The 163,816-nt window shown below is 58.8% G+C and carries 128 protein-coding genes and 2 pseudogenes; 58 read left to right on the top strand and 72 right to left on the bottom strand.

Annotation, left to right across the window (positions count from 1 at the left end):
* Positions 1–442: 442 nt before the first annotated feature.
* From RYB66_RS08945 to RYB66_RS08910, 8 genes are all read right to left on the bottom strand, one after another.
* Positions 443–1,345, bottom strand: a complete 903-nt coding sequence (locus RYB66_RS08945) for a peptidoglycan DD-metalloendopeptidase family protein (protein WP_004659063.1) — start codon at positions 1,343–1,345, stop codon at positions 443–445.
* Positions 1,346–1,574: 229 nt separating this feature from the next.
* Positions 1,575–2,465, bottom strand: coding sequence for a response regulator (locus tag RYB66_RS08940; RefSeq protein ID WP_002555886.1), 891 nt, complete (start codon positions 2,463–2,465; stop codon positions 1,575–1,577).
* 203 nt (positions 2,466–2,668) lie between these two features.
* The gene (phoU, locus tag RYB66_RS08935) at positions 2,669–3,430 is read right to left on the bottom strand and encodes a phosphate signaling complex protein PhoU (protein ID WP_002555887.1); all 762 of its coding nucleotides are present in this window, start codon (positions 3,428–3,430) and stop codon (positions 2,669–2,671) included.
* Positions 3,431–3,500: 70 nt separating this feature from the next.
* Positions 3,501–4,334: a phosphate ABC transporter ATP-binding protein PstB gene (gene pstB / locus RYB66_RS08930; protein ID WP_005734982.1), complete on the bottom strand. Its 834-nt coding sequence runs from the start codon at positions 4,332–4,334 to the stop codon at positions 3,501–3,503.
* A gap of 66 nt (positions 4,335–4,400) precedes the next feature.
* Positions 4,401–6,017, bottom strand: coding sequence for a phosphate ABC transporter permease PstA (gene pstA, locus RYB66_RS08925; protein ID WP_316886133.1), 1,617 nt, complete (start codon positions 6,015–6,017; stop codon positions 4,401–4,403).
* Positions 6,018–6,086: 69 nt separating this feature from the next.
* Complete coding sequence (locus RYB66_RS08920; RefSeq protein WP_005757015.1) at positions 6,087–8,372, bottom strand: ABC transporter permease subunit; 2,286 nt, start codon at positions 8,370–8,372, stop codon at positions 6,087–6,089.
* 142 nt (positions 8,373–8,514) lie between these two features.
* Positions 8,515–9,513 (bottom strand): phosphate ABC transporter substrate-binding protein PstS family protein, encoded by a 999-nt coding sequence (locus RYB66_RS08915; protein ID WP_005744881.1) that lies wholly within the window; start codon positions 9,511–9,513, stop codon positions 8,515–8,517.
* A gap of 167 nt (positions 9,514–9,680) precedes the next feature.
* The gene (locus RYB66_RS08910) at positions 9,681–10,970 is read right to left on the bottom strand and encodes an MFS transporter (RefSeq protein ID WP_122259287.1); all 1,290 of its coding nucleotides are present in this window, start codon (positions 10,968–10,970) and stop codon (positions 9,681–9,683) included.
* 431 nt (positions 10,971–11,401) lie between these two features.
* Here RYB66_RS08910 and RYB66_RS08905 point away from each other — a divergent pair, with 431 nt between their 5' ends.
* Positions 11,402–11,803, top strand: coding sequence for an acyl-CoA thioesterase (locus tag RYB66_RS08905; RefSeq protein ID WP_002555893.1), 402 nt, complete (start codon positions 11,402–11,404; stop codon positions 11,801–11,803).
* A gap of 91 nt (positions 11,804–11,894) precedes the next feature.
* The gene (locus tag RYB66_RS08900; RefSeq protein WP_004666602.1) at positions 11,895–12,806 is read left to right on the top strand and encodes a D-hexose-6-phosphate mutarotase; all 912 of its coding nucleotides are present in this window, start codon (positions 11,895–11,897) and stop codon (positions 12,804–12,806) included.
* Positions 12,807–12,826: 20 nt separating this feature from the next.
* Here RYB66_RS08900 and RYB66_RS08895 read toward each other — a convergent pair whose 3' ends face one another.
* The 4 genes from RYB66_RS08895 to purE all read right to left on the bottom strand — a co-directional run bounded on the left by RYB66_RS08895 (position 12,827) and on the right by purE (position 15,607).
* Positions 12,827–13,360: a DUF3299 domain-containing protein gene (locus RYB66_RS08895; RefSeq protein WP_002555895.1), complete on the bottom strand. Its 534-nt coding sequence runs from the start codon at positions 13,358–13,360 to the stop codon at positions 12,827–12,829.
* Between the two features lie 82 nt (positions 13,361–13,442).
* The gene (locus RYB66_RS08890) at positions 13,443–13,688 is read right to left on the bottom strand and encodes a GlsB/YeaQ/YmgE family stress response membrane protein (protein ID WP_002555896.1); all 246 of its coding nucleotides are present in this window, start codon (positions 13,686–13,688) and stop codon (positions 13,443–13,445) included.
* A 335-nt stretch (positions 13,689–14,023) separates the two neighbouring features.
* Complete coding sequence (locus tag RYB66_RS08885) at positions 14,024–15,106, bottom strand: 5-(carboxyamino)imidazole ribonucleotide synthase (RefSeq protein WP_005734973.1); 1,083 nt, start codon at positions 15,104–15,106, stop codon at positions 14,024–14,026.
* 9 nt (positions 15,107–15,115) lie between these two features.
* Entirely contained in the window at positions 15,116–15,607 is a 492-nt protein-coding gene (gene purE, locus RYB66_RS08880) for a 5-(carboxyamino)imidazole ribonucleotide mutase (RefSeq protein ID WP_002555898.1), read from the bottom strand.
* A gap of 378 nt (positions 15,608–15,985) precedes the next feature.
* On the opposite strand from purE, the gene RYB66_RS08875 reads away from it, so the two are divergent.
* Positions 15,986–16,600: a reprolysin-like metallopeptidase gene (locus RYB66_RS08875; protein WP_005781454.1), complete on the top strand. Its 615-nt coding sequence runs from the start codon at positions 15,986–15,988 to the stop codon at positions 16,598–16,600.
* A gap of 38 nt (positions 16,601–16,638) precedes the next feature.
* Here RYB66_RS08875 and RYB66_RS08870 read toward each other — a convergent pair whose 3' ends face one another.
* Positions 16,639–17,550: a LysR substrate-binding domain-containing protein gene (locus RYB66_RS08870; RefSeq protein ID WP_002555901.1), complete on the bottom strand. Its 912-nt coding sequence runs from the start codon at positions 17,548–17,550 to the stop codon at positions 16,639–16,641.
* Between the two features lie 318 nt (positions 17,551–17,868).
* Between RYB66_RS08870 and aspA the strand changes: the two genes are divergently transcribed.
* The 3 genes from aspA (at position 17,869) to RYB66_RS08855 (ending at position 22,061) form a co-directional block, all read left to right on the top strand.
* Positions 17,869–19,293, top strand: a complete 1,425-nt coding sequence (gene aspA, locus RYB66_RS08865) for an aspartate ammonia-lyase (RefSeq protein WP_002555902.1) — start codon at positions 17,869–17,871, stop codon at positions 19,291–19,293.
* 282 nt (positions 19,294–19,575) lie between these two features.
* Positions 19,576–21,027 carry an alanine/glycine:cation symporter family protein gene (locus tag RYB66_RS08860; RefSeq protein WP_005744886.1) on the top strand — a complete coding sequence of 484 codons (1,452 nt, stop codon included), beginning with the start codon at positions 19,576–19,578 and terminating at the stop codon, positions 21,025–21,027.
* 29 nt (positions 21,028–21,056) lie between these two features.
* On the top strand, positions 21,057–22,061 hold the full coding sequence (locus tag RYB66_RS08855) for an asparaginase (RefSeq protein WP_010199727.1): 1,005 nt from the start codon (positions 21,057–21,059) through the stop codon (positions 22,059–22,061).
* A 59-nt stretch (positions 22,062–22,120) separates the two neighbouring features.
* Here RYB66_RS08855 and RYB66_RS08850 read toward each other — a convergent pair whose 3' ends face one another.
* The 3 genes from RYB66_RS08850 to RYB66_RS08840 form a co-directional block, all read right to left on the bottom strand.
* Entirely contained in the window at positions 22,121–23,008 is an 888-nt protein-coding gene (locus RYB66_RS08850; RefSeq protein WP_004659096.1) for a bestrophin family protein, read from the bottom strand.
* A 120-nt stretch (positions 23,009–23,128) separates the two neighbouring features.
* A complete protein-coding gene (locus tag RYB66_RS08845) occupies positions 23,129–24,340 on the bottom strand; it encodes a YeeE/YedE family protein (protein WP_005781451.1) in 1,212 nt (403 codons plus the stop codon).
* Between the two features lie 53 nt (positions 24,341–24,393).
* Positions 24,394–25,956 (bottom strand): PLP-dependent aminotransferase family protein, encoded by a 1,563-nt coding sequence (locus RYB66_RS08840; protein WP_016982137.1) that lies wholly within the window; start codon positions 25,954–25,956, stop codon positions 24,394–24,396.
* An 89-nt stretch (positions 25,957–26,045) separates the two neighbouring features.
* Between RYB66_RS08840 and RYB66_RS08835 the strand changes: the two genes are divergently transcribed.
* From RYB66_RS08835 to RYB66_RS08825, 3 genes are read left to right on the top strand one after another with little or no spacing between them, the layout of a single operon-like run.
* The gene (locus RYB66_RS08835) at positions 26,046–26,684 is read left to right on the top strand and encodes an FMN-binding negative transcriptional regulator (RefSeq protein ID WP_005781446.1); all 639 of its coding nucleotides are present in this window, start codon (positions 26,046–26,048) and stop codon (positions 26,682–26,684) included.
* Positions 26,681–27,127, top strand: a complete 447-nt coding sequence (locus RYB66_RS08830) for a GNAT family N-acetyltransferase (RefSeq protein ID WP_057404181.1) — start codon at positions 26,681–26,683, stop codon at positions 27,125–27,127. The genes RYB66_RS08835 and RYB66_RS08830 overlap by 4 nt, the downstream gene beginning before the upstream one ends.
* Before the next feature lie 15 nt (positions 27,128–27,142).
* Positions 27,143–27,811, top strand: a complete 669-nt coding sequence (locus tag RYB66_RS08825) for a GNAT family N-acetyltransferase (protein WP_005734965.1) — start codon at positions 27,143–27,145, stop codon at positions 27,809–27,811.
* 152 nt (positions 27,812–27,963) lie between these two features.
* Here the strand turns inward: RYB66_RS08825 and oadA are convergent, their stop codons facing one another.
* The gene (gene oadA, locus RYB66_RS08820) at positions 27,964–29,772 is read right to left on the bottom strand and encodes a sodium-extruding oxaloacetate decarboxylase subunit alpha (RefSeq protein WP_004667159.1); all 1,809 of its coding nucleotides are present in this window, start codon (positions 29,770–29,772) and stop codon (positions 27,964–27,966) included.
* A gap of 11 nt (positions 29,773–29,783) precedes the next feature.
* Complete coding sequence (locus RYB66_RS08815; protein ID WP_002555912.1) at positions 29,784–31,199, bottom strand: acetyl-CoA carboxylase biotin carboxylase subunit; 1,416 nt, start codon at positions 31,197–31,199, stop codon at positions 29,784–29,786.
* 161 nt (positions 31,200–31,360) lie between these two features.
* On the opposite strand from RYB66_RS08815, the gene RYB66_RS08810 reads away from it, so the two are divergent.
* Positions 31,361–32,311: a LysR family transcriptional regulator gene (locus RYB66_RS08810; RefSeq protein ID WP_002555913.1), complete on the top strand. Its 951-nt coding sequence runs from the start codon at positions 31,361–31,363 to the stop codon at positions 32,309–32,311.
* On the opposite strand, the gene RYB66_RS08805 is transcribed toward RYB66_RS08810, so the two are convergent.
* Together RYB66_RS08805 and hexR are read right to left on the bottom strand one after the other, a co-directional pair.
* Positions 32,265–32,450, bottom strand: coding sequence for a PA3496 family putative envelope integrity protein (locus RYB66_RS08805; protein ID WP_004659112.1), 186 nt, complete (start codon positions 32,448–32,450; stop codon positions 32,265–32,267). The two genes, RYB66_RS08810 and RYB66_RS08805, sit on opposite strands and share 47 nt — an antisense overlap.
* 141 nt (positions 32,451–32,591) lie before the next feature.
* A complete protein-coding gene (gene hexR, locus RYB66_RS08800; RefSeq protein WP_002555915.1) occupies positions 32,592–33,458 on the bottom strand; it encodes a transcriptional regulator HexR in 867 nt (288 codons plus the stop codon).
* Between the two features lie 317 nt (positions 33,459–33,775).
* Here hexR and uvrD point away from each other — a divergent pair, with 317 nt between their 5' ends.
* The 3 genes from uvrD to RYB66_RS08785 all read left to right on the top strand — a co-directional run bounded on the left by uvrD (position 33,776) and on the right by RYB66_RS08785 (position 37,724).
* Positions 33,776–35,959: a DNA helicase II gene (uvrD, locus tag RYB66_RS08795; protein ID WP_005781439.1), complete on the top strand. Its 2,184-nt coding sequence runs from the start codon at positions 33,776–33,778 to the stop codon at positions 35,957–35,959.
* Positions 35,960–36,343: 384 nt separating this feature from the next.
* Positions 36,344–37,186 carry a Tim44 domain-containing protein gene (locus RYB66_RS08790; RefSeq protein ID WP_004659118.1) on the top strand — a complete coding sequence of 281 codons (843 nt, stop codon included), beginning with the start codon at positions 36,344–36,346 and terminating at the stop codon, positions 37,184–37,186.
* A gap of 130 nt (positions 37,187–37,316) precedes the next feature.
* Positions 37,317–37,724 (top strand): SMI1/KNR4 family protein, encoded by a 408-nt coding sequence (locus tag RYB66_RS08785; RefSeq protein WP_004659120.1) that lies wholly within the window; start codon positions 37,317–37,319, stop codon positions 37,722–37,724.
* A 40-nt stretch (positions 37,725–37,764) separates the two neighbouring features.
* On the opposite strand, the gene RYB66_RS08780 is transcribed toward RYB66_RS08785, so the two are convergent.
* Positions 37,765–39,528 carry a cation:proton antiporter gene (locus tag RYB66_RS08780; RefSeq protein WP_005781434.1) on the bottom strand — a complete coding sequence of 588 codons (1,764 nt, stop codon included), beginning with the start codon at positions 39,526–39,528 and terminating at the stop codon, positions 37,765–37,767.
* 293 nt (positions 39,529–39,821) lie between these two features.
* Here RYB66_RS08780 and RYB66_RS08775 point away from each other — a divergent pair, with 293 nt between their 5' ends.
* Positions 39,822–40,307 carry an acyl-CoA thioesterase gene (locus RYB66_RS08775; RefSeq protein WP_002555921.1) on the top strand — a complete coding sequence of 162 codons (486 nt, stop codon included), beginning with the start codon at positions 39,822–39,824 and terminating at the stop codon, positions 40,305–40,307.
* A gap of 48 nt (positions 40,308–40,355) precedes the next feature.
* On the opposite strand, the gene pdxY is transcribed toward RYB66_RS08775, so the two are convergent.
* Complete coding sequence (gene pdxY / locus RYB66_RS08770) at positions 40,356–41,222, bottom strand: pyridoxal kinase PdxY (RefSeq protein WP_005781432.1); 867 nt, start codon at positions 41,220–41,222, stop codon at positions 40,356–40,358.
* 118 nt (positions 41,223–41,340) lie between these two features.
* Here pdxY and RYB66_RS08765 point away from each other — a divergent pair, with 118 nt between their 5' ends.
* Positions 41,341–41,733: a DUF3301 domain-containing protein gene (locus RYB66_RS08765; RefSeq protein ID WP_004659125.1), complete on the top strand. Its 393-nt coding sequence runs from the start codon at positions 41,341–41,343 to the stop codon at positions 41,731–41,733.
* A 109-nt stretch (positions 41,734–41,842) separates the two neighbouring features.
* On the opposite strand, the gene RYB66_RS08760 is transcribed toward RYB66_RS08765, so the two are convergent.
* The gene (locus RYB66_RS08760) at positions 41,843–42,814 is read right to left on the bottom strand and encodes a CobW family GTP-binding protein (protein WP_005781430.1); all 972 of its coding nucleotides are present in this window, start codon (positions 42,812–42,814) and stop codon (positions 41,843–41,845) included.
* 52 nt (positions 42,815–42,866) lie between these two features.
* On the opposite strand from RYB66_RS08760, the gene RYB66_RS08755 reads away from it, so the two are divergent.
* The gene (locus RYB66_RS08755; protein ID WP_004667160.1) at positions 42,867–43,241 is read left to right on the top strand and encodes a hypothetical protein; all 375 of its coding nucleotides are present in this window, start codon (positions 42,867–42,869) and stop codon (positions 43,239–43,241) included.
* A 4-nt stretch (positions 43,242–43,245) separates the two neighbouring features.
* Here RYB66_RS08755 and RYB66_RS08750 read toward each other — a convergent pair whose 3' ends face one another.
* Both RYB66_RS08750 and zigA read right to left on the bottom strand, forming a co-directional pair.
* Complete coding sequence (locus tag RYB66_RS08750; RefSeq protein ID WP_002555926.1) at positions 43,246–43,896, bottom strand: DUF1826 domain-containing protein; 651 nt, start codon at positions 43,894–43,896, stop codon at positions 43,246–43,248.
* Positions 43,896–45,107 carry a zinc metallochaperone GTPase ZigA gene (zigA, locus tag RYB66_RS08745; protein ID WP_005781428.1) on the bottom strand — a complete coding sequence of 404 codons (1,212 nt, stop codon included), beginning with the start codon at positions 45,105–45,107 and terminating at the stop codon, positions 43,896–43,898. The genes RYB66_RS08750 and zigA overlap by 1 nt, the downstream gene beginning before the upstream one ends.
* Positions 45,108–45,247: 140 nt before the next feature.
* On the opposite strand from zigA, the gene RYB66_RS08740 reads away from it, so the two are divergent.
* Entirely contained in the window at positions 45,248–45,631 is a 384-nt protein-coding gene (locus tag RYB66_RS08740) for a hypothetical protein (protein WP_016982157.1), read from the top strand.
* 5 nt (positions 45,632–45,636) lie between these two features.
* Here the strand turns inward: RYB66_RS08740 and RYB66_RS08735 are convergent, their stop codons facing one another.
* Both RYB66_RS08735 and RYB66_RS08730 read right to left on the bottom strand, forming a co-directional pair.
* Positions 45,637–46,863 (bottom strand): N-acetylmuramoyl-L-alanine amidase, encoded by a 1,227-nt coding sequence (locus tag RYB66_RS08735; RefSeq protein ID WP_316885231.1) that lies wholly within the window; start codon positions 46,861–46,863, stop codon positions 45,637–45,639.
* A 199-nt stretch (positions 46,864–47,062) separates the two neighbouring features.
* Positions 47,063–47,584, bottom strand: a complete 522-nt coding sequence (locus RYB66_RS08730; protein WP_002555930.1) for a DUF3617 domain-containing protein — start codon at positions 47,582–47,584, stop codon at positions 47,063–47,065.
* A gap of 169 nt (positions 47,585–47,753) precedes the next feature.
* Here RYB66_RS08730 and cls point away from each other — a divergent pair, with 169 nt between their 5' ends.
* The 3 genes from cls (at position 47,754) to RYB66_RS08715 (ending at position 50,360) form a co-directional block, all read left to right on the top strand.
* Positions 47,754–49,193, top strand: a complete 1,440-nt coding sequence (cls, locus tag RYB66_RS08725) for a cardiolipin synthase (protein WP_005781422.1) — start codon at positions 47,754–47,756, stop codon at positions 49,191–49,193.
* A gap of 105 nt (positions 49,194–49,298) precedes the next feature.
* Positions 49,299–49,769, top strand: coding sequence for a YhfG family protein (locus tag RYB66_RS08720; RefSeq protein WP_316894253.1), 471 nt, complete (start codon positions 49,299–49,301; stop codon positions 49,767–49,769).
* Between the two features lie 3 nt (positions 49,770–49,772).
* The gene (locus RYB66_RS08715; protein WP_005744902.1) at positions 49,773–50,360 is read left to right on the top strand and encodes a putative adenosine monophosphate-protein transferase Fic; all 588 of its coding nucleotides are present in this window, start codon (positions 49,773–49,775) and stop codon (positions 50,358–50,360) included.
* 88 nt (positions 50,361–50,448) lie between these two features.
* Here the strand turns inward: RYB66_RS08715 and cfaB are convergent, their stop codons facing one another.
* The 5 genes from cfaB to RYB66_RS08690 all read right to left on the bottom strand — a co-directional run bounded on the left by cfaB (position 50,449) and on the right by RYB66_RS08690 (position 57,904).
* Positions 50,449–51,636, bottom strand: coding sequence for a C17 cyclopropane fatty acid synthase CfaB (gene cfaB, locus RYB66_RS08710; RefSeq protein WP_016982161.1), 1,188 nt, complete (start codon positions 51,634–51,636; stop codon positions 50,449–50,451).
* 271 nt (positions 51,637–51,907) lie between these two features.
* Positions 51,908–53,833, bottom strand: a complete 1,926-nt coding sequence (locus tag RYB66_RS08705; protein ID WP_316894250.1) for a cation-translocating P-type ATPase — start codon at positions 53,831–53,833, stop codon at positions 51,908–51,910.
* The gene (gene hflK / locus RYB66_RS08700; protein WP_016982164.1) at positions 53,830–54,900 is read right to left on the bottom strand and encodes a protease modulator HflK; all 1,071 of its coding nucleotides are present in this window, start codon (positions 54,898–54,900) and stop codon (positions 53,830–53,832) included. The genes RYB66_RS08705 and hflK overlap by 4 nt, the downstream gene beginning before the upstream one ends.
* Positions 54,897–55,946, bottom strand: a complete 1,050-nt coding sequence (gene hflC / locus RYB66_RS08695; RefSeq protein WP_044320969.1) for a protease modulator HflC — start codon at positions 55,944–55,946, stop codon at positions 54,897–54,899. The genes hflK and hflC overlap by 4 nt, the downstream gene beginning before the upstream one ends.
* Before the next feature lie 11 nt (positions 55,947–55,957).
* The gene (locus tag RYB66_RS08690) at positions 55,958–57,904 is read right to left on the bottom strand and encodes a protease modulator HflK (protein ID WP_316894246.1); all 1,947 of its coding nucleotides are present in this window, start codon (positions 57,902–57,904) and stop codon (positions 55,958–55,960) included.
* Positions 57,905–58,478: 574 nt separating this feature from the next.
* On the opposite strand from RYB66_RS08690, the gene RYB66_RS08685 reads away from it, so the two are divergent.
* The 3 genes from RYB66_RS08685 (at position 58,479) to RYB66_RS08675 (ending at position 63,844) form a co-directional block, all read left to right on the top strand.
* The gene (locus RYB66_RS08685; protein WP_005756950.1) at positions 58,479–60,098 is read left to right on the top strand and encodes a glucan biosynthesis protein D; all 1,620 of its coding nucleotides are present in this window, start codon (positions 58,479–58,481) and stop codon (positions 60,096–60,098) included.
* A gap of 472 nt (positions 60,099–60,570) precedes the next feature.
* Positions 60,571–61,854: a membrane protein gene (locus tag RYB66_RS08680; protein ID WP_016982172.1), complete on the top strand. Its 1,284-nt coding sequence runs from the start codon at positions 60,571–60,573 to the stop codon at positions 61,852–61,854.
* A 76-nt stretch (positions 61,855–61,930) separates the two neighbouring features.
* The gene (locus RYB66_RS08675; protein WP_316894244.1) at positions 61,931–63,844 is read left to right on the top strand and encodes an acyltransferase family protein; all 1,914 of its coding nucleotides are present in this window, start codon (positions 61,931–61,933) and stop codon (positions 63,842–63,844) included.
* A gap of 69 nt (positions 63,845–63,913) precedes the next feature.
* Here RYB66_RS08675 and RYB66_RS08670 read toward each other — a convergent pair whose 3' ends face one another.
* The 9 genes and pseudogenes from RYB66_RS08670 to RYB66_RS08640 form a co-directional block, all read right to left on the bottom strand.
* The gene (locus RYB66_RS08670; RefSeq protein WP_004660659.1) at positions 63,914–64,552 is read right to left on the bottom strand and encodes a response regulator transcription factor; all 639 of its coding nucleotides are present in this window, start codon (positions 64,550–64,552) and stop codon (positions 63,914–63,916) included.
* Complete coding sequence (locus RYB66_RS08665; protein ID WP_057404192.1) at positions 64,552–65,619, bottom strand: sensor histidine kinase; 1,068 nt, start codon at positions 65,617–65,619, stop codon at positions 64,552–64,554. The genes RYB66_RS08670 and RYB66_RS08665 overlap by 1 nt, the downstream gene beginning before the upstream one ends.
* Positions 65,620–65,668: 49 nt before the next feature.
* On the bottom strand, positions 65,669–66,973 hold the full coding sequence (locus RYB66_RS08660; RefSeq protein WP_029241027.1) for an AAA-associated domain-containing protein: 1,305 nt from the start codon (positions 66,971–66,973) through the stop codon (positions 65,669–65,671).
* A 20-nt stretch (positions 66,974–66,993) separates the two neighbouring features.
* A complete protein-coding gene (locus tag RYB66_RS08655; RefSeq protein ID WP_011169923.1) occupies positions 66,994–68,748 on the bottom strand; it encodes an ABC transporter permease in 1,755 nt (584 codons plus the stop codon).
* A 475-nt stretch (positions 68,749–69,223) separates the two neighbouring features.
* Positions 69,224–69,928, bottom strand: a complete 705-nt coding sequence (locus RYB66_RS26570; RefSeq protein WP_370684024.1) for a methyl-accepting chemotaxis protein — start codon at positions 69,926–69,928, stop codon at positions 69,224–69,226.
* A 198-nt stretch (positions 69,929–70,126) separates the two neighbouring features.
* A pseudogene (locus RYB66_RS26565) lies at positions 70,127–71,113 on the bottom strand (methyl-accepting chemotaxis protein); the annotation flags it as partial.
* Positions 71,114–71,327: 214 nt separating this feature from the next.
* Positions 71,328–72,038 (bottom strand): methyl-accepting chemotaxis protein, encoded by a 711-nt coding sequence (locus tag RYB66_RS26560; RefSeq protein ID WP_394342716.1) that lies wholly within the window; start codon positions 72,036–72,038, stop codon positions 71,328–71,330.
* A 159-nt stretch (positions 72,039–72,197) separates the two neighbouring features.
* A pseudogene (locus RYB66_RS26555) lies at positions 72,198–72,365 on the bottom strand (HAMP domain-containing protein); the annotation flags it as partial.
* A gap of 1,424 nt (positions 72,366–73,789) precedes the next feature.
* A complete protein-coding gene (locus tag RYB66_RS08640) occupies positions 73,790–74,014 on the bottom strand; it encodes a DUF6555 family protein (protein WP_002555969.1) in 225 nt (74 codons plus the stop codon).
* Positions 74,015–74,439: 425 nt separating this feature from the next.
* Here RYB66_RS08640 and RYB66_RS08635 point away from each other — a divergent pair, with 425 nt between their 5' ends.
* A complete protein-coding gene (locus RYB66_RS08635) occupies positions 74,440–75,321 on the top strand; it encodes a manganese catalase family protein (protein WP_002555970.1) in 882 nt (293 codons plus the stop codon).
* 38 nt (positions 75,322–75,359) lie between these two features.
* Complete coding sequence (locus RYB66_RS08630; protein WP_005744917.1) at positions 75,360–75,557, top strand: hypothetical protein; 198 nt, start codon at positions 75,360–75,362, stop codon at positions 75,555–75,557.
* Positions 75,558–75,826: 269 nt separating this feature from the next.
* Here the strand turns inward: RYB66_RS08630 and RYB66_RS08625 are convergent, their stop codons facing one another.
* Together RYB66_RS08625 and cysC are read right to left on the bottom strand one after the other, a co-directional pair.
* Positions 75,827–76,345, bottom strand: coding sequence for a DUF4142 domain-containing protein (locus RYB66_RS08625; protein ID WP_005781391.1), 519 nt, complete (start codon positions 76,343–76,345; stop codon positions 75,827–75,829).
* 152 nt (positions 76,346–76,497) lie between these two features.
* Positions 76,498–77,100 carry an adenylyl-sulfate kinase gene (gene cysC / locus RYB66_RS08620; RefSeq protein ID WP_004666622.1) on the bottom strand — a complete coding sequence of 201 codons (603 nt, stop codon included), beginning with the start codon at positions 77,098–77,100 and terminating at the stop codon, positions 76,498–76,500.
* A 216-nt stretch (positions 77,101–77,316) separates the two neighbouring features.
* Between cysC and RYB66_RS08615 the strand changes: the two genes are divergently transcribed.
* The 7 genes from RYB66_RS08615 (at position 77,317) to RYB66_RS08585 (ending at position 85,748) form a co-directional block, all read left to right on the top strand.
* Positions 77,317–78,768 (top strand): iron-containing redox enzyme family protein, encoded by a 1,452-nt coding sequence (locus tag RYB66_RS08615; protein WP_029241028.1) that lies wholly within the window; start codon positions 77,317–77,319, stop codon positions 78,766–78,768.
* On the top strand, positions 78,765–79,709 hold the full coding sequence (locus tag RYB66_RS08610) for a methyltransferase (protein ID WP_016982187.1): 945 nt from the start codon (positions 78,765–78,767) through the stop codon (positions 79,707–79,709). Before RYB66_RS08615 ends, RYB66_RS08610 begins: the two co-directional genes overlap by 4 nt.
* A gap of 174 nt (positions 79,710–79,883) precedes the next feature.
* The gene (locus tag RYB66_RS08605; RefSeq protein ID WP_057404171.1) at positions 79,884–80,297 is read left to right on the top strand and encodes a VOC family protein; all 414 of its coding nucleotides are present in this window, start codon (positions 79,884–79,886) and stop codon (positions 80,295–80,297) included.
* Between the two features lie 529 nt (positions 80,298–80,826).
* Complete coding sequence (locus tag RYB66_RS08600; RefSeq protein WP_316894241.1) at positions 80,827–82,971, top strand: TonB-dependent receptor; 2,145 nt, start codon at positions 80,827–80,829, stop codon at positions 82,969–82,971.
* Positions 82,971–83,750, top strand: a complete 780-nt coding sequence (locus tag RYB66_RS08595) for an ABC transporter ATP-binding protein (protein WP_316885183.1) — start codon at positions 82,971–82,973, stop codon at positions 83,748–83,750. Before RYB66_RS08600 ends, RYB66_RS08595 begins: the two co-directional genes overlap by 1 nt.
* Before the next feature lies 1 nt (position 83,751).
* On the top strand, positions 83,752–84,711 hold the full coding sequence (locus RYB66_RS08590) for an ABC transporter substrate-binding protein (RefSeq protein WP_316894239.1): 960 nt from the start codon (positions 83,752–83,754) through the stop codon (positions 84,709–84,711).
* Positions 84,708–85,748, top strand: coding sequence for an iron ABC transporter permease (locus RYB66_RS08585; RefSeq protein ID WP_316894238.1), 1,041 nt, complete (start codon positions 84,708–84,710; stop codon positions 85,746–85,748). Before RYB66_RS08590 ends, RYB66_RS08585 begins: the two co-directional genes overlap by 4 nt.
* 95 nt (positions 85,749–85,843) lie before the next feature.
* Here RYB66_RS08585 and RYB66_RS08580 read toward each other — a convergent pair whose 3' ends face one another.
* A complete protein-coding gene (locus RYB66_RS08580; RefSeq protein ID WP_316894236.1) occupies positions 85,844–87,409 on the bottom strand; it encodes a carbohydrate porin in 1,566 nt (521 codons plus the stop codon).
* 167 nt (positions 87,410–87,576) lie between these two features.
* Between RYB66_RS08580 and RYB66_RS08575 the strand changes: the two genes are divergently transcribed.
* The 6 genes from RYB66_RS08575 to RYB66_RS08550 all read left to right on the top strand — a co-directional run bounded on the left by RYB66_RS08575 (position 87,577) and on the right by RYB66_RS08550 (position 94,418).
* Positions 87,577–88,851: an ABC transporter substrate-binding protein gene (locus RYB66_RS08575; protein ID WP_316894234.1), complete on the top strand. Its 1,275-nt coding sequence runs from the start codon at positions 87,577–87,579 to the stop codon at positions 88,849–88,851.
* A 21-nt stretch (positions 88,852–88,872) separates the two neighbouring features.
* Positions 88,873–89,835, top strand: coding sequence for a sugar ABC transporter permease (locus RYB66_RS08570; RefSeq protein WP_316894232.1), 963 nt, complete (start codon positions 88,873–88,875; stop codon positions 89,833–89,835).
* The gene (locus RYB66_RS08565; RefSeq protein WP_004666631.1) at positions 89,832–90,674 is read left to right on the top strand and encodes a carbohydrate ABC transporter permease; all 843 of its coding nucleotides are present in this window, start codon (positions 89,832–89,834) and stop codon (positions 90,672–90,674) included. Before RYB66_RS08570 ends, RYB66_RS08565 begins: the two co-directional genes overlap by 4 nt.
* A 27-nt stretch (positions 90,675–90,701) precedes the next feature.
* Positions 90,702–91,847 carry a sn-glycerol-3-phosphate ABC transporter ATP-binding protein UgpC gene (locus tag RYB66_RS08560; RefSeq protein WP_316894229.1) on the top strand — a complete coding sequence of 382 codons (1,146 nt, stop codon included), beginning with the start codon at positions 90,702–90,704 and terminating at the stop codon, positions 91,845–91,847.
* Complete coding sequence (locus tag RYB66_RS08555) at positions 91,844–93,358, top strand: glycoside hydrolase family 32 protein (protein ID WP_316885169.1); 1,515 nt, start codon at positions 91,844–91,846, stop codon at positions 93,356–93,358. Before RYB66_RS08560 ends, RYB66_RS08555 begins: the two co-directional genes overlap by 4 nt.
* A gap of 67 nt (positions 93,359–93,425) precedes the next feature.
* Positions 93,426–94,418, top strand: coding sequence for a LacI family DNA-binding transcriptional regulator (locus RYB66_RS08550; RefSeq protein ID WP_316894227.1), 993 nt, complete (start codon positions 93,426–93,428; stop codon positions 94,416–94,418).
* A 100-nt stretch (positions 94,419–94,518) separates the two neighbouring features.
* Here the strand turns inward: RYB66_RS08550 and RYB66_RS08545 are convergent, their stop codons facing one another.
* Complete coding sequence (locus RYB66_RS08545; protein WP_005756893.1) at positions 94,519–94,974, bottom strand: winged helix-turn-helix transcriptional regulator; 456 nt, start codon at positions 94,972–94,974, stop codon at positions 94,519–94,521.
* A 149-nt stretch (positions 94,975–95,123) separates the two neighbouring features.
* Between RYB66_RS08545 and RYB66_RS08540 the strand changes: the two genes are divergently transcribed.
* From RYB66_RS08540 to RYB66_RS08525, 4 genes are all read left to right on the top strand, one after another.
* A complete protein-coding gene (locus tag RYB66_RS08540; RefSeq protein WP_316894225.1) occupies positions 95,124–96,380 on the top strand; it encodes an MFS transporter in 1,257 nt (418 codons plus the stop codon).
* Between the two features lie 134 nt (positions 96,381–96,514).
* Positions 96,515–97,411 carry an EamA family transporter gene (locus RYB66_RS08535; protein ID WP_010199635.1) on the top strand — a complete coding sequence of 299 codons (897 nt, stop codon included), beginning with the start codon at positions 96,515–96,517 and terminating at the stop codon, positions 97,409–97,411.
* Positions 97,412–97,597: 186 nt separating this feature from the next.
* Positions 97,598–98,323 carry an NAD(P)-dependent oxidoreductase gene (locus RYB66_RS08530; protein ID WP_316885159.1) on the top strand — a complete coding sequence of 242 codons (726 nt, stop codon included), beginning with the start codon at positions 97,598–97,600 and terminating at the stop codon, positions 98,321–98,323.
* Between the two features lie 97 nt (positions 98,324–98,420).
* Entirely contained in the window at positions 98,421–99,227 is an 807-nt protein-coding gene (locus tag RYB66_RS08525) for an isocitrate lyase/phosphoenolpyruvate mutase family protein (protein ID WP_316885157.1), read from the top strand.
* A gap of 822 nt (positions 99,228–100,049) precedes the next feature.
* On the opposite strand, the gene RYB66_RS08520 is transcribed toward RYB66_RS08525, so the two are convergent.
* Positions 100,050–100,619: an acyl-homoserine-lactone synthase gene (locus tag RYB66_RS08520; protein ID WP_316885155.1), complete on the bottom strand. Its 570-nt coding sequence runs from the start codon at positions 100,617–100,619 to the stop codon at positions 100,050–100,052.
* 84 nt (positions 100,620–100,703) lie between these two features.
* Positions 100,704–101,498 (bottom strand): autoinducer binding domain-containing protein, encoded by a 795-nt coding sequence (locus tag RYB66_RS08515; protein WP_316885153.1) that lies wholly within the window; start codon positions 101,496–101,498, stop codon positions 100,704–100,706.
* A 110-nt stretch (positions 101,499–101,608) separates the two neighbouring features.
* On the opposite strand from RYB66_RS08515, the gene RYB66_RS08510 reads away from it, so the two are divergent.
* From RYB66_RS08510 to RYB66_RS08470, 9 genes are read left to right on the top strand one after another with little or no spacing between them, the layout of a single operon-like run.
* Positions 101,609–108,313: an SDR family NAD(P)-dependent oxidoreductase gene (locus RYB66_RS08510; RefSeq protein WP_316885151.1), complete on the top strand. Its 6,705-nt coding sequence runs from the start codon at positions 101,609–101,611 to the stop codon at positions 108,311–108,313.
* Positions 108,310–111,330, top strand: a complete 3,021-nt coding sequence (locus RYB66_RS08505; protein ID WP_316885149.1) for an alpha/beta fold hydrolase — start codon at positions 108,310–108,312, stop codon at positions 111,328–111,330. The genes RYB66_RS08510 and RYB66_RS08505 overlap by 4 nt, the downstream gene beginning before the upstream one ends.
* A complete protein-coding gene (locus RYB66_RS08500) occupies positions 111,331–116,787 on the top strand; it encodes a beta-ketoacyl synthase N-terminal-like domain-containing protein (RefSeq protein ID WP_316885147.1) in 5,457 nt (1,818 codons plus the stop codon).
* Positions 116,771–122,194 carry a beta-ketoacyl synthase N-terminal-like domain-containing protein gene (locus RYB66_RS08495; RefSeq protein ID WP_316894224.1) on the top strand — a complete coding sequence of 1,808 codons (5,424 nt, stop codon included), beginning with the start codon at positions 116,771–116,773 and terminating at the stop codon, positions 122,192–122,194. The genes RYB66_RS08500 and RYB66_RS08495 overlap by 17 nt, the downstream gene beginning before the upstream one ends.
* Positions 122,184–123,071, top strand: a complete 888-nt coding sequence (locus RYB66_RS08490; protein ID WP_316885143.1) for an ACP S-malonyltransferase — start codon at positions 122,184–122,186, stop codon at positions 123,069–123,071. Before RYB66_RS08495 ends, RYB66_RS08490 begins: the two co-directional genes overlap by 11 nt.
* The gene (locus RYB66_RS08485) at positions 123,068–124,471 is read left to right on the top strand and encodes an FAD-dependent oxidoreductase (RefSeq protein ID WP_024684159.1); all 1,404 of its coding nucleotides are present in this window, start codon (positions 123,068–123,070) and stop codon (positions 124,469–124,471) included. Before RYB66_RS08490 ends, RYB66_RS08485 begins: the two co-directional genes overlap by 4 nt.
* A 7-nt stretch (positions 124,472–124,478) precedes the next feature.
* Complete coding sequence (locus tag RYB66_RS08480; protein WP_316885140.1) at positions 124,479–125,060, top strand: isochorismatase family protein; 582 nt, start codon at positions 124,479–124,481, stop codon at positions 125,058–125,060.
* 58 nt (positions 125,061–125,118) lie between these two features.
* On the top strand, positions 125,119–126,348 hold the full coding sequence (locus tag RYB66_RS08475; RefSeq protein ID WP_316885138.1) for an MFS transporter: 1,230 nt from the start codon (positions 125,119–125,121) through the stop codon (positions 126,346–126,348).
* A complete protein-coding gene (locus RYB66_RS08470; RefSeq protein ID WP_316885136.1) occupies positions 126,341–127,972 on the top strand; it encodes an ATP-binding cassette domain-containing protein in 1,632 nt (543 codons plus the stop codon). Before RYB66_RS08475 ends, RYB66_RS08470 begins: the two co-directional genes overlap by 8 nt.
* 308 nt (positions 127,973–128,280) lie before the next feature.
* Here the strand turns inward: RYB66_RS08470 and glmS are convergent, their stop codons facing one another.
* The 21 genes from glmS to rpmH form a co-directional block, all read right to left on the bottom strand.
* Complete coding sequence (gene glmS, locus RYB66_RS08465; RefSeq protein ID WP_057404163.1) at positions 128,281–130,116, bottom strand: glutamine--fructose-6-phosphate transaminase (isomerizing); 1,836 nt, start codon at positions 130,114–130,116, stop codon at positions 128,281–128,283.
* Positions 130,117–130,125: 9 nt separating this feature from the next.
* Complete coding sequence (locus RYB66_RS08460) at positions 130,126–130,893, bottom strand: DeoR/GlpR family DNA-binding transcription regulator (RefSeq protein ID WP_002555979.1); 768 nt, start codon at positions 130,891–130,893, stop codon at positions 130,126–130,128.
* Positions 130,894–131,195: 302 nt separating this feature from the next.
* A complete protein-coding gene (gene glmU, locus RYB66_RS08455) occupies positions 131,196–132,563 on the bottom strand; it encodes a bifunctional UDP-N-acetylglucosamine diphosphorylase/glucosamine-1-phosphate N-acetyltransferase GlmU (protein ID WP_316885132.1) in 1,368 nt (455 codons plus the stop codon).
* Positions 132,564–132,688: 125 nt separating this feature from the next.
* Positions 132,689–133,114 carry a F0F1 ATP synthase subunit epsilon gene (locus RYB66_RS08450; protein ID WP_002555981.1) on the bottom strand — a complete coding sequence of 142 codons (426 nt, stop codon included), beginning with the start codon at positions 133,112–133,114 and terminating at the stop codon, positions 132,689–132,691.
* Between the two features lie 44 nt (positions 133,115–133,158).
* Complete coding sequence (atpD, locus tag RYB66_RS08445) at positions 133,159–134,538, bottom strand: F0F1 ATP synthase subunit beta (RefSeq protein WP_002555982.1); 1,380 nt, start codon at positions 134,536–134,538, stop codon at positions 133,159–133,161.
* A 27-nt stretch (positions 134,539–134,565) separates the two neighbouring features.
* Positions 134,566–135,426, bottom strand: a complete 861-nt coding sequence (gene atpG / locus RYB66_RS08440) for a F0F1 ATP synthase subunit gamma (RefSeq protein ID WP_003367855.1) — start codon at positions 135,424–135,426, stop codon at positions 134,566–134,568.
* A gap of 50 nt (positions 135,427–135,476) precedes the next feature.
* Positions 135,477–137,021, bottom strand: coding sequence for a F0F1 ATP synthase subunit alpha (atpA, locus tag RYB66_RS08435; RefSeq protein WP_002555984.1), 1,545 nt, complete (start codon positions 137,019–137,021; stop codon positions 135,477–135,479).
* A 21-nt stretch (positions 137,022–137,042) separates the two neighbouring features.
* Positions 137,043–137,579: a F0F1 ATP synthase subunit delta gene (locus RYB66_RS08430; RefSeq protein ID WP_003315956.1), complete on the bottom strand. Its 537-nt coding sequence runs from the start codon at positions 137,577–137,579 to the stop codon at positions 137,043–137,045.
* A gap of 12 nt (positions 137,580–137,591) precedes the next feature.
* The gene (locus tag RYB66_RS08425; RefSeq protein WP_002555986.1) at positions 137,592–138,062 is read right to left on the bottom strand and encodes a F0F1 ATP synthase subunit B; all 471 of its coding nucleotides are present in this window, start codon (positions 138,060–138,062) and stop codon (positions 137,592–137,594) included.
* A 57-nt stretch (positions 138,063–138,119) separates the two neighbouring features.
* The gene (atpE, locus tag RYB66_RS08420; protein ID WP_002555987.1) at positions 138,120–138,377 is read right to left on the bottom strand and encodes a F0F1 ATP synthase subunit C; all 258 of its coding nucleotides are present in this window, start codon (positions 138,375–138,377) and stop codon (positions 138,120–138,122) included.
* A 138-nt stretch (positions 138,378–138,515) separates the two neighbouring features.
* Positions 138,516–139,385, bottom strand: coding sequence for a F0F1 ATP synthase subunit A (gene atpB, locus RYB66_RS08415; protein ID WP_002555988.1), 870 nt, complete (start codon positions 139,383–139,385; stop codon positions 138,516–138,518).
* Positions 139,386–139,401: 16 nt separating this feature from the next.
* The gene (locus RYB66_RS08410) at positions 139,402–139,809 is read right to left on the bottom strand and encodes a F0F1 ATP synthase subunit I (RefSeq protein WP_002555989.1); all 408 of its coding nucleotides are present in this window, start codon (positions 139,807–139,809) and stop codon (positions 139,402–139,404) included.
* A 146-nt stretch (positions 139,810–139,955) separates the two neighbouring features.
* Complete coding sequence (locus RYB66_RS08405) at positions 139,956–140,828, bottom strand: ParB/RepB/Spo0J family partition protein (protein ID WP_010199618.1); 873 nt, start codon at positions 140,826–140,828, stop codon at positions 139,956–139,958.
* A 9-nt stretch (positions 140,829–140,837) separates the two neighbouring features.
* Positions 140,838–141,629 carry a ParA family protein gene (locus RYB66_RS08400; protein WP_002555991.1) on the bottom strand — a complete coding sequence of 264 codons (792 nt, stop codon included), beginning with the start codon at positions 141,627–141,629 and terminating at the stop codon, positions 140,838–140,840.
* A gap of 18 nt (positions 141,630–141,647) precedes the next feature.
* The gene (rsmG, locus tag RYB66_RS08395; protein WP_005744951.1) at positions 141,648–142,292 is read right to left on the bottom strand and encodes a 16S rRNA (guanine(527)-N(7))-methyltransferase RsmG; all 645 of its coding nucleotides are present in this window, start codon (positions 142,290–142,292) and stop codon (positions 141,648–141,650) included.
* Positions 142,289–144,181 carry a tRNA uridine-5-carboxymethylaminomethyl(34) synthesis enzyme MnmG gene (mnmG, locus tag RYB66_RS08390; protein WP_005781343.1) on the bottom strand — a complete coding sequence of 631 codons (1,893 nt, stop codon included), beginning with the start codon at positions 144,179–144,181 and terminating at the stop codon, positions 142,289–142,291. Before mnmG ends, rsmG begins: the two co-directional genes overlap by 4 nt.
* A gap of 587 nt (positions 144,182–144,768) precedes the next feature.
* The gene (gene mnmE, locus RYB66_RS08385; protein ID WP_005781342.1) at positions 144,769–146,139 is read right to left on the bottom strand and encodes a tRNA uridine-5-carboxymethylaminomethyl(34) synthesis GTPase MnmE; all 1,371 of its coding nucleotides are present in this window, start codon (positions 146,137–146,139) and stop codon (positions 144,769–144,771) included.
* Between the two features lie 78 nt (positions 146,140–146,217).
* Complete coding sequence (gene yidC, locus RYB66_RS08380) at positions 146,218–147,909, bottom strand: membrane protein insertase YidC (RefSeq protein ID WP_005781340.1); 1,692 nt, start codon at positions 147,907–147,909, stop codon at positions 146,218–146,220.
* 2 nt (positions 147,910–147,911) lie between these two features.
* On the bottom strand, positions 147,912–148,157 hold the full coding sequence (gene yidD, locus RYB66_RS08375; RefSeq protein ID WP_002551313.1) for a membrane protein insertion efficiency factor YidD: 246 nt from the start codon (positions 148,155–148,157) through the stop codon (positions 147,912–147,914).
* Complete coding sequence (gene rnpA / locus RYB66_RS08370; protein WP_002551314.1) at positions 148,150–148,551, bottom strand: ribonuclease P protein component; 402 nt, start codon at positions 148,549–148,551, stop codon at positions 148,150–148,152. The genes yidD and rnpA overlap by 8 nt, the downstream gene beginning before the upstream one ends.
* 16 nt (positions 148,552–148,567) lie before the next feature.
* Complete coding sequence (rpmH, locus tag RYB66_RS08365) at positions 148,568–148,702, bottom strand: 50S ribosomal protein L34 (protein WP_002551315.1); 135 nt, start codon at positions 148,700–148,702, stop codon at positions 148,568–148,570.
* A gap of 583 nt (positions 148,703–149,285) precedes the next feature.
* Between rpmH and dnaA the strand changes: the two genes are divergently transcribed.
* From dnaA to RYB66_RS08340, 5 genes are all read left to right on the top strand, one after another.
* Positions 149,286–150,821 carry a chromosomal replication initiator protein DnaA gene (dnaA, locus tag RYB66_RS08360; RefSeq protein WP_005744955.1) on the top strand — a complete coding sequence of 512 codons (1,536 nt, stop codon included), beginning with the start codon at positions 149,286–149,288 and terminating at the stop codon, positions 150,819–150,821.
* 38 nt (positions 150,822–150,859) lie between these two features.
* Positions 150,860–151,963: a DNA polymerase III subunit beta gene (gene dnaN / locus RYB66_RS08355; RefSeq protein ID WP_003367826.1), complete on the top strand. Its 1,104-nt coding sequence runs from the start codon at positions 150,860–150,862 to the stop codon at positions 151,961–151,963.
* Between the two features lie 22 nt (positions 151,964–151,985).
* Positions 151,986–153,089 carry a DNA replication/repair protein RecF gene (gene recF / locus RYB66_RS08350; protein WP_005730098.1) on the top strand — a complete coding sequence of 368 codons (1,104 nt, stop codon included), beginning with the start codon at positions 151,986–151,988 and terminating at the stop codon, positions 153,087–153,089.
* A gap of 4 nt (positions 153,090–153,093) precedes the next feature.
* Positions 153,094–155,511: a DNA topoisomerase (ATP-hydrolyzing) subunit B gene (gene gyrB, locus RYB66_RS08345; protein WP_010199585.1), complete on the top strand. Its 2,418-nt coding sequence runs from the start codon at positions 153,094–153,096 to the stop codon at positions 155,509–155,511.
* Positions 155,512–155,820: 309 nt separating this feature from the next.
* Entirely contained in the window at positions 155,821–157,146 is a 1,326-nt protein-coding gene (locus RYB66_RS08340) for an NAD(P)/FAD-dependent oxidoreductase (RefSeq protein ID WP_005743955.1), read from the top strand.
* A gap of 587 nt (positions 157,147–157,733) precedes the next feature.
* Here the strand turns inward: RYB66_RS08340 and RYB66_RS08335 are convergent.
* Genes RYB66_RS08335 through glyQ form a run of 4 tightly spaced genes read right to left on the bottom strand, consistent with a single transcriptional unit; the run spans position 157,734 to position 162,125 of the window.
* A complete protein-coding gene (locus RYB66_RS08335) occupies positions 157,734–158,504 on the bottom strand; it encodes a lysophospholipid acyltransferase family protein (protein ID WP_005743954.1) in 771 nt (256 codons plus the stop codon).
* Positions 158,505–158,561: 57 nt separating this feature from the next.
* Positions 158,562–159,116, bottom strand: coding sequence for a D-glycero-beta-D-manno-heptose 1,7-bisphosphate 7-phosphatase (gene gmhB, locus RYB66_RS08330; RefSeq protein WP_005743953.1), 555 nt, complete (start codon positions 159,114–159,116; stop codon positions 158,562–158,564).
* A 10-nt stretch (positions 159,117–159,126) separates the two neighbouring features.
* Complete coding sequence (glyS, locus tag RYB66_RS08325; protein ID WP_002551325.1) at positions 159,127–161,181, bottom strand: glycine--tRNA ligase subunit beta; 2,055 nt, start codon at positions 161,179–161,181, stop codon at positions 159,127–159,129.
* Positions 161,178–162,125, bottom strand: a complete 948-nt coding sequence (glyQ, locus tag RYB66_RS08320; protein WP_002551326.1) for a glycine--tRNA ligase subunit alpha — start codon at positions 162,123–162,125, stop codon at positions 161,178–161,180. Before glyQ ends, glyS begins: the two co-directional genes overlap by 4 nt.
* An 80-nt stretch (positions 162,126–162,205) precedes the next feature.
* On the opposite strand from glyQ, the gene RYB66_RS08315 reads away from it, so the two are divergent.
* Together RYB66_RS08315 and RYB66_RS08310 are read left to right on the top strand one after the other, a co-directional pair.
* Positions 162,206–162,757: a DNA-3-methyladenine glycosylase I gene (locus RYB66_RS08315; protein ID WP_005743950.1), complete on the top strand. Its 552-nt coding sequence runs from the start codon at positions 162,206–162,208 to the stop codon at positions 162,755–162,757.
* Positions 162,758–162,795: 38 nt separating this feature from the next.
* Positions 162,796–163,683, top strand: coding sequence for a lysophospholipid acyltransferase (locus tag RYB66_RS08310; RefSeq protein ID WP_005743949.1), 888 nt, complete (start codon positions 162,796–162,798; stop codon positions 163,681–163,683).
* Positions 163,684–163,816 lie beyond the last annotated feature (133 nt).

Here is a 163,816-nt window from a genome sequence, read left to right as displayed (position 1 = left end):
ACGCCTATCGTTCCTCACGCTCCAGCGTGGGAATGCCTTGGGTAACGCTCCGCGTCACAGGTCTGCGCCACGCCGCATACTCAAAAGCGGACGCAGAGCGTCCAGAACTGCATACCCACGCGGAGCATGGGCACGATAGGTGCTCTCCCGAACGCCTATCGTTCCTCACGCTCCAGCGTGGGAATGCCTTGGGTAACGCTCCGCGTCACAGGTCTGCGCCACGCCGCATACTCAAAGCGGACGCAGAGCGTCCAGAACTGCATACCCACGCGGAGCATGGGCACGATAGGTGCTCTCCGGACGCCTATCGTTCCTCACGCTCCAGCGTGGGAATGCCTTGGGTGACGCTCCGCATACTCAAAGCGGACGCGGAGCGCCCAGAACGGCATACCGACGCGGAGCGTCGGCACGATAGTCAAGAAATGCACGGTCGCCCCAGCAGTCAATTCCCGCCGACGGCGAAGTTGGGCAGGCTCTGCACTGGTCTGGCGAATTCGTAAGGGATCGATACCAGTTCATGGCCCGAATTGCGTTGCACGACAAAGTGCAGATGCGGGCCGGTGCTGTTGCCGGTATTACCCGACCGCGCCAGCGCGGTTCCGACGCTGACCCGCTGACCTTCCCTGACACTCACCGAACCGCGCATCAGGTGCAGGTAGACGCCCATCGTGCCGTCTTCGTGCAGAATCCGTACGAAGTTGCCTGACGCATTCGACCCCCTCCCTGACTGGCTGTTTTCGATCTTTATCACCGTCCCGCCGCGTGCGGCGATGATCGGCGTGCCTTCGGGCATGGCAATGTCCATCGCATAGCGGCCCTTGGCACCGTAATGACTGTATTTGCCATTCGGCCCCTGAGTCAGGCGAAACGGTCCGCCAATCCACGGCAATGGGTATTTATAGGCCTGCACCGAACCTTTGGGATCGCCCAGGGTTGAAGTCAGCACCGAGGCGTAGTTCATCGGCTTGCTCCCCACTTTGGGGCTCAGCACCACCACACGTTCATTACTGCGCGCAGGGATCGTGCGGCGCAGCGTTGCTGACGAGCCAGAGACGCCCAGCACGTTGGTTACGCTGGAAAGCTTGAGTTCGACCTCGACCGGGGCGTACAGATCGTTGCGCACGTACAGGCTGTGCACGCCCTTTTCACGTCTGACACTCAAATGCACCTGGCCGTCGATGCGCTCGACCATCCGGTCCCGAAACACCATGACCGATGCGCCAGGTGTTGGCCGATCCGAGAATGACACCACGCCATCGGCATCGGTGAATTTATAGATCGTGACTGCCCCGGCCGACTGCACAGTCAACATCAAGGCAAACAGGATAAGCAAGCGTGCAAGCATCAGAGGCGTTCGGGTTCAAGGGCACTGGGTGCCAAGCCTAGCAGCCTTGCAGACAGAAGAGGACTCGTCGGTATCAATCGGACATGAATAACGCGCCAGACAAGCCACGGACACAGCATGATCAGCGAGGGGGTGATTGCAGCGGGGTGAAGTTATTGGGTAGCTGTGCAGTAGGTATTTGGGGCATGCCAACGCGAACGTCGGCATGCCAGTCAGCAGGAGGCGTGTATCAGGCTCCGGGGATAAAGTGCTTCTGAGCCGTGCCACGTGCGATCAGGCGCGACAGGTAGTCGAGCTTCTGCGCATCCTGATCGACAAAGCGGAAAGTCACTTGCAGCCATTCACTGTCAGGCTTCTGCTCGAACGCGGCAACGGAGTGCAGGTAGCCATTCAGGCGTGCGACCTCGTTGCTCTCGCCTTGCTCAAGGTCCAGTACCGCGCTGTCGAGCACCTGCGGCAGGTTTTCGCTGACGCGTATCACCAGTGTGGCGTCTTTCAGCGTCAAAGCCTTGATCACGCACGACTGAATGCCGTTGGGCAGGCGCAACTGACCCTGTCCACGACCGGCAGGCTCCGGCGATTTGGCTGCTACAGGCGGCGCTTTGGCGATACCGGCAGGCGCGGCAGCTGGCGTGGCGCGAACCACTTCGGCCTTGCCGCCGGTCAATGCACTGAGCGAGTCATTGAGCGGCGAGTTCATGCGTGCCGGGGCTGTGGACATAACAGCATCAAGCTTGCCGACCTTCGCCAGCGCCTTCTTGACCTTGGTCAGCAACTGCTCGTTGGTGAACGGTTTGCCGACAAAATCGGTCACGCCGGCCTGAATAGCCTGCACGACGTTTTCCTTGTCGCCACGGCTGGTCACCATGATGAACGGCACGGTTCTCAGGTAATTGTCTTGCTCACGACACCATGTCAACAGCTCCAGGCCGGACATCTCGGGCATTTCCCAGTCGCACAGAATCAGATCGAACGACTCTTTGCCCAGCAAAGCCTGAGCCTTGCGACCATTGACTGCGTCCTCGGTGTGAATCCCGGGAAAATAATTGCGCAGCCCTTTCTTGACCAAGTCGCGAATGAAAGTCGCGTCATCCACCACCAATACACTGACCTTACTCATCGACGCTCCTGCGGGCGTGTTCACCTGGAGGCGAACTGCGGTATGCCAACACGCCCTTTGTTTCGGCAAGCATAGCGTTGACCGGTGGCCAACTGCCATATTGATTGACTGCGCCGCGACATTTAATCCGCAGGCGACGGGAATACTCGTCTGCACAACGAAAAACGCCCAGCGCATGCTGGGCGTTTTTCTCGCAGGCAATCTTACTTATCGTCAGCGTCGCCCGGAACATTAGCGGTTTCGCTCGAGATACCCTGCACTTCTTCCTTCATGCGCTTGAGCCCCATGTGCCGCACGTCGGTGCCACGCACCAGATAAATCACCAGCTCGGAAATGTTGCGAGCATGGTCGCCGATGCGCTCCAGAGAGCGCAGCACCCAGATGACGTCCAGCACGCGGGAGATCGAGCGTGGATCTTCCATCATGTAGGTCGCCAGCTCGCGCAGGGCGGTTTTGTACTCACGGTCGATGGTCTTGTCGTACTGCGCGACCGACAGGGCCAGCTCGGCGTCGAAACGCGCGAACGAGTCCAGGGCATCGCGAACCATGTTGCGCACCTGATCACCGATATGACGGACCTCGACGTAACCGCGTGGCGCCTCGCCCTCTTCGCAGAGTTTGATGGCGCGGCGGGCGATCTTGGTGGCTTCATCACCGATGCGCTCCAGGTCGATCACCGACTTGGAAATGCTGATGATCAGGCGCAGATCGGACGCCGCTGGCTGGCGACGAGCCAGAATGCGCAGGCATTCTTCGTCAATGCTGCGCTCCATCTGATTGATCCGGTCGTCGACCTCGCGAACGCGCTGGGCAAGACCAGAGTCGGCCTCGATCAGTGCCGTGACAGAATCGTTCACCTGCTTCTCGACCAGGCCACCCATTTCGAGCAAATGGCTGCGAACGTCTTCGAGTTCAGCGTTGAACTGTTGGGAAATGTGATGCGTATGGCTGTCTTTGTGGATCATGCTGGGTGTCCTTGGAACGTCCGGTTAATAGCGAAAACGCAGCGGTGGTTCAGGTCTGACGAAGCACGTCCTAGCCGTAACGACCGGTGATGTAGTCTTCTGTCTGTTTTTTTGCCGGGTTGGTGAACAAGGTATCTGTATCACCGAACTCGACAAGTTTGCCCATGTACATAAACGCGGTGTAATCCGACACCCGAGCCGCCTGCTGCATGTTGTGCGTAACGATCACAATGGTGTATTTCGATTTCAGTTCGTAGATCAGTTCTTCAACTTTAAGGGTCGAAATCGGGTCAAGTGCCGAACAGGGTTCGTCGAGCAGCAGCACTTCCGGCTCCACGGCGATCGTTCTGGCAATGACCAGACGCTGCTGCTGCCCCCCGGACAAACCCAATGCCGACTCATGCAGTCGATCCTTGACCTCATCCCAGAGCGCAGAGGCTTTCAGCGCCCACTCGACGGCTTCATCGAGTACGCGCTTCTTGTTGATGCCCTGAATGCGCAGGCCGTAGACCACGTTTTCATAAATCGTCTTGGGGAACGGGTTCGGCTTCTGGAACACCATGCCGACGCGCCGACGCAATTCAGCAACTTCCTCGCCTTTGGTGTAGATGTTGTGACCGTACAGGTTGATTGCGCCTTCAACGCGGCAGCCATCGACCAGATCGTTCATGCGATTGAAACTGCGCAACAGGGTCGACTTGCCACAACCGGACGGACCGATGAACGAGGTCACTTTCTGCTTGGGGATATTCAGGGCAATATCAAACAGCGCCTGCTTGTCGCCATAGAACAGATTCAGACCCGGCACTTCGATGGCCACGGTCTCATCGGCCAGATCCAGGCGTTGCTTGTGACGCCTCAGGGCCGACATGTTCATGCCGTGAGTCGGGCTTTCATGCTGCATGGATTGCTCCTGTGCGAACGATTCGCTTCATCGAACGGCTGCGTTTGCCAAAGGGCGAATTCGGGATCAATTGTCGAGCGCCTTATATTTTTCCCGCAAATGGTTACGGATACTCACAGCCGAGAGATTGAGCAAGGCGATGACCAGCACCAGCAACAGCGCGGTGGCGTAGACCAGCGGGCGCGCCGCCTCGACGTTCGGGCTCTGGAAGCCGACGTCGTAAATGTGGAAACCCAGGTGCATGATCTTCTGATCGAGATGCAGATAAGGATAGTTGCCATCCAGCGGCAGCGACGGGGCCAGTTTGACCACGCCCACCAGCATCAATGGCGCAACTTCCCCAGCGGCACGCGCCACCGCCAGAATCAGGCCGGTCATCATTGCCGGGCTGGCCATTGGCAATACAATCTTCCACAGCGTCTCGGCCTTGGTCGCGCCCAGCGCCAGCGAGCCTTCGCGCAGGGTCAGCGGAATACGCGCCAACCCTTCTTCGGTGGCCACGATCACCACCGGCACGGCCAGCAGCGCCAAGGTCAGCGAGGCCCATAACAGGCCTGGCGTACCAAACGTCGGGGCTGGCAGCGCTTCAGGAAAGAACAGCCGGTCTACCGAGCCGCCGAGCACATAAACGAAAAAACCGAGGCCGAACACGCCGTACACAATCGCCGGCACACCGGCCAGGTTGTTCACCGCAATGCGGATCAGCCGGGTAACCGGCCCCTGACGCGCGTACTCGCGCAGGTAAACCGCTGCCAGCACACCGAACGGCGTCACGATCACTGCCATGATCAGGGTCATCATCACCGTGCCGAAGATAGCCGGGAAAATACCCCCTTCGGTGTTGGCTTCGCGAGGGTCGTCACTGAGAAATTCCCACAGTTTCTGGAAGTAGAAACCCAGCTTGGTAAAGGTGCCCATCGCGTTGGGCTGGTAAGCACGCACCACTTTGCCCAGGCTGAGTTCGATTTCTTTGCCATTGCCATCGCGTGCCGTCAGGCTGTCGCGATCAAAAGCCTCATGCAGGCCGTCCAGACGCCCCTCGATGACCTTGTAACGCGCGTCCAGCTCGGCACGTTCTGCAGCCATGTCAGCTTGCGCAGCGGCATCGAGCCGGCCATTGAGTTCCAGCTTGCGGGCCTGCAGACGCAGGCGCTCAATACCGTGATTGATGGCCCCGATGTCTTTCTTTTCCAGAATATAGAGTTCGTCAGCCAGCTTTTCGACGCGTTTGATGCGCTCTTGCAGGATCGGCCAGGCAGCTTCGCCTTGCGCCACTATCCGGCCATCTTCCTTGACGTTGACCAGATAGCCGTAGAAATTGCCCCACTCCCGGCGCTCCAGTGTCATCAGTTCGGCAGGACGGCTCTGGTCGGTCAGCCAGTCGCCCACAACCCAGGTGAAATCGCTGGGGTTGAGGTCACGGTTGCCAACCTTGAACAGCTCACGGGTCATGAACTCCGGCCCTTGGTCAGGCACCGGCAGACCCGCGCTTTTCAAACGCGCACGAGGAACCTGTTCCTGCTCGACCCGCTCACCGACCAGCACACTCGATTCCTGATTGGGCACCGCATAACGTGCGACCACCAGATCAGCGGGCCAAAAGTGCCCAAGACCCCGCACGGCGATCACTGCCAGCAGGCCGATGGTCATGATGACAGCGATGGATACGGCACCCGCACTCATCCAGACGCCAGGGGCGCCGCTTTTGAACCAGCTCTTGAGGGAGTTCCGCTTCACCAACGCCTACCTTCTTTACAACGCCGAGTATTGCTTGCGCAGTCGCTGACGAATCAACTCTGCGAGGGTGTTCATCACGAAGGTGAACATCAACAGCACCAAGGCCGCCAGAAACAGCACCCGATAATGGCTGCCGCCCACTTCCGACTCCGGCATCTCCACCGCGACATTGGCCGCCAGCGTGCGCATGCCTTCAAACAGATTCATGTCCATGATCGGCGTGTTGCCGGTCGCCATCAGCACAATCATGGTTTCCCCCACGGCCCGGCCCATGCCGATCATCAAGGCCGAAAAAATACCGGGGCTGGCGGTCAGGATGACTACACGCGTCAGGGTCTGCCACGGCGTTGCGCCCAGCGCCAGAGAGCCCAGTGTCAGGCTGCGCGGCACGCTGAACACGGCGTCTTCGGCAATTGAATAGATGTTGGGGATCACCGCGAAACCCATTGCAATGCCGACCACCAACGCGTTGCGCTGATCGTAGGTGATGCCCAGTTGGTCGCGGATCCATGTGCTCATGTCGCCGCCGAAGAACCAGCTCTCCAGGTGCGGACTCATGCTCAGTGAAAACCAGCCCACCAATAGCACAACGGGAATCAGGATCGCGCCTTCCCAGCCATCGGGCACGCGCAGGCGAAGCGAGTCAGGCAGACGGGTCCAGAAAAAGCCTGCCAGCAAAATGCCGATCGGCGTGAGTAGCAGCAAACTGAAGATGCCCGGCAAATGACCTTCCAGGTACGGTGCCAGAAACAATCCGGCAAAGAAACCGAGAATCACCGTCGGCATCGCTTCCATCAATTCAATCACCGGCTTGACCTTGCGGCGCATGCCCGGCGCCATGAAGTAGGCGGTGTAGATCGCGGCAGCCACGGCCAGCGGCGCGGCCAGCAGCATGGCGTAGAAAGCCGCTTTCAGGGTGCCGTAGGTCAACGGTGCCAGGCTCAGCTTCGGCTCGAAGTCGGAGTTGGACGCCGTGGATTGCCAAACGTACTTGGGCTCGTCGTAATTCTCATACCAGACCTTGCCCCATAGCGAGCTCCAGGAGACTTCCGGGTGCGGGTTGTCCAGCGCCAGCGGCAACAGCTTGCCAGCGCTTTCGATCAGAACCCGGTTGGCGCGCGGCGATAACGCCAGAATGCCGGGACCGTCAGTTACCTTGTCGATCAGCAAGGTTCGGTGCGCGGTGCTGTGGAACACGCCAAGCTTTCCCGAGGCGTCCAGAGCAATGAAGCCCTTGCGCCGCTGTTCGGCCTTGATCTGCTCGATAGGTGCGCTGCCCATTTTAAAGTCGCGGATGCGCATCAGGCGCTGCTCGCCGTCAGTGTCCCGGGCCATGAACCACTGGGACATGCTGCCCTTTGAGTTGCCAATGATCAGCGAAATACCGCCGACCAGCTGGGCACTCGCCGTGATCTCGGCGTTACCGTCTTCCAGCAATTTATAGCGACCATTGAGGGTTCGGTCGCGCAGGCTGAACACATCCGCCTGCGCGCGACCATTGATGACATACAACCATTGCTGGCGCGGGTCGATGTAAATCGCTTTAACGGCGGCCGACATCTGCGGTAGCTCGATGCGCGTCTGCTCACGCGTCATCTCGCCGGTCATCATGTTTTCTTTCTGCTCGAGCGAGATAACGTGCAACTGAGTGCCGGTAGACCCTGCCAGCTTGAGGCTGTCGCCATCGGCACTGACGGTCACATGCTCGACTGCGCGACCGGCCTCATCCAGCACCAAAGGCGCTTCGCCGTAGGGCCAGGCCACGCTCGGGGTGATGGTTTTCTGATTGTTCGGATAGGTCGTCAGGTACGAGTGCCTGAACACCAGCACCTGGCCATTGGACAGGCCCAAGGCTATCAATGGCGCGCCGGGCTGATCCTTGCCGATGGAAGCGACGGACACGCCAGCGGGCAGTGGCAAGGCAACCTTATGCAGCTCTGCGCCATCCTTGACGTTGAAAAAGATGACTTCACCCTTGTCGGAAATGCGCATCCCGATCTGGTTCTGCTCTTCGATTGCGATCATCAACGGCGCACCCGCATCCTGCATCCAGGCGGTATTCAGCACGGGTTCGGAGGTGAGGCTTGCGCCTTTGAAGAGCGGCGCGACGACATAGGCCAGATAGAAGAAGATCAGTGTGATCGCCGCCAGAACGGCAAGGCCACCAATAGCGACGTACCAGTGAGTGAGGCGATCCTTGAACGCACGGACACGACGCTTTCTCACCATCGCAGGCGTATTGAAATCAATACGCGCTGGAGGCGAGCTTTGGTCCATCGTCGATTTGAACAGCTCATTCATGCGCACACACCGTAGACGCCTTGTATGACAGAAACATTACAGCAAGGTGACGCAAGAAAGCCCGCTGCCTGCGAAACCGGCGGCGGACTGTTCAATTTGTATGCAGGCCAGTCCATTGAGCCCCGCTCCAACGCGTACGTGACTACTTTACCGCCACGCCGCCCGCGCCCTGCAGGCCAAGATCGGCCAGCGTCTTCTCGACGACACGGGCGGGCAGCGGGATATAACCGTCCTTCATCACCACTTCCTGGCCCTGTCTCGACAGCACCAGTTTTACAAATTCGGCCTCCAGCGGCGCCAAGGGCTGGTTCGGCGCCTTGTTCACGTACACATAAAGGAAGCGCGACAGTGGATAACTGCCGTTCAAGGTATTGGCTTCGCTGTCTTCGACAAACTCGCCCCCTTCCTTCTTCGCCAGCGGCACAGTTCTGACATTGGATGTCTTGTAACCGATTCCCGAATAACCGATGCCGTTAAGCGAATTGCTGATCGCGCTGACCACCGAAGCAGAGCCGGGCTGCTCGTTGACGTTGGCCTTGAAGTCGCCTTTGCACAGGGCTTCTTCCTTGAAGTAACCGTAGGTACCCGACACCGAGTTACGACCGAACAACTGAATCGGCTTGCCTGCCAGGCTGCCGCTCACACCGACATCACCCCAGGTTTTCGCATCCGCCCTGGCACCGCACAGGCGGGTCGCGGAAAAGATCGCGTCCACTTGCTGCAGGGTCAGGCCCTTGATCGGGTTGTCCTTGTGCACGAAAACGGCCAGTGCATCCACCGCGACCGGGATGGCAGTGGGCTTGTAGCCATGCTTCTGCTCGAAAGCCGACAGCTCGCCGTCTTTCATCCTGCGGCTCATCGGGCCCAGATTGGCCGTGCCCTCGGTCAGCGCGGGTGGCGCCGTGGAAGAGCCGGCCGCTTGAATCTGGATGTTCACGCTCGGGTATTCTTTCTTGTAGGCCTCGGCCCACAGGGTCATCAGATTTGCCAGAGTATCGGAGCCGACACTGGAGAGATTGCCCGACACACCGGAGGTCCTGGTATAGGCCTTGATGGCAGGGTCGACGGCAGCCAGCGTATTGGCTGCCGTCGCGCTGGCGGCAACCCATATCAGTGCAGCCATCAAACGCTTGAGTGTCATCCTTGCGCTCCTGGCAGGGTATGTAGGTGTCCACAAGCCTTTTGGGCCAGTCTTGTGACTACTCTATGAATTGATTATGACAATAAGATGAAAAGGCCATCGCCCCTCGCAGGGAGATAGCCTTTCGCTGTAGCGGATACCTTGAGCGTTTTACCAGTGGGTGCTGATCAACGCTTTCTGGTGAGCAAAAACACGCCGATTGCCATACCCAGGCCGCAGAGAATCGCGACATACCAGGCCGGGCCCATCGGGCTGCTCTTGAGCATGAACGTCACCACCATCGGCGTCAGCCCCCCGAAAATGGCGTATGCCAGGTTGTAGGAGAACGACAGCCCGGAGAAACGCACCACGGGCGGGAAAGCCTTGACCATGACATAAGGAACCGCGCCGATAGTGCCGACGAACAGGCCCGTCACGGCATACAGCGGGAACAGCACTTCCGGATGGCTGCCGAGGACGTGATAGAACGTCCAGGAACTGACCAGCAACCCCGCGCTGCCCAGCAGAAACACCCAGCCTGCGCCGAAACGATCCGCCAGCGCGCCAGCAGCGATGCAACCCACGCTCAGGAAGACAATTGCCAGGCTGTTGGCTTTCAGCGCGGTAGCGGCCGGAAAGCCATAGATGGTTTGCAGAATGGTCGGCGTCATCAGGATAACGACGATGATGCCGGCCGAGAGCAACCAGGTCATCAGCATCGACAGCGCAACTGCACCACGATGATCACGCAGCACCGCCTTGAGCGGCACTTCTTCAGCCAGCGCCTTGCGCAGTTGCAGTTCGGCGAACACCGGCGTTTCGTGCAACAGACGGCGCAGATAAACCGACATCAGGCCAAACACGCCGCCCAGCAGGAAAGGGATCCGCCAGGCGTAATCCGACACTTCGACCGGGGTATAAATACTGTTGATCGCCGTGGCGACCAGCGAGCCCAGCAGGATGCCCGCTGTCAGCCCTGCGGTCAGGGTGCCGCAGGCATACCCGACACGCCGTGCAGGCACATGCTCGGACACGAAGACCCAGGCGCCAGGCACTTCACCGCCGATGGCGGCACCTTGAATGACGCGCATCAACAGCAGCAGAATCGGCGCCCACATGCCGATCTGTGCGTAGGTCGGTAGCAGACCCATGATCAGGGTCGGCACCGCCATCATGAAAATGCTCAGCGTGAACATTTTCTTGCGCCCCAGCAGATCGCCGAAGTGCGCCATGATAATGCCGCCCAGGGGCCTCGCCAGATAACCGGCGGCGAAAATGCCGAACGTCTGCATCATGCGCAGCCAGTCGGGCATGTCCACCGGGAAAAACAGCTTGCCGACCACCGCCGCGAAAAACACGAAAATGATGAAGTCGTAGAACTCCAGCGCGCCACCCAAAGCAGACAGCGAAAGGGTTTTGTAATCGCTGCGGGTCAAAGGCCGCGCAGGCTGCGTGGAACTTGAAGGAACAGATGACATGACAAGGCTTCTCTTTACTTGTTCTTTAAAAAGGGGCAAGCGACAGCAACGCTGGCTGCTGCGGGGTGCCGTGCAGAAGCGATTGTCGAGGGCAAAGGCGCAGATAGGCACCAAAATTGCGTGTACAGGCAGTCTTGTCACCTGTAGAGGTCCAGCAAGATAGCAAATTGCTCTTAAAAACACATGTCAAGAACTGCATCATTACAAAATGGAAACCCGACGGTCGTTCTATGACGCAACGCCCGATATACTCGCAAGTCGTCAGCAGCACTGGGAAGTTGTGCGAAAACGTCTGAATCAGCGGGTTTCGCAGAGTTTCTCTATGGGCCACACCGGCACTGAACACACAATGTTCATGCGCATGGTTTTGAATGGCGCCTGTTAACCGCGGCATACAATAATGAGAGTCATGGGTCAGAGGCACCCTAGGCATGATCGAGCTCGAACAAGAAGATCCAACTCCGCAAGGCGACCTTGCACTGCAAATTACCGCCCTTCCCCGCGAAACCAATGGCTTTGGCGACATCTTCGGCGGCTGGCTGGTCTCCCAGATGGACCTGGCGGGTACAGCCATGGCCAGTAAAGTGGCCGGCGGCCGTGTAGCGACCGTGGCGATTGATCGCATGGCGTTTCTGGTCCCGGTCGCAGTTGGCGAGCAGCTTTCCTTTTACACCCGCACCCTGGAAGTCGGACGCACCTCGATCAAGATGATGGTCGAAGTGTGGAGCGATGACCCGCTCACCAGCGAATGGCGCAAGGTCACTGAGGCCGCATTCGTGTTCGTGGCCATAGATTCCAGCGGGCGGACACGCTCGGTTCCCGCACGACGGTAACTGGTTGCTCAACCCAAGGATGGCTGCCCGGTTAAACTCACCTTGCGTGAAGCGGTCTATTTTCGTCACGGTCATTGAGTGAGAACTTTGCATGCCAACATCCCCGGTTGAACCCAACGTTGAATCTGTCCAGTACGACGAACTGAACTGCTGGCGTATTCGCCACGGCGAAGCAGAGCTGCTGGTTGCGCAGCAGGGCGCGCATATCCTCAGCTATCAAGTGGCCGGACAGCAGCCTCTGGTGTGGCTGAATGAAGAGGCGGTTTTCAAGCAAGGCAAACCCATTCGCGCGGGCATGCCCATCTGCTGGCCGTGGTTCGGTAATCTGGAACGCAACCCGCAAAGCGTGCAGGCAATGCGCGACAGCAGCGAACCTGCCAAGGCGCATGGTGAAGTGCGAGCGCTGGATTGGCAGTTGCTGGGGATCGGAGCAGATGGCGACGCACTGCTGGTGGAATTCGTCCTTCCGGAAGCCGAAGGCCACCTGCCAGGCTGGCCGCACAACGTCGCCCTGAAACTCAGCATCCGTCTGGACCATGCTCTGAACGTCAGCCTGGTCAGCTACAACTGCGGCACAGAATCTGTCGTTATCAGCCAGGCGCTGCACACCTATTTCGCCGTCAGCGATGTTCGTCAGGTCAGCGTCGAAGGGCTCGACGGCCTGCGCTACATCGAAACCCTGGCAAACTGGGAAGAACGTGAACAGGCCGGCGACCTGACGTTCACTGGCGAAACCGACCGTATCTACAAGGATACGCCGGGGGTACTCAGCATCGTTGACCCCCAATGGCAGCGCCGCATCCATATCCGCAGTACCGGCTCGAAATCAGCCATCCTGTGGAACCCGTGGATCGAGAAAACCGGCAAATTCACCGACATGGCAGCAGATGGCTGGCAGCGCATGGTCTGCGTCGAAACGGCCAACGTGCTGGACGACGTGGTGACGCTGGCCCCCGACCAGATGCATGTTCTGGGTGTGAGTATCTGGAGCGAGGCGCTCTGATCAGTTATTGATCAAGCCCATCAAAGGTCCGACTCAACCACAACGCGGACCTTTGACGCATCCATCGCATACGCCGCATCAGCCAGATCGTTACTGACCTTCTCGATTTTCAGGGTGCCTTCTACCCACAGTGGTGTGTAGATATCATCCAGTTTCAGGCCTTTGGGGTAACGCACCAGCACCAACTGGTTGGGCGGCGGTGGCGGAACGTGAATGCAGGCGCCTGGATAGGGCACGATGAAGAACAGCGTGCTGTGGCCCTTGGCATCGGTTTCGAGGGGTACAGGGTAACCGCCAAGACGAATGGTCTTGCCGTTCATTGCCGGGACGGTCTTGGTCGAATACATGACCGCTGGCAAACCCTTGCTCTGCTTCAAGCCACCCTTGCTGTCGAACGTGCCCATCGCTTCCGGAGAATTGTGGTCAATCTCGGGCATGGCTTCGAGGGCTTTTTGATCGGACTTGGGCATCAGCTCAAGCCAGTCGGTTTCCGGCAACTGGGCGTGTGCAAGCCCGGACAGCAGCAGAAGAGTCATCAACAAGAAGCGGCGCATGATAAAGCTCGGCAAAGAAGGAAGAGTTGCCGCGCATTCTAGCCCTCTGTACCGCGCAGAACAGAGGGCTGAACATTAAACGTTATTTCTTTTTGATCATGCCGTAGATAACCAGCAGGATGATTGCACCTACCAGCGCGCCGAGGAAACCTGCACCCTCGCCCGCTTGATAGATACCCAGCGCCTGACCACCATAAGTGGCTGCGAGCGAGCCGGCGATACCCAGTACGATGGTCATGATCCAGCCCATGCTGTCGTCGCCCGGCTTCAGGAAGCGAGCCAGCAGACCAACGATCAGGCCGATAAAGATGGTTCCAATGATACCCATGCCATTCCCCTCTGTATTAAGTGAATATGCCTGGGCTAATGAGCAGCCCCGACCTACTGCTATCTGAGAACAGCGGCAGGGAATGGTTCCGGCGCAATGGACAGTTTGCTTCGAGGTGGAGGATTCTTCATGAATGACAGGGCCTGGCGACAGCGCAGAACGGCTAAACAAGGCTGACACCCCGCTAATTCTCGTTCCCACGCTCCGCGTGGTAATGCATTTCGTGACGCGGAGCGTCACCCAATGCATGCCAACGCGGAGCATTGGCACGATAGTCAGTTGGATTTGTGTATTACGTCGAGCGCAGAGCATTGGCACGATAGCCGCGGGCCTGATCAGCCCTTGATCAACGCTTCAACCAGCTTCACCTGACGATCCAGCGTAGCGCGGTCAGCGCTGCGGACCGTAGCGTGCCCTACTTTGCGGCCTGCCTTGAACGCCTTGCCGTAGTGGTGCAGGTGGCAATCTTCGACGGCGATGACCTTGTCCACTGCTGGCACTTCACCGATGAAGTTGAGCATGGCGCTCTCGCCGACCTTGGCTGTGGAGCCCAGCGGCAGACCGGCAACCGCCCGCAGGTGATTTTCAAACTGGCTGCACTCGGCGCCTTCGGTCGTCCAGTGACCGGAGTTGTGTACCCGCGGCGCAATCTCGTTGGCTTTCAGGCCGCCGTCGACCTCAAAGAACTCGAATGCCAGCACGCCCACGTAATCCAGCTGCTTCAGGACACGACCGGCGTAGTCTTCGGCCAGTGCCTGCAATGGGTGATCGGTGCTGGCGATGGACAGGCGCAGGATGCCGCTGTCGTGCGTGTTGTGAACCAGCGGGTAGAACCGGGTCTCGCCATCACGTGCGCGAACGGCGATCAGCGACACTTCGCCAGTGAACGGCACGAAGCCTTCCAGCAGGCAAGGCACGCTGCCCAGCTCGGCGAACGTACCGGTCACATCTGCTGCCGAGCGCAGGACCTTCTGGCCCTTGCCGTCATAACCCAGCGTACGAGTCTTGAGCACGGCCGGCAGGCCAATGCTGGCCACCGCAGCATCCAGATCGGCCTGCGACTGAATATCGGCGAATGCGGGCGTCGGAATGCCCAGATCCTTGAACATGCTTTTTTCAAACCAGCGGTCACGCGCAATGCGCAACGCCTCGGCGCTCGGATAGACCGGTACGAACTGCGACAGAAACGCCACGGTCTCGGCCGGAACGCTTTCGAACTCGAAAGTCACCAGATCGACTTCATCAGCCAACTGACGCAGATGGTCCAGATCGCCGTAATCGGCACGCAGATGCTCGCCAAGTGCAGCAGCACAGGCATCCGGCGCGGGATCGAGAAAGGCGAAGTTCATGCCCAGCGGCGTACCTGCCAATGCCAACATGCGGCCGAGCTGGCCGCCACCGATTACACCGATCTTCATGGAAAAACCTCAGGCGTGGCGTGGGTCTGGATTGTCCAGGACGCTGTCTGTCTGCTCAGCGCGGAATTTCTTCAGCGCTGCGTGGAATTGAGGGTGTTTGGCGCCCAGGATACTGGCCGAAAGCAGCGCAGCGTTGATCGCCCCCGCTTTGCCGATGGCCAGGGTCGCTACCGGAATACCGGCAGGCATCTGCACGATCGACAGCAGGGAGTCGACACCCGACAGCATCGACGACTGTACCGGAACGCCTAGCACAGGCAGGTGGGTCTTGGCGGCACACATACCCGGCAAGTGAGCGGCACCGCCAGCACCGGCGATGATCACTTCAATGCCACGGCCCTCTGCTTCGTCGGCGTACTGGAACAGCAGGTCCGGCGTGCGGTGAGCTGAAACCACCTTGACTTCATAAGGGATGCCGAGCTTTTCCAGCATGTCGGCAGTGTGGCTAAGGGTGGACCAATCGGACTTGGAGCCCATGATCACGCCAACCAGTGCGCTCATCGTCGTGCCTCTCATCGGGCGCCCGCAGGCGCGTCTGAAAACAACAAGCCACGCGGGGGAACCGGCGTGGCTTGTTGTACGAATAGTGACCGATTTAGCCGGCCAAAGGCCGCGCAGTATACCGCAAAGTGGTGAGTTTAAAGCACCTGCGATCACCTTCTGTCAGCAGCACCGCCAGAGATCGACGCAAGCCGTGCCCTGGAGCCGGACACACTGAAATTCCAACACGTTAACCAGCGCGCCTTACAACATGAAAGGCCTTGCCCTACGACGCTAAACGACATAGCAGGACTGTCAGGCCCGGACAGTATTTGTTTAACTGGAAGCGCGACATTGAAGTCGCAATCTAACCTGACTCTCAAGGATGAGAACGTACCAATGAAAAACAAACTGACAGTCTGGCTGTCACTTGCCGTCTTTTTTTACCTGCCATTTGCCAGCGCCGACGGCCCCAATCTGGGACTGTTCGTGATCATGCACGATCAACTGACAAAATATGAACGCGCTGAACTGGGTGACAACTACTTGAATCCCTTTCTCGCTCAGTTGCAGGAAATCACGGGGCGCAGGACAACGGTCACATTCATCAACGACGAACCGGGCCTTACAGACTTCGCCTATCGTGGGGAGGAGGATGAACAGTCGTTATACAGGCTATTTCAGACGAGCACCGCTTACGCAGACGCTAAAAACCTGCCACGCCCGTCCGAGCGCCATAAATACGTGCTGGTGACTTCCAATAAAATCCACGGGACGTTACACGGCGTTGCAGCAACAAGCCATCACGTCGCGATGGCGTCTCTGAAAGATTACAACACGCTGCCGCATGAGATCGGCCACCTGTTTGGCGCTACGCATGAGGCGGCTAGCGGTTTTCCATGCCAGACGACTATGTGGGGATATTCCACCACTTCAATCATCCCCTGCTATTACTTCAGCGATGCCAACAAGGAATTGATTCGCAAATACGTCGATAACATATCTGTTCGCTGAGCAAACGGCCTGTTGTCATGCATCACAACAGGCCGTTTTTATGCTTCGCCCGGCGACGCTGCACTCTCAAGCTTGCGCCACAGCAGGCGCACATTGGCCTTGCGTACCAGAGCGCAACGGTAAAGGCGAATCTCCAGCGGCACATGCCACTGCGGCCCGCCACACACCACCAGTTCACCGCGCGCCAGTTCGGCGCGCACACTCAGTTGCGGAACCCAGGCGATGCCCAGCCCTTCCAGTGCCATGCTTTTCAGGCTATCGGCCATCGCCGTCTCGTAAACCGTCGTGAACCGCAGGTTGCGCTGACGCAGCAGCAGATTCACCGAGCGCCCGAGAAAGGCCCCGGCGCTGTAGGCAAGCAACGGCACACTGCCCTCGCCTTCCATATCGAATAACGGCTGCCCATCGGCATCTGCCGCACAGACCGGCAACATCTCGGTATGGCCCAGATGCAGCGAGGGGAAGATTTCAGCGTCCATTTGCAGCGCGGCGTCAGGATCATAGAACGCCAGCATCAGATCGCAGCCACCTTCACGCAACGCGTGTACGGCATCGCCAACGTTGGTGGCCACCAGCCGGGTGGCAATGTTCAGCCCTTCGTTACGTAGCTGGGCAATCCAGCGCGGAAAGAACCCCAACGCCAGCGAGTGTGCCGCAGCAACCTGCATCACCTCGCCCTGCCCACCTTCCAGATGATGCAGATGGCGCACGACTTCGCCCAGTTGCTCGACCACGGTACGCGCGGTGACCAGAAACAGCTGCCCGGCAGCCGTCAGTTCGATGGGCGTGCGCGAGCGATTGACCAGCGTCAGCCCCAAGGCCGACTCAAGACTGCGGATACGCCGACTGAACGCTGGCTGAGTCACGAAACGACGCTCGGCGGCCTGAGAAAAGCTGCGGGTGGCCGCCAGGGCGCTGAAATCCTCCAGCCATTTGCTTTCCAGATTCATCAGGTCCTCCCGGACAATGGATGACTGCTTCGACAGGCGACTGCGCATGCCCTGCACCCACCCGGCTTGAAGCGACCGCAGTGGGACGACCGGCAATGCGCTGCGGATACATGGCCAGACGGCTCTGGCAAGGCTGCAGAGGCAGCGTCCGGGTGCGACATTTTGCCCCCTTTACGCACTTAACGGAATCCGGGTCACACCCTGATTATGCCGTTATTGCATAGGCCAGCGTTTAACAGCATTGGTCAAGACAGGGTGGGAAGCCCACTATTCGCGGCGTTCCGGCATTGTCCGTGCCTTTTTGAGACTTCTTTTATCATGTCCTCGCCTGCATCATCGCGCATCGAAAAAGACCTGCTTGGTGTTCTCGAAGTACCTGCCAACGCGTATTACGGCATTCAGACCCTGCGAGCGGTGAACAACTTTCACCTCTCAGGCGTGCCGCTTTCGCACTACCCTAAACTGGTTGTGGCCCTGGCCATGGTCAAACAGGCGGCAGCTGATGCAAACCACCAGCTCGGACACCTCAACGATAAAAAGCATGCGGCCATTAGCGAGGCCTGCGCCCGCCTGATCCGTGGCGACTTCCACGATCAGTTCGTGGTCGACATGATTCAGGGCGGTGCCGGCACGTCCACCAACATGAACGCCAACGAAGTCATCGCCAACATCGCCCTGGAAACCATGGGCTTCGAGAAAGGCGAATACAAGCACCTGCACCCCAACAACGATGTAAACATGGCGCAGTCGACCAACGACGCCTACCCGACCGCGATCCGCCTGGGTCTGCTGCTGGGCCATGACGCCCTGCTCGCCAGCCTCTCCAGCCTGATCCAGTCGTTCGCCGCCAAGGGCGAAGAATTCAACCATGTGCTGAAAATGGGTCGTACTCAGTTGCAGGACGCCGTGCCAATGACCCTGGGTCAGGAGTTCCGCGCCTTTGCCACCACGCTGACAGAAGACCTCAACCGCCTGCGCAGCCTGGCACCCGAGCTGTTGACCGAAGTGAACCTGGGCGGTACGGCCATCGGCACCGGCATCAACGCCGACCCTGGCTACCAAAAGCTTGCCGTCGACCGCCTGGCGCTGATCAGCGGCCAGCCGCTGGTGCCGGCAGCCGACCTGATCGAAGCGACCTCCGACATGGGCGCGTTCGTACTGTTCTCGGGCATGCTCAAGCGTACTGCGGTCAAGCTGTCGAAGATCTGCAACGACCTGCGCCTGCTGTCCAGCGGCCCGCGTACCGGGATCAACGAAATCAACCTGCCGGCACGCCAGCCAGGCAGCTCGATCATGCCCGGCAAGGTCAACCCGGTAATCCCGGAAGCGGTCAATCAGGTTGCTTTCGAAATCATCGGCAACGACCTGTCGCTGACCATGGCCGCTGAAGGCGGACAATTGCAGCTCAACGTGATGGAGCCACTGATCGCTTACAAGATTTTCGACTCTATCCGCCTGTTGCAGCGCGCCATGGACATGCTGCGCGAGCACTGCATTGTGGGCATCACGGCCAACGAACAGCGCTGCCGCGAGTTGGTCGAGCATTCGATCGGCCTGGTGACCGCACTGAACCCCTACATCGGTTACGAAAACTCCACCCGTATCGCCCGCATCGCGCTGGAAACCGGCCGCGGCGTGCTGGAACTGGTGCGTGAGGAAGGTCTGCTCGACGATGCCATGCTCGACGACATCCTGCGCCCGGAAAACATGATCGCTCCGCGTCTGGCCCCCTTGAAGGCCTGACAGGAAATGACCTGCGCACCAAGCTCACCAGATTGAGGGCCTAGACACCCCTCAATTTTTTGAGGGTCTGGGAGTGATTCTCCAGACCCTTTTTTTTGCCCGCAGCAAAGGGCTCCGACACTGGACCCAGAGCCTTCGGCACCCCACTTTGGCGGAGTAATCCGTGGAAGTATTCATTCATCGTCGCGAATGAAGAATCAGACGTCCAAGAAAGCGACTACAGACGTAAAAACTTTGCACCGGTATAGTGCGCCCCCTCAAAAGTAGCGAGGAATAACAAAAATGCTGGAAATGATTAACGACTTTCTCTCCGGTAAGGTACTGATCGTACTTATCGTTGGCCTGGGTAGTTACTTCACGATCCGCTCGCGTTTCGTTCAGTTTCGACACTTTTTCCACATGTTCTCGGTTTTTCGCGACAGTCTGCGCAGCAGCGCGGGTCAGTTGAGTTCGTTCCAGGCCCTGATGCTCAGCCTTGCGGGCCGCGTCGGAGCAGGCAACATCGCAGGCGTCGGCATTGCCGTAACGCTGGGCGGTCCGGGCGCCGTATTCTGGATGTGGGTAACCGCACTGGTCGGCATGTCCAGCAGTTTCATCGAGTGTTCACTCGCCCAGCTCTATAAACGCAAGGATTCCGAAGGACAGTTCCGCGGCGGTCCGGCGTTTTACATCCAGCACGGTCTGGGCAAGCGCTGGCTAGGCATGGTCATGGCCGTACTGTTGCTGGTGACCTTCGGTTTTGCCTTCAACGGCCTGCAATCCCACGCCGTGACCGACTCGCTGAAAAGCGCGTTCAACATCGACACCCGAACCACCGGCATCTGTCTGGTCGTGCTGCTGGGTCTGGCCTTCGTCGGCGGCATCAAGCGTATCGCGGCAATTTCCGACCTGCTGGTTCCAGTCAAGACCCTGATCTACATCGCGGTCACCATCTACGTCATCGTTCTGCAGATCGACCACGTTCCCGGCATGCTGATGACCATCGTCAGAAGCGCCTTCGGTCTTGACCCGGTATTCGGCGGCCTGATCGGCAGCGCTATCGTGATGGGCGTCAAGCGTGGCGTGTTTGCCAACGAAGCCGGTCTGGGCAGTGCGCCCAACGTGGCTGCCGTGGCGCATGTAGAGCACCCGGTTGCACAAGGCGTGGTTCAGGCGTTCAGCGTGTTCCTCGACACCTTCGTGATCTGCACCTGCACTGCCTTGCTGATCCTGCTGTCCGGTATCTACGACATCGGTTACGACGGCAACGGCATCGTTCTGGCGCAGAACTCGCTGGCCGCAGTGGTCGGTGACTGGGGCAGAATCTTCATCAGCGTGGCGCTGGCACTGTTCGTCTTCACCTCGATTCTCTACAACTACTACCTGGGTGAAAACAGCCTGCGGTTCCTGTTTGGCGAGAAGATCCAGACCATCATCATCTACCGTATCGCGGTGCTGGTACTGATCATGTGGGGTGCCGTCGTCGACCTGAAAGATGTACTGGCGTTCGCCGACATCACCATGACCATGCTGGCGTTCGTTAACCTGATCGCACTCGCCATGCTGTTCAAAGTCGTCAAGCGCATTCTGAACGACTACGATTCGCAGCGTCGGGCGGGTATCAAGACGCCGGTGTTCGATTCCAGCCAGTTCCCTGATCTGGACCTGGACCGCAACGCATGGCCAGCCAATCCGACCCGTCAGTCGACACAGGACGCCGAAGCGGCCGCCAAGCCTGTACCCGAAGCACGATAACCAACGCGACCTTACGCCGGAGAACAACCATGACTGATCATGCACATAAACCCGCTCAGAGCGTCATGGTTCTTTACACCGGCGGCACCATTGGCATGCAGGCCAGCGCCAACGGCCTGGCACCTGCCTCGGGTTTCGAGGCGCGGATGGCCGGGCAACTGGCCGAGCACCCGGAACTGGTGGTGCCGCAGTGGCGCTTTCGCGAGATGTCGCCGCTGATCGACAGCGCCAACATGACCCCTTCCTACTGGCTGCGCCTGCGTGAGGCGGTGATCGAGGCGGTGGAGGTCGATGGCTGCGATGCTGTTCTGGTGCTGCATGGCACCGACACCCTGGCGTACAGCGCAGCGGCGATGAGCTTCCAGTTGCTGGGGTTCAGCGCACCGGTGCTGTTCACCGGCTCTATGCTGCCTGCCGGCGTGCAGGACAGCGATGCCTGGGAAAACGTCAACGGTGCCCTGCTGGCGCTGGGTTCGGGTCTGGTGTCAGGCGTTCAGCTGTATTTCCACGGGCAACTGATGACGCCTGTGCGCTGCGCGAAAATTCGCAGCTTCGGTCGTCAACCGTTCGCACCGCTGCAACGCTCGCGTGGCGGTCATGCGGTGGTTTCGCTGCCCGATGCACTGAACTACCGGCAGGCGAAGACGCTGGCGGAGGTCGCCGTGTTGCCGCTGTTTCCCGGCGTCGGCGCAGCTCAGCTGGACGGTCTGATCAACAGCGGTATTCGGGGTCTGGTGCTTGAGTGCTTCGGCAGCGGCACCGGGCCAAGTGATGATCCGCAGTTTCTGGCCAGCCTGGAAAATGCACGAGCGCTTGGTATCTGCGTGGTGGCGATTACCCAGTGCCACGAAGGCGGTGTCGAGCTGGATGTCTACGAAGCGGGGAGCCGTCTGCGCGGTGCAGGCGTGCTCTCCGGTGGCGGCATGACCCGTGAGGCAGCGCTTGGCAAACTGCATGCACTGCTGGGGGCAAGCCTGACGACCGAGGAAGTCAGGCGGCTGGTCGAATTGGACCTGTGTGGCGAGCTGCGTTAAGCCGCCGCAATCTCTGCGTTATCCGAGGCGTTCTGCACACGCGCAACGCCTCACCCTCTTTACGAAGCCTTGCTTTCTTCCTGCGCGCCCCTGAGCATCGAATCCAGATTACGCTCGATGTTTTCGCACAAAGCCGTCATCTGAATCTCATGTTCGCTGGCACGGAACGGACTCTGCAGGTCGGTACCGATCTTTTCGATGGCCAACAGCATGAAACCCACCACGGTTGATGCCAGCGGCGTGAACCAGCCCAGGGTCTCCACCAGGCCAATCGGTACGATCAGGCAGAACAGTGTGATGAACAGACGCGGAAAAGCGACGTACGGATAAGGCAATGGTGTGTTGGCAATACGCTCCATACCGCCCTGGCAATTGGAGATGTCCACCATGGTCGACTCAAGACGCGCCAGACGAATGCTGTCCAGTCGCCCCGCCTGATACTCCTTGGCCAACAGCGCAGCCGACGTATTGAGCAGGTCGTTGGGAAAGTTGTTGGTGTCGTGACGACGTTCGAATTCCTCGCGAGGAATCAGCATCTGAACCTCATCACCACATTTGGCGCCCTTCAGGTGCGCGGACAGGCATTTCACGTAGGCAACATGGCGACGCAACAGCGTGGCCTTGACCGGGTTGATCCCGTCGTCATCCTCGACCAGCGTCAACACCTGCCGAGCGAAGCTGCGCGAACTATTGACCAGCGCGCCCCACAACGTTCGTGCTTCCCACCAGCGGTTGTAGGCGCTGGAATTACGAAAGCTGGTGAGGACCACAAGTGCCGAGCCCAGCAGGGTCAACGGCATGGAAGGCAACGTGATCTTGCGCTCCAGATACAGCATGAAGTCGACCGTGACGATCACATCCCAAATCAACAACCAGAAAAGCGACCAACCCACGTAACCGATGGTCTTGCCGAGAAAACGGATTTTCGAAATGATCGTTTGCTGCAAAAGAACTACCCCATCGAAAAATAAGCGAATCGCAGGCTGACATCTGCCGCATGGCCTTTGAATGCCAAACCGGCAGATGGTTCGCAAACGACCCGCTTTATCTTGGGGTTACAGACTTCCTCAGCAGCCAGTCAGCGTCACTTGCGGGCGTTCGCCAGCAAAGAAAATCGGCCTCAAACGCACGCCGATCACGTTACCGGCGTAGGCTGCAACCAGCCATAGCCAGCCGTGCAGGCTACCCGAGGCAATACCGCTGAAGTACGCGCCGATGTTGCAGCCGTAGGCCAGTCGAGAGCCATAACCCAGCAGCAACCCGCCGATGACCGCAGCAACCAGCGAGCGCGTGGGAATGTCCAGGCTCGGCGCAAAACGGCCGGCCAGCCCTGCCGCCAGCAAGGCACCGAGCATGATGCCGATGTCCATCACACTGGTGACGTCTTCCCACACCGGAGCCGCCAACGCCTTGGCATTCGCCGCGCTCTGCCAGAACACCCAGCTGCCGACGTCCACACCCAGACCACTGGCTACCTTCGCGCCCCATAGCGCAAACGCCGAGGTGATGCCCCACGGACGACCCGCCAGCGCCAGTGTTGCGTAATTGAGCAGCGCCAGCGCGACAGCGCCCCAGACCAGAACCCATGGCCCGCGCAGCACCCGGCTCAACCCACGATGGTCAGTGGTAACCGGCGTTTCAAGCTGTCCATGACGCCGCTTTTCGAGCTTCACGGTTATGAAAGCGATCAAGGCGAACAGAGCGAGATTCACGATCAGCGCAGGCAATACGCCGAAGGTCTTGACCACCGAAACTGCCGGGAACGAAGGCAGGGCAAACCACCAGTCGACGTGATGGGTCGCAATCAACGAACCGAGGATGAAAAACAGCAGCGTCACCAGCATGCGTGCATTGCCGCCACCTGCGGTGAACAACGTACCGGACGCACAGCCACCGCCCAGTTGCATGCCGATACCGAAGATGAACGCCCCCACGACGACCGAAATTCCGACCGGCGCAACCAGTCCGGTAACGGGCTGACCGAACAGCGTGCCAGCACCCAGCGCAGGGAAAAACAGCACCACAGCCACCGCCAGCATGACCATTTGCGCCCGCAAACCCGCACCGCGCCGCTCACGGATAAACACCCGCCACGCCGAGGTGAAGCCGAATGCCGCGTGATACAGCGTCACGCCCAGCGCTGCGCCGACGATCCACAGCATTACCTGGCGGGCGCCGACACTGAGCAGCAGAAACTGGGCGCCCATCAGCAGCAGGAACAGCGCAGCCAGCGGCGCGCCGAACTTGCGTCCGGGTGTTGCAGTAAGAGAGTTGTTCATGGGTATCTCAGGACAAGTAACAGAAAGTGCAGATTATACGCCTGCCAGCGGGACTACTCGGACCAGGCCTTGCGCAGCCTGTTCAATGCAACGGCGATCTCGACCTCGGGCACGGCGGCGAAACCCAAAACCAGCCCGGCGCGGTTATCCACTGGCTCACTGGAGTCGGGCAGCCAGTAATCACTCAAGGCATTCATCTCGACGCCAACGCTACCAGCCTTGGCAATCAGTGCCTGCTCACGCGCGACACTGTCTACCTTGACCATCACATGCAGCCCTGCAACCACCCTGGGCATTGCAGCGCACCCTGCTATGTCGGCAGGCCAGTTATCCAGCAGCGCATTGCGACGACTCAGCGCCGCGCGACGCATACGACGGATGTGTCGTTGGAAATGCCCCGACGCAATGAATTGCGCCATGACCGCCTGCACGCCAATCTCGGTATGGCGCATGTCTACCGCCTTGCGCTGGCTGAACGGGCGGACAAGTTGCTCAGGCAGAACCAGATACCCCAGGCGCAGCGCCGGAAAGGCGACTTTTCCGAATGTGCCGACATAGAGCACTCGACCACTCTGCTCCAACGCAGCCAACGGGGCCAATGGCGAACCGCTGTACCGATACTCCCCATCGTAATCGTCCTCGACAATCCAGCTCTGGTGCCTCTCGGCCCAGGCCAGTAACTCCAGGCGCCGTGCCAGGCTCATGACTACGCCAGTCGGGTACTGATGCGAAGGGGTCACATACGCCAATCTGCAATCGGCCTGCTCAAGCTCGGCGCAACGCATGCCCTCGTTATCCACAGGCACGCCGTGCAATCGCGCACCTGCCAGTGCAAACGCATGACCCGCCGCGCGATAGCCTGGATTTTCCACAGCAACGCCATCGCCCGGCGTCAAAAGCAACTGTGCACAAAGGCTGATTGCATGTTGCGCGCCACTGGTGATCACAATTTGCTCAGCCGTGCAGTGCAACCCACGCGATGAACGAAGATAAACGGCAATCAACTCACGCAGCCGCGAATCTCCCGCAGCGGTGCCGTAACCCAGCTGAGCAAGGTCCGGCTTGCGCCAAAAGGCCGCATACAGCTTGCCCCACAAGGCAAACGGAAAAAGATCGAAGGCTGGAACGCCTACCCGAAAAGCCCGCGGCCTACCCGTCGGCGGCTCGTGCAAATGATGCTTTTCGAGCCGCACGCGTGTCGGGTTGTGGATAACTTCATCGGAACAATTCGACGGCATTTCAGCCGCAATTGTGGACAAACCTGTGTGTAACCCTGTGGATACACCTGTGGGTAAGTTGGTGGATAGTTTTTTACGGCTTGGCCGTCGAGGCGCAGCGCTTCGTTCAGACAGCTGCGCAACATACGTACCGTCGCCAACGCGCCCTTCAATAAAACCCTCGGCATACAGCTGGTCATAGGCCCGTATGACGCTGTTACGGGAGATGCCCAGTGAATGCGCCAAATCGCGACTGGCGGGCAGACGCATGCCGCCACTCAAGCGCCCATCCAGCACTTGCTGGCGCAAAATCTCGTAGAGCTGCTTGCTCAAGCCGTGATTCGGGTCCAGCTCAATGCCGGTAAGCGTGGGTGGAAACGCGACAGGGGCGATGGGCATGAATTGGTCCCATGAAACTTATAAAAAATGGATCTTACATCAGACCAATACCTTGCCTACGATCGCTTCATCAGCCAAGGAACATGACCATGTACATACCTGCTGCCTTCAAGGAAAACGACACGCTCAGCCTGCACGAGCAGATGGATCAAACTCGCCTGGCTATTCTTGTCACACAGGGTGAAGAAGGATTGCACGCGACTCACTTGCCGCTGCTGTTGCGCCGCGATGAAGGTCCGCACGGCACGCTTTACGGGCATCTGGCCCGAGCCAACCCACAGTGGCAGCAGTTGAACTCAGGTGTCGAGGCGCTGGTGATTTTTCCCGGCGGCGATGCCTATGTGAGCCCGTCTTTCTACCCGAGCAAGGCAGAACACGGCAAGGTTGTACCTACCTGGAATTATCTGGCCGTGCATGCCTATGGGCAGGCCACGGTTTTTACCGATGCAGCGCAACTGCACCAATTGCTGGCTGACCTGACCCATCACCATGAATCCAGCCGCCCGCAACCCTGGTCAATCGAGGATGCACCTGCGGACTACATTGCAAAAATGCTGGGGGCGATTGCAGGGTTTGCAATTCCCGTGCAGCGGCTGCAAGGCAAACGCAAACTCAGCCAGAACCGCAGCGCTTCGGACATGGCCGGTGTACGCGACGGCCTCGCAGCAAGCGAGAATGCAAACGACCAGCAAATCGCTCGCCTGATGAGCGCAGGGAGAACGTCATGACCGATGTCCGGATTCGCGCCGTTACTGTCAACGACCATAAAGCCTGGCTGCCGCTATGGCAGGCCTATCTGTGTTTCTACAATACCGAGCTGGCCGAAGGCGTCAGCGACGTCACCTGGCAACGCCTTGTGGATTCGCACGAGCCGACCCACTCGGCGCTGGCCTGGCTGGATGGCGAAGCGGTGGGCATGGTGAACTTCATCTACCATCGCTCCAACTGGAGCATCAACAATGCCTGTTACCTGCAGGACCTGATTGTCGCGCCCGAACAACGCGGAACAGGCATTGGCAGGCAGCTGATCGAGTTTGTTTACGCCACGGCCAAGGCAGACGGTTGCGACAAGGTGCATTGGTTGACCCACGAAACCAACGCCACGGCCATTCAGTTGTACGAAAGGATTGCCGAACGGCCTGGCCTTATACAATTTCGCAAAGCGCTCTGAAACAGGAAGTGATTGATGTCCGACACTCTGCTGGACTGGCAAGCCGCTGCATTGCCCACAACCAACACACTGACAGGCCGTTTCATTCGCCTGGAAAAACTCGATGCCACACGTCACGCCGATGACTTGTGGGCTGCGCTTCAGGGCCCGAATGCCGACCCGAAACTGTGGGATTACCTGCCTTACGGGCCTTTTATCGAGCGCAGTGCCTTTGATGCATGGCTGTCCGGGCATCAGGCAGCGTCCGACCCATGGTTTTATACGGTCGTCGATCAGCAGACCGGTAAAGCCGAAGGTGTCATCAGCCTGATGTCGATCGTCGCCGCCCATGGGCGTATCGAAATAGGTCATGTCACCTTCAGCGCGGCCATGCAACGAACCCCCAAAGGCACCGAAGCCATTTACCTGCTGGCCAGAGAAGCATTCACGCTGGGCTATCGCCGCCTGGAATGGAAGTGCAACGCCAACAACGCCCGTTCCAAACGCGCAGCCCAACGCTTTGGCTTCAGCTACGAAGGCGCCTTCCGCCAGCACATGGTAGTCAAGGGCCAGAGCAGGGACACAGCGTGGTACTCGATCCTTGACAGCGAATGGCCTGAATTGCAGAAGGCCTTTGAATGCTGGCTGGCTGTGGATAACTTCGCGGACGGGCAGCAGATCAAAGGGCTTGAGGCGTTTCGCTGATCCTTAGGACGCAGAGCGTCGAGAACGGCATTCCCACGCTGGAGCGTGCGCAACGATAGCGGTGACAACCGCGCCCGCCTGCACAGAATAAAAAAAGGGAAGCCACGAGTGCTTCCCTGAGGTAAATCGTTGAATTATCTGTATGTGCCCGGTCAGCCTTCGATCTCGACCAGAACCTCACCCGGATTGACGCGGTCGCCCTTGGCAACGTGAATCGCCACAACCTTGCCCGCGACCGACGCCTGGACCTCGGTTTCCATCTTCATGGCTTCGGTGATCAATACCGCCTGCCCTGCTTTGACCATATCGCCTTCCTTGACCAGCACATCGACGATATTGCCCGGCATGGTGGTGCTGACGTGGCCCGGTGCATGAGCCTGCTTGCGTTTGCTGGCACCGCCGCCGACAAATTCGTTGAGCGGTTCGAACACCACTTCTTCCGGCATGCCATCGATGGACAGGTAGAAGTGGCGCTTGCCCTCGGCCTTGACGCCCACGCCGGTGATGTCGACCCGATAGGTTTCGCCGTGCACATCAATGACGAACTCGGTCGGCACGCCCTCGCCGCCCGCTCTGGCCACGCTTCCGGCTTCGGGAATCGGCAGCAGCGCTTCCGGCGTCAGCGTTCCAGCTGCACGCTCTTCGAGAAACTTGCGGCCGATGTCCGGGAACATGGCAAACGTCAGCACGTCCTCTTCGGATTTGGCCAATGCGCCGATATCGGCACGCAGCTTGGTCATCTCCGGCCTGAGCAGATCGGCCGGACGAACATCGATCAGTTCTTCATTGCCAATGGCCTGACGACGCAGCTTTTCATCTACCGGCCCCGGCGCCTTGCCATAACCGCCCTGTAGATAAAGCTTCACTTCATTGGTGATGGTCTTGTAGCGCTCGCCAGCCAGCACATTGAAGAACGCCTGAGTACCGACGATCTGTGAGGTCGGCGTTACCAGCGGTGGATAACCGAGGTCTTTGCGCACGCGCGGAATTTCAGCCAGCACTTCGCCCATGCGATTGAGCGCGCCCTGCTCCTTGAGCTGATTGGCCAGGTTGGAAATCATCCCGCCAGGCACCTGATTGACCTGCACACGGGTATCGACCGCCGTGAATTCGCTTTCGAACTGGTGATACTTCTTACGCACCGCGTAGAAATACAGACCAATTTCCTGCAACAGCTCCAGGTCCAGCCCGGTGTCGAACTCGCTGCCCTTGAGCGCCGCAACCATCGACTCTGTGCCTGGATGACTGGTGCCCCAGGCAAAGCTGGAGATCGCCGTATCAATATGATCCGCGCCGCTTTCAATGGCCTTGAGCTGGCACATGGCAGCCAGGCCTGCGGTGTCGTGGGAGTGAATGAACACCGGTAGCGACTGTTCGGCTTTCAGCGCCTTGACCAGTTCACCCGTGGCATAGGGAGTCAGCAGACCGGCCATGTCCTTGATCGCCACCGAATCGCAGCCCATCGCTTCCATCTGCCGGGCCTGTGCGACGAACGCTTCGATGGTGTGCACCGGGCTGGTGGTGTAAGCGATGGTGCCCTGCGCATGCTTGCCCGCAGCTTTTACCGCTTCGATGGCAACGCGCAGGTTACGCACGTCGTTCATGGCATCGAAAATACGGAACACATCGATACCATTCACCGCCGCCTTGGCGACGAACGCCTTGACCACGTCATCGCTGTAATGCCGATAGCCCAGCAGGTTCTGGCCGCGCAGGAGCATTTGCAACCGGGTATTGGGCAAGGCCGCGCGCAGTTGACGCAGGCGCTCCCATGGATCTTCCTTGAGAAAACGCACGCAGGCATCGAAGGTCGCGCCGCCCCAGACTTCCAGCGACCAGTAACCGACCTTGTCGAGCTTGTCGCAGATCGGCAGCATGTCCTCGGTACGCATGCGGGTCGCCAGCAATGATTGGTGAGCGTCACGCAGGATGGTGTCGGTTACGAAAATCTTCTTGGACATTTCACTATTCCTTACAGACCGGCGTGTGCGGCAATGGCGGCGGCGATGGCCAGAGCCAGCTCTTCGGGTTTGCGCTTGATCGAATAATTGGTCAGCTCGGGGTGGCTCTCGACAAAGCTGGTGTTGAATTCACCGCTGCGAAATTCCGGGTTACGCAGAATTTCCTGGTAATAGGCAGCCGTGGTCTTCACTCCTTGCAGGCGCATGTCATCCAGCGCACGCAGGCCACGGTCCATCGCCTCCTCCCAGGTCAGCGCCCAGACGATCAGCTTCAGGCACATCGAGTCGTAAAACGGCGGAATGGTGTAGCCGGTGTAAATCGCCGTATCGGTGCGCACGCCTGGTCCTCCGGGCGCGTAATAGCGGGTGATCTTGCCGAAACTGGGCAGGAAATTGTTCTTCGGGTCTTCGGCATTGATCCGGAATTGCAGGGCAAAACCGCGGTGAATGATGTCTTCCTGCTTGATCGACAGCGGCAGGCCGGACGCAATACGGATCTGCTCGCGAACAATATCGATGCCGGTGATTTCTTCGGTGATGGTGTGCTCGACCTGCACCCGGGTGTTCATTTCCATGAAGTACACCTCGCCCTCGGCGAGCAGGAACTCCACGGTCCCTGCGTTCTCGTAACCAACCGCCTTGGCCGCACGTACCGACAGATCGCCGATGTAGGCGCGCTGTTCGGGCGTCAACTGCGGGCTGGGGGCGATTTCGATGAGCTTCTGGTTACGGCGCTGAATCGAGCAGTCGCGTTCGAACAGATGCACTACATTGCCGAAGCTGTCACCCAGAATCTGCGCTTCGATGTGCTTGGGATTGACGATGCACTTCTCGAGAAACACTTCCGCCGAGCCAAAGGCCTTGGTTGCTTCGGAAATCACCCGGGGGAAGGCCTGCTCGAGTTCTTCGCGGCTGTTGCAACGGCGTATGCCGCGCCCGCCGCCGCCGGAGGTGGCCTTGAGCATTACCGGGTAACCAATACGCTCGCCTTCGACCAGCGCCTCGTCGATGTCCGCGACGTTGCCTTCGGTGCCGGGCGTAACCGGCACACCGGCCTTGATCATGCTGCGCCGCGCTTCGGTCTTGTCACCCATGCGACGAATCACTTCTGCGGACGGACCGATAAACTTAATGCCACGTTCAGCACAGATGTCGGCCAGCTCGGCGTTCTCCGACAGAAAGCCATAACCGGGATGCAGCGCATCGCAGCCCGTCTCTACCGCCAGATTCACCAGCTTGCGCGGGTTCAGGTAACCGGCCAACGGTTCGGCACCAATGCTATAGGCTTCGTCAGCACGCTTGACATGCAGGGCATGCCGGTCGGCATCGGAAAAGATCGCGACCGAGCGAATACCCATCTCGGCGCAGGCACGCACGATCCGGACGGCAATCTCCCCGCGGTTGGCAATCAGAATTTTTGTTATCACTGGCGTTTTCCTCGACCCGTTTTTGTAACAGGGCATGTGACTGAATGCCGCAGGGACACCCTATGCCGAATCAAGGATTAACAAAAATGAGTAAAAGTTGGGACATGCATAAGTAAAAGCTTATAGTTGAAGCTTCTTGTCGTCTCAGGAAGCTCTTATAAATGCGTAAGTCATTGATGCGTATGACATTGCGTCAGCTGCGTATTTTCAATGAAGTATGTGATCTGCGCTCATACAGCCGTGCAGCCGAAGAGATGTCTCTGACGCAGCCTGCCGTCAGCCTGCAGATTCGCCAGCTTGAGGAGCTGATCGGCCAGCCGCTGTTCGAATACGTCAGCAAAAAGCTCTACCTGACTGAGGCGGCGCAGGCACTGCAACTGGCCAGCCGGGATATTTTCGGACGCCTGGAAAGTCTCGACATGCAGCTTTCGGACATGCAGGGCTCGCTGCAAGGCCAGTTGAAGCTGGCGATTGAATCCAGCTGCAAGTATTTCATCCCCCACCTTTTCGCTGCATTCAAACGCCAGCACCCGGAAGTCAGCCTGAGCCTGATGGTTGTCAATCGTGCACAGATAATCAGGCGATTATCGGACAACCGCGATGATCTTGTAGTGATGTCAGCGGTTCCGCTGGATATGGGTCTGGAGTTTCTACCCTTTCTCAACAACCCGATTGTCGCCGTAGCACCACCCGACCACCCGCTGAGCAGCCATGCGACGCTGAATTTGAAAGACCTGGAGCCCTGGCCGTTGCTGACCCGGGAAACGGGTTCAGGCACACGCCGGGCCTGCGAGGAGTACTTCAAAGAGAAACGCGTGCATTTCACGCAGACGCTGGAGGTGTCTTCCAGCGAGGCGCAACGTGAATGCGTGGTCGCCGGACTGGGCCTGGCGATGCTGACACGGCATGCGGTCTGCCAGGAACTCGCCACCGGTGCTCTCGTGGAGCTACCCGTGGCGGAGCTGCCGCTGTATCGAAGCTGGTGCGTGGCTCAGGCCCGAGACAAACGCCTTTCACCCGTGGCACATGCCTTTCTTGCGTTCATCCGCACCGAACGTGCGCAGATCAACCAGCTTGTCGAGCGTTTCGACGGTCGACCGCGGGCAACTTGATAGTCTGCCATACAGCGTTGTCGATACCATCCATGTAGTCACACAGCTCCTGATTAAGCTGACGCGCTTCACTGTAGCTCTCAATAGCCCGACGAAACTCCATGCGGCGCTGGTCTTCCTGCTGGCGGCGGGTTTTCACGGTGCTGGTAGGTAAATCATCGTAATGCCGAGCCATATCCTGTCTCCCAATACGTTTTGTGGGAGCACCAGAATGGAGCGCGACAGTGACAATCAGGCGGCATGCAGATGACAGATCGATGAATTTCGCTCGGTTGAGCGATCAGTCTTCGTGAGTCTTTATCGACTTCGGCGACAGACGCAAGCCGCGCAGGCTGCGCTTGACGCTCTTGAGGTGATTGACCAGGCTCGGGCCGCGGGCCATTGCCACACCCATCGCCAGCACATCGATCACCACCAGGTGCGCGATACGGGACGTCAGCGGCGTGTAGATTTCGGTGTCTTCATGTACATCGATGGCCAGATTGACCGATGACAGCTCGGCCAGCGGCGTCTGGCTTGGGCACAAGGTAATCAGCGTCGCGCCGCTCTCGCGGACCAGATTGGCGGTGATCAGCAAGTCCTTGGAGCGCCCCGACTGGGAAATGCATACCGCGACGTCTGTCGGCTTGAGCGTGACCGCCGACATCGCCTGCATGTGCGGGTCGGAATACGCTGCCGCGGTCAGCAGCAAACGAAAGAACTTGTGCTGCGCATCGGCAGCCACTGCACCGGAAGCGCCAAACCCATAAAATTCGACCCGATTGGCCCCGGCCATGGCCGTGACTGCCATCTGTAAAGCATGGGGGTCGAGGTTTTCGCGCACTTCCATCAGCGTGTGCAGGGTAGTGTCGAAAATCTTCAGGCTGTAGTCGGCGACCGAATCGTCTTCGTGAATCGCGAACTGGCCGAAACTCGCACCCGCTGCCAGACTCTGCGCCAGCTTGAGCTTGAGGTCCTGAAACCCGGTGCACCCAATGGCGCGGCAGAAGCGCACGATGGTCGGCTCACTGATGCCGACGCTGTGCGCCAGATCCGCCATGGAACTGTGCATCACAGCCGCAGGGTCAAGCAGCACATGATCGGCAACCTTGAGCTCCGATTTGCGCAGCAAATTACGTGACTGGGCGATGTGTTGCAGCAGATTCAAGGGGCAGACTCGGCAAAAGGAAGATGGGCTGGGTTGTAGCTTTCTTGTAGTTATACTACATGACCTGCAAACCGCCCAGTTAAACGACGCTGAAACCTGTTACACGGGCCCTGAATGGGTGAATCGAAAAAAATTGTGGGAATAATCCTACATTACGCGGAATCCTGCGCCTGGCCTGCGAATGGCCAATCTTCAAGGTCGACTGACCGCGCTCGACCCTGCAACGCTCGACGACCGGTCGTCAGCACCCGGTCATTTTTATTGCCTGACGCAAAGCATGGTTTGCCCGGCATGACGCAGCACCCTAGAATGCGCGGATGCGCGATGATCTCTCTCTTCTTCTGAATTCCCTCAACGATGCCCAACGTCAGGCCGTAGCCGCCTCATTGGGTCGTCAGTTGGTCCTGGCTGGTGCTGGCTCCGGCAAAACCCGTGTGCTGGTGCATCGCATCGCATGGCTGATGCAGGTCGAGCAAGCCTCCCCGCATTCGGTTCTGTCGGTGACGTTCACCAACAAGGCTGCCGCCGAAATGCGCCACCGCATCGAGCAGCTGATGGGCATCAGCCCTGCTGGCATGTGGGTGGGCACCTTCCACGGTCTGGCCCACCGCCTGCTGCGAGCGCACTGGCAGGAAGCCGGGCTGGTGCAAACCTTCCAGATTCTCGACAGCGATGACCAGCAGCGCTTGGTAAAACGCGTGATGCGCGAGCTGGGCCTGGATGAGCAACGCTGGCCTGCACGTCAGGCACAGTGGTTCATCAACGGCCAGAAAGATGAAGGCCTGCGCCCGAAACATATTCAGGCCAGCGGCGATCTGTTCCTGACCACCATGAAAAGCGTCTACGAAGCCTACGAGGTCGCCTGTCAGCGGGCTGGCGTCATCGACTTCTCCGAACTGCTGCTGCGCGCACTCGACCTGTGGCGCGATAATCCGGGTTTGCTCGCGCATTATCAGCGTCGTTTCCGCCATGTATTGGTGGATGAATTCCAGGATACCAACGCCGTGCAATACGCGTGGCTGCGTCTGCTCGCTCAGGGCGGCGACAGCCTGATGGTGGTCGGCGATGACGATCAGTCCATTTACGGCTGGCGTGGCGCGAAGATCGAGAACATCCACCAGTATTCGTCTGACTTCCCGGACACCGAAGTCATCCGTCTGGAGCAGAATTACCGCTCCACAGCGAGCATCCTCAAGGCCGCCAACGGCTTGATCGTCAATAACAGCGGTCGCCTGGGCAAGGAGTTGTGGACTGACGTCGGCGATGGCGAGCTGATCAACCTGTATGCCGCTTTCAACGAACACGATGAGGCGCGCTATGTGGTCGAGACCATCGAAAACGCGCTGCAAACCGGCATCTCGCGCAACGACATCGCCATTCTGTACCGTTCCAACGCCCAGTCGCGGGTGCTGGAAGAAGCCCTGCTGCGCGAACGTATTCCATATCGCATTTACGGCGGGCAGCGCTTCTTCGAGCGCGCCGAAATCAAGAACGCGATGGCGTATATGCGCTTGCTGGAAGGTCGTGGCAACGATGCAGCGCTGGAGCGGGTGATCAACGTTCCGGCTCGCGGCATCGGCGAAAAAACCGTCGAAGCGATTCGCGAGCATGCGCGTCATGCCGACGTCTCCATGTGGGAAGCCATGCGCCTGCTGGTCGCTAACAAGGGCCTGACCGGCCGCGCCGCCACGGCCCTGGGCGGGTTCATCGAGCTGATCGAGAACCTGTCGGCGAAGGTCATGGAGATGCCGCTGCACCTGATGACCCAGACGGTTATCGAGCAGTCCGGGCTGATCACCTATCACGAGCAGGAAAAAGGCGAGAAAGGCCAGGCGCGGGTAGAAAACCTTGAGGAACTGGTCAGCGCGGCCCGTGCTTTCGAGAATCACGAAAGCGAAGAAGACCTGACGCCACTGGCAGCGTTTTTGGGGCATGCCTCGCTGGAAGCAGGCGACACCCAGGCGCAGGAGCATGAAGACAGCATTCAGCTGATGACCCTGCACAGCGCCAAGGGCCTGGAGTTTCCGCATGTGTTCCTGGTGGGCATGGAGGAAGGGCTGTTCCCGCACAAGATGAGTCTGGAAGAGCCGGGGCGCCTGGAAGAAGAGCGACGTCTGGCTTATGTCGGCATCACCCGCGCCATGAAACAGCTGGTGATGACCTACGCCGAAACGCGTCGTCTGTACGGCAGCGAAACCTACAACAAGGTCTCGCGTTTTGTACGCGAGATTCCGCCGGCGCTGATCCAGGAAGTGCGCCTGTCCAACAGCGTGAGTCGCCCGTTCGGTGGCACTCCTAAGTTCAACAGCAGCAGCCTGTTCAACGGCACCGGCATTCCGGAAACCGAGTTCACCATGGGCCAGCGCGTACAGCATGCGGTGTTCGGCGAAGGCGTGATCCTCAACTTCGAGGGCGCTGGCGCTCAGGCACGGGTGCAGGTCAACTTCGCCGAAGGCAGCAAGTGGCTGATGATGGGCTATGCGAAGCTGGTGCCGTTGTAGCGTTCAGTGGTTGGGCGCGGTGCCAGTTCTTGTTCCCGCGCTCGGCGTCATACATTAGTCCGCTTTTGATTCTGGCCGCAGGCCGTGGGAGCGAGATTGCTCGCGAAGGCGCTGTTTCAGTCGATGCATTTTCGGCGATTATAAAGACCTTTTCGCGAACAAGTTCGCTCCCACGCCCTTCGGGCAGATGCACAGGGGCCATTTATTCCAGGCGTTCCAAGACCTGTGTATAACCTCGGTGCGTGAGGCTAATCAAAAGTCTTACGAAGCGCGCTGAAAAGTCCTACGCTATTTATGTAAAAGTCCGAAACACTAACGCGCTGGTCATGTAGTCATCTGCTGTGCAACATGGCGCGCGTGCAATCACAAAACGGGAATACCCTTATGCAACGTTTTCTTAGCATCGCGATGGCGCTGTGCATCGGGCTCACCATGAGCCTGGATGTGAACGCCGCGCGTTTCGGTGGCGGCAAGAGCATGGGCTCGGCGCCTACGCATCAGGCACGCCAGACCGCACCCTCCACTCCGGCGGCTGCACCTAACGCTGCTGGCCGTCCTGCGCCTGCGGCAAGCGGTGCGTCGCGCTGGCTGGGCCCATTGGCCGGTATCGCTGCCGGTGGCCTGCTCGCGTCGATGTTCATGGGTGACGGCTTCAACGGCCTGCAACTGTTCGACATCCTGATCATGGGTCTCATCGCCTTCCTGATCTTCCGCTTCATTGCGCGTCGTCGTCAGCAGCAACAGCCGAAAATGGCCGCTGCCGGTGCACCGTACCAGCGTGAAAGCAGCCAGCCTGCGCAGAACCCGATCTTCGGCAGTTCCTCACCGGCCTCCGCTGCGCCAGTGATCAACGCCCCGGCCTGGTTCAACGAAGAGCGCTTTCTGGAAGCCGCTCGTGGCCACTTCCAGTCGCTGCAGCAGCACTGGGACGCCAACGAAATGGACAAGATCGCCGAGTTCGTTACCCCGCAAATGCTGCAGTTCCTGAAAAAGGAACGTGCGGACCTGGGCGATGGCTTTCAGTCGACCTACATCGACAACCTCCAGGTTCAACTGGACGGTGTGGATGATCGCGCCGACAAGACCATCGCTACCCTGACCTTCTCGGGCGTGTCCAAGTCGTCGCGCTTCGACCAGGGCGAAGTGTTCAGCGAAAGCTGGAATATGGAGCGCCCACAGGGTGATAACCAGCCGTGGCTGGTAGCAGGAATTCGCCAGAACGGTTGAACCAGATTCCTTTCTCGCGTTCAGAACCCCGGACATGTCCGGGGTTTTTGCTTATCCGTTCGGATAGTTATTTTGAGAAAGGCTTTACGCTACTGTATAACCCGCGCCATCAAGTGAGAGGATCTGTGTCGTGGAAGAAGTCATCGAACAACTGCGTGAAGCAAACGAACCGGTCCCGGTTCCGCTTGAGCTGCCAGACGAAGACCAACTGGTCGAAATTGAAGAACAGCTGTTCATCAATATTCCGTTCGTCTTCAAAGAGTTTCTCCTGACGGTCAGCGATGTGGTGTACGGCAGCCTTGAGCCCGTCACCGTGACCGATCCGCAGTCGCACACCTATTTGCCGGACGTGGCCGCCACGGCCTGGGATCTGGGCGTGCCGCGCGAGCTGATTCCGATCTGCCAGGACGGCGACGACTACTACTGCGTCGAGGAAGACGGCACGGTCGTGCTGTGGTCCGCCGAAGAGGAACTGGTCACCGAGGAAAGCTGGGAGTCAGTCTGGCACTGGGCTCGGGATGTCTGGCTGGAAAGCTGAGACACCCCGTTTGGTAAAAACTGTAAGGTAATCGCCGGGCTCAATGCCCGGACGATTCCTGATTATTGCCCAGCGTCTCCAGCAGCGCGATCTGCATCCGCGTATGCACGCGGATCAGCCAGCGCCAAAGCAGTGCCGCAACCAGAGCGGCAATCAGGGCGATGACCAGCAGCAATTCGTTGGCAGGCAGAATGCTTGCCGACAATGCTGCCAACATCACGAAAATCACCACCAGCGACAACAGCGGAATCACTTCCGCCACGACCTTGCGCACCCGCACGGTATGTCGGCCCGCCATCTCGGGTTTGACGCCCATCTCCGCCAGCAGCATCGACAGCGCCTTGAGCTTGCGATACGCCGCAATCAGAAACGGCAGCGACAGCAGCAACGCCGCGCCGCAGATCCAGGCTTTCTGGTGACTGACATCCGCCACCCATTCGTCCATGTACCCGCCAAGATGCTCGGCAAAGTAGCCGCCGCTGAAGAAAATCGCCATTACCAGCGCCAGATTGACCCCGACCTGTAGCAGAATCCGCCGGATCATCCCGGCAAGCACTGCACTTTGCCCTTGCGGCTGAATGCTGCGCAGCCACTCGCCGTACATGCCGAACACCCGTGCAACCCGCCGGGGCATTATCGACGCCAGCTTGAGTGACAGCGGATCGGCACCGCGAATCAGATAGGGCGTCAGCAAAGTAGTAATGGCTGATACCGCCACTGCCACCGGGTAGAGAAAGTCGCTGGTGACCTGCAGGGTCATGCCCAGCGCCGCGATGATGAAGGAGAACTCGCCAATTTGTGAAAGCCCCATCCCCACGCGCAATGAGGTGCGACCGTCATTGCCGGCGATAAACGCCCCAAGGCCGCAAGATAGTATTTTGCCCAGCACCACAGCGACAGTGATGACTGCAATCGGCCAGGCATATTCCAGCAGGATTTTCGGGTCGATCATCAAACCGATGGCGACAAAAAAGATTGCACTGAACATGTCGCGAACCGGTTCTATCAATCGCTCGATTTTCAGCAGCTCACGCGACTCGGCCATGATAGCGCCGATCAGGAACGCGCCCAGCACCATGCTGTATTCCAGCTTGACCACCAGCAGACAGAAGCCGAAACACAGGCCCAGCACGGTAATCAACAGCATTTCATTGCTTTCGAACCTGGCGACATAGGCCAGCAAACGGGGCACCAGCAGAATCCCGATCACCAGCGCTACGATCATGAACAGCGACAGTTTGCCGACCGTGGAAAACACTTCCCCCGAACTGACGGAGCCGCTGACTGCGATGCCGGACAACAGCGCAATAATGCCGATGCCGAGAATGTCTTCGACGATCAGCACACCGAAGATCAACTGGGCAAAATGCTGGTTCTTCATCTTCAGGTCGTTGAGCGCCTTGACGATGATGGTGGTGGAAGAGATCGCCAGAATCGCGCCGAGAAACAGCGAGTCCATGGTTTTCCAGCCAAAGAACTGGCCGATCTCGTAGCCGATCCAGATCATCAGGGCAATTTCCAGGAAAGCCGCGATGAACGCCGTCGCGCCGACCTTGAACAACTTGCGCAGGCTGAATTCCAGCCCCAGGCAGAACATCAGGAAAATCACTCCCAGCTCGGCCAGAATCTTGATGGTGTCCTCATCGTGAATCAGGCTGACCGGTGGTGTATGCGGACCGATAATGAAGCCCGCCACGATATAACCGAGCACCACTGGCTGCCTGAGACGGTGAAAAAGGATGGTCACCACGCCGGCCACCAGCATGATTACTGCCAGGTCCTGAATGAAATTGATGGCATGCATGGGGGTACGGCTCCTTGTGGGTGATGACTCCCAAAACCGCTGGCGCTGTTCTTGCAACGGCGTCGGCGGGTAATTGCGCCATCAAAATCGGATGAAAGCGTAGGAAAATTCCCGATCCACGGGTTTTTGCAGGTTAACACCGCCCCCTTCGACATAAAGCCGGTGCAATATATGGAAACAGATAGTTATGACGCGTGACGGCCGCCTGCTGGCCAGCGTCCCGATAACTGTCGCAAGCCCCATTGAGCGCCAGCATAGGCGCCCCTTGAACACCTTGACCGTGTGAGTACGCTATGGAACCCGGAAACGCCCAGCTGTCGATGACTGTATTGATGACCCCGGACATGGCCAACTTCTCTGGCAATGTACACGGCGGTACGTTGCTCAAGTACCTGGACGAAGTGGCCTACGCGTGTGCCAGCCGCTACGCCGGACGCTATGTGGTAACGCTGTCGGTGGACCAGGTGATTTTTCGCGAGCCGGTGCATGTCGGCGAACTGGTGACCTTTCTCGCCTCGGTCAATTACACCGGCAACACGTCCATGGAGGTGGGCATCAAGGTGGTCACCGAAAACATCCGCGAGCGCTCGGTACGCCATTCCAACAGTTGCTTCTTCACCATGGTTGCCGTGGACGACAATCGCAAACCCGCCAGCGTACCGCCTTTGGAACCGGAAACCCCGGAAGGCAAGCGTCGTTTCATTCAGGCGCAACAACGCCGCCAGATTCGTCAGGAACTGGAAAAGCGTTATCAGGACATCAAGGAAGAAGCCTTGTAAGGGACAGGCTCAGACATGGATGCCTGAGCCCTCGGTTGCATCTGAAGGTTACAGACGCACAGCGTCGAACTTCACCCGTGGATGCGCGATGCGATCTTGGGCGCGCACCAGTTCCAGCTCGTAACTGCCGCAAGCCTGCGTTTCCAGCAACACTTCGTGGACTGCCGCTGCGGTGAATTCGAACGCTGCGACCAAATCGTCGCCCAGTAAAATGCGTGACAGGAACAACCCGGACGTCAGATCCCCCACACCGACCGGCTGGCGTGGAAATGCCAATAGCGGACGGCGCAGATGCCAGCTTGCCTCGGCGGTCACCAACAGCATTTCAAAGCCGTCGGCAGCCTTGCCGGGGTAATCAAGGTGTTTGACGACAACCGCTTTGGGACCCCGCGCCAGCAAGGCCCGCGCCATCGCCAGGCAGTCGGCCAGCGATTCGGGCTTGCGGCCAGAGAAGCTGTCCAGCTCCAACTGATTGGGACACATGAAATCTGCCATGGCCGCAGCCTCTTCCAGCAGGAAGTCGCTGACTTCGGGCGCAACGATGCAGCCTTTTTCAGGATGGCCCATCACCGGGTCGCACAGGTACAGCGCCTTCGGATTGGCAGCCTTGATGCGCGCCACGCCGGTCAGAATCGCCCTGCCCTGCGCCGCACTGCCCAGATACCCGGACAGCACGGCATCACAGTTGCCCAGCTCGCCGATGGCGGCTATCCCCTCAATCAGCGCGGGAATCTGCTGCGGGGCCAGCACTTCGCCTGTCCACTGCTTGTATTGCGTGTGGTTGGAAAACTGAACCGTATTGAGCGGCCAGACATTGACCCCGATACGCTGCATCGGGAACACCGCTGCGCTGTTGCCGGCGTGGCCGAATACCACATGGGACTGGATAGCGAGCAAGTGAGGCGTACGTTTCATTGGGGGCGGAATCCTGAACACGATGCAAATGCAATAATGAGAAATATAAGTTGCGCAGTATGGCTGTAAATCACTCAGGGCAGTTAAGCTGGTAACTCCTACGCTGGAGCACTCCGTCATGCTGACCCTGGGAAACATCTTCGTGCTGATGCTGTTCGCAAGTGCTGCGGCCTGGTGGTGGCACGCCCATGGTCTGCGAGAGAAAGCGCTGGCGCGCGTCAAGCAGCATTGTGCACGCCTTGAGCTGCAACTGCTGGACGACGCCGTTGCCCTGCGCCGCCTGACCTTTGCCCTCGACGCTCAGGGTCGCAAGCGCCTGGCCCGCGTGTATGGCTTCGAGTTCACCGTGACCGGCGAGCAGCGTCACCCTGGCACGATCACCATGTTCGGCGCGCACACTGCGCAAATCGAACTGGCACCCTACCCGTTTGAAATCAAGACGCCACCACCCAGCGCTGAAATTATTCAAATGAGCGAGTGGCGTCAATCGCATCAGAAATGGAAGCAGTAGCGGCTGGTTAAATGCAAATCGTTGTGGGAGCGAGCTTGCTCGCGAAGAGGGCGTCAAAGCCCCCGAAAAGAGGGCGTTTGAAGGGTCGCCTTCGCGAGCAAGCGGCGCATCACGCCAGACACTCCACCATCTGCGCCTGCAACTTATCCACATCCTGCGGTGTAGAGAAGATCAATTCCAGGCGTGAATCCTGACGCCATTCGCTGATTTGCCAGGCCAGCGGAGCACCGTCGACCACGTTGCCGGAATACCAGCCGCCTTCGCTGTGGATAACCATCTTCGCGCGCCGCCACTCAATGCTTTCCAGCCAGTACAGAATGCGCTGCAGGTCAAAGCGTTGCGAGGGATGCCAGCGCCAGCCGATGCTCCAGCTTTCAGCACTGGCCTGAATCAGGCAGATCGGTACCTTCGGGTCGACCCATAGCGCAGGCAACTGGCCAACGCTGTTGGGCAGCATCAACTTATCCACAGCCTGTTTATCCACAACGGCAGCGGCGTTGAACCCCGGTATTTGGCTCGGGTGCAGCTCCCCGTATCGGGTCCAGATCAAGGCGTGCGGCAGCAACTGTTCGGCCAATGCCAAGCGAGAGACTTCATCCAGCTGCTCGGACTTGTTCATGACCACAAGCCCTGCATCCGCCAGTGCTTCCTGTTGAGTGCTCGGCAACGGTTGTCCGGCGAGCATTGCTTGCGCGTCCAGCACCACCACGCCGGGCTGAACATTCAGGACGCCACGCCAGGGCGCCTCGCGCAATTGCGCCATGAGTTGCGCAGGATGACCCAACCCCGAAGGCTCGATCAGCAGACGATCAGGCCGGGCCTTGCGCAACAACCGCCCCAGACCGATCTGGAACGGCACGCCATTGACGCAACACAGGCAGCCGCCAGCCACTTCGCCAAGTGCGATACCATCGGCATCCGTGGTCAGCAGGGCGGCATCCAGACCGATCTGCCCGAACTCATTGATTAACACGGCCCAGCGTTCATGGGCGGGTTTGTGCGCCAGCAGGCGTTTGATCAGGCTGGTCTTGCCGGCGCCCAGCGGGCCACCGATGACATGCGTCGGTATGTTTTGCAGCATGGGATCACTTTTGACGAATGCGTGGGTCATTGAAGAGCAAGGAAGGGTAATGATGCAAGTGATGTGGCTGCCCGTCCGCCTGGCACTGACGCTGCTGGCGGTGAGTTCGGGTACGGCGTGGGCCGAGGCGTGTCTGGTCCACAGCCAGGCCGAAAGGCTGGATGTGAAAGTCTGCCAGGAAAATATCAATATCCCGGCAGACCTGTTCCACGACAGCTTCTGCAAGCCACAACTGGCCGGGCAGAAGACCGAAACGACCTACTCGCAACAGTGCCCGGCAGGTGCCTTCGGTGTCTGTCGCAATGCGCAGGTCGCCAATCTGCCGTATCGCGAGCACATTCACTATTACGGGGTCGCCCGTGACGCGCTGTACCTCAAGCCCTTCTGTGAAGGCCAGAGCAAGGGGCAATGGGTAACGCCTGAATAAAGCTTCAGTCCAGCCAGTCCAGCGTCAGAATCAACCTGCGCTCGTTACGCAGCAGTTGCGGCGAGCGATGGATCAAACCGAAGCCTTCGTTACCGTGCCAGCGTTCACCCTTGAGCAACGCCACTTCCCCGCTGTTGATCTGCTGGATGTCGGCGGCATTGGTGGGCTCGGCATCGAGGCGACCGAGTTGTTTGCGGTCCATGACGTCTTCATGCAGCCACTGGCTGCCCACCCCGCCGTAAGTGGTGATGAGGCGCACCGGCACATGATCGACATGGAAACGCGGGCACATGGCTTTATCGAGCACCCGCAGGCGCAGGCCAACGCACTCGGCACCCAGCAGACAGGCATAAGCGCTGACCAGCCAGGAAACGTCGGCAATGAAGCCCTGATACCCCTGCAAATCGGAATATCCCCGAGCCAGCGTGGTCAGGTCAGGCTCGACTTCACCCCCCCTTACTTGCAGGGGCATGGACTCGGCAAGGGGCTCGCCCATCGACAGCAACAAGGCACCGAAATCTTCGATGTGCGCAGGCAGCTGACGCTGCCAGACCGCAAGGTTGACGTCATCCTGGAGGATCTCGCTCAATACCTCAGGCGTGCCGCCGTGTGCCTGACGAACGGCGTTCTTGTCATTCAAACGATAGGCCAGCATCAGGCAGCCACCTCTTCTTCGTACCAGTCGCCAAAAGGATCGGCCAGCGTGCGCCAGCGCTCGACACCCGCCGCCATCTCGGTATCAGTGAGCAGGCATTTGTCCAGTTCGGCTGTCAGCAGGGCAAAATCAATGTTCTGACCGATGAACACCAGTTCCTGACGGCAGTCACCGGTTTCAGTCGACCAGTTCTCCAGAATGGATTTGACGCTTTCTCTGTCCTCTGGCCAGCTTTCACGGTTCACGAAGCGCCACCAGCGTCCGGCAAAACCGTGGCGCATCAAGCCGCCCGCCTGCGACCAGCTACCTGCATCCTTGTATTTGCTGGCCAGCCAGAAGAAGCCTTTGGAGCGCAGCAGTTTGCCATTGGTCCACGGGCGATTGATGAAATTGAAAAAACGCTCCGGATGGAACGGGCGCCGGGCACGATAGGCAGTTGATGCTATGCCGTACTCTTCGGTTTCCGGCGTGTGTTCGCCGCGCATTTCCTTGAGCCAGCCCGGTGCCTGAGACGCGCGCTGGAAGTCAAAACGCCCGGTGTTGAGAATCGTCGCCAACGGCACCTGGCCCATCACCATCGGCACAATCTCGGCTTCGGGGTTGAGGCGCTTCAGGATCGCCATCAGCTCTTCGCGCTCACTGGAGCTGATCAGGTCGATCTTGCTGAGCAGGATGACGTCGGCAAATTCGATCTGCTCGATCAGCAGGTCGGTAATCGAGCGGTCATCGTCTTCACCCAGGCTTTCACCGCGTGTGGACAAGCCGTCCGCCGCTTCGTAGTCGAGCAGAAAATTCACGCCATCGACGACGGTGACCATGGTGTCCAGACGCGCCAGATCCATCAGGCTTTTGCCAGCTTCGTCACGAAAAGTGAAGGTCTCGGCCACTGGCAGTGGTTCGGAGATTCCAGTGGATTCGATCAATAAATAGTCAAAACGACCGTCCTGAGCAAGACGACTGACCTCTTCGAGCAAGTCCTCGCGCAAGGTGCAGCAGATGCAGCCATTGCTCATCTCGATCAGCTTTTCTTCGGCACGGTTCAGGCTGACATCGCGCTGAACTTCGCTGCCGTCGATATTGATCTCACTCATATCGTTGACTATTACGGCAACCCGCAGGTTTTCACGATTGCGCAGCACATAATTGAGTAAAGTGCTTTTACCGGCCCCTAGAAAACCGGACAGAACGGTAACGGGTAGAAGATTTGCCATCAGGATTCTCCAGGCAGCTGCAAGGCTTGAACCTTGTTCATGTCGGCTGCAACGAATCCCTCAGGCAGCCGACTCTAATCACACTGAGATGTTATAGTATAACAACACATAATAGCTACGGCGTTGGTGAAGGGATCTTCATGAGACGGGTTTCAACAGGTTTGGTGGCGATGTTGATCAGCGCGCACTTGATGGCAGCACCACCCAGGCCTTCTGCCGACCTCGCCACCTGTACGCGTAGCGCGACGGTGCTGGCGTGCAGCGATGCCCAAGGCAATAGCTACAGCGTGACCACAGCCGGATCGACGACCTGGTTGAAGGGTTACGAGGTACTCGATAAGCGCCGCTGGACGCAGACCAACAGTCGCTATGGTCAGCTGACGTTTTTTACCGGGCTGGCTTCCAATGGCGAAGCCTGGGTAGGCACTGTCCAGCGCGTGGGCTGGACAACAATCACGCGGGTGTCCAGCTCAAGCGGTACGCGTAGCAAGATCACCTGCAGCCGGCTGAACGGCTGCCGTTGACCTGCTCAGACCTGCTGTTCCTGCTTCTGCGCTTGCAGCCAGGCCATGTGCGAATCCACTGGCGGGTTGCGCTGGAAATAGCGCTGCAGGCCATCGAACAAGCCGTCTGCAACGGCCTGCTGATGGCGCGCTGTGACCAGGCGCTGACTGTCTCGACTGTTGGAGATAAACCCGGTTTCGACCAGAATCGACGGTACGTCCGGTGACTTGAGCACGGCGAACCCGGCCTGCTCGACACGCTTCTGATGCAACGTGGTAATGCCTTCCAGACTGCCGAGAACGGTGTGGCCCAGTTGCAGGCTGGCTGCAATGGTAGCGTTCATCGACATGTCGAGAATCACCCCGGCGAGCATCGGGTCCTTGTCCTTGAGGTTGAGCAGCGACGAGGCACCCAACAAATCGGCACCGTTTTCTCGCTGAGCCATGAAACGCGCCGTTGCCGAGGTTGCACCGCCTTCGGAAAGGGCAAACACCGAAGCACCAGAGGCCGTCAGACGAGGCGCTGCGTCGGCATGTACGGAGATGAACATGTCGGCGTTGGACTTGTGCGCGAACTCGACGCGCTTGCGCAGTGGTACGAAGAAGTCATCGTTGCGCACCAGACGCACGTCGAAACCCTTCTCGCGCTTCAGGCGTTTGGCCAGCAACTGCGCGATGGAAAGCACCACATCTTTTTCGCGTTCACCCCGAGAACCTACAGCGCCCGGGTCCTTGCCGCCATGACCGGCATCGACCACCACCATGATGTCGCGTCCGGTGTGCGCCTTGTTGGTCTGGATCGGGACGGGCACCGGTGGCGGCAGCTCAGCCATCTGCACGGGCGCATGGGCCGTGGAACTCATGTCCAGCACCAACCGGTGTCCCTGCCCACCTTCCGGGCCGAGCAGAAAACTATTGAGTTGCACTGGCACGGTCAGGTCCAGCACGATGCGCGTGTCGTCACCCTGGCCGTAGTGCCCGGAGCGAATGGACTTGATAACGGTACGGTCCAGCGCCAGCTGGCTGAAGTCGCCGGTGAGCCGCGAACCGCTGACATCGATGATCAGGCGGTCGGGGGCGGTAAGCGTGAAGGTTTTGTATTGCACCGGGCCGCTCAGGTCGAGGACCAGTCGCAGCTTGTCGTTGGTACGCCACAGGCGGGCGTTACGAATCTGTGTGGCATACGCACCCAACGGCAACGTCAGGGCCGCGCTGGCCAGCAGCATGTTGAGCAACACTTGGCGTCGGTGCATGGAACATCTCAAAGAGCAAATTGAGCATCCCGGCTCACGAAGGGTTCATCCACATCATTAGTAACAATATAACATGCAGTTACGGACGAAACATGAAGCCCTTCATGAAGATTCCGTCATCTGGCGCCCCGCCAACGTGACAAAAAATCACCGCCTTCAGACAGAGTGTTCCACGTGGAACATAACCCTCTGAATTTGATCAGGTACGCGGGGCGACATTGCCGCACTGTGGCCCCAGCCATACAGCGCGAGTGTCCATGCTGCCATTCTGTTGCTGACCAGTGGCGTTAAAAGTACCTACCACGTTTGTGGTGAACTCACGATCACTAAGGAACTGCGCCTGCCCGGTGCCCTGAGCTTTCGGGCAGCTAAACTGAAAGTTCCAGGTCTTGCCATTTCGCGCGGTGATTTTTTGCGTGCACCCGGAAGCCGGATCAGTCAGCGGGATGTTATCAGACTGTACCTGAGCCTGTGTCAGGCAGGCTCTCACGCCCTTGCCGCCGAGCGACACGCCCTGCTTCTTCATCATCTGTTCCATCATGGCGCGCTGCTCAGGCGGCAGATTCTGCAATTGCCCCAGCATCAATTGCATGTCCGGCAATTGCTGTCCGTCCACCTTCATATTGCTCGACGTCAGTTCCCACAAGCCGGGTTGCAGCATCTGCGCTTGAGCCAGGGGGGTTGCCAGGCAAAACATCCAGGCCAATATGCGTTTATTCATTTCAAGATTCCTGATGGGCGATTGCAGATGTAAACGGGGCCGGAATCATCCAGCCGGAAGATAAGCCTTAGACGGCACAGGCGTCGCCCAGTTGCATGGGTAATAAAATAGCGACATTCCCGTTCAGCTGTGGTCTGTTAGGCAGCAAAGACGAGGAGCATTGTTCCACATGGATTATCACGACCCGTACTTTTTCGGTTATGTCCTCGGCTTCATTCATTTGCTGGGCACATGCGCCGCTATTCACGCGCTGCTGACGGTGCGTACCTCTCAAGGTGCGATTGCCTGGGCGATGCCGCTGCTGTTCATTCCGTATTTCACCCTGCTGCCTTATCTGGTGTTCGGCAGAAGCTCGTTCGACGCGTACATCAAGGCGCGTCGCCAGGCCAACCAGGAAATGCGCATTGCGATTGGCAGCCTCAACTGGCGGCCGTGGATCGAGGAAGCTGTGGCAGCACGTCGCTCGGATGCCTATGCGGCGTTGCGCGCCATGCCCAAGTTGGGAAACATGCCTGCACTGGCCAACAACAAAGTCAGGTTATTGATTAATGGTGAGGAAACCTTCGGAGCGATCTTCAAAGCCATCCGTGAGGCGAAAAAGACAATCCTGATTCAGTTCTTCATCATTCATGACGACAACCTCGGTCGCCAACTGCAAACACTGCTGCTGGAAAAAGCCGCCGAGGGCGTAGGCATCTTTGTCCTTTATGACCGGATCGGTAGCCACGCACTGCCGGGGGCCTACATCGACAAATTGCGCGACGGTGGCGTGCAGATAAAAGCCTTTGCCACACGTGGCGGCTGGTTGAATCGCTTTCAGATCAACTTCCGCAACCACCGCAAGATCGTCGTCGTCGATGGCCTGAAAGGCTACATGGGCGGGCATAACGTGGGTGACGAATACATGGGGCTGAAGCCGCCGCTGGCTCCCTGGCGCGACACCCATGTAGAAGTCATCGGCCCGGTGGTCGCCTGCCTGCAGGAGTCGTTCGCCGAAGACTGGTTCTGGGCCACCCGCGAGCTGCCACCATTGAGCCTGCCTGATGAGTTTCCCGAGGATGGTGTGCTCTGCCAGTTGCTGACCAGTGGCCCGGCCGATGCGCAGGAAACCTGCTCGCTGTTCTTCGTCGAAGCCATCCACGCTGCCGAAGAGCGCGTATGGATCACCAGCCCTTACTTCATACCTGACGAAGCCGTGACCGCTGCGCTGACCCTGGCGGTACTGCGCGGGGTGGATGTGCGCCTGCTGCTGCCCTCACGGCCTGATCATTATGTGGTCTATGCCGCCTCCAGCCTGTACGCCTTCGATGCCGTGCGTGCCGGCGTGCGGGTATTCCGTTACGAACCAGGCTTCCTGCACCAGAAGGTCGTGCTGGTCGACAACGACATCACTGCCATAGGCAGCGCAAACCTCGACAACCGCTCGTTCCGTCTCAACTTCGAACTGATGCTACTGACGGTCGACAGCGACTTCTCCAGCCAGGTGGAATCCATGCTCACTGCCGACTTCAACCTCGCCCGCGAAATATCCGTGCAGGAAAGCCACGAAACGCGGCGCCTGCATCAACTGGGTATGCGCGTGGCGCGGCTGATTTCGCCGATTCTGTGAAGATTAAGGTGTACTACATTGTTGCACCTCAAACATTGGATAACCCATGAGTTTTCACTAGAATTTTGATAACCACGCGCATTGATGGATTTTACGAGGCTCAAGATGAAGGCGTCACTGCAGCAGGTGTTACAGGCTGATCGAATAGACGACCTGCAAAAGCTAGGAACATTTATTGAAGTGAAGAGAGGCATCGAAACTCAGCTGATGTTGAAGCTCGGGGTCAATGGCTGGGTAGCGTTATTCTCGAAACTGAATGTTCTGAAAACCGCGCTCTTGGCGAGTAAGACCTCCGTCCACATGGCCGCCCATGAAAACACCTTCAGAGAAGCCAAACGCAAACTCTCAAAAAGCCTGGGTTTTCAAATAACGGCACACAATCAAGCAGAGCTCGACCGGCTGATACAAACATGCTCACTGTATGTTCTCGGTCGTACGGTTGTTGACCCGCGTAAGCGCTTTGAAGAGAAGAAACACAGAAATTTCATAAACAGTTCGAAACTGGAAGGAATCCACATACCCTTCACCGACGAGAAAACGTCTTTGGAGATGATACTGGCCAAGCACAGAAGATGATCAATGGACAGATACGATGCTTCTCATGACCACTATTGCTATCCCGGCTCATCGGTACTGAAAAACAAGCTGAACATTCAAGACATGGATGACCTTGAAGCAGCAGAGCGAGACATCACTGCCGTTACCGTTAATCGCGTCCAGTACGTCGCACCTCCTTACAGTCTCGACAATTTAAAACAGCTGCATCACCTACTCTTTTCCGACCTCTATGAGTGGGCCGGAAACATCAGAAGTGTCGATATTTCAAAAGGTGGAACTCGCTTTTGTACCTGCGCACGAATTGAGGTGGAGGCGGCTAAAATTTTTGCCAGTCTTCAGAAGAAAAACTGGCTGGGCGCATTGGACAAAGACGCTTTTTGCGGAGGCTTGGCAGAGTATTACTGTGAACTCAATATGATTCACCCCTTCCGCGAAGGCAACGGCAGGGTTCAGCGCATTCTCTTTGAGCACCTTGCCTTGTCTGCAGGCTATGAGCTCGATTGGGCAACCGTCAGTCAGGAGGAATGGGTAAGGGCCAATATTGATGGCGTCAACGTGAACTATGGCCCCATGAAAGACATCTTCGAGCGCATCGTAACCCTCTGCTAATCGGCCTGCCGAGCACGAACGCCGCCTTGCGTGCTCAAGACACTTAAGACTCTCAGAGTATCCCGGCCTCGGTGTTCGTAACTAAAGCTCATCTATAAATATCCTCCCGCGTCAGCGGCAACCCGGTCTTGCCATCGGCAAAGGGCTTCACGGCGAGTATCTGGTGCAGGTTGATCCAGCCCTTGGCGAATCCATAGGCGCAGCCCGCCAGGTACAGACGCCAGATGCGCAGGGTATGTTCGGGCACGATACGGGCGGCTTCGCCGAGCCTTGATTCAAGCCGCGCGCTCCAGTGTTCCAGCGTTCTGGCGTAGTGCGGGCGCAGGCTTTCCACGTCGACTATTTCCAGCCCGGCTTCACTGATATGGGCGCTGATCATGGCCACGTGCGGCAGCTCGCCGTTGGGGAATACATAGCGGTCGATGAACTCCCCGGCACCGCGCCCGACAGGACGCCCATCCGTATGCCGCGCGGTGATCCCGTGATTCATGACCAGGCCGCCCTCCTTCACCGCACCGAACAGGCATTGCGCATACAACGGCAAGTTAGCGTGCCCTACGTGCTCGAACATACCGACGCTGACCACCTTGTCGAAGCGCGCATCCTGCGGCAGGTCGCGGTAGTCGAGCAGTTGCAGGTCGACCTTGTCCTGCAAGCCCTCGGCCTGCACTCGTTGACGGGCCAGCGTCAGTTGTTGCTCGCTGAGCGTGATGCCGAAAACCTTCGCGCCATATTCGCGAGCGGCAAACCGCGCCAGTCCGCCCCAGCCGCACCCCACGTCCAGCAGATACTCACCTGGCTTGAGCCGTAACTTGCGGCACAGGTGGTGGAATTTATCCTGCTGCGCCTGCTCGAGCGATTCGTCACCGGTCTTGAAGTACGCGCAGGAGTAGACCATCTCTTTGTCGAGCCAGAGCTGGTAGAAGTCGTTGGATACGTCGTAATGGTAGGCAATCGACGCGGCGTCAGTGTCCTTGTCATGCTGGACGCGGATCGGGTTGTCGGTGCTGTCGTCATCATCCACAAGGGCATGAGTCAGTTCATCGCAAACCCGGACAACTTCGCTGATCGAACCTTCCAGCTCCAGCCGCCCCTCTACGAAGGCACTGCCGAGCAAGCCCAGGCTGGGGTGGTTGAAATCGGAGACCAGTTGCGGGTCCTTGACCACTATCGTGACGCTGGGCGCAGGCCCCAGGTCCATCTGATGGCCGTCCCAGAGCTTCAGCCGTAACGGCAGATGAAGGTTCTGCAAGGTCGTTGGAAGTTGTGTAAGCATTCAAAATCACCCCCTTATCCAGAAACTCAAAAAGAGTAATCCAGCAAGGGCCCCGCAAAAGGGCCCGCAAAGGCTATTGGCGACGGCAAAACTGCAATGAATCAACTTCGGGGAACAGCCCTGTACCCACTGATTCGAGCCGAAAGACAGCCTGAATTTGGATCACGCACTGAAACACAGCGCTTAATTTGTAACAGAATTCGTCAAAGCTCAAGCCGTTTTAAAGCGCTGATCAGCGCCGCTAGCCTGAGCCTTGTCGTTCACCAAATGCCTAGAGCTTCAGCAATGGCTCCTGAAAGCGCAGCAGACGTCCAGCATTGCCCAACACCAACAAGGTGCTCAGATTGTGCAGGATAGCTGCGACCATCGCGCCGGCAGCGCCGAGCAGACCAAAGGCGGCCAGCGCAACGATGGCCAGCGTCCAGCCCAGTCCGATGATTACGTTGACCTGTAAGGTCTGACGGCACTGACGGCTGAGCCGCACACAGGTGCCCAGACGACGCAGATCGCTGCCGATCAGCACGATATCGGCGGAAGCCAGGGCAATGTCCGCCCCGCCCGCCCCCATCGCGACGCCGACCACGCCTGCTTTTAGAGCCAGCGAATCGTTGACCCCGTCGCCGACCACCATCGGCCGGAAGCCACTGGCGATCTCGCCCATGACACGGTTCAGTTTGTCCTCCGGCAATGCCTGCGCCTGGACGTCTGCTATGCCAATATCGTGTGCCAGGTTGTCGGCCACACTTTGTCGGTCGCCGGTCAACAGCAACTGCCGTCCCATGCCCAGTTCACGTAATTCAAACAGCGCAGCCTGCGCTTCAGGCTTGACGCTGTCGGCCAGCAGCAGCCAGGCCAGGAAAACGCCATCCAGCGACAACCCGGCCAGCGGGCCGTCATGTGCAGGTACGCCGGGGGTGACAATGCCCAACTGCTCGAACAATTCCGGACGACCCAGCGCTGCCTCACCCTGCCCGGTGGACGCCACCACACCCAGTCCCTGCCGCTCACGGGTGTCCAGCAACGGCAACAGCCGAGTGTTATCCACAAGCCCGGCCAATGCACGGCTGACCGGGTGACTGCTGGCCGACCCCAGGCTGGCCGCCAGTTCGAGCAATTGCGGATGCTGCGCCCCTTCAGCCTGCACCGACTGCAAGCGCAGTCGGCCATAGGTCAGGGTGCCGGTTTTATCCACAACCAGTGAGTTCAGGTCAGCCAGTTCTTCGAGAAACGCCGAACTGCGGATCAAAATGCCGTGCCGCGCGGCGACTGCGATACCGGCAATAGCCGTGGCCGGAGCCGAAAGCACCAGTGCGCAGGGACAGGCAGCCACCAGCACCGCCAGCATCGCCTGAGCATCCTGAGTAATAAACCAAGTCAGCGCCGCGATCAGCAAAACCAGCACCATGTAGCTGCCTGCGTAGCGTTCCAGCAGGCGTGTGATCGGCGGCTTGGAACGCTCCGCGCTCTGCATCAGCGCGATGACCTTGCCCAGCGTGGACTCATCGCCGATGCGGGTCACTTCGATACGCAGCAGCCCGTCTAGGTTGATCGCCCCACCAAACACTTCGATGCCGATACTGGCTTCCAGTGGCACCGACTCGCCGGTAATTGATGAAGTGTCCAGACTGGCCTGCCCGGAAAGAACCCGACCATCCGCCGGGACCCGGTCACCCGCACGCACTTCAACCTGATCGCCAGCCTTGAGCGTTGCGTTGTCGACCTCGCGAATATTGCCATCAGGCCCCAGCAAACGTGCCTGGCTGCGGGTCAGACGACCCAGCGCTTCGATGGCTTCCTGCGAGCCGATCACGCTGCGCTCTTCCAGCACATGGCCAAAGATCATGATGATCGGCAGCAAGGCGGCGGTCATCAGATCGCCAGTGGCCCAGGCACCGAGCATCGCCAGCGCGATCAACTGATCGGTGATGCCATGCAGGCTTGGATGCCGCAGGCTGTGCCAACCGGCGCTGATCACAGGTATCGCCACCAGCAGCGAGGCAGCACCCAACAGCAATTGGCTGACACCTGCCTGTTCCGGAGCGAAAAAACGCCAGACCAGACCCAATGCCAACAGGCCCAGCGCCAGCATCGCGAGGGTCAATTGCCGGGCTGCGCTACGCTGCTCTGCGTTGCTCAGCAGACTGCCATCCGCTTGCGGTTTGATGGCGTGATGGGTGTGAACGGCTTCGCCACTCATTGCGGTGCTCCCTGAATGATCAGGCGGGAATCGTCTTTGGGGTCGACGGTGGTGACCGAACCTGCCTGATGCAGAATGCCCGGCACACGTTCACGGTAAAGGCGCTGCATGAGGCCAGGATCGCTGCGGTTCTCGGCAGATTGCGTCAGGCTGACGACGGTCGCGGTGGCTGCCTGTGCCTTGGCCAGGCGCTCGGAAGCCTGTGCGTGCGCCACTTGCAGGGTCCGATCAGCGTATTGATTGGCGGTCTGGGTCAGTTTTTCTGCATCCGTGCGTGCGTTGGCCACGGCCTGGTCGGCCTGCTGACTGGCCGTCAGCACGGCATTGAAAGCATTGACCGCCGACGTCGGCAGGCTCGACTGCACATCCACCCGAGCGACTTCGACGCCAATGCCTATCCCGGTCGCGTTGAGTTCAGTCAGGCGTTGATTGATACCGCGCACCAGGTCGCCGCGCAGCCGCTCACGGCGCTCTGCTGCCTGGCTGTCAGCGCCGATGAGCTCGGGGCGGGCAACCAGAATGGTGTCCAGGTCTCGCGCTGCAGTCAGCGCCACGGCGCTGCGATTGACCAGCCGGTCCAGTGCGGGCAATACATGATCGCCCTGCAATACGAAGGCGTTGGGGTCAGTCACTTTGTAGAACACGGTGACGTCCAGCTGCACCACACCGGCATCACCGGTCAGCAGAAAGCCAGAACCCGCCAGAGCATCGCTCATTGGCGCCGACAGGGTCGCGATTTCATCGGCTTTCAGTGCCGCTGGCGAACGCAGCAAGGTTTCCACCCGTCGCTCGATCACCCGATCAGCCGAGGGCAGCAGCACTACCTGCTCGAACGGCTGCGGCCAGGCGGTCAGCAATCCTGCGTTCTGCACCCGCTCGAGCGCGCCGAAGCGCATGACCACGGCACGATTCTGCGGATCGATCTGGCGCACGTTGGACGTCGCCCAGGCAAGCGCAGCCAGCAGGGTCACGCCATACAGTCCGATGAACGCCAGTCGGCTCGCCTGCAACCATGGGCTATTGGCAGGCGGTCGTTGCGTTACGGGCTCGTCGACCGGTTGGCTCATGGCTGCGTTCCGCTCTTGCCGTCCAGCGTTGGCGGGCCATCGACCAGCACGCGGAATGGCGCGGCGTCGGTGCGCAGTATCAGGCGAGTACCCGGCGTCACGATGGTGCCCAGTGTGTCCAGCGAGCGCAGCAGGTTGTAGAGCTGCGGCGAACCCGCATAGGCGCGGCCATAGATCTGCGCGGCTTCAACACGGGACTGCGCTTCGATATCGGCCGCCTTGACCGTGGCATCGGCCTCGACAATGCGCGCGTCGCGCTCGGCTGCCGAACGAATCTGCGCCGCTTCACGCTTGCCCACGGCGGTCCGCTCGGTGGCGATGGTCTCGCGCTCGGCGCGCATGCGGTCCACGGTGGCGTTGAGCGTCACCGACGGCAGTGTCAGTCGTTCGACGCCTACTTGCAGAACACGAACGCCATAGGTCGCCAGCAGTTGCTGATCGATCTGCTGGCGCAACTGATTTTCGAACGCGGTGATATTCACCTTGTTGGCGTCGGTGTTCACCAGGCTGGACAGGTCGAAACTGCTCGCGGTGGTTTCCAGCGCCGAGCCGACAAAGGTGCGGATCTGCCGCGCTGCTTCGTCGGGCTGGTTTTGTACCGCGCGCATGAAGCGCTGCACGTTGTCGGCATCGCCCTGTACCTGCCACGCCACATAGGCCTGAACGATGATGCGCAAGCCATCGCGGGTGCCGACATCCTGCAAACCGCTGGATGTGGTACGCAGACGCAGATCCACCGGAATGGTCGCTTCGAACGGTGCGGGCCAGCGCCAGTTAAGGCCCGGGTCGAGCAGAACGCGGGAAGGATTGCCGAAGCGGGTGACGACCGTCGCTTCACCCGAGCGCACCTGCACCAGGCTCGCCGCCGCAATCGCGAAGGCGATCAGCACCGCCGCCAGGCTTGCCCGTCGCCAAGGGAACGCTGCCGGACCGGTCGCGCCATGATGATGGTGATGATGGCCGTGGCCGCCATGACCGTGACTGTCATGGCTATCGTGGTCGGCGTGATCGTGATGATGATGATGATGATGATGAAACAGACTCAAGGGACGACTCCTTACTGAACGGCTTTACGCGGCGCCGTTGGGTCTGCCGGTGGGGTGAAGGTACGCAGGTCGATGGTCGGCGCGTTGTCGCCGCCCAGACGGTGGTCGAGTATCAGCAGCTTGGCATTACCCAGGCCTTCGGTCAGTTGCGCCAGGTATTGTTCCAGCAAAAACGCCTGCCCTGCCTTGGCATAGGCCTGGCGCTCGGCACTGAAGCGCAGGTCCGCGCCTTGCGCTGTGGCCAGAACTTCACGGGCTGCAGCGCTGGCCTGATCACGGGCAACGCTGGCATTGAGCTGCGCCTGGTTGGCCTTGTCACTGGCCGCGCCGCGTTCGCGGGAGATCAGCGCCTGCGCGCCGATCTGCGCAGCCTGCACAGCATGATAGGCATTGGCGGCACCCGCTGGCGGATGGATGGCTTCGACCACCGTGGCGAGCAGTTCAACGCCGCTGTCCAGACGCTGCAAGTCAGCCTGCACGGCTTTGCCGATGTCATCGGCCAGCCCGCTGCGCTGTTCGCCGAGCAGCTCGTCCAGCGTGCGCGAGGCAAAGTCATGCACCAGCACGCGGCTGGCCGTGCTGCGGATCAGAGAAGGAATATCGGCGCTGTTATAGGTCGAGGCCATCGCCGCGGCATCTGTCAGGCCGATGCGGTAGACGAACCGCACATCCATATTGACGATCTGAAAGCTCTGCTTGTCGCCGGCACTGCTGGCAATGACCTGGGATTTTTCGTTGATATGGCTGGCATCCCACAGTCGGTTAGCGCTGCCCGGCGGCGGCCCTTCGGCCGGGTCCAGCGTCTGCTCGGCCGCGTCGGCCGCAGAAACACTGGTCGCCAGCTCATGAACCACGCCGTTTTCAACCGCCAGAACCCGGCCGAACGGCCAAGGCAAACCGACATGCAGACCCGGTCCGAAGACCTCGACCGGTTTGCCGAACCGCTCATAAATGCCTCGCCCCTGCATCGGAATTTCATGCACGCCGCTCAGCGCCCAGCCCAGCGCCACAACCACCGCCAGCACCGGCAAAAAGGCGCGGCGCATGTAGGTAAAGGCCCAGATCTGGCGCAGATCAATGCCGAAGCGGTTGTGCAGCTCATGCTGCAAGGCGAGCAACGGGCGCGGCGGCCAGCGCAGCAGGTCAGCGATAAAACTGGCGGCCAGCAGGCGCGGCTCGAGACGCAGAGTGCGCGGGCTGAACACCGACAACACAGCCCGCAACAGAAATTCAAGCGCCACACCCAATGGCAACAGGCCGATCAACACAGCCAGCCGTGCAGGCCAGATGCGATCAGCGCTGGAGAAGAACAGGCACAACGCGCCGACCAACAGAACGATAAGCGTCATGCGCACTAACTGCGCCAGCGCCCCGGCCTCTGGCGACTGGCCTTCGGGCTCGCTGCTCAGTTGCCGCTCGATGACCAATAGCCCGAACGCCAACAGCAACAGGATACTGCCCACCAGATTGCCTGAAGTGGAAAGGTCGGAGCCAGACAACGTCAGGTTCCAGAAGGCGCGGATGACGATCAACGCCAGCACTGCCCACCCGGCAAGCCACAGGGTCGAGCTGCCGATGTGCCGAACCAGTGACTCGCCCGAACCGCTCAGCCGGGTAAGCAGGCGCTCATACCAGCCGGTTTCATCGAGCGCTTGCGCCGTTGCGGGAGAGTCTGCGGCAACAGGTGCAGCCAACGCGCGGGCACGCCACATCGCGACGTGCCTGGCCGACTGAAGGCCCGCGGCGAGCAGTATCAGCGCCGCCGATGCGTTGCCCAGCACGGCCATCCACAATGAACCAGGGGAAAACAGATCGATGGACAGCGCCAGCAGCAGCCCGAACGCGCCCACCCCACCGCTCACATACATCAGTCGTCCGAGACGCCGAACCTGCTGCACCGCCATTTGAAAACGCGGCAGGCCTTCGAGGCCATCGTGCTCACCCAAATCAACCCGCATCACTACCCCGGCACCCGCTGATTATTGCCCTGTGGAGAGCCGTGTATCGGCATCCATTAATGCAGCTGCATCATAGCGTTACGATATAACACGCAGAGTGAAACTTTCGTCAGGACTATTGCCTGAACGAATGCGATATAGCGGCAAATGATTGGGCTGGATATCGTGCAGATGCTCCGCGCCAGCATGCGGTACTGGACGCTCTGCCTGCGGCAGACTGACATTTGCTCAGTCTGCGACCCGGCAAAATGGTTGCTGAATATTGCACGCAGATTTGAGCGCTCTGCGCCAACGCACCCTATCGCCCTGACCGGCGCTGCGCACCCACCTCGCTCGCAAGCCTTGCGCCAAGCGGTGCCGAGCGCATTCAACCCACCCCAACAGGCCTGAAAAACGTCCATTCCTGCCCTCTGGATGCCGCTTCCATTGAGCACAATCGGCGATTTTTTTTGACTGATTTCCGAACGGGATCTCGTCTTTGTTATCTGTTGTGGGTAGTTTGCGTTCGGCAAGGAGTCGTTGGCGCGCCATTTTTTGTGCAGGACGCACAGAATTACTCAGAGGCTTCACCCTTATGAATCGCAGAAATCTCCTGAAAGCGTCCATGGCGTTGGCCGCTTACGGCAGCGTGTCGGCCTCAGGGCTTTATGCTGCGCGAGCACTGGCCGCCGCAGCCGATGGCGAAATCGAACACTTCGATTTTGCAGAGCTGCAAGCCCATGCCAAGAAGCTCGCAGGCAAAGGCTATGTGAGCAACAAGCAAGTGCTGCCACCCGTCCTGGCAGATATGACGCCGCTGCAATTCAATGCTATTCGCTACGACCCGAACCACTCACTGTGGAAAGACGTCCACGGTCAGCTCGACGTGCATTTCTTCCACGTCGGTATGGGTTTCAAGACGCCGGTGCGCATGTACAGCGTCAACCCGCAGAACAAGCAGGCGCGCGAAGTGCATTTCCGCCATGACCTGTTCAATTACGAAAGCAGCGGCATCGACAAGAATCTGGTCAAGGGCGATCTGGGCTTTGCAGGCTTCAAGTTGTTCAAGGCGCCCGAAATCGCCATCAACGACGTTGTCTCGTTCCTCGGTGCCAGCTACTTCCGGGCCGTAGACAGCAACAAGCAATACGGTTTGTCGGCCCGCGGCCTGGCCATCGACAGTTACGCCAAGCGTCAGGAAGAATTCCCCGACTTCACCAAGTTCTGGTTTGAAACGCCAGATAAAAACGCCACACGCTTTGTGGTTTACGCACTGCTCGACTCACCCAGTGCAACCGGTGCCTACCGCTTCGACATCGACTGTCAGGCTGGCCAGGTAGTCATGGAAATCGACGCGCACATCAATGCCCGTACCGATATCCAGCAACTGGGCATTTCGCCGATGACCAGCATGTTCAGTTGCGGCACTCACGAGCGCCGCATGTGCGACACCATCCACCCGCAAATTCACGATTCGGATCGCCTGTCGATGTGGCGCGGTAATGGTGAGTGGATCTGCCGTCCGCTGAACAACCCGGCCAAACCGCAATTCAGCGCGTTCGCCGACACCGACCCGAAAGGTTTCGGGCTGGTGCAGAGCGATCACGAGTTTTCCAGCTATCAGGACACCGTAGTCTGGTACAGCCGCCGTCCGAGCCTGTGGGTCGAGCCGATTACCGCGTGGGGCGAGGGCGAGGTCAGCCTGCTGGAGCTGCCGACCACGGGCGAAACGATGGACAACATCGTGGTGTTCTGGACACCGAAGACGCCGGTCAAGGCCGGGGACTCGATGAACTACGGCTACAAGCTGTTCTGGAGCCCGTTGCCACCTGTAAGCACGCCGCTGGCGCAGGTCCACGCCACTCGTTCAGGCATGGGCGGCTTCCTCGAAGGCTGGGCACCTGGCGAGCATTACCCGAAAACCTGGGCGCGCCGCTTTGCTGTGGATTTCAACGGAGGCGGTCTGGATCGCTTGCCGGAAGGCACCGGGATCGAGCCCATCGTCACGGTCACGCATGGCAAGGTGCAGGACTTCAACATCCTCGTATTGCCGGACATCAAGGGCTACCGCGTCACCTTCGACTGGGTACCGGACAGCGACTCGGTCGAGCCGGTTGAAATGCGCATGTTCATCCGCACTGGCGACCGTACGCTGAGCGAAACGTGGATGTACCAGTACTTCCCGCCAGCACCGGACAGACGCAAGTACCCTTGATGCGCACTGCGTTCCGACGCTTTAGCGCGCAACAATGACCTCAACTATCGTGCGACGCTCTGCGTCGCATGCCTTTCTGGACGCTCCGCGTCCGATCCTGAATGTGCAGTGCGGCGCAGAATTGTGACGCGGAGCGTCACGCACTGCTTTCCCACGCTGGAGCGTGAGGAACCATGAGTTCAACTAAGTGCCCGCCAAAACACTATCGTGCCCATGCTCCAGCGTGGGCACGCCGTTCTGGACGCTCCGCGTCCAATCCCTGGCACAAAGTGCAGCGCATAGCCCTTAATCCTGACTAATTAATTGACAGTTGCCCGAACTGCGACTGATATACGTGTTGTCACGCCGTTGCGAGCGTTCGCTCCAGACCTTTCATCTCCCAGAGCCTTCCTGTGTCGACACATGCCCGTGATCGTCGGGCGGTAGCTTTGTCCGCGCAATTCCCCTGACGCATATCCAGAAGGCAGCCAGCATGGCGTTGACTACTGCGAACAGCGCCGACGCCAGGTCGTCGGTGATGTCCTTTGATAAATCCACGGTGGTGGTGTGGGTCGCCATCAGCCTGATTCTGGTCGAGACCTTCTCTGGAGCCTTGCGCTTCTACTTCGATCAGGCAGGCATCAGCCCCCTGCTCTATCTGCCCAAAGCTGCCTGCATCCTGTTGTTTGTGCTTGAGCTATGCACCTTCAAAGCGGGACGGTTGTTCTGGGCGTTCATGGTGGTGTGGCTGATTTCCGGGCTGCTGGCCATGCTGCATCGCGCCAGCGTCCACAACCTGGCGTTCAGTCTGTTCGCCCTGAGCCCGCTGGTGTTCGGCCTGGTGTGCAGCAAGCACCTGCTCTACCGCCGCACGCTGTTGTACCGCGCCATCGGCTTTTGCCTGCTGGCCTCACTGCTGGGTATTGCTCTGGACAAGTACACCTCGGTGCCCTGGAAGGGCTACAGCTACAACGTCGGTGAAACCGAACTGAGCGCCAACACCACATGGAGCGCGGACGAGATAGACCGCATTGCCGGTTTCGCCAGAGTGTCCAACGTGCTGTCGATCATGATCGCCTTCTACACGCTGTACCTGATCATTTTCGTGCGCTCACGCCTGATGATGATCCTGCTCAGTGCCGTGGCGCTTTACGCCATCGTGCTGACCACCAGCAAAGCGCCAGCCGCGGCATTCGCCCTGACCCTCATTCTGCTGTTGCTGCGGCGAATGAGCTGGACCTGCCGAACGCTTTGCAGCGTGGTGGTAGGCATCGGGCTGCTGCTACCGACTCTGGGGCTGATTGTGAGCCCCGATGCCTATGCGGTGAGTAGCGGCGGCTCTCTGGCCTCGCTGTATGACCGGATGATCAATACCTGGCCCAACCTGATCAATGCCATGAGCCGCGAAGGCTGGATGATCAGCGGCGCGGGCTTCGGCATGGTCGGCAGCACAATGGGGCTGTTTCCGGTCGAAGGTGCCGGCGTATTTCTCGGCATGGACAGCTCGGCGCTGTATCTGTGGGCGATGCTGGGCGTGCTGGGGCTGTTGCTGTACGCGCTACAGATTCCGCTTTTGTTCCGACTGATCGATGATCAGACCCGCATCGGCCACATGCTGCTGGCGATCAGTTTCTGCTGGTGCCTGATCAGCTGGACCACCGACATGTTCGAGGTCGCTGTCGCCAATCTGTTTATAGGCGTGGCCATTGGTCATGTGATTGCCAGCAGACAATCCGCTGCAAGCCATGCGCTCAGGCTGCCCTCCACTGCCCACTGACGGACCGCCAGATCATTTACCGGCCGCTGCACAGTGCCATTCTCCCTTACGATCATCCACCGGATGGCTTCATCAAATGGACTTCAGAAAAGACATCAATGGGCTGCGCGCCATCGCGGTGGCTGCGGTGCTGCTCTTTCACTTTCAGCCCGCCTGGCTGCCTGGCGGTTTCGCTGGGGTGGACGTGTTTTTCGTGATCTCGGGGTATCTGATTACCGGGATCATCCTGCGCGGCTTGAGGAGCGGCAAATTCAGGCTGACAACGTTCTACACGTCGCGGGCCAGACGCGTCGTCCCGGCCCTCGCGGTGCTGTGTCTTGCCTTGCTGCTGCTGGGCTGGTTCTCTTTGCTGCCGCTGGACTACAGCGCGTTGGGCACTCATGTGGCCAGCAGCCTGGGATTCGTTTCCAACGTTGTCTACTGGCGCGAGGCCGGTTATTTCACCGCCAGTGCTCATGAGAAATGGCTGCTGCACACCTGGTCGCTGTCGGTGGAGTGGCAGTTTTACCTGCTGTACCCGATTGCACTGTTGCTCCTCAGTCGCTTTGTCGCGTTGCACAACCTGCGCTGGTGGGTGCTGGGCGCAAGTCTGGCAGGCTTTGTGGTGTGTGTGTTTGCCTCGTCCCGATGGCCGGAAGCTGCGTTTTACCTGCTGCCGACCCGTGCCTGGGAGTTGCTCGCGGGTGGCGTGGCCTGTCTGTTCCCGCTGCAACTCAGGCCCCTACAGCAGCGAGTTCTGGAACAGGTCGGACTGGCGCTGATCGTTGCCGGTTTCTGTCTGCTGTCCGTACAGGACACGTGGCCAGGGTATCTGGTGCTGATGCCGGTGCTGGGGACTTTCGCGGTGATCGCGGCGGCCCGCAATGATTCGCTGCTGACCTGCAACCCGCTGTTTCAATGGGCAGGCAAACTGTCGTACTCGTTGTACCTATGGCACTGGCCGGTGGTGGTGTGGATGAATTACACCGGTTTGCTGGGCGACACCCGCACGGTGCTATTGGGCATCGGTGTGGCCCTGACACTGGGGCTGATCTCATGGCGGTTGATCGAGCGGCCCGCCAGCCCACATCAACCTGACCAGCGCCGGAAATTTGCCATGCCTGGCGCGCTGGTCGTTCTGGTCTTCGTGGCGGGGGCGCTGGTGGGTGCGACGCGAGGCGCGGTATCGCCACTTCGCCCGATCAGTGTTTCGGACAAGGCGCATTTCATCCAGGAATACGTTGATCGACAGCACAACCTGTACGAGCCCTACTGGCTGAAATGTGACGCCTTTTCCGCCCTGACCCAGCGTGGCCAGTCGGGCATCGACGAGACCTGCACGCGCAAACAGGGGCCGGGCGGAGTGTTCTTGTGGGGCGATTCTCACGCCCAGGCGTTGTCACTCGGGCTGCGTACCTTGCTGACACGCACGACCCCCTTCTATCAGGTGGCCTCGGCCAGTTGCGTTCCCGACCTGAATGACCACGAGAGACGCGCGTCAGCGACCAGCAAGGCCTGCGACTACTCCAACAGGACTGCCCTGCAAAGCATCGAGAGGCTGCGTCCGGACATCGTGGTCATCGCGCAGAAGGATGGCCACGACAAGACCGACTGGAAGCAGATTGCGGCCCGCCTCAAGGGCTTTGGCGTGAAACATATCGTGCTGATCGGTCCGATGCCGTCGTGGAGCCCATCGCTGCCCAGTATCATCGTCAACCGTCATTGGGGGCTGAGCGAGTCGTACATCCGCGATCCGGCGCTGGATAAAAGCGTCATGCGGGTGGATCAGGCAACCCGCGCGCTGGCTGTATCGGCAGGCATTCAGTTTGTGTCGCTGATCGACAAGCTGTGCATCGCCGATGCCTGCCGGGTACGCCTGGAAAACAGCCGCTCATTGCTGCAGATCGACTCGGGACACTTGAGCGCAGAGGGTTCGTTGTACGTGGTACGCAACTACGTATTGCCACAACTGGTGAATGAGTCGAGCACGCAGCGCGGCGCAGAGTTGTGACGCGGAGCCTCACGCAAGGCGGTCACACGCTAGAGCGCAAGGAACGACAGGTGTGCGGGCGTGGATTAATCAACGGAGCTCTTTGAGCCGCTCGGCAAACTTGACCAGGTCAGCCAGCGAGTCGGCTTCCATCTTGCGCATGACCGAGCCACGCCGGACCTTGACGGTGATTTCACTCACGTTCAGGCGGGCTGCGATCTGTTTGTTGAGCAAGCCACTGACGACCAGTTCCATCACCTGCTGTTCGCCATGATTCAGGCTGGCGTGACGGCGCTGCAACTCGGCTTCCACGGCGGAGTTGCGGCGACGGCTGCGGTCTCGCTCAAGCCCTTGCTGGAGCGCATCCAGCAAGTCCTGGTCACGGAAGGGTTTGGTCAGAAACTCCACCGCACCGGCCTTCATCGCCCGCACGGACATGGGAATATCGCCATGCCCGGTGATGAAAATGACCGGCAGAAAAATCCCCGACCTGGCCATGTGCTCCTGAAAATCCAGGCCACTCATGCCGGGCATGCGAATGTCCAGAATCAGGCAGCCCGGCGCATCAGGACGAGGGGTGTCCATGAACTCGCGGGTCGAGCCGAACAACATGCTGCGCAAGCCGACTGACGCCAGCAGGTCTTCCAGCGAAGAACGCACCGAGAGGTCGTCATCGATGACAAAGATGACCGGCTCTTCGGCCTGCGGTGCAGTAGCGGCTGTGTTCATCAGGTTTCCATTTTTCCAGTGGGCAGCGTGAAATGAAACGTGGCCCCGATTGAGGGGTTGGGCGTCACCCAGATTCGCCCGCCATGGGCTTCGATGATAGACCGACTGATCGCCAGTCCAATCCCCATGCCTTCCTCTTTGGTGGTGTAGAAAGCGTCGAAAAGCCGGTCGGCTGCTTCCGGCTGAATCCCTACACCGCTGTCGCTGACAGTGAACTCGATTTCCCCGCCTCCGTGCCACTCGGCCCGCACGTCCAGTTGCGCCTGTTCCGGTTCGACTTTCCTCATCGCGTCCATGCCGTTGAGCATCAGGTTCAGCAGCACTTGCTGGATCTGCACCCGGTCAGCCAGCAGCGGTGGCATTCCCTCCGGCACGTCAACCGACAGTGTGACGCCCTGCCCGTCTATCTCGCTGTGCGCCAGCGCGACAATCTCGGCCACCGTGTCCGCCACACTGATCCACTCTTTGTGCGTCGACGAGCGCTTCGCCAGGGCGCGCACGCGCACAATGATATCTCCGGCGCGATTGGCATCACCGATCATGCGCTCGACTGCCTGACGGGCCTTTTCCAGATTGACCGGCTCGGTGGCCAGCCAGCGCTGACAGGCGTTACCGCTGATGACAATCGCCGACAGCGGCTGATTCACCTCATGGGCAATGGACGCAGCAAGCTCACCCAGCTGATTGACCCGAGCGATGTGCGCCAGCTGCGAGCGCGCTTCATGAACCGTGCGGATGGCCCGCGCCATACGCAGCGCCAGCCAGGTGGTCATGGCGATGGCGGCCAGGCTGATGACGCAGTTGATCAACCCGGACGCCTCGCTGCCTCTGGAGGTGGTCATTTCGTAACTGACCACCGTCAGCAGCATGCACACCGCCGCCATGACAATAACGCCCCTGACCGGCAAAAGCCTGACCGCCAGCAACACCACCGCGATCTGGAACACCCCTACGGCGATCTCCAGATCGGTCAGGGTATCGGCAATCGCGATGACCAGCGCCAGCGCCAGCAAAGCGACCCACCTGACGACCATCGCGGCTCTGCTACAGGATTCTGGCTCGTGCATCTGCACCATCTCGCTCTTCAAAAGGCCTGCCGAGTATGTCGTACAAACCTCAGGACGGGTTATCCAGACTGAACTGATCGGCCAGCTCATCATAAGCGAACAGCTCGGCGTAACGCCCCCATTGCGTAACGACATTCAGGGTCTGCATGGCATCGCTTTCCGACATGAAGTCTTCCAGTTGATCGCGAAAACGCCGCGCCGGTGCCGTGTGCGTGGGGCGATCATCCAGCACCCGCCGAATGTGCGCGACCAGCGGCACGAAGCTCAGCAGGTGCTGTGCAAACAGTTGCTTGCGTTCGTCCACATCCGCCAACGCGTAGCGATTAGCGGCAGGCAGCAGGCGAATATCACCGCCCTTGAGCTCTGCAAAACGCAGCAGTTGCAGGACCTCGGCAATCGGGAACAGCTCATCGGCGTTGTAGTGCAGCGCGCTGGCCAGTTCCGGCAGGTCCGCTTTGAGGCTGTAGGGCGGCGCATGAATGGCTTCGATCAGCCCTGCCAGCGCATTGGTGGACACCTGCGGCAAGACCATGCCCAGCCCGGTGCCTGGAAATACGCCCTGACGTATTTCGCCTGCATCGTTGTCCTGGGTCATCAGCACGTAGATCTCCTCCACCAGCGCCCGGAAGATTGGGTCCTGACGGTTGCGCGGCTGAGGCAGATCGACCTTGATCTCGCTGATCACCCGACCCGGATTGGAGGAGAACAGCAGAATGCGATCGCACATCAGCACGGCTTCGGCAATATTGTGCGTCACCATCAGGATCGACTTGATGGGCATGCGCCCTTCGCTCCACATATCCAGCAAGTCGGTGCGCAGGGTTTCGGCCGTCAGCACATCGAGCGCGGAAAACGGCTCGTCCATCAGCAGTACATCAGGGTCGATGACCAGCGCACGTGCCATGCCCACGCGCTGGCGCATGCCGCCTGAAAGCTCTTTGGGGTAAGCACTCTCAAAGCCGTCCAGACCGATCAGGTCGATGGCCGCCAACGCGCGCTTGCGACGCACGGCGGGTGGCACACGTTGCGCTTCAAGCCCGACTTCGACGTTTTCCAGCACGGTCAGCCACGGGAACAGGGCAAAGCTCTGAAAAACCATGCCTACCGACATCGCCCGCCCCTGCACGCGGCGAGGAAAATTCACTTCGCCTTCCGTGGGCACCACCAACCCCGCGATGGAGCGCAGCAGGGTGGACTTGCCCGAGCCGGAGCGACCCAGCAAGCCCACAATTTCGTTCTCATTGAGCGTCAGTGTCACGTCATCCAGCACCAGGCGCTCTTTGCTGCCTTTGCCGTACACATGTCGGACTTTCTGAACATCTACCAGGCAACGCGTTTCGACAGCCATCATGATGGCGCCCTCCTCACTCAAAATCACACAAGACTCAGACGCCGCTCGGCAAACCCGTACAGCGGACGCCACAGCAACCGGTTGAACGCGATGACGAAGATCGACATGACAACAATGCCCAACGCAACGCGTGGAAAGTCTCCCGCCTGAGTCGCGTTGGCGATGTAAGAACCCAGCCCTGCGGCCTCCAGATGCTGATCACCCCAGGACACCGCTTCAGCGACGATACTGGCGTTCCACGACCCACCCGATGCGGTCAGCGCCCCGGTGACGTAGTAGGGGAACACCCCCGGCAAGGCCACACGCCGCCACCACTGCCAGCCGCGCATGTTGAATATCGTGGCCGCTTCGCGCAGGTCAGTCGGCAAGGCGCTGGCCCCTGCGATCACGTTGAACAGGATGTACCACTGGGTGCCGAGCACCATCAGCGGCGAAAGCCAGATGTCCGGGTTCAGGTGCAGGCCGACAATCGCAATCACTGCAAAAGGAAACAGTACGTTGGCTGGAAAGGCCGCCATGAACTGCGCTATCGGCTGCAAGCGTTCAGCCCACACGGGGCGCAAGCCGATCCATACACCGACAGGCACCCAGATCAGGCTGGCGATGACGATCAGGACAATCACCCGCACCATTGTTGCCAGCCCCAATCCCAACGCGGTGACCAGGTCGCTCATGCCCAGCGATGTCTCGATGAACCTGAACAGGTAAACACTGCCAGTCAGGCAAGCAGCCATCACCAGGGCCAGCCATAGATAGTCGAGCAGCCGGGCAACGCCAGGCGTGAGCTTTACGTTCCACAGCCGGGATACCACGCGCCAATCGATCAGCATCAGGCATTTGCACGGCGCAGCGAGGATCGAGCCCAGCATCGGTGCCACCCGCGAGCGACCCAGCAGGCTGTACATCCAGGAGCGCGGACGCTTTGACGACGCGGTTTGCTCGAAGCGAAACTTGTCCGCCCATGCCACGATCGGCCTGAACAACAATTGGTCATAGGCCAGGATCACCAGCGCCATTGCGCCCACCGCCCAGGCAATCGCAGCAAGGTTTTTCTGCTCGATGGCCAGCGCCAGCCACGAGCCTATACCAGGCAGATTGACCGTGGTGTCGCCGACCGAAATGGCTTCGCAAGCGACCACAAAAAACCAGCCGCCGGACATCGACATCATCATGTTCCACACCAGGCCCGGTACGGCGAACGGCAGCTCCAGACGGGTAAAACGCAGCAGTGGAGACAGTCCGAACTGCCGGGTGACTTCATTCAGGTCGCTCGGCACGGTACGCAGTGACTGATAGAAACTGAATGCGAGATTCCATGCCTGGCTGGTGAAAATGGCAAAAATCGCTGCGCATTCGACCCCCATTTGCCGACCGGGGAACAGCCCCATGAAAAAGGTCACTGTGAACGTCAGAAACCCCAGTACCGGAACCGATTGAAGGATATCCAGCGCCGGGATAATCACCTGCTCGGCCTTACGGCTTTTGGCCGCCAGCGTGGCCACGACAAACGTGAAAACCAGCGAAGCCGCCAGCGCGATGAACATGCGCAGCGTGGTGCGCAATGCATATTCGGGCAGGCGCGCAGGGTCGAGGCTCATCGGGCTTGAGTTCAGCGCGGCAAGTGGCTGCATCATCTGGCCCACGCCATACAGCACCAGCGCAATAAACACGGCAATAACGACCAGACAAATACCATCGGCCCAATAAGGAGTGCGCGCACCGGGTTTTACAAAACGGGGCGTGCGCAGGCTTTTACCGAATTCAAATATCGAATGCATTGTTCACCTCGAATCGGCTGTGCAGGCGCGTACCCGCCAGTGTGATAAACAAACAGGCGGTCGGCGATAACAGAAAAAGGCCGTGAGTTAATAGTTGCCGGACAGTGAGTAAAGCTTATCGAGTTTTGAACAACTGTTAAAACCTGCAAAAGTAGGTCATGTTTATCTGTGAGTATGAGTTATATATACCAACGTATATTTGCAGGACTAACGGGTATGCCGTTCTGAATGTTCTGCGCCCGATCGTGAACAGTCGGCGCGGCGCAGATTTGTGACGCAGAGCGTCACCCAAGGCATTCCTACGCTGGAGCGTGAGGAACGATAATCTCAGCTATCGTGCGACGCTCTGCGTCGCATGCCGTTCTGGACGCTCTGCGTCCTCTTTATGACTTCTTAGCTGGAGCGCAGGGAACGAGAGGTGTCCGAAAGAACACCTCACGCGCCCCGCTCCGCACGGGCACAACAGTGCGCTGATTCAGACGCGGAAGTGGCTGACCATCGTTTGCAACTGGCCTCCCAGACGCGCCAGTTCGACGCTGGAGGCTGCGGTTTCTTCGCTGGCTTCGGCGGTCTGTTCGGACACGTCGCGAACGTTGACGATGCTGCGGCTGATCTCGTCGGCCACCGAGCTTTGTTGCTCGGCGGCGGCTGCGATCTGCTGGTTCATCGCCTGAATATTCGACACGGTCCGGGTGATGCTTTCCAGTGACGTACCGGCCCTGCGCGTCAACTCGACACTGCTGTCAGTCAGTGTGCGGCTGCCAAGCATGATGCCCGACACCTGACGCGTGCCATTCTGCAATGCAGCCACCAGGCCCTCGATCTCCTCGGTGGACTGCTGGGTCCGTTGCGCCAGGCCGCGGACCTCGTCGGCCACCACGGCAAAACCGCGACCGGCTTCCCCGGCACGCGCGGCCTCAATGGCTGCGTTGAGTGCCAACAGGTTGGTCTGCTCGGCAACCGCCTTGATTACATCCATAACCTTGCCGATCTTGTCGCTTTCCTGCTCCAGCACGTTCATTGCATCGGATGAGCGAACCACCTCGGCGGCCAGTCGCTCGATCTGCTGGATGGCTTCGCCGACGACCTTGTCACCCTCACGGGCCTGCTTGTCGGCATCGGAGGCAGCAACGGACGCCTGCTCGGCATTGCGTGCCACTTCGTGCACGGTGGCCGACATTTCATGCATGGCGGTCGCCACCTGATCGGTCTCGACCTTCTGGCTGTTGACCCCGGCGCTGGTCTGCTCGGTAACCGCCGACAGCTCTTCGGCAGCGCTGGCAATCTGCGTGACGCCGTCACGAATACCGGAAATCAGCTCGCGCAGGGTGGTGCCCATGCGCTGGATGCCCTGCTGCAACACACCCAGTTCGTCACGTCGGGTGACGGCTTCGGTATGAGTCAGGTCGCCAGCAGCGATGCGCTCGACAATCGCCAGCGTGTCGCGCAGCGGCCGGGTGATCTGCCGGGTAATGACGATGGCCGCAAGAATGCCCAGCAACATGACCAACAGCACGCAACCGATCTGCAGATTACGCGCCTGAGCGGTGTCATCCTTGCCCATCTGCATCTGAATGCCATACAGCTCTTCGCCCAGTTTGACGATGGCAGCCCCTTGGGAAGTCAGGTCCTTACGCACGCTCGCAGCAGTCTGAGTGGTGGCCTTGAAAGCCTCGACCGAGCTGCGGTAGCTACGAAGAGCGCTTTCAAACTGGGCAATCTGTTCGCGGTTGGCAGCGCCAAAAGTGGTTTTGAGCCTGTCCAGATGACTGATCGCCGTATCCAGTTGCTGAAAAGCTGCTGTCTCGGTCTTGTCATTGGGGTTGCTGGTATAACCACGTACTTCATAGCGAACCAGAATCAGGTCTTGCCTGGCGGCAGTCGCCAGTTGGGCCTGATCAAAACGCGCCGGGTCCGCAGGATCGATCTGCGTGACGGCATCGTTCAACGAGTCGACAGCCCGCATGGCAACCATGGCATTGGCGGTCATCTCGTTACGCACTTTGGCGCCAGCCTGAAACGCAGCGCGCATGCTGTTCAACGAGGCTTCATAGTCACGGGTGACATCGGCCAGTTCGCGCAGAGGCTTGAGGTTGAGCGGGTTGTTGAAGCTGATGAGCAGTGATTGCTGCTGCGCCTTGAAGACATCCAGCTTGCTCTGCATGTTTTGTGCGGCGGTTTCATCGCCGTCAGTCAGCATATATTGCAGGCGCGCGACCCGCAGATTGGTCAAGTTGTCACTCAACTCAGTGATGTCGCCGATTCTGTCGGTGCGATTGATGAGTTTATCGAGGCTGGTCCAGCCGACCAAGGCGAGAATGGCAGTGAAAAAAAGAACCGTCCCAAAGCCCAATGCCAACTTCATGTTGACGCTGATATTCGCAAAGCTGCTGTTCATAAAATCTCCTGAAAATGCTTTTTGTGCGCGACGAAAGAGCTGAAGATTTGTTTTTATGGACAGCAAACCCGCGCGCCAGAGCTATCGGCTGCAGAAGAGCAAAACTTGATCAAAAAAAGGCAATCAGCGTTCGAACGCCGATTCGAGAGGAGAATCGGGGGGCTGCAAGCCCCCGATCCGGTCAGGCAGTCAGCTTGAAACGCGCCACGACATTGCGCATGTCGGTGGCAACTCGCGCCAGTTCTTCGGCAGTGACCGCATTGTTGTCGATACCCAGCATCAAGGTCCCGGAGCTGTTGCGGATCTCCATGACATTACGGTTGATGTCTTCGGAAACCGCATGCTGCTGCACCGCGGCGCTGGCGATCTGAGTGTTCATCTCGACGATACGCTCGACGCCCTGGCTGATGCTCGACAGGCTGCCAGAAGCATCGCTGGCGGCACTGATGCACGCTTGAGCCTTTTGCTGGCCGGCCTGCATCTGCTGCACGGCAACCTCGGTGGCACTTTGCAGTTGCTGGATGATGTTGCGGATTTCTTCGGTCGACGCCTGAGTGCGCGAAGCCAGTGTGCGGACTTCATCAGCCACCACAGCAAACCCACGGCCTTGCTCGCCAGCCCGGGCCGCTTCGATGGCAGCATTCAGGGCCAGCAAGTTGGTCTGATCGGCAATCGTACTGATGACCTGAATAACCCCACCAATCGACTGACTGTGCAGGGCCAGCGCCTGGACTTTCTGGGCGCTGACTTCCACTTCTTCAGCCAGAGCCTGAATGGTCGAGTGGGCCTGATGCATGATGCGCAGCCCGTTACGCGAGGCAGTGTTCGCTTCATCAGCAGCCAGCGCAGCACCTTCGGTGTTCTGCGCTACGTCGGCCACGCTTGTGGTCATTTCGTTGATGGCCGTCGCCACTTGCTCGGTTTCAGCCTGTTGCGCGTTCATCGACTGCTTGGCCAGACCGATGGAGGTGCCCAGGCGGGCAGCTACATCAGACAGCTCGTATGACGTGCGGTCCATGTGCGAAATGGAGCTGGCGAATGCTTCGGCCATCAGGTTCAGACCGTTGGCGATGTCAGCCACTTCGTCCTTGCTGCTCACCTGTACACGGGCGCTCAGATCACCGTCGGCCAGGCGACGGGTGACGCCCAGCAGACCATCAATGGTCAGGCGCAGGGCACGGTAGATGCTGAAGAACGCATAGAGCAACAGCAAGCCCATGATTACGCACATGGCAATCACGACTTCGCGTTGCAGCAAGAGCGCGTCGTAACGCGTATCCAGTTCACCTTGAAGCGCACTCTGGATTTCGTCCTGGGCCTTATAAAGCCCGGCTACCACGGCGTTACCGCGCGCGCTCAGCGCCTGCCCCTGCTGCACCGAGAACTCTGTACCTTTAACGTAGGCGTGCAGGTCGTTGCGAAAGCTGTCCATCGTCGAGGTGGCCGAAGCGATAGGGTCGCCAATGCGGGCAGCAAGCTCTGGAGCACGACGCTTGAGCAGTCGAATGCTTTGCTCCAGCTCCGCGCGAAATTGCAGTTCGATCTTCAACAGGCTTTCAAGCGAGCCGCGCATCGGTACGCTTAGCCCCTGACCGGTACTCAAACCGGCTGTGATACCCCGGATCTGACCAGCCACGTTGATTTCTCTGGGCATACGAATGGTGCTCAGGTCGATCAGAAACAGCGACGCATAATCTTCGTCGAGCACCATGCCCGAGGTAGCCGAGACGTAATAGATAAAGTTGAGTGTTTGGGCCAGTTGCTCATTCCACTGTGCAAACGCCTCGTCTTGCGAAAGACCAGGCTTGAGACTTTCCATCAGGGAGCGCGCACCTTCGCGAAGACGCTGCACGCGACTCTCGGTCTCCAGCAGACGTCCTTGACGGGCATCCATGTCGGCGAGGTTACCAAGCGCTGTTTCAAGCTGGGTGCGGTTGCTGGCCAGATCCTGGGCAGCGGAGGCATCGCCGGCGAGCAAACGGTTGGTTGCTGCACGCTGCAGCATGGAGAGTCGCAGAACGGGTGTCATGACATGCAGGTATTCGCGACCGATACGTTCCTGGGCAACGGTGTCGATGCTCGCATTCAGACTGTTGAAAACCCGAAGACCAAGAACGATCAGCGGGATGACAATGATGATGGCTAAAACGGCAAACTTGGCAGGGAACCGCAGGCGATTGGTAAGGTAAATACCAGGCGAAAGGATGTTCATAGTGGTCTCTATTTTAATTAGGGTGCCCGATCCGGCTGAAAAAGCTCCTTTATTTCTTTGCATCACGGCAGGTGCAAGGTCAGTGGTACCACCTCGAAGGGAATCATCCATTCAGATAGAGGCATAGTGACATCACTTCAGAGCTGTGCCCTATCAGGGAAGTTCAATGAGGCCATAATCTGATACCGGGCTATCGGCAGGGCCACGTAGAACGTGAGGTTGCGGGGATTTGCGGCGGGGAGCGGAAGCGGGGTGTGAGGTGCGGAGCTTGCGATGAACGCTGATCCAAATGAGGTGAATTCAGCTCAGTATGGCGGGAAACGGGTGTCCATCCGGCAGATCTGCCGACCACAGATTTTTCAGCGCGTACACCGTCGTGCGGCATCGTGACGCACGACGGTGAGCTTCATAGCGTTTTGAACGAGGACCTTTCAAGCCCTCGTCCACTCCACGTTCGACAACCCGAGCTTTTCAGCTTGAGGCTTGCTCAGCTTTGGTACCGGGTCGGAACGGTACTTGGGGATCGCACCGAATCCTGCATCCACCGACGCCCAGTGCCAGGCTTCTTTATTGTCCATGACAACCGCTCTTATATAGAACGTCTTGTAACTGCCATGCAGCAGGTAATCGATACGGTAGTGTTTTTCATCAGCCATTGTGGTGCTCCTGCTTTGTCGACTCGCAAAACAGATCGCAGGGTTTTCGAAAAATTCAAAATATTAATGCCATAATGTAAGCGATATCATATAGCCACCCTCACTCATGCCGATAGGGATGGCCGCAAGGCTATGACAACTAATAGACTTTGTTTATAACCCGTCTTTTTTGAATTTTTCGCCAACACAGACGGCTTACGCTCTGAGCATTGCCTGCGGGGCCTCTGAACTAAGAGTGTGTTGTTTTTCAAACATTCAGCGAATAAGAAAATTCTATTGAACCCGGATTTTCAGGCCGTTCATCCCGTTCACTAAATTTATACGCAACGTCTACATCCCCGCTTTCTCATATCCAGTGACTGCGTTGAATAAAACCCATCCAGGTGGGTTGACGCTTCCCAAAAGATCACGCCTGAGGATACGACATGTTTATTCATAACAAGCGGCTTCAATATACCGTGCGGGTAGCTAGACCAAACCCTGGACTGGCCAATCTTCTGCTGGAACAGTTCGGCGGTGCCCAAGGCGAGCTGGCAGCAGCCGGACGTTATTTCACTCAAGGGTTGAGCGAGGAGGATCCAGGCCGTAAAGACCTGCTGATGGACATCGCCACCGAAGAGTTGAGCCACCTGGAAATAGTCGGCTCGATTATTGTCATGCTCAACAAAGGCGCCAAAGGTCAATTGGCTGAAGGCATCGAAGAAGAAGGCGAGCTTTACCGCTCCATCAACGGCAATGGCAACGACTCCCATATCACCAGCCTGCTGTACGGGGCCGGTGCGCCGTTGACCAACTCTGCCGGTGTGCCTTTTACGGCGGCCTACATCGATACCATTGGCGAGCCAACGGCTGACTTCCGCTCCAACATCGCTGCGGAATCCAGAGCGAAGATTGTTTACGAGCGTTTGATGAACGTGACAGATGACCCGGGCGTGAAAGAGGCACTGGGCTTTCTGATGACACGTGAAATCGCTCACCAGTTGTCTTTCGAAAAAGCCCTGCACGCCATCCAGCCCAACTTCCCGCAGGGCAAGCTGCCAGGCATGCCGGAATTCACCAACAAGTACTTCAACATGTCCGGTGAACCCAATGTACGCGGTCCGTGGAACCAGGGCGGTGTCTGGGAGTATGTGGAATCGCCACAACCGGCTGTCGATGGCGGCGATGGCACTGCTTCCGTCACGCTGGATGCCAAGGATGCAGAAGTGCTGGAAATGATGAAGGAGCGGACCCAGTCAGATCCGACTGCCAACCCTATTACCGGTGCGGATCTGGGTTCTGGTTTTGTACAGGGCAAAAATGTTTGAAACGGGTTTAAGCCTGTCTTGTTCAGGAGAACGGAATCATGAAAAAACTTCGCTCCCGTAAATCTCTCCCGTCTCAGGGCGAGTTGGATACTGCGTTGACCGACGTGGTGTTTGTAAAAGGGCTTCGTGCTTTCGAGGCTCAGGCGCTGCTCGCACGTCGGGGTCTTCAGGTGGTGATGGCTATGAAGGTCTTCGGAGTTGGAACCTTGCTTGATAACAACCTGCCAGAACGCTGATCACATTCGGTCATCAATGGCACACGTTCTATAAGGCGAGTCCCCGGGCAGGCTGGACACCAGCCTTGCCTGTGGATAAGTCACTCGGTTACTGAAAAGGGTATAACCATGACTCGTATGACCATAGAAAATTTGTTCATTCACGAACGCTCAGATGTTTGCAGCGCCGAAAGTCATATCATTCAGTGACGTCTCAATAGCCGCATGACGTTACCTCTCGCCAGGAAGATGTCATCATGCGCAATATCCCATCACGTTTTACAGTTACATCACTTTTTGGCAGCGTCGTCGCCATGCGCAGCAGAAAGTTTTTTCGCATGTTCAAGATGCTGCTCAAGTATTGGTAACGTGGCTTTGGCAAACGCCTTGAGCTCGGGGTCATCACCGTTCTCGGCCTCTTCCTTGTACAGTTTGGTCGCCTGCTCATGCGCAATGACCTGAGTATTGGCATACGCTTGATCAAACGACTTCTTGTGCATTTCCAGAATGGCGGCCTCGGCTTTGTCCATCAGTATGGGGTCCTCGGACAGTTCAAGGTTCTTGCCTTTGGCAATCGCTGCCAGCTTATCGTTAGCAGCCGTGTGGTCTGTGACCATTTGCTGAGCAAACTTCTTCACGTCGGCAGACACACCCTTCTCATCCTGTACAAGCTTGCCGACCAGAACTTCTGCGATCCCTGCTGCAGAAGCATCTTTTACAAAGTCATCAGCGTCCTGCGCAGCGGTAGCCACTTGAGAGCCTAGCGAAAGCACGATGGCAATGGCGCTCATGCGAAAATAATTGTTCATTTTCGATCATCCTTGTGTGGGCTGAATACATCATCGTTATCGACGATATAGACGTTTTGACCCACGCCCAAAACCTGTGTTCAGCCTGTCCGACCGCTTGCAGCAAAAGGCCGATGTCGATGATCCTGAACCCAGCAGGTGAGCCAGCCAGCTTATGTATTCAGACTGAGCAGTCGTAAAACTCGCTCAAGACAGTCATCCATTGATAATTGACTGGTATCAAGACAAAGGGCGGCGCCAGCAGGCGGTTCGTAAGGGGCGCTGATGCCGGTAAAGTCTTTCAACTCGCCTGCCAACGCCCGGCGATAAAGCCCTTTAGGGTCACGCTGAATGCAGGTTTCAAGCGGTGTGCTGATAAACACTTCGATGAAGCGTTCGTGGCCAATGATCGAGCGAGCGGCTTCCCGGTCGGCCTCATAGGGCGAAATGAACGACGAGATAACGATCAGGCCTGCGTCATTCATCAACCGGGCGACTTCAGCGATGCGCCTGATGTTCTCCGAACGGTCTGCCGCAGCAAACCCCAGATCCCGGCACAAACCCTGACGTATATTGTCGCCATCCAGGGTATACGCAAGCCTGCCAAGGTCCATCAACGCTCGCTCCAGTGCAAACGCTATGGTGGATTTTCCGGAGCCGCTGAATCCGGTCAGCCAGACTGTTTTCGGCGTTTGCTTCAAATGCTGCTCACGGTCTGTCGAGGACACTTGGCTGGTTTGCCAGACAAGGTTCTGTACGCCATGTGAGTTGTCCATGATCGCCTGTTCCTGATGTGCACACAGAACGAGAATACATTTTTTCCGCGAGGCATTCGTGCTCATGGAATAACCACATCTGCCACCTATCGGCCCTCGGCAAAATACGCTGAATTTCCCCGTATCACGATACTCACTTATCTACGCTGCATAGAAAACAGAAAGTCTCGCGTGACCGCGTCAATCGTGATTTTCAACTGCCGAGGTACGATTTTCATGACGTCTCTTCAAGTGATGACTGGCAATGCCGTCGTCAAAACCGTCGTTGAAGAAGCCTGTTCAAAAACCGTCTATCAATCATGGATGAGTGAACGTGCTCCAGAATATCAACACGATGCGGTCATGTTTCTGAATCACTGCCTGGCCCAGGCCGAGCGGGAAAACTGCGACCTTCCGGCTCAGCCTGAAGCGCTGGAACACTGGATGGAGCAGAACGTAGGGGGCGTAGCCGATCACTATGCGCTCTACCTTGAACAACGTCGCGCCGGGCAGCCCAGGCGATTTTTCAAGACCAAGGCTCACGCGATGTATTTCATTCAGCAGGTCGCGCCGACCAAGCTGGTTGACGGCGCATGGCTGTATGGCTTGCTGCCGCATTGGGCAGACTACCGTTTTCACGGTCTGATTCGTACTTACCTGGAAGAACTGGGCGACGGCGAACAGGCGCAGAATCATGTCTCCCTTTATCGCAAGTTGCTGGCCGACCTGGACTGCGACACCAGCGCCCCACTGGCAGATGACGCCTATCTGCAAGGCGCCATTCAGCTGTCATTGGGGCAACTGAGCGAGCAGTACCTTCCCGAGGTGATTGGTTACAACCTGGGCTATGAACAGCTGCCGCTGCATTTGCTCATCACATCGTTCGAACTGAATGAACTGGGCATCGACCCTTATTACTTCACGCTGCATGTGACGATCGATAACGCCAGCACCGGCCACGCACGCAAGGCTGCGCAGAGCGTTCTTGAGCTGTTGCCTGTGGGCCAGGAACGCGACGAATTTTATCGCCGTGTTGCCAATGGCTACAGGCTGAACGAGTTGGGCATGGGCTCTACCCAGGTCATCCAGTCGTTCGATCTGGAGCAGGAAGTGATCGCCATGCTGGAGCGCAAGCGGACCTTTGGTCAGCACATGCATTCCGACTATTGCCGTCTGGACGGCAAGACGGTCAACGAGTGGCTTGCCGAGCCCGACCAGATCCCGGAGTTTCTTGCCGTGCTGCAAAACAGGGGCTGGATCAAGCGTCACGAAGACCCTCTCAATAGCCGCTTCTGGAAATTGTTCGAAGGGGTCGGTGCACCGATGTTCGGCGTGTTCAATGGCTACGAAAAGCAATTGGTGCACGACTGGATCGCCGGCGAATGGCTGTCGGATGGCAGCGCTCAGCAGCCTGTCGGCAAGCGGCTGCCGGAAGCATTTCGATCCCGTTTCCGCAATCTGCAAGGCGGCGCTCAGCCATCGCCGGTTCTTGCCGTGCCTGCATCGGCGGATGCTGACCCGGATGTGCGCGAGCTGCACATGAAACTCGAGTCGGCAGCAGCGTCCGAGAAGATGTCCACGTTGATCGAAAGCATGTCCCCGGCAAGGCACGCGACAGCCGCCGGGCTGCATGCCACTCGCCTGTTTGTCAGCAGCATGGCCGAGCGAGTGACAGGAGCCCGCCCATGACTCAATCACTGCCCGACAGCGCCGCGCTGATTGCGCTCGCCCAGCGCCTCAAAACCAGTGGCTATCGTTTCATCACGCCCACGCCGTTGACTCATCAACACGTCAATCAACGCCCGGAAAACCGCATTGCCGCGTCACTGCGGGATGTCTTCGGCTGGAGCCGTACGATACCGGAATCCATGCTTCCGGTTGCAGAGGCTCAAGGGCTTTTGGAAGCCGGTATTCTTCAACGCAGCGAAGATGGCTTGAAGAGCCGGGTGAGATTTTCAAGCCTGAATGACTTGTTGCTGGTGCATTCCGCGTTTCCTACCGGCGATGAAGACTCGGTGTTTTTCGGTCCGGATACCTATCGCTTTGCGCACTCCATCAATCGTCATCTGCAAGGCACTTCACACTCGATCAGCCGTGCTGTCGACATCGGCTGTGGCACCGGCGCTGGTGCCCTGCTGATCGCAGTTGCGCGCCCGCAGGCGCAGGTCTACGCCGTCGACATAAACCCCAAGGCCCTGCATTTCGCTCAGACCAACGCCAGGGTGGCCGGGCTGGAAAACATGCAATGCTGCCACAGCGACATCCTCTCGGGTCTGACGGGCAACTTCGACCTCATCGTTGCCAACCCGCCGTATATGAAAGACGCCAAACGCCGCGCCTACCGCCACGGTGGTGACGCATTGGGCGCGGACCTGTCAGTGCGCATCCTGCGTGAATCACTGGATCGCCTTACCCCGGGCGGCTCGTTGGTGCTCTATACCGGCGTGGCCATGGTGGGCGAGCACGACCCGTTCTTCGAGGCCGTACGCGACGATATCGATCATGCGGCGCTGGCATGGACCTATCGCGAACTGGACCCGGATGTGTTTGGCGAAGAGTTGCTTGAAGAGGGTTACGAAGACGTGGACCGCATTGCAGCGGTGGAGCTGGTGGTGACAAGGCGGGCATAGAAATGCCCCGCAGGCCCACTTCGGTGTCCTTTAATAGTTCAGGCTTATAACGCACATAAGAACCGAGCATTGGTCAGCCCGTCGGCCTCCCGGTAAAACTTGCCACACGCCCTTGATCAACGAGAAGCCGTTGATCAGGGAAGACTTGTCGCAAAACGGAAGGGATGACACCACATGCTACGACTCAACAAAATTATCGAAACGGCGCTCTATGTAGAGAACCTCGCCAAGGCCAGGGACTTTTATTCCGACACCCTTGAACTGGATGTCATGTTTGAAAGCCCGACATTGGTGGCATTCAATGTGGGCGGTGTAAGTACCTTGCTGCTGTTCAAATGCGGAGCTTCACTGCAGACGCAGTATCTGAGCGGCGGAGAAATACCGCCTCATGATGCGCAAGGGCGAATTCATGTGTGCTTCGCTATCAACGCCGACCAGATGCAACCATGGTCTGATCGCCTTGCTCAGGCCAAAGTGGCCATCGAAGGCCGGACTGAATGGCCCCGGGGCGGATCAAGCATTTACTTCCGCGACCCCGATGAAAATCTCGTCGAGCTGCTGACGCCAGGGTGCTGGGCGATTTATTGAGTCGTTATTGATCCGTAATCCCAGCATATTTCTTTGCCGCATGCTGCTCAGCGAGCACGGCGTTCGTGATTTTTTCGATGTAATCAAACACCTCTTCCTGCACTGAATATACGCAATGCTCGCGGCGGTTTTTGGAGACAGTAAATGACCCGGCAGATCCTCCGGATCGAGCGAAACGCCTGGAGGCACGGCCAGGGTTTCGCCGGTTTGCTCAATCCTCGTGACAGGCTGAACCCTTGCCGGTCGATGCAGAGGGAAGCCCGCGAGCTTTAGCGATTCCTGATGCCGGGCATATCCAGCCAGATGCATGGGAAAATCCTTTGTCAGTCTACGCGTCCAGGTTTTTCTTACTCAGCAAAGAAAATCCTGACTTCGAGCGACTGCGCTCGTTTTTTCTTGATTAACCAGTGATAAGCGTAGGTCTTCTCACATCCTTGGAGAAAAACAGACGTGTATATCGCCGCCAAAATGTTATGTTATAACACTAACAAATCATCAAGCGCAGTCCTCCAAAGCGACCCTTCAATCCATGATCAGCCCTCTTTTCCAGTCCCGCCGTGTAGTCACAACCCTCTGCCTGCTGGCCAGCAGCGCAGGTTACGCAAACGCTTCCGAACAGGTCGAGCTTGCCCCGTCCATGATTAAGGCTACGGCCCAGTCGCAAGATGGAGAGCATCTCGATTCAGTTACCCATGCCGGTTCTCGCCTGTCATTGACGGCCTTGCAGACCCCGGCCAGCACCAGCTCGCTGAATGGGGACGAGGTGCGCAGTCGCGGTGACGAAAATGTGCAGCAGGCTGTGGCCCGCAGCCCCGGTATCACGGCGATCGGTACACCCGGCGACGGAGGCACGGCGTTGTCCGCGCGTGGTTTCACAGGTCAGGGCTCGGTGATGCAATTGTATGACGGCAGCCGCATGTACAGCGCCATGGGCACCGTCACCATGCCGGTGGATACCTGGGCAATCGACCGCATTGAAGTGCTGCGCGGCCCGGCCTCCGTACTCTATGGCGAAGGCGCTACCGGGGCAGTGATCAATGTCATTCCCAAGAAACCTTTTGAAGGCGATATCGAAAACCACCTGCGCCTTGGCTACGGTTCGTACGATACCCAGCAGACCGCGCTGGACAGCGGCGGCTCGTTAACCGATCAATTGAGTTACCGTTTGAACCTCAATCAGCTGCGCAGCAACGGCTGGATCGATGACGGCGACTCGCAAAGCACTTTCTTCAGTGGTGCCCTGCGCTGGCAGGCCAGCGAAGACCTGACGTTCACCCTCGCCCATGACGGCGGCAATCAGTGCCCGATGAACTACTTCGGCGTGCCGATGATCAATGGCCGTTATCACGAAGGCTTGCGAGACAAGAACTACAACATCGAGAACGACAAGCAACATTACGACGACCAATGGACGCGGCTGACCACCGACTGGCAGATCTCCGACCGGCTCACCTCATCCAACGAGCTTTACTACCTGACCTCGCACCGACGCTGGCAGAACGCCGAAAACTACAACTGGGACGCTGCTACTCAGCAGCTGTCGCGCAGCGGTTATTTCAGCATCAAGCACAATCAGGAGCAGGTGGGAGATCGGCAGACGTTCACCTTCAAGCACAGCCTGGGCGGGCTGGATAGCCAGAGTGTGCTGGGAATGGACGTCAACCGTATCCGTTTCAAGCTGACCAACAATTCGCCCTACAACGATGTGAATCCCGCGGGAGACCCCATTGATATCGAACATCCGGCACCGGGCAGTTTTCAGAGTGCGTCGCCCTATTCGGAGCTGTTCAAAAGCACGACCCGACAACTGTCGGTCTTCGGGGAAAACCGCACGCAACTGAGCGACCAACTCTCGGTGATCACAGGCGTACGCCGTGACTACGTGGATATCGAACGCAACGCCCTGCGTGACGACAGCCGCACAGAAAAGGACCTGGTCGGCAACAACTGGAAAATCGGACTGGTTTACGCGCTGACGCCTGAAAGCTCTGTCTACGCTCAATACTCGACCAGCACCGATGGCGTTGGCAGCCTTGTCTCGCTCAACCCCACGCAGCAACAATTCGACCTGGCCACCGCCAGGCAATCGGAGGTGGGTTTCAAACAGGCCCTGTGGGACCAGCGCCTGGAGTGGACGCTGGCGGCTTACCATATCGTCAAGAAAAAGCTGCTCACTACCGATGCCGGCAATCCTGACCTCACCCAACAGGTAGGCCAGCAGTCTTCCGACGGGCTTGAGGCCAGCATGAAGCTGCAACTGCCGCAGGACTGGGCCCTGACCGCCAACGCGGCCTTCGTTCGTGCGCGCTATGACCAATTTGATCAGAGCGTATCGGGCGTGGCCGTCTCGCGTGACGGCAATACACCCGTCGATGTGCCAAAGCGCACGGCCAACCTGTGGCTCGACAAACAGCTCGGCAGCGCTGTACAGATCGGCGCCGGGCTGCGCTACGTCGACAGCCGATACGCCGATATCGCCAACACCCGCGAACTGCCCGCCTACACCGTGGCGGACGCCAGCCTGTCATGGAAAGCACTGCGCAATACCACGCTCGGCTTGCAGGCGCGCAATCTGTTTGATCGGCAATACGCAGCGAGTCAGTACAACGAAGGCCAGCAATGGATTCTGGGTGAACCCCGCTCGCTGTACGTGACTGCGGACCTGAGTTTCTGATGCTTGCGCTAGAGCGTATCGCGTGGGCGCCGGAACAGGCGTCGGTCTGCGCGCACGAACACTTCGCCCTGAAAGATATCGACCTGCAGATCGCTGCCGGCGAGTTTGTCGGCCTGATCGGTCCCAATGGCAGCGGCAAGACCAGCCTGCTGCGTTGCGCATTCCGCTATAGCCGTCCGCACAGCGGCAAGGTCGCGATCAACGCTCACGATATCTGGTCCCGCAGCCCGCGCTGGTGCGCCCGGCACGTCGCAGTGGTTGCTCAGGAGTTTCCCGATGCATTCGGCCTGACACTGCTCGACGTGACGAGCATGGGCCGCGCGCCTCATCAGGGCTTCTTCGCTGCGGACAGCGCCCACGACCGCGCGATTGTGCAGAGCGCTTTGAACGCCGTAGGGCTGGCGGGCTATGAACAGCATCGGTTCGACACATTGTCCGGCGGCGAGAAACAGCGTTGCCTGCTGGCGCGGGCACTGGTGCAAGAACCTCGGTTAATGGTGCTGGACGAGCCGACCAATCACCTGGACCCGCGCCATCAACTGGAACTGCTGGGGCTGGTCAAGCAGCTCGGCGTGGCGACGCTGGCCAGTATCCATGACCTGAATCTGGCGGCGGCATTCTGTGATCGCCTGTGTGTCATTCATCACGGCAGGCTCATTGCGCAAGGCACGCCCCAGGAAGTGCTGACCCCGGAAATGCTGCTCCACGTATTCGGCGCCAAGGCGCTGGTCGACAGCCACCCTCTGCGTGATTACCCGCGCATTACCTGGATACCCTGAAATGAACACCCTGCTCACCCGCCTGGCTTTGATTACCTTGTTGTGCAGCCCGATGGTGCAAGCGCAACCCAGCGCCTACCCCGTCACCGTGCAAAGCTGCGACCGCTCGGTGACCTTCACGGCTGCGCCGCAGCGTGCAGTCAGCAACGATGTAAACCTCACCAAAATGATGGTTGCCCTGGGTTTGCAATCACACATGGTCGGCTACAGCGGTATCACCGGCTGGAACAAACCTGATCAGGCCCTGCTGCGCGACCTTGGCAATCTGCCCGAGCTGGCCAGCAAATACCCGTCTCTGGAAACACTGCTCAATGCCAACGCCGACTTCTATTTTGCCGGCTGGAACTATGGCATGCGGGTGGGTGGCGATGTCACGCCGCAGAGCCTGGCCCCATTGGGTATTCAGGCCTATGAACTGACCGAGTCCTGCGCGCAGATAATGCCGCGCGCTGAAGCCACACTTGCGGATGTCTACAACGACTTGCTGAACCTGGGCCGGATATTCGACGTGCAGGCGCGCGCAGAGGCGCTGGTTGCGCAAATGCGCCGCAGCGTGAGCGAGGTTCAGGCAAGCGTGGCAGGCAAATCGTCGCCCAGGGTTTTCCTGTATGACAGCGGTGAAGACCGGCCCATGACCGCCGGGCGGCTGGCAATACCCCAGGCACTGATCAGCGCCGCAGGCGGGCAGAATGTCATGGGCGACGTCGCGGCCAGCTGGACCCACGTCAACTGGGAGTCGGTTGTGCAAAGCAACCCCGAGGTTATCGTGATCGTCGACTACGGCGAAGTCCGCGCCGCGCAGAAACAGCACTTCCTTGAAAGCAACCCGGCGCTGCAATCCGTCGACGCGATCCGCAACCGACGCTATGTCGTGCTGCCCTACGTGGCGGTGACGCCAGGCATCGACAACGTCGCGGCCATCGAGACGCTTGCAGCGGCATTTCATGACGTGACGCGATGACCCTGGCGCAGTGGCTGACCGAGCACCCTCGCCGTTACACGGGGTTGCTGATCACTCTGACGCTCGTGCTGCTGATGTCATGTCTGGTGTGCATCACCTTCGGCGCGGCCCCTGTGCCGTTGAACCGGGTGATGGATATCCTGATGTTCAAGCTGTTCGGCGCCAGCGAAAACCCAACTCTCTGGACCGCGGGACAGGAAACCATCGTCTGGCTGATACGCACGCCCCGCGTGTTACTGGGCGTACTGGCAGGCGCGGGACTGGCTCTGATCGGCAGCGTCCTGCAAGCAGCGACGCGCAACCCGCTGGCCGACCCTCACCTGCTGGGCGCGACCTCGGGCGCGACACTCGGCGCGGTTATCGTGGTCATGCATGTAGGAGAAGTGCTTGGCACGCTGACATTGCCACTGGCTGCGTTTGTCGGCTCGCTGGTCAGCCTGTGCCTGGTACTGTGGCTGGCCAGCCACAAAGGCCGCCTGGACAGCCAACGCCTGCTGCTCGGCGGCGTGGCCGTGTCCTTTGTAATGATGGCGAGCGCTAACCTGTCGTTGTTTCTGGGCGATCACCGCGCCAGCTCCTCAGTGCTGTTCTGGATGCTCGGCGGGCTGGGGCTGGCGCGCTGGGAGCTGCTCGTTGTGCCACTGATCACGGTTCTGTCTGGCTGGGTTCTTTTGCAAGGGCTGGGTCGTTCCCTGAACGCATTGATGGGCGGCGATCAGACCGCCACAAGCCTTGGTCTGCAAGTACGCAATGTGCGCCTGCTGGTTTTCCTGATCGCCTCACTGATGACCGGCGTGCTGGTTGCGCTGTGCGGCTCCATAGGTTTCGTCGGCCTGATGGTGCCGCACATCGCCAGACGTCTGGTGGGCTCGGAACATCGACGACTGTTGCCCGTCGCCACGCTTCTGGGTGCTTTATTGATGATCTGGGTGGATGTCGTCTCCCGCACGCTTATCGCGCCAGAGGATCTGCCTATAGGTATTGCGACGGCATTGTTGGGAGGGCTGTTTTTTATTTTCATGATGAAGCGCGGTTGAAGGAACCACTCGATAGGTAGACGGGTAATTTCTCATGACACTCACGCAGCATCGCACTGAGCCTGACTGTTGACTGGCACTTCTGAAATACCTCACTAAAACCAGGTTTCCATCTGAATGCCAAATTGCCAGACACCACCGGAGTTGAAGTCGGTTTTGCCGAAGTTGCCGGTTGTGCTGTAGCGGTCCAGGTCCGAAGACCAGTTCATGAGGCTTGCGAACACTCGCAATTCGGGACGCGTTAGCAGGTCACCCATGTCCGGCTTGAAGGTCGGCGCAACCGTGAATTTCCAGAAGTTGCCGTCGACTGCATTGCGTTGCAGGTAGCCTTTGGGGTCAAGATCCATGGTTTGCCAACTCAGCTCGTAGGCCATCTCGAAGTTACTGTTGATCTCGTTGGCCAGGCGCATGTTCAGCGTGAGCCAGCGGTAATCGTCGCCTTTGACGTATCGGTCTTTGCTCTGCTCGGCCAGCAAGCTGGGACCGATGCGCCACCCCGGCGCAATAGGCGTCTCGCCATACATCGCCAGACGCACCGCGCGGGCGTCGTCGATCAGTTCGCCATCCGCGCCAATGTCCTTGACCTGAGCCCCCAGGCCCTGCCCATAGAGCAACGCCGTCTTGAAGAAGCCTTCCCTGCCGAAAAAGTCTTTCTGGTGATTGGCCAACATGGTGTGCAGGCCTGAATCTGCGGGCGCAAAACCCGCTCGATTGGTGCGCGTGCCAACGTCGTTTTTCTTTGCGCCAATGGCGTTGAACATCCACTGCCACTGACCATTGTCGAAGAATTGGTTGGAGGTCAGGATGTAGCTTTCCACATCGGCATCGACGCCGCCCTCACTGAAATCTCCGTAGTTACGTCCAATCAAGGAATAGTTCGAGCGCCAGTCCTTGGTCATCTGCACATCGTAGATACCGCCACCGGTACCGGCCAGGAAGACCACGTCCGAGTCCAGCCAGTGGATATCGAAGTTATCCCTGTCGAATCGCTTGCCGGCCCACAGTGTGGCGTTCTCGAACACCGAATTCCCCTTGAAGGCGGCGATATGGTCGAGTTCGGTAAATACCTGACGCACGTTCAGGCTGCTTTCTTCGGCTGTCCAGTCGTTATAGCTTTCAACGCCATCGGCGATGGAGACCGTGAATTTGGAACGCGTGCCGTTCTGCGCGTAGATTTCTTTCGACAGATCAAAGCGCATGTAGGTGTCGTCTTCGTTACCCAGGCGCCCGACCGCTCCACCGACTGAACCTGCGGGGGTTGTATAAGGCCCACCGCGACCGCCGCCCAAACCGTCGTTGATCAACAGACCGGAGCGAGCGTAGCCCTTGAAGCTGAACCCGTCGGTGAGGTGTCCGGCACTGCCTGGCTTGTCCATGCTTTGCTGGCGGGCTTCGAGTTTTGCCACGCGATCATCCAGGGCGGGTGCTGGACTGGACGACACAGCCGGGGCGGCAGGCTGCAAAGCGGGGGTCGAGAGTTTGAGTTGCTGAAGCTCCCTGGCGAGCGCCTGGGTTTGCTGTTCGGCTGCGGCGGCACGCCGTTCAGCAGCGCTGGCACGAGCTTCAAATGCAGCCATCCGCTCTTCCAGAGTCGCGGCCTGAGAGACGGTTGTCGAGGTGCCGAGTACCCCTGCGAGTAGCCATCTTGATGCGTTCTGCATGTGGACTTCCTGTTTTGTTTTTATTGTTTTCGTGACGTTGGCCGAGCCTTTTTCCTTCAGCACAAAATTGTGCAAATCGGAGAAAAAAGGGTGCCACATCGAAAATACGCTGTTACATTGACGATGTTAACGTTAACTTTTATAAAAACAAAAATAAAGAGGGCTCTATGAAACAGCTGAAATCTCTTCTTCCCGCCGCGCTGCTCACCCTGTCTGCCGGGTTTTCTGCGCTGTCGAACGCAGCCGATCTGACGATCTCGTGCGGGGCCGTCGGCGCTGAATTGCAACTGTGCAAGGAGGCAGTCGATAGCTGGTCAAAACAGACCGGCAACAACGTTCAAGTGGTTTCCACGCCTAACTCGGCAACCGAACGCCTGTCGTTCTACCAGCAGATCCTCAGCGCCAAGTCCACCGACATCGACATCATTCAAATCGACATGGTGTGGCCGGGGATGCTCGCCAAACACCTGACGGATCTGCGCGAACTGCTTCCGGCAAATGCGACACAAGGCTATTTCCAGGCACAGGTTGACAACGCCACCGTCGACGGCCGGCTGGTGTCGATGCCCTGGTTTACCGACTCGGGGCTGCTGTATTACCGCAAGGATCTGCTCGACAAGTACCAGCAGCCGGTCCCCCAGACCTGGGAGGACATGACCGCTACCGCCAAAAAAGTGCAAAAAGCCGAACGCGATGCGGGGAATGCCACTATGTGGGGCTACGTGTTCCAGGGGCGCGCCTATGAAGGCCTGACGTGCAACGCCCTGGAATGGATCAGCAGCCAGCCGGACGGCGGACTGGTCAACCCGCGCGGAGACATCGTGGTCAACAGCCAGGCCTCACGAGTCGCGCTGACCCTGGCAAAAAGCTGGATCGGCGAGATCTCCCCGCCCGGCGTACTTAACTACACCGAGGAAGAAGGCCGTGGCGTATTCCAGTCGGGAAACGCGCTGTTCATGCGCAACTGGCCTTACGTCTGGGCCTTGGTGCAAAGCAAGGACAGCGCGATAAAAGACAAGGTCGGCGTCGCGCCCCTGCCCCGTGGCGGCGCGAACGGCACCCACGCTTCAACGCTCGGAGGCTGGGGCCTGGCGGTTTCGCGCTACAGCCGCAACCCCAAACTGGCGGCAGAACTGGTTGCCTACCTGACCAGCGCCCAGCAGCAAAAACAGCGTGCCCTGGCGGGTGCCTACAACCCGGTTATCGAGTCACTTTATACCGACCCCGAGTTGCTCGCGGCGATGCCTTACTACACCCAGTTGCACGGCATCCTCAGCAATGGGGTTATGCGCCCTGCCGCCATCACCGCCAACGGCTACCCACGCGTCTCCAACGCGTTCTTTGATCGGGTGCACAGCGTGCTGGCGGGCGATATTCCGGTCGATCAGGCACTGGTCGAACTGGAACGCGAACTGACCCGCATCAAACGCCGGAACTGGTAAGCCACACGTAAGGAGATCAACATGCCGTCCTCTTCTATCGACTTTCCCGGTGACGACGTCCTGATTACCCGGGAAACGCCCGTACAGCGTCGCAGGTTACGTGCCGCCTGGCTGTTTCTGACGCCCATGCTGGTGTGCCTGACGCTGGTGGCGGCCTGGCCGTTACTTCGCACATTCTGGTTCAGCCTTACCGACGCCGACCTGTCGGACACTGAAGACGGCTCATTCATTGGCCTGAGCAATTATCTGCTCTACGACGGCACCCTCTGGTCAGGCGTTCTGGTCGATCCGCAATGGTGGAACGCGGTGCGCAACACCTTGCATTTCACCGTGGTGTCGGTAGGGCTGGAAATGGTCCTGGGACTGATGGTGGCGTTGCTGTTGAACGTCAAGTTCACCGGCCGCGCGCTGGTCCGTGCGTTGATTCTGATCCCTTGGGCGATTCCGACTATCGTCTCGGCGAAGATCTGGTCATGGATGCTCAATGACCAGTTCGGCATCATCAACCACATGATGCTGAGCCTGGGCCTGATCGACGCGCCGCTGGCCTGGACGGCAGATGCGGATCTGTCGATGTGGGCTGTCATTATCGTCGACGTCTGGAAGACCGTGCCCTTTGTCACCCTGCTGATGCTCGCGGCACTGCAGATGCTGCCAAGCGATTGCTACGAAGCCGCCAGGGTCGACGGCATTCATCCGGTGCGGGTGTTCTGGCGAGTCACCTTGCCGTTGCTGATGCCCGCCTTGTTGGTCGCGGCGATCTTTCGCATCCTCGACTCACTGCGGGTGTTCGACGTCATCTATGTGCTGACCTCCAATTCCTCGAGCACCATGAGCATGTCGGTCTATGCCCGCCAACACCTGGTGGAGTTCCAGGACGTCGGCTACGGCAGCGCCGCCTCGACCCTGCTGTTTCTGGTCGTGGCAGTGATTGCCATGCTTTATCTGTACCTCGGCCGTCGCCAACTGGAGGTGCGTTCATGAACCTGCGCCAACTGAAGAAAGCCCTGCTACGTGTGGGTTTCTGGTGCCTGATCGGGATCTTGCTGCTCTACGCCATATTCCCTTTCTACTATGCCATCGTGACATCGCTGAAGCCGTCCAGTGCCTTGTTTGAAGTGAGCTACTGGATCACCGAAGCCGACTTCTCCAATTACGCAGCGGTCCTCGGTCAGGCGTCATTCCTGCAGGCCATCGCCAACTCGCTGGTGGTTGCGCTGAGTGTGGTAGCGCTGGCGCTGTTCCTGGGCCTGACGGCGTCCTACGCCCTGGGCAGGGTCAAGTTCCGAGGCCGCGGCACGGTGCTGATGATGGTGCTCGGCGTCTCGATGTTTCCTCAGGTCGCGGTGCTCTCGGGGCTGTTTGAAGTGATCCGCGCACTGGGTCTCTATAACACCTCATGGGCACTGATCCTGAGCTACACGATTTTTACCCTGCCCTTCACCGTCTGGGTGCTGACCACGTTCATGGGGCAACTGCCGCATGAGCTGGAAGAAGCGGCAATCATGGACGGCGCATCGCCCTGGGTCACGCTGACCCGCGTGCTGTTGCCGCTGCTGTGGCCCGCACTGGTCACGACCGGCCTGCTGGCTTTTATTGCCGCGTGGAACGAGTTCCTGTTTGCCCTGACCTTCACCCTGACAGACGCGCAACGAACGGTCCCGGTCGCCATCGCCCTGATTTCGGGCGGCAGCTCCCACGAATTGCCCTGGGGCCTGTTGATGGCGGCGTCGGTGCTGGTGACCGTCCCACTGGTGATTCTGGTGCTGATCTTCCAGCGCCGCATCGTTTCCGGCCTCACTGCCGGCGCGTTGAAAGGTTGATGCACACAACTGACAAGGAACAGCATCGTGATGAAATTGAAGCTAGCCAACATCAACAAGCAATTGGGCGGCACGCGCATTCTGCGCGATGTCAGCCTGGAAATCGCTGCGGGTGAGTTCGTTGTGTTCGTTGGCCCTTCGGGCTGCGGAAAGTCGACGCTGCTGCGCTTGATCGCCGGGCTGGATTCGATCTGTGGTGGCGACCTGCTGATCGACGGACGCCGGGTCAATGACCTGGAACCGCGCGAGCGTGGCGTCGGCATGGTCTTTCAGTCTTACGCTCTGTACCCGCACATGAGCGTCTACGACAACATCAGTTTCGGTCTCAAGCTGGCCAAGACTGAAAAAGGCAGCCTGCGCGAACGCGTGCTGAAAACCGCACAGATCCTGCAACTGGAAAAACTGCTGCAACGCAAGCCCAGGGAGCTGTCCGGTGGGCAGCGCCAGCGTGTTGCAATGGGCAGGGCCATGGCGCGGGAACCGGACATTTTGTTGTTCGATGAACCACTCTCCAACCTCGATGCCTCGTTGCGGGTGCAGATGCGCAACGAAATCGCCCGGCTCCACAAACGGCTGGGCTCGACCATGATCTACGTCACTCACGATCAGGTAGAGGCCATGACCCTGGCTGACAAAATTGTCGTCCTCAACGGCGGTCAGGTCGAACAGGTTGGCTCACCACGCGAACTCTATGAGCGCCCCGCCAGCGTCTTCGTCGCCGGTTTTCTGGGCTCGCCAAGAATGAATTTTCTGCCAGTCCGCTTGCACGCACCAAGCCGCAACAGCCTGATCGATATCCCGGCACTGGGCATGACATCCCTGCCCTTCGACAGCTCGAACCTGGCCGACGACGCGCAATTGACCCTGGGTGTCCGTCCGGAACACATATCTCTAAGTGCAGCGAACAGTGGCACTGGCGTCACCGTGACCAGTGTCGAATACCTGGGTAGCGAGGTCTACGTGCATCTGGCTACAGACGAGAACGAACCCTTGATCTGCCGTTGCGAGGCAAAAGCCGGATGGCAGGTGGACGACCGGGTCGCGCTGCAGTTGGATACCGAAAATCTGCACGTGTTCGACGCCGATGGCCTGGCCTTGAAACGCCACTCTGACGCCGACCAACACCTGACAAACGACACCACGCCGCACTTCGTACAAGCGGGTTCCCTATGAGTTTTTCTGTGAATGCCATGAACGGTCCAATATCCACCGCCCTTGAGCGCGCGCACCATGCATTGAGGGATAGCCTGGCGCAGGTAATCCACGATTATCGACCCGGTTATCACCTGGCCCCGCCTGCGGGCTGGATGAACGACCCTAACGGGGTGGTGTACTTTCGCGGCGAATACCATGTGTTTTATCAGCACCACCCCTTCGATGCGAAATGGGGACCAATGTACTGGGGCCATGCAAAGAGTGCCGATCTGGTCCATTGGCAGCACCTGCCCATTGCGTTGGCACCGGGCGATGACTGCGACCGGGACGGTTGTTTTTCCGGCAGCGCAGTGGTGTGTGGCGACACCCTGGCACTGATCTACACTGGGCACACCTGGCTGGGTGAGGTAGGCGACGAGCTTTTGATCCGTCAGGTGCAGTGCCTGGCCACCAGTCTCGACGGCATCAACTTCGTCAAACACGGTGCCGTCATCGACAGCCCGCCGCAAGACACGATCATTCATTTCCGTGATCCGAAGGTCTGGCAGCAGGATGACCACTGGTACCTGATTGCCGGTGCGCGTCTGGGCGACAGGCCGTTGCTGCCGTTGTATCGGTCTGTGGACCTGCACGCGTGGGAATTCGTGAGCTATGTATCCAGCGGCAACGAAGGCGATGGTTATATGTGGGAGTGCCCTGACCTGTTTCGCCTTGATGGACGCGATGTACTGCTTTACTCCCCCCAAGGCATGCCAGCCCAGGGCTACGAGCGACTGAACAAGTTTCATACCGGCTACCGAGTGGGCCAAATCGACAGCCAATGGCAGTTCAACGGCGGGCCTTTTATCGAACTGGATAACGGCCATGACTTTTATGCTGCGCAGACCCTCGTGGCTGCCGATGGCAGACGTCTGGTGTGGGCGTGGCTCGATATGTGGGAAAGCCCGACCCCCACAGCAACCCATCACTGGCGCGGAATGCTCGGCCTGCCACGCGAACTCGAACTGCGCGACGATCGCCTTTGCGTGTACCCCGCACGCGAACTGACAGCGCTGCGCAACACGCCATTGCCTGGCACTCCCTGGTGGAGCGAAGCGGGCACTCAGTGGCTGACTGACGTACACGGCGATCTGCTCGAAATCCACGTGCACCTGGACCTGCTCGACTGCACCGAAGGTCACCTGGGAGTGGCGTTGCGTTGCAGTTCAGATGGCAAGGAGCAAACTCTGCTTTACTACGATGCGTCGCTAAAACGTTTGATACTGGACCGCGATCAGTCGGGCACCCACGTCAGCGGTCAACGCAGCGTAGCAATACACCCACAACAGGACCGGCTTGAGCTGCGAGTCTTCCTGGATCGCTCGTCCATTGAAGTGTTTGACCAAAACGGCAGCTTCAGCTTCAGTAGTCGCCTTTATCCACAGACCGACAGCCTGGGGGTAAAGCTTATTGCCAACGGAACCGGAGGCCGGGTGTGCATTGCCAACGCCTGGGAACTCTCTTCGGGATGCTTACAGGTAAATCATTGAAGTCGCGAAAAAAATCAGGCCTCTGTAGCATGATAATTATCAGTCAACCTGACAGGCCCCGCCTTGCATGACCTCAGTTAAAGACGTTGCACGATTGGCCGGTGTGTCCCTGATGACGGTATCCCGGGCGCTTAATAATCCGGAAAAACTGAGCCCCGAGACGTATCAGCGAGTCCGTAGCGCGATTGACGAGCTTCAATTCGTACCCAGCCTGTCAGCGCGCAGGATTCGCGGCGACAACTTGCAGACACGAACCATCGGAGTGTTTGCGCTGGACACCGCGACAACGCCATTTGCGGTAGAGCTGCTGCTGTCCATCGAGCAGACCGCACAGCAGGCAGGCTGGAACGTATTTATCCTCAACCTGCTAAGCAACCCGCCCACCGACCAGAACGTGGACCTGATGCTGTCCCACCGACCTGACGGGTTGATCTTCAGCGCCATGGGGTTGCGCGAAGTGACTATTCCCCAGCGCTTGAAAAGCAAACCGCTGGTGCTCGCCAACTGCGTAGCCGATGACAGCAGCCTCGTCAGTTATGTGCCGGACGACGAAACAGGGCAGTACCGCGCCTTGCACCATGCGTTCAGCCAGGGCTACCGACGTCCGCTGTTTATCAATCTGCCAAAAAAGAGCCTGGCCTGGAAAATTCGCCAAGCGGGTATGCAGCGGGCCTGCCATGCATTCGGCCTGGCTACAGGCGAACTCTTGCAATACGACCTCTCTGAGCATGATGCCTATGGGGAAACCGCAGCCATCCTCGAACGGCACATGATTGATGGTCGTCCGCAGTTCGATATTCTGATCTGCGGCAATGACCGCATTGCCTTTTGTGCCTACCAACTGCTGCTGGGCCGTGGCCTGAAAATCCCCGGTGATGTCGCCGTGCTGGGCTATGACAATATGATCGGCATTTCCGAACTGTTCATCCCCGCGCTGACCACGGTGCAACTGCCGTATTACGAGATCGGTCGCAATGCCGCCCGGTACTTGATCGATGGCCTCGAAGTCTCGGGTGCCCAGCCGGTAGATTGCCCGCTTGTGGTCAGGGAATCGTTATGAAGGGCTTGCGGTTTCGGTAACGTCAGTTCGAAGCTGGCTTTGTAACCGCCAACATCATCACAGAGCAACTTGATCAGCGATCGGTTGCTATCGACTCGCGTCAACCCCAGCGCTTGACGACCCGACGATGACAATCGGCCGGAGTCAGCACCTTGCCCGCCTTGGAACGTACGGCGATGGTTTCTACTGGCTCCGACAATTCATTGTCGAGCAGCACCGAGTAGCTCTCCCCTGCGTTGAACAAGTAGCGCTCCCCCCACTGGCGCATGCTGACGACGATGGGGAACACCGCGCGGCCCATATCAGTCAGCACATATTCTTTGTAGGCACTGCCGTCGGAGGCCGGCTGAATGTCGAATACGCCCAACTCCACGAGCATTTTGAGCTTGACCGTGAGGATGTTCTTGGCGAGACCAAGACGTTTCTGAAATTCACTGAAGCGGCGAACGTCGTCGAACGCGTCGCGGATGATCATTAAAACCCAGCGATCTCCGATTGCTTCAAGCGTGCGGGCGACAGGGCATTCGCTCTGCGCCAATAATTGCTGTTTGGCCATGGGGCTCCTGGAGGCGAGGTAGCAGGAAATGTAAAAAGTTCTAACGTCAGACGAAAATGTTTTACACATGTGGTTGCATTTAACAACCTCGCTTGTTAAAAGTTCACACAAGGTTTTCTTTTGCAACCACATATTCCAAGGATGGAGCGATGCCGTTCAAGTCTCGTGCCCCGGTAAAGATGGAAATCGAAGCCGAAAAATCCAGCGGTGGGTACACGCAAGCTCCCCAACCCCGGGACACCCCCAAGCTTAGTCGCTATCAAACTTTTCTTTTTGCAATTACCTGCGCCATGGCGGTCGCAAACGTCTACTTCGCCCAGCCTTTGCTGGAATCGATGGCTGCCAGCCTGTCGGTTTCGCCGGGCACGATTGGTGTCGTAGTGACCGCGACACAAGCAGGTTATGCCGTCGGATTGTTGTTCATCGTTCCGCTGGGTGATTTGCTCAATCGCAAGAAACTTATCCTTACACAAATGCTGCTGTCAGCTCTGGCCCTGTGCGCAGTGGGTCTGTCGCAGGATTGGGGCATGTTGCTCGGCTCGATGGTGCTCGTTGGCCTGATGGCAGTCGTGGTGCAGGTGGTGGTTGCCTACGCCGCTTCGCTGGCGAGTCCCGAGCAACGTGGCGAAGCCGTCGGCACCGTGACCAGTGGCGTGGTGCTGGGAATTCTGCTGGCCCGCTTCGTCTCCGGTGCAGTGGCTGATCTGGCCGGCTGGCGCGGCGTTTATTTTTTCTCGGCCGCCCTGATGATCGGCATGGCACTGGTGCTGATGCGCGCCATGCCTGCCTCCACCACGCCACCGGCGAAAGGCGGCTACTGGCAACTGCTGCGATCGGTGTTCCAGTTGTACCTGACCGAACGCACATTGCGTGTCCGGGGCACCTTCGCCCTGCTGATCTTCGCCGCATTCAGTGTGTTGTGGACGTCGATGGTACTGCCGCTCAGCGCACCGCCGTTGTCGCTGTCACACACCCAGATTGGTTTGTTCGGACTCGCCGGTGTGGCCGGTGCGCTGGCAGCGGCACGGGCCGGACGGCTCGCCGACCAAGGGCTCGGCAATCGCACCACGGGCATCGCGCTGGCACTGTTGACCTTGTCCTGGCTGCCGACGGCGTTCGTTGAACACTCATTACTCGCCATGGTGGTGGGTGTGGTGTTACTGGATTTCGCCGTGCAAGCCGTCCATGTCACCAATCAGAGTCTGATCTTTGCCGCACGCCCCGATGCGCAAAGCCGACTGGTGGGTGCCTACGTGTGTTTCTACTCGGTAGGCAGTGGTCTGGGTGCCATCGCTGCGACTTATACATATGCACACTTTGGCTGGGTCGCCGTTTGTAGTTTGGGTGCCGCCATCAGCGCAGTTGCCCTGCTGTACTGGACCTACCTGGAACTGACGTCCACATAACGTTCAACCCTTAATAAACTTCTCGCGATCGTCAGTTAACGGATGGCGTGAAACAGCGGGAAGCCGGTGGCAAGAACATCATCCCGCTGGGCTGCCGCGTCGCGGACGACCACCTTCACCAAGGCAAATAATCCATGAAACCACTGCACGTAGTGTTGGCTGTATTGATAACGGCAATCTGGGGTGTGAATTTCTCGGTGATCAAACTCGGACTGGCCACCGTCGATCCGCTCATCCTGGCGGGTATACGCTTCAGTCTCTGTGCATTACCGGCGATTTTCTTCATCCGTAAACCCGACGTGCCGTGGCGCTACATCATCGGCTATGGCCTGGTGTTCGGCATTGGTCTGTGGGGCGTGGTCAACCTAGGTATCAAGGCAGGGCTGTCGGCGGGCATCGCGTCCTTGGTGCTTCAGTTCAGCGCGTTCTTCACCATCCTGCTCGGCGGTTGGGTGTTCAAGGAAGCGCTGACCCGCTTCCAGGTGCTGGGCATGTTGATCGCCCTCGCGGGGCTGTTGTGCATCATCAAGATCAGTGACGGTTCGGTGAGCCTCACCGGCGTGTTACTGGTGCTGATGGGCGCGGCATCCTGGAGCGTTGCCAACATCATCAACAAGAAGGCCAGCACCAAGGATGTTTTCGGCTTTCTGGTCTGGTCCAGCGCGTTTGCACCGATTCCGCTGTTCGCCCTCGATTACGCGGTGAACGGCAGCGCCGGCTACACCGCGTTTGTCAGTCAGGTGAATACGACTGCCGTGTTGTCGATCCTGTTTCAGGTCTATCCCAACACGCTGTTCGCTTACTGGATCTGGAACTCGCTGCTCAAAACCTATCCGGTTTCCACAGTGGCGCCGCTGTCTCTGCTGGTGCCTATCTTCGGCATGCTCGGCTCGGTAATGGTGTTCAACGAAAGCGTGCCGGTGAGCAAAGTACTGGCGGTGGTGTTGATCGTACTCGGCCTGGCCGTCGGCCTCTACGGTCAGCGTATGTTCAATGCTATGTTCGCGCGTCGTGCACGCACTTCAATGTGAGCCCAAGGGGCAAGATTTAACAACTCGAACACGACAAGAAAGCGGTTCTGACACAGCACTCTTGTCATGGTCTGTTTTATGTTTTTTGGCCCCTGGGGGATTCAAGCGCAGCGGCCAAGATGCTTGAGCGAAGTCTTGGCCACCGGCCTGCTTCCGTCCCAATGAAACCTCAAGGAGATGAGTGCAATGTCGCGTAAAGTTTTTGTAGCCGGCGCATCCGGCGTAATCGGCAGAGCCCTGCTCAAGCTCTTGGTGGCTGCGGACTACAGCGTGTATGGCGCTACCCGCCGCGCCGAAAAAGTGAAGGACATTGAGGCCACAGGTGCTATAGCAGTAGTGGTCGATGTCTATGACGCCGAGCGTTTAAACGAAGAGCTGGTCCGCATACAGCCATGGGCTGTTATTCATCAACTGACAGATCTGCCTCGTGGCCTAAGTCCTGAGTTGATGGCAAAAGCGGTCGAGAACAACGCACGTATCCGTACAGAAGGAACGCGTAATCTGGTAGCCGCCGCTCGAGCTGCTGGCGCTACCCGTCTGATAGCTCAAAGCATCGCCTGGGCCTACCGTCCAGGCGACACCCCTTATCTCGAAACATGTCCTCTGGACGTGGAGGCACAAGGCAGCCGTGGCATAAGCGTGGGGGGTGTGGCGGCCTTGGAAAAGCAAGTGCTCAGCGAGCCGACATTGAACGGAACCGTCTTGCGCTATGGCCAGTTATACGGGCCCGACACTGGCACTGACGAGCCGACAGGCACCAGCCCTGTGCACGTACAAGCCGCTGCCCGCGCAGCACTGCTGGCGTTGCAAACAGAGCAAAGTGGTGTTTTCAATATCACCCAGGACAGCCCGACCGTCAGCAACGAAAAAGCCAAGCGCATACTGGGGTGGTCGCCTACCGTGGAGGCTTGACGCCCCAACGCAGCTATTCCATACGAAGGCAGGCTTTGTATTTCCAGTCACTTGCCTGCCAAGGTCAACAGATGGCAACTTTCAGACAGGAAGTGTTATGAAACCACTGGACAATGTTTTTCATGAGTTGCACAAGAATGGCCTTTTGATCCTAGCCAATGTCAGCGATGCAGGCGGCGCAAAAGTCGTAGAGTCATTGGGTGCCGCCGCGATCGCCACCAGCAGTGCGGGCATGGCTTGGGCGCATGGTTACGCCGATGGCAATCAGCTTCCCCTGACGCGGCTGGCGGCCAGCGTTGAATCCATGACGCGAATACTGCACGTCCCCCTGACCGTAGACATTGAGGCCGGTTACTCCGACGACCTCCAGCACGTTGCCAGGGTTGTCGAAGCAGTTGTCGCTTCAGGTGCCGTGGGTATCAACATCGAAGACGGTGCCGCACCACCGGAGGTACTTGTGCGCAAAATCGAAGTTGCCCGAGAAGTCGCCAACAAACACGGCGTTAACCTATTCATCAATGCACGCAGTGACGTCTACCTGAAAAGCCTGGTGCCCGCCTCCCAGCGTCTGGATGAAATCATCCGGCGTACAGCGCTTTATGCACAGGCAGGAGCCAACGGCATTTTCGCCGCAGGTATGGTCACACCCGCCGAGATTTCCACACTGTGCAACACCTCCACACTACCGGTGAACCTGCTTGCCCGCGATGGGCTGTCAGCGCCCGAAGAACTGCAGCGCCTAGGCGTTAGACGCCTGAGCGCCGGCTCAAGTATTGCGGAGTTCCTGTACGGCGCGATGGAGGGGCTGGCCCGCTCTTTCATCGAGCGCGGACAGCTGGATACGCAGGCGCTCAAGGGTTTTACGTATGGGAAGTTGAATGGCTTGATGGCGGAGCGTGGATAAAGCGAAAAGCCCATGGGCAGATTGCGCGAAAGTACTCAGAAGCCTAGGGGCCATGACGTTTTCCGCGACATCCCTACTTAAGTAACGCGGCGCGGTGATAGGCCCCTTAAGGCCCATCACCGCGGATGCAGAACACTCCGGACCGGTGCTTTTCAGGGACCTAAGCCAGCGATGTTCATGTATTCAGGGAATCTCGGGGGGAAGGAAAAGCGGCGGCGTGCGAAGGTTCTAATTCACAAATACCACTGTCTCTTTTGAATAAAATTTGTACGTAAAATCGGCTTAAGTCATTGATTTTTCGTACCTACCGAAAGCGATCTTTGGAATAAAGTTTGGACATACGGCTAAATCCTGCCACTGACTATCGCCACCAGCCTTTCTGTAAGCTCCCTAGCGTTTCGCATCCGGCTCTTGGTGTGAGGTGGAGGATTGGAAATAGATACGGCTTTTCGAAAATCAATGGAACGATTACCTGGCATTGGCTGCCCTTTTACATTGATTTGACCGACACCACTTCCACGTATCGATATTTGCCTTGGCTGCTCTAACCGCTTCTTGCTCTGCTAGCAGGGTGCTGAGGGTCATCCTTCAAGGCGGTGACACCTGCTAGATGGCAAAGGATCAGCTAGGATGCCGGGATCTTTCTGGAAACTGCATCGGGAGCTAAAAGTAGAAAAATGGTACAAAGAAAATCTGCGAGAAATCGACGAGAAATCTTTGCCCGAGATCCGTTACCCCAACCGTCAAGCGCAGCTACCCAGTCAGTTCGCTGTGTCACTGGTGCCTGGGATGGGGTCGTGGTGAACGCGCGAGAGGCTTGGTTCAAGCCGACATCTTATGTCGTGGGCACGGCAAGGTACCTTGCTGCCCCGCCTGAAAACGCAGCGCAACCAGTGTGTCGTTCTCGTGTCGATGCGTCGGGCCCATACGCTCATGCCAAATGCCGTGCCTGCGAAAGTATCTTTCCAACTGCACCGTCGTGACCGCCACGACAGTATTGGCCCCCGATGCACCCGCTTCTAACAGCGCATGGCGAAAGAGCGCAGCCCCAACATCAGGACCGGCCTGTTTGGCAGCAGCGAAGCGCGATACTTCCCACACATGTGGATCGACCGGCAACGGAGCATCGCTGATCCACGCAAAAACCTCTCCCAGTAGATAAGGTTTGAGCGTGGGCAATAATCGAGCGCAACTCACGACCTGTCCGTCCTCCAGACCAACGATGTAGCGCGCATGAGGAGTATCGAACTGATCGGTCTCTACGCGGGCCGTCTGCTGATCCAAGGGAAGGCGCCATCGCAATTTACGGATGAAAACCTCGTAGCGAAAACGTATAAGCGATTGGTAGACACTGTCGCCCAGTTCACTCGCGCTGCCCGCCAGAATCTCCATCTGCATCACCCGAAGTTTGAAAGCACGCAATTACCCCATGACCGAGCGATCAACGACAACTACCTCTTCTGGTAGCGCGAGCGTTCAGATCAGATTCAATGCCACGGCGTGTGCGGCCGCGTGTGCCTTGTTGGGCGATCCAAACTTACCGACGATCTTCTTGATATGAAAATTCACCGTGTTATCGGAGATGCACAGGATCTGGGCGATATCACTGACGCATTTGCCGTCTGCAGTCCATCTGAGGATTTCCACTTCCCTGTCGGAAAGGACGCAGCGTTCGACTGCCGACAGGTTCCACCGCGCCAACGCCTGGCGGCTGGCATCGCTCAGGCAACGCAGCTTCACCCCCAGCTCCAGTTGCTCGATCTGACTGACCCGGCCACGGCCTCGAGCAAAAGAGATGACGTGCGTATCACGGCTGGTCGCCAAGGCACTGTAGGTCATTCCATGAACCAGGCCAAACTGAGCGGCCTCGGCGAAGAAACGTCGGTGGCAGCTGGCTTGAACATCACTCCAGTTCAAGACATCCGCTTTGGCCATGCTGTGCTCAATCACAGGATCAATCGCACCATAACTTTGCTCGTCATAGCGCTCCTGCCACTCAAGCGGATAGGTGCCCATGATGAGCGTCTTACGCCGAGTGAAAGGCGTGGGCGCTTGCAAGGCCAGACCAACATGTTCGAAGCCACACTCTATGGCCTCACGGTGCAGGATCGACACCAGATTTTCGATTTCATGAGCCGCCGAAATGTCTCTCATGACGTCGCTATACCACTCCAACATTCCCAATCCCACCGACGAGCCCTCCTGGTCATCCACCGGCTGAACAGTGTAGAGCGCTTTTGCCCGTCTCGCAGCCCCGGTCAGACCACACATCGCTTATACGAATAGACGCCACGATTAATCACCTACCAATTCTTGTAATTTCTTGCATCTGGCCACTGCCCTAGCATCCCTGTTCCCGCCCGCAGCCAGAAGGCAATGCCATGCAATCCGATGAGCGTTCGACTTGCCACACCGCGAAAATCGTATGGTCTGCCGAATCTTGCAGCCCTGCCTCGACCGGTAGAACGTGGCTTGCAATAGCAGATGGCCAACACTGCGATACCCCCGACGGCTGCATTCCGATCGATGCCGACCGGATCGCAGGCAGCGCCCTCGCGGCGGGCGACACTGTGCTGGTGGCTGTATCCGAAACCGAAACCTCTGGCCCATGGCAGCTGGCGCAAAGCCAGTTTGAGTCGATTCATCGCATCATCGCCGCGCTGCTGGCGACGGGCACGCCTCTGAAGCTTTTGCTTTTCAGCGGTATCGCCAACGCCGACGCAGCTGCTGCGCACGGCTTGTTGCAATCCCTGCGCTGCGAAACCGAACAACTGGCTCACACCTGGCTGGAAAGCGATGCGAGCCTGGCACAGTCACTCACCATCTGCGGGCTAATGCAGCAGGAAGGGCTTCGGCGCCTGCGAGTCGAGGGTGGCAAGCGCCTAGTGGCTCATCTGCACCAACAAGTAACGCCGCTCGCGAACGAACCCAGAAGCCAGGACGGGCCGGCGCTGATCATCGGCGGCTTGGGTGGCATCGGCCAGCACCTGCTGGAACATATCGTCGGCCAGCAACCGGTTTTCGTCATGGGCCGCTCGCCCTTGAGCGATGAACGACGCTCGCGCTTGAAAGCGCTGGGTTGCTCAGGCTACTTCCAAGGCGATGCGACGGACACCGAGAGCCTGCGACAGACGCTTTCGACGCTCCATGAACGCTACGGTTGGGTGGACACCGTCTTTCACCTCGCCGGTCATCTGGAAGATGGCCTTTTCCAATCGCAGACGACTCCCTCTTTGGAAAAGGTCATGAAGACCAAGATCGCGCCGGCCCTTGCCCTTGCGCATCTGCAGAACGAGATGGCAATACGCCGCGTGGTCATGTTCGGCTCGCTATCAGCAACCGTCGGTCTGGCCGGACAGACGGCCTACGCATCAGCCAACGCCTACCTGCATGCTCTGGCTGAGCGGCAATGCCTGCAAGGCCATACGGGCTGGTCAACCATCGGCTGGGGTATCTGGGATGTGAGCGGTATGGCGATGGGCCAGGACCGCGGACTGCTGTTGCCTATGGCCCCTGACAAAGCCCTGGCGGCGATGGATGAGCTGCTTGCCGCCCGCTGCGCCGACGCCCTGATTTACGCTGGCAGGCTGCTGACTGAGGCAGCCTCCGGTCGACAAGCGGCGAAAGCCAGTCGCGCGCCAACGCTGGATACTAAGCTGCTGGTGCGCCAAGCCATTGCCAAGTTTACTGGCCTGGAAAATCTCGCAGAGGCTGAAAACGTGCTGGATCACGGCGCTGACTCAGTCGCGGCGATCAGCATTGCCGCAGAGATCGAACGCCGCCTGGCCGAGGCAGGCATGGTCACTAGAGTCCCCCGCTCCATCCTGTTCGAGTACCCGAGTATCTCGAGCCTATCGGCCTACATAGAGGCTCGCGCGGCAACCATTGGACTGCAGCCCGAGCCCGCGGTGGCCCCCCAGTCCCCTCCCGAGCTCACTTGGCGAGCCCCCTCCCCACATGTGCGCGCTCACACCCAGGACGAGCCGCACTGGCGGGCGCAGGATATTGCCATCGTCGGTATGGCGGGCTCTTTTCCAGGTGCTACCAGCATGGAAGAATTGTGGCCGCTGCTGGCAGAAGCGCGATTGGCAGTGCGCCCCGTCCCATCGGAACGCTGGGACTGGCGCGCGTTCTATGACAGCGATGCCAGCGCCGCGGGCCGTAGCTATGCCCGCCATGGCGGCTTCATCGACAATGTCGAGATGTTCGACCCGCTGTTCTTCCAAACCACGTTCAAAGCTGCCGAGCGCATGGACCCAGCCGAGCGCAAACTGCTGCAGACGACTCACCATGCGCTGGAAAACTCAGGATTCTTCGCCGCGCCGACTCCTGACGTAGGGGTTTTCATCGCAGCGATGTACGGACACTACCAGCAATTGGAAGCGTCCCAGCCCATCGACACCTCGTTCTCTGCCCAGGCCAACCGGCTTTCTTATCATTTCGACTTCCGTGGGCCATCGCTGACCTTGGATACCATGTGCTCAGGATCGCTGACGGCCCTCCATCTGGCCATCGCAGCACTGCGCCGCGGCGAGTGCCGGCAGGCAATCGTAGGCGCAGCCAATATCATGGTCAGCCCACATAAATATCGGGTGCTCAGCCAGGGCAAATTCCTCAGCCCGACGGGCCGCTGTCATACCTTCGGGGCACAGGCAGACGGGTATGTCCCAGGTGAAGGGCACGTGGTCTTCGTCCTTCAGCCCTTGCAGGAGGCAATCGATGCCGACGCACGCATCCATGCGGTCATCCATGGTAGCGCGGTTAACGCAGGCGGGCGCAGCAGCGGCTTCACGGTACCCTCGGCAGCAGCGCAAACCAAGGTCATCGAAGCCGCACTGCGCGATGCCGACCGCCAGGCACACGACATCACCTACATCGAGGCGCATGGCACCGGCACTCGCTTAGGAGATCCGATCGAGATCGAAGCGCTGAACGGCATATATGGGGCACGTGATTACGGGCACTGCGCCGTAGGATCGATCAAAAGCAATATCGGCCATCTGGAGCCTGCCGCCGGTCTGGCGGGATTGGCCAAGATCGTGTTGCAACTTCGTCACCGCTCGCTCGCCCCTACGATCGGTTGCGACATCGCCAATCCATTGATACCCGTCGGTGAGGGAACAGTTCGTCCGCAGACCGAACTTGTGCCTTGGAACACACCTGACGGCCAGCGTCGCTACGCCGGTCTAAGCAGCTTCGGCGCTGGTGGTGCCAACGCCCATGTCATCGTGGGCGAATACATGCCGCCGCAGGTGAATGCACCGGCACGACATGACGCCGTACCCATGGCAGTGGCCATCAGCGCGCAAAGTGAAGCGTCGTTGAATGCGCTCAAGGCCGCCATCCTCGACTACCTGCTTAAGCAGGAGGGGCTGTGCCTGGAGGACGTCGCCTACACGTTAAACGTGACCCGTCCGGCAATGCGCTACAGGTTCTGCGCCTTGGTCACCGACCTGGATGACCTGGCCAACGCACTGGCATCGTCGACTGCGCACCAAGCGACCTTCAGCGCTCAGCTCGAGCAGGCAGCCAGCCGCTTTCAGGCAGGGGAAAGCATCGACTGGCGGCACCACAACCCACCGGGCAAGATGCTCGACCTCCCGAGTTATCCTTTCGAGAAAATACCACTGTGGGCCAATGAACTACGTGTATCACACGAACCACAAAGCTTGAATCCACCACCAGAAACCGATGATAGGCTTCTGCTCGCAGTTGCGGACTTCACGTCCAATGCGTCCGAGACAACGCGCACGTTCACCAGCCCCTTCACCTTAATTGTCGATCCGGAGCTGGATCGACAACTCCGAGGCCATGGGCATCGGATCGTCGTGCTGCACCCGGTCGACCCGGCGCCAACATCGTCCTGCGGTGCCCCCCGTACCACCAACCTCGTACAAGCCTGCAAGCGCGCACTCGACGACATCCCGCAAGAGCATCCCATCGTCATTGCCCTAGGCAACACATCGAGTACCCCTATCGCGCAGGAGCCTACCCAACGCGCGCTGCACTGGGCACTGTTCCAAGCCATTGCTCATCTGCAAGGCCCAAGATCACTGATGGTCTGTCTGCCAAACGAACCCGATGCCCAAGCAGGTCTCGTCGGCTTGCTGCGCAGTCTTTGCAAGGAACAACCGCAGCTGAGGATCTTGTCACTGCAGCTCGGCGGTTCGCTGGCGCACCCCAATGTTCTCCAGCAGGCCTTGGCACGCCTAGCGTTCATACCAGTCAGCGGCCACGTGCACGAACGTCTGCAGGGCACGCAAAGCCAACGCCTGCAATGGCGCCCGATAGAGTTGCCAGTCGCACCCCCGACGCTATGGCGTCAGGGCGGACATTACCTGATCGCCGGAGGCTTCGGCGGAATCGGCCAAGCCGTCGCTCGCCGACTGGCGAGTGACTTCGGTGCCCATATCAGCCTGGTAGGACGGCGACCTGACAGCGCGCACATCAGGCATGAGTGCCAACAAATGAGCGCGCAGGGCGGGACGGTTCGCTACTACAGCGCTGACCTGGCAGACGTCGGGGCAGCCAAGGCATTGCTCGCCCAAATGAGCCCACTGAACGGTGTGCTGATCGCGAGCGGCGTGCTGCGCGATGGGGTACTGACCGACAAGGCGTTCGAAGACTTTGAACAAGTCGCACGCAGCAAGATCGAGACCACCCTGGCGCTGGACGAAGCGATCGGCTCGGCCCCGTTGGACCTGTTCATGCTGTTCTCTTCAATCGCTGCGGCATTCGGCAACGCAGGGCAGACCGACTACGCCTACGCTAACGCCTGGCTCGATGGTTTCGCCCAGGCGCGCAGCCGTGCGGTGGCGCTCGGGCAGCGCCATGGCCGCACCCTCAGCGTCGCATGGCCGCTCTGGAAAGACACTGGCATGCAAGTCGATACCCAGACCCTTCAGTTCATGACACATGAAACCGGGCTCGAGCCCCTTGAAGCGAACACTGGGGTAGATCTGGTGCTGCGACTGCCCTCAGCACTGGCCGCAGATGTGTGGGCGGTGGCGGTACTTGGCGGCGATACCGGACGCATCACCGAACGGTTGCTCGCACCACCTCGCCAAGATCCCGCAGGCAATCGGGCTTGCGAGTCGAACTCACCTGATGCATTGCGTGAGGCAGTGAACGAACTGCTCGAGACGCTCACCGCCATTCCTGCGCAGAGGATTGATCCTGAGGCGCGTTGGGGCGAGATGGGGCTCGACTCGGTCGGCCTACAAGAACTGGCGAAAAACGTACAGGCTCGGTTCTCGGTGCCTATGGCCGCCAGCGCCCTGTTTCGCTACAACACCCCGAGTCAGTTGGTCCACTATCTCGACAGCCAACGGGCATCCGACACACAAGACCTGAGCACGAGCAGAGCACCCGACGCCGGCCATCCCGATGAATCGCTCACAGGCTATGCCATCATCGGTATGGCCGCCACGTTGCCAGGTGGGGACACTGTCGAGACATTCTGGGACTCGCTCCTGCATGGGCGCAGCGCCATCGTGCCGATGACGCGCTGGCCCGAGGAGGACCTCTACGGCGGTGCAGTGCGGAATATCGAGCATTTCGATGCACGCTTCTTTGGTCTCTCGGCACGTGAGGCGATGCTGATGGATCCCCAGCATCGACTGTTCCTGCAAACGGCATACAACGCCTGCCTCGACGCGGGCTATCGACCAGGCGACATCACCCGCACCGGTGTCTTCGCGGGCGTGCAGTTCAACGACTACCAGGTGCTGCTGCAGCTGTGGGGTCGCTCAAAACATCCCTTCGCCGCCACGGGCAACGCTCATGCGATGCTCTCCAACCGGGTGTCCTACCAATTCGGTTTCAGTGGCCCCAGCGAAACGGTCGACACCGCTTGCTCGTCAACACTGGTCGCCTTGCATCGCGGCATCAAGGCCCTGCAGGAACAGGAGTGCAATACGGTACTGTGTGGCGGAGTCAGCCTAATGATCGACCCGGTCGTAACCCACGCGGCCGCCAGCATGGGTGTGTTGTCGGCGAGCGCTCGCTGCGCCACGTTCGATGAATCGGCTGATGGCTATGTGCGCGGTGAAGGGTGTGGCGCCTTCCTCATCAAGCGCTACGCCGATGCGGTGCGCGATGGCGACAACATCAGAGCGCGGATCGTCGCCAGCCAGGTCAATCACGGGGGGCGTGCCAATTCGCTGACTTCCCCCAACCCGAACGCCCAGTGTGATCTGTTGCTGGCGGCGTACACGCCCGAGTTGGCAGAGCGCCTGGGCTACATCGAGGCGCATGGCACCGGTACGCGCCTTGGTGACCCGATAGAGCTGCAAGCCCTGAGTGCCTTCATCGCCCAGCAAGCCCCCGCAAAGCCACCGGCAAGCGTGCTGGTCGGAGCGGTCAAGACCAATACGGGCCACCTGGAACCTGCAGCAGCCGTACCGGCCTTGGTCAAGGTCATCAAGGCGATAGAGACCGGCTGGCTGCCTGCCAACTTGAACTTCCGTCAGCAAAATCGGGAAATCGACCTACAGGACACGCCTTTTTCACTGCTCACCGAAAAGCAGCCCTGGCGGTCAAACGACCGTGTCGCAGGCATCAGTTCCTTCGGCTTTGGCGGCACCAATGCGCATGTGGTGCTAACGCAGGCCGATGCACCGACACAACAAGTCACGGCACAACCTGGGCAACTGCACTTGGTAGGCCTGTGCGCCAGAACCAAGGAATCGCTTGAACGCATGCGCGATGAACTGATCGAGCATCTGCGCAGCAACCCGCACCTGCCCCTGGCAGACGTGGCCCGGACCTTGGCAATAGGGCGTGAAAGCTTCGAGCACCGACTGGTGGTAAGCGCCATGGATCTGCCCTCATTGATCGAGCAGTTGAGCAGCGCGGCCTTGCACTACGTCGAGCCCCAAGCCCTCAGGAGTCACGTCAACGAAGGGCCGCTGCTGGAGCTCGACAACAGCGTCGTCACCGAGCTTGCGTCCGCTTACCTGCAGGGCCGCGACACGCTCAGACGCATTTACCTGAAGGGCCCCGGCAGACGCATTTCGCTACCTGGCTATGCCTTCGACAGCAAACCTTACTGGTTCGAAACCGCCGCAGACCTGGAGGCCTCATGACTCACCCTGACGCATTATCGTTATCGGCCCTGCAGAAACTGTTCGCCGATGCGCTGCTCGAAGTCGAGCCGCTCGAAGCAGACGAACCCTACATCGAACGTGGCGTCGATTCGATCCTCGCGGCGCAGCTGGCGAAGGCCATTACCCAACGCTTCGCAGTGCCCTGCCGCACGGCGGACCTGTTTGAGGCCGCCTCGCTGCGCGAGCTATTGAAACTGCTTCAAGTACGCATCGAACCTTCGACCACAACACGGACAACGCCAAAAGAAAACCCTCGCTCCAAGACTGGACGCACACCGGTGATCGTGGGTGCCGCCGGTCGTTTCCCAGGTGCGGCATCGCTCGACGAACTGTGGGCAGTGCTCGAGAGCGGCAAACCGCAAACCGGCGTCATGGGTGAGCACAAACGAACCGGGAGCTTCAAGGGTGGGTTTCTGCGGGACATCGACGCCTTCGACAATGGCTTCTTCCATCTCTCGCCCAACGAGTCGGTCTGCGTCGATCCGCAGCAACGGCTTTCCCTGGAGCAGGCCTGGCACGCCATTGAGTGCAGCGGACTGACCCTGACCGAGCTCAAGACACTGCGTTGCGGCGTATTCGCCACCGGGCTGCCGGGCGACTACCGCCACGTACTCAGCGCACACAGCGAGCAAGCAATCAGTGCTGCGGCTTTCACCGGCAATGCGTTCTCCGCCTTGGCCGGTCGTATCGCCTACTGTTTCGACCTGCCGGGACCTGTGCTTTCGATCGACACCGCCTGCTCATCCTTCCTGGTGGCACTACACCAAGCCGCCATGGCGTTACGCAGTGGCGAGTGCGATGCCGCTATCGTCTGCGCAGCGACGCTGTTCTGCACCGATGAAGTTTTTCGCCTAGCACAGGCAAGCCAGGTGCTCTCTGCCTCCGGGCACTGTCTTGCATTCGACGAACGCGCTGACGGCTTCGCACCCGCCGAGGGCGCCGGAGCGCTGTTGTTGACCACCCAAGAGGTGGCCCAGAACCTGGGGCTGGCAATGCTTGCGCAGCTCGATGGCAGTGCTGTTGGCCACGATGGTCGCAGCAATGGCCTGATGTCGCCGAGTGTGAGCGGGCAAACCGAGGTCATCCGTGCAGCCTGGGAGGATGCGCGACGACAAGGTGGGCAAGGACCTGAGCACATTGCCCTGATCGAGACCCACGGTACAGGAACCCCAGTGGGCGATCCGCTCGAAGCCAAGGCGTTGGCGCAGACCTACGGGGAGCTCGAGGGACAAGGGCTGCGATACCTTGGAGCGAACAAAACGATCTTCGGTCATACCTTGGTCAGTTCTGGGCTACTCAGCGTGCTCAAGGCTCTATTGGCCCTGGACAGGCAGCAGATACCCGGGCCGCTGCTGAGGCCATCCTCTTCTTCGCACTGGCACGACATCATGCCGGTATCATCCCCGCACACCGCACATGCGCTGCCGCCCGGTGCCGGCATCGCCATCAGCGCGTTCGGCTTCACCGGTGTGAACGCCCATGTGTTGTTGCACAAGCCAGGCAGCGCAAGCGCTGTACAGGTCGATATCGAAGGCCTGTGCATCAGCGCCGCCAGTGAGGCCGGACTACAAAGAACGGCACTATTGCTGGCCCGATTTCTCGCCCAAGGCACACTGTCATATGCACAAGTGTGTGCCAGTTGTGCCGCCAGAACGCCTCAGGCCGTGCGGGCGGTGGTCTGCGCGGAGCAGGTCGACCAAGTGGTCGATGCTCTGGCGCGATGGGGGCGCTCGACTCCGACAGGGGTGGTTGTCGCTCGCGACTACCAAGAGCTGCCCGCCAGCACTCGTCGACCCGACGGCGTCGCTGCTCGCTGGCTGCAAGGCATGGCTACCCGCATCGGAGTATCCCAGGCCATCCATGTGCCCCCCTACCCCTTCGCCCGCCGCGCGTTCTGGCCTGGCCTGCCAAGCACAGCCACAGACCAGGACAACGCTGGCGGATCCGCCAACGTGCTGGAGGAACTGCGCCAACGCCTGGCGCAGCTGTGCGGCTACCGACTCGAAGAGGTCGATAGCCAAGCTCCGCTGTCCAGCCTTGGGCTCGACTCCCTGACGGTACTGCAACTGCTGGCACCCTTCCAGAAACGGAGCGGGAAGATAGCTGTCGAACAGGCCTTTGCCGCAAGCACTCTTGCCGAACTGGCCACGCTGATCGAACGTGCGGCGCAGTCGGGCCGGGTAGCTGACCAAGCGGCGACCGACCTGCCACTGGGCCTGCGCCGGCGTCAGACCCGCAGCGGCCTGACAGTGCTGGACCAGGCAGGCAACTTGCCGCCTGTGATACTGGTCAGCCCGCTCAATGCCTCACCCAGAATCTGGGTGCAGCAGTTGCCCATGCTGCGTCGTGATGGCTGGAATCCTTGCATCGTCGAATTGCCGCTGCATGACGCAGTACAGCCCGATACCCCAGAGATCGATCTGGGTAGGGTCGCTGCGCAATTGGCGCAATTGTGCGAGGAACTGTCCGTGACGGGTCAGCCAGTCCCGTGCATCGGCTGGTCGCTTGGAGGCTGCGTGGCACTGCATGCTGCGCTCCAACACTCGCCCTGCGTAGGGCCCATCACGGTGATCAGTGCCGCGCCGTGGTTCGGCGAGACGATCCTGGAAGACACTCTGCAAGCGCAAAGTGAACTGGAGGGGCGCGGCGAGATGTTCGACCAAATTCTACCGGGTAACGGCAGCGTCGCCTCACGGATCGGCGCGGGCCTGAACCTCAGGAGCCTGGGTGCCTACATTAATGCGCTGAGTACATTCGACATCCGCGAGGCATTGGGAGATCTGAACGTGCCGCTGCTGGTCATCCACGGCGCTCAGGACAATGTGATCCAGGCCCAGTGCGTCATGCCGCTGCGACAGCTCGAAAAGGCACGGTTCTTGGAGATTGCCGATGCCGGTCACTTCTCGCCTCTGACACACGCCACGCTCGTCAACCGAACGTTGCTCGACTGGCTACACGTCAGCAAGCCCTCCGCCAACGTCACTCAGGTAGCTTGAATGGACACACTCATTGCCGATTCCCGTCCTGCCACACCAGAAGAAACGCTGATCTGGCACCGCAGCCAGACGCATGCCGGCGATCCGGGACTGATATTGAGCTACCGCTTCGCGCTGGCATCATCGGTGGATGTCCAGCTTCTGGACCATGCACTGTATAGGTTGCTGGCCGGGCCCTTCGCCAGCCTGCGCAATACGTTTTTGCTCAACAACGGCACGCTGCTCAGCAAGCGCCTGGCCCTCAGCCCTGAGGTGCTGGAGTACGATAGTTGCCCGCAACCATTGCAATCCCTGACGCAGGGCCACTCAAGGCACTATCGCTTCGTCCTGCAGACACTTGAGGACGGGCAGTGCTACCTGGACTGCCTCTTCAGCCACCTGGTGATGGACGGCGTGAGTCTACAGCGCTTTCTGGCAGCCCTTAGCGAATGCTACGCCGGCCGCACGCCGGTGCCCTGCCCCGCAGCCGGCCCACGCACACCGGCGCCTGCAGGTTTCTGGAGCGAGCTGCTCGGCGGCTACACCCTTGAGCAATCCCTGCCGATGATGCCGCCTGCCTCAGGCCCCCGGTCAGGTCAGGTCAGGACAGCCACAATGACCTTGAGCCGGGTCACCCCCGATCAGTGCAACACCCTGCAAACCAGCGGATTTCGCCTGACCTGCGCGGCCATGGCACTGACCCTTGCCCGCTACCTGCGGGCTTGGGAGCAGAACGCCAAGATAATGCTGTGCCATACAGTACAAGTGCCTGGCGGCCCCGACGCAGGGACCTGCAGCAACCTTGTTCCTCTGCCTGTCGACGTGGATGCCTGTTCAGACGCTCACACACTGTTGCAACACATTGGCGAAACACGTCGACGCATCCGTCCCTTCCAGCACACACCATGGAACGAGCTGCTGGCTCAGTTCCCGGCGGGGAGCGCAGGCAATGTCGTCATCAATGAGTCGCCTGGGCTGCTTACACCGACCGCCCCAACGATAGGCGAGGTCTGCGAAGTTCGTGCCTTGCCATGCGCAGGTGGACCGTACGATCTGGCCGCCGTGTGCTCGATGGCCGGAGGATGTCTGCAAGTGCGCCTGGAAGCCAGTCACGAACGCAGCACGCCGCGCTGGTTCGCGCAGTTCGCAGAACAGTTTCAACACAGCCTACACGACCTGCTCGAGGACACGCAGCAGCCCTTCGCAGCGCTGGCAACACTGAAGCGACCAGAGCCTGGCGAACGAGGCCAACGAATCCCTCCCGTTTCGCTGGAGCAGATGCTGTGCGCACTGGAACAGGCCGAGGCAGAACGGATTGCGGTAATTGACGACGATGGTGAGCTGACCTACAGCGCACTGCGCAGCAGTATCGATGCCACCGTTGTACGCCTGGCGCAACAAGGAGTCAGCCAAGTCGGGGTCTGCATCGGCCGCAACCGTTGGCTGCCGATCGCACTGCTGGCAGCGCTCAAGCACGGCGTTCGCTTCACCCCACTTGAGGCCGGCCTGCCCGACGAAGCATTGAGCGATCTGATCCACCGAACCCAGATCAGCTACGTACTGTGCGATCGCTCTACCCATGCCCGTCTTGCCCATGCGGCTCCCCAAGCGGTGCTCCTGAACATCGAAACACAGGTGATGTCCGGGGCAGGAACGTCTACATCGTCTTCGCAAGAAATCGACCCCATTGCCTACCAGATGTTTTCCTCAGGCAGTACTGGCGTCCCCAAGGGTATCCAGATCGGCCGTGACAATCTGGCAGCCTTCCTGACGGCCATGGCCGCGATGCCGTTCTGCTATCCGGGTGCGCGCTGGATTGCGCTGACTCCACTCAGCTTTGACATTTCCTTGCTAGAAGCACTGCTACCGCTGTGCAGCAACGGCTGCATCGTGATGGCCGACGACCCTGTACGACGCAGTGGCCGACAACTGATCGATCGTATCGAGCGAGATCGGATCGAAATCCTGCAGCTCACCCCATCCAGCCTGCGTCTGTTGAAAGACTCCGACTGGCAGGCACGACGCCCCATCACCCTACTGTGCGGTGGCGAGCGTCTGAGTCAGGAAATGGCAGACTGGGTCCTGGCTGCAGGCCATACGCTGTTTCATGTCTACGGCCCTACCGAGGCCACCATCTGGGCCAGTTGCCAGCGCGTCACCCGCGGCATGCCGCTCAGCATCGGGCATCCGCTGGACAACACCGCCCTGCAGGTCGTGGACGATCAATTGCAGCCGCTCGCCTTGGGTGTTCCCGGCGAACTGCTCATCAGCGGATCGTTGGTCGGAGCGGGTTACCTGCCGCCGGCCCCGCAGCACAACTTCATCGAGCCATTCAGCGCGCAGAGCAATCGCGCCTACCGCACCGGCGATCGAGCTGTAGCCTGGGGCGAGCAACGTATCGACTACCTCGGTCGGCTGGACTCTCAGGTCAAGATACGCGGCCATCGCGTGGAGCTGTCCGAGGCTGAGGCGCTGATCAGGCGCCTTGCACCCGGTGTGGAGCCTTGCTGTGTGGTGCGCGAGGAGCCTGTCGCCTACCTGTGCGCATTCATTCGACCGGCTCAAGGCCGTCCATTCGACGTGGAAACGCTGCGCGCACAAGTCGAATCTCGGCTACCCGAGCAGCGTTGCCCATCACGCTATGTATTGGTGGACCAGTGGCCGCACACCCCCAACGGCAAGCTCGATTTGCGCAGGCTGATGCAAGCCGAGTTGCAGACGCTGGCTCGCTCGGCGCATGAGCAAGAGAGCGGTCCAAGCCGCGACAGCGAGTCGCAGGGAATCACCGAGCTGCGCAGATTAATTGCCGAAACATTGGGTGTACAGGTCCAAGACCCCAATCAGTCACTGGTCGCTGCGGGTGTGGATTCAATCGGCTTCAACTTGTTGGCAGAGCGCTTGCGCCACGAACTCGCAGTGGATATTGCGCCGCATCGCTTTTACGAACTCAGCAGTCTCACCGCCATCGCCAACGCATTGCATACCGAAACGCCAAGCGAACTTTCCAGTCCCAAACCAGCAGCCCAGTTTGAGGCTGCGCCGCTGGCCATCCTCGGGATGGCAGGCGTCGGCCCGGCAGGGCTGGACATCGATGAACTTTGGCAAGCGATGCTGGAGCAGCGCAATTGCATAGCCCCATGCGTCAGATCCGATTCGCCGAGCATCTTGCCGGGCGGCTACCTGAATGACATCGACAGCTTCGATGCCTCTTTTTTCGGCATTTCGGCCGTTGAGGCTGCGCACATGGACCCACGCCAGCGTCTGCTACTGCAAGAGTGCTGGCGGACGTTCGAAGATGCCGGCCTAGTCCCCGACGACTACCGCGGCGCGCGCGTTGGTTGTTATATCGCGGCCACAGGCTGCGAATACGCCACGGTCGTATCGGCGCGGCAAAAAACGGCCCATGCCTACGACATGACAGGCACCTCGGCGAGCATCCTGGCCAACCGGCTGTCGTACCAATTCGACTGGCGGGGGCCATCGGTGACGATCGACACGGCCTGCTCCAGCGGTCTGACCGTACTCGCCCGAGCTGCGGCCGATCTGCATCAGGGCCGCTGCGACATGGCGTTCGTAGGTGCGGTGAATCTTCTGATCGATTCACGCACAGATGATGCTTTGCGTGCAGGACAGTTCCTCTCACCGAACGGTGTCTGCTCCCCATTTGCCGAAGCTGCGAACGGGTATGTCAGGGGCGAAGGCGTTTTTGCCATGCTGTTGTGTAGGGCCGGAGAGACATTGCCCGGCCTGGGGCCGTGTGCGCTGCTGGCAGCGGTCGAGGACGGCCATTGCGGACGCTCCGCATCCTTGACCGCGCCAAGCGCCAGCGCCCAGGCTGACATGATCGCAAGTATTTATCGCTCCCTTGGCGGCACCTCAGATGTCGGATTCATCGAGACCCACGGAACAGGCACGCGCCTGGGCGACCCCATCGAGGCCGAAGGCATCAGTCGCGCACTGAGCAGCATGCACGTTCGGGGCGACGCACCGATCTGCCTTGGCACGTCCAAGGCCGCCTTCGGCCATCTGGAGGCTGCTGCCGGACTGTTCGGCCTGATCAAGGCGGTTAAGGTCGTCGCCGAAGCCATGGTGCCGGCAAACCCGGAGCGAGGCCCTGAGAACCCGCGGGTGAAACTGGAGGGTGCGGCACTAGCCAAGGCCGGCAACCAGAACTGGCCCAAGGCCGGCGATATTCGCCGGGCCGGGGTCTGCAGTTATGGCTTTGGAGGTTCCGGGGCACACGCGGTGGTGCAAAACGTTCCCTCACGGCCCGCCAGCCACGAACGAATGCAAAACCAAGCCCCCTGCCTTGCAGTGCTCTCGGGATTCGATGCGCCAGCACTCAAGCGTCAGGCCAAGGCTCTGAAAACCTGGCTGACGGAACATCCGGATGCGAGTCTTGCTGCCATTACCAAGACCCTGGGATTGCATCGCACCGCAATGGCCTCGCGCGTTGCCGTGGCGGTGCACGATCACCAGAGCCTGCTTCAGGCCCTGGAATGCATCATCGAAGACCATCCCCTACCTGCAATCGAAGACCTTGCACTGCAACAGGCAGCAAGCAACTACCTGCAGGGGGGCACGCTTGAGCCGTCACTGTTCGACCCCTCGATACTCCCAGTACGCTTGCCAACTTATCGCTTCGATGGCAGCTATCGCTACCCACTGCCATCGACCTTGCAGCTGAACTTGAAGCCCTGCCACGATCGCCCCTCGGAGGTGACCGCACGTCACCCTGTCTTCCAAGACCATCAGGTGAACCGCCAAGGCGTTCTACCCGGCGTATGCGCATTGTATTGGGGGTTACGTCTCGCCCGCCACGATACCTTGCACAGGAGCCTGGTGGACATCACCTGGCGCGTACCGCTCAGCCAGTTCGCCGCCGATAGCGCGCTGGATCTGACCCTTACAGACGATGGCACGTTCAGGTTGCTGGCAGGCGACACACCGTTGGTCAACGGGACGCTCTCGTTCGACCTGCATTACCCGGCTCCGACCAGCCAGGCATTGCAGCGCCTGCGTGAGGTCCAAGGACGCCTGCCGGATGCGCGGCGTATAGATGCTGCCCGTCTTTACGAGGCATTCGATGCCTTGGGTATCGAGTACAGCAGGGATTTTCGCAGCGTCATCTGGGTTGATCGGCAAGGGCCGCTCGCATGCGCACGCCTGATTTGCCACGGCACTGAAGCGATCCAGCAGTGGGGGTTGCTCGACGGGGCATTGCAATCGGGATTGGCCTTGACCCTGGAGAGCCGCAGTACACCCGTATTGCCATTCACCCTGGGCGCACTGGTCTGGAGCGCACCTGTGGACTGCCCGGCCGGCACCTACTACGCCTTGACGGAGAAGACCAGCGACTTCAGGACCCAGATCCTGCTCTGCGATGACCGTTTCCGAGTGATCGCGCAATTCATAGACCTGGGTATCAAGCCTTATTCCGGGAACATTTTGGGAGACGCGCATGAACAGCAACGCTGACACACCAAGCCTTGGCCTCTTCGAGCCTGACTGGCAATTCACCATGACCGCGCATTCGCCCCAAGAATCGGTGCCAGACTGGATTCTGGTGCCAGCAACACAGCCGTCGCTGGCAGAGGAAATGGCAGGACTACTGGGCGAGCAGAGGGTGCGAACCTTTACCGAAGCGCCGCTTGACCTGCCACCCGGTGATCACTACGCAATCATCGTACGCAGCCCTTGGGCACAAGGGGCACAAACGTCGGTGACAGTGGCGGTGCTGAATCTGCTCAAGACTCTGAGCCGGCTACAGCGCGCACGGATCGATGTGGTTGCCTGCCGAGCCCTTGCAGGACCACCCGGGCAGGATGTCCGTTATCCGTTGGATGCGACCTGCCTGGGGCTGGCCCAGACTGCCAGTCGCGAGTATCCCCACCTGAGCATCAATGCCTTCAGCCTGTGCGATTTCGCTGTAGCCACCTTGCACCGCGCGTTCAGCCACCGTCCCACACATGCCCCCGCGACACCGGTGCACATCACTCAGGACGGCTATGCCGTCCGCCACTTCAAACGGGCATCGCTGAACAGCAGCGTATCGGGCCTGGCCCTGCGCAAAGGCGGGCACTATCTGGTGCTGGGTGGCACGGGCGGTCTGGGACGGATGCTTGCCAGCTATCTGGTTGAGCGCCATCAGGCGCGGGTGCACCTGGTCTCGAGGTCTGCGCCCGACTTCGAACTGCATGAACTCATGCGTCATAGCTCCTGCGACATCAGCGTGCCTCAAGCGCTCGAGGCGATCTTCGAAGCGCACGGCCCGTTCGACGCGGTGATTCATTCTGCGATGGATCTGCACGACCAGACCCTAGACACGTTGCAGCCTGCCCAGCTTGAACGCAATCTGCGGCCCAAGCTCCTGGGCAGCTATGGTTTGATTCAAGCACTGCGCCAGCATCCGGTAGATTTCGTGCTGTTCTTTTCCTCGATCCAATCACACCTTGCCAATCCTGGCCAAGGCGCCTACACGGCCGCCTGCGCGGTCAAGGACGCCATGGCCGCCTTGCTTGAGGAGACCTTCCAGATCCCTTCGAAGATCATCAACTGGGGTTATTGGGGCAGTGTCGGCGCGGTGGCCGCGCCTTACTATCGGGAACGCATGGAAAAGGTCGGGGTTGGCTCACTCGAAGCCGAAGACGGCATCGCCACCATCGAAGCCCTGATCAGCAGCGACCAACGCCAGGTGATGGCGCTCAAGGCCAACGCACAAGCCCTGTTGGCCATGGGCTTCGAAACCGCCGACAGCCCAGGCGTCGTGCCAGTCGATGAACTTCAAAGCCTAATCCCCCCGTTTGATGATCAGGCCGAATGGGTCAGACGCAACGAGCAGGCCAGCGTGGCGCTGGATGAATACGCCCGTCGCGCCATTCATCGCATAGGCATTCCCACCAACATCGCAGCTCACCACCAAGCACTGGCCCAGGCACTGAGCGCCATAGAGGATGCGCCCCAGGCGCTGGATCGACACAGCTTGTTGCAGCGCTTTGCCCACCTGCGCGCGCACCTTGATCTGCTGGACGCCTGCATGGCCGACTTCGCCTCGATCCTGCAAGGCAAGACCGATCCGCTAGAGGTGCTGTTCCCCCATGGCAGCTTCGACCGGGTAGAGGGGGTGTACCGTAACAACCCCGTGGCCGACTATTACAACCAGACCATGGCGACCATCGTCGAGCGTCTGGCCGACAGCACTGAACAGCCGCTTCGCGTGCTCGAGATTGGCGCTGGCACAGGTAGCACTACCGAGCAAGTGATGGCGCGCGTGGGCCACAGGCTAGGCCAGTACCGCTTCACCGACCTCTCGCTATCTTTCATCAACCGGGCCAGAAGAACCTTCGACCAGCCCTGCTTCGAGGCCAGCATCTACAACGTGGAACAGCCTCCTCAATGGCTTGGCGCATTCGACATCGTGCTGGCGACCAACGTGATCCACGCCACCCGCGACATCCGCGAGTCACTGCGCAATATTCGTCGCGCATTGCGTCCAGGCGGCGTAATCGTGCTCAACGAGGTGACGGCACTGCAGCACTACGCAACCTTGACGTTCGGCCTGACCAAGGGCTGGTGGCTCAACACCGGCCCCGAGCGAATAGAAGGAAGCCCATTGCTCGACGCGGCCACCTGGCAGCGGCTGTTGCGCGAAACCGGCTTCGAAAACACCGAGCACCACGGCAATCAAACCCAAGGACTGATCGTCGCCCGCGTTCCTGTATCGGCCACGGCAGGCGCGCCAGCCGAAAGGGCCCCTGCCGCCAGCGCCAGCCAAACCTCGGGCGCAGCAGCCGCGAACATCGACGAGGTGCGCTTGAGCTCGGCGATGGCGTTCGCTCGGGACGCGATCGCCTCGGTCATGCACCTGACCCCTTCTGACCTCGACCCCACGCGAGCACTGAAGGACTATGGGATCGACTCCCTGATTGCGTTGGAGTTAGTAAAGCCGTTCAAAGACAAGGTCGGATACGTGCCAGCCACGCTGTTCTTCGAATACCCCACCCTCGCCGACCTGGCGGGCTATCTGGAGCAGTGCCACCCAGAAGCCTTCAAGGTTGCGGACAGCAGCGCCCCTGCAATCGCCTCGCAGCCTGGTGGGGAGTCCGACACCCTGCACTTCGTGCGTGAAAGCATCGCCAAGGTCATGCACATGTCCCTCGACGAACTCGACGATGACGCTGCATTCGCCAGCTACGGCATCGACTCACTGATCAGCCTGGAATTGATCAAGCCGATGCAGGCTCGTTACGGCTATCTGCCCGCGACCTTGCTGTTCGAATACCCAAGCATCGCGCAACTGGCCGGTCATCTGGGCCAGCACGCCACGAGCGCGCAAGCCAAGGTAACAGCTGCGGGTCATGCACACGCCACGACCGGGCAAGGACCACAGCCTGCTGACCTGCGCACCGATCAACCAGCGCAGGCGCAAGCGATCGCCATCATCGGCTACCGCGGACGTTTCCCGGGTGCGGAGGACACCGCACAGCTCTGGGAGCGACTGCTGCAGGACGTGCCTCTGAGCAGTCCGTTACCTCCCGCACGCTGGCCCCGGGAGCACATGCAAACGTCGACCTATGCCGGTGTTGGTGCATTTCTCAGTGACGTCGACAGGTTCGATCACGGGTTCTTCAACATCACACCAATGGACGCAACCCTGATGGATCCCCAGGAACGGTTGTTCCTGGAGACCGCGTACCAGACATTTCTGCATGGTGCTCATCCGGCATCGCGACTCAAGGGCAGCCGAACCGGCGTGTACGTCGGCGTGATGAATACCGGCTATGCCAACCTGACACCGATAGACAGCGACGGCCCGAGGCCGACATCACTGCATTGGTCGATCGCCAATCGGGTGTCATACCACTTTGATCTGCACGGTCCGAGCATGGCGGTCGATACCGCATGCTCTGCCTCCTTGACCGCTCTGCACACTGCGGTGAATGCGTTGCGCCTAGGCGACTGCGACATGGCCCTGGTCGGAGGCGTGAACGTGATCGCACACCCTCGACAGTACGACGACTTGTGCCGCTTGCACATGCTCTCGCTAGAGGGCGTATGCCGACCGTTCGGCGAGGGCGCCGATGGTTTCGTCGACGGCGAAGGGGTGTGCGCCATGCTGCTCAAACCGCTCGACCGGGCTCTGGCGGATGAGGATCCGTTGTACGGGGTGATAGAAGCCTCGGCACTAAATGCCGGAGGCAAATCCAACGGCTACAGCGCACCCAACCCGCAGGCGCAGTCCCGCCTGATTCGCGAGGCCTTGGACAAGGCCAAGTGGGCTCCGACGCAACTGGACTACGTCGAGGCTCACGGCACCGGCACCGCGCTCGGCGATCCGATCGAGTTCAAGAGCCTGGCGGCGGTGCTTGGCGAAGGACGCACGGAGACCTCGCGTCTGCCGATCGGCTCGATAAAGGGCCACATCGGCCACCTGGAGTCGGCAGCCGGACTGGCGGGTGCAGTGAAGATCCTGCTGCAGATGCGTCATCGCACACTGCTCCCGTCGCTGCATGCACACCCGGCCAATCCATTACTGGAGCCTCAGGCGACCGGACTGATGGTCAATCGCCATGCCAGGCCATGGCCTGCACGCGATAACCAACCCTATCGCGCGGCGTTGTCGTCCTTTGGCGCAGGAGGTGCCAACGCACACGTGCTGCTGAGCTCTGCGATCCAGACCTCGAGGCCGGCGAGACATCCAACATCGGCGAGACAGCTGATCATGCTGTCGGCCCATAGTGTTCAGGCACTGGATGCCTCTCGTATCGCGCTATTGCAATGGTTGGAGCAAAACGATGTGCCTCTGCCACGCCTGGCCTCCAGCCTTGCACACCAGCGTGATCACCTACGCCACCGCCTAGCCTTGTGCAGCGACTCGACGCAGGATCTGCGCCGCCAGTTGGCGCTATCGTTGGTAGACCTGCGTGGTAACGGTGAAAGCACTGCGGTGGCGGGTTGTGATGCAAACGCGATGAACTCGATGCGCATGCCGGGCCAGCAGCAAGACATGGACCTGGACAGCGTTCGCCTGGCTTATCTGGGTGGTGCACTGCCAGATTGGCACGCCCTGTTCGCAGCCGATGAACCGCTCGAGCTGCCGGAATATTGCTTCGACGGCACGCCACTCTGGGTGCAGGCTCGGGAGTCGGGTTTCGAAAGCCTTGACACGCTGCTGGCCGACCACAACATCGACGGACAGGCGATAGTACCGGCAGGCTACTACTTGGCACGCCTGCTGGCTGACACTTCAACCGCTGGACTGATGGATGTGCGATTCGAGGCCCGCGCCCAGTCGTTTGATTGCGTCGGCACGGAGCAGACAGCGGATAGGTTTGTAGTGACCATCGCCAACACTACTGTCGCCAGCGCCTCCACCCTGGAGCAGCACAGCCACGACCAGCAGCAGCCTTGGACGCTGGACTCGGGCCATTACCTGCAGCGCACAGCGATCTACCAGAAGTTCGCACGCATGGGCTATTGCTACGGTGACTCACTGCGCCTGCTGCGCTGGGCCTGTGTTGGAGACGACAAGGTGCAGGCGAGTGTGCTGCCCGCGCGCAGCTTCTCTATGCCACTGTCGCCCGCAATCATCGACGCCGGTCTGCAGACCGCGCTACTGCTCGACGACGGGGAGGCAGGTCCGGCCTGGGTACCCTGGATGGCCGAGAAGGTCGAGCGGCTGTCCACTCATGCGGCGATTGCCTACGTGTGCTGCCAGCGACGCGAAAAAACCGCCCGGAGCGTGACCCACGATTTCGAGTTTCTTGCGCAGGACATGAGTCCGGTTCTGCGTATCCAAGGCTTGGTTTCACTGAACCCAACCCATGATGTGGCGCGCGGGCAAAAGCCTGCGGCACGCCCGAAGGTGGTGCTGCATGAACTTTGAACGACCTGGCGCGCTGGCAATCGTCTTTCCTGGCCAAGGCTCGCAATTTCCTGGAATGGGGCTGGAGCTTCTGCCCAGGTTCCGCGAGATGACCGAAATCGCTGAGACACTGCTGGGCCTGCGGCTAGCCGAGTTGCTCGAAGATGCCGGCAGACTTGCCGACACCGCTTTCACGCAGCCTGCCGTATTCGTCGTCAGCGCGATGAGCTTCGAGGCAATGCGCCAGGACCGCGATATAGATCGAGCCGACCTGATGCTTGGCCACAGCCTGGGGCTGTTCGGCGCCATCCACGCCAGCGGCCGGCTCGGTTTCGCAGACACCTTGAAACTGGTGATCGAGCGTGGACAGCTGATGAAGGCTGCCGGGGACGGGGCGATGCTCGCGGTGATGGGCATCGACGCCCAGGGCCTGGAGGCCTGCCTGCTCGAACAGGGGCTGGACAGTCTCGACATTGCCAACGTGAACGGGCCGGAGCAAACCGTGCTCAGCGGTCCGAGCCAGGCCATCGAGCGCGCGGCACACGACCTTCAACAACGCGGCCTGCGCGCGGTGCAGCTGAATGTCAGCGGGGCGTTTCATTCCCGGTACATGGAAACCGCACGCGTAGCCCTGAGTCGCTATGTGGAGCGGGTCACTTTCAGCACCGGGACCTGTCCATTGATTTCCACCACCCATGGCGGACCGGTACCTGACACCCATCTGCTCGAAGAAATCGTTTTCCAGCTGACCAGCCCGGTGCGCTGGCTGCAGACAATCCAAGTGCTGAGGCAACGTTATTCACTGCTCGACTTCATCGAGCCGGGCCCGGGCCAGGTACTTACGCGCCTTATCGCTGCCATAGACGCCCATCACCAATCGAAAGAGGCATCGCGATGAAACCACAACGAATCGCTATCGTTGGTGGCGGGACCGCAGGCGCGACGCTTGCCTGGCATCTCGCCGCGCTGCACCAGGTCACCCTGTTCGAGGCGGGCGAGCAGTTGGGTGGCCACGCTTTCACCCACACCCTGATACATGAGGGCAAGCTAATCCATGCCGACATGGGTGTCGAATACTTCACGGAGCGGCTCGCACCCAATTTGATGGCGCATCTCAAGGCGCTCGATGTGGGAACCTTCGTCGCGCCCTTGTCATTCAGTTGCCTGGACCCCGACGCCTCCGAGCTATGGAGCAACCAGCACACCGGCAAAGCATTGAGTCCGGCGCTGCGACAGGCATTCGATCGGTTTCATCAGGACATGGTTGAGGTCAGCCTCCACCAGGAACGCTACAAGAGCTGGTCGGTGGGAGATTTCGTCAGGGAGCGGGGCTACGACTCCAGCTTTGTCCACCAAGCCTTGCTCCCGCTGTTGACCGTGTACTCCGGATGCAATGGTCCCTCACTGGACTACAGCCTGGTGTACTGCGCGGTCTCCTTCAACATGAACCTGCTGTCGTTCTTCTCACCCGCTTACTGGCGCAAGGCCACAGGCGGGATTGATGGATACCTGAAGATCATGCATCGCGTGCTCGGCCCGCGGGTGCGCCTGAATACCCCAGTGACGGCTGTCCGTCCGCACGAGCGGGGCGTGGAGGTCAGCACGTTTGCAGGATCACAGGATTTCGACCAGGTTGTACTGGCGAACCACGCCGATCAGGCGCTGCGCCTGCTCGAGACGCCCACTCCCGAACAGACAACCCTGCTCGGGGCGTACGAATATGTTCCGGTCGAAGCCATCCTGCACAGTGACAGCGCAGCGGTCGCCCACGGCTCGCCCGAAAGTTACTGCGTCTTCGTCAAAGCCGCAGACGCACCGGCCGAGGCGAACAATGCCTGGGGGACCCTGACCCGAGTAGTCACCCACTTCGAGCCCTCATCCACGCCGCTTTACGTGACGTTCGACCCGAAAATGGTGCTGGACCCATCCAAGGTCATCCTGCGCAAGCAGTGGAAGCTGCCCAAGCTGCGACCACTCGACCTGCATCGGCGCTCCCTGATAAGGGCGATCCAAGGCCGTGAACGAATCTGGTACTGCGGAACCGACTTCTCCTATGGCGGCCATGAAGGCGCCCTGACCTCAGGTCTGGTGCTGGCCCAGCGTTTCGGCGCGTCAGTGGACCAAGGCAGCAATGCCAGTGCACGCATCCAGTTCGAGCTGGTCAAGGACCTGATGGGCGTTGAATCGGCGTCCGGGAAACTGATACGCCAACTGGACCAGCGCCTGCTGCGCATCGCCGAAAAAATGGGCGCCGTCGAGCGTCTCGCACCGCGCGTGATGCGCCATTACTTGCAATGAGGCTTGCATGACATCTTCGATCCCTTCCCGTGCCCATGGCAAAAAAACCCTGATCATTAACAACATGCAAGTCGATCTGCTGCCCATGATCCAGGACGCTAGCCGCGTGCTGGAGCATTGCTGCTGGCTGGCGGAGCTTGCCCAGGAAATCGAGCTGCCCATTGCTCTAGTCTTCCATGAAAAGCTGGGCGCGCTGCCAGCACGACTACGCAAGGCAGCAGGTGTTTGCACAACATTTTCCAAATGCCACTTCAATGTGCTCGATGAACGGGGGATCGACATCTTCCGTACCGCTACGCCCGGCAATCACTGGATTTTCGCGGGTGTGGAAACCCACGTGTGTATCCTGCAATCGGCACTGGCGCTACGCGCACGCGGTGACCAGGTTTCGGTTGTGGTAGACGCAGTGGCGTCCCGCAGCGTCCTGGATCACGAGGTCGCGCTCTCGCGCATGTCACGCCACGGTGTGGAACTGATCACCCGCGAGATGTTGTTCTTCGAAACCATGGCGCAGTCGGAGCGATGCGATTACCTGGCGCTGAGCCAACGCTTTCTCGATGGCCGCTACCTGAGGACCTACGGCGAATGACTCGGATTGCCTCACCTGACACCATGCCCACTCGCACCTTTTTCGCAAGGAGCCAGCCATGACCGCCGTTCTCTCGCAGACACCCGCCACTGCCAAGGCCGCGCCCTTGATCCTGCTGATGATCATTTTCATCGACGGCCTGGGCACGGCATTGCTGCTGCCGATGCTACCGATGCTGCTCGACCCGGGCGACCCTGCGGGGGTGGTTTTCGGCAGCGCACCTACTGCCGCTCGGACCGCCGGGCTCTACGGCGTGCTGTTGGCAGGCTACGCCTTTGCGATGATGGTGGGCGCGCCTCTGCTGGGTGCGCTTTCAGACCGCATCGGGCGGCGCCCAACGCTTCTGCTTGCGGTGACAGGGTCGGTCGCCGGGTATGCCCTGAGCACTTGGGCCGTGAGCGTGGGCAGCGTGGGCTTGCTGATCGCCGGGCGCTTGCTGGGAGGCACCTTCGCCGGTAGCGTCCCGGTAGCACAGGCCATGCTGGTCCAGACCCCCGACAGCGCAATGAAACGCATTGGCTGGGTAATGTTTGCCATGACTGCGGGTTTTTTCACCGGTCCCGCGCTCACGGGCATCCTGCTAGCAGCTCATACACCGGGAGCAAGCCTGCTCCTGCCCTTGCAGGTCGCGCTGACCCTCAGCGTGCTGTGCCTGTTGATGGCCTTCTTGCTGCCCTCTACCCCAGCTCCGGCTGCAACAATGGGCCCATCGCTGATCAGACAGGTCTTGAACGGCTTCACCTCGCCAGCCACGCGCAGACCATTGTTTGCACTGCTCTGGCTGCAAATCGGCTGGAATCTCTTTTACCAGTACTTGCCCTGGATGCTCGCACGCCAGAGCCAGACCGTAGGCAGCATCAGCCTACTGCTAACAGTGGTCGGGATCGGCATGTGCATCGCCTTCATCTGGGTGGCCGGAGCCTTGCAAACCCGGTATCCAGCGCCACAGATCGCGCGCGCAGCCATCCCCGTGCTGGTGGTAAGCTGCGCATTGCTAGCGGCCACGCTCGACAACTCGCTTGCCCTGGTTTTCGGTGCGCTTGCCGCGATCGCCTATGGGGTGGCCTACACTGCTTTGATCGGGCATGCTTTGGCATGCGAGCAGTCAAGCCTGCGTGGCACGGTGCTGGGCATCGCCGCTTCACTAGCTGCCGGCGCCGCAGCCGTCACGGCGTTGCTCGGCGGGATAATCGGCGTCTGGGACAATCTGCTGCTGGCCTCGTTGAGCGTGGCTGCGCTGGCCCTGAGCTGGGTCATCCTGGTTTTGGGAAGAGATCGAGATGAGTAGCGACAACGCCACCTTGATCATCAAAGACCTGACCTTGCGCCTGCCAGACGGCAGGCCGCTGTTCTCGGGGCTCAACGCAACGTTCTCCAGGCAGTTCACCGGCATCGTCGGGCCCAACGGCAGCGGCAAATCGATGTTGGCGCAGATCATGGCGGGTCGCCTGACCGCGAGCGAAGGCAGCGTCCAGTGTGCTGGCAGTGTCGGTTATTTGCCGCAATGGCTCGGGCCTATCGACGGGACCGTTGCCGACCTGCTGGGGGTACATAACGCTTTGCAGGCCTTGGCAGAGGTCGAGGCGGGCGCCTGCGACCCAGCGCTGTTCGACCTGATCGACGACCGCTGGAACCTGCTGGGCGATATCCACGCCTGTCTGACGCGCTTGGGCCTAGCACATCTGCCGCTTGATCGCGCAAGCGAGGCCTTGAGCGGAGGCGAGACTGTACGCCTGATGCTCGCCGGTCTGCGCCTCGGCGGCGCGCGGGTATTGATACTCGACGAGCCCACCAACCATCTGGATCGCCAGGCCCGCGAGCAGTTGAGCAAAGAGCTGCGCCAAGGCAAGGAAACCCGCATTGTCATCTCCCACGACCGGGCGCTGCTGGAACATGCCGATCGTATCCTCGAGCTTCGCAGCGACGCGCTGGTTCAATACAGCGGCGGCTACAACAACTATCGCGAGCAGCGCCAGGCGGAGCAGGACAACGCACAGGCTACACTGGTCAGGGCACGCGCGGCACGCGACAGCGTCGAGCAGCAGATCACCATGGCCCGCCAGCGCGAAGTGCAAAGTGCCAGTCATGGTCGTAAGGTGGCGCGTGCCACAGGCACCCCGGCCATCGTCGCCAATGCGCAGGCAGAGCGCGCCGAGCAGCACAGCGGCCATCAGCGCATCCAGCAGGCGCGTCTGAGCCAAATGGCGCGAGAGCGGGTCGACCAGGCCAATGCGAACGTCGAGCCGGTACGCCCAAGCCAACTGCTCGCCCCGACCGGCCTGGTCGCCAACGCGACCCAAGTGGTCACGCTCGAACACTGCGAGCTCCCCTACGGCCCCCCCGACAGCCGCTTCATCGATCTCACCCTGCACGGCCCGATGCGAGTCGCGGTGATCGGGCCGAACGGCTGCGGAAAATCAACCCTGCTGAAGGTGATAGCCGGGCAACTGGCGCCCGCCAGCGGCATCGCCCGGCATATCTCACGCACTCACCTGATCGACCAGCACGCTCAAACCTTCGACCCCGAGCACAGTATCGAGCAGGTGCTACGCAATGAGCTAGGCACTGTCGAGGAGGGCCGCTTTCGCCAGGTCTTCGCCAACGCCGGGCTCGACGCTCGGCAGATGGCTACGCCATTCGGTCGGCTCAGTGGTGGCGAGCGCCTGCGCGCAACGCTCGCCTGGCTGGCAGGCGGCCCCGAACAGACGCAACTGTTGCTGCTCGACGAAGTGAACAACCATCTCGACATCGCGGCCTTGGAAGCAGTCGAGCAGTTGCTCGGACAATTCAAAGGCGCGCTCATAGTGAGTGCTCACGATCTTGATTTTCTGCAGGCCTTGGAATTGACGCACCAGTTCATCTGGCAACCAACAGGTTGGCGCTACGAGCCGTGGGATGATGGCGGGCAATGAATAGCGAAGGCTGAGTTACGATTCCGGGCATCGACAGGTAAGAAATTCCCGAATCTGAAGCCCGGTGTTATCGCTGATGCAGAATTGACCGATCTGCCGACCTGGCGTTGCCTCATAAGGAGTTACCCCAAAGTCAGACCTGCTAGTCGGTATCTAACAGAGCGAATAGGGTCCGTCACGTCGTCAGCGACACGAACGGACCCCAAGAGGCAAAGAGGCTGTCTAAGTGACGGGGCGAGAAACTATTTTGGAGAAACCTGCGACAGTTTTAATTCTCAAAAATCAAAACCCCCACCCCTGTGGATAACTCACTCCACCGTCACCGACTTCGCCAGGTTCCTCGGCTGGTCAACATCCGTCCCTTTCAACACAGCCACATAATACGAAAGCAGCTGCAGCGGAACGGTGTACAGAATCGGTGCCAAGGCATCGATGATGTGCGGCATGGCGATGACGTGAGTGCCTTCGCCGTTCTTGAGCCCAGCCAGCTCATCCGCGAACACGATTAACTCGCCGCCGCGGGCGCGTACTTCCTGCAGGTTGGATTTGAGTTTCTCCAGCAGCTCGTTGTTCGGCGCGACGGTGACGACCGGCATGTCGGCATCGACCAGCGCCAGCGGGCCGTGTTTGAGTTCGCCGGCCGGGTAGGCTTCGGCGTGGATGTAGGAGATTTCTTTGAGTTTGAGTGCGCCTTCCATTGCTACCGGGAATTGCGCGCCACGACCGAGGAACAGGGTGTGGTGTTTCTCGGCGAACAGCTCGGCGACTTTCTCGATGGTGCCGTCCATTGCCAGGGCTTCGCCCAAACGGGTTGGCAGGCGGCGCAGTTCTTCGACCAGTTGTGCTTCAACGCCCTCTTCCAACGAACCTTTGACCTGGCCGAGTGACAGGGTCAGCAGTAGCAAGGCGACCAGTTGGGTGGTGAAGGCTTTGGTCGATGCCACGCCGATTTCCGGGCCAGCCTGGGTCAGCAGGGTCAGGTCGGATTCACGTACCAGTGAGCTGATGCCGACGTTGCAGATCGCCAGGCTGGCCAGAAAGCCCAGTTCCTTGGCGTTGCGCAGCGCTGCCAGTGTGTCGGCGGTTTCGCCGGATTGCGAGATCGAGACGAACAAGGTGTCCGGCTGAACCACGACCTTGCGGTAGCGGAACTCGCTGGCCACTTCCACCTGGCAAGGAATGCCGGCCAGACCTTCAAGCCAGTAACGCGCGACCATGCCTGCGTGGTAGCTGGTGCCACACGCCACTATCTGAACGTTGCGTACTTTGGCGAACAGTTCGGCAGCCTGTGGACCAAATGCGTGGACCAGCACTTGCTGTTGCCCCAGGCGACCTTCGAGGGTGCGCTGTACAACCTTGGGCTGCTCGTGGATTTCCTTGAGCATGAAGTGACGGTATTCGCCCTTGTCAGCGGCTTCAGCGCCTTCATGATATTGCACCACTTCACGCTCGACCGACACACCCTCGACGTTCCAGATCTGCACGCTGTCGCGACGGATCTCGGCGATATCGCCTTCTTCCAGGTACATGAAACGGTCGGTCACCTGACGCAGCGCCAGTTGATCGGAGGCCAGGAAGTTTTCACCCAGGCCCATGCCGATCACCAGCGGGCTGCCACTGCGGGCGGCCAGCAGGCGATCCGGTTGTGCAGCGTTGATCACGGCAAGACCATAGGCACCGTGCAATTCTTTCACGGCAGCCTTCAGGGCAACCGCCAGATCTGGCGTGTCCTTTAGCTTGTGGTGCAGCAGGTGAACGATGACTTCGGTGTCGGTATCGGATGCGAAGACGTAACCCAGGCTTTTCAGCTGTTCACGTAGCGCTTCGTGGTTCTCGATGATGCCGTTGTGGACAACTGCCAGTTTATCGGCCGAGAAGTGTGGATGAGCGTTACGTTCACACGGTGCACCGTGGGTCGCCCAACGTGTGTGGGCGATGCCCAGACGGCCGGTCAGCGGCTCGCCTGCCAGTGCCTGTTCCAGCTCACTGACCTTGCCCGAGCGACGACGGCGCTCAAGGGTGCCTTCGTTACTGAAAACAGCAACGCCTGCGCTGTCGTAACCGCGGTACTCAAGACGCTTGAGGCCTTCGAGCAAAATGGCCGTGATATTACGTTCAGCAACGGCGCCGACGATTCCACACATGGTTATCTCCTAGCTGACAGCAGCACAAATCAGATTGATGCCGCGGGCCTGTATCTGATCGCGAGCCTCGCTGGGCAGGCGATCATCAGTAATAAGGGTGTGGATACTGCTCCAGGGCAGCTCCAGATTGGGGATCTTGCGACCGACCTTGTCGGCCTCGACCATGACAACGACTTCCCGGGCGACTTCCGCCATGACCCGGCTTAAACCCAGCAGCTCATTAAACGTGGTGGTGCCACGAGTCAGATCGATGCCGTCGGCACCGATGAACAACTGATCGAAATCGTAGGAGCGCAGTACCTGTTCAGCGACCTGCCCCTGAAAAGACTCCGAGTGCGGATCCCATGTTCCGCCAGTCATCAACAGGACCGGTTCGTGTTCCAGTTCAGTAAGGGCTCGCGCCACATGCAGTGAGTTGGTCATGACCACCAGGCCAGGTTGCTGGCCCAGTTCAGGGATCAACGCAGCCGTGGTGCTGCCACTGTCGACAATAATTCTGGCGTGCTCGCGAATTCGGGAAACCGCAGCGCGGGCAATGGCCTGTTTGTAACGGGAAACCGGCTGGCTGCTTTCGCTGATCAGCTCGTGAGGAAGCGGCACTGCGCCCCCGTAACGGCGCAACAGCAAACCATTGGTTTCAAGGGCTGCCAAATCCTTTCGAATCGTAACTTCAGAAGTTTCAAAGCGTTTGGCCAAATCGTCGACACTGACTTCACCCAGCTCATTGAGCAAAGCAAGAATATTGTGGCGGCGTTGTGGTGTATTGCGCTTCGACATGACAGCCTCAAGTTTCGTTTCGAAAGATAACGAAGGCAATCAAAACCTATTTTTTGGGTTTGGTCAAGGCCAGAGGGTTTGGCAGGGTATTTTCAATGGAACTTTAGGAACGAGATTCCTGTAACTCTCGCTCCAGTGCTCCGCTCTCAGAAGTATGCATAGGCCAGTTGGACCAATCCGGAATGCATTTCGTGGGAGCGGACTCGTCCGCGAAAACTATTTACAAAGATTCCAGGACGGGGGATGGCTTTCGCGTACGAGTCCGCCCCCACAGAACATCATTTTTCCGGGCTGTGGATAACTCAGTCTTTCCTGATTTTTACCGGACGCTTCCAGCCTTCGATGTTGCGTTGGCGGGCGCGAGCCACGCCGAGTTGTTCAGCGGGCACGTTCTGCGTGATGGTCGAACCGGCTGCAGTCGTCGCACCGTCAAAGATATCCACAGGCGCAACCAGTGAGTTGTTAGAACCAATGAACACGTCTGCACCCAACGTGGTCTTGTGCTTGTTGGCCCCATCGTAATTGCAGGTAATCGTCCCGGCACCTATGTTGGTACGTGCGCCGACCTCGGCATCGCCCAGATAGGTCAGGTGGCCAACCTTGGCACCCTCGCCCAGGTTCGCATTCTTGAGTTCGACAAAGTTACCCACATGTGCTTTGGCACCCAGCACACTGCCAGGGCGAAGGCGTGCAAACGGGCCGGCATCGCTGCCCTCGCCCAGAATTGAACCTTCGATGTGGCTGTTGGCTTTGACGATGACCCCCTTGCGCAGGGTGCTGTCTTTGATGACGCAGTTAGGGCCGATGACCACGTTGTCCTCGATGACTACCTTGCCTTCAAGGATCACGTTGATGTCGATCAGCACATCGCGGCCGACGCTGACTTCGCCGCGCACATCGAATCGCGCAGGGTCACGCAGGGTCACACCACCTGCCATCAACCGGCGGGCTTCGCGCAGCTGATAATGGCGCTCCAGCTCGGAGAGCTGTTTGCGATCATTGGCACCCTGCACTTCCATTGCGTCGTAAGGCTGCTCTGTAGCAACAATCAGCCCATCATTGACGGCCATGGCGATTACGTCTGTGAGGTAATACTCGCCTTGGGCGTTGTTGTTCGACAGCCGCCCCAGCCAGTCAGCGAGACGCTTGGCAGGCACCGCGAGAATGCCAGTGTTGCCTTCGGTGATTGCCTTCTGTGCATCGTTCGCATCCTTGTGCTCGACAATCGCGCAGACACGATTCTGCTGGTCGCGAACGATGCGGCCGTAGCCGGTGGGGTCGTCCAGAGTAACGGTCAACAGGCCCAGTTGCTGCGGATTGACGAGTTTGAGCAGGCGCGCAAGCGTCTCCACTTCAATCAACGGCACATCGCCATAAAGAATCAACACGGTCTCAGCCGTAAGTGCAGGCAGCGCCTGAGCAACGGCGTGGCCTGTGCCCAGTTGCTTGTCCTGCATCACGAAATTCAGGTCATCGGCTGCCAGCTGTTCACGAACAGCATCCGCACCGTGTCCGATCACGACGTGTATTCCACTTGGGGATAACTGACGTGCGCTGTGGATAACATGACCAAGCATGGAGTTGCCAGCCACAGGATGCAGGACCTTGGGCAAGGCGGAACGCATCCGGGTACCTTGGCCAGCAGCGAGAATAACGATATCGAGAGACATGATAGGACTACCAACTGAGCGGCAACCGGGCCGAAGGCGGGCTGACTTGAAAGAGGAAATCTGAAAAAAGAAAAAGGGTAGCCGAGGCTACCCTTTTTCTCAATCGCGCATCGAATGCAGCGGGGTTAGCCGCCGAACTTCTTGCGAATTTGCTGAACGGTGCGCAGCTGAGCTGCAGCCTCGGCCAGACGAGCAGTTGCAGAGCCGTAGTCGAAATCTGCGCCTTTCTCGTTCAGAGCCTTCTCGGCAGCCAGTACGGCAGCCTGAGCAGAAGCTTCATCCAGGTCGGCAGCACGTTGCACAGTATCGGCAAGCACCTTGACCATGTTCGGCTGAACCTCAAGGAAACCACCGGAGATGTAAAACACCTCGGCTTCCCCACCCTGCTTGATCAAGCGGATCGGGCCCGGCTTCAGATCAGTGATCAGCGGCGCGTGGCCTGGAGCGATACCGAGATCACCCAGGTTGCCGTGCGCAATCACCATCTCGACCAGACCGGAGAAGATTTCCCCTTCCGCGCTGACGATGTCGCAATGGACTGTCATAGCCATTTGCTTGCCTCAACCTAATTAGCGCCCGTTTCCGGGCGCCGGGATTACAGTTTCTTGGCTTTCTCGATCGCTTCTTCGATGCCGCCGACCATGTAGAACGCTTGTTCTGGCAGGTGGTCGTAGTCACCGTTGAGGATGCCTTTGAAGCCAGCAATGGTGTCTTTCAGGGAAACGTATTTACCCGAAGCACCGGTGAAGACTTCTGCCACGAAGAAAGGCTGGGACAGGAAGCGCTGGATCTTACGAGCACGGTTAACCAACTGTTTGTCGGTCTCCGACAGCTCGTCCATACCCAGAATCGCGATGATGTCTTTCAGCTCTTTGTAACGCTGCAACACATACTGAACGCCGCGAGCGGTGTCGTAGTGTTCCTGGCCAATGACGTTCGGGTCCAGCTGACGCGAAGTCGAGTCCAGTGGGTCTACCGCAGGGTAGATACCCAGGGAAGCGATATCACGGGACAGTACGACGGTGGCGTCCAAGTGGGCAAACGTGGTCGCAGGCGACGGGTCAGTCAAGTCGTCCGCTGGTACGTATACGGCCTGGATCGAGGTGATCGAACCATTCTTGGTGGAAGTGATGCGCTCTTGCAGAGTGCCCATCTCTTCAGCCAGAGTCGGCTGGTAACCTACTGCGGAAGGCATACGGCCCAGCAGTGCGGATACTTCGGTACCGGCCAGGGTGTAACGATAGATGTTGTCGACGAACAGCAGAACGTCGTTACCTTCGTCACGGAACTTCTCGGCCATGGTCAGGCCGGTCAGTGCTACGCGCAGACGGTTACCCGGCGGCTCGTTCATCTGACCGTAAACCAGTGCCACTTTGTCCAGAACGTTGGAATCCTTCATCTCGTGGTAGAAGTCGTTACCCTCACGAGTACGCTCACCCACACCGGCGAACACGGAATAACCGCTGTGCTCGATGGCGATGTTACGGATCAGTTCCATCATGTTTACGGTCTTGCCGACACCGGCACCACCGAACAGACCGACTTTACCGCCTTTGGCGAACGGGCAAACCAGGTCGATAACCTTGATGCCGGTTTCCAGAAGGTCGTTGCCGCCAGCCTGCTCAGCGAAGGACGGTGCAGGACGGTGAATGCCCCAGCGCTCTTCGGTGGCAATCGGGCCAGCTTCGTCGATCGGGTTGCCCAGCACGTCCATGATCCGGCCCAGAGTCGCTTTACCGACCGGTACGGAGATGGCTGCGCCAGAGTCTGTTACTTCCAGACCACGCTTCAAGCCCTCGGTGGAGCCCATCGCAATGGTACGAACCACGCCGTCGCCCAGCTGCTGCTGAACTTCCAGGGTGGTTCCTGCCGCGCTTTGAACTTCCAGCGCGTTGTAGATACTCGGTACGCTATCGCGTGGGAATTCCACGTCGATCACGGCGCCGATGATTTGAACGATACGTCCGCTACTCATTAGCTGGTTCCTCTAATATTTGAACCGTTAAACCGCGGCAGCGCCGCCGACGATTTCCGAGATCTCTTGGGTGATCGCTGCCTGACGCGCCTTGTTGTAGATCAGCTGCAAATCGCTGATCAAATCACCGGCGTTGTCTGTGGCGTTCTTCATCGCGATCATCCGCGCTGCTTGTTCAGCTGCGTTGTTCTCGACCACCGCCTGGTACACCTGCGATTCCACGTAGCGAACCATAAGGCCGTCTAGCAGCTCTTTGGCATCGGGTTCGTAGAGATAGTCCCAGTGGTGCTTGAGCCCTTGATCCGGGGTTGCCACCAGCGGAATCAATTGCTCCACTGTTGGTTGCTGGGTCATGGTGTTGATGAACTTGTTGGATACCACGGACAGGCGATCAATACGGCCATCCAGGTAGGCATCCAGCATCACCTTGACGCTGCCGATCAAGTCGTTGATCGACGGCTCTTCGCCCAGGTGGCTGATCGCAGCGACGACGTTACCGCCGAAGTTGCGGAAAAATGCCGCACCTTTGCTGCCGACCACGCACAGATCGATCTCTACACCGTTTTCACGGTTCACCGCCATGTCCTTGACCAGAGTCTTGAACAGGTTGGTATTCAATCCACCACACAGACCACGGTCACTGCTCACTACGACATAACCGACGCGCTTCACAGGGCGCTCGATCATGAACGGGTGGCGGTACTCCGGGTTGGCGTTTGCCAGATGACCAATCACCTGGCGAATGCGCTCCGCGTAAGGACGGCTAGCAGCCATGCGCATTTGAGCCTTGCGCATTTTGCTGACCGCCACTTTTTCCATGGCGCTGGTGATCTTTTGCGTGCTTTTGATGCTCGCAATCTTGCTGCGAATCTCTTTTGCGCCTGCCATGTAACACCTATCAGGTTAGCAAGCGGGAGCCTTGCGGCCCCCGCTGCGGCTTACCAGGTTTGGGTGGCCTTGAACTTCTCGATGCCGGCTTTCATGCCAGAATCGATTTCGTCATTGAAGTCACCCTTCACGTTGATCTTCGCCATCAAATCGGCGTGATCGCGGTTGAAGTAAGCAATCAGCGCTTGTTCAAAGCTGCCAATCTTGGCGATTTCGACGTCAGTCAGGAACCCACGCTCAGCGGCATACAGCGACAGCGCCATGTCAGCGATCGACATTGGTGCGTATTGCTTCTGCTTCATCAGCTCGGTAACGCGCTGACCATGCTCAAGTTGCTTGCGGGTCGCCTCGTCCAGGTCAGAAGCAAACTGGGCGAATGCCGCCAGTTCACGGTACTGAGCCAGAGCGGTACGGATACCACCGGAAAGCTTCTTGATGATCTTGGTCTGAGCGGCACCACCCACACGGGATACCGAAACACCGGCGTTCACAGCCGGACGGATGCCGGAGTTGAACATGGCCGATTCCAGGAAGATCTGACCGTCGGTGATGGAAATCACGTTGGTCGGAACGAACGCGGAAACGTCGCCAGCCTGGGTTTCGATGATCGGCAGTGCGGTCAGCGAGCCGGTTTTGCCGGTCACTGCGCCATTGGTGAACTTCTCTACGTACTCTTCGGAAACACGCGATGCGCGCTCCAGCAGACGGGAGTGGAGATAGAACACGTCGCCTGGGTAAGCTTCACGGCCTGGTGGACGGCGCAGCAGCAGGGAAATCTGGCGGTAAGCCACTGCTTGCTTGGACAGATCGTCATAAACGATCAGCGCGTCTTCACCGCGGTCGCGGAAGAACTCGCCCATGGTGCAACCCGAGTACGGTGCAAGGAATTGCAGCGCAGCGGATTCGGAAGCACTTGCAGCCACGACGATGGTGTTAGCCAGTGCGCCGTTTTCTTCGAGCTTGCGAACAACGTTGGCGATGGTCGATTGCTTCTGACCGATTGCTACGTAGACGCAGAAGATGCCGCTGTTCTTCTGGTTGATGATTGCGTCGATGGCCAGAGCGGTTTTACCGATCTGACGGTCACCGATGATCAGCTCACGCTGGCCACGGCCGACAGGAATCATGGCATCGACAGCCTTGTAGCCAGTCTGTACAGGCTGGTCTACCGACTTACGCCAGATCACGCCTGGAGCAACTTTCTCGACCGCATCGGTCTCGGTGTTGTTCAGCGGACCTTTGCCGTCAACTGGGTTACCCAGTGCATCGACAACGCGACCCAGCAGTTCCTTACCAACCGGAACTTCGAGGATGCGGCCGGTGCACTTGGCGCTCATGCCTTCAGCCAGAGTCGTGTAAGCGCCCAGTACAACGGCACCCACGGAGTCTTGCTCAAGGTTCAGCGCCATACCGTAGACGCCGCCCGGAAACTCGATCATCTCGCCGTACATTACGTCGGCCAGACCGTGAATCCGCACGATACCGTCAGACACGCTGACGACTGTGCCTTCGTTACGGGCTTGGGAGGTTACATCGAGCTTGTCGATGCGACCCTTGATGATTTCACTTATTTCGGAAGGATTGAGTTGCTGCATTGCTCTGCTGCCCCTTCAAACTCAAGATTTCAATGCTTCGGCTAGTTTCGCGATCTTGCCACGAACTGAGCCATCGATAACCAGGTCGCCGGCGCGGATTACGACACCCCCTATGAGAGAGGCATCCTCCGCAGCATGCAGGCGCACTTCCCGGCCGAGCCGTGCACTGAGAACCTTGGCGAGTTTGTCTTGCTGTTCTTGGTTCAATGCGAAAGCACTGGTGACATCCACATCGACCGATTTTTCCTGCTCGGCCTTGTACAGGTCGAACAGTTCGGCGATCTCCGGCAGAAGCGGGAGGCGGTCGTTTTCAGCAACGACGTGAATGAAATTCTGTGCCTTGGCATCGAACTTTTCGCCACACACTTCAATAAAAGTGGTGGCCTTTTGTGCGCTCGTCAGTCGCGGGGCCTTGAGCATGCGCTGCATGGTGTCGTCTTGCGACACCGCAGCAGCCAGGCCGAGCATGGCTGACCAATTGGCCAGCTGCTGGTGGGCCTGCGCGTGCTCGAAGGCCGCCTTCGCGTAAGGTCGGGCCAACGTGGTCAGTTCTGCCATGATCGCCCTCGCTTAAATTTCAGCAGCCAGTTTGTTAACCAGCTCCGCGTGCGCGTTTTGATCGATTGTGGCACCCAGGATCTTCTCTGCGCCATTGACTGCCAGGCTGCCCAACTGGGCGCGCAAGGCGTCTTTGACACCGTTCAGTTCCTGCTCGATCTCGGCCTGAGCCTGGGCCTTCACACGGTCAGCTTCAACGCGTGCCGTTTCACGGGCTTCGTCGACGATCTGAGTACCGCGTTTCTTGGCTTGCTCAATGATTTCAGCTGCTTGAGCCTTAGCTTCGCGCAGTTGTTGACCCGCTTTTTCTTGGGCCAGCTCCAGGTCGCGAGCTGCTCGGGAAGCAGCGTCCAGTCCATCCGCGATCTTCTTCTGACGTTCGTGCAAAGCCGCGATGACCGGAGGCCACACGAACTTCATGCAGAAAATCACAAAAATGAAGAACGCAACGGACTGCCCAATCAGGGTTGCATTAATGTTCACGCCAACACCTCGCTCGTTCGTTGTCCATCACACCAATCAACTCGAAAATTCGAGTGATCAGCCAGCGAGTTGACCAACGAAGGGGTTCGCAAAGGTGAAGAACAGAGCGATACCAACACCGATCATGGTCACGGCGTCGAGCAGGCCCGCAACGATGAACATTTTAACTTGCAGCATTGGAACCATTTCCGGCTGACGCGCAGCGCCTTCCAGGAATTTGCCGCCCAACAGGCCGAAACCGATTGCAGTACCCAGTGCGCCCAGGCCGATCAACAGTGCAACAGCGATAGCGGTTAGACCAACTACAGTTTCCATCTTTCCTCCCGACTTTTACGTCGTATTGGTTAGGTTTTTTTAATTGAAGCGGTAAAACAAAATCGTTTCTACATCAGCCCTTGCGGGCACCGCCCCGCCGATGGCGAGACGGTCATCAGACACGTCCTGAGACGAATCTCAATGGTTATCTTCGTGAGCCATCGACAGGTAGACGATGGTCAGCATCATGAAGATGAACGCTTGCAGGGTGATGATCAGGATGTGGAAAACAGCCCACGCCCACTGCAGCACTACACCCAGACCGCTGAGCCACAACAGACCGCTGCCGAACATCACGGCGATCAGAATGAAGACCAGCTCGCCAGCATACATGTTGCCGAACAGACGCAGAGCCAGAGAAATAGGCTTGGCGATCAGCGTCACGAATTCCAGCAGGAAGTTGACCGGGATCAACAGCGCCTGAACGAACAGGTTCTTGCTGCCGAACGGGTGAAGGGTCAGTTCGCCGATGAAACCGCCGATGCCCTTGACCTTGATGCTGTAGAAAATGATCAGTGCGAACACAGACAGGGCCATGCCCAGCGTGGCGTTCGGGTCAGTAGTCGGAACGGCACGGAACGGAATGTGCTCGTCGCCCGAAATCAGCATCGCCAGCTGCGGAATCCAGTCCACCGGTACCAGGTCGACCGCGTTCATCAGGAAAACCCAGACGAAAATGGTCAGCGCCAGTGGTGCGATAACCGCGCTGCGGCCGTGGAAGCTGTCTTTCACGCTGCCGTCGACGAAATCGACCAGAACTTCGACGAAGTTCTGCAGTGCGCCAGGCTGACCGGAAGTTGCCTTCTTGGCCGCCATGCGGAAGATCAGAACGAAAATCAGACCCAACGCAACCGACCAGCCGAGGGTATCGACGTGGAAGGCCCAGAAACCCATTTCCTTGGCTTCTGCTGCGGTGTGGGCAAAGCCCCATTCGCCATTGGGCAGGTGCCCGAATGTAAGGTTCTGCAAGTGGTGCTGGATATAGCCCGAAGCTGTTTGCTCTGCCATGGTTGCCTCAAACGCCCTAAGGTCTCGAAAGTCTTGTTCTCGTAAGCAGGGGAGCGAACCAGTTGACCACCTGGATCAACATGAACACACCGAATACCGCCAGCGGTGCCAGTGGCTTCACACCTGCGAACGTCAATGCAAAAAGCACTGCCGTGAAAATCAGTTTGCCTGCCTCGCCGGCGTAGAACGACCGCACGATGGCTTGCGCTGCTCTGGCCCCGGAAAACCGGAATGCCTTGTGAGCAAAGTATAAATTGGGTAGCCAGGCTATCAGGCCTCCACAGAGTCCCGAATATCCTGCAACGACTCCTTGCCACTGCCATAGCACCAATGCGGCCATGAGCAGCACGATCAATTGAGCCAGCAATAGCGGAAAAACCGCCAGGCGATAGAACGGCAAGCGGTCTGGCATGCGGGATTCCATCGCAACTGCTCCTTTGATGTCGGTCGCCATAATCAATAACTTGGCATAATTTGTGCCGACAAAATGCGCGCAGAGTATAGGGGCGGTTCAGCCCCTATTCAACAGTCGGGTAGTGATTTCCGACTATACGCTACAGAGCAATTGTTTCAGCGGATGTGAGCGAGCACTCCTTGCAGCTCATCCAGCGAGTTGTATCGGATGACCAATTGGCCTTTGCCCTTCTGTCCGTGGCGAATCTGCACCGCAGAGCCTAAACGCTCGGCCAGACGCTGTTCGAGGCGGCTGATATCAGGGTCGGCCTTGACTGGTTCGGCAGCCTCCGGCTTACCGCTCAGCCACTGCCTGACCAGTGCTTCAGTCTGGCGCACGGTAAGCCCGCGTGCGACAACATGTCGCGCACCTTCGACCTGCCGATCTTCGCTCAGACCGAGCAAGGCGCGTGCATGCCCCATTTCCAGGTCGCCGTGGGACAGCATGGTCTTGATGGCTTCAGGCAAGGCAATCAGGCGCAACAGGTTGGCCACACTGACACGCGACTTGCCGACGGCATCCGCCACCTGCTGCTGGGTCAGTTGAAACTCCTGCTGCAAGCGCTGTAGCGCCATGGCCTCCTCGATAGGGTTGAGGTCTTCGCGCTGAATGTTCTCGATCAACGCCATCGCAATCGCGGTCTCGTCCGGAACATCACGGACCATCGCCGGGATTGTCTCGACACCTGCCTGCTGGCTGGCACGCCAACGGCGTTCACCGGCAATGATTTCAAAGCGGTTGTCGCCGATGGGCCGAATCACGATCGGCTGCATCACACCTTGTAACTTGATCGACTGCGCCAGTTCTTCGAGCGCCTGAGGATCCATGTCGCGGCGCGGCTGATACTTGCCGCGCTGGATAAGGTCCAGCGGCACATGCTGCAACTCACTTGGCGGAGCCTTGACGGCCTGCTCTTCCAGCGAAGTGACGGTTGGACTGCTCAGAAGTGCGTCCAACCCACGTCCGAGACCTCGTTTCTTGACGGCCATGGGAATTCCTTAGGTTGGCTGAGCGGTTTTTGCGCCGCGACGTTGACGACGAACCAGTTCACTTGCCAGGGCCAGATAGGCCAGCGCACCGCGAGACGATTTATCATACGCCAGCACCGGCATGCCGAAACTCGGCGCCTCGGCCAGACGGATGTTTCTCGGGATCACGGTGTCGTACAACTGCTCGCCGAAATGTTCCTTGAGCTGCGCCGAAACGTCGTTGATCAGGCTCAGCCGCGGATCATACATGGTGCGCAGCAGGCCTTCGATTTTCAGCTGCGGGTTGAGCAGTTCAGCAATACGCTTGATGTTATCCACAAGGTCGCTGAGACCTTCGAGTGCAAAGTACTCGCACTGCATGGGGATAATTACGCCGTCTGCGGCGACCAGCGCGTTCAGGGTCAGCATCGACAGCGAAGGTGGGCAGTCGATGAGAATGTAATCGTAATTTTCGCGGATCGGAGCCAGCGCATTGCGCAGACGACTCTCTTTCATCTGCATTTCCAGCAGAACCACTTCACCCGCCGTCAGATCACGGTTGGCCGGAAGCAGTTGATACCCGCCGTGTTCGGAAAACTGCATGGCCTCGCCCAGATCGCATTCGCCGATCAACAGGTCATAGACCGAGTTTTCCAGATTATGTTTATCCACACCGCTGCCCATGGTCGCATTGCCCTGGGGATCGAGATCGATCAACAGCACACGGCGTTTGGTCGCGACCAGCGACGCAGCGAGGTTGATGCATGTGGTGGTCTTGCCGACCCCACCTTTCTGGTTCGCTATCGCGAATACCTTAGCCATTCTTGCTTGTGTTCCCCGTCATGCCGTGCGGCGCAGTATCAGCAGATGGCGTTGGCCTTGGCAACCCGGAACGGTCAAGGCTTGTGCGCTATCGAGGTGAAAATCCGAGGGCAATGCTACCAGCTCATCGTCAGGATGCAGCCCTTTCATTGCCAGCCAGCGTGTATTGACGTCGCCCATGTGACGCGTCCAGCCGGTGAAGTCTTCCAGGCTGCTGAATGCACGGGAGATGATCCCGTCGAAAGGCACTTCGGGCTGATAACTTTCTGCACGGCTGTGGATAACTTCAAGATTGTCCAGTTTCAGCTCCAGTTTGACCTGTGTCTGAAACCGGGTCTTCTTGCCGTTGCTGTCCAGCAGCGCCACTTTGCGCTCCGGAAACAGGATGGCCATGGGAATGCCAGGCATCCCACCGCCGCTGCCGACGTCGATCCAGCGTGTACCTTCGATGAAGGGCACCACACTGAGACTGTCGAGTAGATGCCTCGATACCATTTCGTCCGGGTTACGGACCGCAGTCAGGTTGTAGGCCTTGTTCCACTTGATCAACAACGCCAGATACGCCAGCAATTGCTCGTGCTGCGCCGGACTGAGGTCGATCCCCAATTCCCGGGCACCGGTGGATAACTCTTGGGCGTGTTGCGGGGTGACCATAGAACTCAAGCGCTTTGCTCCAACTGACGGCCCGCGCCGCGTTTTTTCAAATGGATCATCAACAGCGATATCGCTGCAGGCGTGACGCCGGGGATACGCGATGCCTGTCCGAGTGTTTCCGGACGAGTTATCCCCAGCTTGCTTTGGATTTCTTTCGACAGGCCGGAGATTGCGGCGTAATCGATGTCTTCCGGCAGACGCGTGTCTTCACTGGCGCGCAGACGGGCGATTTCGTCCTGCTGGCGGTCAATGTAACCGGCGTATTTTGTCTTGATCTCGACCTGCTCGGCTACCTGAGGGTCAGTGCAGCCCTGCCCGGTAATGGCAATCAGACTGGCATAGTCGATTTCCGGACGGGTCAGCAGGTTGAGCAAATTGTATTCGTGGGTCAGTGGCGTGCCGAAGTGTGCAGCAATCGCATCGCCCTGCTCGGTACCGGGACGTACCCAGGTACTTTTCAAACGCTGCTCTTCCAGCTCGATGCTTTCACGCTTGGTGCAGAACGCAGCCCAGCGGGCGTCGTCGACCAGGCCCAGTTCGCGGCCTTTTTCGGTGAGTCGCAAATCAGCGTTGTCTTCGCGCAGGATCAAACGGTATTCGGCCCTGGAGGTGAACATCCGGTAAGGCTCTTGCGTACCGAGCGTGATCAGGTCGTCGACCAGAACGCCGATGTACGCTTCATCGCGACGCGGGCACCAGCTGTCTCGACCCTGTGCGCGCAGCGCGGCATTGGTCCCGGCCAGCAAACCCTGGGCACCGGCCTCTTCATAACCGGTCGTGCCGTTGATCTGGCCTGCGAAGAACAGACCGCCGATGACCTTGGTTTCCAGGCTGTATTTCAGATCACGCGGGTCGAAATAGTCATATTCGATGGCGTAACCAGGACGAACGATGTGTGCATTCTCCATGCCGCGAATCGACCGGACGATCTGCAGTTGCACATCGAATGGCAACGACGTGGAGATACCGTTCGGGTACAGCTCGTGCGTGGTCAATCCTTCCGGCTCGATGAAGACCTGATGGCTTTCCTTGTCGGCAAACCGGTGGATCTTGTCTTCGATCGACGGGCAGTAACGCGGACCAATACCTTCGATCACGCCCGAATACATCGGCGAGCGATCGAGGTTGGACGCAATGATTTCGTGAGTCCGCGCGTTGGTGTGCGTAATCCAGCAACTGACCTGCGGCGGATGCTGTTCCTTGTTGCCCAGGAACGACATGACCGGAATCGGTGTGTCACCTGGTTGCTCGGTCATCACCGAAAAATCCACAGAACGTCCGTCAATCCGTGGCGGGGTCCCGGTTTTCAGGCGGCCGACGCGCAGCGGCAGTTCACGCAGTCTTTGCGCCAGTGCGATCGAAGGAGGATCACCTGCCCGACCGCCCGAATAATTTTGCATACCGATGTGGATAAGTCCGCCAAGGAACGTACCTGTGGTCAACACCACTGAATCGGCAAATATGCGCATACCCATCTGGGTCACGACGCCGCGCACTTGATCCTGTTCAACGATCAGGTCATCGCAGGCTTGCTGAAATATCCACAGGTTCGGCTGATTTTCCAGGGTTTCGCGGATGGCTGCCTTGTACAGCACGCGATCTGCCTGAGCACGAGTAGCCCGTACAGCCGGGCCCTTGCGACTGTTCAGCACACGGAACTGGATGCCACCCTTGTCAGTAGCCATGGCCATCGCACCGCCAAGGGCGTCAATTTCCTTGACCAGGTGACTTTTGCCAATGCCACCGATGGCCGGGTTGCAGCTCATCTGGCCGAGCGTTTCCACGTTGTGGGTCAGCAGCAGGGTTTTGACACCCATGCGCGCCGACGCCAGTGCGGCCTCGGTACCGGCATGACCGCCACCGATGACGATCACTTCAAAACGGGAAGGGAAATCCACCACGCACCTCGTGCCTGTTGTCGATGAGAAATTGGGATAGCTGACAAGTATAGGGACTTACCCCACCTGAATGAAACCCGTTGGACAAAATTTAACCAGCTGTGGAAAACTCACGAATAAAGAAAATAAAAAGGAAAGAAAGTTTATAAAGCCTTGTTTTTATGTTTATTCTTACTGAGCATGATTTCTGTGGATATATCTCTACAAGCCTTTATATTCAATATGTACAGAGAATCAAAAGTCTGTGTTCATGTAGGGATGAGGGGTTTGGATAACTGACTTGAGCCTGTTGATAAGATAGCCACTTGTCCACAGGGCAGTTTATCTTCAGGTTTGCACCCTGCTTACCCACCGAGCTGAAGGGCAGTTATTCACAGGGCTTAATCCGCATAAAAACGCCCAGTCAGCAAAAATCAGGCGCAGAAAATCGCTTCGCCGAGGATTTTTGTTCGGCAAATTCAGCATGTGGGGAGCGGTAGTGGGGAAATGGCAGACCGTGTGGATAACGACGCGGCTAAAAAGCGTCTTGTGATGCCTGAAAAGGCATGACCCCGGTGCGGGTCACGCCTGACTTCATTCAGCGGTAGTCACTTGCCAATGCAGAAGCTGGAGAAGATTCTGCCAAGCAAGTCGTCTGAGCTGAATGCGCCGGTAATCTCGCCAAGCGCTTGTTGTGCCTGACGGAGGTCTTCGGCCAGTAGCTCTCCAGCACCTGCCAAGGTGAGTTGAGCCCTGCCGTGCTCCAGCGAGTCGCTGGCATGGCGCAGTGCCTCAAGGTGGCGTCGACGTGCGCTGAAGCTGCTCTCCGAGGTTTGCTCATAGCCCATGCAGGCCTTGAGGTGCTCACGCAGCAGTTCAAGCCCCGCGCCCCCTGACCTGGCGCTCAGGCTGATAGTGACGTGGCCATCTACGCTGGTTTGCAGATCAATGTGGTCTCCACTCAAATCTGCCTTGTTGCGGATCAGCGTGACTTTCGCCGGATCCGGACGTTGCTCAAGGAACTCCGGCCACAGAGCAAACGGGTCGGCAGCCTCGGGTGCCGTTGCATCCACAACCAGCAGAATCCGGTCAGCTTCACCGATGGCCTTGAGTGCGCGCTGCACGCCGATCATTTCTACCTGATCCTGGGTATCACGCAGGCCTGCTGTGTCTACGACGTGCAACGGCATCCCGTCGATGTGGATATGTTCACGCAACACATCGCGCGTAGTGCCGGCGATCTCGGTGACGATGGCCGCTTCTCTGCCCGCCAGAGCATTCAGCAAGCTGGATTTGCCTGCATTGGGACGCCCGGCAATCACAACGGTCATCCCGTCGCGTAACAGGGCACCCTGCCCCGCTTCACGCAACACTGTGGATAACTCAGCACGCACGTCATCTAGCATATTCAGGACATGGCCATCGGCAAGGAAGTCGATTTCCTCCTCGGGGAAGTCGATTGCAGCTTCCACATAGATGCGCAAGCTGATCAACTTCTCGGTCAAGTTATCCACACGCCGCGAAAAAGCGCCCTGCAACGAGCGCAGTGCATTGCGCGCTGCCTGTGCAGAACTTGCCTCAATCAAGTCAGCGATGGCTTCTGCCTGGGCAAGATCGAGTTTGTCATTGAGGAACGCACGCTCACTGAATTCTCCCGGCCGTGCCAGGCGGCTACCCAATTGCAGACAGCGCTGCAGCAGCATGTCCAGAACGATGGGGCCGCCGTGGCCCTGAAGCTCAAGTACGTCTTCGCCGGTGAATGAGTTGGGCCCCGGAAAATACAGCGCGATCCCCTCATCGAGGGTCTGTCCGGCTTCGTCGACAAAAGGCCCGTAATGGGCAAATCGTGGCTTTGGCGTCCGGCCAATAATGGCTTCAGCAGCCTTGCTGGCCAAAGGACCTGACACCCGGACGATACCGACACCACCACGCCCTTGGGCTGTGGCAATGGCGGCAATGGTTTCACGAGGAACGTTCATGCTCCGGCTCCCGGACAAATGACGGATAGCAAAACGCCCCACGAGGGGGCGTCTTGTAGAACTTATTCACAGGTTAGATCAGGCAGCTGCTTTCTTGGTAGCCGCTTCGATCTTGCGAGTGATGTAAGCCTGCTGAGCGATCGACAGGGTGTTGTTCACAACCCAGTACAGAACCAGACCGGCAGGGAACCACAGGAAGAAGAACGTGAAAATGATTGGCATCATTTTCATGACCTTGGCCTGCATCGGGTCCGGCGGAGTCGGGTTCAGACGCTGCTGGATGAACATCGTCGCGCCCATGATGATCGGCAGGATGAAGAACGGGTCCTTGATCGACAGGTCGGTTATCCACAGGATCCAGGGAGCCTGACGCATTTCCACACTTTCCAGGAGTACCCAGTACAGCGAAAGGAAAACCGGCATCTGGACAAGAATCGGCAAGCATCCACCCAGCGGGTTGATCTTTTCTTTCTTGTACAGCTCCATCATTGCCTGGGACATCTTCTGGCGATCATCGCCATGTTGTTCCTTCAGCAGTGCAAGCTTGGGAGCCACGGCGCGCATGCGTGCCATCGACTTGTAGCTGGCTGCGGACAACGGGAAGAACAGGCCTTTGATCAGCATGGTCAGAACAATGATCGACCAGCCCCAGTTACCGAGAATGGCGTGGATATGTTGCAGCAGCCAGAAGATAGGCTGGGCAATGAACCATAGGAAACCATAATCGACGGTCAGCTCCAGACCTGGGGATAACTCTTTGAGTACCGCCTGGCTTTTTGGACCTGCATACAGGGTAGCGCTGGTTTCACCTTGTGCACCGGGTGCAACCGACAGAGTCGGGCTGGTGAAGCCGATGATGTAGTTGCCCTGGCTGTCTTTGCGGGTCTGAACAGCGTTGGTGGCGTTGTGATCCGGAATCCACGCAGTCACGAAGTAGTGCTGCAGCCATGCCACCCAACCGCCCTGGACAGTTTCCTTGACCTGGCCCTTGTCGATATCTTTCATCGACACTTTCTTGTACGGCTCGGCCGCCGTCCACAGGGCAGCACCCAGATAGGTGGCCGTACCGGTAGCAGTCGTCGAAGAAGGATCGGAGCTGGCGTCACGCTTCAATTGCGCGAACAGATTACCGGCCCAGGGTTGTGCGCTCTGGTTATCCACAACGTAAGTCATGACCAGATCGTACAGACCGCGCTTGAAGGTGAAGCGCTTGATGTAGTTGATGCCGTTTTCCGAGAATTTCAGATCCACGACCATCGTGTCCTGGCCGTCAGCCAGTTGATAAGTCTTTTGTGTGGAGGTGTAAACCGGACGACCGGCAGCGCGTGCATCAGGACCATTGGTCCCGGTCAGGCCGCTTTGTGCCAGAAAAGTACGCTCGCCGCCGTTGTCGAACAACTGAAACGGAACGTCAGGACGATCCTGACGACGCGGGTACAGAGGCAAACGAAGCTGAACGACGTCGCCACCCACCGGATCGATCGCCAGATCGAGCACATCGGTCTTGACGTGGATAAGGTCTTTGCTGGCTACGGCCGGAGTTTCAAGAGGTGCTGCAGCCGTATTGGCCGTAGCGCTTGCGCTTGGAACATCGGCACTTGCAGAACCATTAGTACCAGCGGCCGTGTCCGGAATACCCGGTGCGGTGGTGCTGGCTGCAACATTCTGGGTCGGCATGGCAGCCTGGCCATAGTCTTGGTTCCATTTCAGAACCCCGACGTAGGTCACGATTGCCAGGGCGACGATCAGGATCGTGCGTTTAATATCCATGATTACTCGGCCATCGAAGAAGAACGGGAGGTGGGGACAGCTGGAACCGGGTCATAACCACCGGGATTCCATGGGTGACAGCGACCCAGGCGACGAATTGACAGCCAGCCACCGCGCAAAAGGCCATGATTTTCGATGGCTTCATACGCGTAGCAGGAGCAACTGGGGTAGAAACGACAGTGACTGGCCATCAGCGGGCTAATGGCATAGCGATAAAACTGGATCGGAACGAGTGCCAGTTTACGCATCTGGACTGTCTACCCCTGCAGGTTCGGATTTTTCTTCCGGAATGGGTCGGCTACGCGCCAGACGTTTCCAGAGCTTGCCGAAATGCTGAATCAGTTCAGGGTTTTCTACGTCACCCAAACCTTTACGCGCGACGATAACGATATCCCAACCGACCAAACTGTCTTGGTGTTGGCGAAATGATTCGCGCATCAGGCGTTTCAAGCGATTGCGCTCGACGGAGAGCTTGACGCTCTTTTTACCTATCACCAGCCCCAGACGGGGATGATCAAGGTCGTTGTTGCGCGCAAGGAGCAGGAGATTTTTCCCCGGAACCTTGCCGGTAGGGGAGTCAAAGACTGCCTTGAAATGCCGGGGAGTCAGCAAACGCTTTTCCCGACTGAAGTCTCGACTCACCTCCTGTGCCGATTTATCAAACTGCCAGACGCTTACGGCCTTTGGCACGACGACGCGAAAGGACTGCGCGGCCGTTTTTGGTGGCCATGCGTGCACGGAAACCGTGGGTGCGGGCGCGCTTGATAGTGCTGGGTTGGAAAGTACGTTTCATGGCGTGTTACCTGGTTCGTCCACTACGGGCCGGAATGGCCCCCGTTTTAAGAGACCGGGGATTCTAGAGAAAGCAGGCCCGCAGGTCAATTTCCAACCAGCTTTTCTTCATACGCGTCTTTTATAGGTAATTTCCCGCTGGCACTCGATTTGGAGCAGTCGGGCTCGTGTCAGTTATAGAAATAAAAAGAAGAGAGTATTTAAAGCTTCTTTATAAAGCTTATAACTCTTACGTAGCTGTTTTCTGTGGATAACATCCTATAGCCCTTGTAATTCAATGTGTACAGCGAAAAGAAAGGTTGTCCAGAGCCGGTGCTTTGCCTGTGCCACACGGTCGGAAAAGCTGTGCATGGAATGCGGTTTTATCCACAGGCGAGTTATGCACAGAGTTTAACCCTGACTTATGCAATGGGCTGAAGAGGGGTTATCCACAGAGCTCACGATTTGACCGTTTGTCGTGTGACCACTGCATAAATCTTTGATTTATAGCTGCCTGTGAGCAACCTACATGTGGATAAGTCGTCTGCGGATCGTTACAATGGCGGCTGTTTTTGCCTCACCGGCTTTCAACTCAGGGGATATCCGTGTCAGTGGAACTTTGGCAGCAGTGCGTGGAGCTTTTGCGCGATGAGCTGCCTGCCCAGCAATTCAACACTTGGATCCGTCCGCTACAGGTCGAAGCCGAAGGCGACGAGTTGCGTGTGTACGCACCGAATCGTTTTGTTCTCGATTGGGTCAACGAAAAATACCTCGGCCGTTTGCTGGAGCTTCTTGGCGAGCATGGCCAAGGCATGGCGCCTGCCCTTTCCTTATTAATAGGAAGCAAGCGCAGCTCTGCACCGCGTGCCGCTCCGAATGCGCCATTAGCTGCCGCGGCGTCCCAGGCGCTGTCTGCCAATTCGGTCAGCAGCGTCTCGTCGTCTGCACCCGCCATGGCTGCTCCGGCTGCTCCTGTCGCGGTGCCTGCACCGGTTCAGAACGTTGCAGCACACGATGAGCCTTCACGCGACAGCTTCGACCCAATGGCTGGTGCCAGCTCGCAACAGGCACCCGCTCGTGCGGAGCAACGTACCGTGCAGGTCGAAGGCGCGCTCAAGCACACCAGTTACCTGAACCGCACGTTCACGTTCGAGAATTTTGTCGAGGGTAAATCCAACCAGCTGGCACGCGCTGCAGCCTGGCAGGTTGCCGATAATCCCAAGCACGGCTATAACCCGCTGTTCCTTTATGGCGGTGTAGGTCTTGGTAAAACCCACTTGATGCATGCTGTGGGTAACCACCTGCTGAAGAAGAATCCGAACGCCAAGGTTGTTTACCTGCACTCGGAGCGCTTCGTCGCAGACATGGTCAAGGCCTTGCAGCTCAATGCAATCAACGAGTTCAAGCGCTTTTACCGTTCAGTCGATGCATTGCTGATCGATGACATTCAATTTTTTGCTCGCAAGGAACGTTCACAGGAAGAGTTTTTCCACACGTTCAACGCGCTGCTGGAGGGCGGGCAACAGGTCATTCTGACCAGCGACCGCTATCCGAAAGAAATCGAAGGCCTTGAAGAACGACTCAAGTCGCGTTTCGGCTGGGGTCTGACAGTTGCTGTCGAGCCTCCGGAGCTGGAAACCCGCGTGGCTATCCTCATGAAGAAAGCGGATCAGGCCAAGGTCGATCTGCCTCATGACGCGGCGTTCTTCATTGCCCAGCGGATTCGCTCCAACGTTCGAGAGCTGGAGGGCGCGCTCAAGCGTGTCATCGCTCACTCGCACTTCATGGGCCGCGACATCACCATCGAACTGATTCGCGAATCGCTGAAAGATTTGCTGGCGTTGCAGGACAAGCTGGTGAGTGTGGATAACATTCAGCGTACTGTCGCCGAGTACTACAAGATCAAGATCTCCGATCTGCTGTCCAAGCGTCGTTCCCGTTCTGTTGCCCGGCCTCGCCAGGTTGCAATGGCGCTTTCCAAGGAACTCACCAACCACAGTCTCCCGGAAATCGGTGACGTATTTGGTGGTCGGGACCATACGACTGTCTTGCACGCCTGCAGAAAGATCAACGAGCTCAAGGAATCCGATGCGGATATCCGCGAGGACTACAAGAACCTGCTGCGCACTCTGACTACGTGATAACGCCAGTGCAGCTTATTAAGGCAAGGGACTAGACCATGCATTTCACCATTCAACGCGAAGCCCTGTTGAAACCCCTGCAATTGGTCGCCGGCGTGGTAGAACGCCGCCAGACCTTGCCGGTTCTTTCCAATGTGCTTCTGGTCGTCGAAGGTCAGCAACTGTCGCTGACCGGTACGGATCTGGAAGTCGAACTGGTTGGCCGCGTCCAGCTGGAAGAGCCCGCCGAACCTGGAGAAATCACGGTTCCTGCGCGCAAGCTCATGGACATTTGCAAAAGCCTTTCCAATGACGCGCTGATCGATATCAAACTCGATGACTCGAAGCTGATCGTCAAGGCAGGTCGTAGCCGTTTTACTCTGTCCACGTTGCCTGCCAATGATTTCCCGACAGTGGAAGAAGGCCCGGGCTCGTTGACCTTCAATCTGGTGCAGAGCAAGTTGCGCCGCCTGATTGAACGCACCAGCTTTGCGATGGCCCAGCAGGATGTTCGCTACTACCTCAACGGCATGCTGCTTGAAGTGAGTGCCGGTATTTTGCGCGCCGTCGCTACTGACGGTCACCGCCTGGCGATGTGCTCGATGTCTGCCGATATCGAACATGCCGATCGTCATCAGGTGATCGTCCCGCGCAAAGGCATTCTCGAGATGGCGCGCCTGCTGACTGAGCAGGACGGTATGGTCAGCATCGTTCTGGGTCAGCATCACATCCGCGCGACTACCGGCGAGTTCACTTTCACTTCCAAACTGGTCGATGGAAAATTCCCGGATTATGAGCGCGTGTTGCCCAAAGGCGGCGACAAACTGGTGCTGGGTGACCGTCAGGCATTGCGCGAAGCGTTCAGTCGCACCGCAATTCTGTCCAACGAGAAGTACCGCGGTATCCGCCTGCAATTGGCCAGTGGTCAATTGAAAATTCAGGCCAACAACCCAGAGCAGGAAGAGGCAGAGGAAGAAATCAGCGTCGAGTACAACGGCGATTCGCTGGAGATAGGTTTTAACGTGAGCTATCTGCTCGACGTGTTGGGTGTGATGACGACCGAGCAGGTACGTCTGATTCTGTCGGACTCCAATAGCAGCGCCTTGGTGCAAGAGTCGGATAACGACGATTCCGCCTACGTTGTCATGCCGATGCGTCTGTAACTTCATGTCCAGCGCAACCTAGATGTCTCTTAGTCGCGTCTCGGTCACCGGGGTGCGCAATCTGCACCCGGTGACCCTCTCCCCCTCCCCGCGTATCAATATCCTCTACGGCGCAAACGGCAGTGGCAAAACCAGTGTTCTGGAAGCCATCCACCTGCTGGGGATCGCGCGTTCGTTTCGTAGCAGTCGACTGCTTCCTGTCATCCAGTACGAGCAGCCCTCCTGCACCGTCTTCGGACAGGTCGATCTTGCGCAAGGTGGTCACAGCAATCTCGGAGTTTCGCGCGACCGACAAGGCGAATTCCAGATTCGTATTGACGGGCAGAATGCGAGAAGTGCCGCTCAGCTTGCTGAAATATTGCCGCTGCAACTGATCAATCCGGACAGCTTCAGATTGCTGGAAGGTGCTCCGAAGATACGCAGGCAGTTTTTGGATTGGGGAGTGTTCCACGTGGAACCTCGCTTCATGGTCACTTGGCAGCGCCTGCAGAAGGCCCTCAAGCAGCGAAACTCGTGGCTTCGGCATGGTACACTTGACGCCGCTTCACAGGCGGCATGGGACCGAGAGCTGTGCTCGGCAAGTGACGAAATAGATGAATTCCGTCGCGCCTATATCAAGGCATTGAAGCCCGTTTTTGAACAGACTTTGAGCGAACTTGTTGAGCTTGAAGGTTTGACCCTGAGCTATTACCGAGGATGGGACAAGGAAAAAGAGCTGAGTACAGTGCTCGCCTCTTCCCTGCATCGTGATCAGCAAATGGGCCACACCCAGGCTGGACCACAACGAGCTGACCTGCGCCTTAGATTAGGCGCTCATAACGCGGCGGATATATTGTCTCGCGGTCAGCAAAAGTTGGTGGTCTGCGCATTGCGTATTGCTCAGGGACACTTGGTCAGCCAGGTCCGTCGCGGCCAGTGTATTTACCTGGTGGATGACTTGCCCTCCGAACTGGATGACAACCATCGACGCGCGCTTTGCCGCTTGCTGGAAGAATTACGCTGCCAGGTGTTTATCACCTGTGTAGATCAAGAATTTTTGAGGGAAGGCTGGCAGACGGAAACGCCAGTCGCTTTGTTCCACGTGGAACAAGGCCGTATCACCCAGACCCACGACCATCGGGAGTGATTGCATGAGCGAAAACCAAACGTACGACTCGTCCAGCATTAAGGTGCTGAAAGGACTTGATGCCGTACGCAAGCGTCCCGGAATGTACATCGGTGATACAGACGATGGCAGCGGTCTGCACCACATGGTGTTCGAGGTGGTTGATAACTCGATCGACGAAGCATTGGCAGGCCATTGCGACGACATCAGCATCATCATCCATCCAGACGAATCTATCACCGTGCGCGACAACGGCCGCGGTATTCCGGTAGACGTGCATAAAGAAGAAGGCGTGTCGGCAGCCGAGGTCATCATGACCGTGCTCCACGCTGGCGGTAAGTTCGATGACAACTCCTACAAAGTATCCGGCGGCTTGCACGGTGTAGGTGTGTCGGTTGTTAACGCCCTTTCAGAACTTCTGCTGCTGACGGTTCGTCGTAGCGGCAAGATCTGGGAACAGACCTACGTGCATGGTGTTCCACAGGAACCGATGAAAATCGTCGGTGAAAGTGACACCACGGGCACTCAGATCCACTTCAAGCCTTCTGCTGACACGTTCAAGAATATCCACTTCAGCTGGGACATCCTGGCCAAGCGGATTCGCGAACTGTCCTTCCTGAACTCCGGTGTTGGCATTGTCCTCAAGGACGAGCGCAGCGGCAAAGAAGAGCTGTTCAAATACGAAGGCGGTCTGCGTGCCTTCGTTGAATACCTGAACACCAACAAGACGCCGGTCAACGAAGTGTTCCACTTCAACATCCAGCGTGATGATGGAATCGGTGTCGAAATTGCCCTGCAGTGGAACGACAGCTTCAACGAGAACCTGCTGTGCTTCACCAACAACATTCCGCAGCGTGATGGCGGTACTCACTTGGTGGGCTTCCGTTCCGCGTTGACGCGTAACCTGAACAACTACATTGAGCAGGAAGGTCTGGCCAAGAAGCACAAGGTCGCGACCACCGGCGACGATGCGCGTGAAGGTTTGACTGCGATCATTTCGGTCAAAGTACCTGATCCGAAATTCAGCTCGCAGACTAAGGACAAACTGGTTTCGTCCGAAGTCAAAACTGCAGTGGAACAGGAGATGGGCAAGTACTTCTCCGACTTTCTGCTGGAAAACCCGAACGAAGCCAAAGCCGTCGTTGGCAAGATGATCGACGCAGCCCGTGCCCGCGAAGCAGCGCGCAAGGCTCGCGAGATGACTCGCCGCAAAGGTGCACTGGATATCGCTGGCTTGCCGGGCAAGCTTGCCGACTGCCAGGAGAAGGACCCTGCCCTCTCCGAACTGTACCTGGTGGAAGGGGACTCTGCTGGCGGATCAGCCAAGCAGGGGCGTAACCGTAGAACTCAGGCGATCCTGCCACTCAAGGGCAAGATCCTGAACGTTGAAAAAGCGCGTTTCGACAAGATGATCTCTTCCCAGGAAGTGGGCACTTTGATCACCGCGCTGGGCTGTGGCATCGGCCGTGAAGAGTACAACATCGACAAGTTGCGTTATCACAACATCATCATCATGACCGATGCTGACGTCGACGGCTCGCACATCCGTACCCTGCTGCTCACCTTCTTCTTCCGTCAGTTGCCTGAGCTGATCGAGCGTGGCTACATCTACATCGCTCAGCCACCGCTGTACAAGGTCAAGAAAGGCAAGCAGGAGCAGTACATCAAGGACGACGAGGCCATGGAAGAGTACATGACCCAATCGGCCCTCGAAGACGCCAGCCTGCACCTCAGCGAATCGGCACCGGGCATCTCTGGTACTGCGCTGGAGAAACTGGTCAATGACTTCCGCATGGTCATGAAGACTCTCAAGCGTCTGTCGCGTCTTTATCCACAGGAACTGACCGAACACTTCGTCTACCTGCCGCCGATCTCGTTGGAGCAACTTTCCGACCACGAGGGCATGCAGGCCTGGCTGGCACTGTTCGACGCGCGTCTGCGCACCGGCGAGAAATCGGGTCTGGTCTACAAGGCCAGCCTGCGTGAAGACCGTGAACGTAACGTCTGGCTACCAGAGGTAGAACTGATCTCTCATGGTCTGTCGAACTACGTCACCTTCAACCGTGACTTCTTCGGCAGCAATGACTACAAGACCGTTACCGCTCTGGGACTGCAGATCAGCACACTTCTGGAAGAAGGTGCCTATGTACAACGTGGCGAGCGCAAGAAGCCTGTCACCGAGTTCAAGGAAGCCCTCGCCTGGTTGATGGCCGAAAGCACCAAGCGCCACACCATCCAGCGCTACAAAGGACTGGGTGAAATGAACCCGGACCAATTGTGGGAAACCACGATGGACCCAAGTGTGCGCCGTATGCTGAAAGTGACGATCGAAGACGCCATTGGCGCTGACCAGATCTTCAACACCCTCATGGGTGATGCGGTTGAGCCACGTCGTGACTTCATCGAGAGCAATGCGCTGGCAGTGTCCAACCTGGACTTCTGATGGACGTGTAGCTTCACAGAAAAGCTAGCCGTTATCCCTCCATGGTGATTTCGGCTTGATAAGGCCAACCCCAGGGTTGGCCTTTTTCATTTGAGTGTCTTTCAGGCCTATCCTGTGTCGTAACGATCTTATGGACTTGGCCACGATGAACGTTGAATGAATCTGCCGTTTAGAGTGGCCAAAACAGTCGATCCGTACGTTTGCGCGGAGAACTTCAGCGCAGATGATTTCGCTGAGCGATTAACCTGATCAATATCGCAGCCGCTCAAGGCTGCACGTATCACTACGATATTGGCAGGAATAGCAAAAATGCCCGCACCTCTGATCCCCGTCGAGACCTCCCCCAAGCTTCCCTTGGAGGCGGATGTAGTTGTAATTGGCGGCGGCATAATAGGCAGCTTCACCGCCTACTACCTCGCCCTGCGCGGCATGAAGGTCGCTCTGGTTGAAAAAGGCCGTATCGGTGCCGAGCAATCGAGTCGTAATTGGGGGTGGTGCCGGCAGCAGAATCGGGATGCCCGGGAGCTGCCGATGGCAACCAAAAGTCTGGACCTGTGGGAGCAGTTTGCCAAGCAGAGCGGCGAGCAGACAGGCTTCACCCGCTGTGGCCTGCTTTACTTGAGCAACGACGAGAAAGAACTTGCGGGATGGGCGCGCTGGGGAGAATTTGCCCGTACTGTAGGTGTCCAGACTTACATGTTGACCGCCCAGCAGGCCGCTGAACGCGGCAAGGCTACAGGCAAGCAATGGAAGGGCGGAGTCTATGCGCCTACGGATGGTACTGCCGATCCATCTCGTGCAGCACCAGCTGTTGCGCGAGCGATTATGGCGCTTGGCGGCACCGTGCATCAAGGTTGCGCCGCTCGGGGGCTGGAAACCGAAGGTGGGCGATTGTCTGCCGTGGTCACCGAGCACGGCACCATTCGTACCCGGCTCGCGGTACTTGCCGGAGGCGCATGGGCTTCTTCGTTCTGTCGCCAGTACGGTATCAGTTTTCCCCAAGCCACTATTCGCCAGACGGTAATGTCAGTGTCCCCGCCGACCGGTGAGTTGGTGCCAGCATTGCATACTTCAAATGTTTCCATGACTCGCCGTCATGACGGTAGCTACACTCTGGCAATCAGTGGCCGTGGAAGGGTTGATCCTACCCCACAGTTGTTCGGGTTTGCTGCGCAGTTCCTGCCCATGTTTGGGCGCCGTTGGCGCAATCTGGCGCCGGGAGGTCTGGAAGGCTTGCGCTCAGGTCACGAGGGCCGTGGCAAGTGGCGTCTCGACCAACCGACACCTATGGAGAAGATGCGCATACTCGATCCCAAGGTAGATACCTCTGCGGTGGAGTTGACCTACAAGCGCGCGGTGGCGATGGTCCCCGCTCTCAAGCAATCATCGGTCAACGCAGCCTGGGCTGGTTATGTCGACAGCACACCTGATGGTGTGCCCGGGATCGGTGAAATCGCCAGCCTGCCCGGCCTCGTCCTCGCCGCCGGATTCAGCGGCCATGGTTTCGGTATTGGACCAGGAGCAGGTCATCTGATCGCTGACATTGTCAGTGGTGTCGCCCCTATCGTTGATCCTAAACCTTATCACCCAGACCGTTTCCACGGTTCAGCATGGGGTAAGGTGGCAGATTTCTGAGTGAAACGAGGAGCGACGTTCCACAGCGACTGCCGTGCTTACATCGACGTGGTCACCCTCAACAACTGTGTGCGTGTTGAAGCTGAGAAAACTTGCGACCGGTGTTCCACGTGGAACACCACAGCTTTGGGACATTAGTGACTATTCGACGCATTAATGGATCCGGCCACCCTTTTCAATAACGGACCAGGCAACCGCTTAATCCGAGAAGAAACTAACGCTGTGTCCGGAATTAGGTGCCCACTACCCTACACACGTTACGGTCTACATCCCTGAAAGCAGATCTGCTTTCTTTATCAGAAACTCATCTTTTGAGGGAAAGTTGCAGCCAGAGTGAACGGGACATACCCCTTCTGCCCTTTCAGAAATATTGGAGCGGTACGTTGGCCTGACTGAAATCGGCTTCGCCTCGGGCGTTAGCCCACGCAAAAAAAACCGACCTTTTTGAGGTCGGTTTTTGATACATCACCAAAACTTATGCACTTTTTTCCGGTTTTTATAGCCTGAAAAAATATGTATACGAATTAAAGAGTTAGCCAAGCTTTTTGGCGGATTTCAGAAAAACCGTACACAGGTTATCCACAAAATCACGCTGGCACTTTTTCAGGACTTGCTGCTGGTGTAACAGGCGAGCCCATCGCGCGCTGTGCTTCCTCATTCCAGGCCTGTACACGGTCATTCAACGCAGCAATGGCGCGCGGGCCTGTACCTTCTGCGTACATCGGTTCGCCAATCACTACCTGAATAGTGCCTGGCTTTTTCGCCCAGCCATCCCGAGGCCAGTATTTGCCAGCGTTGTGAGCGATAGGCAGGACTGGCAGATCAGCGTTTACCGCCAACGCAGTACCGCCGCGAGAGAATTTTCCGACCTGTCCGTAAGGCACGCGTGTGCCCTCCGGGAAGATCAATACCCAGACGCCATCTTTGAGCAACTCGTCGCCCTTCTTGGCTATTTCCCGCAGTGCGGCTTTAGGGTTATCGCGGTCAATGGCAATGGGGCGCAGCATCGCCATGGCCCAGCCGAAGAACGGCACGTAGAGCAACTCACGCTTGAGGACCTGGCTCAGCGGCTCGAAGTACGCCGACAGGAAGAAGGTCTCCCAGGTGCTCTGATGGTTGGAGATGATTACGCAGGGCGTTTTCGGTACGTTTTCTGCGCCAGTCACTTCAACCTGGATGTTCAGGAACACCTTGGTCAGCCAGATGGCGCAGCGGCACCAATAGACGTTGATGAAGCGATAGCGAGCTTTGAACGGCAGAAAAGGCGCAATGAAAAAGCTCAATGTGCACCACAGCAAAGAGCTGGTGCCCAGCAACAGGTAAAAGACGAAGGTCCTGATTGCCTGCATGATCGACATAGTTACGTTTACCGTACGGGCAGGTGCCCGCTCCTTGAGCGTCCTGAACCTGACTAGCTAACTGTTCAGTGAAGCGCTGTTGTGGATAAGTTCTGCGGCAACCGCCGCCAGATCGTCAAAAATCAACGTGCCTGCCGGCACTCCGCCTTCCATCGTTTTACGACCTTTGCCGGTCATCACCAGCACAGGCTGAGAATCGACGGCCAAAGCGGCCTGTAGGTCACCTTTACTGTCGCCCACGAACCAGAGACCTTTGGGGTCTACTGCGTAATGAGTGACGATGGCCTGCAGCATGCCGGGTTCGGGCTTGCGGCAGCTACAGCCATCGTCTGGCCCATGCGGGCAGTAGACGATCAAACCGACCTCGCCACCCTGCTCTGCCACCAGCTTGCGCAAGCGCTCATGCATGGCGTCCAACGTGGCCAGATCATAATAACCTCGGGCAATGCCCGACTGGTTAGTGGCGACGGCCACCGTCCAGCCGGCCTTGCTCAGATCTGCGATAGCCTTGATCGAGCCGGGAATGGGCACCCACTCCTTCACTGACTTTATGTAAGCATCGGAGTCATGGTTGATGACTCCGTCTCGATCAAGTATCAGCAGTTTCACCATCGACCCCTTCTCAGCCCAGCAGCGAGATATCGGCAACGCCAAGGAACAGGCCGCGCAAACGCGACAACAAGGCATAGCGGTTGGCGCGCACATTGGCGTCTTCCGCGTTGACCATTACCGCTTCGAAGAATGCATCGACCGGCTCACGCAGCATCGCCAGACGCGCCAGCGATTCGCTGTATTGACGCTCGGCAGCCATCGGCTGGACCGCGTGGTCAGCCTGCTGAATAGCCGAGTACAGCGAAAACTCGTTGGCGTTGTCGAAATACTTGGGCTCGACGGTCTGGGCAATACTGCCCTCGGCCTTGCTCAACAGGTTCGATACGCGCTTGTTCACCGCGGCCAGTGCAGCGGCCTGTGGCAGTTTGCGGAAAGCCTGGACCGCCTGAACACGCTGATCGAAATCCAGCGCCGAAGCAGGTTGCAGCGCACGTACCGAGAGGTACACAGCCACATCGACGCCTTCGTCTTCATAACGCGCGCGCAGACGGTCGAAGATAAAGTCGAGTACCTGCTCCGCCAGACCGGCAGGCTTGATCTTCGCGCCAAACTGCGTGACTGCGAATTTCACCGTTTCTACCAGATTCAGGTCGAGCTTCTTCTCGATCAGAATACGCAGGATGCCCAATGCAGCACGACGCAGCGCATAGGGGTCTTTGCTGCCGGTGGGCAGCATGCCGATACCGAAGATACCGACCAGCGTGTCGAGTTTGTCGGCGATGGCCACCGCAGCGCCAGTCAGCGTTGTCGGCAGTTCGGCGCCCGCGCCACGTGGCATGTACTGCTCGTTGAGCGCCAGCGCGACATCTTCAGGCTCGCCGTCCGCCTTGGCGTAGTAGTAACCGGCAATGCCCTGCATTTCCGGGAACTCACCGACCATTTCGCTCGACAGGTCGCACTTGGACAGCAGACCAGCCCGTGCAGCACGCTGGGCGTCGCCGCCGATGCGTGGGGCGATGTAGGCGGCCAGTTTCGAGACACGCTCGGCCTTGTCGAACACGCTACCCAATTGCGCCTGGAACACGACGTTTTTCAGGCGATCGTTGAAGGTTTCCAGCTTCTGCTTCTTGTCCTGCTTGAAGAAGAACTCGGCATCAGTCAGGCGTGGACGAACCACCTTCTCGTTACCGGCAACGATTTGCGCCGGGTCTTTGCTCTCGATGTTGGCCACGGTGATAAAGCGCGGCAGCAACTTGCCTTCGGCATCCAGCAGGCAAAAGTATTTCTGGTTGTCCTGCATGGTGGTAATCAAGGCTTCCTGAGGGACTTCCAGGAAGCGCTCTTCGAATGAACACACCAGCGGAACCGGCCATTCGACCAGACCGGCCACTTCGTCCAGCAGACTTGGGGGCACGATGGCGGTGCCTTCCTGTTGGGTGGCCAGCTCGTCGACGCGCTTGCTGATGATCTGCCGACGTTCATTGAAGTCGGCCAGCACATGCGCGGCGCGCAGGTCGCTGAGGTACCCGGCAGGCGAAGAAATACGCACGTCTTGCGGGTGATGGAAGCGATGACCGCGAGAATGACGACCCGCGCTCTGGGCGAGGATCGTGCAGTCAACCACCTGATCACCGAACAGCATTACCAGCCACTGGGTCGGACGCACGAACTCTTCCTTGCGGGCACCCCAGCGCATGCGCTTGGCAATTGGCAGGTCGTTCAGCGAGTCTTCGACAATGGTTGGCAGCAGCGACGTGGTCGGCTTGCCAAGGATGGTCTGGCTGTAGCGCAGTTTCGGGCCGCTCTGATCGATTTCGCTCAGGTCGACGCCGCACTTCTTGGCGAAGCCCAGTGCTGCCTGCGTCGGGTTGCCGTCCGCATCGAAGGCTGCCTGACGCGGTGGGCCGTCGAGGTTGACGCTGCGATCCGGCTGTTGTGTGGCAAGCGCGGTGATCAGCACTGCCAGGCGACGCGGTGCAGCGTAGACCTGTTTGGCGCTGTAGGTCAGACCTGCGCCCGACAGGCCTTTTTCAATACCGGCCAGAAATGCATCTGCCAGGGAAACGAGGGTCTTGGGTGGCAGTTCTTCAGTGCCCAGTTCAACCAGAAAATCTTGAGCACTCATTGCGCTGCCTCCAGCTTGGCCAACACTTCATCGCGTAGATCGGGCGGCGCCATCGGGAAACCGAGACGGGCGCGGGCCTGCAGGTAGGCTTGAGCCACCGAGCGGGCCAGCGTGCGTACGCGCAGGATGTATTGCTGACGCGCGGTCACGGAAATCGCGCGGCGGGCATCCAGCAGGTTGAAGGTGTGCGAGGCCTTGAGGACCATTTCATAGCCCGGCAACGGCAGCTCCAGCTCGATCAGACGTGCGGCTTCGCTCTCATAGAAATCGAACAGTTCGAACAGTTTGTCGACGTTGGCGTGTTCGAAGTTGTAGGTCGACTGTTCCACCTCGTTTTGATGGAACACGTCGCCGTAAGTCACTTTGCCGAAAGGGCCGTCAGCCCAGACCAGATCGTAGACCGAGTCCACGCCCTGCTGGTACATGGCCAGACGCTCAAGGCCGTAAGTGATTTCGCCGGTAACCGGGTAGCACTCCAGACCGCCGACCTGCTGGAAGTAGGTGAACTGCGAGACTTCCATACCGTTGAGCCAGATCTCCCAGCCCAGACCCCAGGCGCCCAGCGTCGGCGATTCCCAGTTGTCTTCGACGAAGCGCACGTCGTGCACCAGCGGATCGAGGCCGATGTGCTTGAGCGAACCCAGGTACAGTTCCTGGAAGTTGTCCGGGTTGGGCTTGAGAATCACCTGGAACTGATAGTAATGCTGCAGGCGGTTCGGGTTTTCGCCGTAGCGGCCGTCAGTCGGACGACGGCTTGGCTGTACGTAAGCGGCGTTCCAGGTTTCCGGGCCTACGGCGCGCAGAAACGTGGCAGTGTGGAACGTGCCGGCGCCTACTTCCATATCGTAGGGCTGAAGTACCACGCAACCTTGTTCTGCCCAGTATTGCTGGAGGGCGAGGATCAAGTCTTGGAAGGTACGCACGGCTGGCGTAGGCTGGCTCACAAATTTCACCTGTGCTGGGCTGCGATTCAAAGAGCGGGAGTATACCCGATTCGGCCGCACGTCCACTCCTTGGGAGCCCTATGACACGCTGCTTTTGGTGCAACGAAGACCCCCTGTACATCGCTTATCACGATCAGGAGTGGGGAGTGCCGCTGCGCGATGCGCAGAAGCTCTTCGAGTTGCTTTTGCTCGAAGGGTTCCAGGCCGGGTTGTCGTGGATCACGATTCTCAAGCGTCGGGCGCGTTATCGCGAAGTGCTGCACGGCTTTGACGTCGAGCGCCTGGCGCAGCTGAGCGATGCCGAAATAGAGGCGCTGATGCTCGATCCGAGCATTATCCGCAATCGCCTCAAGCTCAAGGCCGTGCGCACCAATGCGCGGGCCTGGCTGGCGCTGCAAGACCCGGTCGGTCTGCTCTGGTCGTTTGTCGGTGGCGAGCCGAAGATCAACCATTTCAAGGATCGCAGCGAAGTTCCGGCGATTACCGCCGAGGCCGAAGCGATGAGCAAGGCGCTGAAAAAGGCCGGCTTCACGTTTGTCGGCCCGACCATCTGTTATGCGTATATGCAGGCCAGCGGTATGGTCATGGATCACACTGTAGATTGTGATCGGTATGCGATCCTGAGCCGCTGACGGTTACACTACCCGCCTCGAGAATCTGGGAGTCATCTGTGGATAAGTTCAAAGGCGCCGTAATGGTCGGGGCGTTGCGATTGTTTGCGCTGTTGCCGTGGCGCGCGGTGCAATGGGCAGGCACTACGATTGGCTGGCTGATGTGGAAGTTGCCCAACCGTTCGCGCGAAGTGGTACGGATCAACCTGTCCAAGTGCTTCCCCGAGTTGAGCGAGCCCGAGCTGGAAAAGCTCGTTGGCCGCAGCCTCATGGACATCGGCAAGACCTTGACCGAAAGCGCTTGTGCGTGGATCTGGCCTGCGCAGAAATCGATCAACCTGGTGCGTGAAGTCGAAGGGCTTGATGTGCTCAAGGACGCGCTGGCGTCCGGCAAGGGCGTGGTTGGCATCACCAGCCACCTGGGCAACTGGGAAGTGCTTAATCACTTCTATTGCAGCCAGTGCAAGCCGATCATTTTCTATCGTCCACCGAAGCTGAAGGCGGTCGACGACCTTTTGCGCAAGCAGCGTGTGCAGTTGGGCAACCGGGTGGCGGCGTCGACCAAGGAAGGCATTCTCAGTGTCATCAAGGAAGTGCGCAAAGGCGGTTCTGTAGGTATTCCGGCCGACCCGGAGCCGGCTGAGTCTGCGGGTATCTTCGTACCCTTTTGCGGCACCCAGGCCCTGACCAGCAAGTTTGTGCCGAACATGCTGGCGGGCGGCAAGGCAGTGGGTGTGTTCCTGCACGCCATGCGCCTGCCGGACGGCTCGGGTTACAAAGTGGTACTCGAAGCGGCCCCTGAAGCCATGTACAGCACCGACACCGAAACCTCGGCAGCGGCGATGAGCAAAGTGGTCGAGAAATACGTGCGGGCCTACCCGAGCCAGTACATGTGGACCATGAAACGCTTCAAGAAACGCCCGGCAGGCGAAGCGCGCTGGTACTAGGAAAGATCGGACGCAGAGCGCCGCACGATAGTCGAGATTATCGTTCCGCACGCTCCAGCGTGGGAATGCCGTGCGTGACGCTCCGCGTCACAGATTTGCGCTGCGCCGCGCATTCAAGATCGGACGCAGAGCG

This window comes from Pseudomonas syringae group sp. 243L2, assembly GCF_032587875.1.
In the GTDB taxonomy this organism is placed as follows: Bacteria; Pseudomonadota; Gammaproteobacteria; order Pseudomonadales; family Pseudomonadaceae; genus Aquipseudomonas; species Aquipseudomonas amygdali.
The sequence above is the reverse complement of the archived record's forward strand: the minus strand, read 5'-3'. Positions and strand labels throughout refer to the sequence as shown.

Excerpts from the sequence above, each read along its gene's own strand:
- RYB66_RS08945 (WP_004659063.1), bottom strand. The coding sequence starts at position 1,345 with ATGCTTGCACGCTTGCTTATCCTGTTTGCCTTGATGTTGACTGTGCAG.
- RYB66_RS08940 (WP_002555886.1), bottom strand. The coding sequence starts at position 2,465 with ATGAGTAAGGTCAGTGTATTGGTGGTGGATGACGCGACTTTCATTCGC.
- phoU (WP_002555887.1), bottom strand. The coding sequence starts at position 3,430 with ATGATCCACAAAGACAGCCATACGCATCACATTTCCCAACAGTTCAAC.
- pstB (WP_005734982.1), bottom strand. The coding sequence starts at position 4,334 with ATGCAGCATGAAAGCCCGACTCACGGCATGAACATGTCGGCCCTGAGG.
- pstA (WP_316886133.1), bottom strand. The coding sequence starts at position 6,017 with ATGAGTGCGGGTGCCGTATCCATCGCTGTCATCATGACCATCGGCCTG.
- RYB66_RS08920 (WP_005757015.1), bottom strand. The coding sequence starts at position 8,372 with ATGAATGAGCTGTTCAAATCGACGATGGACCAAAGCTCGCCTCCAGCG.
- RYB66_RS08915 (WP_005744881.1), bottom strand. The coding sequence starts at position 9,513 with ATGACACTCAAGCGTTTGATGGCTGCACTGATATGGGTTGCCGCCAGC.
- RYB66_RS08910 (WP_122259287.1), bottom strand. The coding sequence starts at position 10,970 with ATGTCATCTGTTCCTTCAAGTTCCACGCAGCCTGCGCGGCCTTTGACC.
- RYB66_RS08905 (WP_002555893.1), top strand. The coding sequence starts at position 11,402 with ATGATCGAGCTCGAACAAGAAGATCCAACTCCGCAAGGCGACCTTGCA.
- RYB66_RS08900 (WP_004666602.1), top strand. The coding sequence starts at position 11,895 with ATGCCAACATCCCCGGTTGAACCCAACGTTGAATCTGTCCAGTACGAC.
- RYB66_RS08895 (WP_002555895.1), bottom strand. The coding sequence starts at position 13,360 with ATGCGCCGCTTCTTGTTGATGACTCTTCTGCTGCTGTCCGGGCTTGCA.
- RYB66_RS08890 (WP_002555896.1), bottom strand. The coding sequence starts at position 13,688 with ATGGGTATCATTGGAACCATCTTTATCGGCCTGATCGTTGGTCTGCTG.
- RYB66_RS08885 (WP_005734973.1), bottom strand. The coding sequence starts at position 15,106 with ATGAAGATCGGTGTAATCGGTGGCGGCCAGCTCGGCCGCATGTTGGCA.
- purE (WP_002555898.1), bottom strand. The coding sequence starts at position 15,607 with ATGAGCGCACTGGTTGGCGTGATCATGGGCTCCAAGTCCGATTGGTCC.
- RYB66_RS08875 (WP_005781454.1), top strand. The coding sequence starts at position 15,986 with ATGAAAAACAAACTGACAGTCTGGCTGTCACTTGCCGTCTTTTTTTAC.
- RYB66_RS08870 (WP_002555901.1), bottom strand. The coding sequence starts at position 17,550 with ATGAATCTGGAAAGCAAATGGCTGGAGGATTTCAGCGCCCTGGCGGCC.
- aspA (WP_002555902.1), top strand. The coding sequence starts at position 17,869 with ATGTCCTCGCCTGCATCATCGCGCATCGAAAAAGACCTGCTTGGTGTT.
- RYB66_RS08860 (WP_005744886.1), top strand. The coding sequence starts at position 19,576 with ATGCTGGAAATGATTAACGACTTTCTCTCCGGTAAGGTACTGATCGTA.
- RYB66_RS08855 (WP_010199727.1), top strand. The coding sequence starts at position 21,057 with ATGACTGATCATGCACATAAACCCGCTCAGAGCGTCATGGTTCTTTAC.
- RYB66_RS08845 (WP_005781451.1), bottom strand. The coding sequence starts at position 24,340 with ATGAACAACTCTCTTACTGCAACACCCGGACGCAAGTTCGGCGCGCCG.
- RYB66_RS08840 (WP_016982137.1), bottom strand. The coding sequence starts at position 25,956 with ATGCCCATCGCCCCTGTCGCGTTTCCACCCACGCTTACCGGCATTGAG.
- RYB66_RS08835 (WP_005781446.1), top strand. The coding sequence starts at position 26,046 with ATGTACATACCTGCTGCCTTCAAGGAAAACGACACGCTCAGCCTGCAC.
- RYB66_RS08830 (WP_057404181.1), top strand. The coding sequence starts at position 26,681 with ATGACCGATGTCCGGATTCGCGCCGTTACTGTCAACGACCATAAAGCC.
- RYB66_RS08825 (WP_005734965.1), top strand. The coding sequence starts at position 27,143 with ATGTCCGACACTCTGCTGGACTGGCAAGCCGCTGCATTGCCCACAACC.
- oadA (WP_004667159.1), bottom strand. The coding sequence starts at position 29,772 with ATGTCCAAGAAGATTTTCGTAACCGACACCATCCTGCGTGACGCTCAC.
- RYB66_RS08810 (WP_002555913.1), top strand. The coding sequence starts at position 31,361 with ATGCGTAAGTCATTGATGCGTATGACATTGCGTCAGCTGCGTATTTTC.
- uvrD (WP_005781439.1), top strand. The coding sequence starts at position 33,776 with ATGCGCGATGATCTCTCTCTTCTTCTGAATTCCCTCAACGATGCCCAA.
- RYB66_RS08790 (WP_004659118.1), top strand. The coding sequence starts at position 36,344 with ATGCAACGTTTTCTTAGCATCGCGATGGCGCTGTGCATCGGGCTCACC.
- RYB66_RS08780 (WP_005781434.1), bottom strand. The coding sequence starts at position 39,528 with ATGCATGCCATCAATTTCATTCAGGACCTGGCAGTAATCATGCTGGTG.
- RYB66_RS08775 (WP_002555921.1), top strand. The coding sequence starts at position 39,822 with ATGGAACCCGGAAACGCCCAGCTGTCGATGACTGTATTGATGACCCCG.
- pdxY (WP_005781432.1), bottom strand. The coding sequence starts at position 41,222 with ATGAAACGTACGCCTCACTTGCTCGCTATCCAGTCCCATGTGGTATTC.
- RYB66_RS08765 (WP_004659125.1), top strand. The coding sequence starts at position 41,341 with ATGCTGACCCTGGGAAACATCTTCGTGCTGATGCTGTTCGCAAGTGCT.
- RYB66_RS08760 (WP_005781430.1), bottom strand. The coding sequence starts at position 42,814 with ATGCTGCAAAACATACCGACGCATGTCATCGGTGGCCCGCTGGGCGCC.
- RYB66_RS08755 (WP_004667160.1), top strand. The coding sequence starts at position 42,867 with ATGCAAGTGATGTGGCTGCCCGTCCGCCTGGCACTGACGCTGCTGGCG.
- RYB66_RS08750 (WP_002555926.1), bottom strand. The coding sequence starts at position 43,896 with ATGCTGGCCTATCGTTTGAATGACAAGAACGCCGTTCGTCAGGCACAC.
- zigA (WP_005781428.1), bottom strand. The coding sequence starts at position 45,107 with ATGGCAAATCTTCTACCCGTTACCGTTCTGTCCGGTTTTCTAGGGGCC.
- RYB66_RS08740 (WP_016982157.1), top strand. The coding sequence starts at position 45,248 with ATGAGACGGGTTTCAACAGGTTTGGTGGCGATGTTGATCAGCGCGCAC.
- RYB66_RS08735 (WP_316885231.1), bottom strand. The coding sequence starts at position 46,863 with ATGCACCGACGCCAAGTGTTGCTCAACATGCTGCTGGCCAGCGCGGCC.
- RYB66_RS08730 (WP_002555930.1), bottom strand. The coding sequence starts at position 47,584 with ATGAATAAACGCATATTGGCCTGGATGTTTTGCCTGGCAACCCCCCTG.
- cls (WP_005781422.1), top strand. The coding sequence starts at position 47,754 with ATGGATTATCACGACCCGTACTTTTTCGGTTATGTCCTCGGCTTCATT.
- RYB66_RS08720 (WP_316894253.1), top strand. The coding sequence starts at position 49,299 with ATGAAGGCGTCACTGCAGCAGGTGTTACAGGCTGATCGAATAGACGAC.
- RYB66_RS08715 (WP_005744902.1), top strand. The coding sequence starts at position 49,773 with ATGGACAGATACGATGCTTCTCATGACCACTATTGCTATCCCGGCTCA.
- cfaB (WP_016982161.1), bottom strand. The coding sequence starts at position 51,636 with ATGCTTACACAACTTCCAACGACCTTGCAGAACCTTCATCTGCCGTTA.
- RYB66_RS08705 (WP_316894250.1), bottom strand. The coding sequence starts at position 53,833 with ATGAGTGGCGAAGCCGTTCACACCCATCACGCCATCAAACCGCAAGCG.
- hflK (WP_016982164.1), bottom strand. The coding sequence starts at position 54,900 with ATGAGCCAACCGGTCGACGAGCCCGTAACGCAACGACCGCCTGCCAAT.
- RYB66_RS08690 (WP_316894246.1), bottom strand. The coding sequence starts at position 57,904 with ATGCGGGTTGATTTGGGTGAGCACGATGGCCTCGAAGGCCTGCCGCGT.
- RYB66_RS08685 (WP_005756950.1), top strand. The coding sequence starts at position 58,479 with ATGAATCGCAGAAATCTCCTGAAAGCGTCCATGGCGTTGGCCGCTTAC.
- RYB66_RS08680 (WP_016982172.1), top strand. The coding sequence starts at position 60,571 with ATGGCGTTGACTACTGCGAACAGCGCCGACGCCAGGTCGTCGGTGATG.
- RYB66_RS08675 (WP_316894244.1), top strand. The coding sequence starts at position 61,931 with ATGGACTTCAGAAAAGACATCAATGGGCTGCGCGCCATCGCGGTGGCT.
- RYB66_RS08670 (WP_004660659.1), bottom strand. The coding sequence starts at position 64,552 with ATGAACACAGCCGCTACTGCACCGCAGGCCGAAGAGCCGGTCATCTTT.
- RYB66_RS08665 (WP_057404192.1), bottom strand. The coding sequence starts at position 65,619 with ATGCACGAGCCAGAATCCTGTAGCAGAGCCGCGATGGTCGTCAGGTGG.
- RYB66_RS08655 (WP_011169923.1), bottom strand. The coding sequence starts at position 68,748 with ATGCATTCGATATTTGAATTCGGTAAAAGCCTGCGCACGCCCCGTTTT.
- RYB66_RS26570 (WP_370684024.1), bottom strand. The coding sequence starts at position 69,928 with ATGTCGGCCACCGTGCACGAAGTGGCACGCAATGCCGAGCAGGCGTCC.
- RYB66_RS26560 (WP_394342716.1), bottom strand. The coding sequence starts at position 72,038 with ATGACCACAAGCGTGGCCGACGTAGCGCAGAACACCGAAGGTGCTGCG.
- RYB66_RS08640 (WP_002555969.1), bottom strand. The coding sequence starts at position 74,014 with ATGGCTGATGAAAAACACTACCGTATCGATTACCTGCTGCATGGCAGT.
- RYB66_RS08635 (WP_002555970.1), top strand. The coding sequence starts at position 74,440 with ATGTTTATTCATAACAAGCGGCTTCAATATACCGTGCGGGTAGCTAGA.
- RYB66_RS08630 (WP_005744917.1), top strand. The coding sequence starts at position 75,360 with ATGAAAAAACTTCGCTCCCGTAAATCTCTCCCGTCTCAGGGCGAGTTG.
- RYB66_RS08625 (WP_005781391.1), bottom strand. The coding sequence starts at position 76,345 with ATGAACAATTATTTTCGCATGAGCGCCATTGCCATCGTGCTTTCGCTA.
- cysC (WP_004666622.1), bottom strand. The coding sequence starts at position 77,100 with ATGGACAACTCACATGGCGTACAGAACCTTGTCTGGCAAACCAGCCAA.
- RYB66_RS08615 (WP_029241028.1), top strand. The coding sequence starts at position 77,317 with ATGACGTCTCTTCAAGTGATGACTGGCAATGCCGTCGTCAAAACCGTC.
- RYB66_RS08610 (WP_016982187.1), top strand. The coding sequence starts at position 78,765 with ATGACTCAATCACTGCCCGACAGCGCCGCGCTGATTGCGCTCGCCCAG.
- RYB66_RS08605 (WP_057404171.1), top strand. The coding sequence starts at position 79,884 with ATGCTACGACTCAACAAAATTATCGAAACGGCGCTCTATGTAGAGAAC.
- RYB66_RS08600 (WP_316894241.1), top strand. The coding sequence starts at position 80,827 with ATGATCAGCCCTCTTTTCCAGTCCCGCCGTGTAGTCACAACCCTCTGC.
- RYB66_RS08595 (WP_316885183.1), top strand. The coding sequence starts at position 82,971 with ATGCTTGCGCTAGAGCGTATCGCGTGGGCGCCGGAACAGGCGTCGGTC.
- RYB66_RS08590 (WP_316894239.1), top strand. The coding sequence starts at position 83,752 with ATGAACACCCTGCTCACCCGCCTGGCTTTGATTACCTTGTTGTGCAGC.
- RYB66_RS08585 (WP_316894238.1), top strand. The coding sequence starts at position 84,708 with ATGACCCTGGCGCAGTGGCTGACCGAGCACCCTCGCCGTTACACGGGG.
- RYB66_RS08580 (WP_316894236.1), bottom strand. The coding sequence starts at position 87,409 with ATGCAGAACGCATCAAGATGGCTACTCGCAGGGGTACTCGGCACCTCG.
- RYB66_RS08575 (WP_316894234.1), top strand. The coding sequence starts at position 87,577 with ATGAAACAGCTGAAATCTCTTCTTCCCGCCGCGCTGCTCACCCTGTCT.
- RYB66_RS08570 (WP_316894232.1), top strand. The coding sequence starts at position 88,873 with ATGCCGTCCTCTTCTATCGACTTTCCCGGTGACGACGTCCTGATTACC.
- RYB66_RS08565 (WP_004666631.1), top strand. The coding sequence starts at position 89,832 with ATGAACCTGCGCCAACTGAAGAAAGCCCTGCTACGTGTGGGTTTCTGG.
- RYB66_RS08555 (WP_316885169.1), top strand. The coding sequence starts at position 91,844 with ATGAGTTTTTCTGTGAATGCCATGAACGGTCCAATATCCACCGCCCTT.
- RYB66_RS08550 (WP_316894227.1), top strand. The coding sequence starts at position 93,426 with ATGACCTCAGTTAAAGACGTTGCACGATTGGCCGGTGTGTCCCTGATG.
- RYB66_RS08545 (WP_005756893.1), bottom strand. The coding sequence starts at position 94,974 with ATGGCCAAACAGCAATTATTGGCGCAGAGCGAATGCCCTGTCGCCCGC.
- RYB66_RS08540 (WP_316894225.1), top strand. The coding sequence starts at position 95,124 with ATGCCGTTCAAGTCTCGTGCCCCGGTAAAGATGGAAATCGAAGCCGAA.
- RYB66_RS08535 (WP_010199635.1), top strand. The coding sequence starts at position 96,515 with ATGAAACCACTGCACGTAGTGTTGGCTGTATTGATAACGGCAATCTGG.
- RYB66_RS08530 (WP_316885159.1), top strand. The coding sequence starts at position 97,598 with ATGTCGCGTAAAGTTTTTGTAGCCGGCGCATCCGGCGTAATCGGCAGA.
- RYB66_RS08525 (WP_316885157.1), top strand. The coding sequence starts at position 98,421 with ATGAAACCACTGGACAATGTTTTTCATGAGTTGCACAAGAATGGCCTT.
- RYB66_RS08520 (WP_316885155.1), bottom strand. The coding sequence starts at position 100,619 with ATGGAGATTCTGGCGGGCAGCGCGAGTGAACTGGGCGACAGTGTCTAC.
- RYB66_RS08515 (WP_316885153.1), bottom strand. The coding sequence starts at position 101,498 with ATGTGTGGTCTGACCGGGGCTGCGAGACGGGCAAAAGCGCTCTACACT.
- RYB66_RS08510 (WP_316885151.1), top strand. The coding sequence starts at position 101,609 with ATGCAATCCGATGAGCGTTCGACTTGCCACACCGCGAAAATCGTATGG.
- RYB66_RS08505 (WP_316885149.1), top strand. The coding sequence starts at position 108,310 with ATGACTCACCCTGACGCATTATCGTTATCGGCCCTGCAGAAACTGTTC.
- RYB66_RS08500 (WP_316885147.1), top strand. The coding sequence starts at position 111,331 with ATGGACACACTCATTGCCGATTCCCGTCCTGCCACACCAGAAGAAACG.
- RYB66_RS08495 (WP_316894224.1), top strand. The coding sequence starts at position 116,771 with ATGAACAGCAACGCTGACACACCAAGCCTTGGCCTCTTCGAGCCTGAC.
- RYB66_RS08490 (WP_316885143.1), top strand. The coding sequence starts at position 122,184 with ATGAACTTTGAACGACCTGGCGCGCTGGCAATCGTCTTTCCTGGCCAA.
- RYB66_RS08485 (WP_024684159.1), top strand. The coding sequence starts at position 123,068 with ATGAAACCACAACGAATCGCTATCGTTGGTGGCGGGACCGCAGGCGCG.
- RYB66_RS08480 (WP_316885140.1), top strand. The coding sequence starts at position 124,479 with ATGACATCTTCGATCCCTTCCCGTGCCCATGGCAAAAAAACCCTGATC.
- RYB66_RS08475 (WP_316885138.1), top strand. The coding sequence starts at position 125,119 with ATGACCGCCGTTCTCTCGCAGACACCCGCCACTGCCAAGGCCGCGCCC.
- RYB66_RS08470 (WP_316885136.1), top strand. The coding sequence starts at position 126,341 with ATGAGTAGCGACAACGCCACCTTGATCATCAAAGACCTGACCTTGCGC.
- glmS (WP_057404163.1), bottom strand. The coding sequence starts at position 130,116 with ATGTGTGGAATCGTCGGCGCCGTTGCTGAACGTAATATCACGGCCATT.
- RYB66_RS08460 (WP_002555979.1), bottom strand. The coding sequence starts at position 130,893 with ATGTCGAAGCGCAATACACCACAACGCCGCCACAATATTCTTGCTTTG.
- glmU (WP_316885132.1), bottom strand. The coding sequence starts at position 132,563 with ATGTCTCTCGATATCGTTATTCTCGCTGCTGGCCAAGGTACCCGGATG.
- RYB66_RS08450 (WP_002555981.1), bottom strand. The coding sequence starts at position 133,114 with ATGGCTATGACAGTCCATTGCGACATCGTCAGCGCGGAAGGGGAAATC.
- atpD (WP_002555982.1), bottom strand. The coding sequence starts at position 134,538 with ATGAGTAGCGGACGTATCGTTCAAATCATCGGCGCCGTGATCGACGTG.
- atpG (WP_003367855.1), bottom strand. The coding sequence starts at position 135,426 with ATGGCAGGCGCAAAAGAGATTCGCAGCAAGATTGCGAGCATCAAAAGC.
- atpA (WP_002555984.1), bottom strand. The coding sequence starts at position 137,021 with ATGCAGCAACTCAATCCTTCCGAAATAAGTGAAATCATCAAGGGTCGC.
- RYB66_RS08430 (WP_003315956.1), bottom strand. The coding sequence starts at position 137,579 with ATGGCAGAACTGACCACGTTGGCCCGACCTTACGCGAAGGCGGCCTTC.
- atpE (WP_002555987.1), bottom strand. The coding sequence starts at position 138,377 with ATGGAAACTGTAGTTGGTCTAACCGCTATCGCTGTTGCACTGTTGATC.
- atpB (WP_002555988.1), bottom strand. The coding sequence starts at position 139,385 with ATGGCAGAGCAAACAGCTTCGGGCTATATCCAGCACCACTTGCAGAAC.
- RYB66_RS08410 (WP_002555989.1), bottom strand. The coding sequence starts at position 139,809 with ATGGAATCCCGCATGCCAGACCGCTTGCCGTTCTATCGCCTGGCGGTT.
- RYB66_RS08405 (WP_010199618.1), bottom strand. The coding sequence starts at position 140,828 with ATGGCCGTCAAGAAACGAGGTCTCGGACGTGGGTTGGACGCACTTCTG.
- RYB66_RS08400 (WP_002555991.1), bottom strand. The coding sequence starts at position 141,629 with ATGGCTAAGGTATTCGCGATAGCGAACCAGAAAGGTGGGGTCGGCAAG.
- mnmE (WP_005781342.1), bottom strand. The coding sequence starts at position 146,139 with ATGAACGTTCCTCGTGAAACCATTGCCGCCATTGCCACAGCCCAAGGG.
- yidC (WP_005781340.1), bottom strand. The coding sequence starts at position 147,909 with ATGGATATTAAACGCACGATCCTGATCGTCGCCCTGGCAATCGTGACC.
- yidD (WP_002551313.1), bottom strand. The coding sequence starts at position 148,157 with ATGCGTAAACTGGCACTCGTTCCGATCCAGTTTTATCGCTATGCCATT.
- rpmH (WP_002551315.1), bottom strand. The coding sequence starts at position 148,702 with ATGAAACGTACTTTCCAACCCAGCACTATCAAGCGCGCCCGCACCCAC.
- dnaN (WP_003367826.1), top strand. The coding sequence starts at position 150,860 with ATGCATTTCACCATTCAACGCGAAGCCCTGTTGAAACCCCTGCAATTG.
- recF (WP_005730098.1), top strand. The coding sequence starts at position 151,986 with ATGTCTCTTAGTCGCGTCTCGGTCACCGGGGTGCGCAATCTGCACCCG.
- gyrB (WP_010199585.1), top strand. The coding sequence starts at position 153,094 with ATGAGCGAAAACCAAACGTACGACTCGTCCAGCATTAAGGTGCTGAAA.
- RYB66_RS08340 (WP_005743955.1), top strand. The coding sequence starts at position 155,821 with ATGCCCGCACCTCTGATCCCCGTCGAGACCTCCCCCAAGCTTCCCTTG.
- RYB66_RS08335 (WP_005743954.1), bottom strand. The coding sequence starts at position 158,504 with ATGTCGATCATGCAGGCAATCAGGACCTTCGTCTTTTACCTGTTGCTG.
- gmhB (WP_005743953.1), bottom strand. The coding sequence starts at position 159,116 with ATGGTGAAACTGCTGATACTTGATCGAGACGGAGTCATCAACCATGAC.
- glyS (WP_002551325.1), bottom strand. The coding sequence starts at position 161,181 with ATGAGTGCTCAAGATTTTCTGGTTGAACTGGGCACTGAAGAACTGCCA.
- RYB66_RS08315 (WP_005743950.1), top strand. The coding sequence starts at position 162,206 with ATGACACGCTGCTTTTGGTGCAACGAAGACCCCCTGTACATCGCTTAT.